This is a genomic window from Pseudomonas sp. SBB6 (assembly GCF_024213215.1).
Taxonomy (GTDB): domain Bacteria; phylum Pseudomonadota; class Gammaproteobacteria; order Pseudomonadales; family Pseudomonadaceae; genus Aquipseudomonas; species Aquipseudomonas donghuensis.
Window position 1 is genome coordinate 56,139 of the sequence record NZ_JANAVH010000006.1, and the last position, 230,686, is coordinate 286,824.

General features: G+C 62.3%; 207 protein-coding genes, 5 tRNA genes, 1 other RNA gene and 1 pseudogene (2 of these 214 only partly in view). 95 read left to right on the plus strand and 119 right to left on the minus strand.

Translation table 11 applies throughout. The features are described from left to right. The 7 genes from NLX68_RS13765 to NLX68_RS13795 all read right to left on the minus strand — a co-directional run. Window positions 1–1,769, minus strand: partial view of a SurA N-terminal domain-containing protein gene (locus NLX68_RS13765; RefSeq protein ID WP_254284455.1) — the 5' portion only. The gene continues 103 nt to the left of window position 1, outside the view; 1,769 of the gene's 1,872 nt are visible here — the first part of the coding sequence; the start codon lies at window positions 1,767–1,769; the stop codon falls past the left edge of the window. A 198-nt stretch (window positions 1,770–1,967) separates the two neighbouring features. Next, window positions 1,968–2,240, minus strand: a complete 273-nt coding sequence (locus tag NLX68_RS13770; RefSeq protein WP_010224366.1) for an HU family DNA-binding protein — start codon at window positions 2,238–2,240, stop codon at window positions 1,968–1,970. A 148-nt stretch (window positions 2,241–2,388) separates the two neighbouring features. After that, a complete protein-coding gene (lon, locus tag NLX68_RS13775) occupies window positions 2,389–4,785 on the minus strand; it encodes an endopeptidase La (RefSeq protein WP_010224367.1) in 2,397 nt (798 codons plus the stop codon). Window positions 4,786–4,936: 151 nt separating this feature from the next. Continuing rightward, window positions 4,937–6,220 carry an ATP-dependent Clp protease ATP-binding subunit ClpX gene (clpX, locus tag NLX68_RS13780; protein WP_010224368.1) on the minus strand — a complete coding sequence of 428 codons (1,284 nt, stop codon included), beginning with the start codon at window positions 6,218–6,220 and terminating at the stop codon, window positions 4,937–4,939. A gap of 108 nt (window positions 6,221–6,328) precedes the next feature. Further along, a complete protein-coding gene (gene clpP / locus NLX68_RS13785; protein ID WP_130263951.1) occupies window positions 6,329–6,970 on the minus strand; it encodes an ATP-dependent Clp endopeptidase proteolytic subunit ClpP in 642 nt (213 codons plus the stop codon). Window positions 6,971–7,061: 91 nt separating this feature from the next. After that, window positions 7,062–8,375 carry a trigger factor gene (gene tig, locus NLX68_RS13790; RefSeq protein WP_254284456.1) on the minus strand — a complete coding sequence of 438 codons (1,314 nt, stop codon included), beginning with the start codon at window positions 8,373–8,375 and terminating at the stop codon, window positions 7,062–7,064. A 271-nt stretch (window positions 8,376–8,646) separates the two neighbouring features. Beyond that, window positions 8,647–8,949 carry a DUF6388 family protein gene (locus tag NLX68_RS13795; RefSeq protein WP_254284457.1) on the minus strand — a complete coding sequence of 101 codons (303 nt, stop codon included), beginning with the start codon at window positions 8,947–8,949 and terminating at the stop codon, window positions 8,647–8,649. Window positions 8,950–9,140: 191 nt separating this feature from the next. Between NLX68_RS13795 and NLX68_RS13800 the strand changes: the two genes are divergently transcribed. Together NLX68_RS13800 and NLX68_RS13805 are read left to right on the plus strand one after the other, a co-directional pair. After that, a complete protein-coding gene (locus NLX68_RS13800; RefSeq protein ID WP_302056200.1) occupies window positions 9,141–9,674 on the plus strand; it encodes a sigma-70 family RNA polymerase sigma factor in 534 nt (177 codons plus the stop codon). Continuing rightward, the gene (locus tag NLX68_RS13805; protein ID WP_254284458.1) at window positions 9,671–10,627 is read left to right on the plus strand and encodes a FecR domain-containing protein; all 957 of its coding nucleotides are present in this window, start codon (window positions 9,671–9,673) and stop codon (window positions 10,625–10,627) included. The genes NLX68_RS13800 and NLX68_RS13805 overlap by 4 nt, the downstream gene beginning before the upstream one ends. Before the next feature lie 7 nt (window positions 10,628–10,634). Here the strand turns inward: NLX68_RS13805 and NLX68_RS13810 are convergent, their stop codons facing one another. From NLX68_RS13810 to NLX68_RS13860, 11 genes are all read right to left on the minus strand, one after another. Beyond that, window positions 10,635–11,402 (minus strand): ATP-binding cassette domain-containing protein, encoded by a 768-nt coding sequence (locus NLX68_RS13810; protein ID WP_254284459.1) that lies wholly within the window; start codon window positions 11,400–11,402, stop codon window positions 10,635–10,637. 1 nt (window position 11,403) lies between these two features. Beyond that, entirely contained in the window at window positions 11,404–12,414 is a 1,011-nt protein-coding gene (locus NLX68_RS13815; RefSeq protein WP_254284460.1) for an iron ABC transporter permease, read from the minus strand. Then, a complete protein-coding gene (locus tag NLX68_RS13820; protein WP_254284461.1) occupies window positions 12,411–13,241 on the minus strand; it encodes a hemin ABC transporter substrate-binding protein in 831 nt (276 codons plus the stop codon). The genes NLX68_RS13815 and NLX68_RS13820 overlap by 4 nt, the downstream gene beginning before the upstream one ends. Next, the gene (locus NLX68_RS13825) at window positions 13,238–14,158 is read right to left on the minus strand and encodes a ChuX/HutX family heme-like substrate-binding protein (RefSeq protein ID WP_254284462.1); all 921 of its coding nucleotides are present in this window, start codon (window positions 14,156–14,158) and stop codon (window positions 13,238–13,240) included. The genes NLX68_RS13820 and NLX68_RS13825 overlap by 4 nt, the downstream gene beginning before the upstream one ends. A gap of 25 nt (window positions 14,159–14,183) precedes the next feature. Further along, window positions 14,184–15,104 (minus strand): ChaN family lipoprotein, encoded by a 921-nt coding sequence (locus tag NLX68_RS13830; RefSeq protein ID WP_254284463.1) that lies wholly within the window; start codon window positions 15,102–15,104, stop codon window positions 14,184–14,186. Between the two features lie 11 nt (window positions 15,105–15,115). Continuing rightward, window positions 15,116–17,527, minus strand: a complete 2,412-nt coding sequence (locus tag NLX68_RS13835) for a TonB-dependent receptor (RefSeq protein WP_254284464.1) — start codon at window positions 17,525–17,527, stop codon at window positions 15,116–15,118. A 208-nt stretch (window positions 17,528–17,735) separates the two neighbouring features. Beyond that, window positions 17,736–17,820: transfer RNA gene (locus tag NLX68_RS13840), tRNA-Leu, on the minus strand. Between the two features lie 53 nt (window positions 17,821–17,873). Then, window positions 17,874–17,949, minus strand: a tRNA-His gene (locus tag NLX68_RS13845). 84 nt (window positions 17,950–18,033) lie between these two features. Continuing rightward, window positions 18,034–18,118, minus strand: a tRNA-Leu gene (locus NLX68_RS13850). A gap of 53 nt (window positions 18,119–18,171) precedes the next feature. Continuing rightward, window positions 18,172–18,247 (minus strand) — tRNA-His (locus NLX68_RS13855). Window positions 18,248–18,288: 41 nt separating this feature from the next. Next, a tRNA-Arg gene (locus NLX68_RS13860) sits at window positions 18,289–18,365 on the minus strand. Between the two features lie 284 nt (window positions 18,366–18,649). Here NLX68_RS13860 and folD point away from each other — a divergent pair. From folD to NLX68_RS13880, 4 genes are all read left to right on the plus strand, one after another. After that, entirely contained in the window at window positions 18,650–19,504 is an 855-nt protein-coding gene (gene folD / locus NLX68_RS13865) for a bifunctional methylenetetrahydrofolate dehydrogenase/methenyltetrahydrofolate cyclohydrolase FolD (RefSeq protein ID WP_254284465.1), read from the plus strand. A gap of 244 nt (window positions 19,505–19,748) precedes the next feature. Next, a complete protein-coding gene (locus tag NLX68_RS13870) occupies window positions 19,749–21,284 on the plus strand; it encodes a hypothetical protein (RefSeq protein ID WP_254284466.1) in 1,536 nt (511 codons plus the stop codon). 81 nt (window positions 21,285–21,365) lie between these two features. Then, window positions 21,366–21,824, plus strand: coding sequence for a hypothetical protein (locus NLX68_RS13875; RefSeq protein WP_254284467.1), 459 nt, complete (start codon window positions 21,366–21,368; stop codon window positions 21,822–21,824). A 24-nt stretch (window positions 21,825–21,848) separates the two neighbouring features. After that, entirely contained in the window at window positions 21,849–22,586 is a 738-nt protein-coding gene (locus tag NLX68_RS13880) for a hypothetical protein (protein WP_254284468.1), read from the plus strand. A gap of 5 nt (window positions 22,587–22,591) precedes the next feature. Here the strand turns inward: NLX68_RS13880 and NLX68_RS13885 are convergent, their stop codons facing one another. Then, window positions 22,592–23,389: a hypothetical protein gene (locus NLX68_RS13885; protein ID WP_254284469.1), complete on the minus strand. Its 798-nt coding sequence runs from the start codon at window positions 23,387–23,389 to the stop codon at window positions 22,592–22,594. Window positions 23,390–23,621: 232 nt separating this feature from the next. On the opposite strand from NLX68_RS13885, the gene ctlX reads away from it, so the two are divergent. From ctlX to NLX68_RS13920, 7 genes are all read left to right on the plus strand, one after another. Beyond that, the gene (gene ctlX / locus NLX68_RS13890) at window positions 23,622–24,539 is read left to right on the plus strand and encodes a citrulline utilization hydrolase CtlX (protein ID WP_254284470.1); all 918 of its coding nucleotides are present in this window, start codon (window positions 23,622–23,624) and stop codon (window positions 24,537–24,539) included. Window positions 24,540–24,559: 20 nt separating this feature from the next. Next, complete coding sequence (locus NLX68_RS13895) at window positions 24,560–25,606, plus strand: ornithine cyclodeaminase (RefSeq protein ID WP_254284471.1); 1,047 nt, start codon at window positions 24,560–24,562, stop codon at window positions 25,604–25,606. 248 nt (window positions 25,607–25,854) lie between these two features. After that, a complete protein-coding gene (locus NLX68_RS13900; RefSeq protein WP_254284472.1) occupies window positions 25,855–26,634 on the plus strand; it encodes an ABC transporter substrate-binding protein in 780 nt (259 codons plus the stop codon). A gap of 75 nt (window positions 26,635–26,709) precedes the next feature. After that, window positions 26,710–27,435 carry an ABC transporter permease gene (locus tag NLX68_RS13905; RefSeq protein WP_010224629.1) on the plus strand — a complete coding sequence of 242 codons (726 nt, stop codon included), beginning with the start codon at window positions 26,710–26,712 and terminating at the stop codon, window positions 27,433–27,435. Next, window positions 27,432–28,145, plus strand: a complete 714-nt coding sequence (locus tag NLX68_RS13910) for an ABC transporter permease (RefSeq protein ID WP_254284473.1) — start codon at window positions 27,432–27,434, stop codon at window positions 28,143–28,145. Before NLX68_RS13905 ends, NLX68_RS13910 begins: the two co-directional genes overlap by 4 nt. A gap of 3 nt (window positions 28,146–28,148) precedes the next feature. After that, window positions 28,149–29,000 (plus strand): ABC transporter ATP-binding protein, encoded by an 852-nt coding sequence (locus tag NLX68_RS13915; RefSeq protein WP_254284474.1) that lies wholly within the window; start codon window positions 28,149–28,151, stop codon window positions 28,998–29,000. 12 nt (window positions 29,001–29,012) lie between these two features. Further along, window positions 29,013–29,507, plus strand: a complete 495-nt coding sequence (locus tag NLX68_RS13920; RefSeq protein WP_010224632.1) for an Lrp/AsnC family transcriptional regulator — start codon at window positions 29,013–29,015, stop codon at window positions 29,505–29,507. A gap of 9 nt (window positions 29,508–29,516) precedes the next feature. Here NLX68_RS13920 and NLX68_RS13925 read toward each other — a convergent pair whose 3' ends face one another. The 9 genes from NLX68_RS13925 to NLX68_RS13965 form a co-directional block, all read right to left on the minus strand. Next, window positions 29,517–30,569: an AI-2E family transporter gene (locus NLX68_RS13925; protein WP_010224634.1), complete on the minus strand. Its 1,053-nt coding sequence runs from the start codon at window positions 30,567–30,569 to the stop codon at window positions 29,517–29,519. 12 nt (window positions 30,570–30,581) lie between these two features. Beyond that, the gene (locus NLX68_RS13930; protein ID WP_026001403.1) at window positions 30,582–31,379 is read right to left on the minus strand and encodes a DUF4892 domain-containing protein; all 798 of its coding nucleotides are present in this window, start codon (window positions 31,377–31,379) and stop codon (window positions 30,582–30,584) included. Window positions 31,380–31,494: 115 nt separating this feature from the next. Beyond that, on the minus strand, window positions 31,495–32,349 hold the full coding sequence (locus NLX68_RS13935) for an alpha/beta hydrolase (protein WP_010224638.1): 855 nt from the start codon (window positions 32,347–32,349) through the stop codon (window positions 31,495–31,497). After that, on the minus strand, window positions 32,346–33,140 hold the full coding sequence (locus NLX68_RS13940; protein ID WP_254284475.1) for an alpha/beta fold hydrolase: 795 nt from the start codon (window positions 33,138–33,140) through the stop codon (window positions 32,346–32,348). The genes NLX68_RS13935 and NLX68_RS13940 overlap by 4 nt, the downstream gene beginning before the upstream one ends. Before the next feature lie 92 nt (window positions 33,141–33,232). Further along, window positions 33,233–33,580 carry a hypothetical protein gene (locus NLX68_RS13945; RefSeq protein WP_254284476.1) on the minus strand — a complete coding sequence of 116 codons (348 nt, stop codon included), beginning with the start codon at window positions 33,578–33,580 and terminating at the stop codon, window positions 33,233–33,235. Window positions 33,581–33,671: 91 nt separating this feature from the next. Next, window positions 33,672–34,115 (minus strand): hotdog fold thioesterase, encoded by a 444-nt coding sequence (locus tag NLX68_RS13950; protein ID WP_254284477.1) that lies wholly within the window; start codon window positions 34,113–34,115, stop codon window positions 33,672–33,674. Window positions 34,116–34,153: 38 nt separating this feature from the next. Next, window positions 34,154–34,609: a phosphohistidine phosphatase SixA gene (gene sixA / locus NLX68_RS13955; RefSeq protein WP_254284478.1), complete on the minus strand. Its 456-nt coding sequence runs from the start codon at window positions 34,607–34,609 to the stop codon at window positions 34,154–34,156. Continuing rightward, the gene (locus NLX68_RS13960) at window positions 34,606–34,953 is read right to left on the minus strand and encodes a DUF4389 domain-containing protein (protein WP_010224647.1); all 348 of its coding nucleotides are present in this window, start codon (window positions 34,951–34,953) and stop codon (window positions 34,606–34,608) included. The genes sixA and NLX68_RS13960 overlap by 4 nt, the downstream gene beginning before the upstream one ends. 13 nt (window positions 34,954–34,966) lie before the next feature. Continuing rightward, window positions 34,967–35,992 (minus strand): NAD(P)H-dependent glycerol-3-phosphate dehydrogenase, encoded by a 1,026-nt coding sequence (locus NLX68_RS13965; protein ID WP_010224649.1) that lies wholly within the window; start codon window positions 35,990–35,992, stop codon window positions 34,967–34,969. A 237-nt stretch (window positions 35,993–36,229) separates the two neighbouring features. Here NLX68_RS13965 and NLX68_RS13970 point away from each other — a divergent pair, with 237 nt between their 5' ends. The 5 genes from NLX68_RS13970 to fabB all read left to right on the plus strand — a co-directional run bounded on the left by NLX68_RS13970 (window position 36,230) and on the right by fabB (window position 43,046). Next, entirely contained in the window at window positions 36,230–38,275 is a 2,046-nt protein-coding gene (locus NLX68_RS13970; protein ID WP_254284479.1) for a TonB-dependent siderophore receptor, read from the plus strand. Beyond that, a complete protein-coding gene (locus NLX68_RS13975) occupies window positions 38,275–39,168 on the plus strand; it encodes an ABC transporter substrate-binding protein (RefSeq protein ID WP_254284480.1) in 894 nt (297 codons plus the stop codon). Before NLX68_RS13970 ends, NLX68_RS13975 begins: the two co-directional genes overlap by 1 nt. After that, on the plus strand, window positions 39,165–41,093 hold the full coding sequence (locus NLX68_RS13980; RefSeq protein ID WP_254284481.1) for a response regulator: 1,929 nt from the start codon (window positions 39,165–39,167) through the stop codon (window positions 41,091–41,093). Before NLX68_RS13975 ends, NLX68_RS13980 begins: the two co-directional genes overlap by 4 nt. A 205-nt stretch (window positions 41,094–41,298) precedes the next feature. Continuing rightward, window positions 41,299–41,814 carry a 3-hydroxyacyl-[acyl-carrier-protein] dehydratase FabA gene (fabA, locus tag NLX68_RS13985; RefSeq protein WP_010224657.1) on the plus strand — a complete coding sequence of 172 codons (516 nt, stop codon included), beginning with the start codon at window positions 41,299–41,301 and terminating at the stop codon, window positions 41,812–41,814. An 11-nt stretch (window positions 41,815–41,825) separates the two neighbouring features. Further along, the gene (gene fabB / locus NLX68_RS13990; protein WP_010224658.1) at window positions 41,826–43,046 is read left to right on the plus strand and encodes a beta-ketoacyl-ACP synthase I; all 1,221 of its coding nucleotides are present in this window, start codon (window positions 41,826–41,828) and stop codon (window positions 43,044–43,046) included. A gap of 122 nt (window positions 43,047–43,168) precedes the next feature. Here the strand turns inward: fabB and NLX68_RS13995 are convergent, their stop codons facing one another. Together NLX68_RS13995 and NLX68_RS14000 are read right to left on the minus strand one after the other, a co-directional pair. Further along, window positions 43,169–44,794, minus strand: coding sequence for a methyl-accepting chemotaxis protein (locus NLX68_RS13995; RefSeq protein WP_254284482.1), 1,626 nt, complete (start codon window positions 44,792–44,794; stop codon window positions 43,169–43,171). Window positions 44,795–44,933: 139 nt separating this feature from the next. Next, window positions 44,934–45,398 (minus strand): DUF3859 domain-containing protein, encoded by a 465-nt coding sequence (locus tag NLX68_RS14000; RefSeq protein ID WP_254284483.1) that lies wholly within the window; start codon window positions 45,396–45,398, stop codon window positions 44,934–44,936. Window positions 45,399–45,566: 168 nt separating this feature from the next. Here NLX68_RS14000 and NLX68_RS14005 point away from each other — a divergent pair, with 168 nt between their 5' ends. Then, on the plus strand, window positions 45,567–46,427 hold the full coding sequence (locus tag NLX68_RS14005) for a pirin family protein (RefSeq protein WP_254284484.1): 861 nt from the start codon (window positions 45,567–45,569) through the stop codon (window positions 46,425–46,427). 124 nt (window positions 46,428–46,551) lie between these two features. On the opposite strand, the gene NLX68_RS14010 is transcribed toward NLX68_RS14005, so the two are convergent. The 4 genes from NLX68_RS14010 to NLX68_RS14025 all read right to left on the minus strand — a co-directional run bounded on the left by NLX68_RS14010 (window position 46,552) and on the right by NLX68_RS14025 (window position 50,267). Further along, on the minus strand, window positions 46,552–47,277 hold the full coding sequence (locus NLX68_RS14010; protein WP_010224662.1) for a dienelactone hydrolase family protein: 726 nt from the start codon (window positions 47,275–47,277) through the stop codon (window positions 46,552–46,554). A 56-nt stretch (window positions 47,278–47,333) separates the two neighbouring features. Continuing rightward, window positions 47,334–49,238, minus strand: coding sequence for a molecular chaperone HtpG (gene htpG / locus NLX68_RS14015; RefSeq protein WP_010224663.1), 1,905 nt, complete (start codon window positions 49,236–49,238; stop codon window positions 47,334–47,336). 94 nt (window positions 49,239–49,332) lie between these two features. Beyond that, a complete protein-coding gene (locus NLX68_RS14020) occupies window positions 49,333–49,794 on the minus strand; it encodes a PaaI family thioesterase (RefSeq protein ID WP_010224664.1) in 462 nt (153 codons plus the stop codon). Next, window positions 49,791–50,267, minus strand: coding sequence for a PaaI family thioesterase (locus NLX68_RS14025; protein WP_254284485.1), 477 nt, complete (start codon window positions 50,265–50,267; stop codon window positions 49,791–49,793). The genes NLX68_RS14020 and NLX68_RS14025 overlap by 4 nt, the downstream gene beginning before the upstream one ends. Window positions 50,268–50,420: 153 nt before the next feature. On the opposite strand from NLX68_RS14025, the gene NLX68_RS14030 reads away from it, so the two are divergent. Beyond that, complete coding sequence (locus NLX68_RS14030) at window positions 50,421–50,687, plus strand: hypothetical protein (protein ID WP_254284486.1); 267 nt, start codon at window positions 50,421–50,423, stop codon at window positions 50,685–50,687. Window positions 50,688–50,774: 87 nt separating this feature from the next. Here the strand turns inward: NLX68_RS14030 and NLX68_RS14035 are convergent, their stop codons facing one another. The 11 genes from NLX68_RS14035 to sdhC form a co-directional block, all read right to left on the minus strand. Further along, window positions 50,775–51,515, minus strand: a complete 741-nt coding sequence (locus tag NLX68_RS14035) for a DUF599 domain-containing protein (RefSeq protein ID WP_254284487.1) — start codon at window positions 51,513–51,515, stop codon at window positions 50,775–50,777. 189 nt (window positions 51,516–51,704) lie between these two features. Continuing rightward, window positions 51,705–53,018 carry a branched-chain amino acid transport system II carrier protein gene (brnQ, locus tag NLX68_RS14040; RefSeq protein WP_010224668.1) on the minus strand — a complete coding sequence of 438 codons (1,314 nt, stop codon included), beginning with the start codon at window positions 53,016–53,018 and terminating at the stop codon, window positions 51,705–51,707. Window positions 53,019–53,369: 351 nt separating this feature from the next. After that, entirely contained in the window at window positions 53,370–54,254 is an 885-nt protein-coding gene (gene sucD / locus NLX68_RS14045; RefSeq protein ID WP_254284488.1) for a succinate--CoA ligase subunit alpha, read from the minus strand. After that, entirely contained in the window at window positions 54,254–55,420 is a 1,167-nt protein-coding gene (sucC, locus tag NLX68_RS14050) for an ADP-forming succinate--CoA ligase subunit beta (protein ID WP_010224674.1), read from the minus strand. Before sucC ends, sucD begins: the two co-directional genes overlap by 1 nt. 175 nt (window positions 55,421–55,595) lie before the next feature. Further along, the gene (gene lpdA / locus NLX68_RS14055; protein WP_254284489.1) at window positions 55,596–57,032 is read right to left on the minus strand and encodes a dihydrolipoyl dehydrogenase; all 1,437 of its coding nucleotides are present in this window, start codon (window positions 57,030–57,032) and stop codon (window positions 55,596–55,598) included. Window positions 57,033–57,126: 94 nt separating this feature from the next. Continuing rightward, window positions 57,127–58,344: a 2-oxoglutarate dehydrogenase complex dihydrolipoyllysine-residue succinyltransferase gene (gene odhB, locus NLX68_RS14060; protein ID WP_213570660.1), complete on the minus strand. Its 1,218-nt coding sequence runs from the start codon at window positions 58,342–58,344 to the stop codon at window positions 57,127–57,129. Between the two features lie 42 nt (window positions 58,345–58,386). Beyond that, a complete protein-coding gene (locus NLX68_RS14065; protein WP_254284490.1) occupies window positions 58,387–61,218 on the minus strand; it encodes a 2-oxoglutarate dehydrogenase E1 component in 2,832 nt (943 codons plus the stop codon). Between the two features lie 246 nt (window positions 61,219–61,464). Next, window positions 61,465–62,169 carry a succinate dehydrogenase iron-sulfur subunit gene (locus NLX68_RS14070; RefSeq protein WP_010224678.1) on the minus strand — a complete coding sequence of 235 codons (705 nt, stop codon included), beginning with the start codon at window positions 62,167–62,169 and terminating at the stop codon, window positions 61,465–61,467. An 11-nt stretch (window positions 62,170–62,180) separates the two neighbouring features. Next, window positions 62,181–63,953 carry a succinate dehydrogenase flavoprotein subunit gene (sdhA, locus tag NLX68_RS14075; protein ID WP_010224679.1) on the minus strand — a complete coding sequence of 591 codons (1,773 nt, stop codon included), beginning with the start codon at window positions 63,951–63,953 and terminating at the stop codon, window positions 62,181–62,183. A gap of 3 nt (window positions 63,954–63,956) precedes the next feature. Next, window positions 63,957–64,325, minus strand: a complete 369-nt coding sequence (sdhD, locus tag NLX68_RS14080) for a succinate dehydrogenase, hydrophobic membrane anchor protein (RefSeq protein ID WP_010224681.1) — start codon at window positions 64,323–64,325, stop codon at window positions 63,957–63,959. Further along, window positions 64,319–64,705, minus strand: coding sequence for a succinate dehydrogenase, cytochrome b556 subunit (sdhC, locus tag NLX68_RS14085; protein ID WP_254284491.1), 387 nt, complete (start codon window positions 64,703–64,705; stop codon window positions 64,319–64,321). The genes sdhD and sdhC overlap by 7 nt, the downstream gene beginning before the upstream one ends. A 350-nt stretch (window positions 64,706–65,055) precedes the next feature. On the opposite strand from sdhC, the gene gltA reads away from it, so the two are divergent. Continuing rightward, window positions 65,056–66,345: a citrate synthase gene (gene gltA / locus NLX68_RS14090; protein ID WP_010224685.1), complete on the plus strand. Its 1,290-nt coding sequence runs from the start codon at window positions 65,056–65,058 to the stop codon at window positions 66,343–66,345. Between the two features lie 126 nt (window positions 66,346–66,471). Here the strand turns inward: gltA and NLX68_RS14095 are convergent, their stop codons facing one another. From NLX68_RS14095 to NLX68_RS14135, 9 genes are all read right to left on the minus strand, one after another. Further along, window positions 66,472–67,077 (minus strand): START domain-containing protein, encoded by a 606-nt coding sequence (locus tag NLX68_RS14095; RefSeq protein WP_254284492.1) that lies wholly within the window; start codon window positions 67,075–67,077, stop codon window positions 66,472–66,474. 32 nt (window positions 67,078–67,109) lie between these two features. Then, a complete protein-coding gene (locus NLX68_RS14100; protein WP_254284493.1) occupies window positions 67,110–67,364 on the minus strand; it encodes a YkgJ family cysteine cluster protein in 255 nt (84 codons plus the stop codon). 128 nt (window positions 67,365–67,492) lie between these two features. Then, complete coding sequence (locus NLX68_RS14105) at window positions 67,493–67,810, minus strand: translation initiation factor 2 (protein ID WP_367949534.1); 318 nt, start codon at window positions 67,808–67,810, stop codon at window positions 67,493–67,495. A 217-nt stretch (window positions 67,811–68,027) separates the two neighbouring features. Beyond that, entirely contained in the window at window positions 68,028–69,473 is a 1,446-nt protein-coding gene (locus tag NLX68_RS14110) for a PLP-dependent aminotransferase family protein (RefSeq protein WP_010224694.1), read from the minus strand. A gap of 214 nt (window positions 69,474–69,687) precedes the next feature. Then, window positions 69,688–70,497: an OmpA family protein gene (locus NLX68_RS14115; RefSeq protein ID WP_254284495.1), complete on the minus strand. Its 810-nt coding sequence runs from the start codon at window positions 70,495–70,497 to the stop codon at window positions 69,688–69,690. After that, window positions 70,494–70,847: a DUF4398 domain-containing protein gene (locus NLX68_RS14120; RefSeq protein ID WP_010224697.1), complete on the minus strand. Its 354-nt coding sequence runs from the start codon at window positions 70,845–70,847 to the stop codon at window positions 70,494–70,496. Before NLX68_RS14120 ends, NLX68_RS14115 begins: the two co-directional genes overlap by 4 nt. 9 nt (window positions 70,848–70,856) lie before the next feature. Further along, window positions 70,857–71,681 (minus strand): ABC transporter substrate-binding protein, encoded by an 825-nt coding sequence (locus NLX68_RS14125; RefSeq protein WP_254284496.1) that lies wholly within the window; start codon window positions 71,679–71,681, stop codon window positions 70,857–70,859. A 115-nt stretch (window positions 71,682–71,796) separates the two neighbouring features. Continuing rightward, window positions 71,797–72,726 carry an electron transfer flavoprotein subunit alpha/FixB family protein gene (locus NLX68_RS14130; RefSeq protein WP_254284497.1) on the minus strand — a complete coding sequence of 310 codons (930 nt, stop codon included), beginning with the start codon at window positions 72,724–72,726 and terminating at the stop codon, window positions 71,797–71,799. After that, the gene (locus NLX68_RS14135; RefSeq protein ID WP_010224703.1) at window positions 72,727–73,476 is read right to left on the minus strand and encodes an electron transfer flavoprotein subunit beta/FixA family protein; all 750 of its coding nucleotides are present in this window, start codon (window positions 73,474–73,476) and stop codon (window positions 72,727–72,729) included. A gap of 544 nt (window positions 73,477–74,020) precedes the next feature. On the opposite strand from NLX68_RS14135, the gene NLX68_RS14140 reads away from it, so the two are divergent. Then, entirely contained in the window at window positions 74,021–75,685 is a 1,665-nt protein-coding gene (locus tag NLX68_RS14140; protein WP_254284498.1) for an electron transfer flavoprotein-ubiquinone oxidoreductase, read from the plus strand. 63 nt (window positions 75,686–75,748) lie between these two features. Here NLX68_RS14140 and NLX68_RS14145 read toward each other — a convergent pair whose 3' ends face one another. From NLX68_RS14145 to NLX68_RS14165, 5 genes are all read right to left on the minus strand, one after another. Beyond that, a complete protein-coding gene (locus tag NLX68_RS14145; protein WP_254284499.1) occupies window positions 75,749–76,150 on the minus strand; it encodes a type II TA system antitoxin MqsA family protein in 402 nt (133 codons plus the stop codon). Between the two features lie 2 nt (window positions 76,151–76,152). Then, window positions 76,153–76,314, minus strand: coding sequence for a type II toxin-antitoxin system MqsR family toxin (locus NLX68_RS14150; protein ID WP_367949537.1), 162 nt, complete (start codon window positions 76,312–76,314; stop codon window positions 76,153–76,155). A gap of 106 nt (window positions 76,315–76,420) precedes the next feature. Further along, window positions 76,421–77,731, minus strand: a complete 1,311-nt coding sequence (locus NLX68_RS14155; RefSeq protein ID WP_254284500.1) for an MFS transporter — start codon at window positions 77,729–77,731, stop codon at window positions 76,421–76,423. Between the two features lie 107 nt (window positions 77,732–77,838). Then, a complete protein-coding gene (locus NLX68_RS14160) occupies window positions 77,839–78,324 on the minus strand; it encodes a hypothetical protein (protein ID WP_010224707.1) in 486 nt (161 codons plus the stop codon). Between the two features lie 179 nt (window positions 78,325–78,503). Next, window positions 78,504–78,983 carry a sigma-70 family RNA polymerase sigma factor gene (locus tag NLX68_RS14165; protein WP_010224708.1) on the minus strand — a complete coding sequence of 160 codons (480 nt, stop codon included), beginning with the start codon at window positions 78,981–78,983 and terminating at the stop codon, window positions 78,504–78,506. Window positions 78,984–79,211: 228 nt separating this feature from the next. Between NLX68_RS14165 and NLX68_RS14170 the strand changes: the two genes are divergently transcribed. From NLX68_RS14170 to NLX68_RS14180, 3 genes are read left to right on the plus strand one after another with little or no spacing between them, the layout of a single operon-like run. After that, window positions 79,212–80,390 carry an efflux RND transporter periplasmic adaptor subunit gene (locus NLX68_RS14170; RefSeq protein ID WP_254284501.1) on the plus strand — a complete coding sequence of 393 codons (1,179 nt, stop codon included), beginning with the start codon at window positions 79,212–79,214 and terminating at the stop codon, window positions 80,388–80,390. Next, entirely contained in the window at window positions 80,391–82,358 is a 1,968-nt protein-coding gene (locus NLX68_RS14175) for a MacB family efflux pump subunit (protein ID WP_254284502.1), read from the plus strand. A gap of 3 nt (window positions 82,359–82,361) precedes the next feature. After that, on the plus strand, window positions 82,362–83,762 hold the full coding sequence (locus NLX68_RS14180) for an efflux transporter outer membrane subunit (RefSeq protein WP_254284503.1): 1,401 nt from the start codon (window positions 82,362–82,364) through the stop codon (window positions 83,760–83,762). Between the two features lie 55 nt (window positions 83,763–83,817). Here NLX68_RS14180 and NLX68_RS14185 read toward each other — a convergent pair whose 3' ends face one another. Continuing rightward, window positions 83,818–85,440, minus strand: a complete 1,623-nt coding sequence (locus tag NLX68_RS14185) for a twin-arginine translocation signal domain-containing protein (protein ID WP_254284504.1) — start codon at window positions 85,438–85,440, stop codon at window positions 83,818–83,820. 145 nt (window positions 85,441–85,585) lie between these two features. On the opposite strand from NLX68_RS14185, the gene NLX68_RS14190 reads away from it, so the two are divergent. After that, window positions 85,586–86,557 (plus strand): siderophore-interacting protein, encoded by a 972-nt coding sequence (locus NLX68_RS14190; RefSeq protein WP_254284505.1) that lies wholly within the window; start codon window positions 85,586–85,588, stop codon window positions 86,555–86,557. 603 nt (window positions 86,558–87,160) lie between these two features. On the opposite strand, the gene NLX68_RS14195 is transcribed toward NLX68_RS14190, so the two are convergent. The 3 genes from NLX68_RS14195 to NLX68_RS14205 form a co-directional block, all read right to left on the minus strand. Next, the gene (locus NLX68_RS14195; RefSeq protein ID WP_254284506.1) at window positions 87,161–88,573 is read right to left on the minus strand and encodes an aspartate aminotransferase family protein; all 1,413 of its coding nucleotides are present in this window, start codon (window positions 88,571–88,573) and stop codon (window positions 87,161–87,163) included. Window positions 88,574–88,730: 157 nt separating this feature from the next. Next, window positions 88,731–90,056 (minus strand): ATP-binding protein, encoded by a 1,326-nt coding sequence (locus tag NLX68_RS14200; RefSeq protein ID WP_254284507.1) that lies wholly within the window; start codon window positions 90,054–90,056, stop codon window positions 88,731–88,733. After that, entirely contained in the window at window positions 90,053–90,736 is a 684-nt protein-coding gene (locus NLX68_RS14205) for a response regulator transcription factor (RefSeq protein WP_254284508.1), read from the minus strand. Before NLX68_RS14205 ends, NLX68_RS14200 begins: the two co-directional genes overlap by 4 nt. Before the next feature lie 175 nt (window positions 90,737–90,911). Here NLX68_RS14205 and dsbD point away from each other — a divergent pair, with 175 nt between their 5' ends. The 4 genes from dsbD (at window position 90,912) to NLX68_RS14225 (ending at window position 94,777) form a co-directional block, all read left to right on the plus strand. Further along, the gene (gene dsbD, locus NLX68_RS14210) at window positions 90,912–92,615 is read left to right on the plus strand and encodes a protein-disulfide reductase DsbD (protein WP_254284509.1); all 1,704 of its coding nucleotides are present in this window, start codon (window positions 90,912–90,914) and stop codon (window positions 92,613–92,615) included. Further along, window positions 92,615–93,472: a TlpA disulfide reductase family protein gene (locus tag NLX68_RS14215; RefSeq protein ID WP_254284632.1), complete on the plus strand. Its 858-nt coding sequence runs from the start codon at window positions 92,615–92,617 to the stop codon at window positions 93,470–93,472. The genes dsbD and NLX68_RS14215 overlap by 1 nt, the downstream gene beginning before the upstream one ends. Next, complete coding sequence (gene dsbG, locus NLX68_RS14220; RefSeq protein WP_254284510.1) at window positions 93,457–94,221, plus strand: thiol:disulfide interchange protein DsbG; 765 nt, start codon at window positions 93,457–93,459, stop codon at window positions 94,219–94,221. Before NLX68_RS14215 ends, dsbG begins: the two co-directional genes overlap by 16 nt. Before the next feature lie 76 nt (window positions 94,222–94,297). Continuing rightward, a complete protein-coding gene (locus tag NLX68_RS14225) occupies window positions 94,298–94,777 on the plus strand; it encodes a YkgB family protein (RefSeq protein WP_254284511.1) in 480 nt (159 codons plus the stop codon). 4 nt (window positions 94,778–94,781) lie between these two features. On the opposite strand, the gene NLX68_RS14230 is transcribed toward NLX68_RS14225, so the two are convergent. After that, a complete protein-coding gene (locus tag NLX68_RS14230; protein WP_254284512.1) occupies window positions 94,782–107,759 on the minus strand; it encodes a non-ribosomal peptide synthetase in 12,978 nt (4,325 codons plus the stop codon). Between the two features lie 336 nt (window positions 107,760–108,095). Between NLX68_RS14230 and NLX68_RS14235 the strand changes: the two genes are divergently transcribed. After that, window positions 108,096–108,626: an RNA polymerase factor sigma-70 gene (locus NLX68_RS14235; RefSeq protein WP_010225972.1), complete on the plus strand. Its 531-nt coding sequence runs from the start codon at window positions 108,096–108,098 to the stop codon at window positions 108,624–108,626. 61 nt (window positions 108,627–108,687) lie between these two features. Here NLX68_RS14235 and NLX68_RS14240 read toward each other — a convergent pair whose 3' ends face one another. Together NLX68_RS14240 and NLX68_RS14245 are read right to left on the minus strand one after the other, a co-directional pair. Then, entirely contained in the window at window positions 108,688–109,701 is a 1,014-nt protein-coding gene (locus tag NLX68_RS14240; RefSeq protein WP_254284513.1) for a GNAT family N-acetyltransferase, read from the minus strand. A gap of 61 nt (window positions 109,702–109,762) precedes the next feature. After that, window positions 109,763–110,566: an ABC transporter substrate-binding protein gene (locus tag NLX68_RS14245; protein ID WP_254284514.1), complete on the minus strand. Its 804-nt coding sequence runs from the start codon at window positions 110,564–110,566 to the stop codon at window positions 109,763–109,765. Between the two features lie 165 nt (window positions 110,567–110,731). Here NLX68_RS14245 and NLX68_RS14250 point away from each other — a divergent pair, with 165 nt between their 5' ends. Then, window positions 110,732–111,283 (plus strand): exonuclease domain-containing protein, encoded by a 552-nt coding sequence (locus tag NLX68_RS14250; RefSeq protein ID WP_254284515.1) that lies wholly within the window; start codon window positions 110,732–110,734, stop codon window positions 111,281–111,283. Between the two features lie 70 nt (window positions 111,284–111,353). Continuing rightward, the gene (locus NLX68_RS14255) at window positions 111,354–111,638 is read left to right on the plus strand and encodes a pyrimidine/purine nucleoside phosphorylase (RefSeq protein ID WP_010225980.1); all 285 of its coding nucleotides are present in this window, start codon (window positions 111,354–111,356) and stop codon (window positions 111,636–111,638) included. Between the two features lie 108 nt (window positions 111,639–111,746). On the opposite strand, the gene NLX68_RS14260 is transcribed toward NLX68_RS14255, so the two are convergent. Further along, the gene (locus tag NLX68_RS14260) at window positions 111,747–112,436 is read right to left on the minus strand and encodes an alpha/beta family hydrolase (RefSeq protein WP_254284516.1); all 690 of its coding nucleotides are present in this window, start codon (window positions 112,434–112,436) and stop codon (window positions 111,747–111,749) included. A 49-nt stretch (window positions 112,437–112,485) separates the two neighbouring features. Here NLX68_RS14260 and ccoN (NLX68_RS14265) point away from each other — a divergent pair, with 49 nt between their 5' ends. The 16 genes from ccoN (NLX68_RS14265) to NLX68_RS14340 all read left to right on the plus strand — a co-directional run bounded on the left by ccoN (NLX68_RS14265) (window position 112,486) and on the right by NLX68_RS14340 (window position 128,290). Then, window positions 112,486–113,910, plus strand: a complete 1,425-nt coding sequence (ccoN, locus tag NLX68_RS14265) for a cytochrome-c oxidase, cbb3-type subunit I (RefSeq protein WP_254284517.1) — start codon at window positions 112,486–112,488, stop codon at window positions 113,908–113,910. Between the two features lie 10 nt (window positions 113,911–113,920). Continuing rightward, entirely contained in the window at window positions 113,921–114,529 is a 609-nt protein-coding gene (ccoO, locus tag NLX68_RS14270) for a cytochrome-c oxidase, cbb3-type subunit II (protein WP_010225986.1), read from the plus strand. A 5-nt stretch (window positions 114,530–114,534) separates the two neighbouring features. After that, window positions 114,535–114,732 carry a CcoQ/FixQ family Cbb3-type cytochrome c oxidase assembly chaperone gene (locus tag NLX68_RS14275; RefSeq protein ID WP_010225988.1) on the plus strand — a complete coding sequence of 66 codons (198 nt, stop codon included), beginning with the start codon at window positions 114,535–114,537 and terminating at the stop codon, window positions 114,730–114,732. Continuing rightward, a complete protein-coding gene (gene ccoP, locus NLX68_RS14280) occupies window positions 114,729–115,676 on the plus strand; it encodes a cytochrome-c oxidase, cbb3-type subunit III (RefSeq protein ID WP_254284518.1) in 948 nt (315 codons plus the stop codon). Before NLX68_RS14275 ends, ccoP (NLX68_RS14280) begins: the two co-directional genes overlap by 4 nt. A 487-nt stretch (window positions 115,677–116,163) precedes the next feature. Continuing rightward, a complete protein-coding gene (gene ccoN / locus NLX68_RS14285) occupies window positions 116,164–117,606 on the plus strand; it encodes a cytochrome-c oxidase, cbb3-type subunit I (protein WP_038993873.1) in 1,443 nt (480 codons plus the stop codon). After that, entirely contained in the window at window positions 117,606–118,214 is a 609-nt protein-coding gene (gene ccoO / locus NLX68_RS14290; protein ID WP_036994387.1) for a cytochrome-c oxidase, cbb3-type subunit II, read from the plus strand. The genes ccoN (NLX68_RS14285) and ccoO (NLX68_RS14290) overlap by 1 nt, the downstream gene beginning before the upstream one ends. A gap of 5 nt (window positions 118,215–118,219) precedes the next feature. Beyond that, window positions 118,220–118,417, plus strand: coding sequence for a CcoQ/FixQ family Cbb3-type cytochrome c oxidase assembly chaperone (locus NLX68_RS14295; RefSeq protein WP_010225992.1), 198 nt, complete (start codon window positions 118,220–118,222; stop codon window positions 118,415–118,417). Next, complete coding sequence (ccoP, locus tag NLX68_RS14300; protein ID WP_010225993.1) at window positions 118,414–119,394, plus strand: cytochrome-c oxidase, cbb3-type subunit III; 981 nt, start codon at window positions 118,414–118,416, stop codon at window positions 119,392–119,394. Before NLX68_RS14295 ends, ccoP (NLX68_RS14300) begins: the two co-directional genes overlap by 4 nt. 457 nt (window positions 119,395–119,851) lie before the next feature. Next, the gene (gene ccoG, locus NLX68_RS14305; RefSeq protein WP_254284519.1) at window positions 119,852–121,267 is read left to right on the plus strand and encodes a cytochrome c oxidase accessory protein CcoG; all 1,416 of its coding nucleotides are present in this window, start codon (window positions 119,852–119,854) and stop codon (window positions 121,265–121,267) included. Between the two features lie 12 nt (window positions 121,268–121,279). Next, window positions 121,280–121,819, plus strand: a complete 540-nt coding sequence (locus NLX68_RS14310; RefSeq protein ID WP_254284520.1) for a FixH family protein — start codon at window positions 121,280–121,282, stop codon at window positions 121,817–121,819. A 98-nt stretch (window positions 121,820–121,917) separates the two neighbouring features. Beyond that, window positions 121,918–124,371 carry a heavy metal translocating P-type ATPase gene (locus tag NLX68_RS14315; RefSeq protein ID WP_254284521.1) on the plus strand — a complete coding sequence of 818 codons (2,454 nt, stop codon included), beginning with the start codon at window positions 121,918–121,920 and terminating at the stop codon, window positions 124,369–124,371. A 12-nt stretch (window positions 124,372–124,383) separates the two neighbouring features. After that, window positions 124,384–124,596: a cbb3-type cytochrome oxidase assembly protein CcoS gene (gene ccoS / locus NLX68_RS14320; protein WP_010225999.1), complete on the plus strand. Its 213-nt coding sequence runs from the start codon at window positions 124,384–124,386 to the stop codon at window positions 124,594–124,596. After that, on the plus strand, window positions 124,589–125,272 hold the full coding sequence (locus NLX68_RS14325; RefSeq protein ID WP_010226000.1) for a sulfite exporter TauE/SafE family protein: 684 nt from the start codon (window positions 124,589–124,591) through the stop codon (window positions 125,270–125,272). Before ccoS ends, NLX68_RS14325 begins: the two co-directional genes overlap by 8 nt. An 83-nt stretch (window positions 125,273–125,355) precedes the next feature. Then, on the plus strand, window positions 125,356–126,738 hold the full coding sequence (hemN, locus tag NLX68_RS14330) for an oxygen-independent coproporphyrinogen III oxidase (protein ID WP_254284522.1): 1,383 nt from the start codon (window positions 125,356–125,358) through the stop codon (window positions 126,736–126,738). 215 nt (window positions 126,739–126,953) lie between these two features. Next, the gene (fnrA, locus tag NLX68_RS14335) at window positions 126,954–127,688 is read left to right on the plus strand and encodes a Crp/Fnr family transcriptional regulator FnrA (protein ID WP_254284523.1); all 735 of its coding nucleotides are present in this window, start codon (window positions 126,954–126,956) and stop codon (window positions 127,686–127,688) included. A gap of 53 nt (window positions 127,689–127,741) precedes the next feature. Then, the gene (locus NLX68_RS14340) at window positions 127,742–128,290 is read left to right on the plus strand and encodes an adenine phosphoribosyltransferase (protein WP_159388298.1); all 549 of its coding nucleotides are present in this window, start codon (window positions 127,742–127,744) and stop codon (window positions 128,288–128,290) included. Window positions 128,291–128,368: 78 nt separating this feature from the next. Here the strand turns inward: NLX68_RS14340 and recR are convergent, their stop codons facing one another. Then, the gene (recR, locus tag NLX68_RS14345; protein ID WP_036994380.1) at window positions 128,369–128,971 is read right to left on the minus strand and encodes a recombination mediator RecR; all 603 of its coding nucleotides are present in this window, start codon (window positions 128,969–128,971) and stop codon (window positions 128,369–128,371) included. Between the two features lie 368 nt (window positions 128,972–129,339). Here recR and NLX68_RS14350 point away from each other — a divergent pair, with 368 nt between their 5' ends. From NLX68_RS14350 to NLX68_RS14365, 4 genes are all read left to right on the plus strand, one after another. Beyond that, complete coding sequence (locus NLX68_RS14350) at window positions 129,340–129,879, plus strand: fimbrial protein (protein WP_254284524.1); 540 nt, start codon at window positions 129,340–129,342, stop codon at window positions 129,877–129,879. Window positions 129,880–129,947: 68 nt separating this feature from the next. Beyond that, window positions 129,948–130,679 (plus strand): molecular chaperone, encoded by a 732-nt coding sequence (locus tag NLX68_RS14355; RefSeq protein WP_254284525.1) that lies wholly within the window; start codon window positions 129,948–129,950, stop codon window positions 130,677–130,679. A 215-nt stretch (window positions 130,680–130,894) separates the two neighbouring features. Further along, window positions 130,895–133,378: a fimbria/pilus outer membrane usher protein gene (locus NLX68_RS14360; RefSeq protein WP_302056209.1), complete on the plus strand. Its 2,484-nt coding sequence runs from the start codon at window positions 130,895–130,897 to the stop codon at window positions 133,376–133,378. A gap of 5 nt (window positions 133,379–133,383) precedes the next feature. After that, window positions 133,384–134,439 carry a fimbrial protein gene (locus NLX68_RS14365; protein WP_254284527.1) on the plus strand — a complete coding sequence of 352 codons (1,056 nt, stop codon included), beginning with the start codon at window positions 133,384–133,386 and terminating at the stop codon, window positions 134,437–134,439. 56 nt (window positions 134,440–134,495) lie between these two features. Here the strand turns inward: NLX68_RS14365 and NLX68_RS14370 are convergent, their stop codons facing one another. Further along, complete coding sequence (locus tag NLX68_RS14370; RefSeq protein ID WP_010226011.1) at window positions 134,496–134,822, minus strand: YbaB/EbfC family nucleoid-associated protein; 327 nt, start codon at window positions 134,820–134,822, stop codon at window positions 134,496–134,498. Between the two features lie 69 nt (window positions 134,823–134,891). Further along, window positions 134,892–136,907, minus strand: coding sequence for a DNA polymerase III subunit gamma/tau (gene dnaX / locus NLX68_RS14375; RefSeq protein ID WP_254284528.1), 2,016 nt, complete (start codon window positions 136,905–136,907; stop codon window positions 134,892–134,894). Between the two features lie 113 nt (window positions 136,908–137,020). On the opposite strand from dnaX, the gene NLX68_RS14380 reads away from it, so the two are divergent. The 3 genes from NLX68_RS14380 (at window position 137,021) to NLX68_RS14390 (ending at window position 141,271) form a co-directional block, all read left to right on the plus strand. After that, window positions 137,021–137,770 (plus strand): transporter substrate-binding domain-containing protein, encoded by a 750-nt coding sequence (locus tag NLX68_RS14380; protein WP_254284529.1) that lies wholly within the window; start codon window positions 137,021–137,023, stop codon window positions 137,768–137,770. Between the two features lie 361 nt (window positions 137,771–138,131). Further along, window positions 138,132–139,424, plus strand: a complete 1,293-nt coding sequence (locus NLX68_RS14385) for a site-specific integrase (RefSeq protein ID WP_254284530.1) — start codon at window positions 138,132–138,134, stop codon at window positions 139,422–139,424. 368 nt (window positions 139,425–139,792) lie between these two features. Then, on the plus strand, window positions 139,793–141,271 hold the full coding sequence (locus tag NLX68_RS14390) for a hypothetical protein (protein ID WP_254284531.1): 1,479 nt from the start codon (window positions 139,793–139,795) through the stop codon (window positions 141,269–141,271). Between the two features lie 328 nt (window positions 141,272–141,599). On the opposite strand, the gene NLX68_RS14395 is transcribed toward NLX68_RS14390, so the two are convergent. Continuing rightward, entirely contained in the window at window positions 141,600–141,908 is a 309-nt protein-coding gene (locus tag NLX68_RS14395; RefSeq protein ID WP_254284532.1) for a hypothetical protein, read from the minus strand. Window positions 141,909–142,048: 140 nt separating this feature from the next. Between NLX68_RS14395 and NLX68_RS14400 the strand changes: the two genes are divergently transcribed. The 6 genes from NLX68_RS14400 (at window position 142,049) to NLX68_RS14425 (ending at window position 145,398) form a co-directional block, all read left to right on the plus strand. Then, the gene (locus NLX68_RS14400) at window positions 142,049–142,270 is read left to right on the plus strand and encodes a helix-turn-helix domain-containing protein (RefSeq protein WP_028632437.1); all 222 of its coding nucleotides are present in this window, start codon (window positions 142,049–142,051) and stop codon (window positions 142,268–142,270) included. Between the two features lie 51 nt (window positions 142,271–142,321). Further along, a complete protein-coding gene (locus NLX68_RS14405) occupies window positions 142,322–142,528 on the plus strand; it encodes a hypothetical protein (protein WP_103462247.1) in 207 nt (68 codons plus the stop codon). 140 nt (window positions 142,529–142,668) lie between these two features. After that, the gene (locus NLX68_RS14410) at window positions 142,669–143,298 is read left to right on the plus strand and encodes a recombinase family protein (RefSeq protein WP_254284533.1); all 630 of its coding nucleotides are present in this window, start codon (window positions 142,669–142,671) and stop codon (window positions 143,296–143,298) included. Window positions 143,299–143,695: 397 nt separating this feature from the next. Beyond that, on the plus strand, window positions 143,696–143,893 hold the full coding sequence (locus tag NLX68_RS14415; protein ID WP_254284534.1) for a hypothetical protein: 198 nt from the start codon (window positions 143,696–143,698) through the stop codon (window positions 143,891–143,893). 52 nt (window positions 143,894–143,945) lie between these two features. Then, on the plus strand, window positions 143,946–144,674 hold the full coding sequence (locus NLX68_RS14420; protein WP_254284535.1) for a hypothetical protein: 729 nt from the start codon (window positions 143,946–143,948) through the stop codon (window positions 144,672–144,674). Window positions 144,675–144,714: 40 nt separating this feature from the next. Next, window positions 144,715–145,398, plus strand: coding sequence for a hypothetical protein (locus tag NLX68_RS14425; RefSeq protein WP_254284536.1), 684 nt, complete (start codon window positions 144,715–144,717; stop codon window positions 145,396–145,398). 170 nt (window positions 145,399–145,568) lie between these two features. Here NLX68_RS14425 and ffs read toward each other — a convergent pair. From ffs to NLX68_RS14460, 7 genes are all read right to left on the minus strand, one after another. Next, window positions 145,569–145,665: signal recognition particle sRNA small type (ffs, locus tag NLX68_RS14430), an RNA gene on the minus strand. 302 nt (window positions 145,666–145,967) lie between these two features. Next, window positions 145,968–150,626: an NEL-type E3 ubiquitin ligase domain-containing protein gene (locus tag NLX68_RS14435; protein ID WP_254284537.1), complete on the minus strand. Its 4,659-nt coding sequence runs from the start codon at window positions 150,624–150,626 to the stop codon at window positions 145,968–145,970. Between the two features lie 76 nt (window positions 150,627–150,702). Continuing rightward, entirely contained in the window at window positions 150,703–151,854 is a 1,152-nt protein-coding gene (locus NLX68_RS14440; RefSeq protein WP_254284538.1) for a putative zinc-binding metallopeptidase, read from the minus strand. Between the two features lie 61 nt (window positions 151,855–151,915). After that, window positions 151,916–154,270 (minus strand): NAD-dependent DNA ligase LigA, encoded by a 2,355-nt coding sequence (gene ligA / locus NLX68_RS14445; RefSeq protein ID WP_254284539.1) that lies wholly within the window; start codon window positions 154,268–154,270, stop codon window positions 151,916–151,918. Between the two features lie 152 nt (window positions 154,271–154,422). Beyond that, window positions 154,423–155,292, minus strand: coding sequence for a cell division protein ZipA (gene zipA / locus NLX68_RS14450; protein ID WP_254284540.1), 870 nt, complete (start codon window positions 155,290–155,292; stop codon window positions 154,423–154,425). 204 nt (window positions 155,293–155,496) lie between these two features. After that, on the minus strand, window positions 155,497–158,985 hold the full coding sequence (gene smc, locus NLX68_RS14455; protein ID WP_254284541.1) for a chromosome segregation protein SMC: 3,489 nt from the start codon (window positions 158,983–158,985) through the stop codon (window positions 155,497–155,499). 2 nt (window positions 158,986–158,987) lie between these two features. Continuing rightward, window positions 158,988–159,647 carry a GntR family transcriptional regulator gene (locus NLX68_RS14460; RefSeq protein ID WP_254284542.1) on the minus strand — a complete coding sequence of 220 codons (660 nt, stop codon included), beginning with the start codon at window positions 159,645–159,647 and terminating at the stop codon, window positions 158,988–158,990. Window positions 159,648–159,920: 273 nt separating this feature from the next. Here NLX68_RS14460 and xdhA point away from each other — a divergent pair, with 273 nt between their 5' ends. The 4 genes from xdhA (at window position 159,921) to guaD (ending at window position 166,026) form a co-directional block, all read left to right on the plus strand. Continuing rightward, window positions 159,921–161,375, plus strand: a complete 1,455-nt coding sequence (gene xdhA / locus NLX68_RS14465) for a xanthine dehydrogenase small subunit (RefSeq protein ID WP_254284543.1) — start codon at window positions 159,921–159,923, stop codon at window positions 161,373–161,375. Then, complete coding sequence (gene xdhB / locus NLX68_RS14470; RefSeq protein WP_254284544.1) at window positions 161,368–163,764, plus strand: xanthine dehydrogenase molybdopterin binding subunit; 2,397 nt, start codon at window positions 161,368–161,370, stop codon at window positions 163,762–163,764. Before xdhA ends, xdhB begins: the two co-directional genes overlap by 8 nt. A 101-nt stretch (window positions 163,765–163,865) precedes the next feature. Beyond that, window positions 163,866–164,711 (plus strand): xanthine dehydrogenase accessory protein XdhC, encoded by an 846-nt coding sequence (gene xdhC, locus NLX68_RS14475; protein ID WP_254284545.1) that lies wholly within the window; start codon window positions 163,866–163,868, stop codon window positions 164,709–164,711. A gap of 10 nt (window positions 164,712–164,721) precedes the next feature. Further along, window positions 164,722–166,026, plus strand: a complete 1,305-nt coding sequence (gene guaD, locus NLX68_RS14480) for a guanine deaminase (protein ID WP_254284546.1) — start codon at window positions 164,722–164,724, stop codon at window positions 166,024–166,026. On the opposite strand, the gene aqpZ is transcribed toward guaD, so the two are convergent. Both aqpZ and NLX68_RS14490 read right to left on the minus strand, forming a co-directional pair. Continuing rightward, window positions 166,023–166,721 (minus strand): aquaporin Z, encoded by a 699-nt coding sequence (aqpZ, locus tag NLX68_RS14485; protein WP_254284547.1) that lies wholly within the window; start codon window positions 166,719–166,721, stop codon window positions 166,023–166,025. The genes guaD and aqpZ overlap by 4 nt on opposite strands. A 173-nt stretch (window positions 166,722–166,894) precedes the next feature. Continuing rightward, window positions 166,895–167,662, minus strand: coding sequence for a GntR family transcriptional regulator (locus tag NLX68_RS14490; RefSeq protein ID WP_010226037.1), 768 nt, complete (start codon window positions 167,660–167,662; stop codon window positions 166,895–166,897). Between the two features lie 389 nt (window positions 167,663–168,051). Here NLX68_RS14490 and NLX68_RS14495 point away from each other — a divergent pair, with 389 nt between their 5' ends. Then, window positions 168,052–169,371 (plus strand): NCS2 family permease, encoded by a 1,320-nt coding sequence (locus NLX68_RS14495; protein ID WP_223253881.1) that lies wholly within the window; start codon window positions 168,052–168,054, stop codon window positions 169,369–169,371. Between the two features lie 180 nt (window positions 169,372–169,551). Here the strand turns inward: NLX68_RS14495 and uraH are convergent, their stop codons facing one another. Continuing rightward, on the minus strand, window positions 169,552–169,905 hold the full coding sequence (gene uraH / locus NLX68_RS14500; RefSeq protein WP_010225132.1) for a hydroxyisourate hydrolase: 354 nt from the start codon (window positions 169,903–169,905) through the stop codon (window positions 169,552–169,554). A gap of 398 nt (window positions 169,906–170,303) precedes the next feature. Here uraH and puuE point away from each other — a divergent pair, with 398 nt between their 5' ends. The 7 genes from puuE (at window position 170,304) to NLX68_RS14535 (ending at window position 177,285) form a co-directional block, all read left to right on the plus strand. Continuing rightward, window positions 170,304–171,233 (plus strand): allantoinase PuuE, encoded by a 930-nt coding sequence (puuE, locus tag NLX68_RS14505; RefSeq protein ID WP_254284548.1) that lies wholly within the window; start codon window positions 170,304–170,306, stop codon window positions 171,231–171,233. Further along, window positions 171,230–171,745: a 2-oxo-4-hydroxy-4-carboxy-5-ureidoimidazoline decarboxylase gene (gene uraD / locus NLX68_RS14510; protein WP_254284549.1), complete on the plus strand. Its 516-nt coding sequence runs from the start codon at window positions 171,230–171,232 to the stop codon at window positions 171,743–171,745. Before puuE ends, uraD begins: the two co-directional genes overlap by 4 nt. A 104-nt stretch (window positions 171,746–171,849) precedes the next feature. Beyond that, the gene (locus tag NLX68_RS14515) at window positions 171,850–172,353 is read left to right on the plus strand and encodes an ureidoglycolate lyase (RefSeq protein ID WP_254284550.1); all 504 of its coding nucleotides are present in this window, start codon (window positions 171,850–171,852) and stop codon (window positions 172,351–172,353) included. A 50-nt stretch (window positions 172,354–172,403) separates the two neighbouring features. Further along, the gene (locus NLX68_RS14520; RefSeq protein WP_254284551.1) at window positions 172,404–173,729 is read left to right on the plus strand and encodes a urate hydroxylase PuuD; all 1,326 of its coding nucleotides are present in this window, start codon (window positions 172,404–172,406) and stop codon (window positions 173,727–173,729) included. Window positions 173,730–173,859: 130 nt separating this feature from the next. Further along, window positions 173,860–175,215, plus strand: a complete 1,356-nt coding sequence (locus NLX68_RS14525) for a nucleobase:cation symporter-2 family protein (protein WP_254284552.1) — start codon at window positions 173,860–173,862, stop codon at window positions 175,213–175,215. Between the two features lie 135 nt (window positions 175,216–175,350). Continuing rightward, window positions 175,351–176,136 carry an outer membrane protein OmpK gene (locus NLX68_RS14530; RefSeq protein ID WP_254284553.1) on the plus strand — a complete coding sequence of 262 codons (786 nt, stop codon included), beginning with the start codon at window positions 175,351–175,353 and terminating at the stop codon, window positions 176,134–176,136. 360 nt (window positions 176,137–176,496) lie between these two features. Further along, the gene (locus NLX68_RS14535) at window positions 176,497–177,285 is read left to right on the plus strand and encodes an outer membrane protein OmpK (RefSeq protein WP_254284554.1); all 789 of its coding nucleotides are present in this window, start codon (window positions 176,497–176,499) and stop codon (window positions 177,283–177,285) included. Window positions 177,286–177,392: 107 nt separating this feature from the next. On the opposite strand, the gene NLX68_RS14540 is transcribed toward NLX68_RS14535, so the two are convergent. Beyond that, window positions 177,393–178,301 carry a DUF808 domain-containing protein gene (locus NLX68_RS14540; protein WP_100783427.1) on the minus strand — a complete coding sequence of 303 codons (909 nt, stop codon included), beginning with the start codon at window positions 178,299–178,301 and terminating at the stop codon, window positions 177,393–177,395. Between the two features lie 146 nt (window positions 178,302–178,447). Here NLX68_RS14540 and NLX68_RS14545 point away from each other — a divergent pair, with 146 nt between their 5' ends. Beyond that, window positions 178,448–179,056, plus strand: coding sequence for a TetR/AcrR family transcriptional regulator (locus NLX68_RS14545; RefSeq protein WP_115088010.1), 609 nt, complete (start codon window positions 178,448–178,450; stop codon window positions 179,054–179,056). Window positions 179,057–179,125: 69 nt separating this feature from the next. Here NLX68_RS14545 and NLX68_RS14550 read toward each other — a convergent pair whose 3' ends face one another. Next, the gene (locus tag NLX68_RS14550) at window positions 179,126–179,566 is read right to left on the minus strand and encodes a heme-binding protein (RefSeq protein WP_010225106.1); all 441 of its coding nucleotides are present in this window, start codon (window positions 179,564–179,566) and stop codon (window positions 179,126–179,128) included. 256 nt (window positions 179,567–179,822) lie between these two features. On the opposite strand from NLX68_RS14550, the gene gcl reads away from it, so the two are divergent. From gcl to NLX68_RS14605, 11 genes are all read left to right on the plus strand, one after another. Then, complete coding sequence (gene gcl / locus NLX68_RS14555; protein ID WP_115088013.1) at window positions 179,823–181,598, plus strand: glyoxylate carboligase; 1,776 nt, start codon at window positions 179,823–179,825, stop codon at window positions 181,596–181,598. A 57-nt stretch (window positions 181,599–181,655) separates the two neighbouring features. Next, window positions 181,656–182,438, plus strand: coding sequence for a hydroxypyruvate isomerase (gene hyi, locus NLX68_RS14560; RefSeq protein WP_254284555.1), 783 nt, complete (start codon window positions 181,656–181,658; stop codon window positions 182,436–182,438). Window positions 182,439–182,555: 117 nt separating this feature from the next. Next, window positions 182,556–183,449 (plus strand): 2-hydroxy-3-oxopropionate reductase, encoded by an 894-nt coding sequence (locus NLX68_RS14565; protein ID WP_254284556.1) that lies wholly within the window; start codon window positions 182,556–182,558, stop codon window positions 183,447–183,449. A 92-nt stretch (window positions 183,450–183,541) separates the two neighbouring features. Beyond that, window positions 183,542–184,822: a glycerate kinase gene (locus NLX68_RS14570; protein WP_036994350.1), complete on the plus strand. Its 1,281-nt coding sequence runs from the start codon at window positions 183,542–183,544 to the stop codon at window positions 184,820–184,822. Next, window positions 184,812–186,227: a pyruvate kinase gene (gene pyk, locus NLX68_RS14575; protein WP_010225100.1), complete on the plus strand. Its 1,416-nt coding sequence runs from the start codon at window positions 184,812–184,814 to the stop codon at window positions 186,225–186,227. The genes NLX68_RS14570 and pyk overlap by 11 nt, the downstream gene beginning before the upstream one ends. Before the next feature lie 141 nt (window positions 186,228–186,368). Next, window positions 186,369–187,256 (plus strand): urea transporter, encoded by an 888-nt coding sequence (locus NLX68_RS14580; protein ID WP_254284557.1) that lies wholly within the window; start codon window positions 186,369–186,371, stop codon window positions 187,254–187,256. A 44-nt stretch (window positions 187,257–187,300) separates the two neighbouring features. Then, window positions 187,301–188,125, plus strand: a complete 825-nt coding sequence (locus NLX68_RS14585) for an ion transporter (RefSeq protein ID WP_254284558.1) — start codon at window positions 187,301–187,303, stop codon at window positions 188,123–188,125. A gap of 93 nt (window positions 188,126–188,218) precedes the next feature. After that, complete coding sequence (locus tag NLX68_RS14590) at window positions 188,219–189,220, plus strand: sulfate ABC transporter substrate-binding protein (protein ID WP_254284559.1); 1,002 nt, start codon at window positions 188,219–188,221, stop codon at window positions 189,218–189,220. Between the two features lie 159 nt (window positions 189,221–189,379). Further along, a complete protein-coding gene (locus NLX68_RS14595) occupies window positions 189,380–189,766 on the plus strand; it encodes a DUF2946 domain-containing protein (protein WP_254284560.1) in 387 nt (128 codons plus the stop codon). 101 nt (window positions 189,767–189,867) lie between these two features. Next, window positions 189,868–192,036 carry a TonB-dependent siderophore receptor gene (locus tag NLX68_RS14600; RefSeq protein ID WP_254284561.1) on the plus strand — a complete coding sequence of 723 codons (2,169 nt, stop codon included), beginning with the start codon at window positions 189,868–189,870 and terminating at the stop codon, window positions 192,034–192,036. 10 nt (window positions 192,037–192,046) lie between these two features. Beyond that, window positions 192,047–193,510 carry a PepSY domain-containing protein gene (locus NLX68_RS14605; RefSeq protein WP_254284562.1) on the plus strand — a complete coding sequence of 488 codons (1,464 nt, stop codon included), beginning with the start codon at window positions 192,047–192,049 and terminating at the stop codon, window positions 193,508–193,510. A gap of 63 nt (window positions 193,511–193,573) precedes the next feature. Here the strand turns inward: NLX68_RS14605 and NLX68_RS14610 are convergent, their stop codons facing one another. Beyond that, window positions 193,574–194,503, minus strand: coding sequence for a class I SAM-dependent methyltransferase (locus NLX68_RS14610; protein WP_254284563.1), 930 nt, complete (start codon window positions 194,501–194,503; stop codon window positions 193,574–193,576). Between the two features lie 167 nt (window positions 194,504–194,670). Between NLX68_RS14610 and NLX68_RS14615 the strand changes: the two genes are divergently transcribed. After that, window positions 194,671–195,324: a DsbA family protein gene (locus NLX68_RS14615; protein WP_254284564.1), complete on the plus strand. Its 654-nt coding sequence runs from the start codon at window positions 194,671–194,673 to the stop codon at window positions 195,322–195,324. On the opposite strand, the gene NLX68_RS14620 is transcribed toward NLX68_RS14615, so the two are convergent. Further along, window positions 195,321–196,226, minus strand: coding sequence for a LysR family transcriptional regulator (locus NLX68_RS14620; RefSeq protein ID WP_254284565.1), 906 nt, complete (start codon window positions 196,224–196,226; stop codon window positions 195,321–195,323). The genes NLX68_RS14615 and NLX68_RS14620 overlap by 4 nt on opposite strands. A gap of 22 nt (window positions 196,227–196,248) precedes the next feature. Next, window positions 196,249–196,616: pseudogene (locus NLX68_RS14625) on the minus strand (methyltransferase domain-containing protein). 69 nt (window positions 196,617–196,685) lie between these two features. Between NLX68_RS14625 and NLX68_RS14630 the strand changes: the two are divergent. Next, window positions 196,686–197,378: an alpha/beta hydrolase gene (locus NLX68_RS14630; protein WP_254284566.1), complete on the plus strand. Its 693-nt coding sequence runs from the start codon at window positions 196,686–196,688 to the stop codon at window positions 197,376–197,378. Here NLX68_RS14630 and NLX68_RS14635 read toward each other — a convergent pair. Then, window positions 197,365–198,270 carry a DMT family transporter gene (locus NLX68_RS14635; protein ID WP_254284567.1) on the minus strand — a complete coding sequence of 302 codons (906 nt, stop codon included), beginning with the start codon at window positions 198,268–198,270 and terminating at the stop codon, window positions 197,365–197,367. The two genes, NLX68_RS14630 and NLX68_RS14635, sit on opposite strands and share 14 nt — an antisense overlap. 131 nt (window positions 198,271–198,401) lie before the next feature. Here NLX68_RS14635 and NLX68_RS14640 point away from each other — a divergent pair, with 131 nt between their 5' ends. Then, complete coding sequence (locus NLX68_RS14640; RefSeq protein WP_010225080.1) at window positions 198,402–198,839, plus strand: Lrp/AsnC family transcriptional regulator; 438 nt, start codon at window positions 198,402–198,404, stop codon at window positions 198,837–198,839. A 99-nt stretch (window positions 198,840–198,938) separates the two neighbouring features. Here NLX68_RS14640 and NLX68_RS14645 read toward each other — a convergent pair whose 3' ends face one another. Both NLX68_RS14645 and NLX68_RS14650 read right to left on the minus strand, forming a co-directional pair. Beyond that, a complete protein-coding gene (locus tag NLX68_RS14645) occupies window positions 198,939–199,850 on the minus strand; it encodes a transporter substrate-binding domain-containing protein (protein WP_254284568.1) in 912 nt (303 codons plus the stop codon). A gap of 35 nt (window positions 199,851–199,885) precedes the next feature. Continuing rightward, on the minus strand, window positions 199,886–201,127 hold the full coding sequence (locus tag NLX68_RS14650) for a D-amino acid dehydrogenase (protein ID WP_254284569.1): 1,242 nt from the start codon (window positions 201,125–201,127) through the stop codon (window positions 199,886–199,888). Between the two features lie 105 nt (window positions 201,128–201,232). On the opposite strand from NLX68_RS14650, the gene NLX68_RS14655 reads away from it, so the two are divergent. From NLX68_RS14655 to NLX68_RS14665, 3 genes are all read left to right on the plus strand, one after another. Continuing rightward, window positions 201,233–202,135, plus strand: coding sequence for a LysR family transcriptional regulator (locus NLX68_RS14655; RefSeq protein WP_254284570.1), 903 nt, complete (start codon window positions 201,233–201,235; stop codon window positions 202,133–202,135). A gap of 65 nt (window positions 202,136–202,200) precedes the next feature. Next, window positions 202,201–202,950 carry a hypothetical protein gene (locus NLX68_RS14660; protein ID WP_254284571.1) on the plus strand — a complete coding sequence of 250 codons (750 nt, stop codon included), beginning with the start codon at window positions 202,201–202,203 and terminating at the stop codon, window positions 202,948–202,950. Next, window positions 202,947–203,633: a hypothetical protein gene (locus tag NLX68_RS14665; RefSeq protein ID WP_254284572.1), complete on the plus strand. Its 687-nt coding sequence runs from the start codon at window positions 202,947–202,949 to the stop codon at window positions 203,631–203,633. Before NLX68_RS14660 ends, NLX68_RS14665 begins: the two co-directional genes overlap by 4 nt. 3 nt (window positions 203,634–203,636) lie before the next feature. Here the strand turns inward: NLX68_RS14665 and NLX68_RS14670 are convergent, their stop codons facing one another. The 4 genes from NLX68_RS14670 to NLX68_RS14685 form a co-directional block, all read right to left on the minus strand. Then, complete coding sequence (locus tag NLX68_RS14670) at window positions 203,637–204,299, minus strand: histidine phosphatase family protein (RefSeq protein WP_254284573.1); 663 nt, start codon at window positions 204,297–204,299, stop codon at window positions 203,637–203,639. A gap of 205 nt (window positions 204,300–204,504) precedes the next feature. Then, on the minus strand, window positions 204,505–204,915 hold the full coding sequence (locus NLX68_RS14675; RefSeq protein ID WP_254284574.1) for a hypothetical protein: 411 nt from the start codon (window positions 204,913–204,915) through the stop codon (window positions 204,505–204,507). 17 nt (window positions 204,916–204,932) lie between these two features. Beyond that, entirely contained in the window at window positions 204,933–205,271 is a 339-nt protein-coding gene (locus NLX68_RS14680; protein ID WP_254284575.1) for an FKBP-type peptidyl-prolyl cis-trans isomerase, read from the minus strand. A gap of 120 nt (window positions 205,272–205,391) precedes the next feature. Then, window positions 205,392–206,324: a DMT family transporter gene (locus tag NLX68_RS14685; protein WP_254284576.1), complete on the minus strand. Its 933-nt coding sequence runs from the start codon at window positions 206,322–206,324 to the stop codon at window positions 205,392–205,394. Window positions 206,325–206,477: 153 nt separating this feature from the next. On the opposite strand from NLX68_RS14685, the gene NLX68_RS14690 reads away from it, so the two are divergent. After that, on the plus strand, window positions 206,478–207,371 hold the full coding sequence (locus NLX68_RS14690; protein WP_254284577.1) for a LysR substrate-binding domain-containing protein: 894 nt from the start codon (window positions 206,478–206,480) through the stop codon (window positions 207,369–207,371). Here NLX68_RS14690 and NLX68_RS14695 read toward each other — a convergent pair. From NLX68_RS14695 to ccmA, 12 genes are read right to left on the minus strand one after another with little or no spacing between them, the layout of a single operon-like run. Further along, complete coding sequence (locus NLX68_RS14695) at window positions 207,364–207,771, minus strand: GFA family protein (RefSeq protein ID WP_254284578.1); 408 nt, start codon at window positions 207,769–207,771, stop codon at window positions 207,364–207,366. The genes NLX68_RS14690 and NLX68_RS14695 overlap by 8 nt on opposite strands. Before the next feature lie 47 nt (window positions 207,772–207,818). Then, window positions 207,819–208,757 (minus strand): 2-hydroxyacid dehydrogenase, encoded by a 939-nt coding sequence (locus NLX68_RS14700; RefSeq protein WP_254284579.1) that lies wholly within the window; start codon window positions 208,755–208,757, stop codon window positions 207,819–207,821. A gap of 47 nt (window positions 208,758–208,804) precedes the next feature. After that, window positions 208,805–209,218, minus strand: coding sequence for a hypothetical protein (locus tag NLX68_RS14705; RefSeq protein ID WP_010225056.1), 414 nt, complete (start codon window positions 209,216–209,218; stop codon window positions 208,805–208,807). A 10-nt stretch (window positions 209,219–209,228) separates the two neighbouring features. Then, a complete protein-coding gene (ccmI, locus tag NLX68_RS14710; protein WP_254284580.1) occupies window positions 209,229–210,431 on the minus strand; it encodes a c-type cytochrome biogenesis protein CcmI in 1,203 nt (400 codons plus the stop codon). Continuing rightward, the gene (locus NLX68_RS14715; protein WP_254284581.1) at window positions 210,424–210,900 is read right to left on the minus strand and encodes a cytochrome c-type biogenesis protein; all 477 of its coding nucleotides are present in this window, start codon (window positions 210,898–210,900) and stop codon (window positions 210,424–210,426) included. The genes ccmI and NLX68_RS14715 overlap by 8 nt, the downstream gene beginning before the upstream one ends. Next, the gene (locus NLX68_RS14720) at window positions 210,897–211,430 is read right to left on the minus strand and encodes a DsbE family thiol:disulfide interchange protein (RefSeq protein WP_010225053.1); all 534 of its coding nucleotides are present in this window, start codon (window positions 211,428–211,430) and stop codon (window positions 210,897–210,899) included. The genes NLX68_RS14715 and NLX68_RS14720 overlap by 4 nt, the downstream gene beginning before the upstream one ends. Further along, window positions 211,427–213,400, minus strand: coding sequence for a heme lyase CcmF/NrfE family subunit (locus NLX68_RS14725; RefSeq protein WP_254284633.1), 1,974 nt, complete (start codon window positions 213,398–213,400; stop codon window positions 211,427–211,429). The genes NLX68_RS14720 and NLX68_RS14725 overlap by 4 nt, the downstream gene beginning before the upstream one ends. Window positions 213,401–213,411: 11 nt before the next feature. Continuing rightward, on the minus strand, window positions 213,412–213,870 hold the full coding sequence (ccmE, locus tag NLX68_RS14730; protein ID WP_254284582.1) for a cytochrome c maturation protein CcmE: 459 nt from the start codon (window positions 213,868–213,870) through the stop codon (window positions 213,412–213,414). Further along, window positions 213,867–214,043 (minus strand): heme exporter protein CcmD, encoded by a 177-nt coding sequence (ccmD, locus tag NLX68_RS14735; protein ID WP_010225050.1) that lies wholly within the window; start codon window positions 214,041–214,043, stop codon window positions 213,867–213,869. Before ccmD ends, ccmE begins: the two co-directional genes overlap by 4 nt. Then, entirely contained in the window at window positions 214,040–214,816 is a 777-nt protein-coding gene (locus NLX68_RS14740) for a heme ABC transporter permease (RefSeq protein WP_010225049.1), read from the minus strand. The genes ccmD and NLX68_RS14740 overlap by 4 nt, the downstream gene beginning before the upstream one ends. Before the next feature lie 43 nt (window positions 214,817–214,859). Further along, window positions 214,860–215,528 carry a heme exporter protein CcmB gene (gene ccmB, locus NLX68_RS14745; protein WP_026001415.1) on the minus strand — a complete coding sequence of 223 codons (669 nt, stop codon included), beginning with the start codon at window positions 215,526–215,528 and terminating at the stop codon, window positions 214,860–214,862. Then, window positions 215,525–216,157 carry a cytochrome c biogenesis heme-transporting ATPase CcmA gene (ccmA, locus tag NLX68_RS14750; RefSeq protein ID WP_367949535.1) on the minus strand — a complete coding sequence of 211 codons (633 nt, stop codon included), beginning with the start codon at window positions 216,155–216,157 and terminating at the stop codon, window positions 215,525–215,527. Before ccmA ends, ccmB begins: the two co-directional genes overlap by 4 nt. Window positions 216,158–216,320: 163 nt before the next feature. On the opposite strand from ccmA, the gene NLX68_RS14755 reads away from it, so the two are divergent. Both NLX68_RS14755 and NLX68_RS14760 read left to right on the plus strand, forming a co-directional pair. Beyond that, entirely contained in the window at window positions 216,321–217,889 is a 1,569-nt protein-coding gene (locus NLX68_RS14755) for a flagellar hook-length control protein FliK (RefSeq protein ID WP_254284583.1), read from the plus strand. Next, a complete protein-coding gene (locus NLX68_RS14760) occupies window positions 217,886–218,218 on the plus strand; it encodes an EscU/YscU/HrcU family type III secretion system export apparatus switch protein (protein ID WP_254284584.1) in 333 nt (110 codons plus the stop codon). The genes NLX68_RS14755 and NLX68_RS14760 overlap by 4 nt, the downstream gene beginning before the upstream one ends. 199 nt (window positions 218,219–218,417) lie before the next feature. Here NLX68_RS14760 and NLX68_RS14765 read toward each other — a convergent pair whose 3' ends face one another. The 14 genes from NLX68_RS14765 to flhA form a co-directional block, all read right to left on the minus strand. Beyond that, complete coding sequence (locus NLX68_RS14765; RefSeq protein ID WP_010225042.1) at window positions 218,418–218,810, minus strand: DUF2802 domain-containing protein; 393 nt, start codon at window positions 218,808–218,810, stop codon at window positions 218,418–218,420. A gap of 1 nt (window position 218,811) precedes the next feature. After that, window positions 218,812–219,291, minus strand: a complete 480-nt coding sequence (locus tag NLX68_RS14770; RefSeq protein WP_010225041.1) for a chemotaxis protein CheW — start codon at window positions 219,289–219,291, stop codon at window positions 218,812–218,814. Window positions 219,292–219,355: 64 nt separating this feature from the next. Further along, window positions 219,356–220,237 (minus strand): CheW domain-containing protein, encoded by an 882-nt coding sequence (locus NLX68_RS14775; protein WP_254284585.1) that lies wholly within the window; start codon window positions 220,235–220,237, stop codon window positions 219,356–219,358. Beyond that, a complete protein-coding gene (locus NLX68_RS14780; protein WP_010225035.1) occupies window positions 220,237–221,025 on the minus strand; it encodes a ParA family protein in 789 nt (262 codons plus the stop codon). The genes NLX68_RS14775 and NLX68_RS14780 overlap by 1 nt, the downstream gene beginning before the upstream one ends. Window positions 221,026–221,070: 45 nt before the next feature. After that, entirely contained in the window at window positions 221,071–221,958 is an 888-nt protein-coding gene (gene motD / locus NLX68_RS14785) for a flagellar motor protein MotD (protein ID WP_254284586.1), read from the minus strand. Between the two features lie 3 nt (window positions 221,959–221,961). Further along, window positions 221,962–222,702, minus strand: coding sequence for a flagellar motor protein (locus tag NLX68_RS14790; RefSeq protein WP_010225031.1), 741 nt, complete (start codon window positions 222,700–222,702; stop codon window positions 221,962–221,964). Next, on the minus strand, window positions 222,702–223,817 hold the full coding sequence (locus NLX68_RS14795) for a chemotaxis response regulator protein-glutamate methylesterase (protein ID WP_254284587.1): 1,116 nt from the start codon (window positions 223,815–223,817) through the stop codon (window positions 222,702–222,704). The genes NLX68_RS14790 and NLX68_RS14795 overlap by 1 nt, the downstream gene beginning before the upstream one ends. A gap of 45 nt (window positions 223,818–223,862) precedes the next feature. Continuing rightward, window positions 223,863–226,088: a chemotaxis protein CheA gene (locus NLX68_RS14800; protein ID WP_254284588.1), complete on the minus strand. Its 2,226-nt coding sequence runs from the start codon at window positions 226,086–226,088 to the stop codon at window positions 223,863–223,865. Between the two features lie 12 nt (window positions 226,089–226,100). Further along, complete coding sequence (locus NLX68_RS14805) at window positions 226,101–226,889, minus strand: protein phosphatase CheZ (protein ID WP_010225027.1); 789 nt, start codon at window positions 226,887–226,889, stop codon at window positions 226,101–226,103. Window positions 226,890–226,908: 19 nt separating this feature from the next. Beyond that, entirely contained in the window at window positions 226,909–227,283 is a 375-nt protein-coding gene (locus NLX68_RS14810; protein WP_036990294.1) for a chemotaxis response regulator CheY, read from the minus strand. Between the two features lie 103 nt (window positions 227,284–227,386). Continuing rightward, window positions 227,387–228,127: an RNA polymerase sigma factor FliA gene (gene fliA, locus NLX68_RS14815; RefSeq protein WP_254284589.1), complete on the minus strand. Its 741-nt coding sequence runs from the start codon at window positions 228,125–228,127 to the stop codon at window positions 227,387–227,389. Next, window positions 228,124–228,957 (minus strand): flagellar synthesis regulator FleN, encoded by an 834-nt coding sequence (gene fleN / locus NLX68_RS14820; protein ID WP_016393812.1) that lies wholly within the window; start codon window positions 228,955–228,957, stop codon window positions 228,124–228,126. The genes fliA and fleN overlap by 4 nt, the downstream gene beginning before the upstream one ends. A 120-nt stretch (window positions 228,958–229,077) precedes the next feature. Next, window positions 229,078–230,388, minus strand: coding sequence for a flagellar biosynthesis protein FlhF (flhF, locus tag NLX68_RS14825; RefSeq protein WP_036994326.1), 1,311 nt, complete (start codon window positions 230,386–230,388; stop codon window positions 229,078–229,080). A gap of 11 nt (window positions 230,389–230,399) precedes the next feature. Then, on the minus strand, window positions 230,400–230,686 hold the 3' portion of the coding sequence (flhA, locus tag NLX68_RS14830) for a flagellar biosynthesis protein FlhA (protein WP_010225019.1). 1,843 nt of this gene lie beyond the right edge of the window; only the last 287 of its 2,130 coding nucleotides appear in the window; the start codon falls outside the window, past its right edge — the gene reads right to left on this strand; it ends in the stop codon at window positions 230,400–230,402.

The following is a 230,686-nucleotide window of genomic DNA, read 5'->3' on the forward strand; positions in this document are numbered from 1 at the left end:
TCTTCTTCAGTGGCCGCAGCGCCTTCGTTGACGCCGTTCAGGCGCAGCACCACCAGGCTACCGTCAGCCAGGGTAACGCTGGTGTACACCGGCTTGTCCTTGGCTTCTGGCTTGCTCATGCGGAACAACGCCTGCAGCTCGACCGGGTCGATACCTTCCTGGCTGCGCGAAACCGCTTCCTGAACCTTCCAGGCCTGACCGTCCTGGCTGGCCGCCGGGGCAGTCTTGCCATCACGCAGACCGGCGATCAGGGCATCGGCCTTGGTCTTCAGTGCGGCAGTCGCCTGCTCTTTGGCCAGGTGCTTGCGGATGCTCTCGGAGACGACTTCAAGGCCCAGTTGCACAGGCTTGCGGTGTTCATTGACGCGCAGCACAACGATGGTTTCCGGATCCAGCTCGATGGCCGTGCTGTTGGCAGCCGCTTCCAGCACTTCAGTGCTGAACGCAGCCTGGATCACGGCGCGGTTGGCAGTGATGCCTTCGCCGCCTTCACGACCGAACGCCGGCGAGGTCTGCACCTTCAGGCCCAGCTCCTGAGCCGGTTGGGCCAGGTCGGAGGCTTCGAACGCGGAGTCTTCCAGTTGCTTGGTCACTTCGACAAAGCGCTGTTCGACCTGTTGAGCCTTGAGCTCGCGGGTCAGCTTGTCTTTCAGGCTGTCGAAGCTTGGCACTTCCGGCGCCTGGACATCGAGCAGCTTGATCAGGTGGAAACCGTACTCGGTACGCACCGGCCCCGAAACCTGGTCCTTGTTCAGCGCGTACAGCGCCTCTTCGAAGGCCGGATCATAGACGCCCTGCCCGGCATAGCCGAGGTCACCGCCGTTGTTGGCCGAGCCCGGGTCCTGGGAGAACTCCTTGGCCAGGGTGGCAAAGTCTTCGCCCTTGGCCAGACGCGCCTGGATCTCTTCGATCTTGGCCTTGGCCTGCCCCTCGTTCACCTTGTCGTTGATTTCGACAAGGATATGCGCGGCATGACGCTGCTCGGCGAGGTTGGCGATTTCTTTCTCGTACAGCGCCTTGAGCTCGTCCTGGTTGACTTCAACCTGGTCGAAGAACGCGGACTTCTTCAGCTCGATGTAGTCGATGACGACCTGATCGGGGCTCATGAATTCCTTGGCGTGCTGGTCGTAGTGCGCCTTGATCTGCTCGTCGGTGACCTTGACCGCGGCCGGATCGGCCTTGAAGGTCAGCGAAGCGAAATCACGGGTCTGTTTTTCCAGACGGGCGAAAGCGTTGACCTGGTCGTCGGTGACAAAACCGCTGCCGGCAAGGCCGGTGCGCAGTTGGCCGATGAGCATTTCCTGGGCCAGCATTTCGCGAAATTGCAGACGGCCGTAGCCCATCTGGCGAATGACCTGGTCGAAGCGCTCGGCGCTGAACTTGCCATCTTCCTGGAATTCAGGCGTTTGCAGGATCAATTGGTCGAGGGCTGCCTCGGAGAAAGCGAACTTGGCGTCTTCGGCGCCCTGGAGCAGCAACTTGCGATCGATCAGCCCCTTGAGCGCGGCTTCACGCAGCATTTGCTCGTTGAGCATGGCCGGATCGAAATCCTTGCCCAGCTGTTGCATCAGCTGCCGACGTTGCATGTCGACGGCCTGGCTCAGCTCGTTCTGGCTGATCGTGTCGCCATTGACCTTGGCAGCGTCCTGGCTGTTGGTGGTGGCCTGGAAGATGGCATCGAAGCCGGTCAGTGCCATCAAGGCTACGATGACACCGATGATGGTCTTGGCAATCCAACCTTGTGAATTGTCCCTGATATTCTGCAGCATGCGTCCCCCAGAAACGGTTGTACTGAATGAACCAACCGTGGAGCGTGGGTAGAGTCCTGATAGAAGAAAGGCGCATCCGAGGATGCGCCTTCTCGTAACTGGCCGAGCGCCGGGAACCTGGTATCAGGCCTCCCGACGCTCGGCAGCCGGGCCAGGCGTGAACCGGGCTCGGTTAGGCGTGTGCCTGAAGGAAGCGACTTAGTTGACGGCTTCTTTCAGAGCCTTGCCAGCCTTGAAGCCAGGCTTCTTGGCGGCAGGGATTTCCAGGGTCTTGCCGGTTTGCGGGTTGCGGCCGGTGCGCGCTGGACGGTCGGTGACGGAGAAGGTACCGAAACCTACCAGTACCACGGAGTCACCTGCCTTCAGGGCGCCGGTGACGGATTCGATTACTGCGTCCAGCGCTTTGCCAGCGCTAGCTTTCGAAATATCAGCAGATGCGGCGATAGCGTCAATCAGTTCCGACTTGTTCACTCTAAGTCCCCTTATATCTCTATTGAGTTTGTTTCTAAGTATGTAATGAAAAGCTAAACGAGCGCTGGGTGGCCTGTTGACACTTAAGTGCCGCTTTATAACAAGGGCCTGAAAATACTGTCAAGAAAGCCCCCCAGCCAAATACGTACTAATGCGTGCTGATTCTTTCCTTGGAATCGCTGTCGCGCTTTTCATCCTTGGCGACAATCTCCGGAGCCACATCGGGCAAGGGCTCCGGGGCGTATTGCAGCGCAATTTGGAGGACTTCGTCAATCCATTTGACCGGTTTAATCTGCAGATCCTGCTTAATATTCTCAGGAATTTCCTTCAAATCGCGCACATTCTCTTCCGGAATGATCACCGTCTTGATTCCACCACGGTGAGCGGCCAGCAGTTTTTCCTTCAAACCGCCAATCGCCAGCACCTGACCACGCAGGGTGATCTCGCCGGTCATGGCCACATCGGCACGCACCGGAATCTGGGTCAGGGCCGAAACCAGGGCGGTGCACATGCCGATACCGGCGCTTGGACCGTCCTTGGGCGTAGCACCTTCGGGCATGTGGATATGGGTGTCGCGCTTCTCGTGGAAGTCGGCAGGAATACCCAGGCTCCGCGCCCGGCTGCGCACCACGGTTTGCGCGGCGGTGATCGATTCGACCATGACATCACCGAGCGAACCGGTCTTGATCAGTTGACCCTTGCCCGGGATAACTGCCGCTTCGATGGTCAGCAATTCGCCGCCCACCTGGGTCCAGGCCAGGCCTGTGACCTGACCGACCTGATCCTGCTGCTCGGCCAGACCGTAGCGGTACTTGCGCACGCCAAGGTAGTGCTCGAGCTGCTCGCCCGTGACCTTCACCGCCACCTGCTTGAGGCCGGCGTGCTCTTTAACCACCTTGCGGCAGATTTTCGCGATCTGGCGCTCCAGACCCCGCACACCGGCTTCGCGGGTGTAATAGCGAATGATGTCGCGAATGGCCGTGACATCGACCTCCAGCTCGCCCTTCTTCAGGCCGTTGGCCTTGATCTGCTTGGGCGACAGGTACTTGACCGCGATGTTGATCTTCTCGTCTTCGGTGTAACCCGGCAGACGGATGACTTCCATCCGGTCCAGCAGGGCTGGCGGGATGTTCATCGAGTTGGAGGTACAGAGGAACATCACGTCCGAGAGGTCGTAGTCGACTTCCAGGTAGTGATCGTTGAAGTTGTGGTTCTGCTCGGGGTCGAGCACTTCCAGCAGCGCCGAGGCCGGGTCGCCACGCATGTCGCTGCCCATCTTGTCGATTTCGTCGAGCAAGAACAGCGGGTTGCGTACGCCAACCTTGGTCATTTTCTGAATCAAACGACCCGGCATCGAACCGATGTAGGTACGACGGTGACCGCGAATCTCGGCTTCATCACGCACGCCACCCAGGGCCATGCGCACGAACTTGCGGTTGGTGGCGCTGGCGATCGACTCGGCCAGGGAGGTTTTACCCACACCCGGCGGGCCCACCAGGCACAACACCGGGCCACGGATTTTTTTCACCCGCTTCTGCACGGCGAGGTATTCAAGGATGCGCTCCTTGACCTCTTCCAGGCCGTAATGGTCGGCGTCGAGGATTTCCTCGGCCTTGGCCAGGTCCAGGCGCACCTTGCTCTGGGCCTTCCACGGCACCTGCACCAGCCAGTCGAGGTAGGAACGCACGACAGTGGCCTCAGCCGACATCGGTGACATCTGCTTGAGCTTGTTCAGCTCGGCCTGGGCCTTGGCATAGGCATCCTTGGGCAGGCCGGCGGCGTCGAGGCGCTTTTTCAGCTCTTCGACTTCGTTGTGACCTTCTTCGCTGTCGCCAAGCTCTTTCTGAATGGCCTTCATCTGCTCATTCAGGTAGTACTCGCGCTGGCTGCGCTCCATCTGCTTCTTGACCCGGCCACGGATGCGCTTCTCGACCTGCAGCAGGTCGATTTCGGCATCCAGCAGCGCCAGCACGTGTTCAACACGGGCCGACAGGTCGAGGATTTCGAGGATTTCCTGCTTCTGCTCGATCTTCAGCGCCATATGCGCTGCCATGGTGTCGACCAGGCGCCCAGGCTCGTCGATGCTATTGAGCGACGACAGGACTTCAGCCGGGACTTTCTTGCCCAGCTGAACATATTGTTCAAATTGTGACAGCAAGCTACGGACGAAGACTTCAGACTCGCGCTCGGCAGCCTGGGACTCGTCGATCAGCGAAACCTCGGCACGAATGTGCCCGTCGACTTCGTTGAAACGCTCAACGGCACCGCGCTGCTCACCTTCGACCAGCACCTTGACGGTGCCATCGGGCAGTTTCAGCAGTTGCAGGACGGTGGCAATGGTACCGACGCGGTACAGGGCGTCTTCGCCTGGATCGTCGTCAGCGGGGTTCTTCTGGGCCAGCAGGAGGATCTGCTTCTCGCCCGTCATCGCGGCCTCAAGGGCCTCGATGGACTTCTCGCGCCCCACGAACAGTGGGATGACCATGTGCGGATAGACGACGACATCACGCAATGGCAGGAGAGGCAAGTCGAGGGTGGTCTTCATGATTTCGCCTCTACAGCGGCCTTATGGCCGGAAACCGATGGAATTTGAGCGTGGAGTTAATGTGGGGGCAGGCCCGCAAAAAAACAAGCGCTGCGACAGGAAAAGCAAAGGGGCCCGAAGGCCCCTTGCTTGAATCGAGCCGCAGGGCGACTCAGACGTCGGGTGCAGCCTTGGCTTGCGGCTCGCTGTTCTCATAGATCAACAGCGGCTGCGAGGAGCCATCGATGACGCTCTCGTCGATCACCACCTTGCTGACATCCTTCTGCGAAGGAATCTCGTACATGGTGTCGAGCAGGATGCCTTCGAGGATCGAACGCAGGCCACGAGCCCCGGTCTTGCGCTCCAGGGCCTTGCGAGCCACCGATTTGAGCGCATCGCTGCGGAACTCCAGGTCCACGCCTTCCATTTCGAACAGCTTGGCGTACTGCTTGGTCAGGGCGTTCTTCGGCTCGGTCAGAATCTGCATCAGCGCAGCTTCGTCCAGCTCGTCGAGCGTCGCCAGCACAGGCAGACGACCAACGAATTCCGGGATCAGGCCGAACTTGACCAGATCGTCAGGCTCGACTTCACGCAGCGACTCGCCAACCTTCTTGCCTTCCTGCTTGCTGCGTACTTCGGCACCAAAGCCGATGCCGCCACGGGTGGAGCGTGCCTGAATGACCTTTTCGAGGCCCGAGAACGCACCGCCACAGATAAACAGGATGTTACGCGTATCGACCTGCAGGAACTCCTGCTGCGGGTGCTTGCGGCCACCTTGCGGCGGAACCGAAGCGACCGTGCCCTCGATCAGCTTGAGCAGCGCCTGCTGCACGCCCTCGCCCGAGACGTCACGGGTGATGGACGGGTTGTCCGACTTGCGCGAAATCTTGTCGATTTCGTCGATGTAGACAATGCCCATCTGGGCCTTTTCCACGTCGTAGTCGCACTTTTGCAGCAGTTTTTGAATGATGTTCTCGACGTCCTCACCCACATAACCGGCTTCGGTCAGGGTGGTGGCATCGGCAATGGTGAACGGCACATTCAACAGACGCGCGAGGGTTTCGGCGAGCAGGGTCTTACCCGAGCCCGTCGGACCGATCAGCAGGATGTTACTCTTGCCGAGCTCGACATCGTCGTTCTTCTTGTCGCGTTGATTCAGGCGCTTGTAGTGGTTGTACACCGCTACCGCCAGTACCTTTTTCGCACGTTCCTGACCAATGACGTACTGGTCCAGGATGGTGCTGATTTCTTTCGGCGAAGGCAGTTTATGCGCGCTGCTTTCGGCCTGGGCTTCCTGCACCTCCTCACGGATGATGTCGTTGCACAGGTCGACGCACTCGTCGCAGATAAATACCGAGGGGCCGGCAATCAACTTGCGCACTTCGTGCTGGCTTTTGCCGCAGAAGGAGCAATAGAGCAATTTGCCGTTGTCCTCGCCGTTACGGGTGTCAGTCATTCGATCGATCCAATCCGGTAGGCTTGCAACACAAGATGAAGGCAATTGCGGGCTTTTTCAAGTCCGCAGGTAGGCGCAATGCGCGCCCGCCTGCTCTGGCACCCGGATTCAGGAGGCCAGTTGCCGCTTGTCGTAGACCGAGTCGATCAGGCCGTATTCGGCTGCGCGCTCGGCGCTCATGAAATTGTCGCGCTCGGTGTCACGCTTGATGGTCTCCAGGTCTTGACCTGTGTGGAAGGCCAGCAATTCGTTCAGACGCGACTTGATGGAAAGGATTTCCTTGGCGTGGATCTCGATATCCGTCGCCTGGCCCTGGAAACCGCCCAGTGGCTGGTGAATCATCACCCGCGAGTTCGGCAGGCAATGACGCTTGCCTTTTGCACCCGCAGCCAGCAGGAAGGCGCCCATGCTGCAGGCCTGGCCGATGCAGATGGTCGAGACGTCCGGCTTGATGAACTGCATGGTGTCGTAGATCGACATACCGGCAGTCACCGAACCGCCCGGCGAGTTGATGTAGAGATGGATATCCTTGTCCGGGTTTTCCGCTTCAAGGAACAGCATCTGCGCCGCTACCAGGTTGGCCATGTAGTCCTCTACCGGGCCGACCAGGAAGATCACCCGCTCCTTCAGAAGGCGCGAGTAGATGTCATAGGCGCGTTCGCCACGAGCGGATTGCTCGATAACCATCGGGACCAGGCCGCCTGCGGCCTGGATGTCAGAGCTCTGCTGATAATAAGAATTGCGGGACATGTCCTGCACTCACTCCCAAATAGTCATGTCTTGAATACGCACAAGCCAGCTCGAAGGCTGGCTTGTGGTGTTTTCCTACGAAGCAGGTGTATTACTCAGCGTCGGCAGGTGCCTGGGCTGGCTTGACAGCTTCTTCGTAAGAGACCGATTTGTCGGTCACAGTCGCTTTCTGCAGAACAGTATCCACAACTTGTTCTTCCAGCACAACCGAACGGACTTCGTTCAGCTGCTGGTCGTTCTTGTAGTACCAAGCCACGACCTGCTCAGGCTCCTGGTAGGCCGAGGCCATTTCCTGGATCATTTCGCGAACGCGGGCGTCGTCTGGCTTGAGGTCGAATTGCTTGACCACTTCGGCGACGATCAGGCCCAGCACGACGCGGCGCTTGGCTTGCTCTTCGAACAGCTCGGCCGGCAGTTGCTCAGGCTTGATGTTGCCACCGAACTGCTGAACGGCTTGAACGCGCAGGCGGTTCACTTCGTTTTCCAGCAGGGCTTTCGGCACTTCGATCGGGTTGGCAGCCAGCAGGCCGTCCATTACCTGGTTCTTGACCTTGGTCTTGATCGCCTGACGCAGTTCACGCTCCATGTTCTTGCGAACTTCGGTGCGGAAACCTTCCAGGGTTGCTTCCTTGATGCCGAACTGGGCGAAGAACTCTTCGGTCAGCTCAGGCAGCTTTGGCTCGGCAACGCTGTTGACGGTCACGGTGAACTCGGCGGCTTTGCCAGCCAGGTCGAGGTTCTGATAGTCCTCTGGGAAGGTCAGGTTCAGAACGCGCTCTTCACCGGCCTTGGCGCCAACCAGGCCTTCTTCGAAGCCCGGGATCATGCGGCCGGAACCCAGCACCAGCTGGGTGCCCTTGGCCGAACCACCGGCGAACACTTCACCGTCGACCTTGCCGACGAAATCGATGTTCAGCTGGTCTTCGTTCTGGGCAGCGCGATCGGCGGCTTCGAAACGAACGTTCTGCTTGCGCAGCACTTCCAGCATGTTGTCCAGGTCGGCGTCAGCCACTTCGGCGCTCAGGCGCTCGACGGCGATCGAGTCGAAGCCGGCAACGGTGAACTCAGGGAATACTTCGAAAATGGCGACGTATTCCAGGTCCTTGCCCTTTTCGAACGATTTTGGCTCGACGGCAGGGGCGCCAGCCGGGTTCAGCTTCTGCTCGACCACGGCTTCGTAGAAGGAAGCCTGTACCAGGTCGCCGAAGGCTTCCTGACGGGCGGCGTCTTCGTAGCGCTGACGGATCACGCTCATCGGCACTTTGCCAGGACGGAAGCCTGGGACCTTGGCACGACGGGCAGTCTGTTGCAGACGCTTGTTGACTTCGGTCTCGACGCGCTCGGCCGGAACGGCGATGGTCATGCGGCGCTCGAGAGCAGAAGTATTTTCAACAGAAACTTGCATGGATATTCCTCGTTGCACAGACGTTAGCCGGCGATACCCGACTCCAGAATCAAGGGCAAGCATTCTAGTGGCTCAAAGGCCAGAAGTCACCCCGTTCAAGACGACGGGAAAGCACGCCGGTCCATTTCATTCAAAGACCCCGGCAAAAACCCCGCCGAGGGCCGCTCAACACACACAGGCCCTGGCCTGGACCCCACACGTGAACGCATGACGATCCAGCCCCGGGGCTGCAGAAAATATTGTCAAAACACTACAAAACCGAGTCGCCGCATTACGGCGCCTCCTCGATGATGTCATTGAACGCGCAATACTCTTCCCACTCCATCCCCAGCGCCTCGGCCGCTTCGCGGTGCACCTCAAGGCGCATGGCCGCAAGCTCCTCGGGGGACTCGGCGATCAACTGCAAGGTCAACTCCCAGGGTTCCAGCCCCTGCTCCTGCGCGGCATCCTCAAAGGCCCAGAGGATCTGCTGGGCCTGCTCGTGCTCGCTGAGCGCGGCGATCTCCTCGCGCATCTGCGGATGGGCCTGGAGATAGCGCTGCAGGGCAATGGCCTGACGTTCGGGTGAAATCATGGTGCTCTTCCTTTTCGCGACCGCAAACCCGGCCACTGTTTCAACCGGCTGAAATCTATCAGCTTTTGATCGCTTGTCACTAGCCATGCGCGATCAAGTGGCAAGTCAGTTTCAAGCCCGCCACAAAGACACTAATGACAATCATTAACATTTGATAATTAGTCTCGCTATACTGCGCTCCCGAAACCCCGATGCCGATCTCGCTCCCGATGGACACCCGCCACTCTCCAGCCACGCTCAACACCTGCCTGAGCACACTCTACAACGACCATCACCGCTGGCTGCACCGATGGCTGCGAAACCGCATCGGCTGCCCGGAACATGCCGCCGACATTGCCCAGGACACCTTCCTGAGCATTCTCAGCTCCAAGGACCTGTTCAGAATTCGCGAGCCGCGCTCGTTCCTGTCGACCGTGGCGCGGCGGCTGATGGCCAATGTCTATCGCCGGCGCCTGGTCGAACAGGCGTATCTGCAAGCGTTGGCCAGCCTGCCCGAAACAGTGGAACCCTCACCCGAAGTCCGCGTGCTGGCACTCGAAGCACTGGCCTTGCTCGACCGCATGCTCGACGCCTTGCCGGGCAAGGTCCGCGAAGCGTTCCTGCTGTCGCACCTGCAGGGTTTGAAGATCGCCGAAATCGCCGAGCGCCTGCAGGTCAGCAGCCGCTCGGTGAAGCTCTACCTGGTTCGAGCCAACCAACACTGCTTTTTTGCCGACCTGTCATGAGCCCTTCTCCATTCAATCCGCGCACCACCCGCGAAGCTGCACAATGGCTCACCGAAACCATGGAAGGCCGGCTCAGCCCCGAGCAGCAGCAAGCGCTGGAACACTGGCGCGCTGCCCATCCGGATAACGAACGCGCCTGGCTGCACATCGAAGCGCTACGCCGAAGGATGGCCGGGCTGGAGCCGCAGGCCGGCTACAAGAGCCTGTCCCTCGGCAAGCGGAGCAGTCGCCGACAAACGCTGAAAACCCTGGCGCTGCTCGGCCTGTTCGGCTGCGCCGGGCAACTGGCCTACCGCAACGTCTGGCGCCCTAGTCAGCCCCTGACCTACAGCAACGGTGCCAGCGCGCCGCAGCACATTACCCTGGAGGACGGCAGCCAGCTGACCCTGGATGCCGACACCGAGGTAGCAGTGCAGTTCGATAGCCAGCAACGCCGCATCGAGTTATACAGCGGGCGCGTGCTGATCAGCAGCGGACACCCGCCGGACGCCGCCCAACGGCCACTTGGCGTGGCCACGCCGCAGGGCCTGGTGCGGGCCTTGGGGACGCGCTTTTGCGTCGAACTGCAACCGGGCCTGACCCAGGTCGCGCTGTTCGAAGGGGCGATCGAGGTGCGCACCGAGCAGTCGCCAGGCAGCACCCTGCGCCTGACACCGGGGCAACGCGCCCGCTTCACCCCGACGCGCATCGAGCCGGCTACCGCTGACCAGGCCGAGCCGGCCTGGAGCAAGGGCTTGCTGGTGGCTGACAACATGCGCCTGGATGCCTTTGTCGAGCAGCTCAGCCGTTATCGGCCAGGCCTGCTGCGCTGCAGCGACGAGGTTGCCGCGCTACGTATCTCTGGCGTCTATCCGCTGGCCGATACCGATGCGGTGCTCGACGCCCTGCCCCATTCATTGCCGCTGCAGGTGCAGCGACGTTCGCGCTACTGGGTGACCTTGAACGCTCGTTAAGCACCTTTTACGGCGCCAGCTCGATGCGCACCTGGTGCCGGCCCATCGGGCTGACGTGCACCTGGGCGGCAAATACCTGGGCGATACGTTGCTCGCTGAGCACCTGGGCTGGCGCACCACGGGCACAGAGCCGGCCGTTTTCCAGCAACCACAGGCGATCGCAATAACGCGCCGCCAGGTTCAGGTCGTGTAGCACGCACACCACGGCAATCCGCGCGGAGCTCGCGAGCTTGCGCAAAACCCGCATCAGGTTCTGCTGCTGGCCGATGTCCAGGGCACTGGTGGGCTCGTCGAGCAACAGCAGGCAACCCTGGCCATCAAGCCAGGCGTCAGTCGTGGGGCTGATTGCCAGCTGGTTCATGGCCCGGGCAATGGTCACCCGCTGCAGCTCGCCACCGGACAGGGATAACACCCCGCGCCCCAGCAGATGGCGGATATCCAGGGCGTCGACAATGCCCGCGCAGGGCTCACCTGGATGCTGCTGACCGAGGCGAATGAACTCATCGACCTGCCAATCAAAGGCACTGTCCATCTGCTGGGTTACCAGGGCCCGCCTGCGCGCCAGTTGTCCGGGCAGGTAAGCAGCCAGCTCACGACCCAGCAATTCGATGCGCCCGGAATCTGGCTGCAGGTAGCCAGAAATCAGCGAAAGCAGCGTGCTTTTACCTGCGCCATTGGGACCGATCAGCCCGAGCAGCTCACCGGCCTTGATCTGCGCATTGATGGGTGCCAGGGCAAACGGCTGTTCCAGGCTGACATTGATCAGTTCAAGCATCTCAGAACTCCCGCACCTTGCGACCGAGTAACAACCAGAGAAAATACGGCCCGCCAATGATGCTGGTGACCAGGCCTACGGGGATTTCCGCCGGGCTGGTCAGGCTGCGCGCCAGGGTATCGGCCACCAGCAGCAGAATCGCGCCGCAGAGCATCGAAGCCGGAATCAGCAAACGATGGCCCGGGCCGAAATACAGGCGCAGGCAGTGTGGCACCAGCAGGCCGATAAAACCGATGATGCCGCTCAAGGCTACACACAAGCCCACCCCCAGCGACGAAGCCAGGACCACGCGACTCTTCAACCGCTCGCCATCCAGCCCGGCAGCGTGGGCAGACACGTCCCCCAGCTGGAACAGGTCCAGGTCAGCGGCGCAACGCGCCAACACCCACAAGGCCAATGGCAGGACCAGGCAGGCCACGGCCAGGGTCGACCACTCGGCGCTGCTCAGGCTGCCCATGCCCCACAGGCTCAGTTGGCGCAACTGTTCTTCGCTGGCGAGGTAGGTAAGGATGCCGCCCACAGCGCCGGTCAGGGTATTGATCACCAACCCCGCGAGCAGCAAGGTAATGGTCGACTCACGCCCCTTGTAACCACGACCGATACGGAAAATCACCAGGGTCACCAGCAAGGCACCGATGAAACCGGCGAGAAACTGCCCATAGCGCTCCAACCCGGCAAAGCGGCCATTGAACAGCACCACCCAGATCGAAACCGCAAGCCCCGCGCCGCTGGCTTGGCCCAGCAGCGTCGGGTCGGCCAAGGGGTTGCGAAACAGGCCCTGCATGGCTGTGCCGCCAGCGGCCAGGGTCGACCCCACCAGCACCGCCAGCAGCAACCGAGGCAGGCGCACTTCACTCCACACCTGCCACTCCAGCGCGCTTGGCAGCTCGCCGAGCAGAATCCGCGGCGACAAGCCGATACTGCCGACCAGCGAGCACATAGCCAGCATCGCGCACAACCCTGCCAGCATCAGCACCAGGGTCGGCAACGAGACATTCCCGGCGCCCTTCATGGGAACAGCGCTCCCGCGTCCTGACGCAACTGCAACATGGCCTGCACCGTACGCGGCCCGAGGTTGAGCAGCGCCTGGTCATCGACCAGCACCAGGCGCCGATGCTGTCCGGCGGGAGTGTGCGCCAGGCCGCCGAGCTTCCACAGGTTGTCTTCACCGCCCAATGCTGCCAGCCCGGCCTTGCTGACAATGACGAAGTCCGGTGCCAGCGCCACCATGGCTTCCGCTGCCACTTGCTTATAGGCATTGAAGCCAGCGCCGTTTTCGATACCGGCCTGCTCCAGCGCGGCCTGGGCTTCGGTACCACGCCCCATGATCAACGGCGTCATGCCGGCACGGTTGAAAATGAACACCGCCTTTGGCCCTTTCAATGCCGGCATCGTTGCCAGCGCCGCCGCTAGCTGGCGCTGCTCATCGAGCAACGGCCGAGCCTGTGCCTGGCGATTCATGGCCTGTGCAACCTGCTCGATCTTGCCCGGGATATCGCCAATACCCTTGCCTCGGGCGACGCTTACGACCTCAAGCCCGAGACCGCCGAGTTGGCGCAGTACGCTAGTCGGGCGGGCGGCATCGCTGATCAGCAGCCGTTGCGGCTTGAGGGTCAGCACGCCTTCTGCCGAGAGTTGGCGCAAGTAGCCTACCGATGGCAGGCTGGCGATGGCTTCAGGATAACGACTGGAATCATCGCGGCCGACCAGGCGCGAGGTGCCGCCCAGGCGATCGACGATTTCCGCCAGGTCATTGCCGATCACCAGGGTGTCGGCGGATTCGGCCTGTACGGTCATTGCCGTACACGCCGCCAGCAGGCCGAGGAGCAAACCCTTCATCGCGCCGCCTCCAGAGCATCCAGCCATTCACGCCAGGCCAACTGCTCAGGCTGCCCCGCCGGGCGACGGGCGAACACCTGGACGATCAGACGCTGCTCGGCGTCAAAAAACTCAAGGCTGGTGACGCCACCGACCTGGTTAGGCTTATAGACGCGCCAGATTTGCGCATCCGGCGCATCGGCGATGCTGAAGCCGGTAGGCGCCGCCTGTTCACTGGCGGGCATATCAAACAGCAGCTCAGTGCCCGCCTCGCTCATGCCCGTCAATCGGCCCGTAAAGATCTGCACGCTACCGGCACTGTAGACGAACAGCATCAACTCCAGTGCGCTAGCAGCCAATTGCCGGAACACCGCGACCGGGCTGGTTTGCGCCAGTTGCCGGGCGAACTGCGGCGCCACCAGGGCGTTGCCCTCGAAGCGGCTCAGGCCGTGGCGCTTGAGCAAGGCAAAGTGCTCATGGACGTTGGCCATCGCCGCCCACTCCTCGACCAGGCCGGGCACTTGCGGATTGCGCTTGCTGAAGGAAGGTTGCACGCTGAAATCGGCCGGTTTCTCGACGCACTGTCCATACAGCGCTGCCCAACCGGCCAGTGACGATTGCTCTGTCGAGGTCAGGCACAGCAGCAGTTTGCCGTGGCGATCGAAGACCCTAAGGCCGTAGACACCCACCTCAGGATCAAGCGAGATGCCGACCCAGTGCCAGGCGCGCAGGTTCAAGCGCAGATCCAGGCCGTCCGCGCCAATCACCAACCCCGCTTCGCTGATGTCGTCGGACTGCGGATAACGGCCCAGTTGCTCGATCGAGGCGTGGCTGGCCGGTGTGCGGGTGCGCACCGGGCCCAGGGTATGCAGTTGGGCGGCCACTTGCACGGCGGGCAGGTCCAGGCACTTGAACCCGGTATCAGTCAGTTGAGTCATGGATAAATTCCTTGTAGTGAAGGGTTCAATGGGCGGGCTGATCGCAGCCGCCCGCGTCGGCAACCAGGGCGGCACCGTCGGCATTCTCAGCTGGCAGCAGCCAGACATAGTCGGCATCCCGGGTCGTCAGGCTATGGCCCTGCTCGCTGATCACCAGCACTTTCAGCCCCGGATCACTCGCGCCTTGCGCCAGGTACTGCGGGGCACCCAGGCTTTTCAGCGTGTGCAGGACACCGGCGAACAACAGCCGGGGCGCTTCGGCGCTATCGAGCACCTGCGCCATGCGCAGGTCGCGGGCCTGCTGGATCGCAAGCAGACCGTTCATGCGCACGGCATCGATCTGCCCGCAATGCATCTCTTTGATGTACTGGCGCTGGCGTGCGGCAATGTCGGGTGACGGGAACAGGCCGCCAGGGTCCTGTACCGCTGCCGCCATCAAGCGCTTGCGCTCAGCGGCCGGCAGGTTGCCGGCCAACAGCGTGGACGGCGCCGTCATCAGGGCCTCCATCAGGGGGCCGTACTGCTCCCAACTCCAGCGCTCGTCCCAGTGGATGATCTGTTTCAGCCGCTGGCTGCGCACCTGGTTGCCCTGCCCCAGCCAGGCCTGGACTTCATTCACCGGGCGCTGCCGCTCACTGTCGAGCATTTCCAGCACCACCGCGCCCTGGGGCCGACGCTGCGCCAGGTGAGTGGCCAGCCATTGTTCGATCAGGTGATGGGCGAAGTTGTCGTGCACTTCGCCGACCATCACCGTCTGGGCCGGCGCCAGCTCATCGAGCAGTTGAGTGGGCGAGATCTGCTTGCCACTGCCCAGCTCGATGATCGCGCCCCATCCGGGAATGTGCGATTCGACCCGGGTGTAGGCACTGTCGGCCACCGGCGCATTGACGCTGGCGCAACCCGCAAGCAGTGCCAGCCCCATCCCTATAAAGGAAGACTTGAACATACAGGGTCCTGTCAGTATTCGAGGGTGAAGCCGAACGAGGTCGTGCGGCCACGACCGTTGCCTTGGTCCATCACCGCCGACATCAGGTAGTCCACCGAGGCGCTGTTGTTGTAGACCTTGTTGCCGACGTTCTCGACGTTGAAGAACAGGCTCAGGTTGTCCTGCACCCGGTAGCTGCCATACAGGTCCCAGATCACGCCGGTGGCGTTGGATTTTTTCGTCTCATACCAGTCCCAACTGGTTTCCGACGGCCCGGCGTATTCACCACGGGCACCCAGCACCAGGCGCTCATCGAACCAGCGGGTACCCAGGTCGAGGGTCCAGAAGCGGTCCGGCTGGCTGTTGATGTCCTCCAGCTCGATGCCGGAGGTGGTCGGCGATTTGGTCGTGGCCTTGGTCCACGACAGGTTGGCGTAGAAGAAGCCGGCGTCGTAGCGGCCTTCCAACTCGTAACCGCTCATGCGCACTTCTTCAGGCCAGTTGACCCAGTTCATCTTCGCCGACTCTTCGCCGTCGTCATCGAGGATGTCGAACGACTGCGGCGTGATGTAGCCATCGATCTTGCTGATGAAGCGGTTGATCTTCAGTTGCCCGTAGTCGGCGTCGGTGAACAGCCCGCTGCGACTGAAATTGACCCCGAACTCGTAGTTGGTCGAACGCTCCTGACGCAGGAACGGGTTGGCACCGACACCGTCGGCGTCGCTGGCATCGGCCTCCAGTGGCACTTTCTCGAAGAACATTTCCTGCACCCGCGGCGCCCGCGAAGTGCGCGACCAGCTGCTGTAGAGCTGCATCCAGTCGTAAGGTCTGACGGCGAAACCAACCCGTGGGTTGAAGCTGTGTTCGCGGCGGGTAATGTCTATGTCGCCACCGTCGATACCGCGGCACTGGCCAATGATCGAGCACTTGGGCACATGACCGCTGACCTTGTAGCCGTCGTAATGACCGGCCAGGGTCAGGGCATAGATGTCGTAGTTAAACTCCAGGGTGCTGAACAGGCTGTGGGTGGCCTGCTTGCCCTCGGGGTTGGCCCCGCGCTTCTCCGGGGTCTGGGCGACGAAATCATCGGTGTAGTAACGCGCGCCATTACTCCAGCTCGCCTCTACCGGCCCGAGGTTGAAACGGCTGACGTTGGTCAGGTCGAAGCCGTGGGCATCGTCACGGGTCTTGCGACCGATGTAGTGGGAGTCTTCTACCGGCGGATACTCCAGCTCGGTCTTGTTCTGGTAGGCATTGACCGTCAGGTTCAGCCATTCGCTGTAGGGTGTATAGGCGTACTTGGCGCGATAGGTCTCGTTATCCAGCTGCCAGGGGTAGTTGTGATAGAACTCGTTGCGGTACTTCACCCCACTCAGGTCCAGGCGATGCATGTCGTTAGGCTGCAGGCGCAGCTTGAGCAAGCCGGAGCGCGGGTTCTGCTTGGTGGTGTCGTATTCGTTGGACTGGCCATTGGTGGTCTTGTACTCGCCGGTCTGGGTACTGCTGACTGCCGCGACCAAGCCGTAAACGCCCTCGACATCTTCCGGGCGGGTACGGGCACCGGCGGCGAATATGCGGGTATTGCCGTAGCCATTGTTACCGGTGCGATAGGTCGTACGCAGACCTACGCGGTGGTCCGGCTTGACGATGTCATCGATATCGAAGGTACGAAAGTTCGCCGAGCCGCCCAGGGTATTGGCACCTTCGGCGCCATCCACCGAGCCACGCTGCACATCCACCCCAGCCAGCAGGTTGGCGTCGACAAAAGCCATCGGCCCGCCCGAACCGTGGCCGGCGTTGTTACGGAAGGTTTGGGTGACGCCATCGATCATGGTATTGACCCGGCCCAACCCGGCCAGGCCGCGGATGTTCACCGACACCCCCGGCTGGCTGCGCGAATGCAGGGTATAGGTGCCCGGTATCGAGCGCACCACGCTGTTGAGGTCCTGGCGCTCGGCATGCACCTCGCGGCTGCTCTGGATCGCCCCGGGCCGTTCAGCCAAAGCGCCGACCATGGTCGGCCCGACCTCCAGGGCACTATCGCTGCACTCGTTCACGCGCAGCACATAGGTGCGATCCTTCAGCCGCTCGACCCACAGGCCGGTGCCCATCAACAACAAGTCGAAGGCTTCCTTGAGCGTGTAATCGCCACTCAAGCCTTGGGTGCTGCGATTTTCGCCAAGCTGCGGATCAAAGGTGAGGGTCACCCCTGCAGCCCCAGCCAGTTGATTCAAGGCAGGTGCCAGCGGGCCTGGCGGAATGTCGTAAGGCTTGCGCAACGGCGCTTGCTGGGTCGCCACCCTTTCAGTTGCATATGCCAACGACCAGCCGCTGCACCCGCCCACCAATGCCAGTGCGGCCAGCGCACTGCACGCAACTTTCCATGCACCGCTTTTGTTGTTGTGCTGCAGCCGCTGAACGGCGGCCGGCTGTGTGCTCTTCACGAGGCGCTCCCTTGCAGATGAAATGATCTTGCAAGGGAGGTCACGCGAAGGAATGGAAAAGGGAAATGAAAATCAGTTTTATCTGAAACTATTTTCTATTTGGCGAAAAAGTAGCCGCAGGCGTCAAACCCCAGATACGAAAAAAGCCGCACAAGGCGGCTTTTTCGAGGCTTTCAGGCGCTTCAGCGAAGGGCGGTGAAAGCGTGGATGGTGCGGACGAAGAGACTCGAACTCTTACAGCTTGCGCCGCTGGAACCTAAATCCAGTGTGTCTACCAATTTCACCACGTCCGCATGAAGCGCTTAAAACAAAGGCGCCAGATTTTCATCGGGCGCCTTTGGGAATATGGGGTGGACGATGGGAATCGAACCCACGACCACAGGAATCACAATCCTGCGCTCTACCAACTGAGCTACGTCCACCATATTGCATTTGCCGCTGTGCTTGTGTCAAAGCTACCTGCTGGCACATTCACGCACTTCAGCGAAGGGCGGTGAAAGTTTGGATGGTGCGGACGAAGAGACTCGAACTCTTACAGCTTGCGCCGCTGGAACCTAAATCCAGTGTGTCTACCAATTTCACCACGTCCGCATGAAGCTTTTAAAGCAAAGGCGCCAGATTTTCATCGGGCGCCTTTTGGAATATGGGGTGGACGATGGGAATCGAACCCACGACCACAGGAATCACAATCCTGCGCTCTACCAACTGAGCTACGTCCACCATATTGCATTTATCGCTTTACTTGTGCCAAAGCTGCCTATTGGCGCACCCGGCAGGACTCGAACCTGCGACCATCCGCTTAGAAGGCGGATGCTCTATCCAGCTGAGCTACGGGCGCATATTTAATCTGCTTTCTGTTACGATTACAAATTAACTTTAGCCGTACTGAACAAGCTAATAAATCTGCTCATTCTGCCTGACCTTGCTAACCAGTGCTAGGCTCTGCCCGACAAGTGCGACGAATCTTATAGACGAGCGAAAAGGTCGTCAACTATTTTTTGAAAAAAATTCATTTTATTTAAGGGCTTAGGGCAATTGCCGGACCAAGCGCCTTTGCCCTCGGCCCCCTTCATGCGAGAATGCGCGCTCTTTTTATTCCCTCTCGATGGTTAATCACGCGTCATGACTGCACACCTTATCGACGGCAAGGCGATCGCCGCCAGCCTGCGCCAGCAGATCGCCCAACGTGTCGTGGAGCGTCGCCAGCAAGGCCTGCGTACGCCTGGCCTGGCGGTGATCCTGGTCGGCACCGACCCCGCTTCTCAAGTCTATGTCTCGCACAAGCGCAAGGATTGCGAAGAGGTCGGCTTTATCTCCCAGGCCTTCGACCTGCCCAGCGATACCACGCAGCAAGCGCTGACCGAGCTGATCGATCGCCTTAATGATGACCCGAACATCGACGGCATCCTCCTGCAGCTGCCGCTGCCGGCGCACCTGGACGCCTCGCTGCTGCTCGAGCGCATCCGCCCGGACAAGGACGTCGACGGTTTCCATCCGTATAACGTCGGCCGCCTGGCCCAGCGTATCCCGCTGCTGCGCCCGTGCACGCCAAAAGGCATCATGACCCTGCTGGAAAGCACCGGTCAGGACCTGTACGGCATGAACGCGGTTGTCGTCGGCGCCTCCAACATCGTTGGCCGGCCGATGGCCATGGAACTGCTGCTGGCCGGTTGCACCGTGACCGTCACCCACCGCTTCACCAAGGACCTGGCCGGCCACGTCGGCCGCGCCGACCTGGTGGTAGTCGCCGCCGGCAAGCCGGGCCTGGTCAAGGGCGAGTGGATCAAGGAAGGCGCGATTGTCATCGACGTCGGTATCAACCGTCAGGACGATGGCAAGCTGGTCGGCGACGTGGTCTACGAGACCGCCCTGCCCCGCGCTGGCTGGATCACCCCGGTGCCGGGTGGCGTCGGGCCGATGACCCGGGCGTGCCTGCTGGAGAACACATTGTATGCGGCAGAAACGCTGCATAAATAAGGGTGTGGCCTCAACGCCCAGCGATACCAGGAAAAAGCCGCATTGCGCGGCTTTTTTCGTTTTCCTGCCCACAACACACGCGTCGCACAGCCCGAGGCTGCCTGGCACAGGGCTGTGCACCCAGCCTTCAATACGACGAATGAGGTTACTAAAGCGCTGTAACCGTTTGTATCCGTAACATTACTTATCCTGAATCTGAGGACTTGGGACTCTCGGGGTGTCGCAGCCATAGAAGGCGGCGACGGTGAACCGCTGCCAGCAGGTACGGAACCATCCGGCAGGCAATGCAGTGGTGAGCCTCATCCTTCCGGAGATTGCTCAAATGTCTAATGATCTGAAGCAAACGGTATACAGCGAAATCCAGCGTGCCGCCGCGCCTCTGGCGGCGAATCTGAACATGCCGGCCATGGTTGCGCTGGATGAGACCTTCCTGGGGGATTTCCCCTGGTTCTGGCAAAATGGCACCAACTTCAATGCCTTGACCTTCAACTGGCTTAATCGCCTCCTGGCCTACAACGAGGACGGCTACGTGGGTACCGATGGCACAGCGCTAACCACTGCGCTGTTCAACGTGCTCAACGCCACCTCCTACGTGCTGGACGCACAAGATGCAGCGGCATTGAACCAGGCGATCCTGGCCAACGCCACCACGGTCACCACGCTCATAACCGACTGGGCTACGAGCCAGGGACCGATTCCCTCGAGCTACACCAACCAGGCGCAGCAGCTGACCTATATTTCAGGGCAGGTTCTGTCCTGGGGGCCTGCAGGGCTCACCCTGCAGCAATTGCGCACCAGCCTGAACCCTACGGCGTTGCTGAGCCCACCGCTGGGTGGCGATCAAGTGGCCAATGACCTGATCACTTACCTGGCCAACACCAGCTCGGTGGCCAATATCCAGTCTGCGGTACTGTCATTCAACAACGAACTGCGCCAGGTCGTTGCCAACATCAGCCCGCAACCGCCGCTGACTGCCGTCAAACCGGGTTTCATGACCACCGTTGACGACAAAGGCGTGACCTCCATTGTCGTGGCCATGGATATCGCCGAGAAAGTCGCGCAGATCCAGAACAACCTCTTGCCTGCCTCGGGAACCGGGAAAAGCTTCTCGGCCAGCTTCAACGTGCAGAAGCAAAGCTCCAACACCGTACAGGTATCGGCAGAAGGGGGCGCTGCCGGCGTCGGCGACCTGCTCTTCTTCCTCGAATTCGCTGGCGAAGGAGGCAGCTCTTACAACATGTTCAGCGCAGACAGTTCACTGAGCGAGTGCGATATCACCCTCACGTTCAACGGTGTGACGACTGTTTCACCCACTTTTACCGCGTACGACATCACGTCTGGCCAGGGCTGGTGGTTCCCCGAGCCGATCACCGAGGCGGTAAATGGAAGCAGCGACCAGAGCGGGTATCGATTCGCGCCCAGGCCCACCTACGATTTCGGCGTAAATGGCACCTTTGGCGCGATTGGTCGGCTGATGATCGCACAGCAACCGGTAATGACGCTGACCTATACCACAGCGAACTACCAGGACTTCCAGGAAACCTTCCAACAGGAATCCGCCTGGGGTATCACCTTTCTCGGCATTCCCATTGCCGAGGGTTCGCAAAGCTACTACCACGCCACCACCGACTTCAACTCACAAACCAACACCGTGACCGTGACGATGACCCCTGTCGGTACCACTGCACCAGTGGCCAGCACCGATCAGCTCGCCTCAGTGGTAGGGGTGCAGATGATCTGGCCAGGTGCCTCTGCCGCTCAGAACCGCGCCGCACTTTGACCCTGAACGGCTTGGGCCTGGCGGACTGCCTCCAGGCCCATCCACACTCTCTGTATATAACTGTGCACCGAAGGAACGGACATGAAGACTCGAAACCTGCTCACGCTGGCCGTTGCCGGCATGCTCTGCAATTCCCTGGCATTTGCCAACGTCGATATATTTCGTGCAGTTGATCGAAAAAACACCACCTATGCAAAAGTGGCAGATAGCCAATGGCGAATCGACCCCGATGGGCTCTCGACCTTCGAATTGCCCAATCTCAATGTGAACAACAAAGCTTGCAAGGTTCGCTTCACGGTGGTCGGAGTGGCTTCGAAGCCGGCGGCACACACCCAGGGCAACATCCTCAACATGGCGGGATACATTGGCGTCTACACGCCTGAGTATGGCGAGGGGCACTGGAGCATTACCAGAACGGCGGGCGCAGCGCTGCCTGCGGATATCACCGCTTATGTCCTTGGCAACAATGCGGCGTCGATCAACACCGGGTATACCGGCAGCAGTACGTCACAGTGCCTGACACCCGACGCGGCGAATTGAGCCAGGGGTTGAACCTTCCATCTTTTGCCCAAGGCTGAGTTTTGTACCATCCATACTCGAAGAGATGCGTACTTCGCATCTCTTCCTTTTTCAGGAGGCGTCATGGCCATTCTGCATTATTGTTATGTTTTCGATACCACGACGTTAAGCACCTTCGCAAACGAGACGCCCGAGCAGATCGTCGCGCACCTGCATGCTGACGCCGTTGCCGCAGTCGCTAAACAGACTCCGGCGTTGACCGAGGCTTTGACGGCACTGCGCTTCAGCCCTTCGTGGATCAACGGTGACCGCGAAGAAGCCGATGTTGCAGCAAAGCAATGGGTCATCTGCCTGCTTGCCCACTCACGCCAGGTGCCGTCATTGGGACGTGAGGCCGAGCCGCCTTATCACCTGATCCTCAAGCTGCTGCTTGAAGATGCAGGCTGGAGCAACGATAGCATCACATTGCTCCTGCATGGCGAGCCGCTCGGCACGCTGTTGACCTTTGCCGGTCGCGACGATTTGAAGCCATTGTTCAGCGGCCTGGAGGACAGGGGGGGCTGGCTCAGCCACGCACAGGCCTCAACCCTCCTGGCGCAGTTGGAGGCAAGCCGTGGCTACCTGCTCAATGAGCACGCCCGGCATGCGCAGATTCTGCATGATGTAACAATTGGCCAGGCACAGCGCATACCGGCATTGACCCTGGCCGCGTGGTCGCGGGCGCTGGAAATGCTCAACAGCCTGACCTCACCGCGGGAGTCATTGTTTCTGCTACTCGATTGAAGCTGTCAGTCCACCCGTAGAAAGCGTCGGGCAGACACGCAGATCAAAGACGCTATCTCCTGCTGCGCGGCAATCACATTGGTACGGGGTGGGTGATCATACTGCCCCGCCCAAAGCAGTCTGCCGTCATTGCAACGGGTCAGTCTGGCGCTCAAACGCAACCTCTGATCGTCGAGGCGCAAGCGCGCGACGATCAGATAGTCCAAGGATTTGTTGCCATACGCTTCCAGTGCAATGACCACCTCGAAGGCCGAGGGAAAGTTAACGTAGGCGTGGTAAGCCAGCTCATCGGACAAGCCCTCTACAAACAACAATCCGTCCTGATCAGGACCAATACAGCAAACCTGTAGTCCGACACGTTGAATCCCGCTGGCAGACAGTTCACTCCAGGGTTGTTCTTGCAAGAACCGCACAACGTAACTGCCCAGTGGAATATCAAAACGGATGGGGTAGCGACGCGAGAAATAATGCTCTTTGAGCCGGTGTCGTAACCGTCCCGCCTGAACGCGAACGATGGGATCGTCACCCGGGTTGTATTCATTGGCATTACGATTGAATACCGCCAGACCAATGGCGTACTCGTTGAGGTAGGTCCCTTGCCCTTCAATACAGGTACGCACCAGATACGTGAGAAGCTGGCCTAGGCGTGCTGCCCGCGAGAAGCTGCTGGATGCCAACAATTCATCGAGTGCCTTGAGTATTGCGTTCTTTGCTTCTGGCGAGGCGGTAATGTCGATTTCCTGGACAACACCGCCATGCGATTCATCTGCACACCTATTGGCTGAGAAATCATCTGGAGTCATCACTCTTCCTGAGTTTGGCAATCGTAGCCCTCCCTGTACAAACGCCTGCACGTCCAAGCGCTGGCGAGCGTCGTGCAGCAGTTGAAACAGCAAGCCTGGATGGCGGCAGCAGAATCCGCTGGCAACCTTCCTATTTCAGCTTTACCGGCTGGACGCCCAGCGCGCTTCAGCCGGGATTTATCGCCCAGGGCATCGACAATAAGCACACAGCCAACCCCGGATGCGTGCCTCGATGCAAACAACAAATACAGTCTTGATGATCCGCCCGGCGCGGTTCGCCTTCAACCCGGATACCGCCCTCAACAACCGCTTCCAGCAAGCCCTGCTCGAGCCGGAGCAGGCACAGCAGAAAGCGCTGGAAGAGTTCGATGGTTACGTCGACACCCTGCGCCAGCACGGCGTCGAAGTGCTGGTGGTGCAGGACACCCCGGCGCCGCACACCCCTGATTCGATCTTCCCCAACAACTGGTGGAGCAGCCACGCTGACGGCAGCCTGGTGCTCTACCCGATGGAAGGCCAGAACCGCCGCTTGGAGCGCAGCAAGGGTGTACTCAAAGTGCTCGAGGAACGTTTTGCCGTTCGTCAGACCATCGATCTGAGCCCCCTTGAACAGCAGAGTATGTATCTGGAAGGGACCGGCAGCATGGTCCTGGATCGCGAGCACCGGATCAGCTACGCCTGCCATTCCGGACGCACCCACACCCAGGCCCTGCGCCTGTTCGCCGAACAGCTCGACTATCGCCTGTGCCTGTTCCACGCCGTCGACCGCCACCAGGCGCCGATCTATCACAGCAACGTGATGATGAGCGTCGGCCGCGGGCTCTCGGTGGTCTGCCTGCAGGCGCTGCCCGAGGCCGATGAACGCCGCGCCCTGGAGCATTCGCTGCGCGACACCGGCAAAGACATCCTGGCCCTGGACTTCGACCAGCTCGAAGGCTTCGCCGGCAACATGCTTGAAGTCCATGACAAGCAAGGCCAGCCGCTGCTGGTGATGTCGCGCAGCGCCTGGCGCTCGCTCAGGCCCGAACAATGCCGGCAGGTGGAGCAGCACAGCCATCCGGTGGTGGTGAACATCGACCACATCGAACGCATCGGCGGCGGCAGCGCGCGCTGCATGCTCGCAGAAGTGCACCTGCCCGTCCGTCACTGATTACAACAAAGGAGTTCATCATGACCCGCTATATCGACGTTACCGACCTCAGCCGCCTGGTGGTCCGCAAAGGCCTGAGCACCTGCATCAGCGAGATGGCCGAGTACATCCGTGAGGACTACCTGCGCTGGCACGACTTCGAAAAATGCGCGCGCCTGGCCAACCATTCGCCCGATGGCGTGATCGAGCTGATGCCGGTGTCCGACGCCAACCTGTACGCCTTCAAGTACGTCAACGGCCACCCGAAAAACACCCAGCGCGGCATGCTCACGGTGATGGCCTTCGGCGCTCTGGGCGACGTCGATACCGGCGCGCCGGTACTGCTCAGCGAAATGACCCTGACCACCGCCATCCGTACCGCCGCCACTTCGGCCCTGGCCGCCCGCTACCTGGCGCGCAAGGACAGCCGCAGCATGGCGCTGATCGGCAACGGCTCGCAAAGCGAGTTCCAGGCCCTGGCCTTCCACGCCCTGCTGGGCATCGACGACATCCGCCTGTACGACCTGGACCCACAAGCCAGTGCCAAGCTGGTGGCCAACCTCAGCGCCTTCCCGGCAATCAAGGTGAGCGTCGCCGGCTCCGTCGCCGACGCGGTGCGCGGTGCCGACATCGTCACCACGGTAACCGCCGACAAGGCCTACGCCACCATCCTCACCCCGGAAATGATCGAGCCGGGCATGCACCTCAATGCCGTCGGCGGCGACTGCCCGGGCAAGACCGAACTGCACCGCGAAATCGTCGAGCGCGCGCGGGTGATCGTCGAGTACGAACCGCAAAGCCGCATCGAAGGCGAAATCCAGCAAATGCCCGCCGGCTCGCCGACCACCGAATTCTGGCAGGTGGTCAACGGCCAGGTGGCCGGCCGCGAGAACGCCGAGCAAGTGACCCTGTTCGACTCGGTCGGCTTCGCCCTCGAAGATTACTCGGCGCTGCGTTATGTGCTGGATGTGGCCAAGGCGCTGGACATCGGCAGCGAGATCGCCCTGGTGCCGGAACTCAAGGACCCCAAAGACCTGTTCGCGCTGCTGCGCGCACCGGTTGAAAACCTGCAGAAAAAACGCGCCTGAGGCCGACCGATTCTGCTGCGCTACGGCGCGGCAGATCGGAAACTGCTGCATGCGAAGCCTAAACAGGAGGTTCTTCAGCCGATTCGGCTGCAATACACGCGTTAACAGCAAAATCCGGCAGCCAACGCCGGCGCAAACGACACAAAAAAAACGTCGTCATCGCGCATTCTGAGCCCGACCCGAGAATCACTGAAAGACCAGAAGCGCACCACTGCCCTACATCAACTATAAAACTCAGGGATACTCATATGACTTCGCTGCGAAAGCTCCTCAGCGTGCTGCTCCTGCCACTGTGCGCAAGTGCGGTGCAGGCCAAGGAATGGACCGAGATCCGTTTCGGCGTCTACCCCGAATACCCTCCTTTTGAATCCGTTGCCGCCGATGGCAGCCTGCAAGGCTTCGACATCGAGCTGGGCAACGCCATCTGCGCCAAGCTGCAGGTCAAGTGCACCTGGGTGCACAATGAATTCGACGGCATGATCCCGGCCCTGCGGGCACGCAAGTTCGACGCGATCATGTCTTCGATGGCGGTGACCCCGGCGCGGCAGAAACAGATCGACTTCAGCGCCCGGCTGTTCCTCAGCCCGACCTCGGTCATCGTGCGCAAGAACGCCGATTTCGGCGACACCCCAGAATCGCTCAAGGGCAAGCAGGTCGGCGTACTGCAAGGCTCGCTGCAGGAAGCCTACGCCCGCGCCAGGCTGGCGCCGCTGGGGGCCCAGGTCAAGGCCTACCAATCCCAGGACCAGAACTACGCCGACCTGATCAACGGCCGCCTCGATGCCACCCTGACCGACAAGCTCGAAGCGCAGCTGAACTTCCTCAGCAAGCCCGAAGGCGCCGACTTCAAGAGCGGCCCGGCGATCAAGGACCCGACCCTGCCACTGGATATCGCCATGGGCCTGCGCAAGAACGACAGCGAGCTCAAGGCCCTGCTCGACAAAGGTATCGCCGCGGTGCACGCCGATGGCACTTTCGCCGAAATCCAGAAGAAGTACGTCGGCGACCTGGATATCTACAACGAGTAAGCCGTGCCGTCGTGATCAGTTCGCCCTGAGCTGATCACGGTCGCATTTGCCCTGCGTCCTACCGAGATTTTTCCCGTGAACGACTTCCTTCACTCCCATGGCTGGCAGGCCCTGAGCTTGCAGGGCTTCGGCCCGCTGTTGCTGCAAGGGACCTGGATGACCCTGAAACTGGCGCTGCTGTCGCTAGCCCTGAGCCTGGCCCTGGGCCTGTTCGGCGCCAGCGCCAAGCTCTCGCGGCACACGCTGCTGCGGGTGCCGGCAACCCTGTACACCACCCTGATTCGCAGCGTGCCGGACCTGGTGCTGATCCTGCTGATCTTCTACACCCTGCAACTGTGGCTCAACGACCTGACCGACCTGCTCGGTTGGGACTACTTCGAGATCGATCCGTTTACTGCCGGGGTCATCACCCTGGGCTTTATCTATGGTGCCTACTTCACCGAAAACTTTCGCGGCGCGATCCTCAGCGTCCCGGCCGGACAACTGGAGGCCGCCACGGCCTACGGTTTGAGCACCGCGCAGCGCTTTCGCCTGGTGCTGTTCCCGCAACTGATGCGCTTCGCCCTGCCGGGCCTGGGCAACAACTGGCTGGTGCTGCTCAAGTCCACCGCGCTGGTGTCGATCATTGGCCTGGCCGACTTGGTCAAGGCTGCGCAGAACGCCGGCAAGTCCACCAACAACACCCTGTACTTTCTGATCATCGCCGGGCTTGTGTACCTGCTGATCACCACCCTCTCCAACCGCTTGTTCAAGCACCTGGAGCGGCGTTACAACACCGGCATCAAGGGGCTGGCACGATGATCGAACTCTTTGAGCAATACGGCCAGGCCTACCTCTACAGCGATGGCGCCGGGATGTCCGGGCTGGCCATGACCCTGTGGCTGTTCGTCATCACCATGGTCCTGGGGTTTTTCCTGTCGTTGCCGCTGGCCCTGGCGCGGGTGTCGCGCAGCCTGTGGCTGCGCTGGCCGGTGGAGTTCTACACCTTCGTGTTCCGCGGCACGCCGCTGTATATCCAGCTGCTGATCTGCTACACCGGCCTGTACGGGCTGGAGGTGGTGCGCGATCACGCCCTGCTCGACCAGTTCTTTCGCAATGCGCTGAATTGCACCCTGCTGGCCTTCGTGCTCAACACCTGCGCCTACACCGTGGAAATTTTCGCCGGGGCGATTCGCAACATCCCCCATGGCGAGATCGAAGCGGCCCAGGCCTACGGCCTGCATGGCTGGAAGCTGAACCTGTTCGTGGTGCTGCCCGCGGCCCTACGGCGTTCGCTGCCGGCCTACAGCAACGAACTGATCCTGATGCTGCATGCCACCTCGCTGGCCTTCACCGCCACCATCGCCGACATCCTCAAGGTCGCCCGCGATGCCAACGCCGCCACCTTCCTGACCTTCCAGGCCTTTGGAACGGCGGCGCTGCTGTACATGTTGCTGTCCTTCGCGCTGGTCGGGCTGTTTCGCCTGGCCGAGCGGCGCTGGATGGGCTTTCTTGTTCCTGCCCGAGGCTAACTCATGACCACTACCGTACACGCCCTGGCGACCGCCGAGCACACCCACAGCAGCCGCCCCACCCCGCGCATTGCCAGCGTTGCCGCCGATGCCACGGTCAAGCTGAGCGTCGCCGACCTGCACAAGCGCTACGGCGAGCATGAAGTGCTCAAGGGCGTCTCGCTGCAGGCGCGCAAAGGCGACGTGATCAGCCTGATCGGCGCCAGCGGCTCGGGCAAGAGCACCATGCTGCGCTGCATCAACTTTCTCGAGCAGCCCGATGCCGGGGTCATTACCCTCGACAACCAAACGATCGAAATGCGCCAGGGCCGGGCCGGTGCCCGGGCGCCGCACCCGGCGCAGCTGCAGAACCTGCGCACGCGCCTGGCCATGGTCTTCCAGCATTTCAACCTGTGGAGCCACATGACCGTGCTGGAGAACATCTGCATGGCGCCGCGGCGGGTGCTCGGGGTCAGTAGCCAGGAAGCCGAAGCCCGGGCGCGCAAGTACCTGGACAAGGTCGGTCTGCCGGCCCGCGCCGCCGACCAGTACCCGGCGTTTCTTTCCGGCGGCCAGCAACAGCGGGTGGCGATTGCCCGGGCCCTGGCCATGGAGCCGGAAATCATCCTCTTCGATGAACCGACCTCGGCCCTGGACCCGGAGCTGGTCGGCGAAGTGCTGAAAGTCATACAGACGCTGGCCGAGGAAGGTCGTACCATGCTCATGGTCACCCACGAGATGGGCTTTGCCCGTCAGGTGTCGAGCCAGGTGCTGTTCCTGCATCAGGGCCGGGTCGAGGAACAGGGAAGCGCCGAGATACTTGACCAGCCGCAGAGCGAGCGCCTGCAGCAATTTCTTTCCAACCGTTTGAAGTGAAGCCGAACCTGCATGGATACCAAGGTCAACAGCCCACAGACCACGCCGCCCCTGGACCGGATCGACGAAGCGATCATCGATGTGTTGCGCCATAACGGGCGCATCACCTATGAAAAGCTCTCATCGCTGGTGCACCTCACCCCACGCCCGTGCCTGGAACGGGTGCGCAAGCTGGAACGGCGCGGGGTGATTCGCGGCTATGGCGCAATCATCGATGTGCAGATGGTCTCGCCGGGGTTGTCGCTGCTGGTGCTGGTGGCCCTCTCCAACCAGAGCGGGCGCGCCGCGCAAAAGGCTTTTGAGGCCTGCGTGCGCGCCTGCCCGCAGGTGTTCGACTGCCAGCTGATCAGTGGCCACTTCGACTACAGCCTGCGCATGCGCTGCCGTGACATGGAGCACTACCGGGTGCTGACCGAGACCTGGATGAACAACGACGAGTTGCACATCGACAAGCTGGTCGCCCACCCGGAGCTGGCGGTGGTGAAGAACACCGCCCCGCAGCTCTAAACCCGCCAATCAGGTACGCGGCGGCGCCACCGGCCCGCTGCGCGACCAATCCAGCAACAGGCTGTAGGCCACCGCCAGCAAGGTCGGGCCGATGAACAGGCCGATAAAGCCGAAGGCCAGCAGGCCGCCAAACACCCCGAGCAGGACGATCACCAGCGGCAGGTTGCCGCCACGGCTGATCAGGTAGGGTTTGAGCACGTTGTCGACGCCGCTGATGATGAAGGTCCCCCAGAGGCCGAGGAACACCGCCATGCCGTACTCACCCTGCCAGGCCAGCCAGGCGGTGGCCGGTACCCAGGCCAGCGGTGGGCCCATGGGGATCAGGCTGAGCATGAAGGTGACGATTGCCAGCACCAGTGCCCCCGGTACCCCGGCAATCAAGAAGCCGATCAGCGCCAGCACGGCCTGCGCCGCTGCCGTACCGATCACACCGTTGACGACCCGTTGCACTGTGCCGGCGACCAGGTCCAGGTAATACTCGCCACGCTCGCCGATCAGCCGGTCCAGCAGGCGCAGGACAAACGCCGCCAGCCGTGGCCCGTCCCGGTAGAAGAAGAACACGAAGACCAGGCTCAAGGTCAGCTCGAGAATACCGCTGCCGATCTGCGCGCTGCGCGCCAGCAGCCAGTTGCCGACCTGGCCAAGGTACGGCTTGATCGCCGTCAGTAACGCCGCGCCCTGCTGGTCGATGGTGTCCCACATGCCGACCAGACGCCCGCCCACGAACGGCACGCTACCCAGCCAAACGGGCGCATCGGGCAGGCCGTCGACCTGCACGTCGCGTACGAAGGCGGTGGCATCACGAATGTGATCGGCCAGGTTGAAGCCCAGCCACACCAGCGGCAACGCCACCAGCAGGATCCACAAACTGGTCAGCAAGCCTGCCGCCAGGGTTTCGCGGCCGCCGAGCAGGCGGGTCAACAGGCGCATCAGCGGCCAGCTGGCATAGGCCAGGATGGCGCCCCAGAGCAGCGCTGAGATAAACGGTGCCATCACCCACAGGCCGGCGCCAAGCAGCGCCAGCAGGATGATTTGCACCAACAGGCGGTCATTATTGGGCATCATGCTTCTCGATCAACGAATCAGTTCGACGTGGAATCCATCAGTCTCGGCCTGACCCACTTCCAGCCGCGCCGGACGTACCCCGGCCTTGACCAGTTGCTCGCGCCAGGCTTCGGCCTTGGCCCCGCTCAGGCTCACGCGCAAGGTGGTGCTGTTGTTCAGGCTGCGCCCGAGCAGGTTGATCCAGGCTTCTGGTGGCTCGCCATCAAGGTCAGGGTAGTCGAGCTTGCCGGTGTCGAGCAGTTCGCGCATCAAGGTTGCCGGCGTTGGCAGCAGCTCGCCCAGAGGCGCGTCGGCGACGAATTCCTCGACGTGCAGGTAGGCGCGCTTGTTACCGCGGGTGATGCTGTACAGGGCGACCAGGGTGTTGTTCTGCTCGGCGGAGCGGCGCAGCAGAATGAACGCCTGTTGCTCGTCGGCGCCCGACAGTAGGCGGTTCTTGAACACCTCGTTGGCCCACAGGCTGTTTTCGCCGCAATCGCGGGCCTGACACCAGAACAACGGGTAGCCACCGTCCTTTTGCAAGGCTTCCCGGGCGGCGGTGAAGGCTTCATTGGCGCTGCGCTCGCGCGGCAGCTCATAGGTGGTCGAGCTGACCTGGCCGCGGCTTTCGATCTTGCCTTCGACCCGCAACTGGTTGCTGATCTTGCGCAGGCCGCCCAGCGGGTAGACCCGTTCCTGTACCAGCGCCGGGCGCTGATCGACCACCTTGGCGTCCAGCGGTACCGGCAAGCTGTCGGCCAGCAACGGCGCGCTGGCAAGAACGCCGAGCCCGGCCATCGCGGCCTGGATAAAAAGTATGAGCCTCATAGGCTCGCCACCGAGCGCGGGGCGTCAAGGTGGTCAACGGATGTGGCGGTGTCTTGCTCGTTCATGGTTGTCTCCCTGTTCAACCCGCCAAGCCTCGACAGTTGCCCGCCACAAGTCAAGAAATGCCAAAGAAGCGATTGAAACAGTCTGCAACAAGGGTTGCGCCGGTCTCGTCATTCAGGTGCAGGTGATGGCCGCCCGGCAGTTGTTCTCGCTCAAAGGGTAGCTGCTCAAGCAACTCGCCGTGGCGCGCGAGCATACCGTCCGCGGCCACCACCAGTTTCGCCGGGCAGGCGATGCGCTGCACGAAGCTCATCGCCTGGGCTTCGTTGAGCCGGGTCGGTGACGGCAGGGTCAGACGGCTGTCGCTGCGCCAGCTGAAGCCACCGGGTACCGGCATCAGCCCACGCTGGGCAAGCAGTTCGGCGGCTTCGCGGCTGACCGCCACCAGGCCTTTCATGCGCGCCTCGATGGCCTGGTCGAGGGTCGGGTGCACCGCCTTGCGCTTGCTGTCCAGGCGCAGTTGCGCCTGCAGGGCCATGCCCATGCGCTCGGCGGCATCCTGCGGGCCGCTGCTGGGCGGGATCACCCCGTCGATCAGGGCCAGACGGGTGACCCGCTCGGGCAGCGCGCCGGCCAGCACGACCGAGATGATCGCCCCCAGCGAGTGTCCGAGCAGGGCAAAACGTTCCCACCCCATCTGCTCGGCGACCCGCAGCACATCATGGGCGTAGTCGGCCAGGGCATAGCCGGCGCCGGCCGGGCGATGCTCGGAATGGCCGTGGCCAGCCAGGTCCAGGGCCAGAATGCGCAAGCCCTTGAGCCGCGGCGCCAGGCGGGCAAAGCTGTTGGCGTTGTCCAGCCAGCCGTGCAAGGCAATCACCGGCAGGCCATCGACCGGGCCGAACAGGTGTGCGGCCAGTTCGATATGGCCGAGGTTCAGGCGCACTTCTTCCATTTCGGTGGTCATGCCGACGTATCCTGCCAGCGGTCGAACAAGCCCTTGATCAGGCTCGCGGTGTCGGTTGGGTGCTCCAGCGGAAACATATGCCCGCCGGGCAGGCTGTGGTACTCCCCCCGGGGCATGCCCCGTACAGCCAGGGCATGATGACGCTTGACCACCCGGCTGTGGCTGCCACGGACCATGGCCAGGGGCAGTTCAAGCTGTTTGGCCGGGCTCGGGCTGGTGTGCGGCAGGCTGCGGTAGATGCTGATCTCGGTGGCCGGATCAAAGCGCAGGCGCAAACCGTCTCCGCCCGGCTGCAGGCCATGCTCCAGGTAGGCGTCGAGGCACTCGGGGTCGAAATGCCGGAACAGCGTCTTGCCGGCGAAATAGGCCCGGGCGCTGTCACGGTCGGCAAACGCTTCGCGGCGCCCCAAGGTACGCCCGGCCGGGGTAATGCGATCGATAAAGCCCATGCGCTTGGCCGCCTGGATCAGCCACTGATCGACCCGGGTCAACACCGGCGAGTCGAGCATCACCACGCCGCGATAGTACTGCGGGCAGCGCATGGCGGCATGCAGGTGCAACACGCCGCCCAGGGAATGGCCGACGCCCCAGACCGGCCCCGGCTGTTGCTCCAGGTGATGGATCAGCTCGTCGACCAGGCTCTGCCAGTTGTCATTGACCGGAAAGCGCGGATCGTGGGCGTGTTGAGCCAGGTGGGCCACCTGATAGTCCGGCGCCAATGCAGCAAAGAGCTTGCCGTAGGTGGCCGAGGGAAAGCCATTGGCATGGGCGAAGAAGATCTGCTGCGACATGGCCGCCAATCCAGAGGGAAGTGATGGCTCATTGTCGGCAACCGCACCCGCTGCGGCAATGTCCGGAAAAGCCATCGGCGACGGCAATCAGGTCAATACTCGCCGAAACTGGCCATCGAGCGGCGCAGGCAAGCCTGCATATAAGCCACCTGCTGCTCCAGCGCTTCACGGGCGCGACGTCTGTCTTCGACATTGAGTTCGAGTCGGCGCAGGGCCAGGCAACTGGTCTGCAACAGGTGCGACATGCGGATACTGGCCTGGCGTAGCTGCTCCAACTCGTACTGGCCTTCGAACTTGCGCAACAGGTAGTCGAGCTTGGCATCGGCGCTGTCTTGCAACATGCGGTACTCGGCAAAATCCAGTGCCTGATGCCTTTGTACCTTGTCGAGCGTGGGCTGCACGTCGGCCGAGTACACCAGATCCAGATGTCTACTGCTCATAGTCGAATTCCCTGGGACACCCTGCCCCGCAACTTCAACGCACGCTAACAAGCTGCACGGGACACGACAACTGGTAAAAATGCCAGGTCGATCAGCGGCTGGGGACGTCCTGGCCGAGAGGAATCACGGCCATGGTCAAGCGTGAAATGCAACTGGCCTTGCCCTCGTCGCTGCTCAGGCGAATATCCCAGACGTGGGTACTGCGGCCGATATGTACCGGTTTGGCCGTCGCCGTTACCCGCCCGCCACGGATCCCGCGCAGGTGGTTGGCGTTGATTTCCAGGCCCACGCAGTAGAATTTCTGCGGGTCGATGCACAGGCAACTGGCCATCGAACCGACCGTTTCGGCCAGCACCACCGAAGCGCCGCCGTGCAGCAGGCCGAACGGCTGGTGGGTACGGTGATCGACGACGATGCTGGCGCTCAGCGAGTCTTCGCTGAATGATTCAAAACGGATGTCCAGCACTTCGCCAATGGTGTTCTTCTGCAAGGCGTTGAGTTGTTCGATGTCAGGCTGGGTATGCCACAGGCTCATGGGCGCAATTCCTTGTTGTGCTTGTTATTGAGGGTGACTCACGGGTGCTTGAGACTCTTGAGGGTCATCAGCCCGGCCAGCGGCCAGTCGCCTTCAAGCTGTGCCAGGCTGGCGGTACTCATGGGCGCCGGGCTACGGTAATGGCCGTGCTCCAGCAGCCCCACGAGCGTGCCCACCAGCGGCTGGTGACTGACCAGCAACACCTCCTCCACGCCCAGCTTGTCCAGCTCGGCGATGACCGCTTGCGGGTCGCTGTCCGGCGTCAGCCAAGGCACGGTCTGCACCGGCTTGGCAAAACCGAGGGCCTCGTGGACCAGCGCGGCCGTCTGTTGGGCGCGCACGTAGGGGCTGGCGAGGATCACCTGCGGCGGCTGGCCAAGCAGCACCGCCGCGCTGCGCAGCACCTGCTCGCGGCCATGGGCGGTGAGCCGACGCTCGGCGTCGGTGTGGGCCCGTGGCTCGGCTTCGCCGTGACGCAAGACCCAGAGTTTCACAGCTTTGGCTCTTCGTCACGCACCGGATGCGGCGCAGGCGGTACGCTGTGCGCGGCTTCGCCTTCCGGCGCGCGCGGGGTTGGCCAATCGGCGAATGGCCAGGGTTTCTGGTCGCTGTGGAAGCTGCCGAAGCGGCCGATCTGGGCCAGGAACTGGCTGAGGCTGTCACCGAAATTCATCAGGCTGGCGCTCGGAGCGCCGTAGATCAGCCGATAGATCAGTTGCACCAGCACCAGGCCGCCGAGCAGCAGTTCGGCCAGCTGCCAGACCACCAGGAACACCAGCATCCACAACACGCGCAAGATGATCGATTCGCGCTGGGTCTGGTTGGAAGATTCGTTCATGTCCTGCTCCTGCTTAGTTGAAACCGCTGGTGGAGATAAAGTCGACATCGGTTTTCGGCTCGCCGCGCATCAGCAGCTCGATCACCTGGGTCAGGGTCCGGCCTTCGAACAGGATCGCATGCAACCCGGCCACCAGGGGCATGTAGACCTGCACTTGCTGGGCTTTGACCTTGAGCACCTTGAGCGTGTTCACCCCTTCGGCGACTTCGCCCAGGCGGCTGACCGCCTCATCCAGGCTCAGGCCCTGGCCCAGGGCGTAGCCAACTTGATAGTTACGGCTCTTGGGCGAGGAGCAGGTGACGATCAGGTCGCCGACGCCGGCCAGGCCCAGAAAGGTCATCGGGTTGGCCCCTTGGCTGACGGCAAAGCGGGTCATCTCGGCCAGGGCGCGGGTGATCAGCATGCTCTTGGTGTTTTCGCCCATGCCCAAGGCCACGGCCATGCCGGCGATGATCGCGTAGACGTTCTTCAGCGCCCCGCCCAGTTCGACCCCAAAGCGGTCGCCGCTGGCGTAAACGCGAAAGGTGCGCCCGTGCAACACGGCCTGAACGCGCTGGCACAGCGCTTCGTCCTCACTGGCAACCACGGTGGCGGTCAAGGCGTGCTCAGCCACTTCGCGGGCCAGGTTCGGCCCCGACAGCACGCCGATGCGCGCTTGAGGCGCGATTTCTTCGAGGATCTGGCTCATCAGCTTGAAGCTCTGCGCCTCGATGCCCTTGGTCAGGCTGACCAGCATCTTGCCGCCCAACAGCTGGGCATGGGGCGCCAGCACGCTGCGCAGGGCACTGGAAGGCAAGGCCACGAAGATCAGCTCGCAGGCCTCGAGGGTCGCCAGCAGATCGTTGACCGGCTCAACCCCGGCATGCAGCTTGATGCCTTTGAGGTAGCGCGGGTTCTCGCGGTTGCTGCGCATGGCCTCGGCCTGCTCGGGATCGCGCATCCATTGCCGCACCCGAACGCCGTTTTCCGCCAGTAGATTCGCCACGGCGGTGCCGAAACTCCCGCCTCCCAGAACTGCAACAGGCTGCTGTTCAGTCATATCCAATCCGTTAAAACCAATTAAAGTGGCGACTTGCGCATTATACGGAGCGCCAGTGCCAGAGCCAGTGGCAGATGACCGAATCGGCCTTGGCATCGCCTTGAGCACGACTGGAAAATACCCGTCACTCGGTTAACATGCCCGACTTGAACCCGCTACCAAGGCCGCACTGTGTCTTTTGGCCCGACCTCCACACGCCCTTTATTGCTGCTGACAGCCCTGCTCAGCGGCCCCAGCATGGCTGACGACCTGTTCGTCGACAGCCAGGCCCTGCCACAGGTGCTCACCGCCACCCGCCTCAAGCAATCGCCAGCGGCAGTGCCGGGCAGCATGACCGTGCTCGACAGCGAGCTGATTCGCGCCAGCGGCGCCCGCGACATTCCCGAACTGCTGCGCCTGGTGCCAGGCATGATGATCGGCTATGGCGCCGGCAACCAGCCGACGGTCAACTACCACGGCAGCAACGTCAACGATGCCCGGCGCATGCAGGTACTGATCGACGGCCGCTCGGTGTACCGCGCAGGCCTGGCCACCGTGGACTGGAGCGACATTCCGCTGGCGATGGAAGACATCGAGCGCATCGAGGTGTTTCGTGGCCCCAACACCGTCAGCTATGGCGCCAATGCGCTGATGGCGGTGGTCAACATCCTTACCCGCAACCCGGCCGACAGCCATGGCACGCGCCTGAAAGTCACCCGCGGCCAGCGCGGCATCAATGACTGGTACGCAAGCCAGGGCCTGGGTTGGGACGGTGGCGACCTGCGCCTGTCGCTCTCGGGGATGCAAGACGATGGCTTCGACGAAAACCGCTGGGGCCAGGACTACCGCGACAGCCGCCGCCTCAACCGTCTGGGTTTGAGTGCCAGCCACAGCCTGGCCAGCAACCAGAGCCTGGACTGGCAATTCTCGGCCAAGGAAGGCAGCGATCAACGGCCCTATACCTATAAGCCGGTGTTTCCCTATGTCACGGCCGCAGGCAACAACGCCGACCTCAACGCCAAGGACTACGCCGGCTCGCTGCGCTGGAACATCGACTTCAACCCCGACCACAGCCTCTATGTGCAGGGCTCGGCCCAGCACTGGGAGCGTGAACAAGTGTGGCGTGCCTGTGACGCGGCGCTGTCCTTCAGCCCGCAACTGACCCAGCTCTGGCGCCTGAACCCGAACTACGCCGAGCAGGTGGCACGCAACATCACCTCACCACTGCCTGCAGGCAGCGCCGAGGAGCGTGCTCTGGCCGAACAGGTGCAGCAGCAGTGGCGCAATGGCGGCGCGCAACAAGTATGCGGCGATATCGACCAGAGCACCCGCGAGACCCGCTATGACCTGGAGGTACAGGACACCCTGAGCCTGTCCGACAGCCTGCGCCTGGTCAGCGGGGCCAACTACCGGTACGACCGCGCCGACTCGCAGACTTACTTCAATGGCAGCCTGGATGACAGCACCTGGCGCCTGTTCGGCCACCTGGAATGGCGCGCCGACGAGCATTGGATCCTCCAGGGCGGGGCGATGTACGAAGATACCCGCCTGTCCGGCAGCTCGCTGACCCCGCGGATGGCGCTCAACTACCTGATCACCCCGCGCCACGGCCTGCGTGCGGTGTACTCCGAAGCCGTGCGCTCGCCGGACATGTTCGAGAACAACGTCAACTGGAGTTATCGGGTCAACAACCTGGCACCCGGCGCCTTCGGCCAGCGCAACGCCGAGTACTTCGTCAAGACCCGCGGCCCCGGCGACCTTGAACAGGAGCGCATGCGCTCGCGGGAACTGGGCTATAACGGATACTTCGCCGATGCCGACCTGAGCCTCGACCTCAAGCTGTTCTACGATGAAATCACCGGCATGATCAGCGAGCCGCTGCGCAACAACCAGTACATTGCCAGCAACAGCAACAGGGCCCGCTTCAGTGGCAGCGAAGCGCAACTGGACTGGCGCCTGAGCCAGGCCGACCGTGTGCGCCTGACCTACGCCTACGTCGACGCCTGGGCCAGCAACCCGGCCGATCGCCGCCTGAGTGCGCGCAACAGCGGCTCGGCCGGCTGGCTGCGTGACTGGGGCATGGGTTGGTCCAGTGCTCTTTTCTACTACGGCGATGACGCCCTCAACCAGTACCGCTTCGAACGGGTTGATCTGCGCGTTGCCAAGCGCCTGCGCTGGGAGCGCACCAGCCTGGAGCTGGCGGGCATGCTCCAGCAGCGCCTGGACGACGAGCCGACGACCATCTACGACAACCGTTATGACAGCCGCCAGGTGCTGTCTTTCAGTGCGCAGTTGGAGTTCTGATGCGTTGCCTGCGGCGCTGGCTGCTGCTGATCTGCCTGTGGCCCCTGAGTGCCCTGTCCGCCAGTGAAATCCTGCTCAGCGGTAGCCAGGACAGCCCCGGCGTGCGCAGCTTCGTCGAGGCGTTACGCGAACGCCGCCCGGCTGACCAGGTGCACTTCGTGCCAGTGGCCGAGCTGCCACGCCCCAGCCAGATCAAAGCCGCCACCCGCTTGATCCTGCTTGATGGCGCCAGCCTCGAATGGCGCCTGAGCGAAACCGCCGGGCCTGCGGCGCTGGCCTTGCGCGTGAGCCGGGTGCAGGCCCAGCAACGCCTGGGCAGCCTGCGCCCGGCGTACCTGAGCCTGCTGTGGAGCGACCCACCCCCGGCCCGCCAGCTGCGCCTGACCCGCTACCTGTTGCCACAGGCCAAACGGGTGGGCGTGCTCTATACCGAACATAGCCAGTTTCTCCTCGACGAGCTGCGCAAGGCGGCGCGCCCGTTGGGCCTGGAAATCATCGCCGAAGCCTGGCCCGACCTGCGCGACAGCCGGCCATTGCAAACCCTGCTGCAAAACAGCGATGTACTGCTGGGCATCGATGACCCGCAGTTGTACAACTCAAAGTCGGCGAAGAACGTGCTGCTCAGCAGTTATGGTCGACAGATGGCGTTGATCGGGCCGAATGCCGGGTTCGTCAAGGCCGGTGCCCTGGCCAGCACCCTGAGTGACCAGGACGACTGGCTGGCGGTGCTCGATCGGCTGCTCGAGCAGCCACCCAACCGCTGGCCGCGAACGCTCTACCCTGATCATTTCAGCGTCCTGGGCAACCAGCAGGTGGCCCGCGCCCTGGGCATCGAAGCGATTGACCCGGCCGCCGCCGCCCTGGCCGTGGCCGAAGGAGAAAGCACACCATGAGCCGGCGCCTGAGCTGGGATATTCACACCCGCACGCAGATCATCAGCCTCGGCCCAGCCCTGTTGCTGACCCTGCTGCTGATCAGCTTCTTTACCTTCGTGCGCATCCAGGACCTGCGCCAGGAGCTCAACCACACCGGCCAACTGATCGCCAACCAACTGGCCCCGGCCTCCGAATACGGGGTGATCGCCGGCAACAACGAAGTGCTCGAGAGCCTGATGCGCGCTACCTTGAGCATCCCCCACGTGCGCTTTCTCGAGGTGCAGGACAGCAGCAATCATATCCTCGTCTATGTCGAGCAGCCGGATGAGAGCAGCAACCGTGCGCAGCAGGTGGAAGTGTTCCAAGCACCGATCCGCCTGCAGCAAATTCGCCTGGACAACGACTTTCTGCACAGTAACGCGCCGACCAAGAACATCGGCGATGACTACCTCGGAAGGGTAATCGTCGGCATGTCGGACGACGCCTTCAGCGAGCGGCAACAGGAGATCGTGGTCAAGGCCGGGATCCTCGCCCTGTTCGCCCTGCTGTTCACCTTCATACTTGCCCGGCGCCTGGCCCTGAGCCTGGCCAAGCCGATCAGCGATATGGGCCATGCGGTCAAGGCCATCCAGCAAGGCGATTTCAATGCGCCGTTGCCGGTGGTCGATGACAGCGAACTGGGGCACCTGGCCCGGCACATCAACAACCTTGCCAGTGCGCTGGGCAAGGCCAGCCATGAACAGCAGCAAGCCATGTCGCAACTGATCCAGGCCCGCGAGGAAGCCGAACAGGCAAACAAGGCCAAATCTGACTTCCTGGCGATGATGAGCCACGAGCTGCGTACGCCGATGAACGGCGTCATGGGCATGCTGCAACTTCTGGAAACAACCTCGCTCAACGAAGAGCAGGCCGAATACACCGCCGTGGCCAGCGAATCCACCGGGCACCTGCTCAAGGTCATCAACGACATTCTTGATTTCTCGCGCATCGAACGTACCGCCCTGGAGCTGGAACACATCGACTTCAACCTCGGCGAGCTGATCGGCAGCAGCGTCCAGTCGTTCCAGCACCTGGCCCAGCAGCGCGAGCTGGACCTGCAGTTGCACCTGCCGCCGGGCATGGAGCAACTGCAGGTAGTCGGCGACCCGACCCGCATTCGCCAAGTGCTGCTCAACCTGATCGGCAATGCACTGAAATTCACCGAACACGGCAGTGTGCACATCGAACCACGCTGGCAGGTGCTCGACCGCCAGCTGATCTGGTTCACCTGTGCGGTACGCGACACCGGTATCGGCATCGACAACACGCGCCTGGAAATGATGTTCGTGGCATTCCAGCAGGCCGACAGTTCGATTTCCCGCCGCTATGGCGGCACCGGCCTGGGCCTGTCGATCGCCCGCACCCTGACCGAACGGATGGGCGGTACCCTGCGCGGCGAAAGCCGTGAAGGCCTGGGTTCGACCTTTACCCTGGAAATGCCCCTGGCCTTGTCCACCGCGCAAACGCCGCGCCTGCCCGGTGGCCTGACCCGTGTCGAAGACAATGGCCAGGGCCGGCGTATCTTGCTGGTCGAAGACAACCCGGTGAACCAGACGGTGATCGAAGCCATGCTGCGCAGCCTGGGCTTTGAAGTGTGCGTCGCCGTCGACGGCGCCCAGGCCGTAGCCCAGGCCGGGCGCCAGCGCTTTGCCGCGGCACTGATGGACTGCCGCCTGCCGATCATCGATGGCTACGAAGCCACCCGGCGCATTCGCCAGCTGCCGCAGGCCGCCGCCATGCCGATTATCGCCCTGACCGCCAACGCCTTACAGGGTGACCGCGAGCGTTGCCTGAACGCGGGCATGAACGACTATCTGGCCAAGCCGTTCAAACGCACTGATCTACAGCAAATTCTGCAACGCTGGCTGCCCGGTCAGACAGCTGTGACTGGCGATAAATGCTAAATTGCGGCAGTCTTAGAGACTGGACAAGCGCCGCGAAGGGCTTGAAAATAAAATTTCAGTGCACAAGTGTACTTCTTTGCCCCGTGCGCTGTGACTTTCACTACAACGCAATAGTCTATGTGTAGGCTGCCGGCTCAAACGTACATGTTTTGGGACGGCCGGGAAGATTTGCCCCCTGCCGCACGGGGACTATTGAGGAGCTCGCATGACCAAACAAAACGCCTTTACTCGGGAAGACCTGCTGCGCTGCAGTCGCGGTGAGCTGTTCGGCCCAGGTAACGCGCAACTGCCCGCCCCGAACATGCTGATGGTGGATCGCATCACCCATATCAGTGCCGAGGGTGGCAAGTACGGCAAAGGTGAATTGGTCGCCGAGCTGGATATCACCCCGGACCTGTGGTTCTTCGCCTGCCACTTCGAAGGTGATCCGGTGATGCCAGGCTGCCTGGGCCTGGACGCCATGTGGCAACTGGTCGGCTTCTTCCTCGGCTGGCAAGGCCTGCCGGGCCGTGGTCGCGCCCTGGGTTCGGGCGAAGTGAAATTCTTCGGCCAGGTCCTGCCGACCGCCCAGAAAGTCACCTACAACATTCATATCAAGCGCGTCCTCAAAGGCAAGCTGAACATGGCCATCGCCGATGGTTCGGTCAGCGTCGACGGTCGCGAGATCTACACCGCCGACGGCCTCCGGGTCGGCGTATTCACCTCCACTGACAACTTCTAAGGGTTATCCGCATGCGCCGCGTCGTTATCACTGGTCTGGGCATTGTTTCGTGCCTGGGCAATGACAAAGAGACCGTCTCCGCCAACCTGCGTGCAAGCCGCCCTGGCATCCGATTCAACCCGGAATATGCCGAAATGGGTCTGCGTAGCCAGGTTTCCGGCTCCATCGACCTCAACCTCGAAGAACTGATCGACCGTAAAGTCTTCCGTTTCGTCGGTCACGCCGCCGCCTACGCCTACCTGGCGATGGCCGACGCGATCAAGGACTCGGGCCTGACCGAAGAGCAGGTCTCCAACCCGCGTACTGGCCTGATCGCAGGCTCAGGCGGCGCGTCGACCCTGAACCAGATGGAAGCGCTGGACATCCTGCGTGAAAAAGGCGTCAAGCGCGTTGGCCCGTACCGCGTCACCCGGACCATGAGCAGCACCGTCTCGGCGTGCCTGGCCACCCCGTTCAAGATCAAGGGCCTGAACTACTCCATCGCTTCCGCCTGCGCCACCAGTGCTCACTGCATCGGTACCGCCATGGAACAGATCCAGATGGGCAAGCAGGACATCGTCTTCGCCGGTGGCGGTGAAGAAGAGCACTGGAGCCAGTCGTTCCTGTTCGACGCCATGGGCGCACTGTCCAGCAAGCGCAACGACACCCCGGAAAAAGCCTCCCGTGCCTACGACGCTGACCGTGATGGCTTCGTCATCGCTGGCGGTGGCGGTATGGTCGTGGTTGAAGAGCTGGAACACGCCCTGGCCCGTGGCGCCAAGATCTACGCCGAAATCGTCGGCTACGGCGCCACTTCCGACGGCTACGACATGGTCGCTCCAAGTGGCGAAGGCGCCATCCGCTGCATGCAGATGGCCATGTCCACTGTCGACACCCCGATCGACTACCTGAACACCCACGGCACCTCGACGCCGGTCGGCGACGTTGCCGAGATCAAGGGCGTTCGCGAAGTATTCGGCGACAAGGCTCCAGCCATCAGCTCGACCAAGAGCCTGTCCGGTCACTCCCTGGGCGCTGCCGGCGTTCACGAAGCGATCTACTGCATGCTGATGATGGAGGGCAACTTCATTGCCGGCTCCGCCAACATCGACGAAGTAGACCCGGAAGTAGCCGACATGCCGATCCTGACCAAGACTCAGGAAAATGCCAAGATCGATACCGTGATGAGCAACAGCTTCGGTTTCGGCGGCACCAACGCCACCCTGGTGCTCAAGCGCTGGGCAGGCAAGTAAGGGCTAGCCCCCTTATGCTCGAACGCCCCGACTCGTCGGGGCGTTTTTGTTTGTGCCATCGCGGGTCCTGTTCCGACCTTGTGGGAGCGGCGGTGCGACGACTCGACTTGACCCGCGATGCTTTACACCGAAAACCGCCCCACCAACCCATTGAGTTCGATCGCCAACTGCGACAATGCCTGGCTCGCCGCGTTGGTCTGATTGGCCCCCGCCGAGGTCTGCATGGCCAAGTCGCGAATATTGGTCAGGTTGCGGTCCACCTCCCGGGCCACCTGTGCCTGCTGCTCCGAGGCACTGGCAATCACCAGGTTGCGCTCATTGATCAGGCTGATGGCTGCGGCTATCTCCTCCAGCGCCGCACCGGCAGCATGAGCGCCCTCCAGGGTACCGCGCGCCCGCTCGTTGGTCTGCTGCATACCCTCGACGGCGCGATGGGTGCCTTGCTGGATACCATCGATCATTTGCTCGATTTCACGGGTGGATTGCTGGGTGCGATGGGCCAGTGCCCGTACTTCGTCAGCCACCACAGCAAAACCACGCCCGGCATCACCGGCCCGTGCGGCTTCGATCGCAGCATTGAGGGCCAGCAGGTTGGTCTGCTCGGCAATCGCGCCGATTACATCCAGCACCTTGGTGATGCCATTAACCTGCTGCGCCAGTTGCCCGACCTCTTCGGCGTTGGCGGTAACACCCGCCGCCAGGCCCTCAATCGACGTCACGGTCAGGCGCACCTGCTCGCGTCCTTGACGGGCAATGCGGTCCGACTCGCGCGAAGCTTCGGAAGTGGCCACGGCATTGCTCGCCACCTCCTCCACCGCGGTGGTCATCTGGTTGACCGCGGTCGCCGCCTGCTCGATTTCCTGGCTTTGCTGCATCAGCCCGCGGGTGGCATCTTCAGTCACCGCGCTGAGCTCCTCGGAGGCTGAGGCCAACTGGCTGGAGGAGTCGGAGATGCGCCCGATGGTATCGCGCAGGCTTTGCTGCATCTGCTTCAAGGCCGCAAGCAAGCGTGCCGGCTCATCCTTGCCCTGCACCGAAATCTGTGGGGTAAGGTCGCCGGTGGCCACCACTTCGGCAACCTTCAGTGATTGCGCCAACGGCCGGACGATACTGCGGGTCAGGGTCAGGGCCAACACCACGGTGAGCACCACGGCGGCAATCAGCCAGCCAATCACCCAGATCCGCGCCTCCTTGTAGACAACTTCGGCAAGGTCGGTCGCGGTATTGGCATGCTGGTTATTGAGCGCGATCAGCTCGTTGAGGCTGGCCGTCAACTGGTCGGCCAGCTGATTCATCTCGCCGTTGACCATGGCCACCGCCTCTTCGAGCCGGTGCTCGGCAGACAGCTCCACCACCTGCGCCTGCAGCTTGAGGTAGCGCTGCTCCAGACTCAGGTAGCGGTCGAACAGGACCTGCTCTTCGGGCAGCACGATCAGCGCCTGGTACTTCTGCTGGGCCTTGCCCAGGCCTGCCTTGATCTCTTCGATGCGCGACTTGTTCTGCGCCAGCGCCGCCTCATCGCGATTGACCAGCAGGCGCAGGGTCAAGGCGCGGATGCGCAGCATGTCCTGGGTCATCTGGCCGACCGAAATGACGCTGGGCAACCAGTTGCTGTCGACCTGCTCGGACTGCTGGCGCATGCTGGTCATCTGCATCAGGGCAAACGCACCCAAGGCAAACACCAGCGCCGCCACCAAGCCAAAGCCCAGGCCGGCCCTGGGCGCGATATTCATGCTTCTCAAGCTCATCTTCTGGCTCCCTCCAAAAGCGCTGCACAACCGTGCAGCTGTCCTTGCTTCTAGACGGTATCGGCCTGGCGAAAATTTGCGTAAGACGAAAACGTGATATCAAAAGGCCTTATGATCGCGACGCCTCGGTGGCCCTGACTCAACGCACCGTAAAGCGCTGCTCGGTGAGCAACCGGTCACCCTGGAAGACCATGAAATGCCACTGCCCCGGCACCATTTCGTGGTTTTCGGTGAACTCATAGGCCATCACATCCTGGGTAGCGCCCGGCACCAGCTTCTGCACTACTTCGAACTTGTCGTGGCGCTTGCCATCCGGGGTGCGCACACCCGGGGTGAGGTACAGCAGGGTCAGCGGCGTGTCTTCGGCGACCTTGCCCTCCAGCCGATAGCGCATGCCGAACTTGCTGCCCAGGCGCGCCGGGATCTCATCGGTCTGTTCAATCGTCTGGTTACTCTGGGTCAGCACCCGCTCGCCCGGCTGGAAGTTCTGGTGGCGGGTTTCAAACAGACCGTACTCGACCGGCCCTTCGAGACGAACCTCGGCGCTGGCCAGACCACTGACCAGCAACAGCCCGCACAGGGCGCTGAAACGACGTGGGAACATAGTGAACTCCATCAGGTTGATGGCGGCAGGCTATGACGCAGGCATGACAGGCTGATGACAGCGCTGTTATTTGCCCGCCACAGCCCCGGGTACAGCGCGGGCATGCGCTCGATCTGGGCCACGGCAGGTTATGCTAGAAAAACCTCCCCCCTTGGTCTGGAGTACACCGTGAGCCTTCCCCTGGTCATCCGCCCTCGCGCCGAATCGGTCGAAGGCCAACCTATCCTGCGCCCCCTGCCTTCGGCCCAATGCCGCAGCGTTGGGCCATTCGTGTTCTTCGACCATATGCTGGAGACCGACTACCCGGCCGGCCGTGGCATGAACATCCGCCAGCACCCGCATATCGGCCTGTCGACCCTCACCTACCTGTTCGAGGGCGAGATCCAGCACAAGGACAGCCTGGGCTCGGATCAACGGGTCAAGGCTGGCGAGGTCAGCTGGATGACCGCCGGCAGCGCCATTGCCCATATCGAGCGCACGCCTGCCGATCTGCTGCCCGGCACATCGCGCCTGCACGGCTTGCAGGTGTGGCTGGCCTCGCCCAAGGCGCACGAGCAAGGCCCGGGGCTCTACAGCCATCACCCGGCGGCGAGCTTGCCGGTCAGTGACAACCTCGGGGTCAGCATTCGCATGATTGCCGGCAGCGGCTTCTGCCTGCAATCGCCAGTGCCGGTGCTGTCACCGACCCTGTATGCGCTGGTGCAGATGCAGGCGGCCACCACCCTGGCGGTGCCCACCGAACATGCCGAGCGCGCGCTGTATGTACTGGATGGCGAAGTCAGCCTCAACGACGAGGCGGTCGAACCGTGCAGCCTGGTGATCTTGCCGCCCGGTGAGGAGATGAGCCTGTATGCCGATAGCGAGAGCCAGTTGGTGCTGTTCGGTGGCGCGCCATTGGACGGGCCACGGCGGATGAACTGGAACTTCGTTGCCAGTGACCCGGCATTGATCGAACAGGCGCGGGCACGCTGGGCGGCCGGAGACTGGCCGACGGTGCCGGGGGAAAGTGAACGGATCGAGTTGCCTTGAGATTGATCGCGACCGCTGCGCGGTCGATCACCGGCAATGCCGGCTCCCACAGAGTGGATGCATGCAGGTCCAGTGTGGGAGCCAGGCTTGCTGGCGATGGGCTGCACAGCAGCCCCGCCCCCACTCAGCGCTGGAACACTTCATCGAGCAAATTGAACATCGCCCGGAATGCGCGCTTGGACGTGCGTGCGTCGTACTTCATCTTGCCGGGGATATTCGCTGCGGTATCGGTGAACGAGTGCACCGCGCCGCCATAGCTGATCAGTTGCCAGTCGACCTTGGCCGCGTCCATCTCGGCTTCGAAAGCCGGTAGCTGCTCCTTGGGCACGAACGGGTCGGCGGCGCCATGCAACACCAGCATCGAAGCCTTGACCCTGCCCTCCACGGCTGGCAGCGGCGTATCCAGGGTGCCATGGAACGACACAGCGGCCAGCAGGCGGGCATCCTCGCGGGCCAGCTCCAGGGCGCAGCAGCCGCCGAAGCAGAAGCCGAAGGTGGCCAGCTTGCCAGGCTCCAATACCGCCCTCGATTGACCCAGCAGCTGGTCCAGCGCCGCCTTCAAGCGCTTGCGCAGCTCGACGCGGTCATTCTTCAGCGGCGTCATCGCCGCACCGGCTTCATCCATGTCCGACGGACGCAGGGTCTGGCCGTAGATGTCGGCCAGCAACACCACATAACCCTGGGCGGCAACCTCGCGGGCGATACGTTCGGCGCCCTCGCCCACCCCCATCCAGTTTGGCGCCATCAAAAGTCCAGGCTGCTCACGGGCGCCCTGGGTATAGAACAAACGGCTCTCATAGGCTTTGCCGGCAACATGATAGACCAGCGATTCGACGGTAACCTTGCTCATGCACTCCTCCTTGCACCATGAAAAAAGCCCGCCGAAGCGGGCTTTCCTGCAACTACTTAAGCCGACAATTCGACCAGTAGCTTGTTCAGGCGACGAACGTACGCCGCCGGGTCCTTGAGGCTATCGCCCGCCGCCAGCGCGGCCTGATCGAAGAGGATGTGCGAGAAGTCGGCGAAACGGTCTTCGCTTTGCTCGTTGTCCAGTTTCTCGATCAGCGGGTGGCCAGGGTTGAATTCGAAGATCGGCTTGGAGTCCGGCACCTTCTGCCCGCTGGCCTCGAGGATCTGACGCATCTGCAGCCCCAGGTCCTGCTCACCGATCGCCAGGATCGCCGGCGAATCGGTCAGGCGGTGCGACACGCGCACTTCGCTGACGCTTTCGCCCAGGGCAACCTTGAGACGCTCGACCAGGCCTTCTTTCTCCTTGGCGACTTCTTCCTGGGCCTTCTTGTCCTCTTCGGAGTCCAGCTTGCCCAGGTCCAGGTCACCACGGGCGACGTCGACGAAGCTCTTGCCGTCGAATTCGCTCAGGTAGCTCATCAGCCACTCATCGATGCGGTCGGTCAGCAGCAGCACTTCGATGCCTTTCTTGCGGAAGACCTCCAGGTGCGGGCTGTTCTTGACCTGCGCGTAGGACTCGCCGGTGAGGAAGTAGATCTTGTCCTGACCTTCCTTGGCACGGGCCAGGTAGTCGGCCAGGGCAACGCTCTGCTCGCCGCTTTCATCAAAGGTGGAGGCGAAACGCAGCAGGCCGGCGATCTTCTCTTTGTTGGCGAAGTCTTCAGCCGGGCCTTCTTTCATCACCTGGCCAAAGTTCTTCCAGAAGCCCTTGTACTGCTCAGGCTCGTTCTTGGCCAGCTTCTCGAGCATGTCCAGCACGCGCTTGGTCAGGGCCGATTTCATCGAGTCGATGATCGGGTCTTTCTGCAGGATTTCGCGCGAAACGTTCAGCGACAGGTCGTTGGAGTCGACCACGCCCTTGATGAAACGCAGGTACAGCGGCAGGAAGGATTCGGCCTGGTCCATGATGAACACACGCTGTACGTACAGCTTCAGGCCACGTGGCGCTTCACGCTGGTACAGATCGAACGGGGCGCGGGCCGGTACGTAGAGCAGCGAGTTGTACTCAAGCTTGCCTTCGACCTTGTTGTGGCTCCAGGCCAGCGGGTTCTCGAAGTCGTGACCGATGTGCTTGTAGAACTCCTGGTATTCCTCGTCCTTGATCTCGGTACGCGGACGGGTCCACAGGGCGCTGGCGCGGTTGACGGTTTCCCATTCTTCGGCCGGCTTTTCTTCGCCTTCGGCGGCTTCGACCTGTTTTGGCAGCTCGATCGGCAAGGCGATGTGATCGGAGTATTTCTTGACGATGTTGCGCAGGCGCCAGCCGTCGGCGAACTCTTCTTCACCCTTTTTCAGGTGCAGGACGATGCGGGTGCCGCGCTCGGCCTTGTCGACCGTGGCGACTTCGAACTCGCCTTCGCCCTTGGACGACCAGTGCACGCCCTCGGCGGCTGGCAGGCCGGCGCGGCGGCTGAACACGTCGACCTTGTCGGCAACGATAAAGGCCGAGTAGAAGCCCACGCCGAACTGACCGATCAGGTGCGAGTCCTTCTTCTGGTCGCCGGTGAGGTTTTTCATGAAGTCGGCAGTGCCGGACTTGGCGATGGTGCCCAGGTGCGCGATCACCTCTTCGCGGCTCATGCCGATGCCGTTGTCTTCGAGGGTGACAGTGTTGGTGTTCTTGTCGAAGCTCAGGCGGATTTTCAGCTCGGCGCCGCCTTCGAGCAGCTCTGGCTTGGCCAGGGCTTCGAAGCGCAGTTTATCGACGGCGTCGGAGGCGTTGGAAATCAGTTCGCGAACAAAGATTTCCTTGTTCGAATACAGGGAATGGATCATGAGGTGCAGCAGCTGCTTCACCTCGGTCTGGAAGCCCAGGGTTTCTTTTTGAGTTTCCACACTCATGGTCTTCAACACTCCGATCTGATGACAGTTGTCGCTGGGCAGGCCGACGGCCTGCTTTCACGGCGGGATGCACAACAGATGGGGGTGGCTCGGGCTATTTCAAGGGCGAGGTCATTTCTTCGATCTTGAAATGCGCCCGCGCCGTGGCAATCGGTTCGTCCGGGTCGCCTTGCCAGGCGGTGATCGCGACGTTGGTCACCCGCCGGCCCTGGCGCCACAACTGACACTGGGCGTAAGTGTCACGGTAATGGCCGGCGCGCAGGTAATCGATGGAAAAGTCGATGATTTTCGGGATCGCCGCACTTTCACTGAAAATCAGCAGGTACAGCGCCGCCGACAGTTCCATGAAGCCGGCGATTACCCCGCCGTGAATCGCTGGCAGCAACGGATTGCCGATATTGTCCTGGCTGGCGGGCAGGCAGAACAGCAGGTCGTCGCCCTGGCGGCTGCACTGAATACCAATCAATCCGGCATAAGGAATCAGCCGCAGCAAGGGTTCATAGTTGCCTTCGGCATGCGCCTGGCGCAGTTGCTGGTGCACTTCTGGCGGGATCATTGGCCGCTCCCCTTGAGCGTGTTGGCGAAATTGAGACCGCCCTTGATGCCCTTGCCCAGGCGCATGAAGGTGCCGACCACCTGGGCGATCGGTTGCTCGGGATCGTCCTGGTAGGCCACCCCGCGGGTGAAGATCACATCCCGCGAGACGCGGTAGCAATAGGCGTGGCCGAAGATATCCTTGCCGGCCTCGGCCGGGTGCATGTAGTCGATACGCAGGTCTAGCGTCGGGCATACCTCGAACTCAGGCAACACGCAGAGGGTGGCCATGCCGCAGGTGGTGTCCATCAGGGTGGTGACCGCACCGCCGTGCACGGCCCCGGTTTGCGGGTTGCCAACGATCTGTGTGGAATACGGCAGTACCAGGGTCATGCCTTGCGCGTCCGCGTGATGCACCCGCATCTGTAATACCTGACAATGACGCAGTGCCGAGAGAAAGCGTTGGGCCATGGCCTGCAAAGAAGTGTCGATCATTTCAAAAAACTCTCAGGCCGTTGAGGCCATGCACAGAGAAAGGGAAATGTCCATATAGATCCATTTGTTATATATCTGTATGGTGCGCGGAACTTCTACCGGTTACTTGAGCTCGAAGGAACAAGTAACTTATTCCACAAGGAGAAACACCCCATGCGTAAACCTTTTGCTTTTGCCGTTATGCTCGCCGCTGCTCTGGGTCTGGCCGCTTGCGATAAAGCCAGCGAAAATAAAGCCCAAGATGCTCAGCAACATTCCGAGAACGCCCAGGAAAAGATGGGTGAAGCTCAGGATAAAGTGAACGAGGCAGCGAAAGAAACCGTCGAAGCCGCCAAAGATCAGGCCGAAGCGCAACAGAAAGCCGCTGAAGAAGCTGCTGCTCCTGCTGCCCCGGCTGCTCCTGCTGAGCCTGCCAAGTAAGCAAGCCCGCTGGAATAAAAAAAACCCGACGCTGTCGGGTTTTTTTATACGCTAGGAAAACAGATTAAACGATTCAGTTATCGCCCTTCAGGCGAGGTTGTCATTAACGGGTTCCGGCGCCGGTGCATCGGTCGGGGTATAGACCATCACATCGAGCACATCGGAATGGAACTCGCGACGATAAAGCACCAACACCACCCCGGTACTCATCAGCATGAACAACCAGGGGCTGATAAACCAGCAGAGCATGGCCATCCCGAAGTAATAAGAACGCAAGCCGAAGTTGAACTGGTTGGCCGCCAGCGAAATAACCCTGGCCGCTCTAAGGGCAAATGCCTTGCGCTCCAGTTCACTGACATGGCGCTCACCAATCATCGGCGCCGACCCCACCAGCACCGCTGCAAAGTTGTATTGGCGCATGCACCAGCTAAAGGTGAAGAAGGCATACACAAAGACCATCGCCAGGCACAGCAACTTGATTTCCGACATACCCTGGGAGGCCTGCTGGACCAGCGGCAAATCCGCCAGTAACGATACCGCGCGGTCCGAAGCCCCGAGCACGGTGAGAATACCGGCCAGAATAATCAGGGTGCTGGAGGCGAAGAACGACGCATTGCGCTCCAGATTGCCGATCACGCTGGCATCGGCGATGCGGTTGTCACGCAACAACATACGCCGCATCCAGTCTTCGCGGTAAAGGTGCAGTACGCTGGCCAGGCAGGCGGTATCACGGCCCTTCCAGGTCGCGTAGCGGGTATAACCGCCCCAGCAGACGACAAACCAGCAGGCGGCCAGCAGGTGGATCAGATTGCTTTGAATGAAGCTCATGCAAGGTCCTGATTGAAGTTTCGAGCACAATAAAGCCCGTTGACCGGCTTTCGACGCTTTACCGCAGAAAAAGACACGTCTTGCCCGCAGAAACGAAAAAGCCCCGCGTCCTTTCGGACACGGGGCTTGGAATCTGCCGTGACGGACACCCTGTTGGCTTGTGGCCGGTGTCCGTTACATGGCTAATTCTCAGGCCAGCGCTTCGCGCGGCTTGCCCAGCATGCGGTCACACAGCACCGCAACACCCAGGGTCACCACCGAAGGCACCAGCCAGGCCAGGCCCTGCTCGCTCAGCGGCAGATGCGCCAGCACGTCCGGCAGTTTACTGGCCAGCACAGTGCCTTTGATGGCATCGATCATGCCGAACAGCAACGACACCAGCATCACTGGCGCCAGGATGCGAACTTGCGAGTTCCACAGGTCCTTGCAGAAGCTCAGACCTACCACCACGATGCACGGCGGGTAGATAGCGGTCAGCACCGGGATCGAGAACAGGATCAGCTTGGTCAGGCCCAGGTTGGAAATCAGCAGCGAGAAGGCCGCGAGGATCACCACCAGGGTGCGGTACGACAGCGGCAGCACCTGGCTGAAGTACTCGGCGCAAGCGCAGGTCAGGCCGACGGCGGTCACCAGGCAGGCCAGGGCGATCAATACGGCGAGGAAGCCGCTGCCCAGCGAGCCGAAGGTGTGCTGCACGTAGGCATGCAACACCGCTGCGCCGTTGCTGGCACCGGCAGCGATCTCATGGCTGCCGGCACCCAGGCGGAACAGGCTGATGTACACCAGGGCCAGGCCGACACCGGCGATCAGGCCGGCGATGATCGCGTAGCGGGTGATCAGCTGCGGCGACTCGACGCCGCGCGAACGGATGGCGTTGACGATGACGATACCGAACACCAGCGCACCGAGGGTATCCATGGTCAGGTAACCATTGATGAAGCCCTGGGAGAACGGCGCGGCAACATAGGCTGGCTGTGCTTCGCCGATACCACCGGCAGGCAGCATGAACGCGGCGATGCCGAGTGCGGCCAGGGCGATGATCTTCAGCGGCGCGAGGAAGCGGCCGACGGTGTCGAGCAGCTTGCCCGGGTACATGGACACCGCCAGCACCACCAGGAAGTACACCAGGCTGTAGATGAACAGGGCCAGCGGGCTTTCACCGGTCAGCGGCGCAACACCTACCTCGAAGGATACGGTGGCGGTACGCGGGGTGGCGAACAGCGGGCCTACCGACAGGTAGCACACCGCTGCCAGCAGGCCGCCGGCGACCTTGCCGATCGGGCTGCTCAGCGCATCCATGCCGCCGCCGACCTTGGCCAGGGCGATGACAGTGATGACCGGCAGGCCCACAGCAGTGATCAAGAAACCCAGCGCCGCCATCCACACGTGCGGACCGGATTGCAGACCGACGATAGGTGGGAAAATGATATTGCCCGCGCCGACGAACAAAGCGAACGTCATAAAACCAAGTGCCAGGATGTCCTGGCCTTTCAAAACTTTCATTAAGGAAATACCACACTGCTGAAATCGGGATTTAGAGAGGGATTTCCCCTTGGGTAAGGGAAATGCTGCCTGGCTGGATGAGCCAGACCCGTTTAGCGTGTCGTTCCCTTTTGGGGAGCGGGCACAAAATGAGTGCATAGGTTAACGAATTTGTCATAGAAACGCACTGATGCAGGGCTGCTTGTCCGATGTGCGAATGTACATGTCGTCTGGTTGACCGCTTTTTTGCCAGAAAGCATCGCGGGGCAAGCCCACTCCCACACGATATGTAGGAGCGGGCTTGCCCCGCGATCGTATCGGCAGAAAACAAAAAGGCCACCCGAAGGTGGCCTCTTTGTCAGCGGGCAGTGATTACTTCTTCACTTCCCAGCCAGTCAGCTCGGCCAGGGCCTTGCCGATGTCTGCCAGCGAACGCACGGTTTTCACACCAGCGTCCTGCAGCGCAGCGAATTTCTCGTCTGCAGTGCCTTTGCCGCCGGAGATGATGGCGCCAGCGTGGCCCATACGCTTGCCCGCAGGAGCGGTAACACCAGCGATGTAGGAAACCACCGGCTTGGTGACGTTGGCCTTGATGTAGGCAGCCGCTTCTTCTTCAGCCGAACCGCCGATCTCGCCGATCATGACGATCGCTTCGGTCTTCGGGTCTTCCTGGAACAGCTTCAGGATGTCGATGAAGTTGGAGCCCGGGATCGGGTCGCCACCGATACCGACGCAGGTGGACTGACCGAAACCGGCGTCAGTGGTCTGCTTGACCGCTTCGTAGGTCAGGGTGCCGGAACGCGAAACGATACCGACCTTGCCTGGCAAGTGGATGTGACCTGGCATGATGCCGATCTTGCACTCGCCCGGAGTGATGACGCCTGGGCAGTTAGGGCCGATCAGGGTAACACCCAGCTCGTCGCACTTGACCTTGGCATCGAGCATGTCCAGGGTAGGAATGCCTTCGGTGATGCAGACGATCAGCTTGATGCCGCCGAAAGCAGCTTCCAGGATCGAGTCCTTGCAGAAAGGAGCCGGAACGTAGATGACCGACGCGTCAGCGCCGGTAGCGTCTACAGCTTCTTTCACAGTGTTGAACACTGGCAGGCCCAGGTGGGTGGAACCACCCTTGCCTGGCGTTACGCCGCCGACCATCTTGGTGCCGTAGGCGATGGCCTGTTCGGAGTGGAAAGTACCTTGCGAGCCGGTGAAGCCCTGGCAGATGACTTTGGTGTCTTTATTGATCAGGACGCTCATTACTTGCCCTCCGCAGCTTTGACAACTTGTTGAGCAGCGTCGGTCAGGCTGGTTGCCGCAATGATGTTCAAACCGCTTTCTGCCAGTACTTTAGCACCCAGTTCAGCGTTGTTACCTTCCAGGCGAACAACAACCGGTACTTTAACGCCGACTTCTTTCACAGCGCCGATGATGCCTTCGGCAATCATGTCGCAGCGAACGATGCCGCCGAAGATGTTGACCAGAACGGCCGCGACATTGCTGTCGGACAGGATGATCTTGAAGGCTTCGGTAACGCGCTCTTTGGTAGCACCACCACCTACGTCGAGGAAGTTGGCTGGCTTGCCGCCGTGCAGGTTGACGATGTCCATGGTACCCATGGCCAGGCCGGCACCGTTGACCATGCAGCCGATGTTGCCTTCCAGGGCCACGTAGTTCAGCTCGAAGCTGGCAGCGTGGGCTTCACGAGGGTCGTCTTGCGACGGGTCGTGGAAGGTTTTCAGCTTAGGCTGACGGTACATGGCGTTAGCGTCGATGTTGATCTTGGCATCGAGGCAGTGCAGGTCGCCGTCGGCCTTGATGACCAGCGGGTTTACTTCCAGCAGGGCCAGGTCGTGTTCTTTGAACAGCTTGGCCAGGCCTACGAAAATCTTGGCGAACTGAGCAACTTGCTTGCCTTCCAGACCCAGCTGGAACGCCAGTTCACGACCCTGGAATGGCTGAGCGCCAACCAGTGGATCGATAGTAGCCTTGATGATCTTCTCAGGAGTTTCGTGAGCGACTTTCTCGATGTCCACGCCACCTTCGGTGGAGGCCATGAACACGATACGACGGCTCGAACGGTCGACTACAGCGCCCAGGTACAGCTCTTTGGCGATGTCAGTGCAGGATTCGACCAGGATCTTGGTCACTGGCTGACCGTTGGCGTCGGTCTGGTAGGTCACCAGACGCTTGCCCAACCACTGCGCAGCGAACGCCTTGGCGTCTTCCTTGCTGCGAACCAGCTTGACGCCGCCCGCTTTACCGCGACCACCGGCGTGGACCTGGGCTTTGACAACCCACTCGGTGCCACCGATCTTGTCGCAGGCTTCTGCGGCAGCTTCAGGGGTGTCGACTGCGAAACCCTTGGAAACTGGCAGGCCGTATTCAGCGAACAGCTGCTTACCCTGATACTCGTGAAGATTCATGCTTTTTACCGTCTTCGTTAGGTACTGCGCTTCGGCGCTGCGCCCCAAAGGAGTGCCGCGCCACCTGTGACCACTTGCCCCCGGTATGCTCCGGGAGTTCGAGTCCGGCGGACTTTCCGCGGTGAGTCATGCACGCAAGACTCACGACGGGCCACCCGCCGTGGTTTCTTATTGTTTAACGCTTCTTACGGTTGGCAACGTGAATGGCACCGCCATTCACTGCCAGCGCGGCTTCATGCAGCGCTTCGGACAGGGTCGGATGGGAGAAAACCATCATGCCCAGATCTTCGGCGCTGGTGCCGAATTCCATTGCGATTGCACCCTGCTGCACCAGTTCGGCAGCCGATGGGCCAATCACGTGTACACCCAGGACGCGGTCGGTCTTGGCATCGGCGATGACCTTGACGAAACCACCGGTGTCGTTGGCAGCCATCGCACGGCCGCTGGCCGCGAACGGGAAGGTGCCCACGTTAACCTCAACGCCTTCGGCCTTCAAGGTCTGTTCGGTTTTACCGACCCATGCGATTTCCGGGTGGGTGTAGATAACCGACGGGATCAGGTCGTAGTTCATCTGGGCTTTGTGGCCTTTGATGCGCTCGACAACCATGATGCCCTCTTCCGAGGCCTTGTGCGCCAGCATCATGCCACGAACCACGTCACCGATGGCGTAGACGCCCGGTACGCTGGTCGCGCAGTGATCGTCGACGAAGATGAACCCACGCTCGTCGATGGTCACGCCGCTGTCGGCAGCCAGCAGATCGGTGGTCACCGGACGACGGCCGACCGCAACGATCAGCTTGTCGAAGGTGATCTTCTGCTCGCCGTTGGCATCGGTGTAGGTCACTTCGACTTCAGCGCCGTTGACCTTGGAGCCGGTCACGCGAGCGCCCAGCTTGATGTCCAGACCTTGCTTGGTCAGGGTTTTCAGCGCTTCCTTGGAGACAGCGGCGTCAGCGGCCATCAGGAAGGTGTCCAGGGCTTCCAGGACGGTGACTTGCGCGCCCAGGCGAGCCCAGACCGAACCCAGTTCCAGACCGATCACACCAGCACCGATCACGCCCAGGCGCTTAGGTACCGCCTGGAATTCCAGGGCGCCGGTGGAGTCGACGATGACGTTCTGGTCGACCGGAGCCGGTGGAATGTCGATCGGACGCGAACCGGAAGCCAGAATGACGTTTTCGGCTTCGATGATTTCGGTGGTGCCGTCAGCCTTGGTGACTTCGACTTTCTTGCCAGCCAGCAGCTTGCCGTGGCCCTGGATCGAAGTTACGCCGTTGGCCTTGAACAGGGTGGCAACACCGCCGGTCAGGTTCTTGACGATGCCGGCCTTGCGGCCAACCATCGCGGCGACGTCCATCTTCACTTCACCCGTGGAGATACCGTGGACGTTGAAGCTCTCTTTGGCTTCCTTGTATTTCCAGGAGCTGTCCAGCAGCGCCTTGGAAGGAATGCAACCCACGTTCAGGCAGGTACCGCCGAGGGCCAGCTTGCCTTCGCCGTCAGTGTACTTCTCGATACAGGCAGTGCTCAGACCGAGCTGCGCGGCCTTGATAGCAGCTACGTAGCCGCCAGGACCTGCGCCAATCACTACCACGTCGAATTTCTGGGTCATAAAAGATTCCTTTTAGCTTCAAGCCACAAGCTGCAAGCGGCAAGGCGACCGGCTTGCATAGGAAGCCTGTCGCTTGCAACTTGCAGCTTTTCTATTAGATGTCCAGCAGCAGACGAGCCGGGTCTTCCAGCAGGTTCTTGATGGTCACCAGGAAGGTCACGGCTTCTTTACCGTCGATCAGACGGTGGTCGTAGGACAGCGCCAAGTACATCATCGGACGGATCACGACCTGACCGTTAACGGCCATAGGACGCTGGATGATGTTGTGCATGCCCAGAATCGCAGCCTGCGGCGGGTTGACGATCGGGGTCGACATCATCGAACCAAAGGTACCACCGTTGGTGATGGTGAAAGTACCACCGGTCATTTCGTCGATCGACAGTTTGCCGTCACGGGCTTTCTTGCCGAAGGTGGCGATGCCGTTCTCGATCTCAGCCAGGCTCATTTGCTCGGCGTTGCGCAGAACCGGTACCACCAGGCCGCGGTCGCTGGATACGGCAACGCCGATGTCCGCATAACCGTGGTAGACGATGTCGGAACCGTCGATCGAGGCGTTGACGGCCGGGAAGCGTTTCAGCGCTTCGGTGGCCGCCTTGACGAAGAACGACATGAAGCCCAGGCGTACGCCGTTGTGGGTCTTCTCGAACAGGTCCTTGTACTTCGAACGCAGGGCCATGACTTCGGTCATGTCGACTTCGTTGAAGGTGGTCAGCATGGCCATGTTCGACTGTGCTTCTACCAGGCGCTTGGCCACGGTAGCGCGCACGCGAGTCATCGGCACGCGCTTCTCGGTACGATCGCCAGTGGCGACAACCGGGGCAGCGGCGGCGGCTGGCTTGGCGGCAGGAGCGGCAGCCGGAGCGGATTTCTTCGCTTCGATGGCAGCAACCACGTCTTCCTTGGTGATGCGACCGTCTTTGCCGGTGCCCTTGATGCTGTTCAGGGCAATGCCGTTTTCTTCGGCCAGCTTGCGGGCAGCCGGAGCGCCGATGGCGTCTTCGTCGCCAGCAGCGGCGGCGGCAGGAGCAGCGGCGGCAGGCGCGGCAGCAGCGGCAGGTGCTGCGGCAGCAACGCCACCTTCTACGATCGAGCCCAGGACTTCGTCGGACAGGACGGTGTCGCCCTCGCCCTTGACGATTGCACCCAGTACGCCGTCAGCGGTAGCCAGTACTTCCAGGACAACCTTGTCGGTTTCGATGTCGACGATCAGCTCGTCACGCTTGACGGCTTCGCCCGGCTGCTTGTGCCAGGTGGCAACGGTGCCATCGGCAACCGATTCCGGGAAAGTAGGGGCTTTGATCTCGATAGCCATTATCAGTGGTTCCTTAAATTCGGTTTCTGGTGCGCGATGGCATTAAACGGTGAAGGCATCTTGCAGCAGTTTTTCCTGCTGCTCGGCGTGCATCGAAGCGTAACCACAGGCAGGTGCTGCCGAAGCATCGCGACCGGCGTACTCGAGGACCAGGTCCTTTTTGTGACGGGTCAGGATACGACGCATGTGGTGCTGGCTGCTGTACCAGGCGCCCTGGTTCATCGGTTCTTCCTGACACCACACCACATCCTTGAGATTGGTGTACGGCGCGAGGATTTCGACCAGGTCGTCTTCAGGGAACGGATACAGCTGCTCGATACGCACGACGGCGATATCTTCGCGGCCTTCGGCACGGCGTTTTTCCAGCAGATCGTAGTAGACCTTGCCGCTGCACAGGACCAGGCGCGTGACATTTTTCGGATCGAGGGTATCGATTTCCGGGATCACGGTCTGGAACGAGCCTTCGGCCAGTTCTTCCAAGGTCGAGATGGCCAGCTTGTGGCGCAGCAGCGACTTTGGTGTCAGCACGATCAGCGGCTTGCGCAGCGGACGGATGACCTGACGACGCAGCAGGTGGTAGATCTGAGCCGGCGTGGTCGGTACGCAAACCTGGACGTTGTGCTCGGCGCACAGCTGCAGGTAACGCTCCAGACGTGCCGAGGAGTGCTCAGGCCCCTGCCCTTCATAACCGTGTGGCAGCAGCATGGTCAGACCGCACAGACGGCCCCACTTGTGCTCGCCGCTGGTGATGAACTGGTCGACAACCACCTGGGCACCGTTGGCGAAGTCGCCGAACTGGGCTTCCCAGATCACCAGCGCGTTTGGCTGGGTGGTCGAGTAACCGTATTCGAATGCCAGGACCGCTTCTTCGGACAGGAACGAATCGTACAGGTCGAAACGTGGCTGGCCTTCATAGAGGTTCTGCAACGGGATGTAGGTGCTGGCGTCCTTCTGGTTGTGCAACACCGCATGGCGGTGAGAGAAGGTGCCGCGGCCGATATCCTGACCCGTCATGCGAATCGGGTGACCTTCGAACGCGAGGGTGGCGTAGGCCATGGTTTCGGCGTAGCCCCAGTTGATCGGCAAGCCACCGGCTTGCATCTTCTGGCGGTCTTCGTAGATCTTCGAAACCTGACGCTGAACCACGAAGCCTTCCGGCAGTTCCAGCAGCTTGGCCGACAGTTCCTGCAGGGTCTTCAGATCGAAGCGGGTGTCGTGACGCGCGGTCCAGGCGTGGCCCAGGTACGGACGCCAGTCAACGAACAGTTCCTTGTTCGGCTCTTTGACCAGGCTTTTTACGACGTGCAGGCCGTTGTCCAGCGCATTGCGGTACTCGTCGACCTTGGCCTGGACGCGCTCGGCGTCAAGACGACCCGACTGGGTCAGGGCTTCGGCGTACAGCTCGCGGGTGGTGCGCTGCTTGGTGATCTGCTGGTACATCAGCGGCTGGGTGCCGTTCGGCTCGTCGGCCTCGTTGTGGCCGCGACGACGGTAGCAGACCAGGTCGATGACCACGTCACGCTTGAACTGCATGCGGTAATCAACCGCCAGCTGGGTCACGAACAGCACCGCTTCCGGATCATCACCGTTGACGTGCAGGATCGGCGCCTGAATCATCTTGGCGACGTCGGTGCAGTACTCGGTGGAACGCGAGTCCAGCGGGTTGCTGATGGTGAAACCAACCTGGTTGTTGATCACGATGTGCACGGTACCGCCGGTCTTGAAACCGCGGGTCTGCGACATCTGGAAGGTTTCCATGACCACGCCTTGACCGGCGAATGCCGCGTCACCGTGGATGGAAATCGGCAGTACCTTGTCGCCAACGGTGTCGTTGCGACGGTCCTGACGGGCACGTACCGAACCTTCAACCACTGGCGAGACGATTTCCAGGTGCGAAGGGTTGAACGCCATGGCCAGGTGAACTTCGCCACCGGCGGTCATCACGTTGGACGAGAAGCCCTGGTGGTACTTCACGTCACCGGAACCCAGCTCGACCTTCTTCTTGCCTTCGAACTCGTCGAACAGGTCGCGCGGGTTCTTGCCGAAGGTGTTGACCAGTACGTTCAGACGGCCACGGTGGGCCATGCCGATGACAACTTCCTTGGTGCCGTAGGAACCGGAGCGTTGAATCAGCTCGTCCAGCATCGGAATCAGGCTCTCGCCGCCTTCCAGGCCGAAACGCTTGGTGCCCGGGTATTTGGTACCCAGGTATTTTTCCAGACCCTCAGCGGCGGTGACGCGCTCGAGCAGGTGGCTCTGAATATCCGCGGAGAAGACTGGACGCCCACGCACGCTCTCCAGACGCTGCTGGAACCAGCTGCGCTGCTCGGAGTCGACGATGTGGGTGAATTCGGCGCCAATGGTGCGGCAATATGTCTGCTGCAAAGCGTCGAAGATTTCGCGTAGGCTCGCTTCCTCTTTGCCGATGAACAGGTCGCCGGCACGGAAGGTCGTATCAAGATCGGCATTGGTCAAGCCGTAATGATTGATCGACAGGTCTACTGGCGCAGGGCGCTGCCACAACCCCAGGGGGTCGAGCTTAGCAGCTTGGTGGCCGCGCATACGGTAGGCCTGGATCAGTCGCAGAACTTCAACCTGCTTCTTCTCGTGTTCACTGCTCACGCTGCCGGCGGAAACCGGTTGGGCGCGGCGCTGGTTCTTTGCCAGCAGTACGAAATGGTCGCGGATTGTAGAGTGCGATACATCGGTAGCGGTGCTGCCTTCGGCGGGCAACTTCTGGAAGTAAGTGCGCCACTCTTCTGGCACAGCGTTAGGGTCGTGCAGGTAAAGCTCGTAGAGCTCTTCCACATATGCAGCGTTACCACCTGAAAGGTGGGCGCTATCCCACATGCGCTGCATCACGCTTTCTTGCATGCTTGGTCACCCTCGGTTAGGGGACGGATCGGCAAGAGCCACAGCACGCCTGGAAAAGTCCTAATGCAGCGACCCAACCAAGCCACCAAGGATCCTACAGATTTTCCGGGTACCAGCCCGGAAGCCCCTGCTGGTCTCATATCTTCATAGGTAAAAGCTTGGGCTTTGTGGGCCCCAGCTCGGGTTTCACCTTGGTGCGGGCAACGGCCCGCACCTTGGCGTACTACGGGTACAACACTTTTAAAATCAGGTACCGCTTTGCAGCAGCATGTTACGTACGTGACCGATGGCCTTGGTCGGGTTCAGACCTTTAGGGCAAACGTTCACGCAGTTCATGATGCCGCGGCAACGGAACACGCTGAACGGGTCATCCAGCGAAGCCAGACGCTCCTGGGTCTTGGTGTCACGGCTGTCGGCCAGGAAACGATAGGCCTGCAGCAGTGCAGCTGGACCGAGGAACTTGTCCGGGTTCCACCAGAACGACGGGCAGGAAGTCGAGCAGCAAGCGCACAGGATGCACTCGTACAGACCGTCCAACTTTTCACGCTCTTCCGGCGACTGCAGGCGCTCGATGGCCGGAGCCGGGGTGTCGTTCTGCAGGAATGGCTTCACCTTCTCGTACTGCTTGTAGAAGATGCTCATATCGACGACCAGGTCACGAATGACCGGCAATCCAGGCAAAGGGCGGACGATCAGCTTGTTGCGCTTGACCACGGCCGAAAGCGGCGTGATGCAGGCCAGACCGTTCTTGCCGTTGATGTTCATGCCATCGGAACCGCAAACACCTTCACGGCAGGAGCGACGATACGAGAAACCTTCGTCCTGCTCTTTGATCAGTGCCAATACATCGAGAACCATCAGGTCCTTGCCGCCGGTATCGACCTGGAACACCTGCATCTTGGGTGCCGAGTCGGTATCGGGGTTGTAACGATAAACTTCGACTTGCAACATTGTGGCCACCCTTAGTAAGTCCGGACTTTAGGCTCGAACGCCGGAACGGTTTTCGGCGCGAAGTTGACGGCGCGCTTGGCGACGCGCTTCTCACCCGGGAAGTACAGGGTGTGGCACAGCCAGTTTTCGTCGTCACGGTCTTCGAAGTCTTCACGGGCGTGCGCACCGCGGGACTCTTTACGGACTTCTGCAGCGATTGCAGTGGCTTCAGCGACTTCCAGCAGGTTCTGCAGCTCCAGCGCTTCGATACGCGCGGTGTTGAAGGCCTGGGACTTGTCGTTGATCTTGACGTTGGCGATACGCTCGCGCAGGCCAGCCAGCTGCTCGATACCCTTCTGCATGTATTCGCCAGTGCGGAATACACCGAAGTAGTTCTGCATGCAGCTCTGCAGCTCGCGACGCAGAGTAGCCACGTCTTCACCGGTGTTGCGCTCGTTGAGCTTGTTCAGGCGGCTCAGGGCAACATCGATGTCGGTGTCGCTGGCGTCGAGGTATTCGATACCGTCGCTCAGCGCTTTTTCCAGGTGCAGGCCGGCAGCACGACCGAAGACCACCAGGTCGAGCAGCGAGTTGCCGCCCAGGCGGTTGGCACCGTGAACCGATACGCACGCCACTTCACCGACCGCGAACAGACCCGGGATGATGTGATCAACGCCATCGGCGTCCTGGGTCATCGCCTGACCATGGATGTTGGTGGCAACGCCGCCCATCATGTAGTGGCAGGTTGGGACAACAGGAACCGGCGCGACCACAGGGTCGACGTGAGCGAAGGTCTTGGACAGTTCACAGATACCTGGCAGGCGGCTGTGCAGTACTTCTTCACCCAGGTGGTCAAGCTTGAGCATCACGTGGTCGCCGTTAGGGCCACAGCCGTTGCCGGCGATGATCTCTTTAACCATGGAACGGGCCACAACGTCACGACCAGCAAGGTCTTTGGCGTTAGGCGCGTAACGTTCCATGAAACGCTCGCCGTGCTTGTTGATCAGGTAACCGCCTTCACCACGGCAACCTTCAGTGACCAGTACACCAGCGCCGGCGATGCCGGTCGGGTGGAACTGCCACATCTCGATATCCTGGACCGGAACGCCTGCACGCAGGGCCATGCCGATACCGTCACCGGTGTTGATCAGGGCATTGGTGGTGGAGGAGTAGATACGGCCTGCACCGCCAGTGGCCAGAACGGTGGCCTTGGCCTTGATGTACAGGGTTTCGCCGGTTTCGATGCAGATTGCAATCACACCGACGAACGCGCCTTCCTGGTTCTTCACCAGGTCAACTGCGTAGTACTCGTTGAGGAAGGTGGTGCCTGCCTTCAAGTTGCCCTGGTACAGGGTGTGCAGCAGCGCGTGACCGGTACGGTCGGAAGCGGCGCAGGTACGGGCGGCCTGGCCACCTTTACCGAAGTCCTTGGACTGACCGCCGAACGGACGCTGGTAGATACGGCCTTGTTCGGTACGCGAGAACGGCAGACCCATGTGGTCCAGCTCGAACACGGCAGCAGGGCCTTCCTGACACATGTATTCGATAGCGTCCTGGTCACCGATGTAGTCGGAACCCTTGACGGTATCGTACATGTGCCAGCGCCAGTCATCGTTCGGGTCGGCCGAAGCGATGGCGCAGGTGATGCCACCCTGGGCCGATACAGTGTGCGAACGGGTCGGGAAGACCTTGGTGATCACGGCAGTCTTGTGACCGCCTTGGGCCAGCTGCAGCGCAGCGCGCATGCCGGCACCGCCGCCACCAATGATGATGGCGTCGAATGTAATCGTAGGAATGTTAGCCATGAATCAGATACCCCAGAGAATCTGCACACCCCAGACGAAGTACGCGAACATCGCGACACCACATACCGCCTGGAACAGGAAACGTACGGCAGTCGCCGACTTGCCCAGCGCCATCGGCGTCAGGTAGTCGGTGGCAATGGTCCACATGCCGACCCAGGCGTGAGCGCCCAGGGCCACAAGGGCCAGCAGACTGAAGATACGCATCGCGTTGTTGGAGAACAGAGCGTGCCACTGGGCAAACTCGATGCCCGGGTGCGCGATCAGGTATCCGATCAGGAAAATGAAATAAGCCGCGAGAACGACCGCAGAAACGCGCTGCGCCATCCAGTCATAGAGGCCCGAACGCGAGAGGTTCGTGACGTTGGTTACCATATCCAAACTCCTGCCAGCACAATCAACACCACGGAAACGGCGATGATAATTTTCGAGCCCAGTCGGCCGCCTTCCAGCGTTTCACCGATGCCCATATCCATGATCAAGTGGCGCACACCGGCTACCAAGTGATACAGCAAGGCGGACAGGAGGCCCCATGCCACGAACTTGGCCAGCGGACTGGTCAAGCATGCCTTCACCTCGGCGAAACCTTCCTCCGAACCCAGGGATTTGCCCAATGCATAAAGCATGAAGCCAAGGCCCAGGAAGAGGATGATGCCGGAAACACGGTGAAGAAATGACGTAACGCCGGTAATGGGGAGTTTGATGGTCCTTAGGTCTAGGTTTACAGGTCGTTGGCTTTTCACGGCTTTTTTCACACTGAAGAGCCCCTAGCAAGCAGGGCAAAGTTGTTGGTAAGTGTACTGGTCAGGTACCCACCACCCAGGGAGTGACGACCCCAGCAACACGGGCTTGCAAGCCCCTGGCGGTCGGGGGCCGATTATAGACAGTTAGGCTACTAATGACAACGCAGACACCTAGCCCAAATAGCGCATTGCCTTTAATGAGCAAAAGGCGTAAACGGGCGGTAATTTCGAGGAAAAACAGCGCCCAAAGCCCTTTACAACCGTGCTTTAGGCAAATTGACATTCGAATTTATCTCACTATAGTGGTGCGGGCCCTGCGTGGGGGGTCTGTCTGATGATTTCAAGCATTAATAGGAGGCCACATGGCTGACAAAAAAGCGCAGTTGGTCATCGAGGGCGCAGCCCCCGTCGAGCTGCCCATTTTAACCGGCACCGTTGGTCCCGATGTTATCGACGTTAGAGGGTTGGGGGCCACGGGTCACTTCACTTTCGACCCTGGTTTCATGGCGACCGCATCCTGCGAGTCGAAGATCACTTATATCGACGGCGACAAGGGTATCCTGCTGCATCGCGGCTACCCGATCGAACAGCTGGCCGAAAAATCCGACTACCTCGAGACCTGCTACCTGCTGCTCAACGGCGAACTGCCGAATGCCGAGCAGAAGGCCCAGTTCGTCAGCACCGTGAAGAACCACACCATGGTGCACGAGCAGTTGAAGTCCTTCTTCAACGGCTTCCGCCGCGACGCTCACCCGATGGCCGTCATGTGCGGCGTGGTGGGTGCCCTGTCGGCGTTCTACCACGACTCGCTGGACATCAATAACCCGCAGCACCGCGAAATTTCCGCGGTCCGCCTGGTCGCCAAGATGCCGACCCTGGCGGCGATGGTGTACAAGTACTCCATGGGCCAGCCCATGATGTACCCGCGCAACGACCTGTCGTACGCGGAAAACTTCCTGCACATGATGTTCAACACCCCGTGCGAGATCAAACCGATCAGCCCGGTACTGGCCAAGGCAATGGACCGGATCTTCATCCTCCACGCCGACCACGAGCAGAACGCCTCGACTTCTACCGTCCGTCTGGCCGGTTCCTCGGGCGCCAACCCGTTCGCCTGTATCGCCGCCGGTATCGCTGCACTGTGGGGCCCTGCCCACGGCGGTGCCAACGAAGCGGTACTGACCATGCTCGATGAAATCGGCGATGTCTCGAACATCGACAAGTTCATCGCCAAGGCCAAGGACAAGAACGATCCGTTCAAGCTGATGGGCTTCGGTCACCGCGTTTACAAGAACCGCGACCCGCGCGCCACCGTGATGAAACAGACCTGCGACGAAGTCCTGCGCGAGCTGGGCATCAAGAACGACCCGCAGCTGGAACTGGCCATGCGCCTGGAAGAGATCGCCCTCACCGATCCTTACTTCATCGAGCGCTCGCTGTACCCGAACGTCGACTTCTACTCGGGGATCATCCTCAAGGCGATCGGCATTCCAACCAGCATGTTCACCGTGATCTTCGCCCTGGCGCGGACCGTCGGCTGGATTTCGCACTGGAAAGAAATGCTCTCCAGCCCGTACAAGATCGGCCGCCCTCGCCAGCTGTACACCGGCTACGAGTCGCGCGACATCGTCAAGCTGGAAGACCGCAAGTAAGCCTTTGGGCCGAACACGAAAAAAGGCTGCCTTCGGGCAGCCTTTTTTATTGGGTCGGGGGAATTTATCGCGGGGCAAGCCCGCTCCTACAGATCCGTAGGAGCGGGCTTGCCCCGCGATCTGTACTTACGGCTTCTCAGCCTTCGCCTTCAATGCCTTCAAGGTATTGAACGGCGCATCCACCACAAACTTGTTGGCCACCATCGACGGCACGCTGCCGCCCGGCTCGGTATGCACCTGGTAAGTTACCTCAGTGCCACCATCTTTTGGCTGCAGCTTCCAGAAACCATCAACCTTGGCCACCCGCACGAAGCCCTTCTCTTCCGGCAAGTACTTCGGAACGCCTTCAAGCTTGCGGGTCAGGCTGCCATCAGCGGCCTGAGTCGTGGTGACGTGCAGGATCGAATCACGCGGGGTGACCGGCCACGGGGTGTTGAACTGGGTGTAGGTCCAGTTCTGCTCACCCTCGGCTTTCAGCAGCTTTTGCGACTTGCACTCATGAATCCAGGCACAGGCAGCGACGACATCCTCCTGCAACGCCCTGACCTTCTCCAGCGGCGCCTTAATGAAGGTTATGCCGCGATAGGCCTTGTAATCGGAACCGGCAACCTCGCTGAGCTCGACCTTGATCCCGTCCTCGTTCTTGGCCTGCTTCCAGTCCTCGGCATGGGCCAGCGGCACCAGTACCGCGCCAAGCCCCAACACCAGTGCCACGTGTTTAAACGATCCCATTCTCTTGTTCCTTATTGTCGAAGATCCGCGCTTCAAGCTGCCGTCATTTGCTCCAGCCACCCCAGGATCCTGATTGCCTCATCGCGGTCATTGCCGCAGATCTCGGCCTCTGCCTTGAAACCACCGCACACCGCCGGACGCTCGGGCATGCCGAACAAGCCACAGAGATTGGCAACCGACAGGTGCAGGCAGCGCTCGCCGGCAGGCTTGCCCTTGGGCATACCCGGTATCGGCGAGCTGATGGAGGGCGCGATGCAGCAGGCGCCACAACCTTCACGGCAGTTCATGACAACAGAATCCTCGGAGTAACAAATGATGAGTGAACCCGGATAGTAACCGCTTAAACAGGTGTTTAAAATTGCTGGCAGGATGAAATATCAATTGCAAATGCGATGACCGAACAGTCAGTGTCGCCCTACTGCTTGAACTCGAACTCGATCGCTGCACCCTCGACATCCTTGCGGCTTTCGTTACGCAGCTGCAGCTGCATTTCGTTGCTGATCAGCCGGCCATTGAGCTGGAAGGGGCTATCGGACGGGGGCTTTTCGCCAAACAGATAGGGCAACAGCGGCTTGGGCAGAGGCGCCTGTTCCTGGGTATCGGGCTTGAGCTCCTTGACCATGCCGGAGGGCAGGCTCAGGTCCAGCTTGGCCTTGGGCAATGGCTGTGGTGCCGCTTTGGCGTTCTTGCGCACGCTGCGCTGGGCGGCCTTGGCAGTCGCCTTCTTTCTCACCGGCGCCGCTTTCACCTGCTTTGGCTTGGCGGCAGGCTTGACGCTTTTCGTTGCAGGGGCTTTGTTTGCCGGCGCGGTTTCAGCCACGGCTACCGAGGTACAGGCCAACCCACCCAGCAAACACAGGGACAACCCGATACTACGCAACACTTTCATAGGCACCGACGACTATCCCTGAAAATGCTTATGCTCCCCGTTCCTGACACGACTGGCAAGTCTAGAAAAAAGCGCCCGAGGCAGATTCTTGGCATAACTGGCTGGCCAACATACCCAAGGTCATTACCGCCCGCTCCGCCTCGCGGTTCCACGGGATGCCGCAGTTCAGGCGAATGCAGTGGTTGAACTGCTCGGTGTTACTGAAGATCAACCCCGGCGCAATACTGATGCCCTGCTGCAGCGCACGTACATGCAACTCCTGGGTGTTGACCCGCCCCGGCAAGCTGACCCAGAGGATGAAGCCGCCGGTGGGCCGGGTCATCTGCGTACCTTCAGGAAAGTGCTGCTGCACCGCCAACTGATAAGCACTGAGATTCTTCCGATACTCCTGACGGATGTAGCGCAAATGCCGATCGTAGCCGCCGTTCTCCAGATAGGACGCCACCCCCATCTGGGTCACGCTGCAGGCCGAATGGGTGGTAAAGGTCTGCAAGCGCTGGATTTCTGCCTGGTACTTGCCGGCAACCATCCAACCAATACGCACCCCTGGCGACAGGGTCTTGGAGAAACTCGAACAATAGATCACCCGCCCTAGCCGGTCGAAGGCCTTGAGGGACTTGGTCTTGCCTTGCTCGAACATCAGCTCGCCGTAGATATCGTCCTCGACGATCTGAATATCGAAGTCCGAGGCCAGGCGCAGCAACTGCTTCTGCCGGTCTTCCGGGATGGTGCCGCCCAGCGGGTTGCTCAGGCGCGCGGTCAACACCAGCGCCTTGATCGACCACTGGTTGGCGGCCAGCTGCAAGGCCTCAAGACTGATGCCGGTGGACGGATCACTGGGAATTTCGATGACTTTCAGGCCGAGCAAATCGGCCAGTTGCAGCAAGCCGTAGTAAGTCGGCGATTCGGCGGCGATCAGGTCACCCGGGCGGGTCAGCACCCGTAGCGACATCTGCAGGGCATCGACGCAGCCATGGGTGACCACTACTTCACTGGGGTCGACCACCACACCGGCATCGCGCATGCGAATGGCGATCTGCCGACGCAGGGGCTCAAAGCCCGGGCTGAACATGTAGCTGAAGGCCCGTGGGCTATGAAAGCGGGTGACCTTGGCCAACTGCTGGTGCAGCGCCCGCACCGGCAGGTAATCGACATGGGGTACCGCCGCGCCAAAAGGGAACACCCCGTCGCGCCGAGCCTCGGTCAGCACCTGCTGGATGATGCTGCTGCGCGTGACCAGACCGGGGCGCTCGACCCGGGCGATATCCGGCGTCTGCGCGGTCAGTGCCGGGGTCTGGTGCACATAGTAGCCGGACTGCGGCCGCGCGCGGATCAGGCCCTGGTCTTCGAGGTTGGCGTAGGCCTGGAGCACCGTGGCATGGCTGACATTGAGCTGCGAGCTCATCTTGCGCACCGACGGCACGCGCTCCCCTGGCTGATACACACCGCGGCGAATATCTTCGGCCAGTTGCTGGGCGATGCGCTGATAAAGCAGCAGGTTGGTCATGATCAGATCTCGACACGCAGGCAATGTAGTTGTTTTTGTACGGCTGTTTTGAGCAAGAATACCGGAACAGTTGCGAAGTGTACTGGGACAGATTGCAGAATAGTCGACAATACAGTTGCGTGACAGAGGCTGGCGTGTGCCATTTGTCACAACCAGGCGATCGCCCATAAAAAAACCCGGAGCTGTGCGGCCTCCGGGTTTCTTCATCTATTACTCAGCGTGCGGCGCCGAGCTTGCCTTTTTCGTCGGAGAAGACGATCTCGACCCGACGGTTCTGCGCCCTGCCCCGCTCCGAGGCGTTAGCCTCGACCGGATACTGGTCGCCGTACCCTTCGACCTGGATGCGTTTTTCATCGACACCCAGATCGATCAGCATGTCGGCCACTGCCTGAGCCCGATCACGGGAGAGCTTGAGATTGTCTTCCGGCGCACCGGTACTGTCGGTGTAGCCCTCGATACGCACGACCCGCTTGGGGTTGAGCTGGAGGAACTGCACCAGCTTGAGCACGGTACGGCTGGCGGAGTTCTTCAGCTCCGCATGGCCAGTATCGAACAGCACGTCGCCCAGGGTCATGACCAGGCCGCGATCACTCTGCTCGGTGGCCAGGCTGACAATCTGCGCCTCCAGCCACTTGCCCTGCTGCTGCACGCTGGCAAGCTTGGCTTCGCGCAGGGCCAGCTGCAGGCGCTGACGCTCGAGCTCAAGCTTGGCCAGACGTTCCTGATTGAGCACCAGGTTGCTGTGCTCACGGGCGATGTCGCTGTAGCGCTGGCTCAAGTAAGCGTAATGACGCACATCGGCACCAGTGCCCAGATAACTGGACAGGCGCTCGGCACGGGCCAGGGATTCACCGGCACGAATCACGTCACGCGGCGCGCTGCGCAATACGTCGGAATCGTCCTTGACCGTCTGAAACTTGGCCGTAGCCTCATCCAGCGCCACTTCGCTGCGCTGGCTGGCACAACCCTGCAAGCCCACCACGCCGAGCAACAACAGTGCCACCAAAGGTTTGATCGAACTCACCGCTGCTCCCCCAACTGTTTACGCAGGCGATTGACCCGCGACTGCAGCAAGTCCAGCTGCTCCTTGCTCTTGACCGTCAGCACCCGCGCCTCGGCCAGGCGCGCATCGAGCTCGGCCTGCTCGGCGCGCATGCGCGCGTCGCGATAGGATTCACTGGTCATGTTGGAACGAGCCCGGGCCAGTTTGTCTTCAGCCAGCTTCAGCTCGGCCACTTCATCGGTGGCACCGACCGCCTTGGCCTGCTCCAGCGCCTGCTCGGACAAGCGCAGCTGTTCATTGGGGGCCGGGTCATTGGCGCACCCGGCCAGGGCCAGCAACGCCAAAACGGCGAATAGTGAATGAGTTCTCACGCAATCTTCCTACTGTTTAGGGGCATCCAGCGGCGCCTGCATCTGCGCTTTCCAGCGTTCGACATTACGTTGCAGTACCGCCTGGGACACGCCGGAGGCCGGCAATTCTGTCAGTTTTTTTGCCAGTTGTCCGCGCAACCAAGCGTCATTGCACGCCGAATTATGCGACAGCGCCAGGTACAACCCCGGACGATCCAGGGGCAAGCCGCGGGCAATCAACTCGTTGCTCATGCCCAGGGTCTGAGCCATGGCCATGCCGGCGTAGCGGCCGGCCAGCACATAGTCGACCTGGCCGAGCAGCAGTTTCTGGAAGGCCTGGGTCAGGTTCTGTGCCGGCGCAAGCTGCAACTGGCTCCTGGCATAGGCGGCAAATTCGGGTGTCGTCCGCGCCTTTTCCGAGACGCTGCCCTGATGCTCATGCAAATCAGCCAGGGTGTTGTACACCAGCGTCGAATCGTGGCGGGTCCAGACTACATATTCATTGTTCAGCAACGCGGGGTGAACATAGTCGACCGTGGTCAGCTCGGCCACCGCGAAGGGTGAGTCGATCAGCAGGTCGACACGCCCGCTGCGCACCTCTTCCAGCGCCTGGCTGCGGCTGCCGCTGTCGAGGACTTCGACTTTAAGCCCCAACTCGCTGGCGACCTGCTTGAACAAATCAACGTTGGCACCCATCAAGTGCTTGGGATCTTGCGGGTCGCGCCACGAATAAGGCGGGGCATCGGGGCTGCCGGTGACCACCAGCCGCTCGCACTTACCCACCGCCCAGGCTTGCAACGGCATCAACACCGCAGCGAACACCAGCGCCGTGTTTATCCGGCAACGCCTTCCCATGCAACGACTCCCTGATCTTTTTACCCCGAATGAAAAAGCCCGATCCGACGGGCTGTGCAAGGCAGGCCTGCACAGCCCGTACGGACCGGGCTCTTTTATAAGTGAAGCGGCTGGATTAAACCAGCTTCTCCAGCTCAGGGATGGCTTCGAACAGGTCAGCCACCAGGCCGTAGTCGGCCACCTGGAAGATCGGCGCTTCTTCGTCCTTGTTGATCGCAACGATCACTTTGGAGTCTTTCATGCCGGCCAGGTGCTGGATCGCGCCGGAGATACCGACGGCGATGTACAGCTGTGGTGCAACGATCTTGCCGGTCTGACCGACCTGCATGTCGTTGGGTACGAAACCTGCGTCGACCGCAGCGCGCGAAGCGCCAACGGCAGCGCCGAGCTTGTCGGCCAGGGCGTACAGGTGCTTGAAGTTGTCACCGTTCTGCATGCCGCGACCGCCGGAAACGACGATCTTGGCAGCGGTCAGCTCTGGACGGTCGGACTTGGCCAGCTCTTCGCCAACGAACGCCGACTTGCCCGCGTCGTGGGCAGCAGCGACGGCTTCAACGGCAGCCGAACCCCCTTCGGCGGCAACGGCGTCAAAGCCGGTGGAACGCACGGTGATGACCTTGACGGCAGCGTTCGATTGCACGGTGGCAATGGCGTTACCGGCGTAGATCGGACGCTTGAAGGTGTCAGCCGATTCAACCGAGATGATCTCGGAGATCTGGTCGACGTCCAGCAGCGCGGCAACGCGCGGCAGGATGTTCTTGCCGTTGGAGGTGGCAGGCGCCAGCACGTGGCTATAGCCCTTGCCCAGCTCGGCGACCAGTGGCGCAACGTTCTCCGGCAGCTGGTGAGCGTAGGCGGCATTGTCGGCAACCAGCACCTTGGCAACGCCGGCGATCTTGGCCGCAGCTTCAGCGACGCCAGCGACGTTTGCGCCTGCGACCAGCACGTGGATGTCACCACCGATCTTGGCGGCAGCAGCAACAGTGTTCAGGGTGGCCGGGGCAACGGCACCTTTTTCGTGTTCAGCGATAACCAGGATAGTCATTTAGATTACCTTCGCCTCGTTCTTCAGTTTCTCGACCAGTTCAGCAACCGACTTGACCTTGATGCCAGCGCTGCGGGCAGCCGGCGCTTCGACTTTCAGGGTCTTGTTGGTGGAGGCGGTGGAAACGCCCAGCGCGTCTGGAGTAACGGTTTCCAGCGGCTTCTTCTTGGCCTTCATGATGTTCGGCAGCGACGCGTAGCGCGGCTCGTTCAGGCGCAGGTCGGTGGTGACGATGGCTGGCAGGTTCAGCGCAACGGTCTGCAGGCCGCCGTCGATTTCACGGGTGACGTTGACCTTGTCGCCAGCGACTTCGACCTTGGAGGCGAAGGTGCCCTGGGCGTAACCGCTCAGTGCCGCCAGCATCTGGCCGGTCTGGTTGTTGTCGCTGTCGATGGCTTGCTTGCCAAGGATCACCAGCTGCGGTTGCTCCTTGTCGACCACTGCCTTGAGCAGCTTGGCCACGGCCAGCGAAGTCAGCTCTTCAGCCGATTCGACCAGGATGGCGCGGTCGGCACCCAGTGCCAGGGCAGTACGCAGTTGCTCCTGGGCAGTGGCCGGGCCGACGGTAACGACGACGATCTCGCTCGCAACGCCCTTCTCTTTCAGGCGCACGGCTTCTTCTACGGCAATTTCGCAGAAGGGGTTCATGGACATCTTGACGTTAGCAAGGTCGACGCCGGAGTTGTCCGCCTTGACGCGAACCTTGACGTTATAGTCGACCACTCGTTTGACAGCTACAAGAACCTTCATGGATTCCTCGTTACTCTCCGGTGAAAAGAATGTCGCCTGGGACAAACCCGGCGATTGCGCGTGGGTACAAGGGCACCTCTAAAAACGATCACAGGTGGACGAATTTAACCCTGACCCAGCAGTCTCGATTCGGCCTGTCAGTTGCAAAACCCGTGGGTCATTATTTGTCGTGGCGTGTAAACTCCACTACAAAGCGGGTTGTGGCGTAACTGCCCTGCTTTTCGCCTGGTTTTTAGGGGTGCTCCTGCATCCGGCGGTCAGCCTACGGCGAGCGCAAAACCGCTCGTATCTTGACCGTAACGCCCAATCCGGTCAATACGGCAAACCCGTCAGCTTCAAGCCGCGCTTCTTTGATTTTACTGGGCTGCGGCAAATTCAAACAAACGTTTGTATTGGACCCCGTGAGTGGTGTAGATATAATGCGCGGCCAAGAGAAAGCGGTGTAGTCCGTCATCGCTCGAGCTACAGCCCGAGCGTCTGAAAAATGACCGCCTGACACCCGCCAACAAAGAAAAACCGATGAGCCTTGAGTAGGAGAGAACCTGTGGAACGCGAATACATGGAATTCGACGTGGTCATTGTCGGCGCTGGCCCGGCTGGCCTGTCCGCCGCCTGCCGACTGAAGCAGAAGGCCGCCGAAGCCGGTAACGAAATCAGCGTCTGCGTGGTCGAGAAAGGCTCGGAAGTCGGCGCCCACATCCTCTCCGGTGCGGTATTCGAACCGCGCGCCCTGAACGAACTGTTCCCGGACTGGAAAGAGCTCGGCGCGCCGCTCAACACCGAAGTCAAACGCGACGACATCTACGTGCTCAAGGATGCTGGCAGCTCGATCAAGGTCCCGGACCTGTTCGTGCCCAAGACCATGCACAACCAAGGCAACTACATCATCTCCCTGGGCAACCTGTGCCGCTGGCTGGCCCAGCAGGCCGAGAACCTGGGCGTGGAGATCTACCCGGGCTTCGCCGCCCAGGAGGCGCTGTTCGACGAGAACGGCGTGGTCCGCGGGATCATCACCGGCGACCTGGGTGTCGACCGTGAAGGCAACCCCAAAGAAGGCCTGTACACCCCAGGGATGGAACTGCGCGGCAAGTACACCCTGTTCGCCGAAGGCTGCCGTGGCCATATCGGCAAGCAGCTGATCAAGCGCTTCAACCTCGACAGCGAGTCCGACACCCAGCACTACGGCATCGGTCTCAAGGAAATCTGGGAAGTCGACCCGGCCAAGCACGAACAGGGCCTGGTGGTGCACACCGCCGGCTGGCCGCTGGACGTGATCAGCACCGAAAATACCGGTGGCTCGTTCCTCTACCACCTGGAAAACAACCAGGTAGTGGTCGGGCTGATCGTCGACCTGTCCTACAGCAACGCCTACCTGTCGCCGTTCGATGAGTTCCAGCGCCTCAAGCACCACCCGGTGATCAGCAAGTACCTGGAGGGCGGCAAGCGCATCAGCTACGGTGCCCGCGCCATCAGCAAAGGCGGCCTGAACTCTCTGCCGAAGATGGTCTTCAACGGTGGCGCACTGATCGGTTGCGACCTCGGCACCCTGAACTTCGCCAAGATCAAGGGCAGCCACACCGCGATGAAGTCCGGCATGCTCGCCGCCGAAGCGGTGGCCGATGCCCTGCTGGCCGGCAGCGAAGGCGGCGACCAGCTCAACAGCTACGTCGAAGCGTTCAAGGCCAGCTGGCTGCATGAAGAGCTGTTCGCCAGCCGTAACTTCGGCCCGGCCATGCACAAGTTCGGTCCGATCTTCGGCGCGGCGTTCAACTACGTCGACCAGAACTGGTTCGGCGGCAAGCTGCCGTTCACCCTGCACGACACCAAGCCGGACTACGCCTGCCTGAAGCTGGCCGCCGACTCGAAAAAAATCGACTATCCAAAACCGGATGGCAAGCTGAGCTTCGACAAGCTGAGCTCGGTGTTCCTCTCCAGCACCAACCATGAAGAGGAGCAGCCGTGCCACCTGAAACTGGCTGACGCGAGCATCCCGATCGCCACCAACCTGCCGCTGTACGACGAACCGGCGCAGCGCTATTGCCCGGCCGGCGTGTACGAAGTGGTCACCCAGGAAGACGGCAGCAAGCGCTTCCAGATCAACGCCCAGAACTGCGTGCACTGCAAGACCTGTGACATCAAGGACCCTTCGCAGAACATCACCTGGGTCACCCCGGAAGGCGCCGGCGGCCCGACTTACCCGAACATGTAAGTCCGCTGGCAGCTAAAAAAGCCCCCTCGCCGTTGTGGCCAGGGGGCTTTTTCATGCGTTGCATCAGGCCAATCTGACCTCTTCGAACAGCTCAGGGTGCCGATCGAGAAGCTTCAGCAATTTAACCAGGGCCAAAGGTGGCTTGGTCTTGCCGTTTTCGTAACGGGAAAATGCATTGACCCCGCCACCAAATATTTCCGCCGCTTCACGCTGATCAAGCGCCAGCTTCTTGCGCACTGCCGCAATGAACTGTGGATCGACCGCCGCCGCATTGACCTGCCGATTGAACGCCAACATGGCCGCACTGACACGCCGGGATTCCTGATCGCTGAGAACCATCTCCGCGCAAGCCGGGCAAACATCTCCAGTAACCTCAGTCACCCGTGTTGTCTCACCCTTGTAGGTGTACGGCAAATCACGGCTGGCATTGACCAGCTCGGCCGCGCCACAGGCTGGACACTTCATCCTCACAACTCCTTGAAGGACACGATGAGCACGTCATCGATGACCGTCAGTTTCAGGTAGACCCGCCCGAAGCAGGTGCTGGGTCGGTAAACGTCTTGCCATATACGCTGGTTCGCTTGCGTGGTAAAGCCTGCAATGAGGCGTTCCCTTCTCCATGAGCAAATTAACCTAGTAGGTTTAATTTGGCAAACAGGTTAATCGTTTGCCGAGCCCTGGAGTCTGCCCGATCAGCGGTCATTCAGCGGGGAAGGATTGTCACAGCAGATGAACTCAGCAGCGTACCGTCTGATCCTCGAAGACCGCCGCCTCGCGTGCGCCGAAGTACATCGCCGTGAGCACACCCACCGCGCCCATGACCAGACAAAAGCCGACACATACCCATGGGCTCCACGGCATCAGGGCAATCAGCAGCAACGGCGTGGTGCTCGCCCACAGGGCGTAGGCAATGTTGTAGGTAAAGGAAATCCCCGACACACGGATCTGGGCCGGGAACAGCCCGACCATCACCGACGGCACCACCCCCACTACCCCACAGGCCAGGCCTGCAAGTGCATAGGCCAGCCCGGTCCAGCCCCAGCCACTGACCAGACTGGCATAGAGACCGGCAATGCCCAGCGGCAGCAACAGGCTGTAGAACATCAGCGCCCGCCAGGCGCCGATACGGTCGACCAGCAAACCCGCCAGCACACAACCGATGTTCAGGAAGACGATGCCCATGCTGCTCAAGGCGAAGGTGTGCCCGGCGCTCATGGCGAAACGCTGCTGCATCACCGTCGGGGTGATCACCACCAGCACCACCACCGCCGACGTCAGCACGCACGTCAGCAACACAGCCGGAATCAACGCGCGGCGATGGTCACGCAGGACGGTACGCAACGGAAAGGCCGGCGGCTGCTCACGTTGCTCGCGCAAGGCGAGAAATACCGGCGTCTCGCTCAGCCAGCGGCGCAACCACACACCAATCACGCCAAACACGCCGCCGAGCAGGAACGGGTAGCGCCAGGCGTAATCGAGAATTTCCTGCGGGCTGAACAGCTGCGCCAGCGCCGTCGCCGTCAAGGCGCCCAGCAGGTAGCCGAACGTCAGCCCCGCTTGCAGGAAGCCCAGGGCATAGCCGCGCCGCCCGGGCGGTGCATGCTCGGCGACGAAGGTCCAGGCGCTCGGTACCTCACCGCCCACCGCCGCGCCTTGCAGGATGCGCAAGGCCAACAGGATCAGCGGCGCCGCATAACCGATATCGGCGTAGGTCGGCATGACACCGATCAGCAGGCACGGCAGGGCCATCATCAGGATGCTCAAGCTGAACACCCGCTTGCGCCCCAGGTGATCGGCAAAATGGGCCATCAGGATGCCGCCCAGCGGCCGCGCCAGGTAACCGGTGACGAAGATCCCGAAGCTCTGCAGCAAGCGCAGCCATTCGGGCATCTGCGGCGGGAAGAACAGCTGGCTCAAGGTCAGGGCGAAGAACACGAAGATGATGAAATCGTAGATCTCCAGCGCCCCGCCCAACGCCGCCAGGCTCAGGGTCTTGTGATCGCGGCGCGACAGCTGCAACGGGCGCGCAGGGTCAGTGGCAGTCATAGAGGTATCCGCAAATGAACAGAAGCCGGCGCGAGCAGGCGCCAGGGCAAACGCAAGAGGATAGCAAATGCCGACCGACCGTACCCAGCGCAAAGGCCGGGACAGGCCTAGGACTGGCGGGAAAACGCGGTCTGGGCGAAGTTCATCCGCCGCGGGGCATAGCCCTGGTTGGCAGCGCGCTCGGCAACGGCGGGCAAGCGCCCAAGCACCTGAGGCGAATCGATGATGTTCATGAAGGACTGGATGGTTTCGTTGTCCGGCACCTTGGGCAGGCTGACGCTCACTGCCCGGCGCTGGCTGTCAGGAATGGCGGGGATCTTCAAATGCTGCGATTCATACAACAACGCGTGCTGAATCAACGGGTTGACCTGGCAAAAGCGCTCAAGGTCGACCCCGGCATGGCTGGCCAGGTCGATATTGCCCAGCAGCAGGTTGAACGGTTGCAACGCACTTTGCACCAGACGCTGCAGATCTTCGAAACTCTCGACCGGGGCGATGCGGTAGTAGCCCATGCCATTGAGCATGCGCTCCAGTTGCAGCAACTGCATCGGGTGTTCGTCGGCGATCAGTATTCGCAGCGATTTGTTCGGCATTGTCTATGACCAAGGCAAACAGCGTTAGCGATGTTCCTTGACCATACTGCGCCACTCATCAATTGCAGGCTATTGGCGAGCACCCGCCAGATAAAGGGTCTGTATTGATAGTTGTCGGGAATCGGGCAGAAATCAAGCATCGTCACCACGAATTTTTCACATCCACCCCGCGCCTGGCCTTACTGCGACTCCCATTCGCGCATCCGCACCCGGCAGTGTTTCATGGCGTTGACGATGTGTTTTTCCACCAGACTGCGCGAGATGCCCAGGCGCTCGGCAATCTGCGGGTGCGACAGGCCATCGAGCTTGCGCAGCAGGAAACACTCGCGACAAGGCTGGCTGAGCTCGGCCAGGGCACGCTGCATCAAGTCCAGACGCTGGTTGAGGTCCATGCTCTGGGACGGCGCCGGAGAAAAGAAACGCTCATCGGTATCGAGCACTTCAAGTGGCTCGGCCTGGCGCAGCAGCCCGCGCCGATGACCGTCGATCACCAGGTTCAGGGCCGTACGGTAGAGAAACGCGCGCGGATGCTCTATGTCATTCCCGCCAGTGCGCTCCAGTACCCGGATATAGGCATCGTGGGCAACGTCTTCAGCGGCCTGCCGGTTACCCAGGCGGGCACAAAGGAAACTCACCAGTTCGCGATAGTAGCTTTCCAACACAACACCTGGCCGCGACATCTGCGGGAATTCCCTTGGCTCTGGGTTAAGCGGGTCTGAATGATGGCAGAATGCAATAATACAAATTATAATTATTCTCAGCAAGCACCGCCCCACCCCCGGTAAATTCCAGCGCCTTCACCTCGTTTACCTGGAAGCCTCCCGTGCCTGTCGAGTCATACCGCCAGGGTGAAGTCACGGGCCCTACCTTCTGGCTGGAACCCCTGCATGAGACGTTCTTCCACTCGCCGCCGCGCGGCCCTCTACGGCCTCGGCCTGCTAAGCCTCGGCGCCCTGCTTGCCTGGACAACCCTGCCAGCCGGCAGCGACCCGCTCAGTACCGTGGCCGTCACCCGCGGGGATATCGAAAGCAGCGTCACCGCCCTGGGCACCTTGCAACCCAGGCGCTATGTGGACGTTGGCGCCCAGGCGTCCGGACAGATCCGCAAACTGCATGTGGAGGTTGGCGACCAGGTCAAGGAAGGCCAGCTGCTGGTGGAAATCGACCCTTCGACCCAGCAGGCCAAACTGGATGCCGGGCGTTTTTCGATCGAAAACCTCAACGCCCAGCTCGATGAGCAGAAGGCCCAATACCAGTTGGCCGAGCAACAGTACAAGCGCCAGCGCAACCTTGCCGCTGGCGGGGCAACCCGCGAAGAGGACGTACAAAGTGCCCAGGCCCAACGCAAGGTGACCCAGGCGCGCATCGACATGTATCGCGCACAAATCCGTCAGGCACAGGCCAACCTGCGCAGCGATGAAGCCGAGCTGGGCTACACGCGCATCTATGCACCGATGTCCGGCACCGTGGTCGCTGTCGATGCTCGCGAAGGCCAGACCCTCAACGCCCAACAGCAGACCCCACTGATCCTGCGCATTGCCAAATTGTCGCCCATGACCGTCTGGGCGCAGGTCTCCGAAGCCGATATTGGCCACGTGAAGCCTGGCATGACGGCCTATTTCACCACCCTGGCCGGCGGCAAGCGGCGCTGGGCCAGCAGTGTGCGGCAGATTCTACCAGTGCCGCCCAAACCCCTCGATCAAACCAGCCAGGGCGGTGGCAGCCCGGCCAGTGCCAGCGGCAGTGGCGCCAGCAGCAAGGTGGTGCTTTACACAGTACTGCTGGATGTCGACAACCCGGACAACGCATTGATGGCGGAGATGACCACCCAGGTGTTCTTTGTTGCCGGGCGCGCCAGCAAGGTGCTGACCGTGCCGGTGGCGGCACTGGATGAACACGCCGATGGCAATGACCTGCGCATCGCCCAGGTACTCGACAGCAACGGCACGGTCAACCAGCGCCAGGTGCGCACCGGATTGAGCGACCGCCTGCGGGTACAGGTGCTCGACGGTCTGACCGAAGGCGAGCGCCTACTGATCGGCGCACCCGCCGCGAGCGGGGGTTGAATGTCCACGCCCCTGATCGAACTGCGCGATATCCGCAAATCCTATGGCGGCATCGATACGCCCAAGGTCGAGGTGGTGCGCGGCATCAGCCTGGCCATCCACCCAGGCGAGTTCGTTGCCATTGTCGGCGCCTCCGGCTCCGGCAAATCAACGCTGATGAACATCCTCGGCTGCCTGGACCGCCCCACTTCAGGCAGCTACTACTTTGCGGGCAAGGACGTTGCCGAGCTCGACACTGACGAACTGGCCTGGCTGCGCCGGGAGGCCTTTGGTTTTGTCTTCCAGGGTTACCACCTGATCGCCTCGGGCTCGGCCCAGGAAAATGTCGAAATGCCGGCGATCTATGCCGGGACCCCCGCCGCCGAACGCCACGCCCGCGCCGCCGCCCTGCTCGAGCGCCTCGGCTTGGCCAGTCGCACCGGTAACCGCCCGCACCAGTTGTCCGGCGGCCAGCAGCAACGGGTGTCGATCGCCCGCGCCTTGATGAACGGCGGGCACATCATCCTCGCCGACGAGCCAACCGGCGCGCTGGACAGCCAGAGCGGCGCCGAGGTGATGGCGCTGCTCGACGAACTGGCCAGCCAGGGCCATGTGGTGATCCTGATCACCCACGACCGCGAAGTCGCGGCACGGGCCAATCGGGTCATCGAGATTCGCGACGGGCTGGTGCTCAGCGACTCGCCAGCGCAACAGGCCTGCCCCGAACCCGGCACTCGCGGGCTGCGGGCCGAAGACCTGCGCCAGCGCCTGAGCCAGGGCGCGACCCTGAACGGCGCCTGGAAAGGCGAGCTGGCCGAAGCCCTGCAAGCGGCCTGGCGGATCATGTGGATCAACCGCTTTCGCACCGCCCTGACCCTGCTGGGGATCGTCATCGGCGTAGCGTCGGTGGTGATCATGCTGGCCGTCGGTGAAGGCAGCAAGCGCCAGGTCATGGCGCAGATGGCCGCCTTCGGTTCGAACATTCTTTACCTCAGCGGTAGCGCGCCGACCCTGCGCGAACCTGCCGGGGTCGTGACCCTCAATGATGTCGCCGCAGTCTCCAGCCTGCCTCAGGTGAAGATGATCATGCCAGTGATCGGCAGCAAACTGATGGTGCGCTACGGCAACAACAACCAACAGTTCTATGTCGGCGGCAACAACACGTATTTTCCCGAGATTTTCAACTGGCCAGTGGTCGAGGGCAGTTTTTTTACCGAAGCCGACGAACAGAACGCCGCGGCCGTCGCCGTGATTGGCCAGAAAGTACGCGAGAAACTGTTTGGCGCCAGTACCAACCCCATCGGCCACTACATCCTGGTCGAAAACGTGCCCTTCCAGGTGATTGGCATGCTCGCCGGCAAAGGCGCCAGCTCCGGGGACCAGGACAGCGACGAGCGCATCGTGGTGCCCTACTCGGCTGCGGCAATCCGCCTGTTCGGCAGCCGCGACCCGGAGTATGTGACCATCGCCGCCGCCGACTCGCGGCGCGTGGCCGACACTGAAGCGGCCATCGACCGACTGATGCGCAAACTCCACCATGGCAAGCACGACTACGAGCTGACCAACGACGCGGCGCTGATTCAGGCCGAAGCACGGACACAGAACACCTTGTCGCTGATGCTGGGTTCGATCGCCGCCATCTCCTTGCTGGTGGGTGGCATCGGGGTGATGAACATCATGTTGATGACGGTTCGCGAGCGCACCCGCGAGATCGGTATCCGCATGGCTACCGGCGCCCGCCATCGCGACATCCTGCGTCAGTTCCTCAGTGAAGCGGTGCTGCTGTCGATGGTCGGCGGCATGACCGGCATTGCCCTGGCTGTGCTGATCGGCGGCGTGTTGCTGCTGGCCGACATTGCCGTGGCCTTCTCCCTTCCCGCCGTACTCGGCGCCTTTGCCTGCGCAGTGGTCACCGGCGTGGTGTTCGGCTTCATGCCGGCGCGTAAAGCGGCGCGCCTCGATCCGGTCAAAGCCCTTACCAGCGAATAATCAATGAACCTGCCCAGCCGTCTCAGCTTGTTGTCCATCACGCTAATGCTCGCCGCCTGCGGTTCGACTGCCCCCACGCCTCAGAGCGGCCTGCAGGCGCCAGCCCAATGGCAAGGCCGTACGGCCAGCACCGCGCTGAGCGCTGAAAACTGGTGGCAGCAATTCTCCAGCCCGACACTCGACCGCTTGATCGAACAGGCCCGGCGCAACAGCTTCGACCTCGCAGGCGCCGCCGCCCGCGTGCGCCAGGCCCAGGCCTCGGCGGTGATCGCCGGTGCACCGTTGCTGCCGCAGCTCAAGTTTGGCCTGGACGCCAACCGTCAACGCCTGCTGCATGGCAATGGTTTCAACCAACTGGACGCCAGCCGTCGCGAGCGCACCAGCAGCTCATTCGCGACCCGCTTGAGTGCCAGCTATGAAATCGATTTCTGGGGAGGCAAAGCCGCAGCGCGCGACAGCGCCCTGTACAGCCTGGACGCCAGCCGTTTCGATCGCCAGACCGTGGAGCTGACGCTACTCAGCGGTGTTGCCAACAACTACCTGCAAAGCCTGGCCCTGAGCGAACAAGTGCGTATCGCCAAGCTCAACCTGAGCAACGCCCAGGACGTCTTGCGCCTGGTCGAGACCCGCTATCGATCCGGTTCGGCCACTGCCCTGGAACTGGCCCAGCAACGCAGCCTGGTCGCCGGCCAGCAGCGTCAGGTGCCCTTGTTCGAGCAGCTGTTGCAGGAAGCGCGCATCACCCTGGCGACCTTGCTCGGTGAACCGGTACAGACACTGCCGGTTTTTGACGAGTCGATCACCGGCCTGGGCTGGCCCGGCATCGGCAGCGGCGTCCCCAGCGACCTGCTCAGCCGCCGCCCCGACATCGCCACCGCCGAAGCCCGCCTGGCCGCAGCCCAGGCCGACGTACAAGTGGCCCGCGCGGCCATGCTGCCGAGCCTGACCCTGGGCGTCGACCTCGGTTCAGGCGCCGATACCTTTGCCAGGATCCTGCGCAGCCCCTACTACACCTTGAGCGCCGGCCTGGCCGCGCCGATCTTCAACAGCGGCCGCCTGCGCGCCGAACGCGACAAGGCCCGTGCCGAGCAGGAAGAACTGCTGGAAAGCTATCGGGGCAGCATCGTTGCCGGCTTTGCCGATGTCGAAAAGGCCCTCAATGGCATCAGTGGTGTCGACCAGCAACGCCAGTCACAAAACGAGGAAGTGGAGCAGGCGCGGATTGCCTTCGCATTGTCCGAACGCCGCTACCAGGCTGGCGCCGAAACCCTGCTGACGGTGCTGGAAACCCAACGCGCCCTGTACCAGGCGCAAGACCAGCAGGTGCAACTGCGCCTGGCCCGGCTGCAGGGCAGTGTGGCGTTGTACAAGGCGCTGGGAGGCGGCTGGCAGGTGGTTCACTAACCCATGGACCTGCCTGCACGATACCTGTGGGAGCGGCGGTGCGACGCCCCCGCAGTCAGGAAACAATCCCGCGCAACGACAGATGCCGCGCATACCAGGGCCGCTGCGGCACGCGCCGCACCAGGTCGGCGATCTTGTCGTCGTCACCAAAGGTGATGCGCAGCGCCAGCTTCATGGTCTCGACATCCATTTCCACCGATTTGCCCGGGAACATCCCGGGGGTGGTGCTGCAGCCGTGGGTCACCGGCCCCAGCCACGGGTCATCGACCTCAACCCAACGCCCGGGGGCAAACCAGTGCACACCATTGACCTCAAGGCGCCGCACCTGACCTGGGTTGTAGCGCTCATGGGCGCGGTACCAGTCCTCGATGCGGTCGTCGATCCAGCCATGAAAGCCCCAGAACACCGGGTTCACATGAGAGGAGAACGGATCGCCGAGAAAATCGTTTTCCACCCCGAACCAACGCCCGGAAAAATCGGCCGGATCACGCGCAAAGGGAACCGGAGCACCGTTGACCGGGTCACGTGGCACCGAGGCCCAGCCCATGTGCAACCAGTCGTGCAGGTTCATCTCCAGCTCCGAACCGAACGCGCCAAGGGTCAGCTTCGACAGGTACAGCGGGTCCTGGTACTGCGACTCCCAGACCTGAAAGTTACTGCAGAACGTCTCCCCGGCCTTGATCGCCGAGACCCACTTGCCATAAGCCTCATCGCCCGGCGCCCGCCACCCGGGCGGCACGCAGTAGCCATCGTGGTTATCGTAATAGCGGGCAAAGCCCTGGCGGTCGTGCTCGACACTGGGTTGCGGCAGGGGGAAATGCCTCCAGGACGGCAGGTCCTGCATGGAGCGGGCAGTGCCCAGCATGTGCCGGTGCATGAACAAAAAGTCCACCCCCGAGCCATTGCGATGCTTGCGCGGGCCTCGGGCATCACGCTCCCGCTCGCGCGGGCCAGGCTGCCAGCCCAGGCCGCGCAAGGCACCGTGCTTTTCTTTCGGCAAACGGTGCCACTTGTCACGGGTGGCATGCCAGAGTTGATGGAACAACCGGTGCTCGGGGCTGATCAGCCAGGCCTGCAATTGCGGTGTATAGGGCAACCGCTCACGGGCCTCGGGAAACAGACGTTTGACGGCGACGAAACGGCTGTCGGCCAGGGGCAACGCCATGGAACGATCCAGCGGCTGCAAGCGGCCACTGAGGGTACCGCTGCCGGCATTGCCGAAGTTGCCCCAGACTTCATCCAGGCTCGCCGAACATTCGTAGCCCTGCCCCCCCAGGTTGCTCATCAGTCGCCAGCGCACCGTGGCCGTAGAGGCCGCCAGCAAGTCACCCAGCACCCGGTAAGCTGCCAGCCCATCACTGCGCAGGACGCTTTCGCGATCGACATAACCGCGCAGGCCACGGCCCTTGGTGGCGACGTCCAGGTACATCAGCACGCCTTCGCGAGGTAAGCCGGCCAGACCGCCATCGACACCGTCAAAGCGCAGCTCCCAGACCCCGCGCAACTGATCGGCCAATTGCTGGCCAGCGCTATCGGCCAGCTCGACGCTGGCCTCGCCGGGGGTCACGATATCGTCCTCGGGATCATGGGTCAGTTGCTTGTGCGCATAGTAGGCGGCTGGCACGGTCGCGCCCGCCACTGCCAGACCAGCTATGAATCCTCGTCGCGAAATCGTCATCGTCCTACCCATATCAGCCATGAAGCAGGCTTTATCCAAGCTAGGACGTATCCTGAAAGGGGAAATTTAACCGCTGCTGCCGTCGGCTAATTCAGCAAGCCGGTGATTCGTTTTCAAGGTACCTCCCTTGTCAAAGGTACCGCCCATGTCCGCCTCCACTTCACTGACCAACGCCCTGGGGAACGGTCTGCGCAAGCTGGTCGGCAAACCTGCCAAAACCAGTGCCTACGGACTGTTCGATGTTCAGCTCAAAGCCATCATTCCCCTTAGCCCGTCGCTCACCCGCTTCGTCTTCAGTGGTGAGGATGTCGCACACATGCACACCCTGGCCGCCGATCAGCGCATCAAGATCTTCTTTCCATCTGCCGATGGCCACCCCCCGCAACTGCCCAAGCAAGGCTCCTGGCAGGATGCCCGTCGTGGCCTGAGCGCCGAGCACAGCCCGCCGATGCGCACCTACACCATTCGGGCGCTGCGCCGTGAAGCACAGGAGCTCGATGTCGACTTCGTCCTGCACGGCGTCAATGGCCCGGCCTCGACCTGGGCAACCCAGGCCAGGATTGGTGAACGCCTGCAGATCGTCGCGCCGAACCTGGCCTTCGACGGCGATCCAGGCGGCTACGAATGGCGTGCGCCCAAAGCCCTGCAAAACCTGTTGCTGATCGGCGACGAGACCGCCCTGCCCGCCATCGCCGGGATTCTTGAACAGCTCGCCAGGGACCTGCCGCACGTTGCAGTGCAGGCCTTCATCGAAGTGCCCGGCGAAGCCGACTGCCTTGAGCTTGCCTGCAGCCCGGCAACCCAACTCAACTGGTTGCCGCGCGATGTGCTGCACTGCGCCCACGGCGAGGCGATGATCCATGCCTGCCGCGAGTTGGCACAGCTGCCGCCCGGCACAGCCGGCGCTGGCCATGACGTCAAACTGGAGGAGGTCGATATCGACCGGCAGATTCTCTGGGAACTGGCCAAACCCGGCAGTGGGGATTTCTATGCCTGGATCGCTGGCGAGTCGGCGGCGGTAATGAACATCCGCCGTTACCTGATCACCGAGCGCGGGCTGGAGCGCAACGCCTTGACCCTGATGGGCTACTGGCGCGCCGGGCGCACGTTCGACTGACGCGCGTAAAAAGGTTCTTCACGGAATCCGGGGGGCTAAGAGATGCGAGCTTATCCATTCGTTGTGGCGCCGCTGCCGGCCCCTTCCGCCTTTACGGCGGCGCCTGGAATTACGTGCATGAAGATCAAGATCAGCATCAAGATGAAGCAGGTCAGTCCTCGCTTCGGGGTCAGTTTGGCTACGCCATAATCTGCTTTCGCAGATACGCCAGTGCAGGCGCCGCCCGTAACTTCGCGACCTCAGGAGGCTGAGCGTAGGTGTCTGGAGGGGGCTGGTGCGCAGCACCCTTCGGCGTCAGCCGAAGTCGCGAGACGTAGACTTGGCGAAGCAAGTCGTAGGCCGCGATGCCCCTGGAAGGCACCGAAGCGAAGGAACCCGAAGCGCAGCGTAGGGCCGTATGCGGGAGCGAGCGGTTTTGGTTCCTTTTGCCAAGAACAAAAGGGACCCGCCGTAAAGGCGGAAGGGGCCGGCAGCAGCGCCACACAGAATGGATAAGCTAACAGCCTTCAACATCCCAACCCAAGAATCATAACCCCCAGGACTCCGTGAAGATCCATAAAAAAGCCCGGTGCACTGCACCGGGCGATTGTTTGCCAGGGCTGCTTACAGGCTGGTCACCGCCGCACCCACAGCTCGACCAAAGCGCGCCGCCACTTCATCGACTTGCTCAGCGGTGATGATCAACGGCGGCAGGAAGCGCACCACCGCCCCCTGACGGCCACCCAATTCGAGGATCAAACCGCGCTTGAGGCATTCGCGCTGCACCAGCGGCGCCAGACGCGGGCAGACTGGCGGATGCCCTTGGGCATCGAGCCGGCCATTGGGATCGACCAGTTCGACACCCAGCATCAAGCCGCGGCCACGGATGTCGCCCAACTGCGGGAAGTCTTGCTGCAGACGCCGCAGATGGCCGGCTAGACGCTCGCCCATTGCCTCGGCGTGCGCACACAGGTCATGCGCCTTGAGGAAATTGATCACCGCCGAGCCTGCGGCCATGGCCATCTGGTTACCCCGGAAGGTGCCGGCATGCGCCCCTGGCTGCCAGGTGTCCAGCCATTGGCGGTAAACCACCACCGCCAGCGGCAGGCTACCGCCAATGGCCTTGGACAGCACCACGACGTCAGGGGTGATGCCCGCGTGCTCGAATGCGAACATCTTGCCAGTGCGGGCAAAGCCGCTCTGGATCTCATCGACGATCAGCGCTACACCGGCTTTTTCAGTGATACGCCGTACACCGCGTAGCCACTCGATATCCGCCGGAATCACTCCGCCTTCGCCCTGGACCACTTCAACGATCACCGCCGCCGGCAATTGCACGCCGCTTTCCGGGTCGCTCAGCAGGTTTTCCAGGTAGTGCAGGTTGACCTTCACACCCGCCTCGCCGCCCAAGCCAAAAGGGCAACGGTAGTCATAAGGGTACGGCAGGAACTGCACACCATTGGCCAGCAGGGCCGCCAGCGGTTTCTTCGGCCCCAGGCTCCCCATCAGGCTCAGCGCCCCCTGGGACATGCCATGGTAGCCGCCCTGGAACGACAGCACGGTATTGCGCCCGGTGGCGGTGCGGACCAGCTTCAGCGCAGCCTCGACCGCGTCGGTACCGGTCGGCCCGCAGAACTGGATTTTCGCTTCGCTGCGCAGTTGTTCCGGCAGCAGGCTGAACAGGTCCTGGACGAACTGGTCCTTGACCGGCGTAGTCAGGTCCAGGGTATGCAGCGGCAGTTCATCGGCCAGCACTTGCTGGATCGCTTCGATCACCACCGGGTGGTTGTGGCCCAGGGCCAGGGTGCCGGCACCGGCCAGGCAGTCGATGAACTGACGCCCTTCGACGTCCTCGACATAGAGGCCACGGGCACGCTTGAGCGCCAGCGGGATACGCCGCGGGTAGCTGCGGGCATTGGATTCCTGCTGGTTCTGCCGGGCCAGCAACGGCGATTCGTCGAATGCGTAAAGTGTTTCAGGAGCCAGGGTGTCCGAAGACACCGGGTGCGCCTGGGCAAGGCTGATAGCGACTGACATCGGGGAAAACCCTCGCAAGCAAGCGGATGTGCCCGTCACGCGCCTGTTACCAGATGGGTGCGGGTTGTTATCGCTTGAAAAACGCTTCAGCGCCTCGAGGATTTAGCCGATTGGCTGTCACGGCTGAGGTTTTTTCTGGCCTGCAGTACACAGCCCCTCATTGCGCGCGTGTGCGCAATGGAATCTGCAGCAGGACCCGCAAGCCATCGCTGCGGCTGTCAAAGCGCAAGCTGCCGGCGCAGCGCTGGACGATCGCCTGGACGATGGCCAGGCCCAGCCCGCAACCGCCACTCTGGCTGTTGCGCCAGAAGCGTTCGGTCAGGTGTTCAAGGTCCTGATCGGCAATGCCTGGGCCGTGATCGCGGACCAGGAACGCCACCCGATCCTGCTCCATCTGCACCGCCAGCTCCACGGGTGCGCTCCCGCGGGTATGCCGCAGGGCGTTGTCGAGCAGGTTGCGCAAAGCCGTCACCGCCAGCGGCGTGGGCATGCCGAGGTAGACCTGGGCCGCTCCGGGTGCCAACTGCAGATCAATACGCCGGGCGTTGTCGATGCCAGTGTCCTGAATCGCCTGGCGAGCGATCTGCTCGGCATTGCATTGCAGGCCATCTTCGAACGACAGGCGACCTTCCACCCGCGCCAGCAGGAGCAATTGTTCAAGCGTCCGATGCAGGCGATCAGCGCCCTGTTCGGCATGCTCCAGCGCCTGCTCGCGGACCTCGCCGTCGGTCATCCGGGCCACCTGCAAGTGGGTTTTGATCGCGGTCAGCGGGCTGCGCAGCTCATGGGCGGCATCATCGGTCAGCCGCCGTTCGCGCTCGATGGTCTGGCCGATGCGCAGGAACAGCTGGTTCTGGGTTTCCAGCAACGGTTGCAACTCACTGGGCAGGCCGCGCACCTGCAGCGGTTCAAGGGAATCCGGGCTGCGCCGGCGCAAGGCATCGCGCATGCGGTTGAGCGGCGCCAGGCCCTTGCCAACCCCCATCCACAGCAAACCGAGACTGCCGAGCAAGGCCATCAGCACCGGTGCCGAGGCCGCCAGCAGGATCGAACGGTTCAGGGCCTCGCGCTCCTGGTGGCGGTCGGCGGTGGTGATGCGTACATCGCCATGGGCATAGGTGAAACTGCGCCAACGGGCGCCATCGATGGTCTGGTCGTGAAAACCGCTGCGCTGGTCGTCGAGGGTCTGTTCGTTGTTGTGGCTGCGGGCGAGGATTTCACCCCGCAGCGAGCTGACCTGGCAGGCCATGCCGTCGACGCTCAGTTGATCAGCGCTCAGGCGCGTGCCCTCGCCCTTGCTCGACAACGGCTGCGGCAGCTGGTCGACCAGGCCGGCAACCATGCGCGCCGAGGCCACCAGACGTTGATCGAGGGAGAACATCATCTGCATGCGCAGGTCGCGCAGCATCCACGCCGCCGCCAGCACCCAGATGACGATGAAGGCGGTGCCCAGGATCAGGGTCAGGCGCAAACGCAGGGTCATGGTTGCGGCTCCTGCGGCAATTGCGCCGGCCCCAGGCGATAACCCAGGCCACGCACCGTTTCGACGATACCGTTGCCCAGCTTACGCCGCAGGTGATGGATATGCACGTTCAGGGCATTGCTCTCGACCTCGTCACCAAAGCCGTAGACGCTGTCCTTGAGCTGCTCGCTGGACAGTACCCGGCCACGGTTGTGCAACAGCGCCTGCAGCAGCGCCTGCTCGCGGCGCGAGAGGTCGACCGGCTGGCCGCCCAGGCAAGTTTCGCGGCTGCTGGGGTCGTAGCTGAGCGGGCCGTGTTCGATGATGTTCACCGCCCGCCCGGCAGCGCGGCGCAACAAGGTGTGCAGGCGTGCGGCGAGCTCGCGCAGGTCGAAGGGTTTGAGCAGGTAGTCGTCGCCACCGGCTTGCAGGCCCTCGACCCGATCGGTGACCGCATCGCGGGCGGTGAGGATCAGTACCGGCAATGAATGGCCCTGCTGACGCACGCGCTGCAGCAGCTTGAGGCCGTCTTCGTCGGGCAGGCCCAGGTCGAGCACCATGACATCGAATGCCGCGGCCTGGAGCATGGCCTGGGCCGCGCTGGCGCTGGCCACCCGGTCGACGGTCATGCCCTGGGCGGTCAGGCCGGCACTGATGCCGCTGGCGATCAGGTCATCATCCTCGCAGAGCAGTACGTGCATGGTCGGGTCTCGGTCATGAAAGGCCTTATTCAAGCCCAGGCGGATTAACCGAGGATTATGCCGCGCCAGGCCACAGCCGTCGCGGCCTTGGCGACAATCGTCAGGTGCCGGGTTAACTTTCGGTTAATCGGGCTGGGCCAAGCTTGGCCCTTCATCGCATTGCCAAGGCGTCGACATGCGCGTTTTTCTGTTTGCCCTGATGTTCCTGCTAAGCGGCCTGAGCCAGGCCAACCCGTTTGCCCAGAGCGACTTCCTGCCGGTCAACAAGGCCTTCGTGTTCAGCAGCGAACGCCTGGAGACCGGGCAGATGCGCCTGCACTGGCAGATCACCGACGGTTACTACCTGTACCAGAAACGCCTGAAGTTCGACGGCCTGGCGCCGGAGCAGCAGCCCGAATTGCCCGCCGCCCTGCCCCACAGCGACGAGTATTTTGGTGAAACCCAGGTATACCGTGGCGAGCTGGAACTGATCCTGCCCGCCAGCGCCAGCGGTGAACTGCGCATGGGCTGGCAGGGCTGCGCCGATGCCGGCCTGTGCTACCCGCCACAAACCAGCCTGGTCAGCCTGGGCGGCACAACCGTTGACACGCAAGCCAGCGACCAGGCCCTGGCCGGTGGCCTGCAGCAGTCCACTCTGGCCTGGAGCCTGCTGGCTTTTCTCGGCCTCGGCCTGCTGCTGGCCTTCACCCCGTGTTCCCTGCCGATGCTGCCGATTCTCGCCGGGCTGGTGCTGGGCAGCGGTGCCAGTGCCCGCCGCGGCTGGTTGCTGGCCAGTGTCTATGTGCTGAGCATGGCCCTGGTGTATGCCGCCCTGGGCGTGGTTGCCGCGCTGCTGGGAGCCAGCTTTCAGGCCTGGCTGCAGCAACCCTGGCTGCTGGGCACCCTGGCCGGCCTGTTCGTGCTGCTGGCCCTGCCGATGTTCGGTGCCTTCGAGCTGCAGCTGCCGGTGTGGATTCGCGACCGCCTGGAGCGAGCCGGGCGCGGCACCCGCGGCGGCAACCTGTATGGCGCCGCCTTGCTCGGGGCCTTGTCGGGCCTGTTGATGGGCCCGTGCATGACCGCACCGCTGGCCGGCGCCCTGCTGTACATCGCCCAGAGCGGCAACGCCGTGCATGGCGGCCTGGTGCTGTTCACCCTGGGCGTGGGCATGGGCTTGCCGCTGCTGTTGCTGGTGACCCTGGGCAACCGCTACCTGCCACGCCCGGGCGCCTGGATGAACCGGGTCAAGGGCCTGTTCGGCTTCGTTTTCCTGGCCATGGCGCTGTATACCTTGCGCGCGGTGCTGGAGCCCTCGCTGTGGCTCGGCCTTGCCGGCGCCTGGCTGATCGCCCTGGCCTGGGCCGCGTGGCCGGCGTTGCAGGCACTGCGAGCGCTGCGCGCAGCGTCGCTGCTGCTGGGGTTCTGGGGCAGCCTGTTGATCGTCGGCGCTGCCGCCGGTGGCAATGACCCGTGGCAGCCGCTGCAGCCGTTTACCGCCGGCAACGGCCCGGCAACCCTCGCCGAGCACCGCGATGCCTTCACCACCGTGAGCCAGCCGGCCGACCTGCAGCGTGAGCTGGAGGCGGCCAAGGCCCAGGGCCAGTGGGTGATGCTCGACTACTATGCTGACTGGTGCGTGTCGTGCAAGGTCATGGAAAAACAGGTCTTTGCCCGTGCCGATGTGCTAGCGGCACTGAGCGGCGTGCGCTTGCTGCGCCTGGATGTAACCGCTGATGCAGCGTCCAGCCGCGAGTTGCTGCTGCGCTACCAGGTCCCGGGCCCGCCCAGCCTGATCTGGATCGGCCCGGAGGGCAGCGAACGCCGGGCCCGACGCATCACCGGTGAAATCGATGCGGCAAACTTTCTCCAACACTGGGCCGCCACCCGGAGCCAAGGATGATGCTGACTGTCGCGCTCGGGCCGCTGACCATGGCCCTGAACCACCTGCTGCTGATCTGTGCCCTGGCCCTGGCCAGCCTGGTCGGCTGGCGCGTCGCCAAGCACGGTGGCGACAACCCGGAATCAGTGCTGTTCAGTCTGTTCCTGCTGGGCCTGTTCAGTGCTCGCCTGGGTTTTGTCATCCGCTATTGGTCAATGTACCAAGGGGATCTGCTGCAGATCATCGACCTGCGCGACGGCGGCTTCCTGCTCTGGCCAGGCCTGCTCGCGGTCGCCATCGGAGCATTCTGGCTGGCTTATCGGCGGCCGGCCCTGCGCCGGCCGCTGGGCTGGGGGCTGCTCAGTGGCGGCCTGTTCTGGCTGCTCGGCAGCCTGGCCAGCCATCTCTATGACCAGGGCACACAACTGCCCGACATGAGCCTGCGCAAGGCCAACGGCCAGGCCGTACAACTGACCGAGTACCGCGGCAAGCCGCTGGTGATCAACCTCTGGGCTACCTGGTGCCCGCCGTGCCGGCGCGAGATGCCGGTGTTGCAACAGGCTCAGGGCGACTATCCGGACATCACCTTCCTGTTCGTCAACCAGGGCGAGGCGCCACAAACCGTGGTCACCTTCCTCGCGACCACGGGCCTGAACCTTTCCCACGTCTTGTTCGACAGTGGCGGCCAACTGGCACAGAAAGTCGGCTCCATGGCCCTGCCCACGACCTTGTTCTACAACGCCGAGGGCCGCCTGGTCGGCAGCCACCTGGGCGAACTGTCGCGTGCCAGCCTCAGCCACGCCCTGCAATCTTTCGAGCGCGCGCCCGCGCCTGCCGCCCCATCCCCCACAAGGAACGTCGCATGCGATCTCTGCTAAAACTGCCCCTCACGCTGGCCCTGGGCCTGATGACCAGCCCACTGGTGCTGGCCGAAGACTTGCCCAAGGCTGTCCAGCAGCTGGAAGCCAAAGGCGCGAAAATCAAAGGCAGCTTCGACGCCCCCAACGGCCTGCGCGGCTATGCCGCCGAGTACCAAAACCGCGGCTTGGCGCTGTACCTGACCGCCGATGGCAAGCACGTGCTGGTGGGTAGCCTGTTCGACGAGCAGGGCCAGGACCTGAGCCAGGCGCCGCTGGAAAAACTGGTGTATGCGCCGATGGCCAAAGAGGTCTGGGCGAAGATGGAAAAAACCGCCTGGATCGCCGACGGCAAGGCCGATGCGCCGCGTATCGTCTACCTGTTCAGCGACCCCAACTGCCCGTACTGCAATATGTTCTGGCAGCAGGCGCGGCCCTGGGTCGAGTCCGGCAAGGTGCAATTGCGCCATATCATGGTCGGCATCATTCGCGAAGACAGCCCGGGTAAATCAGCCACATTGCTGGCCAGCAATGACCCGGCCAAGGCCCTGGCGCAACATGAGAAGGCCGGCAAGGCCAGCACCCTCAAGGCCCTGGAGAAGATTCCCGAAGCCGTACAAAGCAAGCTCGACGCCAACCTGGCGGTGATGGAAGAGCTCGGTCTGTCAGCAACGCCGGCAATTTTCTACCTGGACGACCAGCAACAGCTGCAAACCCAACAGGGCGCACCGCGACCGGAGTTGCTCGGCAAGATCCTCGGCAAACGTTGAACACCCGGCGGATGTAACAACAGGGCGGTCACGGCGTCTGGAGAATACCTGCCTCATCCAACCACAGGACCTCGCCATGACCCGCCCTGCCTGCCTCGACCGTTTCCTCCACTCCTCCCTCGACATCCAGCTGCTGCGCTGGAGCCTGATCCTGATCTTCTTCGGCTTTGGCTATACCAAGTGGTTCGACTACGAAGCCCAGGCGCTGATCCCGCTGATCGATAACAGCCCGCTGTTGTCCTGGTTGCACCTGGCCTTTGGCATCCAAGGCGCCAGCTATGCGCTGGGCGTAGCAGAATGGGCGATTGGCGCGGCGTTGCTGGCCGGTATCTGGCAACCGCGGGTGGCAGCGATCGGAGCACTGGGTTCGGTGCTCACCTACGCCACCACCCTGACCTTGATCATCACTACCCCGGGCGGCTGGGAGAACAGCGCCGGAGGCTTTCCAGCCATGGGTGGGGCGACGTCCTTCCTGATCAAGGACGCCGTATTGCTTGCCGCATCGGTCGCCTTGCTCAAGCACGACCTGCTGCGCACCCGCCCCGCCCCGGCCTGAAGCCCTACAGCGCTTCCAGCTCGGCCATCAGGTCACTGAGGCGGTCGACCTTGTCGTCGCTCAGCTCACTGGCCTTCAGGCCCTCGACATAGGTCGCCAGCTCCTCGACTGTGCTGCACTCGAACATGGCCCGCAGTGGCACGTTCAGTTGCAGCACCTTCTGCACCCGCGAAGCGATCTGGGTGGCCAGCAATGAATGCCCGCCCAACTCGAAGAAGTTGTCGTGTACCCCGACCCGCTCAGCCTTGAGCACCTCGGCCCAGATACCGGCCAGGGTCGTTTCCAGTTCGCTGCGCGGTGCCAGGTAGGCCTGACTGTGCTGGGCGCCGATGTCGATGGCCGGCAAGGCCTTGCGGTCGAGCTTGCCGTTGGCATTGAGCGGCAGTTGCTGGAGCCAGGCCCAGTGTAGCGGCACCATGTACTCCGGCAGCTCGGCACGCAGACGCTGCTTGACCTGCTCCAGCAGCACGGTGGTATCGGCGCCTGCGTTGCTGGCCACCAGGTAGCCGACCAGGTGCTTGCCGTTGACCCCGTCCTGTACCCCGACCGCCGCATCACGAATCGCGCTCTGCTCATGCAGGCGCGCTTCGATCTCGCCCAGTTCGATGCGGTAGCCGCGAATCTTCACCTGATGGTCGATACGCCCGACATACTCGAGCACACCGTCGGTACGCCGACGCGCCAGGTCGCCAGTGCGATACAAACGTTCGCCAGGCGCACCGAACGGATGCGGGATGAAGGCTTGCGCGGTGCGCACCGGGTCACCGACATAGCCACGGCCGACGCCGGTACCGGCAACGCACAGCTCGCCCACCGCCCCTAGCGGCACCAGCGCCTGATCGTCGCCAAGCAGGTACAGGCGGTTATTGTCGGTCGGCGTGCCGATTGGCAGGTAACTGCCCCGGGTCGAGGCGGCATCGACGCGGAAGAACGCCACGTCATCCGAGCACTCGGCCGGGCCATAGGCATTGACCAGGCCAATGCGCGGATAACGTTGCAGCCACTGCGACGCCAGTTCCGGCGGCATCGCCTCACCGGTCGGGAGCATCCAGCGCAAGCCATCGAGCTGTTGGTGGTCGTTGGCAAGCATGCCCTGGATCAGCGACGGCACGCTCTCCAGCACGCTGATGCCGGTAGCCTGCACGTGCGCCAGCAAACCCTGCGGGTCGTGGGCAATGGCATTCGGCACAATCGCCACCTGGGCACCGAACAGCGGTGCGGCGAGGAACTGCCAGACCGAAATATCGAAGCTCTGCGAAGCGGTCTGGGCAATCACGTCCTGCTCGTCCAGTTGCAGGTACGGTACCTTGCTCAACTGGTTATTGAGCATGCCGCGCTGCTCGACCATCACCCCTTTGGGCAGCCCGGTGGAGCCGGAGGTGTAGATCACATAGGCGAGGTTGTCCGGCCCGCTGTAGATACCCGGGTTACCATCCGGCCCGGCAGTTGCCTGGATCTGCTCCCAGATCAGCAGTGTCGGCCGCCCGGCACAGCTCAACTCGTCGAGCAAGGCACGCCCCTGCTCGGCACAGGCTTCACTGCACACCAGCACCGGTGTGCGACTCAGTTCAACGATCCGTTGCAGGCGCGCACCGGGCAGGCCCGGGTCCAGCGGCAGGTAACCGGCGCCGGCCTTGAAGCAGCCGACGATCATGCCGAGCAATGGCAAGTCGCGTTCGGCCAGCAATGCCACTGGCTGATCGACCGCCACACCGGCGCCCACCAGGGCATGGCCCAGGCGGTTGGCCTGGCGGTTGAGCTCGGCATAGCTCAGCGTCTGCTCCAGGCAACGCGCGGCAATACGCTGCGGATGCGCCGCCACCCGCGCCTCGAACAGTTCGGCGTAGCTCTGCTCCAGGCTGTAGGCCTGCTCGCTGCGGTTGCAGTCATCGAGCAGGAAACGCCGCTCGGCTTCACCGAGCAACGGCAGTTCGCTGACATCGCCCTGGAAGCCCTCGGCCAGGGCCAGCAGCAAGCGCTTGAACTCGGCCAGCAAGCGCTCGACCGTGGCGGTATCGAAGTAACGCTGGTCGAACGACAGGTGCAGCCCCAGGTCGTCGCCTGGATAACAGACGGCGGTCAACGGGAAGTTGGTGTGGGTGCGCCCGGAATCGGAGCTGGCATTCAGGCGCTGGGCACGGTCAAGTACGGCGACTTCCACCGGCGCGTTTTCGAACACGAACAGGCTGTCGAACAGCGGCTGGCCCTTGGGCAGCTCGCTGCACTCCTGGATGCTCACCAACGGCAGGTACTCGTACTCGCGCAGCTCCATGTTGCGTTCCAGCAGGCCTTGCAGCCACTGGCGCACGCTGCAGCGCTCACCCGCTGCGGGCAGTTTCACCCGCAGGGCGATACTGTTGATGAACAGCCCGACGGTGCGCTGCATCTGCGGCATGCTCACCGGGCGACCGGCCACGGTAACGCCGAAGACCACGTCGCGTTCACCGCTGTAACGGCTCAGCACCAGCGCCCAGGCGGCTTGTGCAAAGGTGTTGATGGTCAGCTGATGAGCCTGGGCCAACTCGCGCAGGCGGGCACCATCGACGGCATCGAGGCGGGTGTAGCAATCGCCGACGACCATGCCGGCATTCTCCACCGCGTGGTCACGCAGCAATGGCCGGTCGCTGGGCACCGCAGTGCTGCGTTCGAAGCCTTCGAGGTTGCTCCGCCACCACTGGCGCGCCTCGTCCAGGTCCTGATGCTGCAACCAGCCGATGTAGTCGCGGTAGCGCGGTGGCACCGGCAACTGCGCCTGACGGCCCTCGCCCATGGCCAGGTAGATCTCGAAGAAGTCGTTCATCAGCAGCGAACGGCACCAGGCATCGATGAGGATATGGTGGTTGCTCATCATGAACCAGTAGCGGTCCGCACCCACCCGCACCAGGCGCAGGTGGAACGGCGCCTGCCGGAGCAAGTCGAAACCGGCTTCGCGCTCCTGCTTGTGCAACGCTTGCAGGCGCGCTTCCTGTTCAGCTTCGGGAATAGCGGACCAGTCCTGATAGTCGACCGGCGTCACCCCCGGCTTGTGAATGATCTGCAGCATGGCCTCGCCCGCGTTCCAGCAGAACGAAGCGCGCAAGGCTTCGTGACGGCCGACCACCGCTTGCCAGGCTGCGGCGAAACGCTGCGGGTCGAGGGCGCTGTTGATCCGGTAGCGGTCCTGCATGTAGTAGATGCCGGTGCCCGGCTCCAGCAGGGTATGCAGCAGTAGCCCCTCCTGCATCGGCGTCAGCGGGTAGACGTCCTCGATCTGCGCCGCGGCGACCGGCAAGGCATCGATCTGCTCCTGGCTCAACTGCGCCAGGGGGAAGTCCGAGGGCGTGAAGCTGCCGGCGCCCGGGCTCAGGCAATGCTCGATCAGGCCGAGCAGTTCCAGCCGGTAGGCCTCGACCAGGGTTTCGATGGTCTGCAGGTCGTAACGCTCGCGGCTGAAGGTCCAGCGCAGTTGCAGTTCACCGCCATAGACCTGGCCATCAACGCTCAGCCAGTTAGGCAGCGGCGCCTCCAGGTCGTGGGCCAGCCCGGTACTTTCATCCACCGGCTGGTACAGCGCGCCGGCCTGGAACTGCTGGTCGAACTGGCCCAGGTAGTTGAAGGTGATGCGCGCCTGCGGCAGCGCGGCCATGGCTTCGCGCACCGGGGTGTCGGCCAGGTAGCGCAGCACCCCGTAGCCCACACCCTTGTGCGGCACAGTGCGCAATTGCTCCTTGATGGCCTTGATCGAAACGCCCTGCCCCGCAGCCCCTTCGACGTTCAGCGGGCTCAGGCTCAGCGGATAGGCGCTGGTGAACCAGCCGACGCTGCGGGTCAGGTCCATGTCCTCGAACAGGTTCTCGCGGCCGTGGCCTTCCAGTTGCACCAGCACCGAACTGTCGCCGCTCCAGCGGCACAGTACGCGGGCCAGGGCGGTCAGCAGCAGGTCGTTGACCTGGGTGTGATAGGCACCGGGTGCCTCCTGCAGCAGTTGCCGGGTGCGGGTCGCGTCCAGGCGCACGCTGAGGGTTTGCGCCTGCTGGTGCAGATTGGCCCCTTGCGGATGATCACAGGGCAGTTCGCGGCTGGCGGTACTCAACTGTGCCTGCCACCAGGTTTGCTCGTCACGCAACGAATCACTGCCGGCATAGGCCACCAGCCGCGCGGCCCAGTCGCTCATGGCGCGGGTCTTGGCCGCCAGCGACTGACCGCGGTACAGCGCCTGCAAGTCTTCCAGCAACACGCGCCAGGAAACGCCGTCGACCACCAGGTGGTGGATCGCCAGCAACAGGCGCTGGCGCCCCTCGCCGTCCTCAACCAGCAAGGCGCGCAGCAGCGGCCCCTGTGCCAGATCGAGGCTGCGCTGCACATCGCTATACAGGGCCTGGCAGTCAGCCAAATCGGTCACCGACGCTTGCCAGAGCAACTCGCGGTGGTCGGCCTGGGCGTATTCGCCCTGCCATTGCCCGTCCACCTGGATGAAGCGCAAGCGCAAGGCATCATGCTGCTGCAGCAACTGCTGCAACGCCTGCTCCAGGTTCTTGCCATGCAAGCGTTCGACCGGTGCGAGCAGTATCGCCTGGTTCCAGTGCTGGGGTTGCGGCACATCGCTGTCGAAGAACCAGTGCTGGATCGGCGTCAACGCCGCGCGTCCGCTCAGCGGGCCCTGATCGACCTGAGTGGTTTCACTGCGGCTGACCACCGTGGCCAGGGTTTGGATGGTCTGATGCTGGAACAGGTCGCGCGGGGTGAAATGCAGCCCGGCCTGACGCCCACGGCTGACCACCTGGATCGACAGGATCGAGTCGCCGCCCAGTTCGAAGAAGTTGTCCTGCAAGCCGACCTGTTGCACGTTCAGTACCTCGCGCCAGATCGTCGCCAACTGCTGTTCCAGCTCGCTGCGCGGCGCTTCATAGCGCTGACGGCCCTGCTCCAGGTCCGGCGCCGGCAACGCGCGGCGGTCAAGCTTGCCGTTGCCGGTCAACGGCATTTGCGCCAGCAGCACCAGGTGGGTCGGCACCATGTAGTCCGGCAGGTGCAGGCGCAACTGCGCCTTGAGTGCGTCGCGCAGCTCGGCCTGCCCGGAGGCATCGGCCTGGGCCTGGTCGCACACCAGATAAGCGGCCAGTTGCTTGCCGCCAGGCATGTCCAGGGCCAGCACCACCGCCTCGCGCACCGCCGGGTGTTCGAGCAGGCGGGTTTCGATCTCGCCCAGTTCGATACGGAAGCCACGAATCTTCACCTGATGGTCGATACGCCCGACATACTCGAGCAAACCGTCGGCACGTTGGCGCACCAGGTCGCCGGTACGGTACAGGCGCCCGCCGTTGTCGCTGAACGGGTCGGCAACAAAGCGCTCGGCGCTCAAACCGGGGCGCTCGTGGTAACCCTGGGCCAGGCCGGCGCCACCGACATACAGCTCGCCAATGCCACCTTGCGGCAACAGGGCCAGGTCGGCATCGAGGATGTACGCCGTGCGGGCCCCGACCACGCGGCCGATCGGCACACTGCCGGCGCCGGCGGCAAGTTGCTCGGGTGCCAGGCACGCCAGGGGCATGACCACGGTTTCGGTCGGGCCATAGGCATTGTAGAACTGCTGCGGCGTGAACGCCTGGCGAATTCGCTGCAGGTGCTCGCCGGTCAAGGCCTCGCCACCGGTAATCACCAGGCGCACCGGCAGGCCTTCATTGCGGCTGGCCAGCCACTGGGCGAGCTGGCTGCCATAGCTGGGCGTAAAGCCTAAGATCGACACCTGCTGCTCGCGGATCAAACTGCAGATTTCTTGCGCACCCCACTGCCCTTGCCCACGCAAAACTACCCGCGCACCACAGAGCAACGGCACCAGCAAGCGCTCGGTGGCAGCGTCGAAGTTGATCGAATAAAAATGCAGCTCGCAGTCGTCGCTGCGCATGCCAAAACGCTCGATCACCGCCTGACAGTGCATGGCGATTTCACCATGGCTGACCACCACGCCCTTGGGCTTGCCGGTGGAGCCAGAGGTGTAGATCAGGTAGGCCTGATGACCCGGCAAGGTCAGCGCTGGCAAGGCTTCGCGACTGTAGGCGGCAAGCACATCGCGGTCCTCTTCCAGGCACCAGCGGCCGACCTTGGCGGGCAACGCCCCGAGGGCCTCGAACAGTGCACGCTGGCCCAGCAGCAATGCGATGCCGCTGTCCTCGATCATGTAATGCAGGCGTTCCAACGGGTACTCCGGGTCCAGCGGCACATAAGCGCCCCCGGCCTTGAGGATCGCCAGCAGGCCAACCACCAGCTCCAGCGAGCGCTCCAGGGCCAGGCCGACGCGCACCTGCGGGCCGACGCCGCGCTCACGCAGCACGCGAGCCAACTGATTGGCGCGGGCGTCGAGCTCGGCGTAGCTCAGGTGCTGACCGGCGAAGGTCAGGGCCAGGGCATCCGGCTGACGTCCTGCTTGTTCACTGAACAGCTGGTGAATGTTCTGCCCCAGCGCCAGGGCGCTGTCGCCCTTGAGCGAATCGCACAACGCCCTTTGCTCGACCGCCGCCAGCAACGGCAACTCGCCCAGGCGTTGCTCGGGATCACCCAGCAGTGCCACCAGCAGGTTCTGCCAGTGGGCGGCCATTTGCGCGATGCGCGGCGCGTCGAACAGGTCGCGGCTGTAGGTCAGGCAGCAACCCAGGCGGCGGTCGAGGTCGGTGACTTCCAGGTTGAGGTCGAACTTGGTCGCGCGGGCGTCGTTGACCAGGTACTCGACCTGCATCCCGGCCAGCTCGCGGCGCTGCTGGAACTCCCAGCGCTGGACGTTGCACATCACCTGGAACAGCGGGTTGTAGGCACTGCTGCGAGGCGGTTGCAGGGCCTCGACCAGTTGATCGAACGGCAGGTCCTGATGGGACTGGCCATCGATCACGGTCTGGCGCACCTGCTCGATCAACTCGCCGACGCGCATTTGCCCGTCGAGCTGGCAACGCAGCACCTGGGTATTGAGGAAGGCGCCGATCAGGCCCTCGCTTTCCGGACGGATACGGTTGGCCACCGGCGCACCGATACGCAGGTCGGTCTGGCCACTGTAGCGGTACAGCAACACCGCCAGCGTGGCGGTCATGGTCATGAACAGGGTCAGGCCGTGCTCGGCATTGAAGGCGCGTACCCGCGCGGCCAGCTCCGGGCTCAGGTCGAAGCGATAGAGCTCACCGCGATGGCTCTGCAGCGCCGGGCGCGGACGATCGGCAGGCAGCTCGAGCAGCGGATGCTCATCGCCCAGCTGGGCTTGCCAGTAATCCAGCTGACGCTGGCGCTCGCCGTTTTCCAACCACTGGCGCTGCCACACGCTGTAGTCCAGGTACTGCACCGGCAACGGTGGCAGCGGCGATTCGCGCTCGTCGACAAAGGCCTCGTAAAGCTCGCCCAGTTCGCGGGCGAAAATATCCATGGCCCAGCCTTCGGTAACAATGTGGTGCAGGGTCAGCACGAAGTAGTGCTCTCGCTCGCCAGCCTTGACCAGGCAGGCGCGCAGCAGTGGCCCGCGCTCCAGGTCGAAGGGCTGGTGCGCCTGCTCGTCGGCGAACGCCTGCAGGCGTTGCTCGCGAGCCTGCGCTGTGGCACTGGAGAAATCCAGCCAGCTCATCTGCAGGTTGCTGTCCTCGGCCACGCACTGATACGGCACGCCGTCGATGCTCGGGAAGGTCGTGCGCAGGGTTTCGTGGCGCACGATCACCGCTTGCAGCGCCTGCTCGAAACGGCTGACATCCAGCACCCCGCTCAGGCGCGCCATGCCACCGACGTTATAGGCCGGGCTGTCCGGCTCCATTTGCCAGAGGAACCACATGCGCTGCTGGGAGTAGGACAGCGGCACCGCCTGGCGACGGTCGATGCGCTGGATCTCGCCTTGCAGGTTGTGCGCACCGCTGCGCTGGATTACCTCCACTGCCGCGGCAAAGGCGCCCAGCTCGCTGGCCTCGAACACGGTGCGCAGCGGCAACTCGACGTTGCAGGCCTGGCGGGTACGGGAAATGATCTGGGTGGCCAGCAGCGAGTGGCCGCCCAGGGCAAAGAAATCGTCCTGCAAGCCGACCCGCTGGATACCCAGCACCTCGCGCCAGATCGCGGCAATCTGTTGCTGCAGGGCGGTACCCGGTTCGATGTGTTCACGCGATTGCCATTGCGGCTCGGGCAAGGCCTTGCGCTCGATCTTGCCGCTCGGGCCCAGCGGCATCTGCGCCAGGTGAACCAGTTGCGCTGGCACCATGTAGGCGGGCAGTTGCTCGGCCAGGGCTGCCAGCAACTGCGCGCTCGCGTCGATACCGCTGTAGTAGCCAACCAGCTGCGGGCCGGCGGCGCTGTCGCGAATCATCACCAGCGCCTGCTCGACGCCTGCCTGCTTCAATAGGCAAGCCTCGACTTCTTCGGGTTCGACCCGGAAGCCACGCAGCTTGACCTGCTGATCGAGGCGGCCAAGGTACTCCAGCGCCCCCAGGTCAGCCAGCCAGCGCGCCCGATCGCCACTGCGGTACAGGCGCTGGCCGTCGCCATCGGGCTGCGGCACGAACCGTTCAGCGGTAAGCCCCGCACGCCCCAGGTAACCCCGGGCCAGGCCGGCACCGCCCAGGTACAGCTCGCCCGGTACGCCAGGCGGCGTCGGTTCCAGCTCGGCATCGAGCAGCCGGCACAGCACATTGGCCAACGGCCGGCCAATCGGCGAGCGCGTGCCGTCGGCAGCGCTGCATTGCCAGTGAGTGACGTTGATGGCGGTTTCGGTCGGGCCGTAGCGGTTGTGCAGGGCCACCTGCGGCAATACCTGCTGCACCCGCTCGCGCAGGTTTGCCGACAGTGCCTCACCGCCAGAGAACAACCGGCGCAGGCTGCTGCACTGTGCGGCCAGCGGCTCCTGGACAAACACCTGGAGCAAGGCCGGAACGAAATGCAAGGTGGTCACACCATGCTCGCGCACCAGCTCGGCGATGCGTTGCGGGTCGCGGTGCTCGCCAGGGCCGGCGAGCACCAGCTGGCAACCGTTGGCCAGCGGCCAGAAGCATTCCCACACCGACACGTCGAAGCTGATCGGCGCCTTTTGCATCAGCACGTCGCTGTCATTCAATGCATAGCGCTCCTGCATCCACTGCAGGCGCTCGGCCAGTGCCGCATGGGTGTTGCCAACGCCTTTGGGTTGGCCGGTGGAGCCGGAGGTGTAGATCACATAGGCAAGATTGTCACCGTGCAGGTGCAGGCCCGGCGGCTGGCTTGGCCAGCTGTCGAGCTTGAGGCGGTCCATGGCAATGGCGCTGACCTCGGCCGGCAGGCTCAGGCGCTCGAGCACGTCGCTGTGACTGAGCAGCAGGCTCGCGCCACTGTCGGCGAGCATGTAGGCCAGACGCTCGGCTGGGTAATCGACATCCAGCGGCACATAGGCACCACCGGCCTTGAGAATGGCCAACAAGCCAATCAGCAGTTGCGGCGAACGCTCGGCGGCAATGGCCACGCACACATCCGGGCCGACGCCCTTGTCACGCAGGTAATGGGCCAGACGGTTGGCTTGCTGGTGCAGGCTGGCGTAGTCGAGACTGCCGCCCTGCCACACCAGGGCGGTACGCTCCGGGGTCTTGCGCGCCTGTTCGTTGAGCTGTTCGACCAGCCAATGCTGCGCCAGCGGTGCCGGGGCCTGGCCCCACTCGAGCAACTGCGCGCGGCCCTCGGCATCGAGCAATTGCAGCGCGCCAAGGGTGACGTCAGGTTGCGCGCAGACCTGTTCCAGCAAGCCGGTTAACTGTTCGATCAGGCGCTGCACGGTCGCCGCTTCAAACAGTTCCACGGCGTAGTCGAACGACAGCGTCAGCCTGCCCTGATGGTCCTCTTCACTGTGCAGTTGCAGGTCGAACTTGGCCTCGCGACTGTGCCAGGGCAGCTCTTCGGCGAGCAACCCCGGGAGGCGGCGCAAGGCACCGAGGTCGCGCTGCTGATGGTTGAACATGACCTGGAACAGGCCCTGCTCGCGCGCTTCGGGGAAGGATTCGAGCAGTTGTTCGAACGGCAGGTCCTGGTGGGCCTGAGCCTCCAAGGTGGTGTGGCGCACCTGGGCCAGCAACTGCTTGAACGGCAAGCGGCCATCAAGTTGTGCGCGCAGCACCTGGGTATTGATGAAAAAGCCCACCAGGCCCAAGGTTTCCAGGCGCGGCCGATTGGCGTTGGGCACCCCGACACGGATGTCGGTTTGCCCGCTGTATCGGTGCAACAGGCTCTGGAAACCGGCGAGCAAGACCATGAACAGCGTGGCGTCATGGGCGCGTGCGAGGCTGCGCAAGGCTTCGGCCAGGCGCGGCTGCAGGCGCACGCTCAAGCGCGCGGCGGCATTGCTTTGGCGGTTTGAACGTGGGTAGTCGGTGGCAAGATCGAGCACCGCCTGCTGCTCACCGAGCCGATCCTTCCAGTACGCCAGTTGCCGGGCGCTTTCGCCCTGGGCCAGCCATTGGCGCTGCCAGCTGCCGTAGTCGGCATAGTCCAGGTGCAAAGCCGCCAGCTTGGCCGCCTGGCCCTGGCAATGAGCCGCATACAGGCGCGAGAACTCGTCGATGAGAATGTTCATCGACCAGCCGTCGGCGATGATGTGGTGCAATGTCACCCACAGCTGATGGTCGTCGCTGTCCAGCCGCACCAGGGTCACACGCAGCAGCGGCCCCTGGTGCAGATCGAAGGGTTGCATGGCTTCGGCTTCGCGCTGCGCCAGCACTTCCTGGCCACTGGCGCCAGACAGATCCAGGCGCTGCACGCTAAACGCCAGGCTCGGCAGGATGCATTGCAGCGCCTGGCCATTCTCCTCGGCGAACACCGTGCGCAGGGACTCGTGACGCTCGACCAGGGCCTGGAAGCTGGCCTGCAACGCCGCTTCGTCCAGCTCGCCACGCAGGCGCAGGGCACCGGGAATGTTGTATGCCGCGCTGTGCGGCTCAAGCAGCCAGGTCAGCCATAGGCGGTTTTGCGCCAGCGACTGCGGCAGGGCCTGCTCGCGGCCGAGGCGGCTGATGGCACCACGGGCGACACCACCATCGTTCTGCAACGCCGTCACCGCAGCGCTGAAGTCGGCCAGGGTCGGCGCCTCGAACAGCACCCGTACGCCCAACTCAAGCCCCAGCTCGTCACCCAGGCGCGCACAGACCTGGGTGGCGGCAATCGAGTTGCCGCCGAGCAGGAAGAAGTGATCGTCCGCGGTAATCTGCTCCACGCCCAACTGCTCACGCCACAGACGGCCGATCCGGGCCTGCATGCCGGTCGCCGAGGTATCTTGCTCGGCCACGGCCGCCGCCTGCTGATCGGGGAAGCGTGCATAGCAATCGAGGCTGCCGTCGGCCATGTGCAAACGGCAGGCCGAACGCTGCAGCTTGCCGCTGGACGTCTTCGGCAATGCGCCCGGGTTGAGCAGCAGCACCACCGCTGGGGCTTGCTGGCAGGCATCGGCGATCACCTGACGCAAGGTCTTGATCAGGCTCGCCGGGGTAGTGATTTTCTGCACGTTGCGGCTGATCTCGACGGCGACGCCAATGCCCTCCTCGCCAATGCCCTCCTCGCCATTGTCATCGACCGCGAATACCGCCACACGCCCTTTGCGCAGGACCTCGACCTCGCGCTCCAGGGTCTTTTCCAGATCCTGCGGGTAGAGGTTGTGCCCGCGCACGATCAGCAGGTCCTTGAGGCGACCGGTAACGAACAGCTCGCCGTTGCGCAAAAAGCCGAGGTCGCCGGTGCGCAGCCAGGTACGCCCGCCCTGTTCGACAAAGGTGGCCGCGCTGGCCTCAGGGTTGCGCCAGTAGCCTTTGGCAATGCTCGGACCGCTGGCCCAGATCTCGCCCACCTGGTTATCGGCCAGCACGGCCAGGCTGTGCGGCTCGACAACCTGCAGCGCATGCTCGGGCTGGCTGCGCCCGCAGCTCATCTGCAACGAGCCTTTGCCCGGCGCTGCCCGGTTGCATGCCAGGGCCTGGGCGTCCAGCTCAAGCGCGCCAATCCCCTGGCCGCGGGTGCTGCCGCTGACAAACAGGGTGGCCTCGGCCAGCCCGTAACTGGCGAAAAAGTGTTCCGCGACGAATCCGCAGGGCGCGAACTTGTCGGCAAAGGCCTGCAGGCTGTCCTGGCGGATCGGCTCGGAGCCGGAATAGGCCACCCGCCATTTGCTCAGGTCGAGGCTGGCCATTGCCGCGGCACTGACCCGTTCGCTGCACAACCGATAGGCGAAATCCGGCCCACCGCTGATGGTGCCGCCGTGATCGCTGATCGCCTGCAGCCAGCGCTGCGGCCGCGCCAGAAAATACGCCGGGGCCATCAACACACAAGGCACGCCGCTGAAGATCGGTTGCAGCAGACCGCCAATCAGGCCCATGTCGTGGTACAGCGGCAGCCAGCTGACGATCACATCGTCCGGGTTTACATCGATACCAAAGCCATGGCGAATCAACACTTCGTTGGCCACCAGGTTGCCGTGGCTGACTTGCACGCCCTTGGGCAAGGCAGTAGAGCCGGAGGTGTACTGCAGGAAGGCAATGTCATCGGCTTGCAAGGTCGGCGCCTGCCAATCGCCAGCCAGCTCCGCTGCCAGGCTATCGACCGCCAGCAATTGCGGCGCTGCGGGGTCGGCCAGCACCTCGAGGGCCTGCAGGTTGCCCTGCAAGGCGCTGATGGTCAGCAACAGGCGTGGCTCGGCATCGTCGATGATCGACAACAGGCGCTCCTGATGGTGGCGTCGTGAAGACTCCGGCGGGTAGGCCGGCACAGCAATCACACCGGCATACAAGCAGCCGAAGAACGCCGCAACGTAGTCCGGACCACTGGGAAACAACAGGATCGCCCGATCCCCCACTGCAGTGCGCGCCTGCAAGGCAGCGGCGATGGTCCGCGCTCGCAAGTCAAGGTCGCGATAGGAAAGCACGGCTTCATCGCGCGGGTCTTCGGCCAGAAAGCGCAAGGCAACCCGATCCGGGCTGAGCGCTGCACGTTGAGCCAGTGCCTGGACCAGCGTAACCGGGAGTTCGAAGGCGTCCGTCATGGGGGTTCCTGCCAGAGTCTGTACATGAAATCAGGTCTCGGTTGGCGCGCCGGGCGGGCTTCCAGGCAGCGAAGTGCGCCTTGCCAGAGCCGAGGATGTACACAGAGGAACGGATGGCCGGAGGAAATAATTAAGCGGCGGGAACGGCTGGGGCAGCGGCGAAAAAGTGCGGAGTTTGAAGCCGGTCACAAAGCGCGAGCTTAGAACCAAAAGATATAGATACTTATTAACCTTCGCATTTGACAATAATTATCATTAAGAATAGCTTGTCGCACGTCGTAGGAAGCCTCCGATTCTGGAGCCTTCCACTTCCCTCTTAGAGATAAGGTGATTTCCATGGCGGAACAACTATCCACAAGTAAGTGCGATTCACCGTTACTCCAGGCGTTTGTCGACAACCGCAGTATCCTGGTCAAGATTGCCGCACGCATCACCGGCTGCCGCTCGCGGGCCGAAGACGTGGTTCAGGATGCGTTCTTCCGGCTCGGCTCGGCGCCGCAGATCACGTCCTCGTTCAAGGCCCAGCTTAGCTACCTGTTCCAGATCGTGCGCAACCTGGCCATCGACCACTACCGCAAGCAGGCCATGGAGCTGAAGTACTCCGGCAGCGAAGAAGAAGGCCTGAACGTAGTGATCCAGGGGGCTTCGCCAGAAACCACGCACATCAACTTCGCCACCCTTGAACACATCGCCGATGCCTTGAACGACCTGCCGCAACGCACCCGCTATGCCTTCGAAATGTACCGCCTGCACGGCGTGCCACAAAAAGACATCGCCAAGGAGCTCGGCGTCTCGCCGACCCTGGTCAACTTCATGATTCGCGATGCCCTGGTGCATTGTCGCAAGGTCTCAAGCCAGAGGGCTTGAGCGCGGCAAGCGATAAGCTTCAAGCGGCAAGAGAGTGGTAACGCCGCTTGCCGCTTGGCGTTCAGAGCAACGTGCAGCCGTCGAAAAACCGCTCCCTGCCCAGAATCATCAACGCCGCGCGCTTGTGCGGAAAGTCGAATTCCTTCTCGCAGTGAAAGCACTGGTCGTGCATGTAGCCGATCATCTTGCCGTTGTCCGCTCGCGGCTCGGCCACCACCCGCTGCGTGCGCGGATCATCCAGGAACAGGTAGTGCACCAGCGCTGATAGCCAACTGGCAACCTTGTGCGGCCCGCGGTGCTGCTCTTCCCCCACCAGCATGTGGATGCCGCGGTCGTAGTCATCCACCGCATAGAACGGCGCAATACGGTCTTCCTTGGCCCAGTAGGCCTCGAAGTAGGCGAAGGGCTGATCATCGAAACAACCGATCAGGGTCAGGCTGTGCGGATCGGCCTCAAGCTTGCCGAGGTAGTCACGGTGTTGTTCGAGGCTGCCGCCCTCCTGCCAGAAGTTGAGCACCCGCGGGTTGTTCTGCCAGCGATTGAACCGCTCCAGGTCCTGGTCGATTTCCAGGGTGCGTAACGACACCCACGCCCCCAGCCGCGCATCGAAGCGCCGATACACCTCGCCGCGCGGCTTGGGTGCGCGCCGGGGGTGGCGCTTGCCTTCACTGATCTGCATCTGTTGCGGGTAGACGCCCGCGAACGGCTGGCCGAGCCAGGGCTGAGGCAACTGCCAGAACAAGCTGCGCTCACACAGGTACTGGCCCTGGCGCGCGGTGCTAACCAACAGGCCACTGTTCAACGCCTGCGGTGGCGGCTGATCCAACTGCCAGGTCAGGCGCTGACAGCCGGGGTCGCGGGCGAACAACCAGTAGCAAACGGCCCACAGGGCTTGTTGCACACGGTCGCAGGCACAGTCTTCAAGCTGGACCTGCAAGGTCTCGCCGCGTTGCAGGCGCACACGCACCAACGGGCTGCCTTCCAGCACCAGGCTCAGATGGCAATCGCCTTCATCGGCGCTGAGGCTACGCCAGCGAGGCAAGGACAAAGTCGGCGAAGCGGAATCGAATGGCATGATCTTGGCTCACAAGGGAATGATCGGCTCACCCTGGTGAACGTCGCCAACACAGACAAATTTAGTCAGCCTTGGGTGTGCTGACAGTGATGCGATAAGGCTGGAAGATTTTCAGCAACTCGCCATTGGCCCGCAAGGACTGCAACACGCCGGCAAATGCCGGGCCACTGATGGGGGCGCCGGGCCGCAGCAGGGCGTAATGATGGTAGACCTGATCGACGCGATCGGACGCCAGCAACTGCTCGGCGCTTTGCGGGTTGCGCACCAGGAAGTCACTGAAATAGGAACGGGTGACCAGGGCAACCTCGGCGCGGCCGCGCTGGACCATCAGCAGGTTACTGTCATGGGAATAGGTCAGGGTCGCATTGTAGGTGTCGGCCAGGTACTTGGGGTCGGCGTTGAAATCGGCAAAGGCGTAGTGGTAGCCACTGTACAGTGCCAGGCGCTTGCCCTTGAGGTCGCTGAAGTAAGCCTGGTCGCGGCCGGGCTGGCGATGAGCGACGAAGACCTCGGCGTCTTCCAGGCCCATGTCGACACTCTCATGGGGAATCTGCTGCCAGCCCCACGCGGGGTTCTCGAAGATCGCCATGTCGGTGCGCCCCTGCTGGAAGTCACCGAAGCGCCGTTGAATCGAAGTCGGCACCAGGACGAAACGATAACGTTGCTGGACGTTGTTCAGCGCCTCGACCAGTTGCGGCAGCAGGCCGGTGTCGGCGCCTTGCTCCGGGCGCACGGTGTAGGGCGGGAAGTGTGCGGCCCCGACTTTGACCTCGATCTCTGCTGCCGCCCAAGCTGATGGGGCCAGCCACATCGCGGCAAGCATTAACAACAAGGGCACCGTCTGTGGCATGGGCGCTGAACTCAAAGCAACACACTCTTTGCGGGATTAAACCGGAATCTACCTAAGCTAGGCGTTTTCAAGGCATTGCACAACTGTCGGTTACGCCAAGCGCAGCAGGCAAAACGCCAGGGGATACCCGGTTGGCCCGAGTTTGGCTACGCTCTTAGCAGTCTTGCATGGGAGCCTACTATGGGCCATTGGCTGGTGATCGACCTTGAAGCAACCACCGACGATGGTGGCTGGCCGGTCACAGATATGGAAATCATCGAAATCGGGGCGGCACTGGTTGACCGCAAGGGTCGCGAAGTCGGTCATTTTCAGCGTTTCGTGCGCCCCCGGCGGCGGCCGCAACTGACCCCGTTCTGCCGTGAGCTGACGCACATCAGCCAGGCCAATGTCGATACGGCAGCGACCTTCGCCCAGGTGTGGGCGCAGTTCGAGCGCTGGCTCGGGCATCACGCCGGGCACCTTGAGGGTTGGGTCAGCTGGGGTGACTACGACCGCAAACAATTGTTGCAGGAATGGCAGCAGTACCAGGTCCACAGCTTGCTCGCCGAGTTGCCGCACATCAATCTCAAGCAACGCTTTGCCAAAGCCCGCCAGTTGCAACGGCCACTGGGACTCAATGGCGCGTTGCAACTCGCCGGCCTGCAATTCAGCGGGCGCCAGCACCGGGCCCTGGAAGACGCCCGCAACACGGCTCGCCTGCTGCCCCTGGCGCTGCCGGCCAATGGCACCTGAAAGCGGATGACGACGCTGCGGGCCTTGGGCATACTGGCCTGCCTTTTTAGCCCCTTTTCAGGAGTCGCCCATGTTTAAAGTCAACGAGTACTTTGATGGCACGGTCAAGTCGATCGCCTTCGGCACCGCTGAAGGTCCGGCCACGGTTGGCGTGATGGCCCCGGGCGAATACGAGTTCGGCACTGCCCAGCGCGAAATCATGCACGTGGTGTCGGGTGCCCTGACCGTCAAACTGCCCGACAGCGACAACTGGGAAACCTTCAGCGCCGGTAGCCAGTTCAATGTCCCGGCCAACAGCAAGTTCCAGCTCAAGGTAGCGGTTGATACTGCCTACCTGTGCGAGTATCGCGGCTAAGCCTGAATCAGGCGCCGACCCCATCGCTGGCAAGCCAGCTCCCACAAGGATTGCGGTGAACAACTTGTGGGAGCTGGCTTGCCAGCGATTGGCTGCGCAGCAGCCCCCTCACTTCAGAAACGCGACAATCCTGTCCGCCGCCGTCGCCAGATGATCGGCATGGCTGAACCCCGAAGCCTTCAGCGGCTTCAAGTCATGATCCCCCGCCTGCAGCCAGCACAGCTCAATCGCTGACGACAGCTCATAGCCTTCCACCGTTTGCCGATTGCCCAGGGCATCGCGCTCGCCCTGAACGATCAGGGTCGCTGTCTTCAGCCCAGCCAGGTGCGCCACCCGCGGCTTTTCCGGTTTGCCTGCGGCATAAAACGGATAACCCAGGCACACCAGCGCATCGGCGCCCAACTCGTCGGCCAGCAAACTCGCCATGCGCCCGCCCATGGACTTGCCGCCGATGGCCAACGCCCCAGTGACCAATGGTCGCACCTGCGCATACACCTCACGCCAGCAGTCCAGCAATTGGGCCTGCGGATTTGGAGGCCTTTTGCCACCATCGATGCGCCGCTGGGCCATGTAGGGGAACTCGAAGCGCAGCACCCCCAGCCCTTGCTCCGCCAGCCTTTGCGCGATTTCTTCCATGAACCCGCTGTCCATCGGCGCCCCCGCGCCATGGGCCAGGATCAGGCACCGCGATTGCTGGCCATCCCCCTGATTTTGCGGGGCATTCCACCGCCAGCCGCGGCTTTCGACCAGCCGCGCCCATTGATCCCCGTCAATACCGGCCAGTTGCCCATTACTCATGCTTGCCTCGCTGTTTAGTCTGCCTATAACCGTGGATGGGAACCCATACATGAACACAACCAGCAGTACCGCCTACAACTACAAGGTGGTCCGCCAATTCGCCATTATGACGGTGGTGTGGGGAATCGTCGGGATGGGGCTCGGCGTTTTTCTCGCCGCGCAACTCGTCTGGCCTTCGCTCAACTTCGACCTCCCCTGGACCAGCTTCGGCCGCCTGCGACCGCTGCACACCAACGCGGTGATCTTCGCCTTCGGTGGTTGCGCACTGTTCGCCGCTTCCTACTATTCGGTCCAGCGTACCTGCCAGACCACCCTGTTCTCGCCACGCCTGGCAGCTTTCACCTTCTGGGCCTGGCAACTGGTGATTCTGCTGGCTGCGATCAGCCTGCCGCTGGGTTATACCAGCTCCAAGGAATACGCCGAACTGGAATGGCCGATCGACATCCTCATCACCATTGTCTGGGTGGCCTATGCCGTGGTGTTCTTTGGCACCCTGATGAAGCGCACCACCAAGCACATTTATGTGGGTAACTGGTTCTTCGGCGCGTTCATCATCACCGTGGCGATCCTGCACATCGTCAACAACCTGGAAGTGCCAGTCAGCCTGACCAAGTCCTACTCGCTGTACGGTGGCGCCACCGACGCCATGGTCCAGTGGTGGTACGGTCACAACGCCGTGGGCTTCTTCCTGACTGCCGGCTTCCTGGGCATGATGTACTACTTCGTGCCAAAACAAGCCGAGCGTCCGGTGTATTCCTATCGCCTGTCGATCGTGCACTTCTGGGCGCTGATCACCCTGTACATCTGGGCCGGCCCGCACCACCTGCACTACACCGCCCTGCCCGACTGGGCACAATCGCTGGGCATGATCATGTCGCTGATCCTCCTGGCGCCGAGCTGGGGCGGCATGATCAACGGCATGATGACCCTCTCGGGCGCTTGGCATAAGCTGCGCAGCGACCCGATCCTGCGCTTCCTCGTGGTCTCCCTGGCGTTCTACGGCATGTCGACCTTCGAAGGCCCGATGATGGCGATCAAGACCGTCAACGCCCTGTCGCACTACACCGACTGGACCATCGGCCACGTCCACGCCGGCGCTCTTGGCTGGGTAGCGATGATCTCGATCGGCGCCCTGTACCACATGATCCCGAAAGTCTTCGGCCGCGAGCAGATGTACAGCCTCGGCCTGATCAACGCGCACTTCTGGCTGGCGACCATCGGCACCGTGCTCTACATCGCCTCGATGTGGGTCAACGGCATCGCCCAGGGCCTGATGTGGCGCGCAGTCAACGAAGACGGCACGCTGACCTACTCCTTCGTCGAAACCCTGGTGGCCAGCCACCCAGGCTTCATCGTGCGCTTCGTCGGCGGGGCGATCTTCCTTACCGGCATGCTGCTGATGGCGTACAACACCTGGCGCACCGTGCGTGCCCCGGTGGCCGCGACCGCCCCTGCCGCCGCGCAGCTGGCCTGAGGAGACCCTGATGAAACACGAAGTAATCGAGAAGAACGTCTTCCTGCTGGTGCTGTTGATGGTGTTTGCCGTCAGCATCGGCGGCCTGACCCAGATCGTCCCGCTGTTCTTCCAGGACGTCACCAACAAGCCGGTCGAAGGCATGAAGCCCTACACCGCGCTGCAACTGGAAGGCCGCGACGTCTATATCCGTGAAGGCTGCGTACAGTGCCACTCGCAAATGATCCGCCCGTTCCGTGCCGAAACCGAACGTTACGGCCACTACTCGGTCGCCGGTGAAAGCGTCTGGGATCACCCGTTCCTCTGGGGCTCCAAGCGTACCGGCCCGGACCTGGCCCGCGTTGGCGGCCGCTACTCCGATGACTGGCACCGTGCGCACCTGTACAACCCGCGCAACGTCGTGCCCGAGTCGAAGATGCCGGCCTACCCATGGCTGGTCGCCAACCCGGTCGACAGCAGCCACACCGAGACCAAGCTGCGCACCATGCGCACCCTCGGCGTGCCGTACACCGATGCCGACATCGGCGGCGCGGTGGAGTCGCTCAAGGGCAAGACCGAAATGGACGCGCTGGTCGCCTACCTGCAGGTGCTCGGCACCGCGATCAAGAACAAGAGGTAAGCGCCATGGACTTCACACTGGATATCGGCCAATTGCGAGGCCTGGGCACCCTGCTGGTGGCCATCGCCTTCATCGGCCTGTCGCTGTGGGTGTTCAACGGCCGGCGTGACCGTGAATTCGCCGAAGCCAGCCTGCTGCCGTTCGCCGACGACCGCCTGGCACCTGCCGCCAACGAACCCGAACCGAGGAGTAACGGGCAATGACCACCTTCTGGAGTACGTACATCTGCGTACTGACCATCGGCAGCCTGATCGGCCTGACCTGGCTGCTGCTGGGCACCCGCAAGGGTGAAACCAAAGGCACCACCGACCAGACCATGGGCCACAGCTTCGACGGCATCGAGGAGTACGACAACCCGCTGCCCAAGTGGTGGTTCTGGCTGTTCGTCGGCACCCTGGTGTTTTCGGTCGGCTACCTGATCCTCTATCCGGGCCTGGGCAACTGGAAAGGTATCCTGCCGGGCTATGAAGACGGCTGGACCCAGACCAACGAATGGCAAAAGGAAATGAACAAGGCCGACGCCAAGTTCGGACCGATCTTCGCCAAGTTCGCCGCCATGCCGGTGGAAGAAGTGGCCAAGGATCCGCAGGCGCTGAAAATGGGCGGCCGTCTGTTCGCCTCCAACTGCGCGGTATGCCACGGCTCGGACGCCAAGGGAGCCTACGGTTTCCCTAACCTCACCGACAAGGACTGGCGCTGGGGCGGCGATCCGGAAACCATCAAGGCTTCGATCATGGGCGGTCGTCACGGGGTAATGCCGGCCTGGGCCGAAGTGATTGGCGAGCAAGGCGTTGCCGACGTGGCTGCGTTCGTGCTGACCAACCTCGATGGCCGCAGCCTGCCGCAAGAAGCCAAGGCCGACCCTGCCAATGGCGAGAAGCTGTTTGCCACCAACTGCGTGGCCTGCCACGGCCCGCAAGGCAAGGGCACCCCGGCCATGGGCGCACCGGACCTGACCCACCCGACCGCGTTCATCTACGGTTCGAGCTTCGCTCAACTGCAGCAGACCATCCGTTACGGCCGCCAGGGCCAGATGCCTGCCCAGGAAGCGATCCAGGGCAACGACAAGGTCCACCTGCTGGCCGCCTATGTCTACAGCCTGTCCCAGGAGGAACCTGCACAAGGCGAAACCCTGTCTGCCAAGTAAAACGATTGAGTAACTGAGCCTTGACTCAAACCGCCGCATCGGCACCCGATGCGGCGGTTCCCTTCACCCCTTGCGACCAAGTGTCGCACCCCGCCCTGCCCCTGCCTTGCACCCCCCTCGATCACAACTAAGCTTGTTGCCACAGCGACTGAAACAGCCGGCGCGCTTGCACCTTTTTGGGGCATTTTTCGTCAGCGGTTCTGCGCAAAGGCTGATGGGGCCGACTCAAGCGCCAGTGTGCGAGTGATCAACGGCACTGAGCAAGCGTTCGGCAGAAGCCTTTGCCTTAGACGAAAAATAGAATTTTAGTACACATATCAATCAATTAATTGTGTACAATTTTCCCGCCGAAAAGGCTCGAAACCGCCGTGGAGCAGGCGTTGGCAAGGATCGGCGCGGGCGCCATCGCGTTGCAATAACCACACGGTTTATACATACTTGCGCCGATTTTTACCCTATAAAAACACCCAAACCGTGGAACCTTAGAATGAGCACAGCAATCAGTCCGACTGCTTATAACTATAAGGTCGTCCGCCAGTTCGCCATCATGACGGTGGTCTGGGGGATCCTTGGCATGGGGCTTGGTGTCTTCATCGCCTCGCAACTGGTCTGGCCCCAGCTTAACCTGGACCTGCCGTGGACGAGCTTCGGACGCCTTCGCCCGCTGCACACCAACCTGGTGATCTTCGCCTTCGGTGGTTGTGCACTGTTTGCCACTTCCTACTATGTCGTGCAGCGAACCTGCCAGACGCGACTGATTTCCGACAGCCTCGCGGCCTTCACCTTCTGGGGTTGGCAAGCGGTGATCGTCGGTGCGCTCATTACCTTGCCGCTGGGCTACACCACGACCAAGGAATACGCCGAGCTGGAATGGCCGATCGCCATTTTGCTGGCCATTGTCTGGGTCACCTACGGTGTGGTGTTCTTCGGCACCATCGTCAAACGCAAGACCAAGCACATCTATGTGGGCAACTGGTTCTACGGCGCCTTCATCGTGGTCACCGCGATGCTGCACATCGTCAACCACGCCTCCTTGCCGGTCAGCCTGTTCAAGTCCTACTCGGCTTATTCGGGTGCCACCGATGCGATGATCCAGTGGTGGTATGGCCACAACGCCGTGGGCTTCTTCCTGACCACCGGCTTCCTGGGCATGATGTACTACTTCGTGCCAAAACAGGCCGAGCGTCCGATCTACTCCTATCGCCTGTCGATCGTGCACTTCTGGGCACTGATCACCCTGTACATCTGGGCAGGTCCCCACCACCTGCACTACACCGCCCTGCCGGACTGGGCGCAGTCGCTGGGCATGGCCATGTCGATCATCCTCCTGGCGCCAAGCTGGGGCGGCATGATCAACGGCATGATGACCCTCTCGGGCGCCTGGCATAAGCTGCGCACCGACCCGATCCTGCGCTTCCTGGTGGTCTCCCTGGCCTTCTACGGCATGTCGACCTTCGAAGGTCCGATGATGGCGATCAAGACCGTCAACTCGCTGTCGCACTACACCGACTGGACCGTGGGCCACGTCCACGCCGGCGCCCTGGGCTGGGTCGCGATGATCTCGATCGGCGCCCTGTACCACATGATTCCGAAGGTCTACGGCCGCGAGCAGATGCACAGCACCGGCCTGATCAACGCGCACTTCTGGCTGGCGACCATCGGTACCGTGCTGTACATCTCCTCGATGTGGGTCAACGGCATCACCCAGGGCCTGATGTGGCGTGCAATCAACGACGACGGCACCCTCACCTACTCCTTCGTCGAAGCCCTGCAAGCCAGCCATCCGGGCTTTATCGTCCGCGCCCTGGGCGGTGCGTTCTTCGCCTCCGGCATGCTGCTGATGGCGTACAACGTTTTCCGTACCGTACGCGCCTCGAAGCCGGCCGAAGCTGAAGCCGCCGCTCAGATCGCTGTAGTTGGAGCTCACTGATGAAGCATGAAGTAGTCGAGAAGAATATCGGCCTGCTGGCCTTCTTCATGGTCATCGCCGTGAGCATCGGCGGCCTGACCCAGATCGTCCCGCTGTTCTTCCAGGACGTCACCAACAAGCCGGTCGAGGGCATGAAACCGCGTACCGCGCTGGAACTCGAGGGCCGCGACATCTACATCCGCGAAGGCTGCGTGCAGTGCCACTCGCAGATGATCCGTCCGTTCCGCGCCGAAACCGAACGCTACGGCCACTACTCGGTCGCCGGTGAAAGCGTCTGGGATCACCCGTTCCTCTGGGGTTCCAAGCGTACCGGCCCGGACCTGGCCCGCGTTGGCGGCCGTTACTCCGACGACTGGCACCGTGCTCACCTGTACAACCCGCGCAACGTCGTGCCCGAGTCGAAGATGCCAGCCTACCCATGGCTGGTGGAGAACAAGCTCGACGGCAAGGACACGGTGAAGAAGATGGAAGTCTTGCGCACCCTCGGCACGCCGTACACCGATGAAGACATCGCCGGTGCCCGCGACGCGGTCAAGGGCAAGACTGAAATGGACGCCCTGGTTGCCTACCTGCAAGGCCTGGGCACCATCATCAAAAGCAAACGGTGACATTGATGGATATCGGGATGATTCGTGGCCTGGGCACCGTCGTGGTGATGGTGGCCTTTATCGGCCTGGCGTTGTGGGTGTTCAGTTCTCGGCGCAAGTCCGAGTTCGACGAAGCGACCATGCTGCCCTTCGCGGATGATCCCGAAGCCAGCAAGCACGTCGAGCAAGCGCAAGCGAAAGCGTCTAGGAGTAACAACGAATGACTACCTTCTGGAGTCTGTACGTCACCGTTTTGAGTCTGGGCACCATCTTCGCCCTGACCTGGCTGCTGCTGTCCACCCGCAAGGGCCAGCGCAGCGAAACCACCGAAGAAACCGTGGGCCACGCCTACGACGGCATCGAGGAATACGACAACCCACTGCCAAAATGGTGGTTCATGCTGTTCGTCGGCACCATCGTTTTTGCCCTGGGCTACCTGGTGCTGTACCCCGGCCTGGGTAACTGGAAAGGCCTGCTGCCGGGCTACCAGTACCTGGACAACGACAAGAAAACCGAGTTCGCCAACGGCCAGGCCGGCTGGACCGGCGTGCACGAGTGGGAGAAGGAAATGGCCCGCTCGGACGCCAAGTTCGGGCCGATCTTCGCCAAATTCGCCTCGATGCCTATCGAAGAAGTGGCCAAGGATCCGCAAGCGCTGAAGATGGGCGGCCGTCTGTTCGCCTCCAACTGCGCGGTGTGCCACGGCTCGGACGCCAAGGGCTCCTACGGCTTCCCCAACCTCACCGACAACGACTGGCGTTGGGGCGGCGAGCCGGAAACCATCAAGGCCACCATCATGGGTGGTCGTCACGGGGTGATGCCGGCCTGGGCCGAAGTCATCGGCGAGCAAGGCGTTGCCGACGTTGCCGCCTACGTGCTGACCAACCTCGATGGCCGCAGCCTGCCCAAGGACGCCAAGGCCGATCCGGCCAACGGTCAGAAGCTGTTTGCCACCAACTGCGTGGCCTGCCACGGCCCTGAAGGCAAGGGCACCCCGGCCATGGGTGCGCCAAACCTGACCCACCCGACCGCGTTCATCTATGGTTCGAGCTTCGCTCAACTGCAGCAGACCATCCGTTACGGCCGCCAGGGCCAGATGCCTGCCCAGGAAGCGATCCAGGGCAACGACAAGGTCCACCTGCTGGCTGCCTATGTCTACAGCCTGTCGCACCAGCCTGAGAAGACTGCTGAAGCGAAGTAATTCGCCCAGCTGGCAAAAGCCCCGGCAGTAAAACTGCCGGGGCTTTTTTTTGGGTTTGCGCAATTCTGGATTGGGTTGTTGAGGCTGCTAGCTTATCCATTCGGTGTGGCGCCGCAGCCAGCCTCAACAACTCAACCCAAGGATCTTAGTCCCCGGGATTCTGTGCAGAACCTGTTTATCGGCCCCTGCATGTGTGGACTTGCCTCGTGGATGCAAGCTGTCAGCCACATCGTATCGCGGGTCAAGCCTGCTCCCACAGGGTTAAGACAATTCGCATGACCCAGATCAATTGACACGCCTACTACACGAATCACCAGATAAACCCAACGCGACTAAAGGTCGCAACCATGCCCCATGCGGCCACTACAGGCGTATCATGCGCCCTAGAGCAGCAAGCTTCCGACTGCGGCCGGCAGGTACTGGCCGCGGCACTTCTCCACTGCCGTGGGACTCAATGATGAGCAAGCAGATTCCGGTACATGACGTCACCCCGCCTGCCAGTAAAGACAACAGCAGCGTCGACCTCTACGCCTCGCGTGAAAAGATCTACACCCGCGCCTTCACCGGCGTGTTCCGCAACCTGCGCATGGTCGGCGGCGCCGTCCTGTTCCTGCTGTACTTCGGTACGGTATGGCTGAACTGGAGTGGCCACCAGGCCGTGTGGTGGAACCTGCCGGAGCGCAAGTTCTACATTTTCGGCACCACCATCTGGCCTCAGGATTTCATCCTGCTCTCGGGGTTGTTGATCGTCGCCGCCTTCGGCCTGTTCTTTATCACCGTGTACGCCGGCCGCGTATGGTGCGGCTATACCTGCCCGCAAAGCGTGTGGACCTGGATCTTCATGTGGTGCGAGAAGGTCACTGAAGGTGACCGCAACCAGCGCATGAAACTCGACAAGGCGCCGATGAGCGGCAACAAGTTTCTGCGCAAGCTGGCCAAGCACAGCCTGTGGCTGAGCATCGGCTTTGTCACCGGCATGACCTTTGTCGGCTACTTCTCGCCGATCCGCGAGCTGGTGATTGAGTTCTTCACCGGCCAGGCCGACGGCTGGGCGTACTTCTGGGTTGGTTTCTTCACCCTGGCCACCTACGGCAACGCCGGCTGGCTGCGCGAGCAGGTATGCGTGTACATGTGCCCCTATGCGCGCTTCCAGAGCGTGATGTTCGACAAGGACACCCTGATCGTTTCCTACGACCCGCGCCGCGGCGAAACCCGCGGCCCGCGCAAGAAAGACCTGGACTACAAGGCCAAGGGCCTGGGTGACTGCATCGACTGCACCATGTGCGTACAGGTGTGCCCAACCGGCATCGACATCCGTGACGGCCTGCAGATCGAATGCATCGGCTGCGCCGCCTGCATCGATGCCTGCGACACCATCATGGACAAGATGAACTACCCCAAAGGCCTGATCAGCTACACCACCGAGCACAACCTCTCAGGGCAGAAGACCCACATGGTGCGCCCGCGCCTGATCGGCTATGCCGTTGTGTTGCTGACCATGATCGGCCTGCTTGCCAGCGCCTTCGTCATGCGGCCGCTGGTCGGTTTCGACGTCAGCAAGGACCGCGTGCTGTACCGCGAGAACGCCCAGGGGCGGATCGAGAACGTCTATAGCCTGAAGGTCATGAACAAGGACCAGCGCGATCACGTCTACGTGCTCGAAGCTGGCGGCCTGCCAGACCTCAAGCTTGAAGGCGCACGAGAAATCCGCGTCGCTGCCGGCGACATCGTCAGCCTGCCGGTACAACTGTCGATGGCGCCGGAACAACTGCCGTCGACCACCAACGAAGTCATCTTCACCCTCAAGGACGCTGACGACAGCGCCACCCAGGTTGAAGCCAAGAGCCGCTTCATCGGCCCGCAAATTCGATAAGAGACTGAGCCCATGCCTTCTGCAACTGCCGCTAGCCCCTGGTACAAGCACCTCTGGCCGTGGATCATCATCGGTGTACTGGCCACCTCGGTGACCCTCAGCCTGACCATGGTGACTATTGCGGTGAACAACCCGGACAACCTGGTCAACGACAACTACTACGAGGCCGGCAAAGGCATCAACCGCTCGCTGGACCGCGAGCTGCTGGCCCAGACCCTCAACCTCAAGGCCAGCGTGCACCTGGATGAGCTGACCGGCGAAGTCGACGTGCGCCTGACCGGCAACAGCCAGCCGCAGACCCTGGAGCTGAACCTGATCTCGCCGACCCAGCCGCAGAAGGACCGCAAGATCGTCCTGACCCGCAGCGACAGCGAAGCCGGCCGTTACCTTGGCCAACTCAGCGACAAGGTCGAAGGCCGTCGTTTCGTCGAGCTGCTGGGCAGCCAGGACCAGCATGTCTGGCGCCTGTTCGAGGAAGAAGAAGTCGCTCACGACAAGACCCTGGTACTCGGTGACGAGGCGCTGCAAGGGGCTGAACACCTCGAGAAATGAGTCGCCCCTATCGCGGGGCAAGCCCGCTCCTACACGAGAGCTGTAGGAGCGGGCTTGCCCCCCGATCAGGGTCACCCCGGACCTTGCGATAGATAGCCATGACCAGCCCCACGCCCTGCTACCACTGCGCCCTGCCCGTGCCTGCCGGCAGCCACTTCACCGCCATGGTGCTCGGCCAGCCACGGGCGTTCTGCTGCCCCGGTTGCCAGGCGGTGGCCGAAGCCATCGTCGCCGGCAACCTGGAAAGCTATTACCAGCACCGCAGTGAAGCCAGCGCCAACCCCGATGCCCTGCCCCAGCAACTGGTCGACGAACTGAGCCTGTACGACCGCGCCGATGTGCAAAAGCCCTTCGTGCGCCACAGCGGCGAGCTGGCTGAAACCACCCTGCTGATCGAAGGCATCAGTTGTGCCGCCTGCGGCTGGCTGATCGAGAAACACCTGCGCAACCTTCCCGCCGTGGCCGAGGCGCGGCTGAACCTGTCCAATCACCGCCTGCAGGTCAGTTGGGCCGACAGCCAGTTGCCGCTCTCGAAACTGCTCGCCGAGTTGCGCCATATCGGCTACGCCGCTCACCCCTACCAGGCCGATCGCGCCGCCGAGCAATTGGCCAGCGAAAACCGCACCGCCCTGCGCCAGCTGGGCGTCGCCGGGCTGTTGTGGTTCCAGGCGATGATGGCAACCATGGCCACCTGGCCGGAATTCAACATCGACCTGAGCCCCGAGCTGCACACCATCCTGCGCTGGGTAGCGATGTTCCTCACCACGCCGATCGTGTTCTACAGCTGCGCGCCGTTCTTTCGGGGTGCCGCCCGCGACCTGCGCACCCGCCACCTGACCATGGACGTCTCGGTATCGCTGGCCATCGGCCTGGCCTACGGTGCCGGGATCTGGACCGCGATCACCGGCAGTGGCGAGCTGTACTTCGACGCCGTGGGCATGTTTGCCCTGTTCCTGCTGGCCGGGCGCTACCTTGAACGCCGCGCCCGTGAGCGCACGGCCGCCGCCACCGCGCAACTGGTCAACCTGCTGCCGGCCTCGTGCCTGCGCCTGGGCGCGGCCGGGCAGAGCGAGCGGATCCTGCTCAGCGAGCTGCGCCTGAAGGACTGCGTGCTGATCCAGCCCGGCCATGTGATCCCCGCCGACGGGCGTATTGTCAGCGGCCAGTCGAGCATCGACGAATCGCTGCTGACCGGCGAATACCTGCCGCAACCGCGCAGCGCCGGCGACGCGGTCACCGCCGGCACCCTGAACGTCGAAAGCGCGCTGACCGTCGAGGTCCAGGCCCTGGGCCAGGACACCCGCCTGTCGGCCATCGTCCGCCTGCTGGAACGGGCGCAGTCGGAAAAACCGCGCCTGGCAGAAATCGCCGACCGTGCCTCGCAATGGTTTTTGCTGTTCACCCTGGTCGCCTCCGCCGCCATCGGCCTGCTCTGGTGGCAGCTCGACCCGGCGCGGGCATTCTGGATCGTCCTGGCCATGCTGGTTGCCACCTGCCCCTGCGCCCTGTCGCTGGCCACCCCAACCGCGCTGACCGCCGCCACCGGCACCCTGCACAAGCTCGGCCTGCTGCTGACCCGCGGCCATGTGCTGGAAGGCCTGAACCAGATCGACACGGTGATCTTCGACAAGACCGGCACCCTCACCGAAGGCCGCCTGACCCTGCGGGCGATCCGTCCCTTGAGCGATACCGATGCCGACCGCTGCCTGATGCTCGCCGCGGCCCTCGAGAACCGCTCCGAGCACCCCATCGCCCGCGCGTTTGGCCGCGCCAGCCAGGCTGCCGACGAAGTCCAGGCGATGCCCGGCCTTGGTCTGGAAGGCAAGGTTGGCCAACAGCAACTGCGCATCGGCGAAGCGGGTTTCGTCTGCGCCCTCAGTGGCACCACCGCACCGGCGATGCCGGACGAAGCCGGGCAATGGTTGCTGCTCGGTGACCAGCGAGGCCCGCTGGCCTGGTTCGTCCTCGACGACCGCCTGCGCAGCGACGCCGCCAACCTGCTGGCCGCCTGCCGTGCCCGTGGCTGGCACACCCTGCTGTTGTCCGGCGACAGCTCGCCGATGGTCCACAGCGTGGCCGCCGAACTGCAGATCGACCAGGCCATTGGCGGCCTGCGCCCGGACGACAAGCTGGAAAAACTCAAGGCCCTGCAGCAGCAAGGATGCAAGGTGCTGATGCTCGGCGACGGGGTCAACGACGTGCCCGTGCTGGCCGCCGCCGATATCAGTATCGCCATGGGCTCGGCCACCGACCTGGCGAAAACCAGCGCCGACGCCGTGCTGCTGTCCAACCGCCTGGACGCCCTGGTCCAGGCCTTCAGCCTGGCCCGCCGCACCCGGCGGATCATTATCGAGAACCTGCTGTGGGCCACGGCGTATAATGGCGTCATGCTGCCGTTCGCTGCGCTGGGCTGGATCACGCCAATCTGGGCGGCGGTCGGCATGTCGGTCAGTTCGCTGATCGTGGTCCTCAATGCCCTGCGCCTGACCCGCGCCAGCGGCTTGCCGGCCAGCCATGCGCCAGCCACTGCCACGCATCCCGCGACGGCCTGACCAGGAGCCTCCATGCCCGCGCTTTACATCATGATCCCGGCCGCCCTGCTGATCGTCGCCATCGCCATCTACATCTTCTTCTGGGCGGTGGACAGCGGCCAGTACGATGACCTCGACGGCCCGGCCCACAGCATCCTGTTCGACGACCAGGACCCGCAGCACCAGGCCGCGATGGACGAGGCCGACGGCAAGAAACCCGACGACGGTACGCCGCCTCGTGACTGAACTTCTGCCCCTGCTCAGCTCGGCACTGATCCTCGGCCTGCTCGGCGGCGGTCACTGCCTGGGCATGTGCGGCGGCCTGATGGGCGCGCTGACCCTGGCCATTCCCAAGGAGCAACGCAGCCGCCGCTTTCGCCTGCTGCTGGCCTACAACCTGGGGCGCATCCTCAGTTACGCCCTGGCCGGCCTGTTGCTGGGCCTGGCTGGCTGGGCCGTGGCCAACAGCCCGGTGGCGACTGCCATGCGCGTCCTGGCCGCACTGTTGCTGATCAGCATGGGCCTGTACCTGGCCGGCTGGTGGAGCGGTTTGACCCGCATCGAAGGCCTGGGCCGGGGCTTGTGGCGGCATATCCAGCCCGTGGCCAACCGCCTGCTACCGGTTTCCAGCCTGCCGCGCGCGCTACTGCTTGGCGCCCTGTGGGGCTGGCTGCCGTGCGGGCTGGTGTACAGCACCCTGCTCTGGGCGGCGAGCCAGGGCAATGCCGCCGACAGCGCGCTGCTGATGCTGGCCTTCGGCCTTGGTACCTGGCCGGTACTGCTTGCCACCGGTCTTGCCGCCGAACGCACCAGCGCCCTGCTGCGCCAGCGCGGTGTGCGCATCGCCGGCGGTGTGCTGGTGATGCTGTTTGGCCTGTGGACCCTGCCAGGGCCGCACCAGCACTGGCTGATGGGCCACTGAAGCGGCGTTGATACAAATCAACACGGGTTTGCCCCGCGCTCCCTAGACTCCGGACACTGCTGCTCTTTCTGGGGACTGCCCGCATGCTCGACGTTCTTCGTTGGGACTCCGACCTGATTCGCCGCTACGACCTGGCCGGCCCACGCTACACCTCCTACCCGACCGCGGTGCAACTGCACAGCGAAGTCGGCTCCTTCGACCTGCTGCACGCCCTGCGTGACAGCCGTCGCGCCGTACGCCCGCTGTCGATCTATGTGCATGTGCCGTTCTGCGCCAACATCTGCTACTACTGCGCCTGCAACAAGGTCATCACCAAGGACCGTGGCCGCGCCGCGCCCTACCTGCAGCGCCTGGAGCAAGAAATCCAGCTGATCGCCTGCCACCTGGACCCCAAGCAGACCGTCGAGCAACTGCACTTTGGCGGCGGTACCCCGACCTTCCTCAGCCACGTCGAGCTGCGCCAGTTGATGGCCCACCTGCGCCAGCATTTCAACCTGCTGGAGGACGACTCTGGCGACTACGGCATCGAGATCGACCCGCGCGAGGCCGACTGGTCGACCATGGGCCTGCTCCGCGAACTGGGTTTCAACCGCGTCAGCCTCGGCGTGCAGGACCTTGACCCGCTGGTACAACGGGCGATCAACCGCCTGCAGAGCCTGGAGCAGACCCGGGCGATCATCGAAGCGGCGCGCACCCTGCAGTTTCGCTCGATCAACCTCGACCTGATCTACGGCCTGCCCAAGCAGACCCCGGAAGGCTTCGCGCGCACCGTCGAAGAAGTGATCAAGCTGCAACCAGACCGCCTTTCGGTGTTCAACTACGCCCACCTGCCGGAGCGCTTCATGCCCCAGCGGCGCATCGACAGCGCCGACTTGCCGGCCCCGGCGGCAAAACTGGAAATGCTCCACAACACCATCGAGCAACTGACCGCCGCCGGGTATGTGTACATCGGCATGGACCACTTCGCCCTGCCGGACGACGAGCTGGCGATTGCCCAGGAAGAGTCGACCCTACAGCGCAACTTCCAGGGCTATACCACCCACGGCCATTGCGACCTGATTGGCCTCGGGGTCTCGGCAATCAGCCAGATCGGCGACCTCTACTGCCAGAACAGCAGCGACCTCACCACCTACCAGGACACCTTGTCCAGCGCCCAGCTGGCCACCAGCCGGGGCTTGATCTGCAGCGAGGATGATCGCTTGCGCCGGGCGCTGATCCAGCAGTTGATCTGCCATTTCGAACTGGATTTCGCGACCATCGAGCGGGCCTTCACCATCGATTTTCGCGGCTATTTCAACGACCAGTGGCCCGCCCTGCAGGCCATGCACAAGGACGGGCTGATCGAGCTGAGTAACGAGGGCATCAAAGTGCTGCCTGCCGGGCGGCTGCTGGTGCGTTCGGTGTGCATGGTGTTCGACGCCTACCTGGACCTGCACAACCGTCAGCGCTTTTCCCGCGTGATCTGATACTGAGGTTTTTTGTCGCAGCTTTCCCTGGCTTCGCCCAATAAAACCGGGGCCAAGCAGCGCTCAGAGGCTCTACAGCGCACAGGCTGTAAGCCTCACCGCCTATAGATGGCATCCTTGCGCCTGCCGACGACACAATCGTCCAAGCTGGCCGAAACACCCTGCCCTGGGTTACCCTTACGGCTTATGTGTGCTTTCCCACAAGGATTGAAGAAATGTCCGAGCCAGTCAAACTGCGCCCCCACAACCAGGCCCATTGCAAGGATTGCAGCCTGGCGCCTCTGTGCCTGCCCTTGTCGCTGAACATGGAAGACATGGATGCACTGGATGAAATCGTCAAACGCGGGCGTCCGCTGAAAAAAGGCGAGTTTCTGTTCCGCCAGGGCGACAATTTCGGCTCGGTCTACGCGGTGCGCTCCGGCGCCCTGAAAACCTTCAGCCTGAGCGACAGTGGCGAAGAGCAGATCACTGGCTTCCACCTGCCCAGCGAACTGGTCGGCCTGTCCGGCATGGACACCGAAGCCTACCCGGTCTCGGCCCAGGCCCAGGAAACCACGTCGGTCTGCGAAATCCCCTTCGAACGCCTGGATGAGCTGTCGGTGCAACTGCCACAGTTGCGCCGTCAGTTGATGCGGGTGATGAGCCGCGAAATCCGCGACGACCAGCAGATGATGCTGTTGCTGTCGAAAAAGACCGCCGACGAGCGCATCGCCACCTTCCTGGTCAACCTCTCGGCGCGCTTCCGTGCCCGTGGCTACTCGGCCAACCAGTTCCGCCTGAGCATGTCGCGCAACGAGATCGGCAACTACCTGGGCCTGGCGGTCGAAACCGTCTCGCGGGTGTTCACGCGCTTCCAGCAAAACGGCCTGATCCAGGCCGAAGGCAAGGAAATCCATATCCTTGACCCGATCCAGCTGTGCGCCCTGGCCGGTGGCTCGCTGGAAAGCTGACCCTGCGGATAACAGGTATACTGGCGGGCATTGTTTTTCAGGATACCCGCCTCATGCCCAGCGCCGCCTTCGACCTCAAAGCCCTGATCCGTCCGGTACCGGACTTCCCCAAGCCTGGCGTGATCTTTCGCGACATCACCCCGCTGTTCCAGTCGCCACGGGGCCTGCGCCATGTCGCCGATGCCTTTATCGAACGCTACGTCGAAACCGACTTCAGCCATATCGGCGCCATGGATGCGCGGGGTTTTCTGATCGGCTCGATCATCGCCCACCAGCTGAACAAGCCACTGATCCTGTTTCGCAAGCAAGGCAAGCTGCCGGCCGATGTGCTCGCCGAGGGCTATCAGACCGAGTACGGTGAAGCCTTCCTCGAAGTGCACGCCGACAGCCTCTGTGAAGGCGATTCAGTACTGATTTTCGATGACCTGATCGCCACCGGCGGCACCTTGCTGGCCGCTACCAGCCTGGTACGGCGCATGGGGGCGCAGGTGTTCGAGGCAGCAGCGATCATCGACCTGCCGGAGCTGGGCGGCTCCCAGCGCCTGAACGACGTGGGTGTGCCGACCTTCTGCCTGACCGAGTTCTCGCTGAGCGAGTATTGACAGCATCGCGGGGCAAGCCCGCTCCCACAGGCTAAGGTTCTGTGGGAGCGCGCTTGCCCCGCGATTAAAGACCCAGGGTTACAGCGAGATCGGTTTGCGCCCGGCGAACGAATGCGCCAGGGTGCCGCCATCGACCAGCTCCAGCTCACCGCCCAAGGGCACGCCGTGAGCAATGCGTGAAGCGACCAGGCCTTTGTCGGCCAGCAACTGGGCGATGTAATGCGCGGTCGCTTCGCCTTCCACCGTTGGGTTGGTGGCCAGGATCACCTCGGCAAAGGTGCCCTGCTCCTCGATCCGCGCCATCAATTGCGGAATGCCGATGGCTTCCGGGCCCAGGCCATCCAGCGGCGACAGATGCCCCTTGAGCACGAAGTAGCGGCCGCGATAGCCGGTCTGCTCAACGGCATAGACGTCCATCGGCCCTTCCACCACGCACAGCAGCGTGTCGTCCCGGCGCGTGTCGGAACACTGCGGGCACAGCTCCTGCTCGGTCAGGGTCCGGCACTGGCGGCAATGCCCCACCCCTTCCATGGCCTGGTTCAAGGCCTGGGCCAGCCGGGTACCGCCACTGCGATCGCGCTCAAGTAGCTGCAAGGCCATGCGCTGGGCGGTTTTCTGGCCGACGCCAGGCAAGATGCGCAATGCGTCGATCAGCTGTCGGATAAGTGGGCTGAAACTCATGGGAAAAGGCCTTGATGCAAGTGAAGGCGGTTTATACCCGTCCCTTGGGCCAGCGTCAAACCTATGCCGCTGCCACCTTTTCTATATAGCACTACCCACCCTCCTCGAGCGTGGATCCAAACTAATGCTCAAGTTCAAGCCTAAGCGCGTACAGGCTCACACTAACGCGTTCAAGCCTTAGCGCTATTCCTACACTCACTGATAATTCAAGCCACAGATTCTCCCCAAGGTGCTCCTACATTAAAACCGAGCGCCCCACTCCATAATCACCGCGCTTTCAACATCTCCAACTTGATTACCGATTGTTTATGTGAAAGCCACACCAGGAACACTCTAATACCCACTGAACATTGCTATACGGTACCCACATGATCAAATCCACACTTGGCACAGTGCTTTCTCTGTCATTACTTGCTGGCGTTACCACTACTGCCCAGGCCGCCGACGGCCGCATCAACTTCACCGGCAATGTGTTTGCCCAGACCTGCACCATCAACGGCGGCTCCGGCGCCAACAACTTTACCGTCGCCATGCGCCCGGCACGCACCGACGACCTGGGCTCCGCAGGCAACACCTACCTGGGCAGCGCATTCCAGATCAGGCTGACCGGCTGCAACCCACCCAGCGGGCGCATCGACATCGAGTTTCTCACCGGCAGCAGCGTCGACCCTGCCAGCGGCCGGCTGAAGCCCGATGCCGGCGGCGCCAGCAACGTCCATGTGCAGTTGCGCAATGCCAACAACGGCGCAATCCACATCGGACGCCCCCAGGGTGAGCAGAACACCATTCCTCAGCAGTTGGCCAATGGTGCGGCCACGTTCAATTACTCGGCCCATTACTACGCCACCGGCACCGCCAGCGCCGGGCCGATCGCCACCCGGGTGGAATACCTGATCCGCTACATCTGAGCCTTACGGGCAGTCGCCCATGGCGGCTGCCTAGCGCTTTGCGAACCTCCTCACACGACTGATTGCACATGACCTCGATACCCAAAAAACTGTTTCTCCTGGCGGCAACCTGGTTGAGCTGCATCGCTGCCGCCCAGGCCAGTGTCGTCATCTCCAACACCCGCATCATCTTTCCCGCCGAACAGGGTGAAGCCACCATTGGCCTGGAAAACAAGGCAAACAATCCCACCCTGGTGCAGGTCTGGCTCGACGATGGGGACAGCAAGGCATCCCCGGAAACAATCCAGGTGCCGTTCATCGTTACGCCGGCCATGGCCCGCATCGAGGGCGGCAAGGGGCAGACCGTCCGCCTGCTGCATAACGGCACGAAAATGGCGGAGGATCGCGAGACCCTGTACTGGTTCAACCTTCTCGAAGTCCCTCCCAAAGCAGAGGGCGAGAATTATCTTCAATTTGCCTTCCGTTCCCGTATCAAAGTGCTCTATCGCCCGGCCAAATTACCCGGCCATGTTAACGAATCCGCTAACGCCATCAACTGGACGTTAATTAAAGCCCACGACAAATGGACATTGAAAGCTGACAACCCTACTGCTTACTTCGTCAATATCGGCCACATCGAAATTGAATCCAATGGTCACAAACTGATGTTTGGAAGTGGTCACGTCGCCCCCTTTGCCAGTGAAACTTTCAGCGCATCGGAACAATTTAAAACACCGCCAGCCAACCCCGTCAACGTTAACTTCATCAGTATCAATGACCATGGTGCCGGCGAAGACAATACCGCCACCGCGGAATACTAAAAGTCCCTCTGAACTCTTTGCGCCCAGCGACTGAACACCCCGTGGCCACCGCACGGCCACGGTACTGACTGCGGCGCTCTTTTATCACTGTTTCAGTATTACAGACCCTCATGACTCGCACTTGCCCACTTAGTGACACCCCGGGCGGGTTGACCCGTGGGCGAACCACTCTTTTTCTGGGTTCGCTCAGCTTCGTCAGCCTGTCACCTTTAGCCCTGGCCGATACACCGGAACCCTCGGCAGTACAATTCGAATCGGCATTTCTAAGCAACGGCGCAGCCTTGCCAGTCGACCTGTCACGCTTTGAGAAACGCAACATAGTCGCCGCCGGCAACCACAACATCGACGTGTTCATCAACCAGCAATGGCAAGGCCGCCTGGATATTCCCTTCCAAAGCCAGGGCCCCGACCAGGACGCTGTTGCCTGCTTTGACCTGGCCTTGCTGCACAGGTTGGGCATTGCCACCGAACGACTTTCCATCGAGCATACCGAGCAACTGCAGAGCGACCGTTGCCTGCCAATCGAGGTACTACTGGCCGATGCCTTCAGTGAGTTCGACTTCAGCAGCCAGCAACTGTCCCTGAGCATTGCGCAGGTCTGGCTCAAACGCACCAGCCTCGACTATGTCGACCCCAGCCAATGGGACAGCGGGATTACCGCAGGCTTCGCTGGCTATAACCTGAACGTCTATAACCTCAAGCCCCGCAACCAACAGGAGGGGCTGCAAACCCAGGGTTACCTGGGCCTGAACACCGGGATCAACCTCGGCGGCTGGCGCCTGCGCCATGATGGTGCCCTGACCTGGAGCAACCAGGGCCAGCGGCGCTACCAGAGCCAGTCCAGCTATGCGCAACGGGACATCACCCCCTGGTTATCACAGTTGACCTTGGGAGAGACCTACACGCCGGGCGATCTGTTCGACTCCGTCAGTTTCATCGGTGCGCGCCTGGCCAGTGATGACCGCATGCTACCCCACTCGCAGAGCGGTTTTGCCCCGGTGGTCCGGGGTGTGGCCAACAGCAATGCGCGGGTAGTGGTGCGCCAACGCGGCGTCATCTTGCACGAGTCCACCGTCGCCCCGGGCGCGTTCGAGATCGACGACCTGCAAGCCACAGGCTACGGCGGCGATCTCGAGGTAGCGATCACCGAAGCCGATGGCCAGGTGCGCAGCTTCTCGGTCCCCTACACGGCCGTCCCCCTGTCGTTGCGCCCGGGGCAGCAGCGCTACAGCGCAACCTTCGGCACCCTGCAGAATCCGCGCCTGGTGAACGAGCCGGTGTTCGTTGAAGGCAACTGGCAGTATGGCCTGAACAATCTGCTCAGTGCCTACAGCGGCTTGACCTTCGCCTCGGGCTATGGGGCGTTCCTGCTGGGAGGGGCGCTGAACACCGGCCTGGGCGCCTTCGGCCTGGATGTCACCCAGGCACGTACCCATCTGCCGGGCCTGGGCAGCCAGCAAGGCCAAAGCCTGCGCCTGAGCTACGCCAAGACCCTGAACGCCACCGATACGCAAATTGCCCTGGCCACCCACCGCTATTCCACCCAGGGCTACTTCAATCTCGAAGACGCCTTCCTCAACCGCCAATACCTGCGCGGCACCAGCCACAGCCTGGATTTTCTCCACCAGCGCAGCCGCAGCGCACTCACCCTCGGCCAACCTTTGGCCGAACCCTACGGCCAACTGCACCTGACGGCCTCGGCAACCCGTTACTGGAACTACCCGGGCACCGACCTCAACTATTCGCTGGGCTACAGCAACCATTTCAAACGCCTGACCTACGGTTTGTCAGCCGCGAGGGAGCGCAGCGCTTCCGGGCGGCGTGACAATGTCCTCAATCTGACGCTCTCCCTGCCCCTCGGCGCTGATCGGTCGAAGACCCTGAACACCAACGCCTCGCGCAGTCAACAAGGTGACAGCCAGGTACAGACGACCTTGACCGGCATTGCCGACACCGACAATCGACTGAGCTATGGCCTGACTGCCAGCCACGACCGCAATCATGGCAAAGGCAACGGCAACCTCAGTGGCAACCTGCTTTATCGCAGTCCGATCGCCGAACTCAGCGGTTCGCTCAGTCATGGCAGCAACGTCTCACAAAGCTCACTTGGCGCCCGTGGGGCCGTCGTTGCTCATGCCGGCGGCGTAACGTTGTCACAGCCTCTCACCGACACCTTCGGCCTGGTCAAGGCTGAACACGCAGCCGGAGCGCACCTCAGTTCATACACCGCAGTCACCCTTGATCGGGCAGGCTACGCGGTAATACCCAGCCTGACGCCCTACCGAAGCAACCGTATAGAACTAGACCCGAAGGGTCTGTCTACCGACGTCGAGCTCAAAGGTACGGTGCAGCAGACAGTGCCGCGAGCCGGGGCTATCCCACTGCTGGAGTTTCAGACGGCGTATGGGCGATCAGCCGTTGTTCAATTACAGAAAGTCGATGGTCAGGCCGTGCCCTTTGGGAGCTCGGTGCTGGATGAGGAAGGCGTTGAACTGGGCGTCGTTGGCCAAGGCAGCCAAGCGTTTGTCCGTGGATTGCAGGAGCAGGGGCGCCTGACCATCACCTGGGGGACGCAGCCGACAGAGTCCTGCCAGGCTGCTTACGAGTTGCAGAAACAGGATAAGACAAAGGTGCAACCGAAAACGCTTGTTGTTAGTTGCACCCCTCCTCACCAGCCATTCCAAGCACCGGAGGTATGACAATCATGGCATCGAAGAAAGCCTCATGGAGCGCAGGCTTATGCGCAGGACTTCTACCAGTACTCGCGCTGGCAGCCGGAAACAACCATCTCCCCCCCTCACTCATGTCGGCGATAACACCGGTAACCGCCGGCGGGTCGACCACCAACACCTGTCAGTTCATAAACGGTTCCGGCACCTCCAGACCGACAATTCAACTCCCACAGTCAATCGTGATTTCACCCGCTGACCCGGTTGGCAAAAAATACTACATCGGTAATGCCTCGACCTCCACCATTCAGCTACGCTGCTCCGGCTATCCGCACCGCTCGTGGGGCTATAGCACGGCAATGCAGCAGCAATCAGGAACGCTCTATCGCACTTCTGTCAGTGGCATTGGTATCCGAATCAAGTTCACCGAACGCACGCCGAGCCAGTCCCTGACTGACTATTATCGTTGGCCTCGGCCAGCTGGCCCAGGTCTTGGCGGAACGTTCAACAGCACCACCAGTTTCACCCTGGAGCTTGAAAAATATGCGGCTGTTTCGCCGGGCACGATCAATCTCTCGTCCCCCGTGGTCGACCTTTACATTGGCGGGCTCACAACCTTCGGCCTCTACCCCTCCAACTCTGTCAGGGTTATTGCCGCCAACCCCACCTGCGCCGTCAACTCAGGTTCACAGAACATTGCGGTCTCCCTCGGCAGCCACCCTCAGTACTTTTTCAACCAGGTCAACAAAACCACCACGCCCGTGCCCTTCAACATCAACCTCAACTGTTCAGGCGGAGGGTCCGGCGGGCGGCTCTCGATCAACTACACCCTCAGAGACACCCATGCGCCGAACAACACCTCGAGCACCTTGAGCCTAGCGCCGGGCTCCCAGGCAAGTGGCATCGGCATCCAGGTGCTGAAGGCCGACAACAACGTGATTGCCTTGGGCCAGCAGCAACACGCCGGGACAGTCGGTACTGGCACTTCCAGCTTCACCATCCCCTTGCGCGCGCGGTTTATCCAGACCAGCTCGCAGGTACGACCCGGCAATGCCCAGGGTCAGGCCAACTTCACCATGACCTACAACTGAAATCGCAGGTAAAAAAATGCCAGGCACAGGCCTGGCATTTTCAGTTAAGCGGCGCTTCAGAACGGCATCTTGAAGCCCGGCGGCAACTGCATGCCGGCGGTCATACCGCCCATTTTTTCCTGGCTGTTGGCTTCGACCTTGCGCACGGCGTCGTTGACGGCGGCGGCGATCAGGTCTTCGAGCACTTCCTTGTCTTCCTGCATCAGGCTGTCGTCCAGGCTGATGCGCTTGACGTCGTGACGACCGGTCATCACCACGCTGACCAGGCCGGCACCGGATTGGCCGGTCACTTCGGCGTTGGCCAGCTCTTCCTGCATCTTGGCCATTTTTTCCTGCATCTGCTGAGCCTGCTTCATCAGGCCGGCCATGCCACCTTTCATCATGGGGATCACCTCAAGTATTAGGTTACGGGGTGCGGCGCGGGTCAGGCCCGGGCCGCTGGTGTTATTGCGTTACTCGCCCTGGGCAACCGGGGCGTCGACAGGTTCAATAGTATCGTGCCTGACCATGGCGCCGAACTGCTGGATCATCTGCTGGATCAGCGGATCATCCTCGATCGAGGCCTCTGCCTGGCCCTGGCGTTCGGCGCGCTTGCGGGCTGCGGCCTGGGCCGGGGTTTCCTGCTCAGGGCGAATCAGCTCGATGGTCAGTTTGAGCGGACGGCCCAGGTGCTGGTTCAACGCATCGTTCAGGCGTCGCTGTTGCGTGCTGTTGAACAGGGCACTGTGGGCCGGGTCCAGGTGCAGCAGCCAATCGTCGCCTTCGGCACTGATCAGCGTACAGTTGGCGGCGATATTGCCGGTCATCCCGGAAATCGGCAACTGCGGGAACAATTCCAGCCATTTCAGCGCCAGGCCCGTGGCCGGCTGCGCGGCGGGCAACGGCTCGGCCGGTGGCGCGTCGACTTCGTGGGCATGCTCGATAGCCAGTTCGTCCAGGTAACTGTAGCTGGCCGGGTCCATTTCCGGCTCGTAATAGTCTTCATCCAGCGGCGGCTCGTCGTCGCGGTCCATGCCGGCCGGGCTGTAGCCGATGCCATCGTCGGGCGGCGGCACGTCCTGCGCCGCGACCTGCAGAACCGGCACAGGCGCGGGCGGCGGCTCTACGGCAACCGGCGCGGGCTCGACCTCCGGCTCAGAGGCGACGGGATCGTTCCAGGGCAGGTCGACAACCGGCTCAGGCAGCTGGGCCTCGACCGGCTCGGGTACAGGCTCTGGCTCTGGCTCTGGTTCTGGCTCCGCAACAGGCTCAGGCTCAGCAACCACTGGCGCAGCCGCCACGGCCGGCGCAACCTGGGGGGCTGCTGCCACTGCGCTTGCAGAATCAGCTGTGGCCTGGCTGATCCCCACCGGCTTTAGCACCGGCTTCGGCGCATCGTCGGTATCGGCGGGACGGAACGCCAGCATGCGCAGCAGGACCATCTCGAAGCCACCACGCGGATCCGGCGCCAATGGCAGATCGCGTCGACCGATCAGCCCCATCTGGTAATAGAACTGCACGTCTTCGGCCGGCAATGCCCGAGCCAGGGCCAGGACCCGGTCGCGATCGCCCTGGCCATTATCGACCGCCTCCGGCAACGCCTGGGCAATGGCCACGCGGTGCAGCACGTTGAGCATCTCGGCCAGCACGCCATTCCAGTCCGGCCCCTGTTCCGCCAGGTGCCGAACGGCTTCGAGCAAGGCTCGCGCGTCGCCTTCCAGCAAGGCCTGAAGCACGCCGTACACCTGACCGTGGTCGAGAGTGCCGAGCATTGCCCGCACATCGGCTGCCAGGACCTTGCCTTCGCCAAAGGCGATGGCCTGGTCGGTCAGGCTCATGGCGTCGCGCATCGAGCCGTCGGCCGCGCGGCCGAGCAGCCACAGGGCATCGTCTTCAAAGGGTACGTTTTCGGCGCCGAGCACATGGCTCAAGTGCTCGACCACCCGCTCGGGGGTCATGTTCTTCAGCGAGAACTGCAGGCAGCGCGACAGGATGGTCGCCGGCAGCTTCTGCGGGTCGGTGGTGGCAAGGATGAACTTGACGTAGGGCGGCGGCTCTTCCAGCGTTTTCAGCAAGGCATTGAACGAGTGGCTGGAGAGCATGTGCACTTCGTCGATCAGGTAGACCTTGAAGCGTCCGCGGCTTGGCGCGTACTGCACATTGTCGAGCAGTTCGCGGGTGTCTTCGACCTTGGTGCGGCTGGCAGCGTCGATCTCGATCAGGTCGACAAAGCGCCCTTCGTCGATCTCCCGGCACACCGAACAGGTACCACAGGGCGTGGAGGTAATACCGGTTTCGCAGTTAAGGCACTTGGCGATGATCCGCGCGATGGTGGTCTTGCCCACGCCGCGGGTGCCGGTGAACAGGTAGGCATGGTGCAGGCGCTGGTTGTCCAGCGCATTGATCAAGGCCTTGAGCACATGGGTCTGGCCGACCATTTCGCGGAACGAGCGCGGACGCCATTTACGTGCAAGAACCTGATAACTCATCGAAAACCGTCGCGACTGCAAGCTGAAGACCGCTAATCGTAGCGGAGCGGGGGCAAAATTGCACCCCGCCGATCTCGGCTAAGCTGTCAGACGGGCATCAGGGAGGATGCGGTGTGTGGAGAATACTGAGTGCGTTGCTGCTGGCAAGCACCGCCAGCCAGGCGGCCGAACCCGTGCTGCGCTTTTCGGTGGCCGAAAGCTGGGCCATGCCACTGATACGCGTTGAACAGCAACAACCGGTCGAAGGTATTCTGCACGACCTGATGCTGGCCGTGGCCCGAGACGTTGGGCATCGCGCGCAGTTTCATGTATTGCCGCGCCTGCGCCTGCAGCAAGCCATGGAGAGCGGCGATATCGATGTACGCTGTTACGTTGCCCAGTCCTGGCTGAGCACCCCCGGGGACACCTACCTCTGGAGCTTGCCGCTGCTCCAGCAACGCGATTTGCTGGTCGGCCAGCCCGGCGAGATGCAGCCGCTGCTACCCAAGCAACTGGCACCGCAAGCCATTGGCACCGTGCTCGGCTACACCTACTCAACCATCGAGCCACTGTTTGCCAGCGGCCAGTTGCACCGTGAAGACAGCCGCAATCAATTGCTGGTACTGAACAAGCTGAACGCCAACCGCTATCGCTATGCAATCAGCAACCAGCTATCGCTGGACTGGTACAACCGCGAGCTGCCTGCCGGGCAACGGCTGCGGTCTCTGGCAGTGGTCGAGGAACAGAGCCTGGGGTGCGTTGTGCGCAACGCCCCGGACCTACCGGTGCAGGGTATTTTGCGCGCGTTGCTGCGCCTGCAGGAGTCCGGGGAACTCCAGCACATCATCGAGCGTTACACTCGGCCAACCGTTGCAACGCCATAGCCGCAAAAAACCGGACACGCGCCATCATTCGCCGGCCAACGGCAACAAAGAGCATTCAAGGAGACGAGGGATGAGACAAGAGGTGATGCATGACGCACAAGGCGAGATAGGTGGCGACCCCACCAGCCACACCCCGGCACACAATGTTCCCGCTGTGGCTGCTTCCTTCCGGATCTGACCAGATGGCATGCAAGCATGCTCGGTAATCAATGCGGGGCTTATGGATCAAGGGTTTCAGGCAGATGAGGTGATTCGTCACTTACCCGTGCAGCCACCCAGCACGGTCGCTCAAAGCTTGGGGTGTGACCAGTATTGTTCCACTCAATCGGTCCACTTTACTGGTCCACTCTGGTGTTCACTCATGGCCTACATTGTCCGCCGTCAGTCCATCTACTACCTCAACCTTCGACTACCAAAGCACCTATTTCCCAGCCGTCATACCCTTCGCATATCCCTGCGAGTGCGAGAGCGGCAGGCAGCCTTGTACCTTGCCAGCTCCTTAGCTCAGCAAGTGCTTTGCCACCTAACTGAACATCCTCTGACAGCCCTTGAGACGCTTCGTGCACTGTGTACGCAGTGGCGAGACTCTACCCCTAAGCCATTCACGATGGCTGCACCACGAAGAGCTACAGCGGCCACAGCGAAGCCACAAAGCGACGGCCCTACCCTCGCGACCCTGTCCAAACTCTATATAGAAGAAGGCAAACGCGGCGGCACATGGCGACAGGGCAGCACCGAGGAAGTCGAGCGAGCTTTAGCTGACCTTTTCGAGCTGCTAGGTGATATGCCCGCCAAAGCCTTCGATGCACAACAAGCACGCCTGCTAAAGGAACGGCTCAGCCTATGCCCGCAATACTTCGGCTTACGACCTGAGTTCAAGGGCAAGACGCTAAAGCAGGTGATTGAGTCAGGTAGCACCTACAAGACCATTACTGCTGTCACAGTGAACAATCGGCTACGCAAGCTCACCGCGTTTCTGAACTGGTGCAAAGCGAACGGGTACGTGGCAGACAACCCACTGACGGGTATGAAAGTCATGACGGGATCAGCAAAGGAAGCTCGGTTGTCCTTCGAGCGACACGACCTAGCTGCACTACTGAACCTTGAGGGACTCCGACAAGAGTCACGGAAGCATCCATGGCGCTACTGGCTGCCATTCCTCGGACGGTTCACTGGTGCACGACTTGAAGAGCTTTGCCAGCTGCGTGTGGACGATGTCATTGAGCAACAGGGCATCCCGTGCATTCGCATTGACGACAGCCATGAAGGCCAGAGTCTTAAGAATGTCAGCAGCCGTCGTGTTCTCCCCTTGCATCCTGCACTGATTGAGCACGGTTTGTTGCAGTACGCCGAGTCAGTCAAGACCAGTGGGGCTGATCGTCTATTCCCCGAGCTTGAAGCAGTACGCGGTAAACGAGGTCACGCGGCATCTAAATGGTTTGGACGCTACAAGACGAAACTCGGCATCACCGACCCGCGTAAAACCTTCCACAGCTTCCGCCACACCTTCATCGATGACCTGCGTGATGCTGGCGTGCAAGACTCACTGATCAAGCGGATGGTGGGTCATGAAGACAGCTCCGTAACCTTCGGCGTCTACGGCAGCAGGACGCCAATCAAGGCGATGGTCGAGGCGATGAAGCACATCAAATAACCTCGAATAACCCACCAATAACCTCGGCTAAACCTTGCCTTAAGTGCGACGATATCCAGCCGCCTATCACGCCAAACCCAATGTTTACAGGGCGAGGGGATGGTCTGGACTAAGCGAAGCGCGTTCCTCACCACGAATACCGGTTTTTGGTGAAATCTAGCTTGTCAAGCCACACCTTTACCGATCGTCGGAAGGCGTGTATAATCCGCCACCTACCCAGTAGGTAGACATACATTTGGAAGCCTCCACGCGACCACCATGAAAACTGGTGCCTTGCAAGGAGGCTTCTTATTGTCTGCGATTTACCAAACCAAACCGGCACAACCCGAGAGGAATGCCTATGCAAATGAACTAAAGGAGGATTGAGTATGCCCCGTGTCGCCCTGAATAAAGTGATTCACACCGCAGTATCCGCCCCCGGAGCGGGCAAAACCCAGTCGCTCATTAGCCAGATTCCATCTTTGCTTTCTGCTGGACGCTCCATCGTTCTCGCACTGCCCACTATCAAGCTCACCGATAGCTTTACAAGCCGTATCCCTGCTGGTGTGCCTTACCGTGTCGTCAACTCCACCACCTGTGACCATGTTGGCACCGCACTGCAATCCACCCTTAAACAGAAAGCGGTACATCTGTTGATTACTACACATCAAAGTGTCTTTGCAGTAGAGCCCAGCTTGCTTTCTGACTGGCTGCTGATTGTCGATGAATTGTCCGTCGTAGTAGATTTTCCAGCGTTCCCTTTCGAGCCATCAGAGCTCGCTCAGTTGCTCATCAATGCAGAGGAGCGTGATGGGCGGTTGTACATCCGTGATGGCCATACCGAGGCAATTGAAACATCACTGGAGACCTTCAAGGCCGTATCGGCAGGGGCTACCCGCACTTCAATGCTGAGCAAGGAAGGGGCTCACATCTATGAATGCCTGAAGGATGGGCATCCAGTTTTCATTGATTCGGAGATGGTCAAGGGAAACAGGTATGTTCGATCTGTAGTCGAATCCAGCTGTTGGAGCACCTTTGCAGCGGCTGAAGAGGTGCACATTCTTGCTGCCAACGTAGACGGTAGTCTTTTCGATGCTTTCGCTCAGGTGCATGAGTTCACATTTGCCAGATCGATTTTTACACCAGAATTTGAAGGCTACACCTCAGAAATTACGATCTACCCAGTGATGCCAATGGGTCGTATCTACAGCAAGACGGCGGTGACCCTTGCTCAAGCCTCCACGGACCAACAGATGCACGGTGAGCATCTGGTGATTGATGTGATTCTCAAGACCGCCCTCCAGCAGACCACGGGAACGCCGCTGCTGTTCAATAATAAATGGGCAAGCTTCAGGTGGCTGCCAAAAGAGGCAGTGCATCGCTGCTCAATCGACAGTCGAGGGTTGAACGAGTACCAAGGTGAAACTGACGCCATCCTGCTCTTCGGTGGAAATCCATCACCGTCAGACGAGCAAGGACTGGAGTTTTTGGCAGAAAAGTACGGCCGTGATTTTCGCCAAGGGTTCATCGTCAGCAGACTGTTGGAGCCCAGTCTTCAGGCAGCGACTCGGACAGCAGTGCGAGACAGGTGCAACACAAAGCCGATACAACTGATTGTGCAGGATGGACGAGTGGCTGATTACCTTGTTTCCACCCACATGCCACATGCTGTGGTTGACTGGAGCCTGTCTGATTTGATTCCTATCCCTCAGGATCGCCGGACTATTCAAGACCCTCGCAAGAGTAAAGCGTTTGAGCTGTTCGCTGGAGGCATCACGAAGAATGCTGAGGTTTCTGCCAGAACTGGTGCACACCGCAATAGCATTGGAAAATGGAAAAAGGAATGGCAGATGTCATTGGTAGCTTGACAGCGAAGCCCATGCACACCGCAACCCTGTAGTCCAAAAATACTGCACATGGACCCTAAGGAATCCTCTTAGGAAAGGTGTGCACGTTCGGTATGGTATCTGTGAAATGTTGGATATCGTGCACAGGAACAGCGTTAGCTGTAGATAGTACGGATTAGTAGGTTGGGGGTGTTTGTTGTTTCACCCCCTCTACACTGTTAGGTGTCCACGATCCTGACCTACGGTCATATACAGTGCAACCAGCTGAAAGCTTGCCGCTTTCTGTGTGAACGCCCAGCGGAGCCAATCTAGGAATTTGCTTTGACGCTCCGCTGAAGGTGCGCAGCCTCTACCGAAGGTAGAAGTACAGAAACACTACCACCAGCACAGCGAAGATCACCCTTCCTTGAAGCACATCAGCATTCAGCTTGTCTGTCTTCATCTGCTGGTGCGTGGCAGCATCGCTCAAGCCCTGAGACTTGTAGTGCATGATCTGGTCGATTTCCCTATCGATCTTCTTGTTCTGACCATCGTTGCTTCGCATTGTGATGCCCCACACGATCAACCAAAGCCCTCCTGTCAGAACGGTCAGGATCAGGTGCAGGATGTGGTTTGTCTTCTTTTTACGACTGGTCAGCACGAACAGTTTTTCGTTCATTTCGTTGGTCTCTCAGGGCTAGGCGTTCGCTTCCCCAGCGTATGGGGGCCTGAGACAATTGTATCATTTAGTGTGTCATCATTTGGAGTGTAATCACTCAGTGTGTTCACGATCAGGGTGCATCCAACCATCATGCTGGGATGCAGACAAACCAACACCTACGAAAGGCCTTTGGCCAACGAATCCGAAACCTACGCAGCAGCCAAGGCTTCAGCCAAGAAGCATTCGCTGACAAATGCGGCTTTGTTCGCACCTACATGTCTCGCATTGAGACGGGTACGGCCAACCCAAGCCTTGAAGCGGCCAAGGTGCTTGCTGACGGGCTGAGCATGTCCCTATCAGAGCTGCTTGAAGGTCTGTAGCCACATAGATCGACGCTACACTCAGGCTCGCCCCCTCACAGGACTACATACATGGATGACCGTACTCCAATCACAGCTGACACGCTTGAATTGCTGCACCTCAATCAAATCGCCATACGTGCAGCTTTGGAAGAGGTGAGCCTGTGGATCAGTCAACGCGGGTCAACCAACGTGCATGACAATGTATTGAGTGCACTGGCCACTCTCGATGCGAATGCCGAAGGCATCACCAAGGGAATCGATTCGCTTCGATCCTGACCTACCCTCACTATCAAAGAGGTAGACCTATTTGGGAGTGCGGGAGCAGCCAGTCAAACGCTATCAATAAGCTATTGTGGAAAGCTATATGATTACTTTATCATTTGACTATCGATACGAATGACAAAGGATAGCAAGCCATGAACGCCCACCTCTACCTCCGTGCATCAACGAAAGACCAAGATGCCAGCCGTGCAAAAGTCGCGTTGGAGCTGTTTGCTGGTGAGAAGGGTTTGAACATAGTGAGGGTGTACGCAGAGAACATCAGTGGGACAAAGCTCTACCGGCCTGAGCTGCTCTCCCTGCTCAACAATGCTCAGAGTGGTGACGTGCTACTAGTCGAGTCTGTAGACCGCCTCAGTCGCCTCTCGCAAGCTGATTGGGATACGCTCAAGGCCACCATCAAGGCCAAGGGATTGCGTCTGGTTGTAGCTGATTTGCCCACTAGTCACATGCTTGTTGAGGCGAAAGGGATCACAGGCCAGATTATGGATGTAATCAACAACATGCTGATCGATCTCATGGCCACCATGGCGCGACTGGATCAAGAGAAACGCGTGGAGCGTATCAAGCAGGGCTTGGAGAACAAAAAGGCTGCGTCCCCTGAATGGAAGCCGTCAGGCAAAGCCAAGAATGTCGCGTTGTGGGAGAGGGTGGCGAACATTATGGCCAAGCACCCCAGCATGGCCGCTGACGATATAGCAACGCTAGCAAAATGCGGAGTGGCCACGGTCTATAGGATCAAGAGGGAAATGAAAGCAGCCGTCTAAAACAGCCCCCACACAGTCCGTACAACGCTCATAAAGCATTGTTAGTGAATAGCAATACACACCCACACAAACCACTCAAGCACCTCGTTATAGCTCTCCCCGGAGCTATCGTGAGGCGTTTTTGTTGGTGGCTAAGTCGCCTGTCTACCCAAACTTATTTTCAGAAAGCAACGGGCATTTTCTGCCTCTCTCGTGATCTGCTAAGAAGCACAAGTGGCGATCCAAGCTCTATATTCCACAAGACACTACAAGTTATTTTCCAAGCCAGAAATCCAATCCAGTATTGAAGTGATCACCCAAAATTTCGGCGGGATGAAATTTCTGTCAAATAGCACTTGAACCACAAGTAGTGAGTGATGCTACAGTGATAGCTCCTTCATCGTGGAGCGTTGCAATCATGCCCATTCGTAGAACAGGAACTTTCGATTTAACCGCTGGAGCCATCAAGCTCGCACAGGACAGGTTGGCAGGTTTTCTCAGCGAAAATGAGCTAGCTCAGACACAAGTGCAACTGGTCAACGGCAAGCTCTCGTTCAACGCTCCAGATTCAGTATTGAAGAAAATTACAGAGCATTTTGGCCAGCCCGCTAGCTGATGGATAGGTGCAATGCCCACGGGTTAGCGTGGGCATTTTTGAGGAACATAGAGTGGGCGAGACAGATACTCCAGATTTCAACAAAGCACGAAGCTACCTGATAGGCTTTTCCTCCGTAGTGCTTCTGCTGTGGTATTTCGGTGCAGACCTTTCTGCTTTCAAACTGCTCGGAAACGAGATCAAGCTCAATGAAAACGTGCAAAACGTCTGGATGGTTCTCGCTGGCATCAACGCCTATCTGTGGGTGAGGCTCTATCAACGAACCCCCGAGGGTAGCTTTCGTTTTGACCTTGCAATGCACGACCTATACGAGAAAACGCTTATTGAAGTGATGAAACGCCTACAGAAGAAAAAGATGCGTAAACATGTTCTGGAGCAGATCGAAGAGTCGCCAGATACTGTGGAAGGGGAAGTCAAGCTTGTAGGCTTCACCCCGAAAGGAAGAATGACATATACCACACGCCCTGCTCCACCCGGCAGAGAGGCGCCAGATAGGCTTACTGTCATTCGGAGTATGCCCCCCGCATACAGAAATGAAATCAGTTACGGCTTCTATATTCGCTACAACGTGGGTAGCAGCGAACATCATCAACAAGGCGGGCAGGGGTTTGTCACTTCACCTTCTGGATGGGTAACGAAGCTGGTCAAGTGGTATGTGTTCGCCCGTGGTGCGATTGTCTCGCCTTGGTTCTTCGATCATGTCACGCCTTTTTTGCTGGGTGGCGTGAGCATCGGTGTAGCTCTGTTCAAGTGGTATCAGATCAACTTCCCAACACCCTGACAATCAAAAGACACAGCAAATACATAAAGGAAAATTCATAGTGGATAACAGCTGGAATTTGACAGCTTTGAGGACAGCGATAAACGCTCGCAAACCCAAACAACATGACAGGCTTATTGAAATCATAAACTCACTAGGCCGATCAAGCCAAATTTTTGAATATCACAAACGCCTTGCCCGCGATGCCTTTACCGCGTTCGACGAAGAGAACGACCCCAAGGGCATCAAATATGCCAGTCATTTCTTCGGATGCGAAGATGATCAAGATGCAATTCAAGAGGCCGACCTAATAAGCCAAGCCAATTTGATCTCCTGCATCGCCACGACTCGAAATGCGTATGACAGCTTCGGACAACTTATAAATTCACTGGTATTACCCAAGCCTTTGACCACAAAATTCTACATATTTGAGGTGCGGGATAAACTCCCCGCAGGAAAGCTTAAAAGGCGATTGAATAAGGCCCTCTCCTCAAAATGGTTTGCGTACACACATGCCTTCATGAACGAGATCAAGCACCACCGACTGATCGTTCACAGACCGACAATCTCGTTCATAGACGAGAATAGAGGCGGAAAAATCGCGGGATTTAAACACAAAAGCAAGGCCTTTCCAGAGTATTGGGTTCGAGAGGCGCTAGAGGGCACTGTAGAGCTTCAAAATTCTCTGGTCGCCTGCGGGAAGCTACTCAACCAGCTATACCTTGAAGAAACCCCACATCAATAGACCGAGGAGCTGTCTAATACGACAAGATAGCGCAGGGTGAGCGAATCGGAATCGGACAAGGTAGAATGCTCAGCAGAGTGCACCACTCAGGTGTACCTAAACGCTGTCACACTTCGAGATTTTTGAGAGAGAAATCCTTGTAGAATCAAGGACTTAGAGATGGGTGGCAACCCCACCAGCCACACCCCGGCACACAATGTCACCGCTGCGGCTGCTCCCTTCCAGGCCTGACCGGGTTCACGGCTAATCGTTGCGGGGGGACCGATGGGGCCACCATAACGCATGCTCATCTGGCGACGAGCCGCGCCATTGTACCGGCATCAAGCCAAGTTACAACCCTTAATTGCTAAAAACTCATCACTACTCAATGACTTGGCGTTCCATCGCGGTGATTGGCGGGTCTGTACGCTCTGCACAGGTCAAGCTGCGCACCAGTTCATCAAAGGCATCCTGGCGTGCCTGGCCGATCATTTTTCGGGATCGTGGGATTCAAGCATGGCGCCTTCTCTATATGAACCGTGGGAAAGCGCCACGCTACCGGGCGCTCGGCGGTACCTGGCGTTAGATATCTACCCTTGCAAGTGGCGCAGCCTTGCAACATCCGCCAGGTCCCGTCGCACTGCCTCTGCACTCAGGCTCTGGATCAGTTCGGCGGTTTTTTCCTGGAACACTTTGTAGAGGCTCGAGTACCCGGCGTAGTACTCGGCATCGCTGATCGAGGCCCGACGCTCTTCCAACGCCTGCTCCTGTTGCTCCAGCGAGTTGCGCAGGTCAAGGAATGCCTGGGTGTTGCGCTGGCGCAACCAGTCACACCAGAAATCCTGCGTGCCAAGGTATTCGGCCAGCGCCGCGGGCGTTTCGGCAGCCTGTATAGCCTGCCTGGCCGCCTCGATCTGCTCGGGGCTGATCATCTCCAGGTCCGGGAACAACATGGCCGATGGCTGCCCCGGCAGGTCCAGCGCTTCGGCCAACCTGACCCGATAACCAAGGCTGACTTCCACCTCCTCGACATCGCGCCAGCGCCCCTGGGCGCTTTCCCGCCGCAGCCTGATATCGTCCAGCACCACCTTGTCGAGCTTGTCCAGGCGGAACAGGCCCTTGCCCAGACGCAGCAACCGGGCGGTCACCTTTGAGCTCTCGCTCGCCGCCAGGGCCTGAAAGACCTGGACCTGGATTTCCAGGTAGCTGAAGTTCAGCGCAATACTGTTACCGCAGGTACGCGGATGGCCCGCCAACCGGAACAACTTGGCACGCACCTTACTGTCGGCGCTGGCAACATCGATCATGCGCCAGACCCTGTCGAACAACTCGGTGCGCGCCACGTCGTACTCGGCGGTCATGCTCAGCTCGCCCAGGATGCGGAAGAACTCCTGGCTACCCGCTTCCTTGCGCAAGCTGAACCACTTCACTTCACGCTGGCGCGTCAACTCTTCGTTGTCGCTCCGGGCCCAGAACAGCTCCGGCCCGATCTCGTTCGCCTCGACCAGGCCACCCAGGTTGATCCCGGTCTGTTGACGATAGGCCTCGATTTGCGTAGAGGTCGAGGCCGACAGCGGGTTGCCCTGCAAATACAGGGCACGTGCCGGGCGCGACTGTGACTGGTACAGCGTTTCAGGCAGCTCACTCAACTGGTTGTCACGCAGATCGGCCAGTTCCAGCCGTGTCAGATCGACGTAGCCTTGCGGAAACGCATCGATTGCAGTGGAACGCAGGTTCAGGCTTCGCAGGCCGGTAAGGCCGGTCAGATGCGCAGGCGTGCCCAAGGGATTGTTACTCAGGTCAAGCACCTCCAGCCGCCGCAGATTGCCCAGGACACCCGCCGTTTGTTCGGTCAACTGTATGTCGTTATCGGCGCAACGCAGCTCTTCGAGGCGGATCATGTCGATAATGATGGCGGGCAGTTCCGTGAGCCGGTTACGCCCAAGCTCGAGCACGCGCAGCTTGCTGAATGCATCGAGAAAGCCGTTGGGGATGACAGTGAGGCCAGTATCTTTCAGCGACAGGCGCTGAACATGACTGAAGTCGACGCCAAGCGGGAACAGCGGCGGCGAACTCAGGTCGGCGCCGTCAAGGTCCAGACTGTAGCCGCGCAGCTCGCCGGTATCGCCGAATACCCGGGGCGTCTGTCGGCGCCAAGCCAAAATGAACGTATCAGCCACGCGCTGACGGCGCCGCTGCACGCCACTGGACTGCGGCGCAGCATCATCCTGCACCCATTGACTCAAAGACTCGCGCAAACTGGCCAGCTCCTCGGCTTTTTCCCTGAGCAGCCTGGGCACATCGACACCGGCCATCGACAGGCCTTGCAGGTAATCGGTGAGTTCAGCATCCGTGAGCCGCGGAAACAACTGCTTGGCCTGGTCGCGATAGAACTGCCAATGCTCGCCCGCCGCGCCACGACCACTCAAGGGATAGCCGATCCGCCCATCGGCGAGGCGTGCTGGTGGCCTGAACCGGTCCTCCAGCACTACCTGGCCACTCAGGCGCCGGGCGCGATTACGGTCGGTATCGGCCACCTCCGCCAGCGCCTGAGCCAGTGATTGGCCATCCTCCTGGCGCACGCCCGCTGGCAACAACGGGTTCAATATTGTGAACAGATCGGTATCGCCCCCCTCTTGCCCCTCGATGCTGAAATGCCCCTCGGCACTTTTGACCACGGTGCGCACCTGGCCCGGGAGATTTGTTCCGGCACTTGCCAGCAGCACGCCGGCGCTGTCCCGGGCGTGTAGTTCGATGCGCAAGCCGATAGGCCAGCCCGGCAGATGTTCGAGCAAACCGAAGACCAACTGATCGAACTGGTGATCTCGCCGCCAGGGCCATTCGAAGCCCTGGCGAACACACAGGAATCGGTACTGGCTCAGTTGCCTTCTGGCGCCCTGGGCAATTGCCAGGGGTACCCGCGCCTGACGATGTATGCGGGCGACCAGATCCTCGCTAGCCTGACCCAGAAGCTCTTCGGCCATCCCTACCGGCAAGCCAGGAAAATCCCGCCTGAGCAGATTGCTTTCCTGCACAGCCGGTTCAGCCTGCCTCTGACAGAAATCGAACAGGGCCTGACGTCGCCCCTGCGCTTCGGCCGCCAGCAACTCACAGAGTTTCTGCTGCGCCAGCGTATCGAGCTCCTCAGCTTCGATGCCCAGGTGCTCAAGCTGCTGCTCACCCAGCGCATCCCGCAATACCCACAACAGCAGCGAATCCTGTGCGGCCTGGATGCGCGGCGTCAGTTGCGGGTCCCAGCCCGGGAGATGCGGCAAGAGGAAAATCGCCATGGCGTTGTCACTGACGGTCGTCGCCCCAAGCGCCGAGATGAATCCGCTGATGTCCCTGTCCAGACGCCAGTGCACGCAGGCCTGGCGCAATAGAGCCGGTACCGGTGCGTTGTCCATGTGCAGTTGGCAGAGCTGCGCAGCATCGACGTCGGCCCAGCGCAATACGCGGGCAATGTCCGCATCGTCCATGCCCTGGGCCAGCGGCCCCAGTCGGCGAAAGGCATAGCGGGCCGAAGGCCACTCCCAGGGACGTTCCCATTGATGTCGCCAGGCCCCTTCGCCATTGTGTTCAAGCCTGGGCTTGAAGGCTTGGGGGCGCTCAGGGTGGACAATCTGCCAGGAACCACTGGCGCGATCTTGCTCGACGCGGTAGGCATGACCTTCGATGACCACATGATCATTACCATGGGCCAGCAAGCGCCCACGCTCATCGATGGCTGCAGGCGTCACTTCAAGGCGCTGGCGATAGGGCTCGAGTTCCGGACTCCAGAGCTGCAGGGAGCGGTCGAAGCGCTGCACCGGCCGCAAACTCTGAAAAAAACCGTGCTCGTTCACCCAGCGCCCCACCTTGTGCGCCGCGAGCCCGAGCACCGCGCCAACGGCAATGGTTTCAACCACGCCAAGCAAGTGCTCCATGGCCTCATCGGTCCTGTCCTCGCTCCAGTCCTCGATACCGTGATACACCTCGGACATCAGGTCATAGGCGGTATAGGCCAGCATCGCGGCATTGAGCACCGGGACGAACAGCGATACCAGATTGAGCACCTGCAAGCCGACGCCTTCCAGGGTGTCCAGCAGTTGCTGGCGTTGCTGATGATCGACCTGCGCCGTCGGTACTGCCAGCGCCAGGCTGTCCTGGCGCCGCTGCAGGCATTGGCGCCGGACCAGTTGCTCGAACAGCAGGCCACTGAGCGGTTGTTCCCGGACATGCCCGTCGATGCCGTTCTCAAGCTTGTTGTTCAGCACTGCCTGCTCGGCCATCGGCGCGTGACGCAACAGGGCCTGCCTGAATGTGGTGTAGATCAGCTGGCGGGAAAGCGCGGTAATCATGCTGGGTAAATCAGCGTACTCACACAACTCGCCCGCAGCCCCCTGCGGTACATAGAGCACCCGCTTGCGAGGCACCGGGTAAGGGTAAAGCGATTGCGCCTGGCGAAACACCAGCACGCCCTCCAGCACATGGCCATGCAGCACCAGCTGGCAGCATTCGAGCTGTTGCAGGTCGTAGGGCACTGACTGCTCGCCATTGCTGACCGCCAGCAGCATCTGGTAGGCCGACCAGCTGATACGCCCACGCATGAATGCAACCTGTGCCGAGAGTTCCAGATTAGCTGCTTTGGCGCTGGCCAGGGTCGACAACACCGATGCGCTGGGTTCTCCGGCCCAGCTACTGCCCGGCTGCCCTGGTGCCAGCACCGAGGCGAGATGTTCCTGGTAACGGCGGCCGATGTCGACTTCCCGGCACAGGGCGATAAAGTCGCCAGCTGCGATGGCGCTGATCTGCACCTGGGCAAGGTGCACTTTCGACCCTGGTGCCGCCTCGATGGCGTCCGCTTGCGCGGCGGTAAAATTCTGCAGGGCCATGTGCAACAGGCTGCCCTGCTGCCGTAGCCTGGGGCGCTGCTGAAGGTTCGAAGGCGAACCGATCTGCGGCGAGAAATGCCAGGTGTAATGATCCAGCTGCGCCTGCGTCACATCGACAGACACGCGAAAACGCTGGATCAGTTTCTCGCTCAACAGCGAGATCGCAAACCGCTCCAGCGGCTCGACCCGCTGCATGATCTGCCTGGCCGCGCGCCCGGCCTTGTGCGCCTTGCTCAGGCTGCGACTGTAGGATTGACGAGTGGATAGATCAGCCTGCAACAACCATTCGGGGCAGGCGCGTGCCAGGGTATCGAGGTTGTTCTGCCGATGACTGTGTTCGGCATCCGGGTCGGTTTTCTGGCCGGTGCGGGTCATGTTGTCCTCCTGTCAGTGATGGCGTCACAAAAGACACGAGGCTATTGCATTGCCCTGCAGCAGTTGCACTACATAGCTATGCCACCGGCGCCAGTTGACAGTCGGCAATGTGCAGATGAATAAAGTGCAATTTGGCCACCACCGCCGACGGCAGCACGAACGGATAGAAATCCACTTGCCCCATGCTGCGCGACAACTCATTGAGCATCGCTGACAGCTCGACCCAGGCATTGATAAAGGCGAGAAAGTCTTTTGCCCCGGGGTCATCCGGGCGGTACAGGTCTTCACGGGTGAAGGGCGGGAAGTCCAGCTCCAGGCTGCTGGCATTCATGCCCAATGCCAGCGCGGTGTCGACGGCATCGGTCATGTGCAGGTAATGCGCCCAGGTTTCGGCCCAGTCTTCCCAAGGGTGCATGGTCGCGTAGGCACTGACATGAGCTGCGGCCCAGTCGCTCGGCGCACCTTGCTGGTAGTGGCGCTCCAGCGCCTCGCTGTAGCTTTCGCGCTCGTCACCAAACAGGTCGCGAAAACCACCGAGCCAGTGGCTGTCGGCAATCAAACGGTCCCAATAGTAGTGGCCGACTTCATGACGCAGGTGGCCCAAGAGGGTGCGATAGGGTTCATGCAGCTGCACCCGCACCCGCTCGCGCCAGTCGTCATCGGCCTCGCGCACATCGAGGGTGATCAGGCCATTGGCATGACCGGTCACCGGTGCCTTGCCCTCAAGGTCGACGCCAATGAAATCGAAGGCCAGGCCCGGGCCACCCTCCTCGCTTTTCGGCTCCACCGGCAAGCCCAGGTGCAACAGCTGCGCGGTCAGCCGGCGCTTGGCGGTTTCCAGCTTGCGCCAGCGCGGGTGGTTATCGGTGATGGAAAGGTCCGGAATGGTCCGGTTCAGGCGACAGGCCAAACACAGGCTAACCGGCTCGTGGTCGGCCAGCAGCCAGTTGCAGGCGGCCGGGGTATCGAGGTTGGCGCAGCGCCGCAGCGGGCCGGCCTCAGGCTCACCATCGAGCAGCCAGAGCCCCTCTGCGGGCCCGGGCAAGAGACTCGCCACCCGGCTGCTCGGCGGCCAATAGCCCAGGGCCGACTGGCAGGCCAGGCACTGGCTGTTGCGAAAGAACACCGACTGCCCGCATTGGCACTGCCAGACCCGATCCGGGCGTTGCGGCTGGCTGACGAAGCGCACGGCGATCCTGGCGCCCAGCTGTTCGAAAAAACGGTACATGGCGATCCCTCCTTGGCTGCCTGCCAAGACTAGACCATGGCTACCGTCGCCAGTGCTGCGTTTACACCTCGATGCCGCGCTCGGCCAGGAAGCTGACGAAGGCATCTTCGTCCAGCACCTTCAGGCCCAGCTCGCTGGCCTTGGCCAGCTTGGAGCCGGCGCCGGGGCCGGCGACCACGCAGTGGGTCTTGGCCGAGACGGAACCGGCGACCTTGGCCCCGAGGCTTTCCAGCTTGTCCTTGGCCACATCGCGGCTCATGCGCTCCAGCGAGCCGGTCAGCACCCAGGTCTGGCCAGCCAGAGGCAAGCCTTCGGCGACTTTCTTCTCGCTCGACCAGTGCATGCCGAAGTCGCGCAATTGCGCTTCGATGGCCAGGGCCAGGGTGGCGTTTTCTGCGACCTGGAAGAAGGCCCGTACCGCTTCGGCCGGCTTGGCCGCCAAGGCCTGGCGCAGGTCGATGCCGTCAGCGGCGATGATCTTCTCCAGGCTGTCGAGCTTGGCCACCAGTTTTTCGGCGCCGGTGGGCCCGACCGACGGAATATCCAGCTTGGCAATCAACCCGGCCAGGGTAGTGCTGGCGGCGAACTCGGCGCCCAGCTCCCCTTCGTCCTGCAACTGCAGGCCGCGTTCGAGCAACTGGGCGATCACTGTGCGGTTGTGCTCGTCTTCGAAGAAGCTGTGAATCTCGTGGGCGACCTCCAGGCCGATGTCCGGCAGGTAGGTCAGCACCTGCGGCAAAGCCGCCATGACCCGCTGCAACGAGCCCAGGGAGCGAGCCAGAACCTTGGCAGTCTCCTCGCCCACATCCGGAATGCCAAGGGCGTAGATGAAGCGCGCCAGGCCCGGTTTTTTGCTGGCTTCGATGGCCGCCAACAGGTTCTTGCTCGACAGCTCGGCAAAGCCTTCAAGGTCGACGATCTGCTCAAAGGTCAGCTGGTACAGATCAGCTGGCGAACGGATCAAGCCTTCATCCACCAGTTGCTCGACGCTCTTCTCGCCCAGGCCTTCGATATCCATGGCGCGGCGCGATACATAGTGAATGATCGCCTGCTTGAGCTGGGCGGCGCAGGCCAGACGGCCGACGCAGCGGTACACAGCGCCTTCGCTGACGGTCTCCTTGCCCTTGCTGCGCTTGACCAGCTGGGTGCGCTCGACCTGCGAGCCGCACACCGGGCATTCGGTGGGGATGTGCACGGGGCGGGCACCTTGCGGGCGACGCTCGGTGACCACTTGCATGACTTGCGGGATGACGTCACCGGCGCGGCGAATGATCACCGTGTCGCCGATCATCAGGCCCAGGCGGGCGACTTCGTCCATGTTGTGCAGGGTGGCATTGGACACCGTCACACCCGCCACCTTGACCGGCTTGAGCCGGGCCACGGGGGTTACCGCGCCGGTGCGGCCGACCTGGAACTCGACGTCCAGCACTTCGGTCAGCTCTTCCATGGCGGGGAACTTGTGGGCAATCGCCCAGCGCGGTTCACGGGCGCGGAAGCCCAGCTCGCGCTGGGAAGCCAGGCTGTTGACCTTGAACACCACGCCGTCGATCTCGTAAGGCAGTTCGTTGCGCCGCGCGCCGATGTCGCGGTAGTACTCCAGGCACTCGGCCACGCCGGCGGCATGGCGCAGCTCGCGGCTGATCGGCATGCCCCAGGCCTTGAGCTGCTCCAGGGTGCCGATGTGGGTGTCGGCAACCGGCGCCGATACCTGGCCGACGCCATAGCAGCAGAATTCCAGCGGGCGGCTGGCGGTGATCTTCGAGTCCAGCTGGCGCAGGCTGCCGGCGGCGGCATTGCGCGGGTTGGCGAAGGTCTTGCCGCCCGCGTCGATCTGCGCCTGGTTCAGGCGCTCGAACCCGGCCTTGGACATGTACACTTCACCACGCACTTCCAGCACTGCCGGCCAGCCTTCGCCCTGCAGCTTGAGCGGGATGTTGCGCACAGTGCGCACATTGACGCTGATGTCTTCGCCCGTGGTGCCGTCGCCACGGGTTGCGCCCTGCACCAGTTGCCCATCACGGTACAGCAGGCTGACCGCCAGGCCGTCGAGCTTGGGCTCGCAACTGTAGTCGACTGCGGCGCCGTCACCCAGCAGGTCGCCAGCCGGCAGGTCCAGGCCTTCAACCACACGACGGTCAAACTCGCGCAAGTCATTTTCTTCAAAGGCATTGCCCAGGCTGAGCATCGGCACTTCGTGGCGTACCTGGCTAAATGCCGACAACGCCGAGCCGCCAACACGCTGGGTCGGCGAGTCAGCGGTCACCAGCCCTGGATGTTCGGCTTCCAGGGCTTTGAGTTCATTGAACAGGCGATCGTACTCAGCGTCGGGCACACTCGGCTCATCGAGCACGTAGTAGCGGTAGTTGTGCTGGTCGAGCTCGGCGCGCAGTTCAAGGATTCGGGATTCGGCGGTCATCGTGTGTCGTCTCTTGCAAAGCAAAAGAGCAGCCTTGGCTGCTCTTTGGGGCATGTCTCTACTATCGGTTGAGCTTCATCGCCGGCAAGGCCGGCTCCCACAAGGACCGCATACACCGAACCCTGTGGGAGCCGGCGTTGCCGGCGATGCTGTTAGCGCTTCTGGGTCAGCGCCCGGCGCTCGAACTCGACGATGCGCTGGCGGTAGTGCTCGATGGTCTGCGCGGTCATCACGCTGCGCTGGTCATCCTTGAGCTCACCGTTGAGTTCGTGGGCCAGCTTGCGTGCCGCCGCCACCATCACGTCGAAGGCCTGCTTCGGATGACGCGGGCCCGGCAGGCCGAGGAAGAAGCTCACCGCACGGGTGCTGAAGTGGTCGATGTCATCGAGGTCGAACACGCCCGGCTTGACCGCGTTGGCCATCGAGAACAGCACTTCGCCATTACCAGCCATGCTTTCGTGCCGGTGGAAGATGTCCATTTCACCGAAACGCAGGCCGCTTTCAAGAATGTTCTGCAGCAACGCCGGGCCCTTGAAGCCGCCTTCGTCGCGGGAAATCACGCTGATCACCAGCACTTCTTCAACCGGCGGCAGGTCCTTGCCTTCGCTGGAACCGTAGCCGGTGGTTTTCGGGCTTTCGTCGGGGAAGTCATCGTCAGCATTGCCGAACAGGTCCGGCTCACGCGGTTCGGCGGCCAGGTTCAGGTCACCCTGTTGTGGCTCGTTGCCACGCTTGTTGCGCTTGCCCTTGCCGACCTTGGGCTCACGCTCACGCCCCGCACTCATCGACGGCAAATCGTGTTCGTCCAGCGCCGGCTCTTTGTGGGTGTCGAGCACGCGCGGCTCGCCGATCACTTCGGTGCCACTGCTGCTGTCATCGTCCGGCAGGTTGGAAAAGCTGCGGTCCAGACGGAATTTCAACTTGCCCTTGCCGCCGCGCATGCGGCGCCAGCCGTCGAAAAGAATACCGGCAATGACAATAATGCCGATGACGATCAGCCACTCGCGCAGACCGATTTCCATGTAATCCCGTGCCTCTGTAAAAAATGCTGAAAAATAAAGGGTTTAAACCCCTTTAAAACGTGGCGCCAACTCTATGTTCTGACAGGCGTTTTACCCACGCAAAAAAATAAGTGACATTAAGCTAGCACGACCAAAGATAACTTTACACCGTCTGTCGCAACTGACAGGGCCATTTACCGCTGGTTCACGCCTTATTGCTTCAAATCAGGCGTCGACCATGGCCATCGCCTCCTCCACATCCACCGCCACCAGCCGTGAACAACCCGGTTCATGCATGGTAACCCCCATCAGTTGATCGGCCATTTCCATGGCGATCTTGTTGTGGGTGATATAGATGAACTGCACTGTCTGGCTCATCTCTTTCACCAGCCGGGCGTAACGTCCGACGTTGGCATCGTCCAGCGGTGCATCGACTTCATCGAGCATGCAGAACGGTGCCGGGTTCAACTTGAAAATGGCAAACACCAGGGCCAGGGCGGTCAGCGCTTTCTCACCGCCCGAGAGCAGGTGGATGGTGCTGTTCTTCTTGCCCGGTGGCCGCGCCATGATCGTCACCCCTGTATCGAGTAGATCTTCGCCCGTCAGTTCCAGGTAAGCGCTGCCGCCACCGAAAACTTTTGGGAAAAGTGCCTGTAATCCGGCATTTATCTGATCAAAGGTATCCTTGAAGCGGTTGCGGGTTTCCTTGTCGATCTTGCGAATGACGTTTTCGAGGGTGTCCAGGGCTTCGACCAGGTCGGCGTCCTGGGCATCCAGGTAGCGCTTGCGCTCGGACTGCTGCTGGTACTCGTCGATCGCCGCCAGGTTGATCGCGCCCAGGCGCTGGATGCGCGCGTCGATGCGCTCGAGCTCTTGCTCGGCTTCCTGCTCGCTGGCCTGCTCGCCCAGGGTTGCCAGTACCCCGTCGAGGTCGTAGCCGTCGGCGAGCAGTTGCTCCTGCAAGGTCTTGCGCCGCACGCTCAGCCCTTGCCATTCAAGACGGTGCTGCTCGAGCTGGCCACGCAGCAGTTGCGACTGCTGCTCGGCCTGGGTGCGGCGCTTCTCGGCGTCGCGCAGCTCACGGTCGGCTTCGTCCATGTGCAGGCGCGCCTGACGCATTTCGTCATCGACGCTCATGCGTTTTTCCAGCAATTCCTCAAGCTTGAGGCGCAGCTCTTCCAGCGGCGCCTCGCCCTCCTCCAGGTTCAGGGTCAGCTGTTCGCGCTTCTCGCTCAGGCGCTCGGACTGCAGTTCCAGACGTTCCAGGGCCTGGCGGGTGGAATCGTGCTGGGCGCGCAATGACCCCAGGCGCACCGCCAATTGATGGGCGTGATCCTTGTGCTGACGGGCTTCCTGACGCACCCGATCGAGACGTTCGCGCAAGCTGTCGCGCTGAGCCAGCAGCAGCTCGCGCTGCTCGGTGTCCTGAGCCATCAGGTCGAGGGCTTCCTGCAGTTGCAGGCGTGACTCACCGAGGCTTTCGTGCTCGATGCTGCGTTGTTCGAGCAGCTCGGCCAGCTCTTCTTCAAGGCGCCGGCGGCGCAGGCTCAGCTGTTCGGCGCGGGCCTTGCCGGCCGAGAGCCGGGCGTTGAGTTCGCTTTGTTGGCGCGCTTCGTCCTGGGCGCGGCGGCGCAGTTGCTCGCGGCGCTCTTCGAGTTGTTGCTGCTGCTCGCGCTGCTCCTGCAGCCTGGCCTCCAGCAGTTCCAGCGTCGCTTCGTGCTCTTGCCGCTCCAGGCCCAGGCGCTCCAGCTCCTGACCACGGGCCAGCACCCCGCCCTGGGCATCGCTGGCGCGGCTGACACGCAAAAAGTGCCGGCCCACCCAGTAACCGTCCCGGCTGATCAGGCTTTGCCCCTCGGCCAACTGAGCGCGCAGGGCCAAGGCCTGTTCGAGGCGCTCTACCGGTTTGACCTGGCCGAGCCAGGGCGCCAGATCGATGCGCCCTTCGACCTTGTCGAGCAGGCTGCCGGGCATGCGCACGCCTTGGCCACGGCTGTCGAGCAGGCGCAGCTCGCCTTGATCAAAGGCGCTCAGGTCCAGCCCATTGAAGTCGTCAACCAACACCGCCTGCAGATCGGCGCCAAGCACGGTTTCCACCGCCAGCTCCCAACCCGGCTCAACGCGCAAGCCTTCGGCCAGGCGCGGACGCTGTTCCAGGCCCTGCTCGCGCAGCCATTGTGCGGTGCCGGTGCCAGGGTCGAGCGCGGCTTGCTGCAGGGCTTCCAGTGACGCCAGGCGACCGCCCAGGCGCTGCAATTCGCCCTGGGCTTGCTGCTGGGCCTGTACCGCCTGCTGCAATTGGTCGCGCAGCGCTTCGAGCTGCTCGACCACCTGCAGCTCTTCTATCTGCAACTCTTCAAGCAACAGTTCGCGGGTAGCGACCTGCTCGCCCAGTTCGAGGATCGCTGCGTCTTCCGGGTCGGCACTGAGCTGATCGCGCTCTTCGCCAAGCTTGCGCTGGCGCTCGGCCAGGCGCTCGAGGCTGGTTTCCAGCTGCTGGATACGCGCCTGCTGCACCTCGGCCTGGCGCCGCGGCTCGGCCGAGCGGGTGTTGAAACTGTCCCACTGCTCCTGCCAGCCGTGCATGGTGGTTTCGGCGTCTTCCAGGGTGGCGGCGGCCTCTTCGGCAGCGGCCAGGGTCAGCTCCTGCTCGGGCTCGAGCATCTGCAGCTCTTCGCCCAGGGTGGCGAGCATCGTGCGGTCATGGCCCAGGTGCGACTCGGTTTCCAGGCGCGAGCGTTCGGCCTCCTTGAGGTCATCCTGCAACTGGCGCAGACGCTGCTGGCCGTGCTGAATGCTCTGCTCAACCCGGGCAATATCGCCGCCGACCGAATAGAAGCGCCCCTGCACCAGGTTGAAGCGCTCGGACAGCTCATGATGGCCATCACGCAGGCGCTCAATGCTGGCATCGGCATTGCGCTGTTCGGCCACCAGGGCCTCGAAGGCCACTTCCTGGTCGCCGATCACCGCTTCGCGCTGGCCCACCTGATCGTTCAGGGCCTGCCAGCGCAGGGCCGCCAATTGCGCCTTGAGCTGACGCTCCTCGGCCTTGTATTCCTTGTACTTCTCGGCCGCCTGGGCCTGACGGTGCAGGCGTTCGAGCTGGCGCTCGAGCTCTTCGCGCAGGTCGGTCAGGCGTTCGAGGTTCTCGTGGGTGCGGCGGATACGGTTTTCGGTCTCGCGCCGGCGCTCCTTGTACTTGGAAATGCCCGCCGCTTCTTCGATGAAGTTGCGCAGGTCCTCGGGCTTGGCCTCGATCAGCTTGGAGATCATCCCCTGCTCGATGATCGAGTAGCTGCGCGGGCCCAGGCCGGTACCGAGGAAGATATCGGTAATGTCACGGCGCCGGCATTTGGCGCCATTGAGGTAATAGGTGTTCTGCCCGTCGCGGGTCACCTTGCGGCGGATGGAGATTTCCGCATAGGCCGCGTACTCGCCCACCAGGGTGCTGTCGGAGTTGTCGAACACCAGTTCGATGCTGGCCTGGCTCACCGGTTTGCGGCTGGTCGAACCGTTGAAGATGACGTCGGTCATCGACTCGCCACGCAGGTTTTTGGCCGAGCTTTCGCCCATCACCCAGCGCACCGCATCGATGATGTTGGACTTGCCGCAGCCGTTGGGCCCGACCACGGCGGCCATGTTGCTGGGGAAGTTGACCGTGGTGGGGTCGACGAACGACTTGAACCCGGCCAGGCGAATGCACTTGAGGCGCATGCTCAGGCAGTCGCCAGCGCCGCCAGCACCAGCTCGCAGCTGCGCTGGCAGTACTCGGCCAGCACCGTGCGGATACGCTGCGGGTCACGGGCCACCACGGCCTCGAGCAGGTTGGCGAACAGCACCAGGAAGTCGTTCATGTTGGCCTTGCGCTGATCCAGCGCCAGGTAATAGGCACGACTCATGGCCGGCTGCAGGTTCTCGACGGTCTCCTGCAGGTAGGGGTTGTTGGCGAACGGATAGGCGGCGCGCATCACCGCGAAACTGTCTTCGACGAAGACGCGGATGTCCTGGCGTTCGAATGCACTGGTCAGGCGCTGCTGGATCTTGAGGAACGGCAGCAGGTCGCCCTCATTGCGCCAGTTCAGGGCCACGGCGTTGCCGAGCAAGGTATACAGCTCGCCCATCAGCGTGCACAGGCTGCGCACGTTGTGTTCGTCGAGTTCGGTCACGTGGGCGCCACGACGCGGCAGGATGGTCACCAGGTGCCGGCGCTCGAGGATCAGCAACGCCTCGCGCACTGAACCACGGCTGACATTCAATGCCTGGGTGACCTTCTGCTCCTGGATCCGCTCGGCGGGCTTGAGCTCACCGCGGATGATCCGCTCGGCCAGGTAATGGGCAATTTGCTCGGAGAGGCTGTCCGGCGCCTTGAACGTCATGGTTTTCCTTCAAAATCATTGAACTGTGTACAAGCGCCGAATTGTAGCGCACTTGCCCCCACGCCGCGCAGTGGCCATTTGGCAGAAGTTGGCACGATTGGCGCAAAAAGATTCGGATCACACAGGGCCAACTATGCTCATAACTGAGCACCTGTAAAAGGGCGGAAGCGCCACGAGAAATTTCCTGACCCAAAGGTCAGAAAATTGTTGACCTGAAAATCAAGTCTGCTTACAGTCCGCTCAACAACAATAAGTCGTTTGTGAGGCCTTCCCGTGATCCAGTTTCTACTTAACCAGGAGCTGCGCAGTGAGCATGCCCTGGACCCCAACCTGACAGTCCTCGAGTATCTTCGTGAGCACCTGGGCAAGTCCGGTACCAAGGAAGGCTGCGCCAGCGGCGATTGCGGCGCCTGCACCGTGGTGGTCGGCGAGCTGGCGCAGAACGATGACGGCCGCGAGCACATCCGCTACCGCAGCCTCAACTCGTGCCTGACCTTCGTCTCCTCGCTGCACGGCAAACAGCTGATCAGCGTCGAAGGCCTCAAGCACCAGGGCAAGCTGCACAGCGTGCAGCAGGCCATGGCCGACTGCCATGGTTCGCAATGCGGCTTCTGCACCCCAGGCTTCGTCATGTCGCTGTTTGCCCTGCAAAAGAACAGCGACGCACCCGATCTGCACAAGGCCCAGGAAGCCCTGGCCGGCAACCTCTGCCGCTGCACCGGCTACCGGCCGATCCTGGCCGCCGCCGAGCAGTCCTGCTGCCAGGCCAAGCCTGATCAGTTCGATGCCAGCGAAGCCCAGACCATCGCCCGCCTCAAGGCTATCGCCCCGAGCGAAACCGGTGAGCTCAACAGTGGCGACAAGCGCTGCCTGGTACCGCTGACCGTGGCCGACCTTGCCGAACTCTACAGCTCGCACCCCGAAGCCCGGTTGCTGGCTGGCGGTACCGACCTGGCGCTGGAAGTCACCCAGTTCCACAAGACCCTGCCGGTGATGATCTATGTCGGCAACGTCGCCGAACTCAAGCGCATCGAGACTCACGACCAGCACCTGGAAATCGGCGCAGCCACGCCATTGACCGACTGCTACGACGCCCTGAGCCGCGAGTACCCGGACTTCGGCGAGTTGCTGCACCGCTTTGCCTCACTGCAAATCCGTAACCAGGGCACCCTCGGCGGCAACATCGGCAACGCCTCGCCGATCGGAGACTCGCCGCCCCTGCTGATTGCCCTGGATGCGCAGATCGTTTTGCGCAAAGGTGAAAACACCCGCACCCTGGCGTTGGAAGACTACTTCATCGACTACCGCATCACCGCGCGCCAGGATAGCGAGTTCATCGAGAAGATCATCGTGCCACGGGCCCGCGCCGACTGGGCGTTCCGCGCCTACAAGGTGTCCAAGCGCCTGGACGATGACATCTCGGCAGTCTGCGCGGCGTTCAACCTGCGCATCAGCAACGGCGTGGTCGAGGCTGCACGCATTGCATTCGGCGGCATGGCGGCGATCCCGAAACGGGCCCGCGCCTGCGAAGCGGCGCTCGTCGGCAAGGCCTGGAACCAGGCCAGCATCGAGCGCGCCTGCCAGGCCCTGGCAGAGGACTTCACGCCGCTCTCGGATTTCCGTGCCAGCAAAGAATACCGCCTGCTCAGCGCGCAGAACCTGCTGCGCAAATACTTCATCGAACTGCAAACACCGCACATCGAAACTCGGGTGACCGCTTATGTCTAACCATCACGTCGCCAAAAGCCAGGCAGAGCTGGCCGAACTGTTCAGCCAGGACCTGACCACCGGGGTTGGCCGCAGCCTCAAGCACGATAGCGCCGACAAGCATGTGTCGGGCGAAGCGGTGTACATCGATGATCGCCTGGAGTTCCCCAATCAGCTGCATGTCTATGCGCGCCTGTCCGACCGCGCCCATGCACGGGTGCTGAGCATCGACACCAGCCCCTGCTACGCCTTCGAAGGCGTGCGCATCGCCATCACCCATGAAGACATACCGGGCCTCAAGGACATCGGCCCGCTACTGCCCGGTGACCCGCTGCTGGCCATCGACACCGTCGAGTTCGTTGGCCAGCCGGTGGTCGCCGTCGCTGCCCGCGACCTGGATACCGCGCGCCGCGCGGCCATGGCCGCGATCATCGAGTATGAAGACCTGGAGCCGGTGCTGGATGTGGTCGAGGCCCTGCGCAAGAAACACTTCGTGCTCGACAGCCACACCCACCAGCGCGGCGACTCGGTCAGCGCCCTGGCCAGCGCCCCGCATCGCCTGCAGGGCACCCTGCACATCGGCGGCCAGGAGCACTTCTACCTGGAAACCCAGATCTCCTCGGTGATGCCCAGCGAAGACGGCGGAATGATCGTCTACTGCTCGACCCAGAACCCCACCGAAGTGCAGAAGCTGGTGGCGGAAGTCCTCGACGTGCCAATGAACAAGATCGTCGTTGACATGCGCCGCATGGGCGGTGGTTTCGGCGGCAAGGAAACCCAGGCGGCCAGCCCCGCCTGCCTGTGCGCGGTGATCGCGCACCTCACCGGCCAGCCGACCAAGATGCGCCTGCCGCGGGTCGAAGACATGCTCATGACCGGCAAGCGCCACCCGTTCTACATCGAATACGACGTCGGCTTCGATGACAACGGCCGCCTGCACGGTATCAACTTCGACCTGGCCGGCAACTGCGGCTGCTCGCCGGACCTCTCGGCATCGATCGTCGACCGCGCCATGTTCCACGCCGACAACGCCTATTACCTGGGCGATGCCACCATCCATGGCCACCGCTGCAAGACCAACACCGCGTCGAACACCGCCTACCGCGGCTTCGGTGGCCCGCAAGGCATGGTCGCCATCGAAGAGGTCATGGACCACATCGCCCGCCACTTGGGCCTCGACCCGCTGGCGGTGCGCAAGGCCAACTACTATGGCAAGACCGAGCGCAACGTCACCCATTACTACCAGACCGTCGAGCACAACATGCTCGAAGAGATCACCGCCGAGCTCGAAACCAGCAGCGATTATGCCGAGCGCCGCGAATCGATCCGCCGCTTCAACGCCAACAGCCCGATCCTCAAGAAAGGCCTGGCGCTGACCCCGGTGAAGTTCGGTATCTCGTTCACCGCCAGCTTCCTCAACCAGGCTGGCGCCCTGGTGCACATCTACACCGATGGCAGCATTCACCTGAACCACGGCGGCACCGAAATGGGCCAGGGCCTGAACACCAAGGTGGCGCAGGTGGTGGCCGAAGTGTTCCAGGTGGATTTCCAGCGCATCCAGATCACTGCGACCAACACCGACAAGGTGCCCAACACCTCGCCGACCGCCGCCTCCAGCGGCGCCGACCTGAACGGCAAGGCGGCGCAGAACGCCGCCGAGATTCTCAAGAAACGCCTGACCGAGTTCGCCGCACGCCAGTACAAGGTCAGCGAGGAAGACGTCGAGTTTCGCAACGGACACGTGCGTGTGCGCGATGAGATCCTCAGTTTCGAAGCCCTGGTGCAACAGGCGTATTTTGCTCAGGTGTCGCTGTCGAGCACCGGCTTCTACAAGACCCCGAAAATCTACTACGACCGCAGCCAGGCCCGCGGCCGGCCGTTCTACTACTTCGCCTTCGGTGCGGCCTGTGCCGAGGTGATCGTCGACACCTTGACCGGCGAATACAAGATGCTGCGCACCGACATCCTTCACGATGTGGGCGCCTCGCTGAACCCGGCCATCGACATCGGCCAGGTCGAGGGCGGGTTCATCCAGGGCATGGGCTGGCTGACCACCGAAGAGCTGGTATGGAACGCCAAGGGCAAGCTGATGACCAACGGCCCGGCCAGCTACAAGATCCCGGCGGTGGCCGACATGCCGGTGGATTTGCGCGTCAAGCTGGTGGAGAACCGCAAGAACCCGGAAGACACGGTGTTCCACTCCAAGGCCGTGGGTGAGCCGCCGTTCATGCTCGGCATTGCCGCCTGGTGCGCGATCAAGGACGCCGTGGCGAGCCTGGGCGACTACCGCGTGCACCCGCTGATCGATGCGCCGGCGACGCCGGAGCGGGTGCTCTGGGGTTGCGAGCAGGTGCGCAAGGCAATGGCGGCGCAGCAGCCTGCTACCGAGGTTGAGACAGTCGCTCCGTAGGACGCCTATCGCGGGTCAAGCCCGCTCCCACAGGGGACTACTGTGGGAGCGGGCTTGACCCGCGATGAGGCCAGAACAGGCACCGTAGAGGTAACTGAATAATGCACACCTGGATCAACGCCCTGTCCGACCTGCAATCTCGCGGCGAGCCCTGCGTACTGGTGACCATCATCGAAGAACGTGGCTCGACGCCACGCAACGCCGGCTCGAAAATGGTCGTCAGCGCCGAGCAGCTGTTCGACACCATCGGCGGCGGCCACCTGGAATACAAGGCCATGCACATCGCCCGGCAGATGCTTGCCGAGCGCCGTGATGCGCCGCACCTGGAACGCTTCAGCCTCGGCGCCAGCCTCGGCCAGTGCTGCGGCGGCGCCACCGTGCTGCTGTTCGAACCGATGGGCCAGGTCCAGGCGCAGATCGCCGTATTCGGCGCAGGCCATGTCGGCCGCGCTCTGGTACCCTTGCTCGCCGCCTTGCCCTGCAAGGTGCGCTGGATCGATTCGCGCGAGCAGGAGTTCCCCGAGCACATGCCGGCCGGGGTCAGCAAGATCGTCAGCGAAGAGCCGGTGGATGAAGTCGATGACCTGCCCGCGGGCAGCTACTGCATCGTCATGACCCACAACCATCAGCTGGATCTGGAACTGACCGCAGCGATCCTCAAACGCAATGACTTCACCTGGTTCGGCCTGATCGGCTCGAAGACCAAACGCGTCAAGTTCGAGCATCGCCTGCGTGAACGCGGCTTTGCCGAGGAGCGCCTGCAGCGCATGCGTTGCCCGATGGGCATCGCCGAGGTCAAGGGCAAGCTGCCGATCGAGATCGCCGTGTCGATCGCCGCCGAAATCATTGCCACCTACAACGCCAGCTTTGGCCAGCACAACAACGCTGCCAACGCCGGCCCCATTGCCCAATTGCTGCCGCCGTCACGGCGCAGCCAAGCCATATGACGAGAGCCCTATGAGCGCAACCCGCAAAGCCTACCGTGCCGCCATCCTGCACAGCATCGCCGACCCAGCCGAAGTAGGTGTCGAAGCCTCCTATCAGTATTTCGAAGACGGCCTGCTGTTGATCGACAACGGCAAGATCAGCGCCCTGGGCCATGCCCGCGACCTGCTGCCGACCCTGGCGGCGGACATCGAGGTTGAGCATTACCAGGATGCCCTGATCACCCCGGGCTTTATCGACACGCATATCCACTTCCCGCAGACCGGCATGATTGGTTCCTACGGCGAGCAGTTGCTGGACTGGCTCAACACCTACACCTTCCCCTGCGAGAAGCAGTTTGCCGACAAGGGCCACGCCGACAAGGTGGCGAAGATCTTCATCGAAGAACTGCTGCGCAACGGCACCACCACCGCCCTGGTGTTCGGCAGCGTGCACCCCGAATCGGTCAATGCCTTCTTCGAACAAGCCGAGCGCCTGGACCTGCGGATGATCGCCGGCAAGGTGATGATGGACCGCAATGCCCCGGACTACCTGACCGACACCGCCGAATCCGGCTATATCGAGAGCAAGGCGCTGATCGAGCGCTGGCATGGCAAAGGCCGCCTGCACTACGCAGTGACCCCGCGCTTTGCGCCGACCAGCACCCCGGAGCAACTGACCCTGGCCGGCCAGTTGCTGGGCGAATACCCCGACCTGTACATGCACACCCACCTGAGCGAAAACCTCAAGGAAATCGACTGGGTCAAGGCGCTGTTCCCGGAGCGCAAGGGCTACCTGGACGTCTACGATCACTTCAAGCTGCTCGGCCAGCGCTCGGTGTTCGCCCACGGCGTGCACCTGTGCGACGACGAATGCCAGCGCCTGGCCGAAACCGGTTCGGCCGTGGCCTTCTGCCCGACCTCCAACCTGTTCCTCGGCAGCGGCCTGTTCAACCTGCCGCAGGCCGAGAAGTTCAAGGTCAAGGTCGGTTTGGGCACCGACGTCGGGGCCGGTACCAGCTTCTCGCTGCTCAACACCCTGAATGAGGCCTACAAGGTCATGCAACTGCAGGGTGCGCGGCTGAGCCCGTTCAAGTCACTGTACCTGGCAACCCTGGGCGGCGCCCGGGCACTGAGCCTGGACGACCGGATCGGCAGCCTGCGGCCAGGCAACGATGCCGACTTCGTGGTACTCGATTACAAGGCCACGGCGCTGATGAACTACCGCCTCCAGCAGTCGAACAGCATTGACGAGACGCTGTTCGTGCTGATGACCCTGGGCGACGACCGTACCGTCAAGCAGACCTTCGCCGCCGGCCGCTGCGTGCACCAGCGCTAAGGCTCGCGCGCCAGCCCCCGGTACAAGGCGCCGCCGATCACTGCCCCGATCAGCGGCGCCACCCAGAACAACCACAGCTGCTGCAGCGCCCAGCCACCGACGAAAATCGCCGGCCCCGTGCTGCGCGCCGGGTTCACCGAGGTGTTGGTGACCGGAATCGAGATCAGGTGGATCAGGGTCAGGGCCAGGCCGATGGCAATCGGTGCAAAGCCTGCCGGGGCACGGCTGTCGGTGGCGCCCATGATGATCAGGATGAACATCGCGGTCATCACCACTTCACTGGCAAAGCCTGCCGCCAACGAGTAGCCGCTGGGGGAATGCTCGGCATAGCCGTTGGACGCCAGCCCTGCCGACAACTCAAAGCCCGCCTTGCCGCTGGCAATGAAGTAGATCACCGCTGCGCCGAGAATCGCGCCAATCACCTGGGCGATGACGTAGGGCAGCAGGTCCTTGAGCGGAAAACGCCCGCCCACCACCAGCCCGAGCGACACCGCGGGGTTGAGGTGGCATCCGGAAATATGGCCGATGGCGAAAGCCATGGTCAGCACGGTCAGGCCAAAGGCCATGGCCACCCCGACCAGGCCGATACCGATGGGGAGCGACGCGGCGATCACCGCACTGCCGCAGCCACCCAACACCAGCCAGAACGTCCCGATCAGTTCAGCACCCATGCGTTTGCTCAGGGGCATCGACATATACCTGTCCTCAAGTAGTTGAAGTTCTACGCATAGCGCGCAAGCCCAACTGCTTGATGAAGGTTTGCGGTGGATCAGGTGAGATCCTAGCAGAGGCTGGATAACCTGCCAGTGGCCGGAAAGCATCGCGGTGCGACGATTCGACTTGCCCCGCGATTGGGTGTTACTGGCCTTCAACCCTTGAGCGGCGCAACCCCACCACGCTTCTTGGTCTGCAGCAGGTGCGAGAACACCGCATGCAGGTCATCCGAAGCGCTGTCTTCGTCGAGGTTGAGCTTGCTGTCGATGTGGTCCATGTGGTGCATCATCAGGCTCACCGCCTGGTTGACGTCACGGGCCTCGATGGCGTCGATCAGTTGCATGTGCTCGTCGTAGGAGCAATGCGAGCGGTTGCCGCTTTCGTACTGGGCAATGATCAACGAGGTTTGCGACACCAGGCTGCGCTGAAAGCTGATCAGCGGCGCATTGCCTGCAGCCTCTGCCAGCTTGAGGTGAAACTCACCGGACAAACGAATGCCGGCGCCGCGATCGCCACGGGAGAAGCTGTCACGCTCGTCGCGGACCATCTGGCGCAATTCGTTGAGTTGCTCGGCGGTGGCATGCTCGACCGCAAGCTCGGTGATGGCGCGCTCGACCATGCGCCGCGAGAAGAACACCTGGCGGGCTTCTTCGACCGTCGGGCTGGCCACTACCGCGCCGCGGTTGGGCCGCAGCAGCACCACGCTTTCGTGGGCCAGGCGCGACAGGGCGCGACGGATGATGGTGCGGCTGACGCCGAAGATCTCGCCCAGGGCTTCCTCGCTCAACTTGGTACCCGGCGCCAGACGCTGCTCGAGGATGGCCTCGAAAATGTGCGCATAGACGATATCGTCCTGGGTTCCGCTACGACCGGCCTTGCCGGTACGCACTGGTTTCTTGAGAGGTTGCAGCTGTTCGTTCATGGGCACTCGAGCACGGAGATCCGCCAGTCGGACCCTGACTGTAATACCAGCCAGAGGGGCGATGGCAAGTCCTGGTAAGAAAATTAAACGATTAAGGTATTGGCACATTGTACACAGCCGCAGGGATTTCTGCAGGTGACGATAGCCTTTATAGCTGCACAGGCAAATTATCTGAGCACAACAACGAAAACATTATTTGCATTCTTTGTATACAAACGCATAATCCATCCGTGCAACTTCCTGACCCATAAGTCAACAAACGGTCCGGTGGCCTGCCATCCCATCCGCCTCACAGAGCCCCCCAGTGCGTGCGCAGGACTGGCTCTGCAAAACAAGAAAAGACTTGAGGAGTACACGCTGTGGAAAGCCGCAAATCCGACGCCCCTACGCTGGATCTTGCCCCACCGCTCGAAACGAGCTGGCTGGAGCGGATTTTCAAACTCAAGCTACATGGCACCACCGTCAAAACCGAAATGATCGCCGGGTTGACCACCTTCATCACCATGGCCTACATCATCTTCGTCAACCCCAACATCATGGCCGATGCCGGCATCGATCACGGTGCGGCGTTCGTCGCCACCTGCATCGCCGCCGCCCTCGGCTGCCTGTTGATGGGCCTGTACGCCAACTGGCCAGTAGGCTTGGCGCCGGGCATGGGGCTCAACGCCTTCTTTACCTACACCGTGGTCGGGACCATGGGCTACACCTGGGAAGCCGCGCTGGGCGCGGTGTTCGTCTCCGGGGTGCTGTTCATGCTGCTGACCTTGTCGCGGGTGCGCGAATGGCTGCTCAACAGCATTCCAGTCAGCCTGCGGCATGCCATGGGTGCCGGCGTCGGATTGTTTCTCGGACTGATCGGTCTTAAAACCGCCGGGATTGTCGTCGACAGCCCGGCGACCCTGATCAAGCTCGGCTCGCTGCACGAGCCTGGCCCGCTGCTGGCGGCCATCTGCTTTTTGATGATCGCGGTGCTCAGCTACCACCGGGTGTTCGGCGCGATCCTGATCAGCATCATCAGCGTCACCCTCGCCGGCTGGGGCCTGGGCCTGGTGGAGTACGGCGGATTGTTCTCGCTGCCGCCGAGCCTGGCGCCGACCTGGATGGCCATGGACGTGGCCGGCGTGTTCAACGTCAGCATGATCGCCGTGGTCTTCGCCTTCCTCTTCGTGCACATGTTCGACACTGCCGGCACCCTGATGGGCGTGGCCCAACGGGCCAACCTGGTGAATGCCGACGGGCGCATCGAAAACCTGTCGCGGGCGCTCAAGGCCGACAGTGCATCGAGTGTGTTCGGTGCCGTGGTCGGCGTACCACCGGTGACCAGTTATGTAGAGAGTGCTGCCGGGGTCGCCGCCGGTGGCCGTACCGGGCTGACTGCCGTGGTGGTCGGCCTGTTCTTCATCGCCGCGATGTTCTTCGCCCCGCTGGCTGGGATGATTCCGGCCTATGCGACTGCCGGTGCCTTGATCTACGTGGCGATGCTGATGATGGGCAGCATGGCTCATATCGATTGGGACGAAGCCACCGACAGCATTCCGGCAATCGTCACCGCGATCATGATGCCGCTGACCTTCTCGGTCGCCGACGGCATCGCCCTGGGCTTTATCACCTATGTGGTGCTCAAGGCCGGGACCGGGCGCTACAAGGAGATCTCGGCAAGCCTGTGGGTGCTGACGGCGATCTTCATTGCCAAGTTCGTGTTCCTGTAAACACAACTGCAGGTAAACAGGGCCTCACCTTCGGGTGGGGCTTTTTGTTGTTTGCGAGGGACCGGTCGCTGGCCCTGTGGGAGCGGGCTTGCCCCGCGAAAAGGCAGCACAAAGGTCCAGGCAAAAAAAAGCCCGCAGTGTGAGCGGGCAAGGACCTACGAAGATTCTTCTAGCGACCAACTAGCTTCCACGGTAGGTCGAGTAACTGTACGGCGAGATCAACAGCGGTACGTGGTAGTGATCCTGCTCGGCACTGATGCCGAAACGCAGCACCACCACATCAAGGAAAGCAGGCTCGGGCAGTTGTACGCCGCGGGCACGGTAGTAATCGCCAGCGCTGAACTGCAGCTGGTAGACACCGCTGCGGTAATCATCGCCTTGCAACAGCGGCGCGTCGCAACGGCCATCGCTGTTGGTCAGGGTAGTGTTCACCAGTTCCAGCTGCTGGCCTTCGACCCGGTACAGCTCGACCTTGATCGAGCTGCCGGGGCAGCCATGAGCGGCATCCAGTACATGCGTGGTCAAACGTCCCATTGCTTGCTCGCCTCTGTTCTATCTGTGGGCAAAAAATACCCGCACGCCAGCGTCAGGAAGCCCGACAACGTGCGGTTGTCGGATTATTAAGACATTTATCTGTAAAATTGTACACAATAATTCAGTATTCTTTCCTGACACGCCGCGCATCTCCCGTAAATAGGCCATCAGTCGCAAAACCGCGCCATTGGCCGACGTGACCGTCATTAGCTGACCGATCAGGCAGGTTTCTTGCAGGACTCCTTATAGAGGCAGGAGTGGGTGAAAAGGCAAATAAAAGCGAAAAAACAGGCTTACAAATCGCAAACAAAGTTGTATACAATCATCCCATCGTCGTGGCCGATACCCTACCCGGGTGCCCACGCCCTCCGTATTCACGTACAAGAAGGAAGACTGCAGTGAGCGCTGATTACCCTCGCGACCTGATCGGTTACGGCAACACCCCACCCCATCCGCGCTGGCCGGGGAACGCCCGCATTGCTTTGTCTTTCGTGCTCAATTACGAAGAAGGTGGCGAACGCAACATCCTTCACGGCGATAAAGAGTCCGAAGCCTTCCTCTCGGAAATGGTCTCCGCCCAGCCGCTGCAGGGCGCGCGCAACATGAGCATGGAATCGCTGTACGAGTATGGCAGCCGCGCTGGCGTCTGGCGCCTGCTCAAGCTGTTCAAGGACACTGGCGTGCCGCTGACCATCTTCGCCGTGGCCATGGCCGCCCAGCGTCATCCGGACGTGATCCGCGCCATGGTCGAAGCCGGCCACGAGATCTGCAGCCACGGCTACCGCTGGATCGATTACCAATACATGGATGAGGCCCAGGAGCGCGAGCACATGCTCGAAGCCATCCGCATCCTCACCGAACTCACCGGCGAGCGTCCGCTGGGCTGGTACACCGGCCGCACCGGGCCGAACACCCGCCGCCTGGTGATGGAGGAAGGCGGCTTCCTCTACGACAGCGACACCTACGACGACGACCTGCCCTACTGGGAACAGAACAACCCGACCGGCAAGCCGCACCTTGTGATCCCCTACACCCTGGACACCAACGACATGCGCTTCACCCAGGTGCAGGGCTTCAACTGCGGCGAGCAGTTCTTCCAGTACCTCAAGGACGCGTTCGATGTGCTCTACGAAGAAGGCGCCGAGGCCCCGAAGATGCTCTCGATCGGCCTGCACTGCCGCTTGATCGGCCGGCCGGCGCGCCTGGCCGCGCTCAAGCGCTTCGTCGAGTACGCCAAGAGCCATGACCAGGTCTGGTTCGCCCGGCGCGTGGACATCGCCCGTCACTGGCATGCCACCCACCCTTTCCAAGCCGAGAAAGCACAATGACCGCATTCAAGACCCTGAAGCCTTCGAGCCTGGATCGCACAGCGTTCGTCGAAGCCTTCGCCGATATCTACGAACACTCGCCCTGGGTTGCCGAGAAGGCCTACGACCTGGGCCAACTGCAGGAAATCGAGCAGATCGAAGCCCTGCACCAGCGCATGAGCGACATCCTCCTGAGCGCCGACCACGCCGCTCAGCTGGCGCTGATCAACGCGCACCCGGACCTCGCCGGCAAGGCCGCGATCCAGGGTCAGCTGACCGAATCGAGCACCCATGAACAGGCCGGCGCCGGTATCCACCAGTGCACCGCCGAAGAGTTCGAGCGCTTCACCGAACTCAACGATGCCTACAAAGAGAAATTCAAGTTCCCGTTCATCATGGCGGTCAAAGGCAGCAACCGGCACCAGATCCTCGCCGCCTTTGAGCAGCGCATCCACAACTCGGTCGAGGCCGAGTTCAAGGAAGCGCTGGCGCAGATCAACCTGATCGCCCTGTTCCGCCTGCTGCAGCTTTAAGGGCGTCGACCGCCGGGCTGGCCCGAGTGCGCTACGCGAGCGTACCCAGGGCCTGACCGGCGCAACAACGACACCCTCCACAACACAGAATAAAGAGAATCCGCATGCGCACTTTAGTGATTGAGCCCCTGAGCAAAGAAGCCTTCGCCCCTTTCGGTGACGTGATCGAAACCGACGGCAGCGACCACTTCATGATCAACAACGGCTCGACCATGCGCTTCCATCGTCTGGCCACGGTCGAAACCGCACAACCCGACGACAAGGCGATCATCAGCATCTTCCGCGCCGACGCGCTGGACATGCCCCTGACCGTACGCATGCTGGAGCGCCATCCGCAGGGCAGCCAGGCTTTCATTCCGCTGCTCGGCAACCCCTTTCTGATCGTGGTCGCGCCACTTGGCGATGCACCTGTATCGGGCCTGGTCCGTGCCTTCATCAGTAATGGAAGGCAGGGCATCAATTACCATCGCGGCGTCTGGCACCACCCGGTGCTGACGATCGAAAAGCGGGATGACTTCCTGGTGGTTGATCGCAGTGGCACTGGCAACAACTGCGATGAGCATTTTTTCAATGAGGATGAGCAATTGATCCTCGCCCCCCACCAATAAGAGAAGACCTGAGCACCCGGCTACAGGGTGCCAGGGTAGAGGTAAAGACTGTGGAAGCACATCTGTTGGAATGGCTGAACCTGAGCGTGCGTTGGGTTCACATGATCACTGGCGTGGCATGGATTGGCGCGTCGTTCTACTTTGTCTGGCTGGAAAACAACCTCAACCGGACCAACCCGCGCGACGGCCTGTCCGGCGATCTCTGGGCGATTCACGGTGGCGGGATCTACCACCTGGAGAAGTACAAGCTGGCTCCGCCAAAAATGCCGGAGAACCTGCACTGGTTCAAATGGGAAGCCTACTTCACCTGGATGTCGGGTATCGCCCTGCTGTGCCTGGTGTTCTACTGGAACCCGACCCTCTACCTGCTGGCCCCTGGCAGCACCCTGAGCGGTGGTGAAGGCATTGCCATCGGTATCGGTTCGCTGATCGCCGGCTGGTTCATCTACGACTTCCTCTGCGACTCGCCGCTGGGCAAGCGCCCTGGCCTGCTCGGCCTGGTGCTGTTCGTGCTGGTCATCGCCGCCTGCTACGGTTTCAGCCAGGTGTTCAGCGGCCGTGGCGCCTACCTGCACACTGGCGCGATCATCGGCACCATCATGGTCGGTAACGTGTTCCGCATCATCATGCCCGCCCAACGTCAGCTGGTAGCCGCCATCGAAGCCAACCAGACGCCGGACCCGCTGCTGCCGGCCAAGGGCCTGCTGCGCTCGCGGCACAACAACTACTTCACCCTGCCGGTGCTGTTCATCATGATCAGCAACCACTTCCCGAGCACCTATGGCAGCCAGTACAACTGGTTGATCCTGGCCGGTATCGCGGTGGCTGCGGTGTTGGTGCGTCACTACTTCAACACCCGTCATGACAGCAACAAGTACGCCTGGACCCTGCCGGTCGGCGCCCTGGCGATGATCTGCCTGGCGTACGTCACCGGCCCTGCGCCGATGCCAAGCGCCCCTGAGCAGGCCGCCGCCAAGGTCGAGTACCAGCCGCTGCCGGAAACCGCCCTGGGTGGCAAGACCGCTGCCGAGAAAGCTGCCGAACAGGCCGCCGCCCCAGCCCAGCCTGCGGCACCTGCGCAAGCGCCCGCCGGTGCCACCGCCAAGCTCGACGATGCCGGTTTCGAGAAGATCCACAGCGTCATCCAGGAACGTTGCACCGTGTGCCACTCGGCCAAGCCGACCAGCCCGCTGTTCAGCGCCGCCCCTGCCGGGGTGATGCTCGATACCCCGCAGCAGATCCAGCAACAGGCCGCGCGCATCCAGGCGCAAGCCGTGGCGACGCAGATCATGCCGCTGGGCAACATCACCCAGATGACCCAGCAGGAACGTGACCTGATTGGCGCCTGGGTCGCCAAGGGAGCACCGACCCACTGAGGTAGCCACACGCTGCCCGCTGTAAGCGACAAGCAAAAAGCTGCAAGCCAAGCGCAACCTCCTGCTTCTCCTTGAAGCTTGGCGCTTGAAGCTTGCAGCTCCAAGAATAAAAACAAAACCGAGGTGTTGCATGTCCGAGTCACGCAAGGCGTACATCCCTGTTGCGCCCCCACGACAGCCACTGCCCCTGTTCCAACTGTTCCTGGTGGGTCTGCAGCATGTGTTGCTGATGTATGGAGGCGCGATTGCCGTGCCGCTGATCATCGGTCAAGCCGCCGGACTTTCTCGTGAAGAAGTCGCTTTCCTGATCAATGCCGACCTGCTGGTCGCTGGTGTCGCCACCGTCGTCCAGTCGTTCGGCATTGGCGCAGTCGGCATCCGCATGCCGGTGATGATGGGTGCAAGCTTTGCCGCGGTCGGCAGTATGGTGGCCATGGCTGGCATGCCTGGCGTCGGCCTGCAGGGGATTTTCGGTGCGACCATCGCCGCCGGCTTCTTCGGCATGGTCATTGCGCCGTTCATGTCCAAGGTCGTGCGTTTCTTCCCGCCGCTGGTGACCGGCACGGTCATCACCTCGATCGGCCTGTCGCTGTTCCCGGTTGCGGTCAACTGGGCCGGCGGCGGTGCCGATGCCGCGCCCTTCGGCTCTCCCGTCTACCTGATCGTCGCCGGCCTGGTGCTGGCCACCATCCTGCTGATCAACCGCTTCATGCGTGGTTTCTGGGTCAATGTCTCGGTACTGATCGGCATGGGCCTGGGCTACATCCTTGCCGGTTCCATCGGCATGGTCGACCTCTCGGGCCTGAGTGAAGCGCCATGGGTGCAGGTGGTGACGCCGCTGCATTTCGGCATGCCGACCTTCAGCCTGGCACCGATCCTGTCGATGTGCCTGGTGGTGGTGATCATCTTCGTCGAGTCCACCGGCATGTTCCTCGCCCTGGGCAAGGTCACCGACCGCGAAGTCACCCCCGGCATGCTGCGCCGCGGCCTGATGTGTGATGCCGGTGCGTCGTTCGTGGCCGGCTTTTTCAACACCTTCACCCACTCATCCTTCGCCCAGAACATTGGCCTGGTGCAGATGACCGGCGTGCGCTGCCGCTACGTCACCGTGGTCGCCGGCGGTTTTCTGATCCTGCTCAGCCTGCTGCCCAAAGCGGCGTTCCTGATTGCCTCGATTCCGCCTGCGGTGCTGGGCGGTGCGTCGATCGCGATGTTCGGCATGGTCGCCGCCACCGGCATCAAGATCCTCCAGGAAGCCGACATCGCCGACCGCCGCAACCAGTTGCTGGTGGCCGTCAGCGTCGGCATGGGCCTGATCCCGGTGGTGCGTCCGGAGTTCTTTGCCCAGATGCCACAGTGGATGGAGCCGATCACCCACAGCGGCATTGCCATGGCCACGGTCAGCGCCTTGATCCTCAACCTGCTGTTCAACATCCTCGGTGGCGCCGAACGCGCCGCCCACAACGATACCGTCCACCAGCACTGAGCCTTTGGGCGGCGCTTGCCGCCCGGCATCACCCAAGCAATACGCAAGGCCGTCGACCCGTGGGAGCGGGTCGGCCGGGGCGCTTCGCGCCAAAAAAAACCGAAAACCAACAATAACAAAGCCGGGAATCACAACATGAAAGGCATCACCACTTCCCTCCTGTTGGGTAGCAGTCTGCTGGCCACCTTGCCAGCTGCCGCAGGGGACTTGCTGCTCTGGCACACCAACAGCCTCACCTACCTCTACGGCAAGGACTTCCAGGTCAACCCCGCGATCCAGCAGACGGTGACCTTCGAACATGCCAACAAGTGGAAGTACGGCGACACCTTCCTGTTCATCGACAAGATCTTCTACAACGGCGGCACCGACCGCAACAAAGGCAACAACACCTACTACGGTGAGTTCAGCCCGCGCCTGTCGTTCGGCAAGATCTTCGATCGCAAATTCGAGTTCGGTCCGATCAAGGACGTGTTGCTGGCCATGACCTACGAGTCTGGCGAAGGCGACAACGAGGCCTACCTGATCGGCCCCGGCTTTGACCTGGCGATCCCCGGCTTCAACTACTTCACCCTCAACATCATGCAGCGCAACACCGAAGGCAGCCGCCCGGGTGATCGCGTCTGGCAGATTACCCCGACCTTTTCCTACACCATCCCTGTGGGCAAATCCGACGTCCTGATCGACGGCTACATGGACTGGGTGGTGGACAACGACCAAAGCCGGCGCGGCACCTATCACGCCAACCTGCAGTTCAACCCGCAGGTCAAATACGACCTGGGCAAGGCCCTTAACCTTGGGGCCAAGCAGTTGTACGTGGGTATCGAGTACAGCTACTGGAAAGACAAATACGGCATCGAGAACAGTGGCCGGCTGGACACCAATCAGAGTGTTACCAGCGCCCTGGTTAAGGTTCACTTCTAAAAGCTGACCAAACGCACAGTTTTTGCCTCACCCGCTCCAGGACGGAGCACTTGAGGACCGGCGCGCAAGCCAGTAATCTGCGCGCCCCCTCGATCAGGGCAGGACGGATCCTGCCTGCGTTTGCTGACCGCTCAGTCAATGAATTCGGGCGATTGGCAAGCGTCACGCCAACCTGAAATACCCTTTTCAACTGTTCAGAAAGACGTCGAGCAGGATTGCTTGTGACTGACCCGGAAGGTTGGCCCAGCTCTTGCCAAACAGCTGTGGCCAATCGAAAAAAACTGACCCGAAAGACAAGTATTTACCCAAAAGGTGCCACACCAGAGCACCACAAGAATCCATCAAGGGAGCAACTACGCGATGCGTATTACCAACAGCCTGATCCTTGCCAGCGGCCTGCTGGCGGCCAGCACCGCCGCCACTGCCGGTGATCTGCTGCAATGGCAGAACAACAGCCTGACCTACCTGTGGGGCAAGAACTTTGCCGTCAACCCGTCGATCCAGCAGACCGTGACCTTCGAGCACGCCGATGCCTGGAAGTACGGCGACAACTTCATCTTCGTCGACAAGATCTTCTACAACGGTGACAAGGACTTCAACAACGGGCCCAACACCTACTACGGCGAGATCAGCCCACGCCTGTCGTTCGGCAAGATCTTCGACCAGAAGCTGGCCTTCGGCCCGGTCAAGGACGTGCTGCTGGCGATGACCTACGAGTTTGGCGAGGGCGACACCGAGTCCTACCTGATCGGCCCGGGTTTCGACCTGGACATCCCAGGCTTCGACTACTTCCAGCTGAACTTCTACCAGCGCAACACCGAGGGCAGCCGTGCCGGTGACAACGTCTGGCAGATCACCCCGGTCTGGTCCTACACCATCCCTGTGGGCAAGTCCGACATCCTCATCGATGGCTTCATGGACTGGGTCGTGGACAACGACGCCACCAGCCGTCGTGGCACCTACCACGCCAACCTGCACTTCAACCCGCAGGTCAAATACGACCTGGGCAAGGCGCTGAACTGGGGTGAGAAGCAGCTGTATGTCGGTTTCGAATACGACTACTGGAAGAACAAGTACGGCATCAAGGACAGCGACGCCTTCGATACCGATCAGAACACTGCCAGCTTCCTGGTCAAAGCGCACTTCTGATCAAAGAGGCAAAGCCCTTCGGGCTTTGATCGCCGGCAAGGCCGGCTCCCACAGGATCGGTTCAACACCTGACCCTGTGGGAGCTGGCGTTGCCAGCGATGAGGCCATCAGCTTCTGACAGCACGCCAGAGCTTGCCGATCAGCGCAACCACTGCCAACACTGCAGCACCGGCGACAATCCCCACCCCGGCATTGAGCAGCGTACTGGTCAGCACCCCGCCGCGCCCTTCGCTGAAGGCTTCAATGGCATGGTGCAGCGGCGCCACGCCGTGGACCAGAATCCCGCCGCCGACCAGAAACATCGCCGCAGTGCCAATCACCGACAGGCTTTTCATCATGTACGGCGCCGCCCGCAGGATGCCGTTGCCGATCGCCTTGGCCGCGCTCGAGGCCTTCTGGGTCAGCCACAGGCCCAGGTCATCGAGCTTGACGATGCCGGCCACCAGGCCATAGACACCGATGGTCATGACAATGGCGATGCCCGAGAGCACGATGATTTGTTGAGTCAGCGGCGCATCGGCAACCGTGCCCAGGGTGATGGCGATGATCTCGGCCGACAGGATGAAGTCGGTGCGCACCGCGCCCTTGATCTTGTCTTGCTCGAAAGCCACCAGATCGACCGCAGGATCGGCCACCGCTTCCGTCAGCGCCACATGCTCGGCCTGGTCTTCTTCCTTGCTGTGGAGGAACTTGTGCGCGAGCTTCTCGAAGCCTTCAAAGCACAGGAACGCACCGCCGACCATCAGCAGTGGCGTCACCGCCCAGGGAATGAAGGCGCTGATCAGCAGCGCCGCCGGCACCAGGATCAGCTTGTTGAGGAACGAGCCCTTGGCCACCGCCCAGACCACCGGGATTTCCCGCTCGGCGCGCACGCCGGTGACCTGCTGGGCGTTGAGCGCCAGGTCGTCGCCCAGCACCCCCGCGGTCTTTTTTGCCGCGACCTTGGTCATTACCGAGACATCGTCGAGTACCGTGGCGATATCGTCGATCAATACCAGAAGACTGCTTCCTGCCATGTTTGCCTGATTCCAGCGGGTTGAGAGGGCCACAGTCTAGCTCAAAGTCGCCACCTTGAGCCGCTTGCGAACGCGGTGCTACCATGCGCAACCGACCTCCCAGGCCCGGTGCCGCCAGCGGCCAGACACGAGGAACAGCGTCAACCATGAGCAGCATTCGCGAGCGCAACAAAGAACTGATCCTGCGCGCGGCCAGTGAAGAGTTTGCCGACAAGGGCTTCGCCGCCACCAAGACCAGCGACATCGCGGCCAAGGCCGGCCTGCCCAAGCCCAACGTCTATTACTACTTCAAGTCCAAGGAAAACCTCTACCGCGAGGTCCTGGAAAGCATCATCGAACCGATCATGCAGGCGTCGACGCCGTTCAATGCCGACGGCGACCCCAAAGAGGTATTGAGCGCCTACATCCGCTCCAAGGTGCGCATCTCCCGCGACCTGCCGTTTGCGTCCAAGGTGTTCGCCAGCGAAATCATGCACGGCGCCCCGCACCTGAGCCCGAGCCAGGTCGAGCAGCTCAACGAGCAGGCCCGGCACAACATCGAGTGTATCCAGGCCTGGATCGACCGCGGCCAGATCGCCCCGCTCGACCCGCACCACCTGATGTTCAGCATCTGGGCGGCGACCCAGACCTACGCCGACTTCGACTGGCAGATCTCGGTGGTCACCGGCAAGGCCAAGCTCGATGACAGCGATTATGAAGCGGCGGCGCAGACCATCATTCGCCTGGTGCTCAAGGGCTGTGAGCCGGACGCTTAGTCCAAGGCGCCTGCATCGCGGGGCAAGCCCGCTCCTACAGGTGGGAGCGGGCTTGCCCCGCGATAAATTTTAAGCCGCTACACCGGCATCCGCCGTCAACCCCGCCTCCTCGATCGCACTGATCGCGCATTGCTCGTCGATATCCGAGGTATCGCCACTGATGCCGATCGCCCCCAGCACCACGCCCTGCTGATTCCGAATCAGCACCCCGCCCGGCGCCGGCACCACCGGGCTCTGGCCCAGGCCGTTGAGCGCGGCGAAGAACGCCGGGCGCTGCTGCGCGTCCAGCGCCAGCAGGCGCGAACCCTTGCCCAGGGCAATTGCACCCCAGGCCTTGCCCATCGCCACTTGCGGTCGTAGCAGGCTGGCGCCGTCTTCACGTTGCAGGGCCAGCAGATGCCCGCCGTTATCCAGCACCGCCACGGTCAACGGCGCGGAGGAGATCTTGCGCCCGGCCACCAGCGCGGCGTTCACCAGGCTGACAGCGACTTTCAAGGTCAAAGCGTTCATGGAAAGGTCCTCTTGTTGTTAGAAGCCCGAGGGCAGGTGTAAAAATCAATAGAACAAATAGAACACAATGGCGAATATTTTTGTATACAATAATTTCGACGCGATGAACCAATTCTGACGAAATGCCATTTTTAAAGGCTTCCCGACGAAAGCGCCGATCGCCGATGAAAATGGATTGACCAGAGTCGCCTGGCGTGAATACACTCTGGCGAAAAGCCATTTGTATACAATTACAAAATCAAAGAGGCACAAAACCATGAGCAAAATGAGAGCAATTGATGCAGCCGTTCTGGTGATGCGCCGCGAAGGTGTGGAAACCGCGTTTGGCATTCCGGGTGCAGCCATCAACCCCCTGTACTCGGCCCTGAAGAAAGTCGGCGGTATCGATCACGTCCTCGCTCGTCACGTTGAAGGCGCCTCGCACATGGCCGAGGGCTACACCCGCACCAAGGCCGGCAACATCGGCGTGTGCATCGGCACTTCCGGCCCTGCCGGCACCGACATGGTCACCGGCCTGTACAGTGCCTCGGCCGACTCCATCCCGATCCTGTGCATCACGGGCCAAGCGCCACGTGCGCGTATGCACAAGGAAGATTTCCAGGCCGTCGACATCACCAGCATCGTCAAGCCGGTGACCAAGTGGGCGACCACCGTTCTGGAGCCCGGCCAGGTGCCGTATGCGTTCCAGAAGGCGTTCTATGAAATGCGCTCCGGCCGCCCAGGCCCGGTGCTGATCGACCTGCCGTTCGACGTGCAGATGGCCGAGATCGAATTCGACATCGACGCCTACCAGCCGCTGCCCGTACAAAAGCCTGCGGCCAACCGCGTCCAGGTCGAGAAAGCCCTGGCCATGCTCGATACTGCCGAGCGTCCATTGCTGGTCGCCGGTGGCGGCATCATCAACGCCGATGCCTGCGACAAGCTGGTGGAGTTCGCCGAGCTGACCGGAATTCCAGTGATCCCGACCCTGATGGGTTGGGGCATCATCCCCGACGATCACCCGCTGATGGTGGGCATGGTCGGCCTGCAGACGTCGCACCGCTACGGCAACGCCACCATGCTCAAGTCCGACGTGGTGCTGGGCATCGGCAACCGTTGGGCCAACCGTCACACCGGCTCGGTTGACGTCTACACCGAAGGCCGTCGCTTCATTCACGTCGACATCGAGCCGACCCAGATCGGCCGGGTCTTCACCCCGGACCTGGGTATCGTTTCCGACGCGGGCGCCGCCCTCGACGTGTTCCTCGAAGTGGCCCGCGAGTGGAAAGCCGCCGGCAAGCTCAAGGACCGCAGCGCCTGGCTGGAAGATTGCCAACAGCGCAAATCGAGCCTGCAACGCAAGACCCATTTCGACAACGTGCCGGTCAAGCCACAGCGCGTTTACCAGGAAATGAACCAGGTCTTCGGCAAGGACACCTGCTATGTCAGCACCATCGGTCTGTCGCAGATCGCCGGCGCGCAGTTCCTTCACGTCTACAAGCCGCGTCACTGGATCAACTGCGGCCAGGCCGGCCCGCTGGGCTGGACCATCCCTGCCGCCCTCGGCGTGGTCAAGGCTGATCCGACCCGCAAGGTCGTGGCGCTGTCGGGCGACTATGACTTCCAGTTCATGATCGAAGAACTGGCAGTGGGCGCGCAGTTCAACCTGCCGTACATCCACGTGCTGGTGAACAACTCCTACCTGGGGCTGATCCGCCAGGCTCAGCGCGGCTTCGAGATGGATTACTGTGTGCAGCTGGCGTTCGAGAACGTCAACGCGCCGGAGCTCAACGGTTATGGCGTCGATCACGTCGCGGTGGTCGAAGGCCTGGGCTGCAAGGCTCTGCGCGTGACCGAGCCTGGCGAGATCGCCCCGGCCCTGCTCAAGGCGCAGAAACTGGCCGAAGAGTTCCGGGTACCGGTGGTGGTCGAGGTTATCCTCGAGCGCGTGACCAACATTTCCATGGGCACCGAAATCAACGCGGTCAACGAATTCGAAGACCTGGCGCTGGTCGGCAACGACGCGCCAACCGCGATTTCCCTGCTCGACTGATCGCTGCGAAGACCCTGATGCCGGGTGCACAGGGCCCCTTTTTGCAAGGAGACAACCATGCCACGTTTCGCCGCCAACCTGTCCATGCTGTTCACCGAGCAGGACTTCCTCGCCCGCTTCAAGGCTGCTGCCGACGCTGGTTTCAGCGGTGTCGAGTACCTGTTCCCGTACGATTTCAGCTCGGCTGAAATCAAGCAGCAGCTCGATGCCCACGGCCTGACCCAGGTGCTGTTCAACCTGCCGGCCGGCGACTGGGCCAAGGGTGATCGCGGCATCGCCTGCGACCCGGCCCGCGTTGCAGAATTCCGCGCCGGTGTCGATCTTGCCATCGCCTACGCCCAGGTACTGGGCAACACCCAGGTCAACTGCCTGGCCGGCATCCGCCCGCAAGGCCCGGACTGCGCCACGGTGCGCAAGACCTTCGTCGACAACCTCAAGTTTGCCGCCGACAAGCTGCAGGCCGCCGGGATCAAGCTGGTCATGGAAATGATCAACACCCGCGACATCCCCGGCTTCTACCTGAACACCACCCAACAGGCGCTGGAGATCCAGGCGGAAGTGGCCAGCAGCAACCTGTACCTGCAATACGACATCTACCACATGCAGATCATGGAAGGGGACCTGGCCCGTACTGTGGAAAGCAACCTGGCCAAGATCAACCACATCCAGCTGGCCGACAACCCGGGCCGCCACGAGCCAGGCACCGGCGAGATCAACTATCGCTTCCTCTTCGAACACCTGGACCGCATCGGCTACCAGGGCTGGGTGGGCTGTGAATACAAGCCGCTGACCACCACCGAAGCGGGCCTTGGCTGGCTGAAGAGCCATAACGCGATTTAAGGATTACCTGTAGGAGCGGGCTTGCCCCGCGATAGCGGCGGTAGGGCCACTATCGAATCGCGGGGCAAGCCCGCTCCTACAGTGCCCTGCATTCAACAATTACAAGAGGCATTTCTCATGGCTAAAATCGGATTTATCGGCACCGGCATCATGGGCCGGCCAATGGCGCAGAACCTGCAAAAAGCCGGGCACAGCCTGTTTATCTCCACCCACCACGATGCCGCGCCTGCCGACCTGGTCGCCGCTGGCGCCGTGGCCCTGGCCAACCCGAAAGAAGTGGCCCAGGAAGCTGAATTCATCATCGTCATGGTGCCCGACACCCCACAGGTGGAGTCGGTGCTGTTCGGCGACAACGGCGTGGCTCAGGGCGTGGGCCCGAACAAGGTGGTGATCGACATGAGCTCGATCTCGCCGACCGCCACCAAAGCCTTCGCCGAGAGGATCAAGGCCACCGGCGCGACCTACCTCGACGCCCCGGTTTCCGGCGGTGAAGTCGGTGCCAAGGCCGCGACCCTGAGCATCATGGTCGGCGGTTGCCCGAACGCCTTCGAACGCGCCCTGCCGCTGTTCCAGGTCATGGGCAAGAACATCACCCGCGTCGGCGGCAGCGGCGACGGCCAGACCGCCAAGGTCGCCAACCAGATCATCGTTGCCCTGAACATCCAGGCCGTGGCCGAAGCGCTGCTGTTCGCGGCCAAGAACGGTGCGGACCCTGCCAAGGTGCGTGAAGCACTGATGGGCGGTTTCGCCTCTTCGAAGATTCTCGAAGTACACGGCGAGCGCATGATCAAGGGCACCTTCGATCCGGGCTTCCGTATCAGCCTGCACCAGAAGGACCTGAACCTGGCCCTGCAAGGCGCCAAGGAACTGAACATCAACCTGCCCAACACCGCCAACGCCCAGCAAGTGTTCAGCACCTGCGCCGCGATCGGCGGCGCCAACTGGGACCACTCGGCATTGATCAAGGGCCTGGAACACATGGCCAACTTCTCGATCCGCGACGACAAATAAGACCCCGGGCAACACCGCCCCTGGGTCAGCCTGCACGGAGGCAGGCCCAGGGGCGTTTTTGATTCTGAAGAACAATAAGATTGGAGCCTGCCATGTCGGTCGATCCGCAACACTTTCTGCGCGAGCTGTTCGCCACGGCCATCGATGCCGCGCATCCCCGCCAGGTCCTTGAAGCCCACCTGCCCAGCGACCGCAGCGGTCGCGTTATCGTCATCGGTGCCGGCAAGGCTGCCGCCGCCATGGCCGAAGTCGTCGAGCGTGCCTGGAAGGGCCCGGTGTCCGGCCTGGTGGTCACCCGCTACGGCCACGGCGCCAGCTGCTCGAAGATCGAAGTGGTCGAAGCCGCCCACCCGGTCCCGGATGCCGCCGGCCTGGCCGTGGCCAAACGGGTGCTGGAAATGGTCAGCAACCTCACGGCTGACGACCGGGTGATCTTCCTGCTCTCCGGTGGCGGTTCGGCGCTGCTGGCACTGCCCGCCGAAGGCCTGACCCTGGCCGACAAGCAACAGATCAACAAGGCCCTGCTCAAATCCGGCGCGACCATCGGCGAGATGAACTGCGTGCGCAAGCACCTCTCGGCGATCAAGGGCGGGCGCCTGGCCAAGGCCTGCTGGCCGGCCACCGTTTACACCTATGCGATTTCCGATGTACCCGGGGACCTGGCCACAGTGATCGCCTCCGGCCCGACCGTGGCCGACCCGAGCACCTCGGCCGAGGCCCTGGCGATCCTCAAGCGCTACAACATCGAAGCGCCCGCGGCGGTCACCGCCTGGCTGAACAACCCGGCGTCCGAGACCGTCAAGGCCGATGACCCGGCCCTGGCCCGCAGCCACTTCCAGCTCATCGCCCGCCCCCAGCAGTCGCTCGAAGCCGCCGCAGTCAAAGCCCGCCAGGCCGGTTTCAGCCCGCTGATCCTCGGCGACCTGGAAGGCGAATCGCGCGAAGTGGCCAAGGTCCATGCCGGCATCGCCCGGCAGATCGTCCTGCACGGTCAACCGCTGTCGCCGCCTTGCGTGATCCTCTCCGGTGGCGAGACCACCGTGACCGTGCGCGGCAATGGCCGTGGCGGGCGCAATGCCGAGTTTCTGCTGAGCCTGACCGAAAGCCTCAAGGGCCTGCCCGGGGTCTATGCCCTGGCTGGTGACACCGACGGTATCGACGGCTCCGAAGACAACGCCGGCGCCCTGATGACCCCGGACAGCTACGCCCGCGCCGCGGCATTGGGCCTGTCGGCCAGCGATGAACTGGACAACAACAACGGCTACGGCTACTTCGCCGCGCTCGATGCCTTGATCGTCACCGAGCCGACGCGGACCAACGTCAACGATTTTCGCGCCATCCTGATTCTCGAGAGTGCCCGACATGACGCCTGATAAGAAAGTCAAAATCCTTGCCACCCTCGGCCCTGCGATCAAGGGCATCGATGACATCCGCCAGCTGGTCGAGGCCGGGGTGAACATCTTTCGCCTGAACTTCAGCCACGGCGAACATGAAGACCACGCCCTGCGCTACCAGTGGATCCGCGAGGTGGAGAGCCAGCTCAACTACCCGCTGGGCATCCTCATGGACCTGCAAGGGCCCAAGCTGCGCGTTGGCCGCTTTGCCGAGGGCAAGGTCCAGTTGCAACGCGGCCAGGCCCTGCGCCTGGACCTGGACAGCACCCCGGGCACTGCCTCGCGGGTCAACCTGCCGCACCCGGAAATCATCGCCGCGCTGGAGCCGGGCATGGACCTGCTGCTCGATGACGGCAAGCTGCGCCTGCGGGTGACCGCCAAGCACAGCGACGCCATCGAGACCGAAGTGCTCAACGGCGGCGAGCTGTCCGACCGCAAGGGCGTCAACGTGCCGCAAGCGGTACTGGAGCTGAGCCCGCTGACCGCCAAGGACCGCCGCGACCTGAGCTTCGGTCTGGAGCTGGGCGTGGACTGGGTGGCGCTGTCGTTCGTCCAGCGCCCGGAAGACATCGTCGAAGCGCGCCAGCTGATCGGTGACCGCGCCTACCTGATGGCCAAGATCGAGAAACCTTCGGCGGTGACCCAGTTGCGCGCCATCGCCGAGCTCAGCGACGCGATCATGGTCGCCCGTGGCGACTTGGGCGTGGAAGTGCCGGCCGAAAGCGTGCCGCAGATCCAGAAAAGCATCATCAACACCTGCCGCGAACTGGGTAAACCGGTGGTGGTGGCTACGCAGATGCTCGAATCGATGCGCTTCTCCCCGGCCCCGACCCGCGCCGAAGTCACCGACGTGGCCAACGCCGTGGCCGAAGGCGCCGATGCGGTGATGCTCTCGGCCGAGACCGCCTCGGGTGACTACCCACTGGAAGCGGTGCAGATGATGAGCAAGATCATCCGCCAGGTGGAGAATGGCCCGGACTACCAGGCGCAGCTCGACGTCGGCCGGCCGAAAGCCGAAGCCACCGTGTCGGACGCCATCAGCTGCGCAATCCGCCGCATCAGCGGCATCCTGCCGGTGGCGGTGCTGGTCAACTACAGCGAGTCGGGGGCTTCGACCCTGCGCGCCGCCCGCGAGCGGCCACGGGCACCGATCCTCAACCTGACCCCCAACCTGTCCACCGCCCGGCGCCTGAGCGTTGCCTGGGGTGTGCACTCGGTGGTCAACGATCGTCTGCGCCAGGTCGACGAAATCTGCTCCACCGCGCTGGAAATCGCCCAGGCCCAAGGCATGGCCAGCCGTGGCGATACCCTGTTGATCACTGCCGGTGTGCCTTTTGGCAAGCCAGGGTCGACTAACACGCTGCGGATCGAGACCTTGATCTGAAGGTGAGGCCTATCGCGGGTCAAGCCCGCTCCTACAGGCCTGTGGGAGCGGGCTTGACCCGCGATGAGTGCAACACAAACCCCAGGTGGGACAACCCGGCCCAAAGAGGCGCCCCACTCCACATCAACCCAGACTGCCCCCATGTACACCAAGAATTTCGTCAACCCGTGCCCCGACTGGGCCACGGCCTTGCTCAACGGCTTCAGCCAGGTGCTGCTGCAGCGCAATCCGCTGTGTGGCCTGTGCTGCTTGCTGGCGATTACCCTGACCGCGCCCGACCTGGTCGGTGGCGCCTTGCTCGGTGCCCTCGCCGGGCTGCTGACCGCCCAGCGACGCGGCTACAACCGCAGCGACCGCCAGGCCGGCCTGTACAGCTACAACGGCGTGCTGATCGGCCTGTTGATCAGCTATGCCCTGCCCTGGTCGGCGATCCTGCCGCCCCTGATCATCGCCGCCGGCGGCCTGAGCAGCATGCTCGTGCACCAGTGGCTCAAGCGCGCCGGGCCCCGGCAACTGCTGCCCGCCTACACGGCGCCGTTCGTCTTGCTCGGCTGGGCTGCGCTGGCCATGGCCGAACCCGCCAGCGCCGCCAGCACCAGCGTCGAGGCCAACCCGCTGTTCGCCCTGGCGCGCGGTCTCGGGCAGATCTTCTTGCTCGACCAGCCCCTGGCCGGAGGGCTGATCGCCATCGGCCTGCTGATTTCCAATCGCTACGCAGCAGTCTGGGCCCTGCTCGGCTCGGCCATCGGCGGCAGCGTGGCGTTGCTCGGTGGCGACGCCATGGCGGCCTATAACGGCCTGTTCGGCTTCAACGCTGCCCTTGCCGCCCTGGCCTTCAGCCAAGAGCGCCAGCGGCCCTGGTTGCCGCTGCTGGCCATCGTCCTGGCGATTGCCCTGCAACCGGCGTTCAGCCTGCTGCCGGTGCCCGCTCTGACCGCGCCGTTCATCCTCGCCTGCTGGCTGCTGCACGGCGGCGGCCGCCTGCTGCACCTGCCCACGTCCCACAGCCGGCGTCGCTTGCACAGCTGAGGTGCAGCCCCTAGGCTCTGCCCATCTGCCTTCGGAACGAGCCTATGGACACCCCTTCGAGCTGGCGCGAGCGGCTCTACGTCATCGTTTTTCAAACCGACACGGTCGCCGGCCGGCGCTTCGACAGCATCCTGCTGCTGATCATCCTTGCCAGCCTGGTCACGGTGATCCTCGACAGCATCGACGAGGTGCACCAGCGCTATGCCGGGGTGCTGGCGGCCATCGAATGGGGGTTTACCGCGATCTTCCTGGTCGAGTACCTGATCCGCCTGTACTGCTCGCCCAAGCCCTTGCGCTACGCCTTCAGTTTTTATGGCCTGGTCGACCTGCTGGCGATCGTGCCGGGGATCATCGCCCTGTACTACAGCGACGCCCAGTACCTGCTGATCATCCGCGTCATCCGTATGCTGCGGATCTTTCGCGTGCTCAAGCTCAGCCCGTACCTCAAGCAGGCCCATTACCTGCTCGCGGCCCTGCGCGGCAGCAAGCAGAAGATCATCGTGTTCTTGCTCAGCGTCTCGACCCTGGTCACCGTGTTCGGCACCCTGATGTACGTGGTCGAGGGCCCCGAGCATGGCTTTACCAGCATCCCCAAGGGCATCTACTGGGCCATCGTCACCCTGACCACCGTCGGCTTTGGCGACATCGTGCCCAAGACCCCGCTGGGCCAGGTGCTGTCATCGATGGTGATGATCACCGGTTACTCGATCATCGCCGTGCCCACCGGGATTTTCACTGCGGAGCTTGCCAACGCCATGCGCGGCGAACAACTGCAGCACGACTGCCCGGTGTGCCGGAAAAACAGCCATGAGCACGGCGCCGCGTTCTGCTCGCGCTGCGGCAATGCGCTGTTCAAGAAAACGCTATAAGCAAAGCACTTTTTAATCTTTTAGCGCCTAAAGCCCAACCGCTATAGTCGCTGGCATAATGCCTTTAACGCCAACTCGAACAAGGAATGCGCAGTGAAAAAACTCTTCAGTGCCTCGCTTCTGGCCGCCGGCCTCGCCTTCGGCTCCCTGGCCCAGGCCGCTCCGGCACCGTTGCTGAACGTCTCCTATGACGTGATGCGCGACTTCTACAAGGACTACAACGCCGCGTTCCAAAAGCACTGGGAAGCCGAGCACAAAGAGAAAATCACCGTGCAGATGTCCTTCGGTGGCTCCAGCAAGCAGGCCCGTTCGGTGATCGATGGCCTGCCGGCCGACGTCATCACCATGAACATGGCCACCGACATCAATGCCCTGGCCGACAACGGCAAACTGGTCCCGGATAACTGGGTCACGCGCCTGCCGAACAACAGCGCGCCGTTCACCTCGGCCACCGTATTCATCGTCCGCAAGGGCAACCCCAAGGCCCTGAAAGACTGGCCCGACCTGCTCAAGGACGGCGTCCAGGTCATCGTGCCGAACCCGAAAACCTCCGGCAACGGCCGCTACACCTACCTCTCGGCCTGGGGCTATGTGCTGAAGAACGGTGGTGACGAGAACAAGGCCAAGGACTTTGTCGGCAAGCTGTTCAAGCAGGCACCGGTGCTCGATACCGGTGGCCGCGCCGCCACCACTACCTTCATGACCAACCAGATCGGCGACGTGCTGGTGACCTTCGAGAACGAAGCCGAGATGATCGCCCGCGAGTTCGGTCGCGATCAGTTCGAAGTGATCTACCCAAGCGTTTCCGCCGAGGCCGAGCCGCCGGTGAGCGTGGTCGACAAGGTGGTCGACAAGAAAGGCAGCCGCGCCACCGCCGAGGCCTACCTGAAGTACCTGTGGTCGCCAGAGGCTCAGGAAATCGCTGCCAACAACTACCTGCGTCCGCGTGATGCAACGGTACTGGCCAAGTACACCGACCGCTTCCCGAAAGTCGACTTCCTCTCGGTGGAGAAGACCTTCGGTGACTGGCGCACCGTGCAGAAAACCCACTTCAACGATGGCGGGGTTTTCGACCAGATCTATACCGGGCAGTAAGGGCCTCATCGCCGGGCAAGCCCGCTCCTACTGAATGTGTAGGGGCGGGCTTGCCCCGCGATTGCTTCGCGCAATACAACCCGCCGCCGCAGAAAGTCACCGAACAACAGGCCTGATTCGGCTTTAACGCCTGCGGGCATCGGTGCTAAAGTCGCGGCCATGAACCGCACCCCCTCCGACCGCCCGCTGATTGCCTGGACCTTGTACTTCTGTGTCCTGTTCAATCTGTTCGCCTGCGGTTTCGGTCACGGGCAGATGATGGGCTTGCAGCTCAATGGGATTGGCGGCGGCTATTGCTCAGCCATGGGCAGCGCCGGGCCGACACTGAAAAGCGATTTCGGCGATCAGGCAGTAGCCGGCTGGGACAGTATGCAGACCTGCCCGGTGTGCGCCGCGGCCGTGGTGTGCCTGGGCCTTGCGCTGGTTATCGGCTGGCTGCTGGCGGTCAGCCGTGTACGCCGCTATCACCGCGAACTGCGCAGCAAGGCACCGCCGCGTTATTGCTGGCCCGCCGCCAATCCCCGCGCCTCCCCGCTTCTGGCTTGAACCTCCTGGCAGCTCCCCGGGCTGCCTGAAACCGGCCGTTTTTTGCTGCGCCTGCCTGACAGGCGCAGGCGGCCGTTGGCTCAATTTCCAGAGTGTGATTCATGCCCTACTCCTATCGCCTGTCCGGTTGCGCGGCACTGCTGTGCGCGCTGTCCTTCAATGCTGTGGCCGAGGCGCCGCTGACCCTGCCTGACCTGCGCATCAACGGCCGCGCCGACGCCGAAGACGGCGTGCTGCTCGACACCCCTTCGCAAACCGGCTCGCGCCTTGGCCTGACGCCACGGGAAACCCCGGCTTCGGTGAACATCGTCAACCGCCAGCAGATCCAGCAGCGCGGCGCCCAGACCACCCAGGACGTGCTCAACGGCGTGCCCGGCATGACCGCTGCCTCGCCGCCCGGCTCGGCAGGCTCGGTGGCGTACCGGGGTTTTTCCGGGGCGCAGATCACCCAACTGTTCAACGGTATCAGCGTGCAGTACGACTCCATCGCCGCGCGCCCGGTGGACAGCTGGATCTATGACCGGGTCGAAGCCGTCGGCGGGCCGTCGAGCTTCCTCTTCGGTGCCGGTGCCGTCGGCGGCTCGATCAACTACATCACCAAGCTGGCCAGTCGTGACGAGAACTTCAAAGAAGGGCGGATCACGTACGGCTCCTACGACAGCAGCGAAACCTCGTTCGGTTTCAACCATGCGCTCAACGACGGCGACGGCATCCGCAACTATGCGCGCCTGGATTTCAGCCACAGTAAAAGCAACGGCTATGTCGATCGCGAAGAGCGCGATGCCTGGACCGTGGCGTTCTCCCTGCTCACCGACATCAACGACCGGTTGTCCCACACCCTGGCCGTTGAGTATCAGAACGAAACGGTCGACAGCCCCTATTGGGGCAGCCCGGTGCTCAACCCGCTGGGTGGCGAAATGAAGGTCGACGAGAGCCGCCGCTTCGAGAACTACAACGTCGAGGACGGCCGCTACGAACAGCGCGTGCGCTGGCTGCGCTCGATCACCGACTACCGTATCAACGACACCACCTCGCTGCGCAACACGCTCTACCACTACAACACCGAGCGTAACTTCCGTAACCTCGAAACCTACGCCTACAACGCCGACAACAGCCGGGTAAACCGCTCCAACGCGCTGCTGCAACGCCACGACCAGGAGCTCAACGGCAACCGCTTCGAGCTACTGCACGAGGGCCAGTTGTTCGGCTTGAACAGCCAATGGTCGGCGGGCCTGGACTACAGCCACAACGTGCAGATGAGCTACCCGCGCTCGATCACCGGCATTTTCGACAGCGTCGACCCGGCCACCTTCGAACCCGGGCATTTCTATGATCTGAACGGCATGGTCCCGGGCTATCAGAAGAACCGCGAGAACACCGTCGACACCTGGGCGGCGTTCGTCGAAAACCGTCTGCAACTGACTGAGCGCCTGTCGCTGCTCACTGGTTTGCGCTACGACCATATCGACCTCGATGTGCATAACTACCGTACGGTCGATGCCAACAACCCGCTGGACTTCCAGCGCAGCTACGAGCCCACCACCGGGCGCATCGGCCTGGTCTACGAGCTGACCCCGGCGGCCAACGTCTACGTGCAGTACAGCACCGCCGCCGACCCGCCCTCGGGCATGCTCAGCACCGCCAGCTTTGCCTCGGTACGCGACTTCGACCTGAGCACCGGCAAGCAACTGGAAGTGGGCAGCAAGTTCAGCTTCCTCGACGGTCGTGGCGCCGCCACCGTCGCCGCTTACCACATCGAGCGCAAGAACCTGGCCACCGCCGATGCCGCCAACCCCAGCGTCACCCAGCCGGTGGGCAAGCAGTCTTCGCGCGGGGTCGAGGTGGCCGCCTCGCTGCACGTCACCCCGAAGCTGCTGGCCGAGGGTAACTTTGCCTATGTCGACGCCCAGTACGATGAGTTCAACGAGAACGTCGGCGGTCGCTCGATCTCGCGCAAGGGCAACACGCCGACCAACATCCCCGAGCGGGTTGCCAACCTGTGGCTGACCTACGACATCGACCCGAGCTGGCAAGTCGGTGCCGACAGCCGCTATGTATCTTCGGTGTATGCCGATGCAGCCAACACCCGCTACGCGCCGGCGTACACGATCTTCGGCGCCTTCCTCGGCTACAAGGTCGATGACGACACGCGCATCACCGCCCGGGTACGCAACCTGACCGACGAGGTGTACGCCCGTTGGACCTCCTCGAGCATGCTCTACCTCGGTGCCCCGCGCACCCTGGAGCTGGCCGTGCAGACGCGCTTCTAGGACGCCACCGATGAAACGTTACCTGTACCTGTGGCACCGCTGGCTGGGCATCGGGCTGTGCCTGTTCATGGCCCTGTGGTTCTTCTCGGGGATGGTCATGCTCTATGTCGGCTACCCCAAGTTGACCCCGCGCGAGCACTTCGCCCATCTGCCAGCACTGCGCCTGACAGACTGCTGCGTCGACCTCGGTACTGCCCTGCGCAGTGCCGATGCCGAACGCAGCCCCGCGAGCATCCGCCTGAGCATGGTGGCCGCTGAGCCGCGCTACCTGTTCAGCTATCCGGGCCGCGCCAGCGTGGCGGTGGATGCCCGCACTGGCCAGCGCCTGCAACCGATCGAGCGCGAACAGGCCCTGGCCAGTGCTCGTCAGTACGACGCCGTGGCCACGGCCAGCTATCGCGGCGCAGTGTTTGAGGACCTGTGGAGCCACTCTCGCGCCCTCGACGCCGAGCGCCCGTTGCAGCGGGTACAGCTCGACGATGGCGAGCGCACCCTGCTGTACATCTCCGGGCACACCGGCGAAGTGGTGCGCGATGCCAGCGCCGTGGAACGCGGCTGGAACCTGGTCGGCGCCTGGCTGCACTGGCTGTACCCGTTGCGTGGCATCGGCCTGGACGGCCTGTGGAGCAACCTGGTGATCTACCTGTCGCTGGCCGGCACGCTGATGGCAGTGCTCGGCGCAGTGATCGGCATCCTCCGTTGGCGCCTGCGCAAGCCCTATCGCAGTGGCTCGCGCTCGCCCTACCGTGGGTTTGCCCGTTGGCACCATATCGGCGGCTTGCTGTTCGGCGTGCTGGCGATCACCTGGATCTTCAGCGGCCTGATGTCGATGAACCCGTGGCGGCTGTTCAGCAGTTCAGTGCCACTGAACGTTGCGGCGTATCAAGGCGGGCCGTTGTCGGCGGCGGCTTTTCCGGTGTCTGCCAGTGAAGCGCTGATGCGCTTTGACCAACAGGGCTTCACCGCGCGTGAACTTGAGTGGCGCTTGATCGCTGGTGCGGGGTACCTGGTCGGTCATGACGGCGCCGGGCGCACCCGGGTGCTGTCGATGGCCGACGGCCAGGTGCTCGAGCGCCTGCCCAGGGAGCTGCTCGAGCATGCAGCGCAAGCGTTGCTGCCACAGGACCAGATGCACAGCGAGCAGCTAGAAGCCTACGACTTCTACTACTACGCCAGGGCCGAACAGAGCATGCTCGGGCACCTGGAAAAACGCTTGCCGGTGTTGCGCGTGCGCTTTGCCGACCCGCAGCAGACCTGGCTGCATCTGGACCTGTACACCGGCGAGGTGCTGGGCGTGCTCGACCAGCCCCGGCGCGTGTCGCGCTGGTTGTTCTCGTTGCTGCACAGTTGGGACTGGCTGCCGTTGTTGCAACAGCGGCCGTTGTGGGATGCCTGGATGATCGCCTTCAGCCTGGGCGGGTTGGTGCTGAGTGTCAGTGGTGTGGTGCTGGGCTGGAGGCGATTAGCCAAGTAGGAACGGGCTTGGCCCGCGATGCGCGGTGGCTTTACAGAATGCTATCGCGGGGCAAGCCCGCTCCTACACAAGGTCCCTGAACACCAACGCCTTGAGCCCGCCCGCCGGATCGCTATCGGGGAACTCCGGCGGGTTGGCCAGGCGTTCGACGAAGGTCAGCCCCGGCGCTTCTGCGGCCATGCCGTCGACGAGGAAGTCCGGGCCGATGGCCGGATCGTTGACGCAGGCCAGCACCGTGCCGCCGTCGCTCAACAGTTCCGACAGGCGCCGCAAGATCTTGCGGTAATCCTGGGTCAGGACGAAGCTGCCTTTCTGGAAGGTCGGCGGGTCGATGATGATCAGGTCATAGGGCCCGGACTTGCGCACCTTGCCCCACGACTTGAACAGCTCATGGCCAAGAAAACTCACCTTGCCCAGGTCATGGCCGTTATGCCGATGGTTGTCGCGCCCACGGCTCAACGCCGAACGCGCCATGTCCAGGTTCACCACCTGCTCGGCACCGCCGGCAATCGCCGCCAGCGAGAACCCGCAGGTGTAGGCGAACAGGTTGAGCACGCGCTTGCCCGCCGCCTGCTCACGCACCCAGCGCCGGCCATAGCGCATGTCGAGGAACAGCCCGGTGTTCTGCTTAAGGCCCAGGTCCAGCTGGTAGCGCAGGCCGTCCTCATCGATCAGCCAGTGCTCGCTGGGCGTGCCCAGCAGCCACTGCCCGGGGCTGTCCGGCAGGTAGCGATGCTGGAGCAGAATCGCCTGGCCGCTCCAGCATGGCGCCTGGGCAAGCGTCAGGAGCATCTGCTCCAGGGCCGGCAACTGGCCCTCGGGCGGCTCACGAAACAGCGACACCAGCAGCACGCCCTGCAACCAGTCCACGGTGATCTGCTCAAGCCCCGGCCAGCAGCGCCCGCGCCCGTGAAACAGGCGGCGGGTTTCGGCCGGCGCCGGGTCAAGGGCGGCGAGCAGGTGCTGCTGGAGGGTGTCGATCACAGAGGTCATGGGCAGTTTCAATCGGGTAAAGCCGCCTATTCTACCCTGCCCCGCCGGTGACAGCAGGCCGTTCGGCCATTGATGAACAAGATGGGTGAGTGTGGCCGGTTTTTGTCGCTTTTTTTGCCCGCCGCCGTTGCCGATAGTGCCCGCACCTTCACTCGCGGATCTTTGCCATGTCTACCCTGAAAATCGAATTCTTCCACGATGTCGTCTGCGCCTGGTGCTTTGTCCTGGCCCCGCGCCTAAAACAGTTGCAAGCCGAGTTCGAGCTGGATATCCAGCACCGCAGTTTCATCCTGCAAAGCAGCCGCGAGGCGATGATCCAGCGCTTTGGCTCGATGCCCCAGGCCAAGGAAACCATCCTTGATCACTGGCAGGCCTGCGCCCGCGCCGAGGACGAAAAACGCATCAACATCCCGGGCATGCGCGAGCAAGACTTCGAATACCCCAACGGCCTGCTCGCCGCCACTGCCTGCCAGGCAGCCCATGCGCTGGCTGGCAATGCCGGTCACGAACGGATGTTCGACCGCCTGCAGTGGGCGCACCTGGTCAAGAACCGCAACATCGGTGACAAGGCCACTGTGCTGGCAATCGCCGCAGAGGCCGGCTTCGATCCACAGGCCTTCGCCCACAGCTTGCAGCACGATGCGCCTGCGTTGCTGGAGCGGGATCTGCGCCAGGGTCGCGAACTGGGCTTGCGCTCGGTGCCCTCGCTGGTGATCGCCAAGCGCTTTCGCTTGTCTGAATGCCTGACCCTGGAGCAGTTGCGCCAGGTGCTCAGCGACATCCGCGACAACCTGGACAAGACCGAGGCGATTTTGTCTTAAGGTACGCAGCGGCTATTGCAGCGCTGGCACAGCTCCCCCAGCACCTGCACCAGCAGCTGCACGTCGGGGCTGTGCCGCAGCGCTTGCGGGTAGCCAATGTACAGCGGCACTTCCCGCTGGCGTTGATGCTGCAGCGCCACGCGGCGCAAACGCCCGGCAGCCAGCGATTCATTGATCGCATGCTCGGGCAGCCAGGCAAAGCCCATCCCGCGTTCGACCAGGGTGCAGGCCGCCGCCAGGCTGCTGACCGTCCAGCGCTGGGAGGTGCCGAGCCAGCCGCTGTTCTGCGGATGGCGGGTGCCCGAGTCACGAATCACCACCTGCCGATGCGGCTGCAAATCCGCAAGGCCCAGCTCGCCCTGGCTGCCGGCCAGCGGGTGATCGGCGCCGACCACGCAGACCAGTTTTACGGTCAGCAGCAATTCTTGCAGGTAACCAGCGGGCAGGCTGCTGGCAATTCCCAGTTCGACCTTGCCGTCTTCCAGCAGCTCGCCCGCACCAGACAATGCGGTTTCATACAGGCGAATACGATAGTCCGCGAAAGTTGCCGAATACCCCTGCAAAGCCTCTTGCAACAGCTCGAGCGGGAACAGCACATCGACCGCCAGCGCCAGCTCGTTGAACAACCCCGGCTGGTACTGATTGGCCAATTGTTCAAGCTTTTGCGCCGCGCCGAGCAAATGCTTGGCCTGGGGCAGCAACGCCTGGCCCAAGGGGGTTAAAACCGCCTTGCGACCCTCGATGATGAACAGCTCATGGCCGAGCAGCACCTCCATGCGATTGACCGAATGACTGACCGCCGACTGGGACTTGAACAAATGCTCGGCAGCCTGCAAAAAGCCGCCGCACTCGACCGTGGCGACAAATGCACGCCACTGCTCGAGGCTGATTTTGGAAAACATGCCTACCTCCCTGTATGCGCGTTCAACGTTGCGCGGCCACCAGGCACAGCATGGGCCGTTCCTGCTCTTCGGCCAATGCCGGACAGGCCTGGATCTGTTCAGCGCTCGGCCCCCACTCCTGCACATGGGCCAGGGTGAAGCCGGCGCCTACCAGCTGATTGAGCAAGGTGCCCAGGGTGCGGTGATACTTGATCACGCCATCGGGCGCAAGGCCGCGTGCACGTTGGCGAACAGACGCGGCAGATCGTCGATGTAATGCAGGGTCAGGGAGCTGTAGGCAAGATCGAAGGCGGCCTTGGGCAATTCCAGGGTGTCGAGGTCTGCGCGCGAGCGCCCCAGCTGGCTGTAGCCATGGAAAAAGTCCGGATTGTCGTCGATGTTCTGGGCCATCGGCGCGGTCCTTCATAAGCAGTCATAAGCATCTACACTAGCATTCCACCCCTGCACTGGAGAACGATCATGAGCGAGACCCCGTCCATTGTCCTGGTCCATGGTTTCTGGGGCGGCGCCGCCCACTGGAGCCGGGTTATCCTCGAACTGTCACGCTTGGGCCACCGTAACCTGCATGCGGTGGAAATGCCCCTGACCTCCCTGGCCGACGATGCCGAACGCACACGCAAGATGGTCGCCTCGATTACGGGCAAGGTGCTGCTGGTCGGGCACTCCTACGGCGGCGCGGTGATTACCCAGATGGGCAACCAGGCCAATGTCGCGGGCCTGGTCTACATTGCCGCCTTTGCCCCCGAAAATGGCGAAAGCCCAGGCAGCATCACTGCCAACCACCCGCCTGAAGCGGCAGCCAACCTGCAGCCGGATGGCGATGGCTACCTGTGGATCAAACCCGAGAAAATGCATGAAAGCTTTTGCCAGGACCTGAGCAAGGACGAAGGGCTGGTCATGAGCGTGACCCAGAAGGCGCCGCTGGCCAGCACCTTCGGCGACACCATCGGCGACCCTGCGTGGCAACACAAACCCACCTGGTACCAGCTCTCGAGCCACGACCGGATGATCCACCCGGACAACCAGAAACTCATGGCTGAACGCATGCAGCCCAAGGAGTTGCTCACGCTGGACGCCAGCCATGCCTCACTGGCCTCCAGGGCCGCCGAAGTGGCAGCCCTGATCGACCGTGCGGCGGTCAGTCTGGCTTGACCGCCGGAGCCTTGAGCGCGGGCTTGAACCACCAGCCTTGCTGCATACCGGCCGCGGCCAGCAGGATCGCGGCCACCCCCAGCCATTGCAGCGGCTCCAGGCGATGGCCAAAGGCGAACCAGTCGACGAAGATCGCCGCGATCGGGTAGATGAACGACAGCGCCCCGGTCAAGGCGGTCGGCAGCTTCTGGATCGCGCCGTACAACAGCACGTACATCACCCCGGTGTGGACGATGCCCAAGGTCACCAGGCTGGCCAGCGCACCCACGTCGCCTGGCAGGCCACTGGTATTGACCCAGGGCGCCAGCAGGAGGATGCCGGTACACACCTGGATCAAGGCGATCAGGTGCGGCGGGGTGCCACTCAGGCGCTTGATGATCAGCGCCGCCAGCGCATACAGAAACGCCGCGCCCAGGGCCAGGGCAATGCCCAGCAGGTAGTCGTTGCCGCTGCCGCCCTGGCTGCCATGGGCGCTGACGATCGCGAGCATCCCGACAAAGGAAACCGCCAGCCAGAACAGCTTCGGCACGGTGATTTTCTCGCCGAGAAACAGTGCCGCCAGGCCCACCAGCATGAACGGCTGGACGTTGTATACCGCCGTGCCGATGGCAATCGAGGCACGCGAGTAGGAGGCGAACAGCAACACCCAGTTGCCGACGATGGCCACACCACTGAACACCGCCAGGGCGAAGGTGGTCAGGGTCAGGAGATTGGGCTTGAGAAAACCCATGGCCAGGCAAATCAGCAGCAAGGTGCCGGCGCCGAACACGCAGCGCCAGAACACCACATCCAGCACCGGTTGCCCGGACACCAGCACGAACCAGCCAATGGTCCCGGAAATCAACATCGCGGCGACCATCTCGAACGACCCACGGCGTATTGAACTGTCCATCACTCACCTCCTTGACGATGGGCAAATTATGACAAGGGCCTCAGGGTCCGTTCCAGTGGATAAAACAGGCTAGACTGAACCTCTACCTTTACTATCAAGGCAGATTTGGTTTTTTGCCTAACGAGGCCAATATGACCGACGACATCGACCAGCTGTTGATCAAGGCGCTGATGGAAGACTCGCGACGCTCGCTTAAAGCGCTGGCACAGCTCAGCGGCCTGTCATCCCCCAGCGTCAGTGAACGCCTGCGCCGGCTTGAAGAGCGTGGCGTACTCACGGGCTACACGGTGGAGATCGACCCGCGCTGTTTCGGTTACCAGTTGCAGGCGATCGTGCGGGTGCGGCCGCTGCCGGGGCAGTTGCAGGAGGTGGAGCGGCAGATCATGGCCATCCCCGAGTTCACCGAGTGCGACAAGGTCACCGGCGACGACTGTTTTATCGCGCGCCTGCACGTGCGCTCGATGGAACAGCTCGACACCGTGCTGGACAAGCTCAACAGCCATGCCGAAACCAACACCGCGATCGTCAAGAAGACCCCGGTGAAACGACGCTTGCCGCCGATGGCCTGAAGCTGTATGCACTCGATCCTGTGCTGACCGCACTGGCCTCATCGCCGGCAAGGCCGGCTCCCACAGTGGAGTTGTGTGTACCCTGCAGGGCCGGCGGCGTTACTGCACCGGCTCACTCGACGGCCTGGCAATCAAGCCCTTCAATTCACTGGTCATCGGAAACTCCAGGTTAAGGCCATTAGGCGGGATCGGCTGCTGGAACCAGCGATTGTAGATGCCCTCGATGCGCCCGCTGCGATAGACATCCGCCAGCGCCTCGTTGACCAGCGCCAGCAAGCCCTCATCGCCCTTGCGCACCATGCAGCTGTAGATCTCCTTCGATTGCGCCTCGCCCACCACCACCCAGTCATGGGGGTTGCGCGCCTTGGCCCGCTCGCCGTACAGCAGCGCATCATCCATGTAGAACGCCGCCGCGCGCCCGGACTGCAGCATCATGAAGGCCTCGCCATGGTCCTTGGCGCTGATCACCGAGGCCCCTAGGTTGTGCTCCAGGTTGTAGTTTTTCAGGTACTTCTCGTTGGTGGTGCCGGCGGTGCTGACCACGTTCTTGCCCTTGAGGTCATCAAGGCCCTGAATGCCGCTGTCCTTTTTGGTCAGCAACTGGCCTTTGACGAAGATAAAGCCATACGAGAAATCCACCTGTTTCTGCCGCTCGGCCGTGACCCCGGTGGTACCGCACTCCAGATCGACCGTACCGTTCTGTACCAGCGGGATACGCGTCTGCGAGGTCACCAGGTTGTAGCGCACCTTGAGCGGTGGCACTGCCAGCCTTGCCTGCAGGTGCTTGACGATTTCAGCCGCCAGGTCGACCGAATAGCCCATGGGCTTGCCGCTATGATCGCCCACATAAGAAAACGGAATGGACGAGTCGCGATAGCCGAGGGTGATGCTGCCGGATTCGGCGATCTTCTTCAGGCTGCCGGTGAGCGGCGGCGTTTCGGCCAGAATGGGCTGCGCAAAGCACAATGACAGGGCAAGCAGAGCAGGACGGTGCAAACGGGTAATCGACATCGGGACACTCCTTGCGGTTGTTGTTCTTGTTCAGTTCAGGCCGCCCGTGGGGTAAGGCCGTGCAGGTCGATCGACGGCGTACGGCCGCCTATCAGTTCGGCCAGCAGCCGGCCACTGGCACAGGCCAGGGTAAAGCCCAGGGCGCCATGACCCAGGTTCAGCCACAGATTGCGGTACGCCGTGGCACCGAGCAACGGCACGCCACTGGGGGTTGCCGGACGCATCCCGGCCCACTCGCGGGCATGTTGGTAGTCGGCGGCCTCGGGCAAGGTCGCCACGGCCAACTGGCGCATGCTGGCCAGCCGCGCTGGATCGAGCGCTTCATCAAAGCCGACGATATCGACCATGGCGGCGATGCGCAGTTGGTCTTCAAGGCGGGCATAGACGATCTTGCGGTCATAGTCGGTGATGCTCACCTGGGGCGCCTGCTGCCCGGCCTTGATCGGCGCGGTCAGGCTGTAGCCTTTGAGGGGATAGATTGGCAGGTGCAACCCGGGCAGGCCGAGGCTGGCACTGCGGTGCCCGGCACACAGCACCAGGCGCTCCACCGGCAAGACCTGCTCACCCAGTTCCAGCGCCTGCACCACCGCGCCGCTGTAACGGATGCGCGTCACCGTCTGCCCGAGCCTCAAGCGGCATTGCCCCGACGCCTGCAAGCGCTCGACCAGGGCCAGGCAGAAGCGGTGACAATCGGCGACCTCCTCGTCGGCGGTAAACACCCCGCCGATGAAGGGGGCATTGGCCAAGGCCGGCTCCAGCGTGCCGATCTCTTGCCCATCAAGCACGCGCTGGCCTTGCGGGTCGAGCAGGTGCTGGCGGGCATGCGCGAAGCTTGCGCGGTTACGAAAGGTCACCAACTTGCCGTTACGCCGCCAGGCGAACCCATCCAGAGCGTCTTCCTCGCGCCATTGCGTCAACGTGCTCTGGCTGTGCAGGGCCAGGCGCAGCAGGTGTGCGGCATTGGCACGATTGACCGAACTGCGGCATGCGGCCATAAAGGCCCCCATCCAGCGCCATTGCGCCAGGTCCAGACGCGGGCGCAGTTTCAGTGGCGAGTCGCGGCGCAGCAGCCAGCCCAGCGCTTGCAACGGCACCCCGGCATCGGCCAGGGGTGCGACATAGCGATAAGACAACTGCCCGCCGTTGGCAAAGCTGGCGCCGCCGGCAAGGCTGTCACGTGCCTCGATCAGGTCGACGGCAAAGCCGTCACGCACCAGGGCGTAGGCCGTTGCCAGACCAATGACGCCGCCGCCGATCACCGTTACCCGCTGTGTCATGTGCTTTCATCCGCCAATCCGAAGGCCTTCAGACTAGGCCCGGTGACAGCCTGGCGATAATGAATAAAAATGGGTAAAACATAAACAAAGGTTATGGGCCGCCCCATGCGCTTGCGTCATATCGAAGTGTTCCAGGCCATCCGCCAGACCGGCTCCATCAGCGGCGCCGCACAGTTGCTGCACGTAACGCAGCCTGCGGTGTCGAAGATTCTCCAGCACGCCGAAGCGCAGCTGGGCTTCCCGCTGTTTTTGCGGGTGCGCGGCAAGTTGCAGATCACCCCGGAAGCCCTGGCGCTGGAACGTGAGGTCGACAAGGTCAGCGACAGCGTTGAGGGCGTTCGCCGCCTGGCCGCCAGCCTGCGCCGACAACCGGGCATGACCCTGCGTATCGGGGCAACGCCGGCCTTGGCCCTGGCGCTGTTCCCCCCGGTGATCAGCCAGTGGGCCGAGCGCCATCCACAGTCCGAGTGCGAACTGTCGAGCTTGCACAGCCGCGAGCTGGTGCAGCAGTTGCTGATGCGCGAGATCGACGTCGCCCTGACCTTGCGCCATCCCGAACATCCCGGCTTGAATGTGCAGCCCCTGGCCCATGGCATGCTGGTGGCACTGGCGCCAAAGGGCTATTGGTGCGAAGACCGCCAGGGCGTACCGCTGGCGGTTGAAGCCCTGGCCGATGCGCCGTTGATCGGCCTGAGCAGCAGCGACCCGCTGGCCGCCCAGGTCGGCCATTACCTGAAGAGCCTGGAGCCGGCACCGCGAATCAGCATCCGCGTACAAACCTATTCCCTGGCCCGGGCCATGGTCGAAGCCGGTGCAGGGCTGGCGTTGATCGATCCGTTTACCGCCCAGGGTTCGGCGCAAACGCTGGTGCGGCCGTTGAATCCCGCCCTGCCCATTACCCTGTATGCCTTGACCCGTGCCAACGAGAGCCAGCCGCATACCCTCGACGACCTGTTGCGGCTATTCAGCGAGCGGGCCCGTGAACAGATCGCCCGGGTCAGCCGCTAGCCATGCCTTGAAAAGCGCTGGCAAGCAGCCCATCCTTGCGCCCCTACCCTTGCAAGGATCGCAGCATGGTTCGCCTGTTCATTACCGTTGCCACGCTGCTGAGCAGCGCCGCCGTCCTGGCTGTGCCGCCCGTGCACGTCTATCAGGGCACCCAGGGCGACAGCGAAATCGAAGTCGCCCTGACCTACGACGCCCAGCACAAGACCATCGAGGGTTACTGGCTGGAACCACAGCACCAATGGCCGATCCCGCTTGAGCGCACGCCCTACGACCATCGCTTGCCGCTGCTGATCAACATCCTGAACAACCCTGACCTGCCCTCCGCCGCACTGCTGATTCAGCCTTTCGTCTTTACCCACGACCGCGAGCTGCGCGGTGCCCGGGTGAACCTGGTCAACCGCGAACGGCAAACCCTGCAGCTCAAACGTGTTACGCGTTTCAGCGACCGCCAGGATTCGTCCTGGCAGGGCCAATTGCTGCAACTGCCATTGGACGGGCGCCGGCTATTTCGCGTGCACGCGCACAAGGACGCAGGCGAGTACGTCGGCACTGTCGATAGCATCAGTATCATTGATCGCACCAGCGGCCAGACCGTGCAGGTCATCGACAACCTGGCGCTGTTCTTTCAAGGCAGTGCCAGCCTGAGTTTTGCCGACTTCAACGGCGATGGCGTGATTGATTTCAAGGCCACCCCGGTGGGCCAACTGGCCAGTGGTGGCGCTGCCGGCGAGGCCCTGCAGTACTACGTCTATCAACCGGCCAGCGATCGCTACGCGCTCAAGACTGAGCAGCAAGCCATGGAGCGCAACCGATGAGCACACTACGCAAGTGCCTGCTGGCCGTCGGGCTGCTCGGCCTGAGCCTCGGTGCCCAGGCTTACCAGTCGGTGTACCACGGCACCTTGGGCAAGCAAGCGATCACCCTGGTGATCGAGAAAACCAACGACTACAAGCACGGCTTCTACTTTTACGATCGCTATCGCACGCCGATCCGCCTCAAGCGCTCGGTGAACTACAGCCGCCAGTTGTTCATGGATGAACTGGACAGCGGCGGCTTGCCCACGGCTCGACTGAGGTTCTACAACCCCGATGACAACGCCGCCAGAGAGCCCATGCTCGGCACCTGGACGGCCTACGCCAATGCCAGGCAGTTGCCCCTGGAGTTGCGCCTGGTGGCTGATTTCGGTCATCAGCACGTCTGGCCTGCCGGCACCCCGTCATTACCCCAGGCGGCGTCCACCGAGCGCTTCTATTTCCAGATCCCGCTGGCTGACGACCACGACCGGGTGAAAACCATCGAGGTCATGGAAAAGGCCAGTGGCAAGCGGGTGCAAACCCTCGAGGTCGATCTGCCCGATTGCCACAGTCAGGGCATTGACACCCTCAAGGTGCGGCTCGAGGGCGGCAGCACCCAGGTGTTGCTGGAAGCCAGCAGCTATTGCCTGGGCAAGGTATTTGAGTGGCGCGAAGCCAAGGGGCAGTTCGAAGCACTGAACTGAGGATCAGCTCGGACAGGTGTGCTCGCCGTTGTTCAGGCCCTGCTTGTAGTTGCGGCTGAGCAGGCTGGCCTTGCCGTCGTGCCAGGTCAGGGTCAGCACATACATCGAGTCGAAATCGCCGCCGTCCCAGTCCTCGGTGATCACCCGTTTCTCCCCCAGCGCCTTGCCCGCCACGCTGTTGATCAGTTCCGGCAGGTAGCCGTGGGACCAGGCGGTGTAGACGGTGGCGTTGCGGTATTTGTCCTGCAGCAGCTCGTCGGCCAGCTCGCCGGTGTCATTGGCAGCGAAGTCGATATTGACCGGCAGGCCGAGCTTGATGGCGCTGGGGCTGATGGTCATCAGCGGGCGGATGTAACTGTAGGCGTCGTCCTTGCTGCCCTCTTCAACCTGCCGGGACGGGTTGGCGGCGAACACGTAGTCGGCCTTGCCGAATTTCTCTGGCAATAGCGTGGCCAGGTCCAGGGCGCGGTTGAGGCCCTGGCAATTGAGCTGCCCCAGGCCTTCGCCGGGTTTTTCGGCGTGACGCAGGAACACCAGGGTCTGTACACCGTCCACAGGTTCGGCGCGACTTTCCACCGCCTCGACGGCCAGCAGGCCGACACCGGCAAGCAGAGCAAGGGACAACGCAGCGTGACGGTGACGCGTGAACAAGGACGGCAACTTCATAGGGCTCTTCACAGCAAAAGGGTTGAGGCTGACCCGCCTGTGCCACCCCGCGGCCGAAGCCGCGGGGGGATCCCTGTCTGATGTTCCGTCCATGGAATCGGGCATGCTTCAGAGTGCAAGAATGCCGATTGGTTCGATCCCTGAAGGCTCGGCCCTGAGCCTGAGGCCACTGTAGCGTGGTGATGTTGCTGAATTAAGACGGCTGTCAGGTGCCGATGGCGATGAACCACTTCGGTTTCATCCGGCCGAAATCCTGCCGGCGGTTGTGCTTGAGGGCCTTCTTGGAGTCCAGCACGTAACACTCACCGGCCTCACGCACGAACACTACCCAATGCCAGAAGGGCCGACCGTTGTGCAGGCGCCATTTGATCGCCAGCAGTGCCCGGTCTGGCAGCGCCTGCCAGCTGCTGAACTGGGTCTGCTCGGTATCGGCGGCAATGCCCAGGTGGCTCAGCAAGCGCCGTACGTAGGTGGCGTCGGACCACAACTGCGGGTCCTCGGCATGAATACCGAGTGAATTGGCCAACTGCCGGGCCTGGGCATAATCGATCTGCGCCAGGGCGGCGCAGGCGGCAATACCGCAGCCAGAGGGCTGCTCTTGAATGACTGCATCCATGCGGGGGTGCTCCTGTATCAATCGTCGCGGGTAAGGACTTCGAGCAGTTCGATCTCGAAGGTCAGGTTCGAATTGGGCGGGATCGCGCCTACGCTGCGCTCGCCATAGCCCAGGTGCGCCGGCACCAGCAGCTTGCGCTTGCCGCCGACCTGCATGCCCATCAGGCCCTGGTCCCAACCCTTGATCACCCGGCCGGTGCCGATCACGCACTGGAACGGCTTGCCACGGCTGTGGGAGGAATCGAATTGCGTACCGTCGTCGAGCCAGCCAGTGTACTGGGTAGTGATCAGCGCGCCCTTGACCACGGCCTTGCCATCGCCTGGCTGGATATCGATGATTTGCAGTTCGCTGCTCATGCTTGACCTCGTTGAAGCGGGATATGCTTTTGGTGGCCAGCGTTTTCGCAGGGTTGGCGGGGTTTTGCAAGGCCCATGACCATCATGGCATCGCGGGGCAAGCCCGCTCCCACACGGGTCTCAGGCAGTCGCTGGCGCCCTGCCCGGCTCATGCTGGCGCATCGACCAGCACACGCCGCCGATCACCAGGACAATCGCCGCCCCTTCCAGCAGGCTCGGGCCGCTCTGGCGCCAGATGAAGGCGTAGAGCAAGGCGAACAGGGTTTCGAAGACGATCAACTGGCCACTCAGGGTCAGCGGCATACGCTTGGACGCGGCATTCCACAACACCGCCGCCAGCCACGAACCGAACACCGCGCACCCCAGGCTGTACAGCCAGAACAGCGCCCAACGCTCAGGCGGCGCCTGGACCTGCAACGGGGCCGGCTGCCACAGCGCCAGTACCGCCACCAGTACCAGGCTGAACACGCCGGTCATCACTCCGCTGAGCACCGACCACTGATGGCTATCAAAATGCCCGCACTGCTTGAGGTAACGGCTGTTGTGCACCGCATACCAGGTCCAGCAGGCCAGCGCGCCCAGGGCATAGAGCACACCGGCAAGCTTGTCGGCCACCGCCCCGGGCTCCAGCGCAAAGGTCTGCAGGTTGATGCAGAGCATACCGGCAAGGATCAGGCCCAGCGGCAGCAACAATTGCCGCAGCGCCACCCCGCCGCTGTCGTGGCGGCCATACAGGGTGATGGTCAATGGCAGCACGCCGACGATCAACGACGCCGGCGCCACGCCCAGCCGCTGGATCGCCGCCACCAGGCAGATGAAATACAGCAGGTTGCCGATCAGGGCCAGGCGGCCGATCATCCACAGGTCGCTCAAGGTCAGATATTTCAGGGCTTTGCGCATGGGAATCGCCAACACCAGTGTCACCAGGCCGAACAGCACGAAGCGCGCGCAACTGAGCAGCACCGGGCTGAACTCCGGCAACAGCTGCGGCACCATCAGCACCAGCCCCCACATCGCACCGGCTGTACCGGCATAGACCACACCCCGTTTCACGTGCCTGCTCCTGTTCAAAGAAGTGCGCAGGCTACCGCCTGGATAACGCCTGGACAAAAGATCATTCGGCATGCAGGCATTCCCCTGAGGAATACCTTTAACGCTGAAAGCATCGACCTTATGATTCAGCCATTCCCCAGACCGGATCGCCACATGAGCCGCTTCAGCCGTCACCTGCCACCACTGGACACCCTGATCGCCTTCGAGGCTGTGGCGCGTACCGGCAGCTTTACCCGTGCCGCCAGCGAGCTGTACCTGACCCAGAGCGCGGTGAGCAAACAGATCAAGGTGCTGGAGGAGCACCTGGGCGCGGTGCTGTTCGAACGCCGTGCCCGGGGCATTGCCCTGACGCCGGCAGGCGACGGCTTCAACGCCATCGTCGAGCCCATGCTCGAAAGCCTGCTGGCCAATGTGCTGCGCCTGAAAAGCGGCCACGGCAGCCGCAACGTCAGCGTCATCTGCACCCACGCGGTGGCGCAGTACTGGTTGTTCCCGCGCTTGCTGCGCTTCAACGAGCAGCACCCGGAGCTGACGGTGAACATTCACGCCAGCAACGAAATCAGCGAGAGCGATATCGGCAACTACGACTTCGGCATTCTCTACGGCCATGGCCACTGGAGCTCGCTCAAGGCCAGCAAGCTGTTCGACGAAACCATCTACCCCATTGCCAGCGTCAAGCGGGCCCTGCCCGCCGTGCATTCACTCAGCGAGCTGCAGGCCTTGCCGTTGATTCAGCTGGATGCCTCGGCCTGGAACTGCCTGGACTGGCAGGACTGGTTCGCCCATCAGGGCCTGCGCTACCAGGCACCGGCAAATGCGGTGACGTTCAACCAGGTCAACCTGGTGTTCGATGCGGTCATGCAGGGAATGGGCGTGGGCCTGGGCTGGGAGTTCATGGCCCGCGAACGGATCGACACCGGCTCGATCCGCCAGGTGTCAGCGTTTGTCGTGCACACCGGGCAAGCCGACTACCTGGTGCACGACAAACAGGCCCTGCGCTCACCGGCGGCCCAGGTATTCGAAGCATGGTTACTGGCGCTTAGCTGAACATGGCCTCGACCTGCGCTGCGGTCATTTCTTCGGTCTGGTTGGCGAAACAGTAGTAACCCGGTTTTTTGTCGACATACACCTGCAGATCAAAGACCCAGTCGGTATCGCCCTCCAGTACGCCGACCGACACCGCGTCGAAGTTGCCGGATTTCAACCGGTACAACAGGTGCGTGCCACACGTGCCACAGAAGCCGCGCTGGGCCCAGTCGGATGAGTCATGGAACACCGGCTGGCCGCTGGTGAACTGCACCGGCTCAGCGCAATGCACCGACAGGAACGGCCCGCCGCCCCACTGCCGGCACATGCTGCAATGGCAGGCGTTGACGCTGGCTTTCTCCAGGCTGACGCTGAGTTTGACGGCGCCGCACAGGCAGCTGCCGTGTTTTTCCAGGGACATGGTCAAGGCTCCTTGCTGGGAGAGGTAGCCGGCAAGTCTAGCAGCTGTTATCCACAGACCGGGGTCAACACCGGCGCGCCGGCAAAGAATGCCTGCAGGTTCTTCAACACCAACTGCACGGTATCGCGCGCAGCCTGCGGCGACTGACCGGCGACGTGCGGGGTCAGCACCACATTGCCCAAGGCCTTCAAGGCTTCAGGTACTGCGGGCTCTTCATCGAACACATCCAGCGCCGCGCCAGCAATCACCCCCGACGCCAAGGCCTCGACCAGATCGGCCGTATTGACCACGCTGGCACGGGCGATGTTGACCAGAAAGCCGTCCGCGCCAAGGGCTTCAAGAACCGGCTTGTCGACCAACTGGCGGGTATGGGCGCCGCCCGGGGTGGCGACGATCAGAAAGTCCGATTCGCGGGCCAATGCCAAGGGGCTGTCGCAGTAGTGATAAGCGACATCGGTACGCGGATTTCGGTTGTGATAACTCACCTGCATCTCGAAGCCCTGCGCCGCGCGCTTGGCAATCGCCAGGCCGACTGCGCCCAAACCGAGGATCCCCAGGTGCTTGCCGCTGACCGACGGGCTGATCACCCGGTTCCACTCTCCACGGCGAATCGTGGCATCGGCGCGGGGAATGTCGCGCACCACCGCCAACAGCAAGGCCATGGCATGGTCCGCGACCGCCGTGGCATTGGCGCCGGCACCATTGGTCACGGTGATGCCGCGCGCAGCAGCCGCTGTCAGGTCGACCTGCTCGTAACCGGCGCCGATCACGCAGATGATCTTCAGTGCCGGCAAGGCGTCGATCTCGTCGGCATACAGGCCCAGCGGACCACGGGTCAGTACCGCGTCGATCGCGCTGCCATGGCGGGCAATGGCCTCGGCGCGCAAGGCCGGGGTCTGCGCGCGAATCAGGCGAAAACCGTTGTTCTCCAAGAGCGGCAGGTAGTCGTCGACCGTTTCCACCAGCACCAGTACTGTCTGTGTCATGCCATGCTCCCGGGCTATTTGCGAGGGGGCATTATGCGGACTTCAGGCTACTGGGCGAAAGCCCGGCCCAGGCCGCCCGGCACGCCACTGCTGTCGGTTTCCTGCCAGGGGCCGTTGAGGTTGGTTGACCAGCTCCAGCCGTTGTTCCAGCGGTAGTAGGTGCGCTGGCGGTAGAAGGTGTTGGGCTTGCCGTCGAGCACGTACACGCCCAGGCGCGGGTCCCAGTGGCTGGCGCCACCGGGCGGTGGCGCAAAACTCGGTGAAGTGCGCTGCACCGGCTTGGGCACCGGGGTGACGGCTGGCTTGCTCGGCACCGCGCCCGGCTTGGGCGCAGGCTTGGTGCTCGGGCCCGGCGGCAGGGTCTCGATCGGCGGCGCGGTGGGTTCGGAGGGCTGATGAACGGTACATGCACTCAAGCCCACAACCAGGGAGAGAAGGGTCAGGCGTGCGATGCTGTTCATAGTCGGTCTCTTACTGGTCCGGGCGGTCGATGGTCAGGTGTTGCGCAGCGGTAGTGCTGCTGGCCAGGGGAGCACCCTGCCCGATCCATTCGCCACGGGTCGGCTGGCCAGCGCGGGAGATGCGCGCAACCAGTTGGACTTCAGGGAAGCTCGACAGTTTCATGTTCGGCATCATCGCGTCGCTATCGCTCAGCTCGACCTCGATCGGCAACTGGGCCACGGTCACCCGCTTGGCCGCCAGCGGCATCGGCGGGCCTGCACTTGCGCGGGCGAAGATGAACACGGTGTCATCGGGCCTGACCTTGTCCTTGAGCGCCGCCGCCAGCTCCACCCGTACCTTCAGGCGTGCCGTGGCCTGCTCGGCGACCGCCGGCGCGGCCTTGCCCTCGCCGGCCTTGAGTTTCTCGCTGGCGCGCTCGATCCCGCCCTGCAGCGCTGCCCGCGACGCATCGCCCTCGGGCAATTGCGCCAGCAGGCGGTTCCAGTAGTCGATGGCTTGCTGATAGTGCTCGCTCTCGAAGGCGGCGATGCCGAGCAAGCCGAGGCTGGTGACTTCGTTCGGGTCGGCCTTGAGCGCTTCGTCGGTCAGGGCCTGGGTCTGGGCATTCCACTGCTTGTTGTTGGCAAAGTACAACGCCTGGGCCCACTGCCCGAGCAGCTCCGGCTCACGTCCGGCAACCGCCACGGCACGTTCGAAAACCTTGGCCGCGTCACCCGGACGCTCCTGGGCCATGTAGGCACGACCGAGGAAGTACAGGCCTTCGGCCGAATCCGGCTGGGCCTTTACCGCCAGCTCCAGGCGACGGGTCATTTCTTCCATGGACTGCGGCGCCTTGGCAAACTGCTGGGTCAGCTCGACCTGCTCGCTGGCGCCAAAGTGCAGGTACAAGCCCAGGCCCATCACCGGCACCAACACCGCGGCCAGCAGCGGCAACGGCTTGCCCAGGCGGCCCAGGCGCTGCGGTTCGGCGCCCTCGGTATCGGCCAGCAGCTCGCGCGCGGCCTCGTCGCGGCCCTTGCCGAACTGCTCGGCATCGAGCACACCCGCTGCCTGCTGGGCAGCCAGCTCGGCGACGCGCTCCTGATACAGGGCCACGTTGAGGGCGGTGCGGTCTTCTTCCTGCTGCGCACGACGGCCGCGCAACACCGGGATCAGCAAAAAGCTCAGGGCTACCAGCAACAGCAGGCCTGCAGCAAGCCAGAAATCAGTCATGGTTGTGTTCTTTGTCCAGCAATTTGGCGAGGCGCTCGCGCTCCTCGGGGGAAAGGTCGGTGTTACCTGCGCCAACCTGGCCACGACGCTTGCGCACGATCAGCGCGAGCACGGTAAAGCCGCCCAGCAGCAACACGCCGGGGCCGAACCAGAGCAACCAGGTGCGGGCACTCAAGGCCGGCTTGTAACGGACGAAGTCACCGTAACGATCAACCATGAAGTCGACGATCTGCTGGTTGCTTTTGCCTTCGCCGAGCATGCGGAAGATCTCCCGGCGCAGGTCGGCGGCAATCGGCGCGTTGGAGTCGGCGATGTCCTGGTTCTGGCACTTGGGGCAGCGCAGTTCCTTGGTCAGCTCGTGATAACGGGCGCGCTCGGCCTCATCGGCAAATTGATAGGTGTCGATCGCCGCCTGGGTCACCCCGGCCAGGCTCATGCCGAGCACGGCGGCTGCCAGCCAGCGCTTCATGGCTTGGCCTCATCGACCAGGCTCTGGTATTGCGGCGCCAGTTGCTCGCGCCAGACGCTGGCATCGACCACGCCGACGTGCTTGTAGCGGATGATGCCCTTGGCGTCGATCAGGAAGGTTTCCGGCGCGCCGTACACCCCAAGGTCCAGGCCCAGGCTACCCTGCTCGTCGCGGATATCCAGCTGGTAAGGGTTGTGGAACTCGGCCAGCCACTTGAGTGCGGCGGCGTTGTCATCCTTGTAGTTGACCCCGTGGATCACCACGCCCTGCTCGGCCAGCTTGTTCAGGTACGGATGCTCGACCTTGCACGACGGGCACCAGGTGGCCCAGACGTTGACCAGCGCCGGCTTGCCGAGCAGGTCGGCCTCGGTCAGCGGCTTGCCGTCCACCGATTGCAGGGCAAAGGCCGGGAACGGCTTGCCGATCATCGCCGACGGCAGTTCGCTCGGGTCGAGGAACAAGCCGCGGTAGAGAAACACCGCCACCAGCAGAAACACCGCCAGCGGCAGCACCATGATCCAACGTTTCATGCAGTTGCTCCAGACATGCCCAGTGCCTCACGCACACGGGTTTTCACCTTGACTCGATAACGCCCGTCGAGCGCCGCCAGCAGGCCACCGAGGCCGGTCAACAGGCCGCCCAGCCAGATCCAGCGCACGAACGGCTTGACGTGCACCCGCACGGCCCAGGCGCCGTTGTCCAGCCGCTCGCCGAGGGCGACATAGAGGTCACGGGTGAAACCGGCATCGATACCGGCTTCGGTCATCATCGACTGCTGCACGGTGTACAGGCGTTTTTCCGGGTGCAGCACGCTGATCTCGCGGCCGTTCTCGATCACCCGTACGGTGCCCTTGTCGGACGTGAAGTTCGGCCCTTCGAAGTGCTTGGCGCCGTCGAAGATGAACTGGTAACCGGCCAGCTCCACCGACTCGCCCGGCGCCAGGCGCAGGTCGCGTTCGGCACTGTTGTTGCTCGACAGCACCACGCCCAGGGCACACACCGCCAGGCCCAGGTGCGCGACATGCATGCCCCAGTAGCTGCGGCTCAGGCCCCGCAGGCCCTTGAACAGGCCTTTGTGGCGGGTCTTGTCGAGGATGTCGCGGGCACCGGCGAGGATGATCCACGCGGCCAGGGCGAAGGTGGTCAGCACCTGCCAGTCGAAATCATCCACCAGCAGGCCGCCGATCGGCGCCAGCACGGCGCTGGCGATCAGCACCGGGGTGAGCATGCCCAGCAGCCATTTGCTCGGGGTGTCTTTCCAGCGCACGATCACGCCCACCGCCATTACCACCATCAGCAGCGCCATCAACGGGATGAACAGCGCATCGAAGTACGGCGGGCCGACCGACAGCTTGGCACCGGTCAGGGCGTCGAGGATCAACGGGTACAGGGTGCCCAGGAGGATCATCGAAGCCGCCACCACCAGCACCAGGTTGTTGGCCAGCAGCAGGGTTTCCCGCGACCACAGGGCAAAGCCGACCTGGCTCTTGACCACCGGTGCGCGCAGGGCGAACAGGGTCAGCGAACCACCGACCACGAACAACAGGAAGATCAGGATGAAGATGCCGCGCTCGGGGTCCGAGGCAAAGGCATGCACCGAGGTCAAGACCCCGGAACGGACCAGGAAGGTGCCCAGCAGGCTCAAGGAGAAGGCCGCGATGGCCAGCAGCACCGTCCAGCTTTTGAACACGCCGCGCTTCTCGGTAACTGCCAGCGAGTGAATCAGCGCGGTGCCGACCAGCCAGGGCATGAACGAGGCGTTCTCGACCGGGTCCCAGAACCACCAGCCGCCCCAGCCCAGTTCGTAGTACGCCCACCAGGAACCGAGGGTGATGCCGATCCCCAGGAAGGCCCAGGCAACGATGGTCCACGGCCGCGACCAGCGGGCCCAGGCGGCGTCCAGACGGCCGCCGAGCAAGGCGGCAATGGCGAAGGCAAAGGCCACCGAGAAGCCCACGTAGCCCATGTACAGCATCGGCGGGTGGACGATCAGGCCGATGTCCTGCAGCAGCGGGTTGAGGTCGGCGCCGTCGCTCGGTACCTGCGGCAGCAGGCGCTTGAACGGGTTGGAGGTGATGATCAGGAACGACAGGAAGCCGACGCTGATCATGCCCATGACGGCCAGCACCCGCGCCAGCATCACCTGTGGCAATTGCCGGGAGAAGATCGACACGGCAAAGGTCCAGCCGCCGAGGATCATTGCCCAGAGCAGCAGCGAGCCTTCGTGGGCGCCCCACACGGCGCTGAACTTGAAGTACCAGGGCAAGGCGCTGTTGGAGTTGTTGGCAACATAGGCGACCGAGAAGTTGTCGGTCATGAAGGCGTGGCTCAGGCAGGCGAAGGCAAATGCCAGGAAGGCGAACTGGCCCCAGGCCGCCGGGCGCGCCAGGCCCATCCACAGGCTGTCGCCACGCCAGGCGCCAAGCAACGGAACGCTGGCCTGGACGCAGGCGAAACAGATCGCCAGGATCATCGCCAGCTGGCCCAGTTCAGGAATGATCAGTGCCGCATTCATGGCTTGGCTCCGGTGTCGCTGGCGGCGGCCTGGCCGCTTTCCTTGAGGGCCTTGGTGACTTCCGGCGGCATGTACTTCTCGTCGTGCTTGGCCAGCACTTCATCGGCCACCACCACGCCTTCGGCATTGAGCTTGCCCAGGGCGACGATGCCCTGCCCTTCGCGGAACAGGTCCGGGAGGATGCCGCGGTAGGTGATCGGCACCGACTTGTTGAAATCGGTGACCACGAAGCGCACGTCCAGCGAGTCGCCAGAGCGTTGCAGCGAGCCTTTCTCGACCATGCCGCCGGCGCGGATGCGGGTGTCCAGCGGTGCTTCGCCGTTGGCGATCTGGGTCGGGGTGTAGAACAGGTTGATGTTCTGCTGCAGGGCGCTCAGGGCCAGGCCCACGGCCACGCCGATGCCGGCCAGCAGGCCGAGGATGATGAACAGACGCTTTTTACGCTGCGGATTCACGGTTTGTTCTCCCGGCGCAGACGGCGCGCCTGTTCTTGCAGGTAACGACGCTTGGCCAACACCGGCGAGGCGACGTTGAAGGCCAGCACCAGCAGGCAGATGCCGTAGGCTGACCAGACGTACAGGCCGTGATGGCCCATGGCGAGAAAATCACTGAAGGAGGCAAAGCTCATCGCGCCATCTCCCGACCCAGGCTGTTCATTACTTCCTCCCTGACCCAGCTGGCGCGCGCCTCGCGCTTGAGCACTTCAAGGCGCATGCGCAGCAACAGCACGGCGCCGAAGAAGCAGTAGAAGCCCAACACCGACAGCAGCAGCGGCAGCCACATTTCGGCGGGCATCGCCGGCTTTTCGGTGAGGGTGAAGGTGGCGCCCTGGTGCAGGGTGTTCCACCACTCCACCGAATACTTGATGATCGGAATGTTGATCACCCCGACAATGGCCAGCACCGCGCAGGCCTTGGCCGCGCTCTCACGATTACTGATTGCATGGCTCAGGGCAATGAGACCGAAGTACAGGAAAAGCAGGATCAGCATCGACGTCAGTCGCGCATCCCAGACCCACCAGCTGCCCCAGGTCGGCTTGCCCCAGATGGCGCCGGTAACCAGCGCCACGGCGGTCATCCAGGCACCGATGGGCGCCGCGCACTGCAGGGCAACATCGGCAATTTTCATTTTCCATACCAGGCCCACCACCCCGGCCACCGCCAGCATCACATAGCAGGACTGGGCGAGCATCGCCGCCGGCACGTGGATGTAGATGATCCTGAAGCTGTTACCTTGCTGGTAGTCCTGCGGCGCGAAGGCCAGGCCCCAGACCATGCCGACGCCGATCAGCAGCAGGGCGGCAATCGCCAGCCACGGCAGCATCCGCCCGCTGATGGAATAGAACCATTTGGGTGAACCCAGTTTGTGAAACCACGTCCAGCTGATTGCGCTGCTTTTCATCACGGTACATCCAGGGTCTTTGCTGGGCAGTGCCCAGACCTCATTATTCGCCGACGCTGATCTTCAGGCCAGCCGCTATTGCAAAGGGTGCCAGAGTTACTGCCAGGGCGGTCAGGCTGCCAAGCCAGAGCAGATAACCGGTCGCCGGCATAGCTTGCAATGCCGCCTGCAAGGCGCCACTGCCCAGGATCAATACCGGGATATATAACGGCAAAATAAGTAGCGCCAGCAGCAGGCCGCCACGTTTCAAACCGACTGTCAGAGCCGCACCCACGGCGCCCAACAGGCTCAGTACCGGGGTACCGAGCAAAAGCGATGCCAGCAGTACCGGCAGGCAGGCCGCAGGCAAACCTAGCATCAGTGCCAGCAAGGGTGCCAACAATACCAGTGCCAGGCCGGAAAAGGCCCAGTGTGCCAGCACTTTCGCCAGCACCAGAAGAGGCAGGGGGTGCGACGAAAGGACCCACTGCTCCAGCGAGCCATCCTCGAAATCACTGCGGAAAAGCCCGTCCAGCGAGAGCAGAACCGATAAAAGCGCTGCCACCCAGACCAGTCCCGGAGACAAGGTTTGCAACAATTGAGTCTCGGGACCGACCGCCAACGGGAACAGGGCGACGACGATGGCGAAGAACACCAGCGGGTTGGCAAGTTCGGCGGGACGTCGGCACAACAGACGCGCTTCACGGCGCAACAACAGCACAAACACACTCATGCGGCCCACTGCCCCAGGTTCAGTTCACGGTAACCGGACGGTTTGCGTTCCAGCGTGTGGTGGGTGGTCAGCACGACCATGCCGCCCTGCTCGCAATGGGCGGCCAGGTGCGCTTCAAGCTGAGCCACGCCCTGCTTGTCGAGGGCGGTGAAGGGTTCGTCGAGAATCCACAGCGGCGGGCTGTCCAGGTACAGGCGGGCCAGGGCCACGCGGCGTTGCTGACCGGCCGACAGGGTATGGCAAGGCACGTCTTCGAAGCCACGCAGCCCGACCGCGTCCAGGGCCTCGCGGATTGCCGCAGGCGCTGCCGGGCGATGCAGGGCGCAGAGCCAGGCGAGGTTTTCCTCGGGGCTTAGCACGTCCTTGATACCGGCGGCATGGCCGATCCACAAGAGGATGCGCGCCAACTCGTTGCGCTGCTCGGCCAGTGGTTTGCCATCGAGGTGGATCTGCCCGGCTGTCGGGCTCATGAGGCCGGCCATCAGGCGCAGCAGGCTGGTCTTGCCACTGCCGTTGGGGCCGCTGATCTGCAGCATGTCGCCTGCGCCCAGGTGCAATTCGAGGTTTTCGAAGAGCATTCGCCAGTCGCGCTCGCAGGCCAGGCCCACGGCTTGGAGATGAGGGGTCACGGTTTCGCCTTATGCTTGGGATGCCTGTCTCAAGTCGGTCCCGGCCTTGCCGTTATACTGGCAACGACGATGTGGCCCGGCCGCGCTGATCGCCAAAGATCGGGCGGCATTATACATGTGATGTCCTACTGTAAAGAGGGCTATTTCAACAGGTTGCGAGCGGATGACAGGCGAAATCAATAACCTAGCTGCACTGATCCCGGCCAACCCGCCGCTACGCGCGGCGATGACCGCCGAGCTGTTGCGCCTGCTGCAGCCGCAACAGGCGCTGCTGGCCCCGGGCGAAACCGCCAAGGCCGAAGTGTTGACCCTGCGCCAGGTCGGTCAGGACTTCCAGATGCTGCTCAAGCTCACCCAGGACAACGGCAAGCAGACCAACGTCCAGGCCAGCAGCACCCTGCCCCTGGCCCAGGGCAGCCAGCTGACGGTGAGCCAGAGCAGCAGCGCCAACCTGACCATCAGCGTGCAGCAGGCCATTGCCAGCAACGTGGCCACCCTGACCCGCATCGACACCCGCGAACTGCCGGTGGGCTCCCTGCTGCAAGGCAAGGTGCTGACCAGCCAGGCACTACCGCAGAACGCCGGCCAACTGGCGCAGTTCCGCTCGCTGGTAACCCTGCTCGGCGGCCCCCAGGCCGGTGCTACCCTGGCCATCGACAGCCCGCGCCCATTGCCGGTAGGCAGCTTGCTCAGCGCTCGGGTGCAGAGTGATCAATCACTGAGCTTCGTACCGCTCAGCGGGCGCCAGGAGCAACTGGCGATTACCCAGCAGCTAAGTACCCAGCAGAGTCGCCAGGCGTCCCTGCAAGGTTTGCTCACCACCCTGCAGCAGTTGCGCAACGACGATAGCCAAACGGGCGAAGTGCGCGCCACGGTAGACAAGCTGCTGGCCAGCCTGCCGGACATACGCCAGCTCAGCGACCCCAAGGGCCTGGCACAGGCCTTGAGCAACAGCGGCGTGTTTCTTGAGGCCAAGCTGCTGGCCGGGCTGCCAGCCGTGCTTGCCCCCGACCTCAAGGCACAGGTGGTACGCCTGGTGGCGCAACTGTTGCCGGGGCTGCCCGGCAACGCCACGTTCAACCCGGGCGCTGCCGCCAGCACCCTGGCCCAGGTCATGCCCGGCATGGTCCGCAATGCCCTGGGCATGCTCGGCCAGGTCAGCCCGCGGCCACATCCCGGTGGCTTTCCCCTGCCCTCGCGCTTGCTGCAGAGCCAGGACGGCGAAGGTGACCTTGAGCATTTGCTGCGCCTGGCCGCTGCGGCCATCTCGCGCCTGCAAAGCCATCAGCTGGCAAGCCTGGAACAGACCGGCACCACCGCCGATGGCAACCTGCAGACCACCTGGCAACTGGAAATCCCGCTGCGCACCGGCCAGGACTTCATGCCCCTGCAAATGAAACTGCAACGCGAAGAAACCCCGGAGCAGCAAAGCGACCCGGAGCGCGAGCGCCGCGACCCGCTGGAGATGCTCTGGCGCATCGAGCTGTCTTTCGACCTGCATCCGCTGGGGCCACTGCAAGTGCAGGCACAAATCAGCCAAGGTAGCCTGTCCAGCCAGCTGTGGGCCGAACTGCCGAGCACCGCGCAGCTGATCGAAAGCCAGCTCGGCCACTTGCGCGAGCGTCTGCTGGCACGCGGCCTGAACGTCGGCGAACTGCAGTGCCATCACGGCACACCGCCCCAAGGACCACGCACGCACCTGGAACAGCGCTGGGTGGATGAACAAGCATGATTGATAAAAGCCCACGCCAGGCCATTGCCCTGACCTATGACGGCCAGCAGGCCCCGACCCTCAGTGCCAAGGGTGATGATGAGCTGGCCGAGGCAATCCTGGCGATTGCCCGCGAGCACGAAGTGCCGATCTATGAAAACGCCGAACTGGTGCGCCTGCTGGCACGCATGGAATTGGGCGATCAGATTCCCGAGGCGCTGTACCTGACCATCGCCGAGATCATCGCCTTTGCCTGGCAGCTCAAGGGCAAGGTGCCAGTGGGGTTTGTCGATGAAGGGCCGCAGGAGCGCGATATCACCCCCACCGATCGGAGACTGCCGGGTGCCTGAAAGGCATCGCGGGTCAAGTCGAGTCGTCGCACCGCCGCTCCCACAGGATTGATGGTGCTTTCAGGGATTGTGCAAAACCTGTGGGAGCTGGCTTGCCAGCGATGAGGCCGGTATAGCCAGCACACCAGGCAGTGACTGGATCACGACCGCTGCGCGGTCGATCGCCGGCAAGGCCGGCTCCCACAGGCCGCGATCGATTTCAGCTACGGTGCAACTTGCTCATCAACTCCGCCTCAGCCTGGGTCAAGCCACAGGACTGGGTCAGTTCATCGACGCTGGCACCCATGCCCACCAGCCGCGCCGCTTGCGCGAACGACAGGCTGTTGGGGTCACGCTGCTCCAGTTGCAGGAGCTTGTCCGGCAAGGGGGCAACCACCGCCCGCAGCTCGTGCAAGGCTTCGCCCATGCGCACGCTGCCGTTCTGGTAGTCGTCCAGACGTTTGCCCAGGTCCTTGATGCGCTGGTCGCGCACGGCATCACCTTGGGCCTGTTGCGCGGCCAGCTCACGCTGGCGCTTGCTGTAGTTCAGGAAGAACCACAGGCTGACCGCCCACAGCAGCGCCAGAAATATGACTGCAACCTCAAGGATCAACTCAGATGTTCTCCAGCTCGGACCACTCTTCCTCGGTCATCATCTTGTCCAGCTCGACCAGGATCAGCAGTTCGTTGTTTTTGTTGCACACGCCCTGGATGAACTTGGCCGATTCCTCGTTGCCGACATTCGGTGCGGTCTCGATTTCCGACTGACGCAGGTAAACCACTTCGGCAACGCTGTCGACCAGGATGCCGACCACTTGCTTGTCGGCCTCGATGATGACGATACGGGTGTTGTCGGTGATCTCGCTGGACAGCAGGCCGAAGCGCTGGCGGGTGTCGATCACGGTAACCACGTTACCGCGCAGGTTGATGATGCCCAGCACGTAGCTCGGGGCACCCGGGACCGGGGCGATCTCGGTGTAGCGCAGGACTTCCTGCACCTGCATCACGTTGATGCCGTAGGACTCGTTGTCCAGTTTGAAGGTCACCCACTGCAGGATCGGATCTTCGGAACCTTGTGCAGACGATTTTTTCATTCCCCTATCCCTCAAAATCCGCCATCGGCGGTGTGCTCAGTGCGGTCGCGGCAGATGCGGCCGATTATTTATGGGTGTCGTGCAGCTGCTTGACTGCGCCACTGGCGATCAACTCGGCCAGTTCGGCGACGTCGAGCAGCGCGCACATGTGTTCGATTACGGTACCGGCCAGCCATGGCCGCTGGCCGCGCTGGCTGCGCCATTTGATCTCGTTGGGGTCCAGGCGCAACGAGCGGCTGACCTGATGCACCGCCAGCCCCCATTCGTAGCCCTGGACCGAAATCACGTACTGCAGGCCCTGGCGAAAGTCATCCCGATAGCGGTCGGGCATGACCCAGCGGGCGGTGTCCAGGACCTTGAGGTTGCCGCTCTGGCTGGGCAGGATGCCGAGGAACCAGTCCGGCTGGCCGAACAACGGTGTCAATTCGTGGCCAGCCAGCGAGTAGATCGAACCCAGGCACACCAGCGGTACCGCCAGGGTCAGCCCCGCAACGTCGAACAACAGGCATTCGAACGGCTCTGCGGCCCAGGCCGGACGGCCGTCGATAGTGGCCGGCGGTACCGGTTGGTTGGGGGCTGGCGGCAGGTGCACGTCCACCAGCGGCTCGACCGGCGCAACCTGGGCAATCTCGGCCAGCGGCTGGGGCGCTTCGACTACGGGCTCGATTATGGGCTCGACTACCGGCTCGACCACCGGCGGCAAGGTCAGCGGCAACACCGGCCGCGGCGGTTCGGCAAATGGCCGGGGCGCAGGCGTCACCGCCGCCTGGGCCGCAACCTGGGCATCACGGGCCTGCTCTTCACGTACCGCCGCCTGGAACTCGTCCGGCTCGACCGATACCGGCACTACCTCATCGAGTTCTTCGGTGGCCTCCTGCAGCAAGCCATCGAGGTAGCTCTGCAGGGCCAGTTGTGGCCGGCTGGCAAGCTGTTGAGGGCGATTCATCAGGCCACCTGCAAGGCAAGGTTCTGCGTCAGCAGGTGCTTGAGCAGCGCACGGTAGGCCACCACGCCGCGGCTTTTGCCGTCGAATTGCGACGGCGTCTGCCCGGCCCGGCTGGCATCACGCAGGCGCGTGTCGACCGGGATGTAGCCCTGCCAGATATGTTCGGGGTAGGCGTCGCGCAGCACCCGCAAGGTGCCCATGGAGGCCTGGGTGCGGCGGTCGAACAGGGTCGGCACGATGTGATAGGGCAAGGCCTGCTTGCGCGAGCGGTTGACCATCGCCAGGGTGCTGACCATGCGCTCCAGGCCCTTGACTGCCAAGTACTCGGTCTGCACCGGGATCACCAGTTGCTGGCTGGCCGCCAGGGCGTTGACCATCAGCACACCGAGCAACGGCGGGCTGTCGATGATGGCGTAGTCGAAATCCTGCCACAGCTGCGCCAGAGACTTGGCGATCACCAGGCCCAGGCCACTCTGGCCCGGCGATTGACGCTCGAGCACGGCCAGGGCGGTGCTCGACGGCAACAGCGAGATCTTCTCGTCACTGGTCGGCAGCAGCAATTGCCCGGGCAAGCCTTCGGGCACCGTGCCCTTGTGCAGGAACAGGTCGTAGCAGCTGTGCTCCAGCGCATCGGGGTTATGCCCGAAATAGCTGGTCATCGACCCGTGCGGGTCGAGGTCGACGACAACCACGCGCTTGCCCGCCTCGGCCAGCAGGCCGGCCAGGGCGATGGAGGTGGTGGTCTTGCCGACTCCACCTTTTTGATTGGCTACTGCCCAGACTCTCATTGCGTTGCTTCCTCCCGGTACGGCAGCCTGCCCTGCCGGGATCGGTTATAGGGTCGGTGACGGGGAATTGACGCGATTGTCGTCCACCGTCGGTGCTACCGCTGCCGGTGCAGTTTGTGTGCCAGCCCGCTTCATGGCTGCATCCGGGGTGGCATTGGCGCTGCCAGTACCGGTCAGGCTGCGGCGAACCTCCAGGTTGCGCGAGATCACCAGCACCACCCGTCGGTTACGCGCGCGGCCTTCGGCGGAGTCGTTGGCGGCAATCGGTTGGAACTCGCCGTAGCCGACCGAGGCCATACGCGCCGGGTTCACCCCTTCCATGGCCAGCAGACGGACGATACTCGCCGCCCGCGCCGACGACAGCTCCCAGTTGGTCGGGTACTGCGCGGTGCGAATCGGCAGGTCATCGGTAAAGCCTTCGACATGCACCGGGTTGGCGAACGGCTTGAGGATGCTCGCCACCTTCTCGATGATGTTGAACGCCACATCGCTGGGCATGGCGTCGCCGCTGCCGAACAGCAGCGAGGAATTGAGTTCGATCTCGACCCACAGCTCGTTGCCGCGCACGGTCATCTGGTCGGACTTGATCAGGTCGCCGAAGGCGTCGCGCACATCATCGGTGATGGTCTTGAGGGGGTCGCTGCTGGTCTGCGCCAGGCCCGCATCGACCTGCTCGCTGTCCTTGATCAACGGCTCGGCCGGTTTGACGCTGAGCGGGCGCTCGTCGCCGATGGGGATCGGCTTCATGCTTCGCTCGGGGTCGTTGAACACGCCGATCAAGGCCTGGGAAATGACCTTGTACTTGCCCTCGTTGATCGAGGAAATCGAATACATGACCACGAAGAAGGCGAACAGCAAGGTGATGAAGTCGGCATAGGACACCAGCCAGCGTTCGTGGTTTTCATGCTCTTCGGGTTGTCGACGGCGCGCCATGTGTTACTCCATGAAGCCCTGAAGCTTCAGCTCGATCGAGCGCGGGTTCTCGCCTTCGGCGATCGACAGCAAACCTTCCAGGAGCATTTCCCGGTAGCGCGACTGGCGCAGGGCCAGGGCCTTGAGCTTGTTGGCGATCGGCAGCAGGATCAGGTTGGCACTGGCGACACCATAAATGGTGGCGACAAAGGCCACGGCAATGCCATTGCCCAACTGCGACGGGTCAGCGAGGTTGCCCATCACATGGATCAAGCCCATCACCGCACCGATGATACCGATGGTCGGCGCATAGCCGCCCATGCTTTCGAACACCTTGGCAGCCTGCACATCACGGCTTTCCTGGGTGTAGAAGTCAACCTCGAGGATGCTGCGGATGGCCTCGGGTTCAGCGCCATCGACCAGCAACTGCAAACCTTTGCGCGCGTACGGGTCCGGCTCGGCATCGGCCACCCCTTCAAGGCCCAGCAGGCCTTCCTTGCGCGCGGTCAGCGACCAGTTGACCACCCGGTCGATACCGCCGGCCAGGTCGACCCGTGGCGGAAAGATAATCCAGCGCACAATCTGCAGCGCACGCTTGAAGGCACTCATCGGCGATTGCAGCAAGGCTGCCGCCAGCGTGCCGCCAAGCACGATCAACGCCGCCGGACCGTTGAGCAGCGCCGACAGATGACCGCCTTCGAGGTAGTTGCCACCAACGATGGCGACAAATGCCAGGATGATCCCGATGAGGCTCAAGACATCCATCAGACGCAGGCCTCGACCAAGTGCTTGCCGATCTCGTCCAGGCTGTACACCGCATCTGCCAGGTTGGCTTTGACGATGGCCATGGGCATGCCATAGATCACGCAGCTGGCTTCATCCTGGGCCCACACCGTGCTGCCGCCCTGCTTGAGCAGGCGCGCGCCTTCGCGGCCATCGGCGCCCATGCCGGTGAGCACCACCGACAGCACCTTGTCGCCGTAGGACTTGGCCGCCGAGCCAAAGGTGATGTCCACGCACGGCTTGTAGTTCAGGCGCTCATCGCCCGGCAGGATCTTCACTGTGCCGCGACCATCGACCATCATCTGCTTGCCACCCGGGGCCAGCAGGGCCAGGCCCGGGCGCAGGATGTCGCCGTCCTCGGCTTCCTTGACGCTGATCTTGCACAGCTTGTCGAGGCGTTCGGCGAAGGCCTTGGTGAAGGCCGCCGGCATGTGCTGAATCAATACGATCGGCGCCGGGAAATTGGCCGGCAGCTGGGTCAGAACCCGCTGCAGGGCCACCGGGCCACCGGTGGAGGTGCCAATGGCCACCAGCTTGTACGGCTTGCGCTTGGGCGCTGGCGACGCACTGGCCGCCGCTGCGCTGGCACGTGCCGGGGCTGCGGCGCGTGGCGCAGGTGTGCTGCCCAGGCTGCTGACGCTCGGCTGGGGGCTCGGTGCCGGGGCTGGCGCGGGGCTGGTGTAGGCGCTGAAACGACGGTTGCTGCGGGAAATGGTATGAACCTTTTCACACAGCAGCTGCTTGACCTTCTCGGGGTTGCGCGAGATGTCTTCGAAGTTTTTCGGCAGGTAATCGACCGCACCGGCATCCAGGGCGTCAAGGGTAACGCGGGCGCCCTCATGGGTCAGCGAGGAGAACATCAACACCGGGGTCGGGCAACGCTGCATGATGTGACGCACAGCGGTGATGCCATCCATCATGGGCATTTCATAGTCCATGGTGATGACGTCGGGCTTGAGCGACAGCGCCTGGTCGATCGCTTCCTTGCCGTTGGTCGCGGTACCGACGACCTGGATAGTCGGGTCCGCTGAAAGAATTTCCGAGACACGGCGGCGGAAGAAACCGGAATCATCCACCACCAGGACCTTGACTGCCATAAACACTCCATTAGGGGGCGCGGCATATGCGCCGCGCCACCAGAATCAAATACGCCGGGCGGCGTAACGCTTGAGCATGCTCGGAACGTCGAGGATCAGCGCAATGCGCCCGTCACCGGTAATGGTGGCGCCCGACATGCCCGGGGTGCCCTGGAGCATCTTGCCCAGCGGCTTGATGACCACTTCTTCCTGGCCCACCAGCTGATCGACGACGAAGCCGATACGCTGCGTGCCCACCGAAAGGATCACCACATGGCCTTCGCGCTGCTCTTCATGAGCGGCCGAACTGACCAGCCAGCGCTTGAGGTAGAACAGCGGCAAGGCCTTGTCGCGCACGATCACCACTTCCTGGCCGTCGACCACGTTGGTGCGCGACAGGTCGAGGTGGAAGATCTCGTTGACGTTGACCAGCGGGAAAGCGAACGCCTGGTTGCCGAGCATGACCATCAGCGTCGGCATGATCGCCAGGGTCAGCGGCACCTTGATGACGATCTTCGAACCCAGGCCCTTGGTCGAGTAGATGTTGATCGAGCCGTTGAGCTGGGAAATCTTGGTTTTCACCACGTCCATGCCCACGCCACGCCCGGACACGTCGGAGATCTCGGTCTTGGTCGAGAAGCCCGGGGCGAAGATCAGGTTGTAGCACTCGGTCTCGCTCAGGCGGTCGGCGGCGTCCTTGTCCATCACCCCGCGCTTGACCGCGATGGCGCGCAGCACGTCGGCGTCCATGCCCTTGCCGTCATCGGAGATCGACAGCAGGATGTGATCGCCTTCCTGTTCGGCCGAGAGCACCACCTTGCCGCCGCGGGGCTTGCCAGCGGCTTCGCGCTCTTCCGGGGTCTCGACGCCATGGTCGACGGCGTTGCGCACCAAGTGCACCAACGGGTCGGCCAGGGCCTCGACAAGGTTTTTGTCGAGGTCGGTCTCTTCACCGACCAGCTCCAGGTTGATCTCTTTCTTCAGCTGCCGGGCCAGGTCGCGAACCAGGCGCGGGAAGCGCCCGAAGACCTTCTTGATCGGCTGCATGCGGGTCTTCATCACCGCGGTCTGCAGGTCGGCGGTGACCACGTCGAGGTTCGACACGGCCTTGGACATGGCCTCATCGCCGCTGTTCAGGCCCAGGCGCACCAGGCGGTTACGCACCAGCACCAGCTCGCCGACCATGTTCATGATCTCGTCGAGCCGCGCGGTATCGACCCGAACGGTGGTCTCGGTTTCGCTGGCCGGGTGCTTCTCGGCAGCCGGTGCGGCCTGGCGTGCAGGCGCAGGTGCCGGTGCCGGTGCAGCCGCCTTGGCAGCCGGGGCTGGCGCAGCAGCCTTGGCGACCGCTGCCGGCGCAGGCTTGGCCGCAGCCTTGGCTGGCGCTGCGGTGGCGGCAGGTGCACCAGTGGCTACGGCATCCGGGGCGAACTTGCCCTTGCCGTGCAACTCGTCGAGCAGCGCTTCGAACTCGTGCTCGGAGATGTGCTCGCCGTCCGCGGCAGGCGCGGCGGCCTGCGCAGGGGCGGCAGCGGCGGCCGGCAGTGCATCGACGGCAAAGGTACCCTTGCCGTGCAACTGATCGAGCAGCGCTTCGAATTCGTCATCGGTGATATCGCCACTGGCGTCGCCGCCAGCAGGCACTGCGGCGGGGGCTGGCGCGCCAGCACCGAGGTTGTCGGCGGCGAACTGGCCCTTGCCGTGCAACTGGTCGAGCAGCGATTCGAACTCGGCGTCGGTGATTTCGTCACTGCCAGGTTCGGCCACCTGGGCCTCGGCTTCGGCCTTGACCGCGTTGAGCAGCTGTTCGAATTCGGTGTCGGTGATATCCGCCTCGGCCTCGGCCGCTGGCGCTTCAACCACCTCGGGTTCAGCCGCAGGTGCCGCCACTTCGTCTTCCCCGGCAGGCTCGGCCAGGCGCGACAGCGCCGCCAGCAGCTCCGGGGTGGCAGGTGTGATATCGGTGCGTTCGCGCACCTGGCCGAACATGCTGTTGACCGTGTCCAGGGCTTCCAGGACCACGTCCATCAGTTCGGCGTCAACGCGCCGGGCACCCTTGCGCAGGATATCGAACACGTTCTCGGCGATATGGCAGCACTCCACCAGCTCGTTGAGCTGGAGGAAGCCGGCGCCCCCTTTTACAGTGTGAAAACCGCGAAAGATCGCATTGAGCAGGTCGGCATCATCCGGACGGCTTTCCAGCTCGACCAGTTGCTCGGACAGTTGCTCAAGAATTTCGCCGGCTTCTACCAGGAAATCCTGAAGGATTTCTTCATCGGCGCCGAAGCTCATTAAACGTGCTCCCTAAAAACCCAGACTGGACAGCAGATCGTCGACATCGTCCTGACCGGACACAACGTCTTCACGCTTATCGGCATGAATCTGCGGACCTTCACCCCGAGTCGGATGTTTTTCTTGATCTTTTTCAGCGCGCAGCTGCTGGTGGTCATGTTCGATACCGGCAAAACGGTCGACCTGGCTTGCCATCAGCACGAGCTTGAGCAGATTGCTTTCTACTTCGGTGACCAGCGTCGTGACGCGCTTGATCACCTGGCCGGTCAGGTCTTGGTAGTCCTGAGCCAGAAGGATGTCATTGAGGTGCCCGGCGACCTTGCGGCTGCCCTCCTCGCTACGCGTCAGGAAACTGTCGACGCGCTTGGCCAGCTCACGGAACTCCGGTGCCGCCACTTCGCGGCGCATGAAGCGCTGCCAGTCGACACTCAGCGCCTTGGCCTCGTCGCTCAGTTCGTTGAGTACCGGCGTGCTGGCTTCGACCAGGTCCATGGTGCGGTTGGCCGCGCCCTCGGTCAGCTTGACCACGTAGGACAGGCGCTCGGTCGCATCGGTGATCTGCGACACTTCCTCGGCCTGCGGCATGTGCGGGTCGATCTGGAAGCTGACGATCGCGCTGTGCAGCTCGCGGGTGAGTTTGCCGACTTCCTGGTACAGGCCGAGGTCACGGGTCTGGTTCAGCTGATGGATCAGTTGCACCGCATCGCCGAACTTGCCTCGTTCCAGGCTGTCGACCAGTTCCTTGGCGTGTTTCTTGAGTGTCGACTCGAACTCGCCCAAGGATGATTGTGTTTGCTCCATAGCGCCCCCGTGGCGTACCTCAGCTATTGACGCGCTCGAAGATCTTTTCGATCTTTTCTTTCAGCACCTGGGCGGTAAATGGCTTGACCACATAGCCGTTGACCCCGGCCTGGGCGGCTTCGATGATCTGCTCGCGCTTGGCTTCGGCAGTCACCATCAGCACCGGCAGGTGCTTCAGGCGCTCGTCGGCACGCACCTTGCGCAGCAAATCGATACCGGACATGCCAGGCATGTTCCAGTCGGTCACCAGAAAGTCGAAATGGCCGCTTTCAAGCATCGGCAGCGCGGTGTTGCCGTCGTCGGCTTCCTGGGTGTTGGTAAAGCCCAGGTCACGCAACAGGTTCTTGATGATCCGCCGCATCGTCGAAAAGTCGTCCACGATGAGGATTTTCATGTCTTTGTTCAATTAGACCTCCAAGCAGTCTTTAACGCGTTCAGCGCGGAACGCGCATTCAATCAATTCGGCACTACATTTCACGACTGCATCGAACCGGTGTTCAACGCGCCCGCCATTCCCCCAGGCGGCCACGCAAACGTGCCGCGCACTGGCTGTGCAACTGGCTGACACGCGACTCACTCACCCCCAGGACCTCACCGATCTCCTTGAGGTTGAGTTCTTCGTCGTAGTACAGCGCCAGGACCAGACGCTCACGCTCCGGCAGGTTGGCGATAGCATCGGCCAAGGCTGCCTGAAAACGCTCGTCCTCCAGATCGCGCGCAGGCTCGAGCTGGGCACTGGCACCGTCCTCGTGCAGGCCTTCATGTTCGCCGTCCTGCAACAGGTCGTCGAAACTGAACAGGCGGCTGCCCAGGGTGTCATTCAAAATCCCGTAATAATCATCGAGACTCAATTGAAGTTCGGCAGCAACTTCGTGATCTTTAGCGTCGCGGCCGGTTTTTGCTTCAATTGCACGAATCGCGTCACTGACCATGCGGGTATTGCGGTGTACCGAACGTGGCGCCCAGTCGCCCTTGCGCACTTCATCGAGCATGGCCCCGCGAATACGGATACCGGCGTAGGTCTCGAAACTGGCCCCCTTGCTCGCGTCATACTTGTTGGCGACTTCGAGCAGGCCGATCATCCCGGCCTGGATCAGGTCCTCGACCTGCACACTGGCTGGCAACCGTGCCAGCAGGTGGTAGGCGATACGCTTGACCAACGGCGCGTAACGTTCGATCAACTCATACTGGGCATCACGCGAAGCCTTGCTGTACATCCGATAACCGCTGGCGTTCATAGCACCGGACCCGCACTCGTCGGTTGCACCAGACGCTCGACGAAGAATTCCAGGTGCCCCCGTGGGTTGGCAGGCAGCGGCCAGCTATCGACTTTCTGGGCAATGGCCTTGAATGCCAGCGCGCACTTGGAACGCGGGAAGGCTTCATAGACCGCTCGCTGCTTCTGCACCGCCTTGCGCACGCATTCGTCGTAAGGCACCGCACCGACGTATTGTAGGGCGACATCGAGGAAGCGATCAGTGACCTTGGTCAACTTGGCGAACAGGTTGCGCCCTTCCTGCGGGCTCTGGGCCATGTTCGCCAGGACACGGAAGCGGTTCATGCCGTAATCGCGGTTGAGCAGCTTGATCAGCGCATAGGCGTCGGTGATCGAGGTAGGCTCGTCGCACACCACCAGCAGCACTTCCTGGGCGGCGCGGACAAAACTGACTACCGAGTCACCGATACCCGCAGCGGTGTCGATCACCAGCACATCGAGGTTGTCGCCGATCTCGCTGAAGGCCTGGATCAGGCCGGCGTGCTGGGCCGGGGCCAGGTGCACCATGCTCTGCGTACCCGAAGCCGCCGGCACGATGCGCACACCGCCGGGGCCTTGCAGCAGCACATCGCGCAGCTCGCAACGGCCTTCGATGACATCGGCCAGGGTGCGTTTGGGCGTCAGGCCCAACAACACGTCAACGTTGGCCAGCCCCAGGTCGGCGTCCAGCAGCATGACCCGACGGCCAAGCTCAGCCAGCGCCAATGACAGGTTCACTGACACGTTAGTCTTGCCGACGCCACCTTTGCCGCCGGTCACGGCGATCACCTGTACGGGATGCATGCTACCCATGTTTGTTCTTTACCTTGTCTTACTTAGACCGAGGCCACATGACTGGGCTGCGCTTTCAACACCTGAAAAATGCCTGGCAGACCATTGATGTAGGTACTTTGCAACGTATTCATATTAACCTCAGCCCACGCGTTTGCCGGAGCTGTGGTAGAGATCAGCGAACATGTCGGCCATGGCCTCTTCGCTGGGCTCGTCCTGCACCTGCACACTCACGGCACGGCTGACCAACTGGTGCCGGCGCGGCAGGTGCAGGTCGTCAGGAATGCGCGGGCCATCGGTAAGATAGGCCACCGGCAATTCGTGACTGATCGCCAGGCTCAATACTTCGCCGAGGCTGGCGGTTTCATCTAGCTTGGTCAGGATGCAACCGGCCAGGCCGCAGCGCTTGTAGCTGTGGTAGGCGGCGGTGAGCACCTGCTTTTGGCTGGTGGTTGCCAGCACCAAGTAATTCTTGGCCTGAATCCCGCGCCCGGCAAGGGTTTCAAGCTGCATGCGCAGCGCCGGGTCGCTGGCCTGCAGGCCGGCGGTATCGATCAACACCACGCGCTTGCGCAGCAGCGGGTCGAGGGCCTGGGCCAACGACTGGCCCGGATCGACGTGAGTAACCGACACGTTGAGAATCCGCCCCAGGGTCTTGAGCTGCTCCTGGGCACCGATGCGAAAGCTGTCCATGCTCACCAGGGCCAGGTTCTGCGCGCCGTACTTGAGCACATAGCGCGCCGCGAGCTTGGCCAGGGTAGTGGTTTTGCCCATGCCGGCCGGACCGACCATGGCAATGACACCGCCTTCTTCGATAGGTTCGATTTCCGGCACTTCAATCATGCGTGCAAGATGCGCCAGGAGCATGCGCCAGGCGTGGCGCGGCTCTTCGATTTCGGTGGTCAGCTCGAGCAGTTCACGGGCAATCGGGCCGGACAGGCCAATGCGCTGCAAGCGACGCCAGAGGTTGGCCTGCTGTGGCTTGTTGCCCTGCAACTGGCTCCAGGCCAGCGAGCCGAGCTGCACCTCAAGCAGTTCGCGCAGGCCCGACAGTTCCGAACGCATCGAGTCGAACAGGCGCGGATCGATCGGCGCAGCCGCCGGCGCAGCAGGCACCACCGGCGCTTCGACCTGCGGGTCGATCAGCGGCTCGGAGGCGGTCAGCGGCAGGCCGGCAAACAGCTGGCGGTTGGCGTCTTCGCTCTCGCTGCGACTGCTCAGTTCGGCCTGGGCGGTGACGATGCGCGACTGGGTCTTGCGCAGCTCGTCCTCAAGCTCGACATTCGGCACCCGCGGCGCCAGGGCGGACAGCTTGTAGTCCAGCGCAGCCGTCAGCTCGACACCGCCAGCAATCCGTCGGTTGCCGATGATGGCGGCCTCGGCCCCCAGCTCATCGCGAACCAGCTTCATGGCCTGACGCATATCGGCGGCGAAAAAACGCTTAACTTGCATAACCCACTACCTCAGCCGTTCGGGCCCACTGTGGCGACGATGGTAACTTGCTTGTTGTCAGGTATTTCCTGGTACGCCAAAACATGCAAATTCGGTACAGCCAGGCGACCGAAGCGCGACAGCATGGCTCGTACCGGTCCTGCGACCAGGAGGATCGCCGGCTGCCCTTGCATCTCCTGACGCTGGGCGGCTTCGATCAACGAACGCTGAAGCTTTTCGGCCATGCTCGGCTCCAGAAGAACACCGTCTTCCTGGCCTTGCCCAGCCCTTTGCAAACTATTGAGCAAAATCTGTTCCA

Bases quoted from the DNA above. Each gene is read 5' to 3' on its own strand.
- NLX68_RS13960 (WP_010224647.1), bottom strand. From the start codon at position 34,953: ATGAACGAATCTTCCAACCAGACCCAGCGCGAATCGATCATCTTGCGC.
- NLX68_RS14035 (WP_254284487.1), bottom strand. From the start codon at position 51,515: ATGAGCTTCATTCAAAGCAATCTGATCCACCTGCTGGCCGCCTGCTGG.
- NLX68_RS14410 (WP_254284533.1), top strand. From the start codon at position 142,669: ATGAACGCCCACCTCTACCTCCGTGCATCAACGAAAGACCAAGATGCC.
- NLX68_RS14010 (WP_010224662.1), bottom strand. From the start codon at position 47,277: ATGAGCAAGGTTACCGTCGAATCGCTGGTCTATCATGTTGCCGGCAAA.
- NLX68_RS13975 (WP_254284480.1), top strand. From the start codon at position 38,275: ATGCGTTGCCTGCGGCGCTGGCTGCTGCTGATCTGCCTGTGGCCCCTG.
- motD (WP_254284586.1), bottom strand. From the start codon at position 221,958: ATGGCGCGCCGTCGACAACCCGAAGAGCATGAAAACCACGAACGCTGG.
- NLX68_RS13915 (WP_254284474.1), top strand. From the start codon at position 28,149: ATGACCACTACCGTACACGCCCTGGCGACCGCCGAGCACACCCACAGC.
- tig (WP_254284456.1), bottom strand. From the start codon at position 8,375: ATGCAAGTTTCTGTTGAAAATACTTCTGCTCTCGAGCGCCGCATGACC.
- sdhD (WP_010224681.1), bottom strand. From the start codon at position 64,325: ATGGTAACCAACGTCACGAACCTCTCGCGTTCGGGCCTCTATGACTGG.
- NLX68_RS13970 (WP_254284479.1), top strand. From the start codon at position 36,230: ATGGCTGACGACCTGTTCGTCGACAGCCAGGCCCTGCCACAGGTGCTC.
- NLX68_RS14160 (WP_010224707.1), bottom strand. From the start codon at position 78,324: ATGCCGAACAAATCGCTGCGAATACTGATCGCCGACGAACACCCGATG.
- NLX68_RS14110 (WP_010224694.1), bottom strand. From the start codon at position 69,473: ATGACCAACCTGCTGCTTTATCAGCGCATCGCCCAGCAACTGGCCGAA.
- NLX68_RS14585 (WP_254284558.1), top strand. From the start codon at position 187,301: ATGGACACCCCTTCGAGCTGGCGCGAGCGGCTCTACGTCATCGTTTTT.
- fnrA (WP_254284523.1), top strand. From the start codon at position 126,954: ATGTCCGAGCCAGTCAAACTGCGCCCCCACAACCAGGCCCATTGCAAG.
- zipA (WP_254284540.1), bottom strand. From the start codon at position 155,292: ATGGAAATCGGTCTGCGCGAGTGGCTGATCGTCATCGGCATTATTGTC.
- NLX68_RS14405 (WP_103462247.1), top strand. From the start codon at position 142,322: ATGGATGACCGTACTCCAATCACAGCTGACACGCTTGAATTGCTGCAC.
- NLX68_RS13950 (WP_254284477.1), bottom strand. From the start codon at position 34,115: ATGAGCCTGTGGCATACCCAGCCTGACATCGAACAACTCAACGCCTTG.
- NLX68_RS13910 (WP_254284473.1), top strand. From the start codon at position 27,432: ATGATCGAACTCTTTGAGCAATACGGCCAGGCCTACCTCTACAGCGAT.
- NLX68_RS14645 (WP_254284568.1), bottom strand. From the start codon at position 199,850: ATGTCGATTACCCGTTTGCACCGTCCTGCTCTGCTTGCCCTGTCATTG.
- NLX68_RS14440 (WP_254284538.1), bottom strand. From the start codon at position 151,854: ATGTACCGTTTTTTCGAACAGCTGGGCGCCAGGATCGCCGTGCGCTTC.
- NLX68_RS14295 (WP_010225992.1), top strand. From the start codon at position 118,220: ATGGATATCGGGATGATTCGTGGCCTGGGCACCGTCGTGGTGATGGTG.
- NLX68_RS14795 (WP_254284587.1), bottom strand. From the start codon at position 223,817: ATGGCAGTCAAGGTCCTGGTGGTGGATGATTCCGGTTTCTTCCGCCGC.
- NLX68_RS13825 (WP_254284462.1), bottom strand. From the start codon at position 14,158: ATGACTCAACTGACTGATACCGGGTTCAAGTGCCTGGACCTGCCCGCC.
- NLX68_RS14805 (WP_010225027.1), bottom strand. From the start codon at position 226,889: ATGGAGCAAACACAATCATCCTTGGGCGAGTTCGAGTCGACACTCAAG.
- NLX68_RS14240 (WP_254284513.1), bottom strand. From the start codon at position 109,701: ATGCCATTCGATTCCGCTTCGCCGACTTTGTCCTTGCCTCGCTGGCGT.
- NLX68_RS14740 (WP_010225049.1), bottom strand. From the start codon at position 214,816: ATGAAAAGCAGCGCAATCAGCTGGACGTGGTTTCACAAACTGGGTTCA.
- sdhA (WP_010224679.1), bottom strand. From the start codon at position 63,953: ATGGCTAACATTCCTACGATTACATTCGACGCCATCATCATTGGTGGC.
- NLX68_RS14180 (WP_254284503.1), top strand. From the start codon at position 82,362: ATGAACCTGCCCAGCCGTCTCAGCTTGTTGTCCATCACGCTAATGCTC.
- uraH (WP_010225132.1), bottom strand. From the start codon at position 169,905: ATGGGACGTTTGACCACGCATGTACTGGATGCCGCTCATGGCTGCCCC.
- NLX68_RS14435 (WP_254284537.1), bottom strand. From the start codon at position 150,626: ATGACCCGCACCGGCCAGAAAACCGACCCGGATGCCGAACACAGTCAT.
- NLX68_RS14605 (WP_254284562.1), top strand. From the start codon at position 192,047: ATGAAACGTTACCTGTACCTGTGGCACCGCTGGCTGGGCATCGGGCTG.
- clpP (WP_130263951.1), bottom strand. From the start codon at position 6,970: ATGTCCCGCAATTCTTATTATCAGCAGAGCTCTGACATCCAGGCCGCA.
- NLX68_RS14350 (WP_254284524.1), top strand. From the start codon at position 129,340: ATGATCAAATCCACACTTGGCACAGTGCTTTCTCTGTCATTACTTGCT.
- NLX68_RS14515 (WP_254284550.1), top strand. From the start codon at position 171,850: ATGCGCACTTTAGTGATTGAGCCCCTGAGCAAAGAAGCCTTCGCCCCT.
- guaD (WP_254284546.1), top strand. From the start codon at position 164,722: ATGAGCGCAACCCGCAAAGCCTACCGTGCCGCCATCCTGCACAGCATC.
- NLX68_RS14155 (WP_254284500.1), bottom strand. From the start codon at position 77,731: ATGACTGCCACTGACCCTGCGCGCCCGTTGCAGCTGTCGCGCCGCGAT.
- NLX68_RS14370 (WP_010226011.1), bottom strand. From the start codon at position 134,822: ATGATGAAAGGTGGCATGGCCGGCCTGATGAAGCAGGCTCAGCAGATG.
- NLX68_RS13925 (WP_010224634.1), bottom strand. From the start codon at position 30,569: ATGCCCAATAATGACCGCCTGTTGGTGCAAATCATCCTGCTGGCGCTG.
- NLX68_RS14490 (WP_010226037.1), bottom strand. From the start codon at position 167,662: ATGAACGAACAGCTGCAACCTCTCAAGAAACCAGTGCGTACCGGCAAG.
- NLX68_RS14690 (WP_254284577.1), top strand. From the start codon at position 206,478: ATGAGCCGCTTCAGCCGTCACCTGCCACCACTGGACACCCTGATCGCC.
- htpG (WP_010224663.1), bottom strand. From the start codon at position 49,238: ATGAGTGTGGAAACTCAAAAAGAAACCCTGGGCTTCCAGACCGAGGTG.
- NLX68_RS14615 (WP_254284564.1), top strand. From the start codon at position 194,671: ATGTCTACCCTGAAAATCGAATTCTTCCACGATGTCGTCTGCGCCTGG.
- ccoG (WP_254284519.1), top strand. From the start codon at position 119,852: ATGAGCAAGCAGATTCCGGTACATGACGTCACCCCGCCTGCCAGTAAA.
- xdhB (WP_254284544.1), top strand. From the start codon at position 161,368: ATGTCTAACCATCACGTCGCCAAAAGCCAGGCAGAGCTGGCCGAACTG.
- clpX (WP_010224368.1), bottom strand. From the start codon at position 6,220: ATGACTGACACCCGTAACGGCGAGGACAACGGCAAATTGCTCTATTGC.
- NLX68_RS13995 (WP_254284482.1), bottom strand. From the start codon at position 44,794: ATGAGCTTGAGAAGCATGAATATCGCGCCCAGGGCCGGCCTGGGCTTT.
- NLX68_RS14620 (WP_254284565.1), bottom strand. From the start codon at position 196,226: ATGTTTTCCAAAATCAGCCTCGAGCAGTGGCGTGCATTTGTCGCCACG.
- NLX68_RS14390 (WP_254284531.1), top strand. From the start codon at position 139,793: ATGCCCCGTGTCGCCCTGAATAAAGTGATTCACACCGCAGTATCCGCC.
- NLX68_RS13895 (WP_254284471.1), top strand. From the start codon at position 24,560: ATGACCCGCTATATCGACGTTACCGACCTCAGCCGCCTGGTGGTCCGC.
- NLX68_RS14030 (WP_254284486.1), top strand. From the start codon at position 50,421: ATGCGTAAACCTTTTGCTTTTGCCGTTATGCTCGCCGCTGCTCTGGGT.
- fabA (WP_010224657.1), top strand. From the start codon at position 41,299: ATGACCAAACAAAACGCCTTTACTCGGGAAGACCTGCTGCGCTGCAGT.
- hemN (WP_254284522.1), top strand. From the start codon at position 125,356: ATGCTCGACGTTCTTCGTTGGGACTCCGACCTGATTCGCCGCTACGAC.
- NLX68_RS13935 (WP_010224638.1), bottom strand. From the start codon at position 32,349: ATGACCACCGAAATGGAAGAAGTGCGCCTGAACCTCGGCCATATCGAA.
- fliA (WP_254284589.1), bottom strand. From the start codon at position 228,127: ATGAACGCCAGCGGTTATCGGATGTACAGCAAGGCTTCGCGTGATGCC.
- ccmB (WP_026001415.1), bottom strand. From the start codon at position 215,528: ATGAGTGTGTTTGTGCTGTTGTTGCGCCGTGAAGCGCGTCTGTTGTGC.
- ccoP (WP_254284518.1), top strand. From the start codon at position 114,729: ATGACCACCTTCTGGAGTACGTACATCTGCGTACTGACCATCGGCAGC.
- NLX68_RS14070 (WP_010224678.1), bottom strand. From the start codon at position 62,169: ATGTTGCAAGTCGAAGTTTATCGTTACAACCCCGATACCGACTCGGCA.
- NLX68_RS14275 (WP_010225988.1), top strand. From the start codon at position 114,535: ATGGACTTCACACTGGATATCGGCCAATTGCGAGGCCTGGGCACCCTG.
- NLX68_RS14755 (WP_254284583.1), top strand. From the start codon at position 216,321: ATGACAGGCGAAATCAATAACCTAGCTGCACTGATCCCGGCCAACCCG.
- NLX68_RS14705 (WP_010225056.1), bottom strand. From the start codon at position 209,218: ATGAACAGCATCGCACGCCTGACCCTTCTCTCCCTGGTTGTGGGCTTG.
- lon (WP_010224367.1), bottom strand. From the start codon at position 4,785: ATGAAGACCACCCTCGACTTGCCTCTCCTGCCATTGCGTGATGTCGTC.
- NLX68_RS14195 (WP_254284506.1), bottom strand. From the start codon at position 88,573: ATGTCAGTCGCTATCAGCCTTGCCCAGGCGCACCCGGTGTCTTCGGAC.
- NLX68_RS13805 (WP_254284458.1), top strand. From the start codon at position 9,671: ATGAGCCCTTCTCCATTCAATCCGCGCACCACCCGCGAAGCTGCACAA.
- NLX68_RS14340 (WP_159388298.1), top strand. From the start codon at position 127,742: ATGCCCAGCGCCGCCTTCGACCTCAAAGCCCTGATCCGTCCGGTACCG.
- aqpZ (WP_254284547.1), bottom strand. From the start codon at position 166,721: ATGTCGATGCCCCTGAGCAAACGCATGGGTGCTGAACTGATCGGGACG.
- ccoS (WP_010225999.1), top strand. From the start codon at position 124,384: ATGCCCGCGCTTTACATCATGATCCCGGCCGCCCTGCTGATCGTCGCC.
- NLX68_RS14130 (WP_254284497.1), bottom strand. From the start codon at position 72,726: ATGACTATCCTGGTTATCGCTGAACACGAAAAAGGTGCCGTTGCCCCG.
- NLX68_RS14665 (WP_254284572.1), top strand. From the start codon at position 202,947: ATGAGCACACTACGCAAGTGCCTGCTGGCCGTCGGGCTGCTCGGCCTG.
- smc (WP_254284541.1), bottom strand. From the start codon at position 158,985: ATGCGCCTCAAGTGCATTCGCCTGGCCGGGTTCAAGTCGTTCGTCGAC.
- NLX68_RS14600 (WP_254284561.1), top strand. From the start codon at position 189,868: ATGCCCTACTCCTATCGCCTGTCCGGTTGCGCGGCACTGCTGTGCGCG.
- NLX68_RS14385 (WP_254284530.1), top strand. From the start codon at position 138,132: ATGGCCTACATTGTCCGCCGTCAGTCCATCTACTACCTCAACCTTCGA.
- folD (WP_254284465.1), top strand. From the start codon at position 18,650: ATGACTGCACACCTTATCGACGGCAAGGCGATCGCCGCCAGCCTGCGC.
- NLX68_RS13810 (WP_254284459.1), bottom strand. From the start codon at position 11,402: ATGCTTGAACTGATCAATGTCAGCCTGGAACAGCCGTTTGCCCTGGCA.
- NLX68_RS14025 (WP_254284485.1), bottom strand. From the start codon at position 50,267: ATGATCGACACTTCTTTGCAGGCCATGGCCCAACGCTTTCTCTCGGCA.
- NLX68_RS13885 (WP_254284469.1), bottom strand. From the start codon at position 23,389: ATGACTCCAGATGATTTCTCAGCCAATAGGTGTGCAGATGAATCGCAT.
- NLX68_RS13875 (WP_254284467.1), top strand. From the start codon at position 21,366: ATGAAGACTCGAAACCTGCTCACGCTGGCCGTTGCCGGCATGCTCTGC.
- NLX68_RS14660 (WP_254284571.1), top strand. From the start codon at position 202,201: ATGGTTCGCCTGTTCATTACCGTTGCCACGCTGCTGAGCAGCGCCGCC.
- dsbD (WP_254284509.1), top strand. From the start codon at position 90,912: ATGCGCGTTTTTCTGTTTGCCCTGATGTTCCTGCTAAGCGGCCTGAGC.
- NLX68_RS14190 (WP_254284505.1), top strand. From the start codon at position 85,586: ATGTCCGCCTCCACTTCACTGACCAACGCCCTGGGGAACGGTCTGCGC.
- NLX68_RS14780 (WP_010225035.1), bottom strand. From the start codon at position 221,025: ATGAGAGTCTGGGCAGTAGCCAATCAAAAAGGTGGAGTCGGCAAGACC.
- NLX68_RS14545 (WP_115088010.1), top strand. From the start codon at position 178,448: ATGAGCAGCATTCGCGAGCGCAACAAAGAACTGATCCTGCGCGCGGCC.
- NLX68_RS14365 (WP_254284527.1), top strand. From the start codon at position 133,384: ATGGCATCGAAGAAAGCCTCATGGAGCGCAGGCTTATGCGCAGGACTT.
- ccoO (WP_036994387.1), top strand. From the start codon at position 117,606: ATGAAGCATGAAGTAGTCGAGAAGAATATCGGCCTGCTGGCCTTCTTC.
- NLX68_RS14775 (WP_254284585.1), bottom strand. From the start codon at position 220,237: ATGAATCGCCCTCAACAGCTTGCCAGCCGGCCACAACTGGCCCTGCAG.
- NLX68_RS14530 (WP_254284553.1), top strand. From the start codon at position 175,351: ATGAAAGGCATCACCACTTCCCTCCTGTTGGGTAGCAGTCTGCTGGCC.
- NLX68_RS14670 (WP_254284573.1), bottom strand. From the start codon at position 204,299: ATGAAGTTGCCGTCCTTGTTCACGCGTCACCGTCACGCTGCGTTGTCC.
- ccoP (WP_010225993.1), top strand. From the start codon at position 118,414: ATGACTACCTTCTGGAGTCTGTACGTCACCGTTTTGAGTCTGGGCACC.
- NLX68_RS13945 (WP_254284476.1), bottom strand. From the start codon at position 33,580: ATGAGCAGTAGACATCTGGATCTGGTGTACTCGGCCGACGTGCAGCCC.
- NLX68_RS14255 (WP_010225980.1), top strand. From the start codon at position 111,354: ATGTTTAAAGTCAACGAGTACTTTGATGGCACGGTCAAGTCGATCGCC.
- NLX68_RS14135 (WP_010224703.1), bottom strand. From the start codon at position 73,476: ATGAAGGTTCTTGTAGCTGTCAAACGAGTGGTCGACTATAACGTCAAG.
- xdhC (WP_254284545.1), top strand. From the start codon at position 163,866: ATGCACACCTGGATCAACGCCCTGTCCGACCTGCAATCTCGCGGCGAG.
- NLX68_RS14020 (WP_010224664.1), bottom strand. From the start codon at position 49,794: ATGATCCCGCCAGAAGTGCACCAGCAACTGCGCCAGGCGCATGCCGAA.
- NLX68_RS14225 (WP_254284511.1), top strand. From the start codon at position 94,298: ATGACCCGCCCTGCCTGCCTCGACCGTTTCCTCCACTCCTCCCTCGAC.
- ccoN (WP_038993873.1), top strand. From the start codon at position 116,164: ATGAGCACAGCAATCAGTCCGACTGCTTATAACTATAAGGTCGTCCGC.
- ligA (WP_254284539.1), bottom strand. From the start codon at position 154,270: ATGACCGCCGAATCCCGAATCCTTGAACTGCGCGCCGAGCTCGACCAG.
- ccoN (WP_254284517.1), top strand. From the start codon at position 112,486: ATGAACACAACCAGCAGTACCGCCTACAACTACAAGGTGGTCCGCCAA.
- hyi (WP_254284555.1), top strand. From the start codon at position 181,656: ATGCCACGTTTCGCCGCCAACCTGTCCATGCTGTTCACCGAGCAGGAC.
- NLX68_RS13980 (WP_254284481.1), top strand. From the start codon at position 39,165: ATGAGCCGGCGCCTGAGCTGGGATATTCACACCCGCACGCAGATCATC.
- NLX68_RS13930 (WP_026001403.1), bottom strand. From the start codon at position 31,379: ATGAGGCTCATACTTTTTATCCAGGCCGCGATGGCCGGGCTCGGCGTT.
- NLX68_RS14570 (WP_036994350.1), top strand. From the start codon at position 183,542: ATGTCGGTCGATCCGCAACACTTTCTGCGCGAGCTGTTCGCCACGGCC.
- NLX68_RS13830 (WP_254284463.1), bottom strand. From the start codon at position 15,104: ATGTTCAAGTCTTCCTTTATAGGGATGGGGCTGGCACTGCTTGCGGGT.
- NLX68_RS13965 (WP_010224649.1), bottom strand. From the start codon at position 35,992: ATGACTGAACAGCAGCCTGTTGCAGTTCTGGGAGGCGGGAGTTTCGGC.
- NLX68_RS14535 (WP_254284554.1), top strand. From the start codon at position 176,497: ATGCGTATTACCAACAGCCTGATCCTTGCCAGCGGCCTGCTGGCGGCC.
- NLX68_RS14640 (WP_010225080.1), top strand. From the start codon at position 198,402: ATGACCGACGACATCGACCAGCTGTTGATCAAGGCGCTGATGGAAGAC.
- NLX68_RS13900 (WP_254284472.1), top strand. From the start codon at position 25,855: ATGACTTCGCTGCGAAAGCTCCTCAGCGTGCTGCTCCTGCCACTGTGC.
- NLX68_RS14770 (WP_010225041.1), bottom strand. From the start codon at position 219,291: ATGAAAAAATCGTCTGCACAAGGTTCCGAAGATCCGATCCTGCAGTGG.
- NLX68_RS14185 (WP_254284504.1), bottom strand. From the start codon at position 85,440: ATGACGATTTCGCGACGAGGATTCATAGCTGGTCTGGCAGTGGCGGGC.
- NLX68_RS14680 (WP_254284575.1), bottom strand. From the start codon at position 205,271: ATGAGCAGCGAACTGCAAATCATCGATATCCAGCCAGGCGATGGCAAG.
- NLX68_RS14595 (WP_254284560.1), top strand. From the start codon at position 189,380: ATGAACCGCACCCCCTCCGACCGCCCGCTGATTGCCTGGACCTTGTAC.
- sucD (WP_254284488.1), bottom strand. From the start codon at position 54,254: ATGAGCGTCCTGATCAATAAAGACACCAAAGTCATCTGCCAGGGCTTC.
- recR (WP_036994380.1), bottom strand. From the start codon at position 128,971: ATGAGTTTCAGCCCACTTATCCGACAGCTGATCGACGCATTGCGCATC.
- NLX68_RS13815 (WP_254284460.1), bottom strand. From the start codon at position 12,414: ATGAAGGGCGCCGGGAATGTCTCGTTGCCGACCCTGGTGCTGATGCTG.
- NLX68_RS14000 (WP_254284483.1), bottom strand. From the start codon at position 45,398: ATGTTCCCACGTCGTTTCAGCGCCCTGTGCGGGCTGTTGCTGGTCAGT.
- NLX68_RS14175 (WP_254284502.1), top strand. From the start codon at position 80,391: ATGTCCACGCCCCTGATCGAACTGCGCGATATCCGCAAATCCTATGGC.
- NLX68_RS14215 (WP_254284632.1), top strand. From the start codon at position 92,615: ATGCTGACTGTCGCGCTCGGGCCGCTGACCATGGCCCTGAACCACCTG.
- NLX68_RS14635 (WP_254284567.1), bottom strand. From the start codon at position 198,270: ATGGACAGTTCAATACGCCGTGGGTCGTTCGAGATGGTCGCCGCGATG.
- NLX68_RS14125 (WP_254284496.1), bottom strand. From the start codon at position 71,681: ATGGGAAGGCGTTGCCGGATAAACACGGCGCTGGTGTTCGCTGCGGTG.
- NLX68_RS14235 (WP_010225972.1), top strand. From the start codon at position 108,096: ATGGCGGAACAACTATCCACAAGTAAGTGCGATTCACCGTTACTCCAG.
- sucC (WP_010224674.1), bottom strand. From the start codon at position 55,420: ATGAATCTTCACGAGTATCAGGGTAAGCAGCTGTTCGCTGAATACGGC.
- NLX68_RS13920 (WP_010224632.1), top strand. From the start codon at position 29,013: ATGGATACCAAGGTCAACAGCCCACAGACCACGCCGCCCCTGGACCGG.
- NLX68_RS14630 (WP_254284566.1), top strand. From the start codon at position 196,686: ATGAGCGAGACCCCGTCCATTGTCCTGGTCCATGGTTTCTGGGGCGGC.
- NLX68_RS14650 (WP_254284569.1), bottom strand. From the start codon at position 201,127: ATGACACAGCGGGTAACGGTGATCGGCGGCGGCGTCATTGGTCTGGCA.
- gltA (WP_010224685.1), top strand. From the start codon at position 65,056: ATGGCTGACAAAAAAGCGCAGTTGGTCATCGAGGGCGCAGCCCCCGTC.
- NLX68_RS14095 (WP_254284492.1), bottom strand. From the start codon at position 67,077: ATGGGATCGTTTAAACACGTGGCACTGGTGTTGGGGCTTGGCGCGGTA.
- NLX68_RS14355 (WP_254284525.1), top strand. From the start codon at position 129,948: ATGACCTCGATACCCAAAAAACTGTTTCTCCTGGCGGCAACCTGGTTG.
- NLX68_RS14760 (WP_254284584.1), top strand. From the start codon at position 217,886: ATGATTGATAAAAGCCCACGCCAGGCCATTGCCCTGACCTATGACGGC.
- NLX68_RS13800 (WP_302056200.1), top strand. From the start codon at position 9,141: ATGCCGATCTCGCTCCCGATGGACACCCGCCACTCTCCAGCCACGCTC.
- NLX68_RS14460 (WP_254284542.1), bottom strand. From the start codon at position 159,647: ATGACGTTCAAGGCGCCGGACAGCCTCTCCGAGCAAATTGCCCATTAC.
- NLX68_RS14525 (WP_254284552.1), top strand. From the start codon at position 173,860: ATGTCCGAGTCACGCAAGGCGTACATCCCTGTTGCGCCCCCACGACAG.
- NLX68_RS14565 (WP_254284556.1), top strand. From the start codon at position 182,556: ATGGCTAAAATCGGATTTATCGGCACCGGCATCATGGGCCGGCCAATG.
- NLX68_RS14100 (WP_254284493.1), bottom strand. From the start codon at position 67,364: ATGAACTGCCGTGAAGGTTGTGGCGCCTGCTGCATCGCGCCCTCCATC.
- lpdA (WP_254284489.1), bottom strand. From the start codon at position 57,032: ATGACCCAGAAATTCGACGTGGTAGTGATTGGCGCAGGTCCTGGCGGC.
- NLX68_RS14715 (WP_254284581.1), bottom strand. From the start codon at position 210,900: ATGAAGCGCTGGCTGGCAGCCGCCGTGCTCGGCATGAGCCTGGCCGGG.
- NLX68_RS13795 (WP_254284457.1), bottom strand. From the start codon at position 8,949: ATGATTTCACCCGAACGTCAGGCCATTGCCCTGCAGCGCTATCTCCAG.
- uraD (WP_254284549.1), top strand. From the start codon at position 171,230: ATGACCGCATTCAAGACCCTGAAGCCTTCGAGCCTGGATCGCACAGCG.
- NLX68_RS14610 (WP_254284563.1), bottom strand. From the start codon at position 194,503: ATGACCTCTGTGATCGACACCCTCCAGCAGCACCTGCTCGCCGCCCTT.
- NLX68_RS14655 (WP_254284570.1), top strand. From the start codon at position 201,233: ATGCGCTTGCGTCATATCGAAGTGTTCCAGGCCATCCGCCAGACCGGC.
- NLX68_RS14675 (WP_254284574.1), bottom strand. From the start codon at position 204,915: ATGGATGCAGTCATTCAAGAGCAGCCCTCTGGCTGCGGTATTGCCGCC.
- NLX68_RS14205 (WP_254284508.1), bottom strand. From the start codon at position 90,736: ATGCACGTACTGCTCTGCGAGGATGATGACCTGATCGCCAGCGGCATC.
- ccmI (WP_254284580.1), bottom strand. From the start codon at position 210,431: ATGACTGATTTCTGGCTTGCTGCAGGCCTGCTGTTGCTGGTAGCCCTG.
- NLX68_RS14790 (WP_010225031.1), bottom strand. From the start codon at position 222,702: ATGGATGTCTTGAGCCTCATCGGGATCATCCTGGCATTTGTCGCCATC.
- NLX68_RS14145 (WP_254284499.1), bottom strand. From the start codon at position 76,150: ATGAAGTGTCCAGCCTGTGGCGCGGCCGAGCTGGTCAATGCCAGCCGT.
- ctlX (WP_254284470.1), top strand. From the start codon at position 23,622: ATGCAAACAACAAATACAGTCTTGATGATCCGCCCGGCGCGGTTCGCC.
- NLX68_RS14810 (WP_036990294.1), bottom strand. From the start codon at position 227,283: ATGAAAATCCTCATCGTGGACGACTTTTCGACGATGCGGCGGATCATC.
- NLX68_RS14700 (WP_254284579.1), bottom strand. From the start codon at position 208,757: ATGACACAGACAGTACTGGTGCTGGTGGAAACGGTCGACGACTACCTG.
- ccmD (WP_010225050.1), bottom strand. From the start codon at position 214,043: ATGAGCTTTGCCTCCTTCAGTGATTTTCTCGCCATGGGCCATCACGGC.
- NLX68_RS14065 (WP_254284490.1), bottom strand. From the start codon at position 61,218: ATGCAAGAAAGCGTGATGCAGCGCATGTGGGATAGCGCCCACCTTTCA.
- NLX68_RS14415 (WP_254284534.1), top strand. From the start codon at position 143,696: ATGCCCATTCGTAGAACAGGAACTTTCGATTTAACCGCTGGAGCCATC.
- fabB (WP_010224658.1), top strand. From the start codon at position 41,826: ATGCGCCGCGTCGTTATCACTGGTCTGGGCATTGTTTCGTGCCTGGGC.
- NLX68_RS14310 (WP_254284520.1), top strand. From the start codon at position 121,280: ATGCCTTCTGCAACTGCCGCTAGCCCCTGGTACAAGCACCTCTGGCCG.
- brnQ (WP_010224668.1), bottom strand. From the start codon at position 53,018: ATGAAAGTTTTGAAAGGCCAGGACATCCTGGCACTTGGTTTTATGACG.
- flhF (WP_036994326.1), bottom strand. From the start codon at position 230,388: ATGCAAGTTAAGCGTTTTTTCGCCGCCGATATGCGTCAGGCCATGAAG.
- dsbG (WP_254284510.1), top strand. From the start codon at position 93,457: ATGCGATCTCTGCTAAAACTGCCCCTCACGCTGGCCCTGGGCCTGATG.
- ccoO (WP_010225986.1), top strand. From the start codon at position 113,921: ATGAAACACGAAGTAATCGAGAAGAACGTCTTCCTGCTGGTGCTGTTG.
- NLX68_RS14250 (WP_254284515.1), top strand. From the start codon at position 110,732: ATGGGCCATTGGCTGGTGATCGACCTTGAAGCAACCACCGACGATGGT.
- gcl (WP_115088013.1), top strand. From the start codon at position 179,823: ATGAGCAAAATGAGAGCAATTGATGCAGCCGTTCTGGTGATGCGCCGC.
- dnaX (WP_254284528.1), bottom strand. From the start codon at position 136,907: ATGAGTTATCAGGTTCTTGCACGTAAATGGCGTCCGCGCTCGTTCCGC.
- NLX68_RS14170 (WP_254284501.1), top strand. From the start codon at position 79,212: ATGAGACGTTCTTCCACTCGCCGCCGCGCGGCCCTCTACGGCCTCGGC.
- NLX68_RS14720 (WP_010225053.1), bottom strand. From the start codon at position 211,430: ATGAAACGTTGGATCATGGTGCTGCCGCTGGCGGTGTTTCTGCTGGTG.
- NLX68_RS14260 (WP_254284516.1), bottom strand. From the start codon at position 112,436: ATGAGTAATGGGCAACTGGCCGGTATTGACGGGGATCAATGGGCGCGG.
- pyk (WP_010225100.1), top strand. From the start codon at position 184,812: ATGACGCCTGATAAGAAAGTCAAAATCCTTGCCACCCTCGGCCCTGCG.
- NLX68_RS13940 (WP_254284475.1), bottom strand. From the start codon at position 33,140: ATGTCGCAGCAGATCTTCTTCGCCCATGCCAATGGCTTTCCCTCGGCC.
- NLX68_RS13820 (WP_254284461.1), bottom strand. From the start codon at position 13,241: ATGAAGGGTTTGCTCCTCGGCCTGCTGGCGGCGTGTACGGCAATGACC.
- NLX68_RS14800 (WP_254284588.1), bottom strand. From the start codon at position 226,088: ATGAGCTTCGGCGCCGATGAAGAAATCCTTCAGGATTTCCTGGTAGAA.
- NLX68_RS14580 (WP_254284557.1), top strand. From the start codon at position 186,369: ATGTACACCAAGAATTTCGTCAACCCGTGCCCCGACTGGGCCACGGCC.
- NLX68_RS14315 (WP_254284521.1), top strand. From the start codon at position 121,918: ATGACCAGCCCCACGCCCTGCTACCACTGCGCCCTGCCCGTGCCTGCC.
- NLX68_RS14395 (WP_254284532.1), bottom strand. From the start codon at position 141,908: ATGAACGAAAAACTGTTCGTGCTGACCAGTCGTAAAAAGAAGACAAAC.
- NLX68_RS14230 (WP_254284512.1), bottom strand. From the start codon at position 107,759: ATGACGGACGCCTTCGAACTCCCGGTTACGCTGGTCCAGGCACTGGCT.
- fleN (WP_016393812.1), bottom strand. From the start codon at position 228,957: ATGGGTAGCATGCATCCCGTACAGGTGATCGCCGTGACCGGCGGCAAA.
- NLX68_RS14695 (WP_254284578.1), bottom strand. From the start codon at position 207,771: ATGTCCCTGGAAAAACACGGCAGCTGCCTGTGCGGCGCCGTCAAACTC.
- NLX68_RS14200 (WP_254284507.1), bottom strand. From the start codon at position 90,056: ATGACCCTGCGTTTGCGCCTGACCCTGATCCTGGGCACCGCCTTCATC.
- NLX68_RS14400 (WP_028632437.1), top strand. From the start codon at position 142,049: ATGCAGACAAACCAACACCTACGAAAGGCCTTTGGCCAACGAATCCGA.
- NLX68_RS14550 (WP_010225106.1), bottom strand. From the start codon at position 179,566: ATGAACGCTTTGACCTTGAAAGTCGCTGTCAGCCTGGTGAACGCCGCG.
- NLX68_RS14540 (WP_100783427.1), bottom strand. From the start codon at position 178,301: ATGGCAGGAAGCAGTCTTCTGGTATTGATCGACGATATCGCCACGGTA.
- odhB (WP_213570660.1), bottom strand. From the start codon at position 58,344: ATGGCTATCGAGATCAAAGCCCCTACTTTCCCGGAATCGGTTGCCGAT.